The sequence below is a fragment of the Rathayibacter sp. AC182 genome, from assembly GCF_979253875.1.
Genome location: NZ_CEEDEK010000004.1, coordinates 54,454 through 278,280 on the forward strand (window position 1 = coordinate 54,454; position 223,827 = coordinate 278,280).

A 223,827-nucleotide genomic window follows, 5' to 3' on the forward strand; every position below is an offset into this window, starting at 1 on the left:
GTGATCGCGTTCGTCGCGGCGCTGCTGCTCGTCACGTTCCTGCACGTGGTGTTCGGCGAGATGGTGCCGAAGAATCTGGCGTTCTCAGTGCCGACGCGGGCGGCCCTGCTGCTCGCTCCCCGCTCGTGCTCGTCTCGCGTCTCGTGAAGCCCGTGATCTGGTCGCTCAACGCGGTGGCCAACGGGATCCTCCGTCTCGTCCGCGTCGAGCCGAAGGACGAGGCGACGAGCGCGTTCACCCTCGACGAGGTCGCAGCGATCGTGCGCCAGTCCACTCGGGAGGGAATGCTGGTGGACGCCTCGGGCACCGTCACCGCCGCCTTCGAGTTCACGACGAAGCAGGTGTCGGACGTCGCGGTTCCGCTCGACGAGATGGTGCTCCTGGCGTGGGAGTCGACTCCCGCGGATCTGCGCCGAGCGGTCGCCGTGCACGGGTACTCGCGCTACCTCCTCGCGGGAGCCGACGGCCTGCCGGCAGGCTACCTGCACCTCAAGGACGTGTCCGACCTCGGGGATCAGGAGTCGCCGGTGCCCGCGAAGCGCATCCGCCGCCTGGCCGCGGTGTCGGGCGGCGACGAGCTCGAGGACGCCCTGGCCGCCCTGCGGCGCACCGGAGCGCCATCGCCCGCGTCGTCGACCGCGAGGGGCGCACGACGGGAGTCCTGTTCCTCGAGGACATCATCGAGGAACTCGTCGGAGAGGTGCAGGACGCCACGAACGCCTGAGCCGGGGCCGCACTGTCAGCCGAGCTCCGGCAGCGCGGCCCTCGCCGACGCGGCGTCCATCCCGGTCGCGGTCAGCAGATCGACCGCGAGCGGACGGAGGATCACCAGCAGGGTCTTCTCGGCGAGGCGCGCGTCCGGGATCATCCGCTGCGGGTCGAGGGTGGTGGCCAGCAGGACCAGATCCTGGCGGGCGAGAGCCGTCATCGACGCGTCGGAGACGCACCGGCCCAGCAGGGCGATGCCGGGCCCGAACGCCGCGACCGCCTCCGCGAGCTCCGGACGCGGCACACCGTCCCCGATCAGGAAATCGGTGCGGCGCGCGACGATGCGGAGGTTGCGGGTCGCGAGGTCCAGCGAGGCGAGCAGTGCGCTCTGGCGCTCGAGCTCGCCGCGGTGCCTCCGGACGAACGGGGAGATGCGCGCGACCCCGATCGCCGATTCGAGTGCCGCCGACCACGCGTCGATCACCGGCTGCGTCCCGCGGACGCGCTCGAGGGCGGCGGCCGACGCGGAGGCGTCACCGCTGCGGAGCGCGTCGGCGAGCGTCTCGACCGTCCCGGCCAGCGCCGCGACCAGCCGTCGCGCCTCCGCTCGCGCCGCCCGCAGCGGATTACGGGGCACGATCGCCGTGCAGAGCAGCGCGGCGAGACCGCCGACGAGGCCGTCGAGGCTGCGCGTGAACACTCCCCCGTCGGGAGCCGGGAGCACCATCACGAGCATGGCCTGCGTCCCCGCCGCGACCGCGAAGCCGGGCGAGGGCGAGAGCGCGCGTCCCACCGTGAAGACGACCGCGAGCACGAGGGCCAGCTGCCAGACGCCGGTGCCCCAGAGCAGCAGGAGCACCTCGCTGAGCGCGATGCCGAGGACCATCCCGACCGCGGTCTCGGCGACCTGCTTCGGGCGGGTGTCGCGCGCGATGCCCAGGCTCGAGATGGTGACCGTCAGCGACAGCACCGGCGCCGGGTGCCCGAACACGAAGCGCGAGACGGAGTAGGCGAGCACCGCCGCGAGCACGATCTGCACCACCGCCGGGGCCGACGCCACGGCGCGCGCAACGCCCCGCGAGGGTCGCGGACGATCGCCGTGGACGAGGCTCGGATCCGCTCGGCCGCCCGATCCCGACGTGCGGGTCCTGCGGCCACCACGGTGTGGCCTACCTGGTCTTCGCCCCGAGCCGGGGCAGACGGGGCACGCCCGCCTCCGCACCGGCTCCGGGCGGGACGACGACCTCCTGGGCCGCCGCGACCCGGACCTCGCCCGCGAGGACCGTGAGCTCGAGATCGACCGGGACGGCGCGCTTGACGACCGCGAGCGCCACCGGGCCGTCCTCGTAGTGCCAGGCGCTGGAGGTGACCGCGCCGACCTCGACGCTCTCGCCGTTCTTCAGTGCGAAAACGGGATCGCCGTGCGACGGCAGCGCGGAATCGGAGCCGTCGAGCTGCAGCAGGACCAGGCGGCGGGGCGGGTGGCCGAGGTTGTGCACCTTCGCCACCGTCTCCTGGCCGCGGTAGCAGCCCTTGGCGAGGTGCACCGAGGAGCGGAGGAGGTCGAGCTCGTGCGGGATCGACCGCTCGTCGACCTCGGTCGCGTGACGCGGACGCCACGCCGCGATGCGGAGCGCCTCGAGCGCGTCGGCGCCGGCGAGGACCACGCCGGCCGCCGCAGCAGCCGAGGGGAGGCCCGCGAGAGCGGTGCGCGGCACGAGGGTCTCGCGCGCGTGCCAGTCGGCCGCCGGATGCTCGGCCGCGGCGTACTGCCAGCCGCCGGGCTGGACGCTCGTCCACGGGTCGATCCAGCTGACGGCGGAGTCGCCCGCGAGACCGAGGACGAACGAGGCGGCGGATCCGTCGCCGAGGGTGGCGAGCGTCGCGAACTCGTCGGTGCGGTCGGCGATCTCGACGCGGAGCAGGAAGCGCATCCGGTCGAGCCAGGCCGCGAGGCCGGCCGTCTCGTCGCGGTCGAGCAGCAGCCAGGCCGCCTCTCCGTCGTCGACGAGGCGGATGAGGTGCTCGATGCGGCCGGTCGGGTCCAGGAGGAGCGTCTCGGCGGAGTCGCCGGGCTGCAGCCCTCTGAGCGCCTGACTGGTCAGGGAGTCGAGCCAGGTGAGGCGGTCGGGACCGGTGACGGTGACGACTCCGCGCCCCGACAGGTCGACGAGCGCGGTGCCCGCGGCGAGCGCGCGCTGCTCGCGGAACGGCTCGCCGTAGTGCGCGGCCACACCCGGCTCGGCGACGCTCGCGGTGGCCACCGCCCCCGGGACGTCGAGCAGGGGCGAGAGCGGGTCAGTCGACACGGGCGAGCCTTCCGGAGGCGTGGGTGCGCAGGCCCTGGCCGAGCGCGGCGATGTCCCACGCCCAGAGCAGGTGGTCGTCGACGAGGCCGTAGAGGCGGGTGGCGGCGGCGTAGTCCTTCGCGGCGGCGGTGCGCATGACCGCATCCGTCGCGAGGTCGATCCTGGGGCCCTTGACCTGGCCGAGGTAGAGCTCGCTCACGCCGTCCGGGTGGACGAGGGAGACCTCGATGTCGAAACCGCCCGCGGCGTTGCGGAGCGTCTCGACCGACTCCGCGTCGGGGTAGGCGGGAGCACCGCGTCCCGGCAGCATCGCGGGGCCGGCATCGGCGTCCGTCAGGGCACGGCTGAGGCGCCAGTAGCCCATCTCGCTCACCAGCGGGCTGTGCCCGATCTCGCGCTCGTCGTCGAGCAGCCAGGTGTAGGAGCTGTAGTTGAGGTAGGGCAGACCGTCGTAGCTGAAGCTGACGCGGTGGCCGAACTCGGCCTGCACGCTCTCGTCTCCGACGGCGTAGTCGACGACGCCGGACCCCTCCCAGACGCCGAGCAGCCAGGAGGGGGACGAGCTCGGGCGGCAGGCCCGACGGAAGGGAGATCACTCCGGCTCCGACGCGGCGGCTAGCTCTGGCCGCGGTAGAGCTTGTAGACGACGACTCCCGAGACCCACGCGATCGCGAGGGAAGCGAGCCCGAGCAGTCCGAGATAGAAGAGTTCCAGCGCGAGAAGCATGCCCCCATCCTACCCGGCCGCGCGGGCTCCCAGCGGGGCGGGGGCAGCGGGACGACGGGGAGCGTCAGCGCCCGGCGAGTGCCGCGATCGCGCTCGCGACGCCGACGACGACCATCGCGCCGACGACGCTCGTCATGGTCCGGAGGAGGTACCCGGAGGCGCGGGCGACGGCGAGCTGCACCGCGAAGGTCGCCAGCACGCATCCCCCGAACGTGAGGGCGAGCCACGTCTGAGCCGACCCCGGCGACGCGAGCACCAGCGACACGACCGACCCCGCGAGTGCCAGCACCCAGACGATGCCGACGCCCACCCGATCCCCGCTCATCCGTCAATCATGCCCGAGGCGATCGGCCGTTCCGGCCCGCCGCTAGTATTGCCGCAGACCATTTCTGGAGGATCCGTGGCGCAGTTGTTGATACTGACCTCTGCGGGGGGCACCGAGGTGCTGCCCGCGCTGGGGCTCCTCAGCCACAAGACCCGGCAGATCCCGGCAGAGCCGGCCCAGCTCGTGAACGCCCCGAGCTGCGATCTCATCTTCGTCGACGCCCGTCAGGACCTCGCGAGCGCCAAGTCGCTCTGCAAGATCCTGACCACCACCGGCATCAACGTGCCGCTCATCCTGATCCTCACCGAGGGCGGGCTGACGGCGGTCTCGGCCGACTGGGGCGTCAACGACGTGATCCTCGACTCCGCCGGGCCCGCCGAGGTCGACGCGCGCATCCGCCTCGTCATCGGCCGCCTCGCCCAGGAGCAGTCGACGTCGCGCATCCAGGCCTCCGGCGTCGTGATCGACGAGGCGAGCTACTCCGCGAAGGTCCACGGCCGCCCCCTCGACCTCACCTTCAAGGAGTTCGAGCTCCTGCGCTTCTTCGCCACCCACCCGTCCCGGGTGTTCACCCGCGAGCAGCTGCTCAGCGAGGTGTGGGGCTACGACTACTTCGGCGGCACGCGCACGGTCGACGTGCACGTGCGGCGCCTGCGCGCGAAGCTCGGCGACCTCGAGTCCCTCATCGGCACCGTCCGCAACGTCGGATACCGGTTCAACGTCTACGAAGAGGACAATGAGCGAGTCCCTCAACCTCTCCGTTGAGAACCTGGCCGACCCCTCGGTGTCGGCCGGTCTCGAGCAGCTGATCGGCCGCGCCCAGTGGTTCGACGGGCAGCCGCCCTTCAGCGACCAGACCCTGGTCGACGCGCGCACCGGCTCGCGCACGCTGCTGATCGGCCTGCGCGCCGACGTGGTCGTCGCCGCGGCCGTCCTCGGGCAGGGCGAGCTCGAGTTCGTCGTCGATCCGGAGTGGCGCGGCGTGGGCTTCGGCCGCGCCGTGCTCGAGCAGGTGCTCGCGAGCGGACGCACGGGTCTGCTGGCGTGGGCGCACGGCGACCACCCCGCGGCGCGCTCGCTCGCCGAGTCGCGCGGCTTCGCTCCGGTGCGCACGCTCCTGCACCTCGAGCTCGAGCCCCTGGTCGCCCCCGCGGTGCGGGTCCCCGAGGGGTACGTGCTCTCGGACGCCCGCGGTCTCGATCCTGCGGAGTGGGTCGCGCTCAACGCGCGCGTGTTCGCTGCGCATCCGGAGCAGGGACGGATCACCGAGGACGACCTCGCCGCCCGCCGGGCCGAGGACTGGTTCGACGAGGGCGACTTCCTGGTGCTGCGGAACGCCTCCGGCGCTCTCGTGGGCTACGACTGGCTGAAGATCGAGCCCGGCTCCGCGACGGGCGAGATCTACGTGCTCGGCATCGCTCCGGAGGAGGCGGGCCGCGGCCTCGGCCGCGCCCTCCTGGGCGCGGGCCTCGCCCGCATGCTCGCGCGCGGCTGCCCGCCGCCGACCTCTACGTCGAGGCCGAGAACCGCTCGGCCGTGGCCCTGTACCGCTCGCTCGGCTTCACCGACGCCTCCGTCGACGTGCAGTACCTGCAGCGCACGCCCGCCGTCCGCTGATCCGGAGGCTCCTCCCCGACCGCGTTCACCCGCATTCACCACGGGCGGCGCGGAGCGCGCGGAGGCGGTGCCAGGATGGTCGCATGGACGGCGACAACCTCATTCTCGAAGACGGCCTGAGCGACGAACTCGACGACGACTTCGATGACGAGGAGGAGCACTCGGACCCCTCCTCCCGGACAACCGCTACCTCGACCGCGAGCTGAGCTGGCTGGCGTTCAACCAGCGCGTGCTCGAACTCGCCGAGGACCCGCTGGTGCCGGTGCTCGAGCGCGCCAACTTCCTCGCGATCTTCTCCTCGAACCTCGACGAGTTCTTCATGGTGCGGGTCGCCGGTCTGAAGCGCCGCATCCTCACCGGCCTCGCCCTCACGACGAACATCGGCCGCGTCCCCCTGGACGTGCTGACCGACATCTCGGAGAAGGCGCACCAGCTCCAGCAGCGTCACGCCCGGGCCTTCAAGGACCAGGTCGAGCCCGCCCTGCGGGACGCCGGCATCGACATCGTCCGCTGGGACGAGCTCAGCGACGCCGAGCGGGCGGTGCTGGACGACTACTTCTCGGCACAGATCTTCCCGGTCCTGATGCCGCTGGCCGTCGACCCGGCGCACCCGTTCCCGTACATCTCCGGGCTCTCGCTCAACCTGTCGGTCCGGGTGCGCAACCCCAAGACCCAGAAGACCGAGTTCGCCCGCCTCAAGGTGCCGCAGATGCTCCCCCGCTTCGTGCGCATCGCCGGCGTCGCCGCGCCCGGCGAGCCCATGCGGTTCATCTCGCTCGAGGACCTCATCGCCAACGAGCTCGACGACCTGTTCCCCGGCATGGAGATCCTCGATCACCACGTCTTCCGGGTGACCCGCAACGAGGACGTCGAGGTCGACGAGGACGAGACCGAGAACCTCATCAAGGCGCTCGAGAAGGAGCTGCTGCGACGCCGGTTCGGCCCGCCCATCCGCCTCGAGGTCACCGACGACATGGACGACGAGACGCTCGGCCTGCTCGTCCGGGAGCTCGACATCACGACGCAGGAGGTCTACAAGCTCCCGGCTCCCCTGGATCTCAGCGGCCTCTTCAGCCTGCAGAAGATCGACCGGCCGGACCTGAAGTACCCCAACCACGTGCCCACGACGGCGGCGCAGCTCATGCCGACGGAGCCGAACCAGCGCCAGGACGTCTTCAAGGCGGTCTCGCGCGGCGACGTGCTGCTGCACCACCCCTACGAGTCGTTCGCGACGAGCGTGCAGTCGTTCCTCGAGCAGGCCGCCGCCGATCCCGACGTGCTCGCGATCAAGCAGACGCTCTACCGCACCTCGGGCGACTCCCCCATCGTCGAGGCCCTCATCGACGCGGCCGAGTCGGGCAAGCAGGTGCTCGCCCTGGTCGAGATCAAGGCGCGCTTCGACGAGCAGGCCAACATCTCGTGGGCCCGCAAGCTCGGAAGGCCGGCGTGCACGTCGTCTACGGCCTCGTCGGCCTCAAGACGCACTGCAAGCTCGCTCTCGTCATCCGCCAGGAGAAGGGCGGAGTGCTGCGGCACTACTCCCACATCGGCACCGGCAACTACAACCCGAAGACCTCGCGCATCTACGAGGACCTCGGCCTGCTGACCGCCGACGACGAGGTCGGCAAGGACCTCACCCGTCTGTTCAACGAGCTGTCGGGGTACGCGATCGAGAAGAAGTTCAAGCGCCTGCTCGTCGCTCCGCGCCACCTCCGCAAGGGACTCCTCAAGAGGATCGATGCCGAGACCGAGAACGCCCGCGCGGGCAAGCCCTCCGGGATCCGGATCAAGGTCAACTCGATCGTCGACGAGGCGGTGATCGACGCGCTCTACCGCGCCAGCCAGGCCGGGGTCCCGGTCGACGTCTGGGTCCGCGGCATCTGCGGGCTGAAGCCGGGGCAGGAGGGGCTCAGCGAGAACATCCGCGTCCGCTCGATCCTGGGCCGCTACCTCGAGCACTCGCGCATCTTCAGCTTCGTCAACGACGGCGATCCGGTGGTCTACATCGGCAGCGCCGACATGATGCACCGCAACCTCGACCGCCGTGTCGAGGCCCTCGTGCGGATCGTCGAGCCCGCCCACCTCAGCGAGATCGACGACATGTTCGAGCGCGCGATGGACGAGAAGACGGCCTCGTGGTGGCTCGGACCCGACGGAGTCTGGACGCGCCGCCACCTCGACGAGGACGGAGCCCCGCTGTCGGATCTCCAGAACCGTCTGATGGCGCACATCACGCACCGCAAGCGCATCGCGTCGCGGGCCGCTTCCCGGGCCTCCTCCCGCTGACGCCGTGACGGGGACCGTCTACGCGGCCGGAGCGGTGTGCTGGCGGATCATCGAGGGGCCGCCCGCACATCCTCGTGATCCACCGGCCTCACCGGAGGGACGTCAGCCTGCCCAAGGGCAAGGTCGACCCCGGCGAGTCGCTGCCCGAGACCGCGGTGCGCGAGATCCGGGAGGAGACCGGGCTCGCCGTCGGGCTCGGCGTGCCGCTGGGCTCGACCGAGTACACGCTGCCCAACGGGCGGCCCAAGGCCGTGTACTACTGGGCCGCGAAGGTCAGCGAGAAGGCCGTGCTCCACTCCGACTTCCTCCCGAACCGCGAGGTGGAGGCGCTGGAGTGGGTGACGCCCAAGCGGGCGCGCGGGTACCTCACCTACTCGCACGACGTCGCGATCGTCGACGAGTTCGCCCGGATCGCCGCACGGGGGGCGCTCGAGACGTTCGCGCTCGTGGTGCTGCGGCACGCGAAGGCCGTGCCCGCCTCCTCCTGGGACGGGCGCGACTCCACCCGCCGCCTCAACCGCCGCGGTGCCGAGGAGGCCGCGGCCGCCGGACGCGCCGTCGCCGCCTGGCGCCCGCGCCGCCTCGTCTCGAGCACCGCGAAGCGCTGCCGTGCCACCGTCGCTCCCCTCTCCTCCCTTCTGAAGCGACCGGTGCGACTGTCCGAGGAGATCAGCCAGGAGTCGTACGAGAACGGCACGGCCGACATCCGGAGCCTGGTCGGCAAGCGCGTGCGCGCACGCAAGTCGGCGGTGCTCTGCAGCCACCGGCCGGTGATCCCGGAGATCCTGCGCGAGATCGCCCTCGCCACCGCGACTCCGATCGGCCCGTACCTCGACGAGGCGTCGCACCTGCCCACCGGGGGATTCACGGTCGTGCACCTCTCGAGCGAGCACCCCGGCTCGGGCATCGTCGCGATCGAGACGCACTCGCCGCTCGCCTGAGCCTCCTCCCGAAGACGGCGGATCGAGCCGGATCCCCGTCGCGCCCGGCAAGCCCCGACGGGCCTCGTTCACCGCCCGTTCACCCAGCGGACCGTGGGCGGACACGACCCCCTCGTACATTCGCTCGCGGGCTGCACCAGGCCCTGTTCTGTTTCCATGCTTTCCTACCCGAAAGGGATACTTGTGAGAATCTCGCGTCTCGGCCAGGCGGCCGTCGTCGCCGCCGTCGCAGCGATCACTCTGACCTCGTGCGCAGCCAACGAGGGGGCGCCTCCGCAGGCGGGTCCTCCGAGTCGGGCTCCGGCAGCAGCCTCGAGGGCACGCTCAACGGCATCGGCGCCTCGTCGCAGGGGTCGGCCCAGGAGGCCTGGGTCGCCGCCTTCCAGACGGAGAACCCCGGCGTCACCATCAACTACTCGCCCGACGGCTCGGGCGCGGGCCGCGAGGCGTTCATCGCCGGCGGTGCCGACTTCGCCGGCTCGGACCGCGCGCTGAAGCTCGAGGAGCTCGACGGCTCCTTCGGCAAGTGCGCCGAGGGCACCTCCGCCATCGACGTCCCCGCCTACATCTCCCCCATCGCCCTGGTCTTCAAGGTCGACGGCGTGGACGAGCTCAACCTCGACGCGGCCACCGCCGCGGGCATCTTCAAGGGCACCATCACCAAGTGGAACGCCCCCGAGATCACCGCGCTCAACCCCGACGCGACGCTCCCGGACGCCAACATCACCGCCGTTCACCGCTCGGACGACTCGGGCACCACCGAGAACTTCGCCGCGTACCTCAACGCGACCGCTCCTGACGTGTGGGACGCGGAGCCGGACGGCGTCTGGCCCTACGAGGGCGGCGAGGCGGCCCAGGGCACCTCGGGCGTCATCGACACCGTGACCAACGGCACCAACACCATCGGCTACGCCGACGCGTCGCGCGCCGGTGACCTCGGCACCGCGAAGATCAAGGTCGGCGAGGAGTTCGTCGAGTACTCCCCCGAGGCCGCTGCCGCGATCGTCGACGCCTCGCCCGAGGCGACCGACCGTCCCGAGAACGACATCGTGTACGACATCGACTACTCCACCGAGGAGTCGGGCGTCTACCCGGTCGTCCTGGTCAGCTACCTCATCGCCTGCCAGGAGTACCAGGACCCCGCGACGGCTAGAGCTCGTCAAGGCGTACCTTGGCTACGTGACCAGCGAGGCCGGTCAGGAGGAGGCCGCGACCTCCGCCGGTGCCGCCCCGCTCTCGTCCGAGCTGTCGACCCAGGTCGCCACCGCGATCGAGTCCATCAAGTAGCACCCCCGCGCGAATCGGCCCCGGACCCCCACCGGTCCGGGGCCGTCTCGGCTCGGCCCCCTCCCCACACCGAACGCAGGGAACCCACCATGAGCACCGCAGAGCGGCCCGTCGGCGCCATCAAGGCGAAGCAGCGTCCGGCCGACCGGATCTTCGCCGGGTCGGCAGTCGCCTCCGGCACGCTGATCCTCGTCATCCTCGCCGCCGTCGCCCTCTTCCTGGTCGTGCAGTCGATCCCGCGCTCACCGCGCCGGCCGACGACATCTCCGGCGGCGCCGGCTTCTGGGCCTACGTCGGGCCCCTGGTCTTCGGCACGGTCTACGCCGCGGCCCTGGCCCTCGTCATCGCCGTCCCGATCTCGATCGGCATCGCGCTCTTCATCTCGCACTACGCCCCGCGCCGTCTCGCGCAGGGCCTGGGCTACGTGATCGACCTGCTGGCCGCCGTGCCGTCGGTCGTCTTCGGCCTCTGGGGCATCACGGTCCTCGCCCCCTTCGTCCAGCCCTTCTACACGTTCCTCACGAACGCCTTCGGCTGGTTCCCGCTCTTCTCCGGTCCCGTCTCGGGCACCGGCCGCACGATCCTCACCGTCGCGCTGGTCCTCGCCGTGATGATCCTGCCGATCGTCACGGCGATCTCGCGCGAGGTCTTCCTCCAGACGCCGACCCTGCACGAGGAGGCGGCGCTCGCCCTCGGCGCGACCCGCTGGGAGATGGTCCGCACCGCGGTCCTCCCCTTCGGCCGCCCCGGCATCATCTCGGCCTCGATGCTCGGCCTCGGCCGCGCGCTGGGCGAGACGATGGCCGTCGCCATCGTCCTCTCGCCGTCCTTCGTCGTGAACTTCGCGCTGCTTCAGTCGACCAACTCCAACACGGTCGCCGCGAACATCGCGCTGAGCTTCCCCGAGGCGTACGGCCTCAAGATCAACGAGCTGATCGCCTCCGGCCTGATGCTCTTCGCCATCACGCTCATCGTGAACATGCTGGCCCGCTACATCATCAACCGCCGCAAGGCCTTCTCGGGAGCGAACTGATGGTCACCATGACGACTCCTCCTCGCCAGCGCCGCCGCGTCGAGGACGCCGCTCCCGCAGTGACGAACACCCTCACCAGCGGGCGGCTGCCCAAGTGGGCCCCCCTCGCGCTCCTGGTCGGCAGCATCGCCCTGATGGCCGTCGTCTACGGGCTCCTCGCGGTCAGCGGAGTGACCGAAGGCTTCGACGTCGTCGGCACCGTCTTCTTCGGCGCCGTGCTCTACACCGTGTCGGTGTTCGTGCTCGCCCGACTGGTGGAGGGCGCGCGGCGCGCCACCGACCGGGTCGTCACGACGCTCGTCACCGCCGCGTTCGTCGTCGCGCTGATCCCGCTGATCTCGCTGATGTACACCGCGATCACGGCCGGTGCCGCGCGCTTCGACCTCCTCTTCTTCACCTCCTCGATGCGCAACGTCGTCGGCGAGGGCGGCGGCGCGCTGCACGCGATCATGGGCACGCTCATCATCACGGCGCTCGCGGCGGTCATCTCGATCCCGATCGGCCTGATGACGGCCATCTACCTGGTCGAGTACGGCCGGGGCGCGCTCGCCCGCGGCATCACCTTCTTCGTGGACGTGATGACGGGCATCCCCTCGATCGTCGCGGGACTGTTCGCCTACGCCCTGCTGGTGCTGTTCTTCGAGCCGGGCGTCCGCATGGGCTTCGGCGGCGCGATCGCCCTCTCGGTGCTGATGATCCCCGTGGTCGTCCGCTCGACCGAGGAGATGCTGCGCCTCGTCCCGAACGAGCTGCGCGAGGCGTCCTTCGCCCTCGGCGTGCCGAAGTGGCTGACCGTCCTGAAGATCGTCCTCCCCACCTCCATCGCCGGCATCGTGACGGGCGTCATGCTCTCGATCGCCCGCGTCATCGGCGAGACGGCTCCGCTGCTCATCGTCGCCGGTTTCACGCAGTCGATGAACTACAACCCGTTCGACGACCGGATGATGACCCTCCCGGTCTACGTCTTCCGCCAGTACGCCGACCAGGGCTCCGACGCCGCCGCCTACATCGACCGGGCCTGGACGGGCGCGCTCGTCCTCATCCTGATCGTCATGCTCCTCAACCTGCTCGCACGCCTGGTCGCGCGCATCTTCGCCCCAAGCTCGGCCGCTAACCCGAAGGATCTCCGTTGTCCAAGCGCATCGAAGTCAACGACCTCAACGTCTACTACAGCAAGTTCCTCGCGGTCGAGGGAGTCGGGCTCACCATCGAGCCCCGCACCGTCACCGCCTTCATCGGGCCCTCCGGCTGCGGCAAGTCGACCTTCCTCCGCACGCTCAACCGGATGCACGAGGTCATCCCCGGCGCCTACGTCGACGGCGAGGTGCTGATCGACGGGAACAACCTCTACGGACCCGGCGTCGACCCCGTCCTCGTCCGCCGCCAGGTGGGCATGGTCTTCCAGCGGCCGAACCCGTTCCCGACGATGTCCATCCGCGACAACGTGCTGGCGGGCGTCAAGCTCAACAACCGCCGCATCAGCAAGAGCGACGCGGACGACCTGGTCGAGAAGTCGCTCCAGGGCGCGAACCTCTGGAACGAGGTGAAGGACCGTCTCGGAAGCCCGGCTCCGGTCTCTCGGGCGGGCAGCAGCAGCGTTTGTGCATCGCCCGCGCGATCGCCGTCTCCCCCGATGTCCTGCTGATGGACGAGCCCTGCTCGGCGCTCGACCCGATCTCGACCCTCGCGATCGAGGACCTGATCGAGGAGCTCAAGAACGAGTACACGATCGTGATCGTGACGCACAACATGCAGCAGGCCTCGCGCGTCTCGGACCGCACCGCGTTCTTCAACATCGCGGGCACCGGCAAGCCGGGCAAGCTCATCGAGTACGACGACACCGCGACGATGTTCTCGCGCCCGTCCGTCCAGGCCACCGAGGACTACGTCTCGGGCCGCTTCGGCTGATCCTCCGCCACGACGACGAGAGCCGCACTCCCCTCGGGGCGTGCGGCTCTCGTCGTCGAGGAGGTCGGTGTCAGGCGGTCTCGATCGCCAGGATCGGCTCGGTGGTCGGGGTCTCCGATCCGCCCTCGTCCTCGACGGTGACGGCGACCACGGCGCCCTCGGCCATCGTCCCCTCGAGGGCGCGACCGTCCGGCCGTCACCACCCTCGAAGAGGCCGGCGGCCACGGGTCCCGACGAGTCGATGTACCAGAGCTCGTAGGTCTTGCCGTCGGGCAGCGGAGCGAGGTCGTCGACGACGAGCGCCGAGCGTCCCAGCGAGCTCGACCAGACCAGCGTGGCGGACTCGCCCGAGGCGACCGTGGCGGTCGACTCCTGCGCGTCGGGAGCACTGCGAATCTGCTCGAGGGCCGTCAGCTCCTGCGTCTGGCCGGAGCCCGGCGAGAGGACGGAGGGCAGCGTCACTCCGCCGACCACGATCACCGCGGCGGCGGCCGCGGCCGACAGGTAGATCGCCGGTCGCGTGAACCAGCGTCCGCGAGCCTGGCCTCGGCGCCGTGGCGACCGGACGCGGACGGCGGCACTGCGGCCGCCTCCCGGTCGGGTTCGACGGCGTGGAGTCGGGGCGCCTCGGTCTGCTCGAGGGGCTCCTCGCGCAGGAGCTGGGGCGTGGTGGCGATGAGCGCCATCAGATCGGCCTTGAGGGTCGGCGACGGCGCCACGGACGGCGCGTCGTCGGCGAGCGCCTCGGCAACGGCCGAGAACTCGTCGGCTTCGGCCCGCGCCTCCGGATGCTCAGCGAGGTACTGCTCGTAGCGGGCCTGCTCGCGCGGAGTCAGGATGCCCAGGGCGTGCCCGGCGGCGAGGTCGCGGGGATCCTCCGCCTCGTCGGGTCGAAGCGCATCGGTCACCGGGTCACCCCCATCTCTTCTCGAAGTCTGATCATTCCATCGCGCAGGCGCGTCTTCACGGTACCGACGGGGCACTGCAGGATCCCCGCGATCTCGCTGTGCGAGTATCCGCCGTAGTACGCCAGCTGCAGCGCCTGCCGCTGCAGCTCCGTCAAGCGGCCCATGGCGGCCGCGACCTTCTCGTGCTCAAGAGACACCTCCGCCTGCTCGGCGACCTGGTCGTAGTCACGACCGAGATCCCGGATTCCGATGCGGACGTCCCTGTCGCGGCCCGCCTGGGCCGCGCGTACCCTGTCGATGGCCCTGCGGTGTGCCATCGTGAGGATCCAGGTCGTCGCGCTTCCTTTATTCGGAGCGAAGCGTGCAGCGGTTTGCCAGATCTCGAGGAACACCTCCTGGGTCACCTCCTCGGACTGCGCGCGGTCGACGAGGACGCGGGTGACGAGCCCGAGGACCCGCGAGGCGGTGAGGTCGTAGAGCTCGGCGAAGGCCGCCTGGTCGGCGGAGGCGACGCGCTCGAGGAGCGTGCCGAGATCGGTCGTCGTCCCGTCGCTCATCCGCGCTGCCCCGCCCGGGCCCTGCTCCGGAAGCCGTTGGCCACGGAGGAGACCACGATCGACACGGCTGCGACGATCACGACGACCTCGATCGGGTGCACCACGAAGCGGATGTCGATCGCGAGGGCTCCGAGATCCAGCGGCGCGGGGGCGGACAGCCGGGGCGAGAGCCAGAGGGCGATCAGCCCGGCGGCCGCGGCGGTGAGAGCCGGGTAGGTGCGCGGACGGATGAGCACCCAGAGGCCGGCGATCACGTCGAGGATCGCCAGCGAGCGCATCACCGCCCCCTGCGAGACCGTGAGGCCCCCGCCGAGGAGGGCGCCGTCCGCGCCGTCGACGAGCGGGGCGCCGAGGAAGTACAGGACGGCGGCGACCAGCAGGCCGATCCCGGCCCACCACCGCGCGCCTCTCCGGAACGCGGTGCGGTTCTTCATCGGGATCGCGCCTGTCTGTCGAGGACTCTGACGTGCTGTGCGGAACGGCCGTCTCGGGCCGCCTGTCACCGGGCCCTCGCTTCCTCGCTCACGAGCGGGAGAAGGGGCCGGACCGCAGGAACGCCTCTCGGCGCGAGGCCGCTCGAAGCGGCTATAAGTGGAGCCCGGGGTTACTGCGATCCGGCCGTACCCAGTGTAACCACTGCCCCCGGGGTGCTCGCGAGACGCGTTCGCGGGCGGTGAACGGGGTTGCGGCCGACGGCGGCCGAGTGCGCGCTACTCCAGCGAGTCGCTGCGCCAGAGGCGCGCGCAGCTGACGAGCTCGGCGGCGGTGGTCGAGAGGCGCAGTGCGCGGGTGGTGAGCTCGCTCGCCCTCGGTCCGTCGATCAGCTCGACGTCGTCGGCGACCGAAGCGGCTCCGGAGGCGCTCACGCGGCAGAAGGCGGCCGCGCGATCCAGCGCCACGGCGAAGTCGCCGTCGAACACCCCGCGCAGGATGCGATCGGCGAGCTCGGTGATCTCGGCCGGGCCGGTCGGCGTGCTGGCACCCGCGACCACCGGATCGATCGTGGACGACAGCTCCACGCCCCGCTGGTACAGGAAGCTCGTGCTGTCGGGGTCCTGCCGGATCACCAGACGCAGCAGGTAGATGCGCCAGAGCGCCCCGGGCAGGCTGGCCGCGCTCGAGGCGCGCCCAGAGCTCGGCGAGCGCGTCGATGCCGTTGTGATCGGTGTACTCGACGAGGCGGTCGATGATCACCGGATCGGGATCGTTCCGGACGCGGCTGAGGAGCGCGATGGCCGTCTCGTGGGCGACGCGGCTGATCTGCGCCGGGTCCTCTCCTCCCTGGAACGCCTCGAAGACGTGGGAGGGGAACTTGGTCGGCTTGTGGAAGCCGTCTGTCATGGGGCCGCCTTCCGCGGTCGGTGGGCGGACGCGCGCGTCCGTCCGGTGGTGGAGGGGTTCGGTGAGGGTAACGCCCCCGGGTGCCCGAGTATGCCCCTCGACCTGCGCTCCCGCACGCCCGCGGGCCCCCGCTCCCGGGGTCTCCGCGGGCGCGCTACCCTGGGACCCGCGGGCCTCTAGCTCAGTTGGCAGAGCAGCGGACTTTTAATCCGCGGGTCGTCGGTTCGAGCCCGACGGGGCCCACTCCCTCCCCGCCGTCCGGGACCGCCGCCGCCCCGAGTCCGGTCCCTACGGCCTCGGCGACTCCGGCACGGCGCTCGACTCGGGCTCGCGGGTCACGACGACGCCGCGGTCGCCGTGGGCCGTCGCGAGCATCTCGCGCAGCCAGAGGTCGTTCAGGCGCGGCGGGCGTCCGCCGACGAAGTGGAACTGCAGCGGGATGTGGGGCGAGATCCAGACGGAGACGCGTCCGGATCCGCTCTCGACGGGCTTCACCCAGCTCAGGTAGAAGGTCTCCTGTCGGCGGAGCTCGCGACCCACGACGGCCTGAACGGTGGGCCAGCACGCGGTCCTCGAACTCGTAGACGTCGGAGGAACCGTAGATGAGCTGACCCATGGAACGATTTTCCCAGGGGGCCGGATCGGCCCGTCGGGGTGGACACGGCGCGCCGTCCTGGGGCGGCCCCCGATCGTGGGGCCCTTGTCCGGGGTGCTAGCGACCTCGGCGGAGGAACGGAATCCCCCTGCAGGCGCCGGGAGCCGAGGCGAGCATGGAGGGCATGAAGCGCCTTCACTACGCCGGCGGAGCACTCCTCGTGGGGGACGCCGTGGCACACGAGATCCTCGCCTACGCCCGCGAGCTCGGACTGCGCGGCATCGCCGACACCGTCCGGATCGCGGGCAGGTCCCTCGACGGCGACCCGGAGCAGGCGGAGCTGCTCATCGGTCCCGCGAGCCAGCTGCTCCTCGTCGAGGACGACGCCCCGGAGGATCCGGAGGCCGACGCCGAGGCGCTCGCCGACCTCACGGAGCGCAGGCGCGCGCTGGAGCCGCGGATCGAGCACGTCGCGGCCGAGGATCAGCCGGACGTCGGCGACGAGTACGACGAGTGGGCCCTGCTGGGCCGCGAGCAGGACTGATCCTGCGCCCTACTCGTGGCAGAGAGCCCAGATCGAGTCGGGGTACTCGGTCAGCTCGTCGCCGTCGACCAGGCGCCAGACGCCGCCCTGGTGCTCGAGCAGCCGGCCGTGCACGACCTGCGAGCGCCAGCCGTCGTCGGTCCGGTACCACCGGACGAGCCGAACGCTGACAGAGCTGCGGGATGCGGTCCGCTGAGACATCGTCGTCCTCACTGGCGACCCTGCCGTCGTCGCGGCGGTGCGACGGCGGTGGGAGCACCTGTCGGGAGCCTACGCCCCCGGAGGAGGGACGCGGTTGGTGCGGAGGGAGCGCTTCGATCACGATCGGAGCGCGGAGGGCGACCGTCCGGTCGCCCCTCCGGTCGGTCAGCGCGTCGGATCGTCCGCCCAGAAGCAGACCATGGTCATCGTCGAGCGGTACCAGAGCGTGCTCGCGTCCACGGAGTCGACCGGGCGATCGGGATCGTCGAGATAGACCTCTCCGGCGGACTCGACTCCGGGAGGAGGCACGCGTTCTCGGCGACGAAGCGCACGGGCTTCGTCGGGGCGTACCAGTCGCCGTCCCCGTTCTCCGACGCGGGGATGAACGAGGGGATGCCGGTGTACGAGCACACCAGCGTCAACGATCTCCCGCTTCGCACGAATCGGTAGCTGGTGGTGACCAGGCTCCTGTCGGGCGCGCCCGAGAGCAGCTCGCCGTAGTAGCAGGAGCCGGTCGACGAGATGTCGCTCGAGGCGTGGTCGTCGAGGTTGGCGCCGGCGTTGTGGTCGGCGAGGGCGGGAGCCCGCGGCGCCCGCGAGGGCGACGACGGAAGCGAGAGCGAGGACGGTGGAGCGGATCGACATGACGGTCTCCTCATCGAGACGGCGTCGGCGCAGTGCGTCGGCAGTGGCGGGTCGCTCGCCGTGGCGAGCGGACGGCGGCGGCGCGTCGCTCCGACGACGGGATCGTCGGGGGGCTCCTCCGCGGGCGTCCGGCGGACCGGATGGCACGACTCTAATCCGCGCGGAGCCGCGTGTCTGCCCCCGGAGCGCTCACACGAGGTCGGACCGGCGGTGCTCCCTGCAGGAGGCGAGGGCGGGAGGCCCTCAGTGGATCAGTGGACGACGCCGGAGACGCCGCGCCCGGCGGCGCACCGCGCGTTCGCTCGGCCCGAAGGTGCCCGCTTCGAGCAGGAGCCGGAGCGAGGTCGCGACCTGTCTCGCCAGCCGAGGGTCGATCGCCCCGGGTACGCGGATCGCGTCGATGAGATCGAGGGCTGTCCGCGTGGTGCGAGAGATCGCCATGCCGGAACCCTAGGGAGCACCGACACAGCTCGACGCACCCCGCACGGGGGCGCGCGGCGGCATCATTGCTCACCGCCGCGCGACTTCCTATTGCGCCGGTAGCGGCTCAGTCGTGGCCGTTCGTGGACTCGCCGCGACCGGTGGAGGACTGCAGGCGGTCGATGTGCTCGGACGCCTGCGCCTTCGTCAGATCGGCGGGGAGGGTCTCGCCCGCCTCGCGCGCGAGGGTGTCGAGGTAGCTGCGCTGCGGGCCGGTCATCGGCTCGTCGCCGGTCACCCAGTCGGACGGGTCCTTGCTGGCGCTGGTGTCGCTGCCGTCGTCGGCGCGGGCGCCGAGGACGTCGCCCTCGGTCTTGATGTCGGATCCGGTGGTGTCGTTGTCGCTCATGCTGCGACGGTACGCGCGACCACCGACACCGGCGAGGGCTTGCGGAGCGGCGGTCGCCGCTCCCCGGGACACCGCCCTTCTCCCAGGAACCGCCGCCCGGTCAGGAGCCGAGGAGGGCGTGCGCGACGGTGAAGATGACGAGGCCGGCGAGCGCGCCGACGACCGTGCCGTTGATCCGGATGAACTGGAGGTCCTTGCCCACCTGCAGCTCCAGCTTGTCGGAGGTCTCGCGCGGGTCCCAGCGCTGGATCGTGTCGCCGATGATGCTCGCGATGTCCGCCCGGTAGCGGTCGACGAGGTTCGACGCGACAGTGCCGACCCACGCGTCGACCGTTCCGGCGAGGCGCTCGTCGGTCGACAGCCGGCGGCCGAGATCGACGACGATGGACTCGAGGTTCGCGCGCAACGGGCTCTCGGGATCGTCCATCGCTCCCAGGAGCGAGGACTTCGTCGACTCCCAGACGTCGCCCGCGAGCTCGCGCACCCGAGGACTGTCGAAGGCCTGGTTCTTGATCTCCTCGACGCGGGCGACGAGGTCGGGATCGGTGCCGAGGTCGACGGCCAGCGTCTCGAGGTAGCCGTCGATCGCCCGGCGCAGCGGATGACCCTGCTCCTCCCGCACCGCGTGCACGAAGACGAGGGCCTCGTGGTAGAGGCGCTCGTCGATCGCCCGGCTGACCCCGACGGCAGCCACGCGGGCAGCCTGCCGCTGACCATGCGGGTGAAGCTCTGCGGATTCGCGGCGAGCCACGCCTCCGCCTGCTCGACGAGCGTGTCGACGAGGCGCCGGTGGTGACCCGCCTCGACGATGCCGCCGACGAGCTTGCCCAGGGGCGGTCCCCATTGCGGGTCCAGGAGATGGCGGCGGGCGAGCGACTCGATGACGCCCTGCACGTGCGAGTCGTCGAGCAGCGCGATCGCCGCGCGGACGGCGGCGGCGCTCTCGTCGCCCACGCGGTGCGCGTTCACCGGCTCGGCGAGCCAGACCCCGGCGCGCCGGGCGATGCCGAACGAGTCGAGCTTCTCGCGCACGATCGCCCCGCGCAGGAAGTTCTCCTCCACGAACTGGGCGAGGCTCGTGCCGATCTCGTCCTTCTTGGTCGCGATGATGGCCGTGTGCGGGATGGGGAGCCCGAGCGGCCGGCGGAACAGGGCGGTCACCGCGAACCAGTCGGCCAGAGCGCCGACCATGCCGCCCTCGCTCGCCGCGCGGACCCACTGCAGCCACGGGTACCGGTCCTGCAGGGCGAACGAGATCGCGAAGACGACCGCCATCGCGATCAGGAGCCCGGTCGCGATCCGCTTCATCCGGACGGCGCCGCGCGCTTGGCGGCGTTGTCGCGCCCCGTCGAGGTGCTCACCGTCATGAGGCGGTGGGGAACCCCTCGTGGCGGATGCCCCACGCGACGGTCCACTCCTCGCCCGGCTCGAGCCAGCGCAGGCCCTGCCCGGAGTTGAGGGCCTCGGCCGGCGCCGTCATCGGCTCGACGGCGATGGCGGTCTTCACGTCGTCGCCCTCGGGGAAGATCCGGGTGATGAACACCTGGATGTAGTTGTGCGAGGAGTCGGCCCAGAGCAGCACGCGGCGGCCGTCGGCCGCGCGGAGCCCGTGCACGCTCTCGCCGTCGACGACGCTGACGTCGGCCCACGCGTCGTCCAGCTCGAGATCGCCCACGCGGCGGCCGCGGCGGAGGTCCCACTCCGTGCCCTCGACGGGGCTCTGCCCGATGGGGTTCAGGCGCTCGTCGACCTCGATGTGCACGGCCGCGTCGACCGTGAGCTCGAGCTCGTCGGTCGGGACGTCGCCGATCGCCAGGAAGGGGTGCGTGCCGATCGCGACCGGCGCCTCGTCCGCTCCGACGTTGACCACGCGGTGCACGACCCTCCAGACCGTCGGCCTGCAGCTCGTAGCGCACGCTCGTCTCGAGGTGGAAGGGCCAGCCGCGCTGCGGGACCACCGGGGCGGCCAGCTCGACGAACGAGGGACCCTGGTCGACGAGGCGGTAGGAGGTGGCGGTCAGGAGCCCGTGGAGGGCGTTGTGGTACTTCGGCTCGGTGATGTCGAGCTGGAGGGTCCGCCCGGCGTGGTGCCACTTCCCGTCCCTGACGCGGTTCGGCCACGGGACCAGCACGGTCCCCGACCCGAACGGCGGGACGATCGTCTCGGGGTATCCGGCGGTGATCTCGACGCCGTCGACGGAGAGGTGGCGCAGCGCTGCGGCCACCTCCGTGACGACGGCGTGCAGGGTGCGGCCCTCGGCGGTGAGGTCGAGCGCGAACTGGCGCCCGGTCGCGGGGGCGGGAGTGAAGTCGGCCATGCCTGAATCCTACGGACTGACGTGAGGGAGGGAGCGCCCGGCGTCGCCACCGGCTCCGCCGCAGCGCGTCACGGCCAGCCCCGCCTCCTCGAGCTCGGCGACGACGCCCGCGGGGCGCCCGCTCCGGTGAGCAGGAGGTCGAACTCGGCGGCGCCGCCGACGCGCCCGAGGTCGATCACGCCGAGCTTGCGCGAATCGGCCACGACGACGCGGCGGGCGGCGGCCCCCAGCATCCGGCGCTTGAGAGTCGCCTCGGGCAGGTTCACGTTCGTGACTCCGGCACCCGGATGCACGCCGGTGCAGCCCACGAAGGCCGTGTCCGCGCGGATCCGCTCGAGCATCTCGGAGGCGAGGGGCTCGACGAGCGAGTGCTGCAGGGGGCGCAGGGTGCCGCCGGTCACGACGACCGTGAACCGCGGGATCGCCGGCTCCAGCGCGAGGGCGGTGGAGAGCCCGTTGGTGATGATCGTGACGTCACGCAGGTCCTCCCGCGCCACCAGGGCGTGGGCGATGGCGAGCGGAGTCGTGCCGACGTCGAGGATCACGCTCTCGCCGGAGGAGACGGAGGCGGCGGCCTCGCGGCCGATCGCCGCCTTCTCCTCCGCCGCCGACGCGAGCCCCTCCTCGAGCGAGCGCTCGCCCGCTCGGTGAGCCGACGGGATCGCTCCGCCCCTGACCCGCTGCAGTGAGCCCTCCGCCGTCAGCAGATCGAGGTCGGAGCGCACGGTGACGACCGAGACGCCCAGGCGCTCGGCGAGGTCGGCGACCGAGACGAAGCCGGACGCCTCGGCCAGGAGCCGCATGCGGACGCGGCGCTCGAGGCGCTCCGCCCGTCCTGCTCGCCGTCCGCTCTCATCCGGCCATGGTCGCCGCCCGCGCGCCGCTTGTCAAAGGGAAACCGTGCTTTCCTTTTCGAAGGAGCACCTCTAGTCTGGGTCCCGCCATGAACGAAGCGATCCCCCTCTCCGCCGGCGTCGTCAAGCGCCCGCACCTCCTCGCCGACGGGCGAGAGCTCCTCTACTTCGACGACGCCGACACGACGCTGCCGCCCGAGCGCGCCGCGGACGCCCGCGACCTCGATTCTCGCCCCGCGACCGCGCGCATGCGCCAAGACGTCCTCACCGGCGAGTGGGTGTCGATCGCCGCCTCCCGGCAGAACCGCGTGTTCCTGCCACCGGCCGAGCTCGACCCGCTCGCCCCGGCCTCGCCGACCAACCCCTCCGAGGTGCCCAGCCTCTACGACGTGGCGGTCTTCGAGAACCGCTCGCCGTCCTTCGGGCCGCTGCTCGAGGACGACGACGCCCCCGCCTCGCTCGAAGACCTCCGCACCCTCGGCCTCGGCCGCACCCTGACCAGCGTCGGCCGCTGCGAGGTCGTCTGCTTCAGCCCCGAGCACGAGGGGTCGTTCTCGACCCTCTCGGCCTCGCGCGCCCGCACCGTCGTCGAGGCGTGGGCCGACCGCGTCGCCGCCCTGTCCGCCTTGCCGGGCGTGCAGCAGGTCTTCCCGTTCGAGAACCGCGGCGAGGCGATCGGAGTGACGCTGCACCACCCGCACGGCCAGATCTACTCGTACCCCTACGTCACCCCGCGTACCACGCGACTGCTGGCGTCGCTCGACTCCTACGGCCCCACTCTCTTCGCCGACATCCTCGCCTTCGAGCAGGCCGGCGAGCGCGTGCTGATCCGCGGCGAGCACTTCACCGCGTTCGTGCCGTTCGCCGCGCGCTGGCCCGTCGAGGTGCACCTCCTGCCGCACCGTCACGTCGCCGACATCAGCGAGACGACGCCCGAGGAGCGGGACGAGCTCGCGGTCGTCTACCAGCGCCTGCTCCGCGGCATCGACGCCCTGTACGACACTCCGACGCCCTACATCGCCGCCTGGCACCAGGCACCGGTGCACGAGCGCCGCGACGAGGTGCGACTGATGCTGCAGATCACCTCCCCCCGCCGCGCCGAGACCAAGCTCAAGTACCTCGCCGGCAGCGAGGCCGCCATGGGCGCCTGGATCGGCGACATCCCGCCCGAGACGAGTGCCGCCGCCCTGCGCGCGGCCATCGAGCGCGCCGACGCCGCGACGCTGGCCGACGAGGTCTCCGCCCGGCCCGACGCCTCCCTCCCCGACTCCCCCTCCGACTCCGAGGAGACCCGATGACCACCGCCTCCCCCTCGCTCGACGCCGTCGCCGAGCGCGCCGCCCGCGACTTCGAGCGCGAGTACGGCCGTCCGCCCGTCGGTGTCTGGGCCGGTCCCGGACGGGTGAACCTGATCGGCGAGCACACCGACTACAACGACGGCTTCGTGTTCCCGTTCGCCATCGACCGCGCGACCGCCATGGCCGTCGCGCCCCGCGAGGACCGCGTCATCCGCATCGCCAGCGCCTTCTCGCCCGAGCACGTCGAGATCTCGCTCGACGACCTCGCGCCCGGAGCGATCGCGGGCTGGTCGGCGTATCCGCTCGGCGTCGTCTGGGCGCTGACGGAGTACGGCGTCGACCTCGGCACCCGATCGGGCTTCGACGCCTTCGTCGACTCCGACGTACCCGTGGGGGCAGGGCTGTCGAGCTCGGCCGCGCTCATGTGCGCGATGGCCGTCGCGTTGAACGAGCTCTGGGAGCTCGACCTCGACAAGGCGACGCTCGCCCGCGTCGGACGCCGTGCCGAGAACGTCGCTGTCGGCGCCCCGACCGGGATCATGGACGAGTCCGCCTCCCTCTTCGGGCAGCGCGACGCGGCCGTGTTCCTGGACTGCCGGAGCCTGGACACCGAGGTGATCCCGCTCGGCTTCGAGGAGGCCGGACTCGTGCTGCTGGTCATCGACACGCGCGTCGAGCACGCGCACGCCACGGGCGGTTACGCCGAGCGGCGCGCCTCGTGCGAGCTCGGCGCCTCGACCCTCGGGGTGGAGTCGCTCCGCGAGCTCTCCGTCGACGACCTCCCCCGCGCCGAGGAGCTCCTCGACGACGTCACCTACCGCCGGGTGAAGCACGTCGTCACCGAGGACGCCCGCGTCCTCTCGACGGTGCGGACCCTCCGCGAGCAGGGCCCCCGGGCCATCGGCGAGCTGCTCGACGCCGGACACGTCTCGCTCCGCGACGACTTCGAGATCTCGGTGCCCGAGCTCGACACGGCGGTCGAGGCGTCCCGTGGCGCCGGCGCGATCGGCGCGCGCATGACCGGCGGCGGCTTCGGCGGCTCCGCGATCGCGCTGACGCCGGTCGAGAAGGAGGAGGAGGTCCGCGCCGCGGTCCTCGCCGCCTTCGCCGAGAAGGGCTTCCGCGAGCCCGAGCTCTTCCTGGTCACCGCCGCCGACGGCGCGGGCCGGGTGCGCTGAGCCGCCGCACGACCACGAGGAGCCGGCACCCCCGGACCGCGCAAGCGGCCGGACGGGTGCCGGCTCCTTCTGCAGGACGGCGCCGGTCAGGCGGGCGGGACGACCGCGCGCAGCACTCCCCGGTGACCCGCACGAGCTCCGAGGCGCTCGTGGGGTAGACCGTGTGCGCGTGCCCCGCCGCCGCCCACACCGTGTCGAAATCGGCGAGAGCCTCGTCGACCACGGTGCGCAGCCGGAGCGGATGACCGACCGGTGCGACGCCTCCGATGGTCTGGCCCGTGGCCTCCTTGACCACCGAGGCGCTCGCCCGACCGATCGTGCCGCCGAGCTCGCCGCCCAGCCAGCCCGTGTCGACGCGGTGGCCGCCGCTCGTGAGGACGAGCAGCGGCTCCCCGTCGAGCAGGAACACCAGCGAGTTCGCGATCTGGCCGGGCTCGATGCCGAGCGCCGCGGCCGCGAGGGCCGCCGTCGACGCGGCCTCGTCGAGCCAGCGCACGGGCGGATGCACTCCGTGCCCGGCGAGGTCGGCGAGGACGCGGTCGACTGCGGGATGACTCCGTTCGCTCATGCCGCGAGGCTAGCGCGGACTACTCCGCCATGGTCGCGACGTCGATGACGAAGCGGTAGCGCACGTCGGAGGAGAGCACGCGCTCGTACGCCGCGTTGATCTCGGAGGCCGGGATCACCTCGACCTCGCTGGCGATGCCCTTCTCGGCGCAGAAGTCGAGCATCTCCTGGGTCTCGCGGATGCCGCCGATGCCCGAGCCCGCGAAGGAGCGGCGGGCGCCGAACAGCGTGAAGACGTGCAGCGGCAGGGCCTCGGCCGGGGCGCCGACGTTGACCATGGTGCCGTTCAGACGCAGCATGCCGAGGTAGGCGTCGAGGTCGAGCGGCGCGCTCACGGTGTTCAGGATGATGTCGAAGGTGTTCGCGAGGGTCGAGAACGTCTCCTCGTCCTTCGTCGCGTAGTAGTGGTCGGCGCCCAGGCGCAGGCCGTCGTCCTTCTTGCCGAGGGTCTGCGAGAGCACGGTGACCTCGGCGCCCATCGCGTGCGCGAACTGCACAGCCATGTGGCCCAGGCCGCCGAGTCCGACGACGGCGACCTTCTTGCCGGGGCCGGCGTTCCAGTGCGACAGGGGCGAGTAGGTGGTGATGCCGGCGCACAGAAGCGGCGCGGCGGCCTCGTAGGGGATGGACTCCGGCACGCGGAGCACGAAGTCCTCGACGACCACGACGTGGGTGGAGTAGCCGCCCTGGGTGATCGTGCCGTCGCGGTCGACGGCGGCATAGGTGCCGACGTTCCCCTTCAGGCAGTACTGCTCCTCGCCCGCGAGGCAGTTCTCGCACTCGCGGCAGGAGTTCACCATGCAGCCGACGCCGACGCGGTCGCCGACGGAGTGCTTCGAGACCTCGGAGCCGACCTCGGCGACGACGCCGACGATCTCGTGGCCGACGGTCAGCGGGTAGGCGACCGGTCCCCACTCGCCGGCGCACGGTGTGGATGTCGGAGTGGCAGATGCCGGAGTAGGCGATCTCGATGAGGACGTCGTGCGGGCCGACGTCGCGGCGCTCGACGGTGGTCGGGACGAGCGGCTCGGTGGCGGACGGGGCGGCGTAGGCGGATACGGTGCGCATGAGTTCTCCTCGTGGGGGCGGGCGCACTCGAGTGTCTGTCCGACGGGGGTGAGGACGCGAGTGCGCCCGACAACGCTACTCTCGCCGTCTGGACGGGAACCGTAGGCTCGAGGGCATGCGCAGCGCGATCGACCTCAACGCGGATCTCGGCGAGGGCTTCGGCGTCTGGCGGCTCGGCGACGACGACGGGATCCTGCAGGTCGTCCTCGAGCGCCAGCATCGCCTGCGGCTTCCACGCGGGTGATCCGTCGATCATGCTCGCCCGTTGCAGGACCGCGGCCGAGCGGGAGTCGCGGTCGGCGCTCACGTGTCGTACCGGGATCTCACGGGCTTCGGACGGCGCGAGATCCCGGTGAACCGCGACGAGCTCCACGCCGACGTCGTCTACCAGATCGGCGCGCTGGAGGCCGTGGCGCGGGCGGCCGGCACCCGGGTCCGCTACGTGAAGCCGCACGGGGCCCTGTACAACCGGATCGTGCACGACGAGGTCCAGGCCGAGGCCGTTGCCGCCGCCGTGCGCGACACCGCACCCGGCCTGCCGATCCTCGGGCTCGTCTCCTCCGCCATCGAGCGCGCGGCCGCGGCCGCCGGCTCGCCCTTCGTCCGCGAGGCGTTCGTCGACCGCGGCTACCGCCCCGACGGCACCCTCGTGCCGCGCGCCGAGGCGGGCGCCCTCCTGGAGGATCCGGAGCTCATCGCCGCGCGAGCCGTGCGGATGGCGGTGGACGGCACGGTGCTCGATCGCGACGGCGGTGTCCTCGCCGTGGAGGTCGACTCTCTCTGCGTGCACGGGGACTCCCCGGCGCCCTCGCCACGGCCGTCGCGGTGCGTCGGGCCCTCGCGGAGGCGGGCGTCGCTCTGGCACCCGCGGTGCGGTGATCGAGGCGCGCCTGCTGCCCTCCGGCGACCGGGCCGTGCTCGTCGAGCTGGAGGGGCTCGACGGGGCGCTCGCGCTCGCGTCGGCCCTCGAGCGCTCGCGGCCGACCGGTGTCGTCGACCTGGTCCCCGCGGCGAGGACCGTGCTGGTGGTGCTCGACCCCGACGTCCTGACCCCCGCGGAGGCGTCCCGCTGGGTCCGCGCCACCGCCGCGGTCACGAGCACCTGCACGGCGGCCACCGCCGGTCGCGTGCACACCCTCGACGTCCGCTACGACGGAGCCGATCTCGGAAGCACCGCGGCGATCCTCGGGTGGAGTGCGGCCGAGCTGGTGGAGCGGCACACGACGACCGTGTGGCGTGCGGCGTTCGGAGGCTTCGCGCCCGGCTTCGCCTACCTGGTCCCGCTCGGCGAGTGGCCGGAGGTGCCGCGCCGAGCAGAGCCCCGGACCGAAGTGCCGACGGGGTCGGTCGCGGTGGCGGGCCGCTACTCCGGGATCTACCCCCGCTCCTCCCCCGGCGGCTGGCAGCTGCTCGGCTCCACCGCTTCCGCGCTCTGGGACGTCGAGCGGTCGCCGGCCGCGCTGCTCGCACCGGGCGACGAGATCCGGTTCCGGGAGGTGCCGTGAGCCTGCACGTCCTCGATCCGGGGCCCCTGGCGCTCGTGCAGGACCGCGGTCGGCCGGGGTCCGCGGGGATCGGAGTCGGCCGGTCGGGCGCGATGGACGCCGGCGCTCTGCGGCTCGGGAACCGGCTGCTGGGCAACCCCGTCGACGCCGCCGGGCTCGAGCTGCTCGGCTCGGGCTTCACGGCGAGCGCCGACCGTGACGTCTGGATCAGCCTGACCGGTGCGGACGGAGCCGCCTCGATCGAGGGACGGACCGTCGACAGGGTGCTGCCGGTGCTGCTCCCGGCCGGCGGAGTGCTGCGGCTGGGTCCCCTCCGGGCGGGGGTCCGCCGCACGCTGACGGTGCGGGGCGGGGTCGACGTGCCGCAGGTCCTCGGCTCCCGCTCGCGCGACACGCTCGCGGGGCTGGGTCCGGAGCCCGTCGGCGCGGGAGACGTGCTCGGGGTGGGACCCTCGGCGGGACCCGGCGCCCCGCTGGACTGGTGGCCGTTCGACGCGCCCGGCCGGGACGCGGTGCTGGACGTGCATCCGGGCCCGCGTCTGGATCGCGTCCCGCCGGGAACCTGGCGGGCCCTGCTCGAGACGTCCTGGCGGGTGGGCTCCGCCGCCGACCGCGTCGGGCTCCGGCTGACCGGGACGCCGCTCGCGACCGCCGGCGGCAGCGAGCTCCCGAGCGAGGGCATGCTGCACGGCTCGGTGCAGCTGCCGCCGTCCGGGCTGCCGGTCGTCTTCGGACCGGACCACCCGGTCACGGGCGGCTACCCCGTCGTCGCGGTCGTCGACTCCGGAGCACTCGACCTCCTGGCGCAGCTCGCGCCGGGGGCCGCGGTGCGGTTCCGGGCCGCCGCGCCGGTCAGCGGGCGGCGCGCTCCGCGGCCGTGACCACGTTGTGGATCAGCATGGCGCGCGTCATCGGCCCCACTCCTCCGGGGACCGGCGAGAGCCAGCCCGCGACCTCCGCGACGCCGGGGGCGACGTCGCCGGTGAGCTTCGCCTTGCCCGTCTCGGGGTTCTCGACGCGGGTGATGCCCACGTCGAGCACGGCTGCACCGGGCTTCACCCAGTCGGCGGCGATGAGACCGGGGACTCCCACCGCGGCGACCACGATGTCGGCGCGGCGCACCTCCTCGGCGAGGTCCGTCGTACGGGAGTGCGTGAGGGTGACCGTCGCGTCCAGGCCCTTGCGGGTGAGCAGGAGCCCCAGCGGACGGCCGACGGTGAGTCCGCGTCCCACGACGACGACGTGCTTGCCCGACAGCGGGATGTCGTGGCGCTGCAGCATCTCGACGACACCGGCGGGCGTGCAGGGCAGCGGGCTGTCGAGCTCGCCCTCGACGCCGAGGACCAGTCGGCCGAGGTTGGTCGGGTGCAGGCCGTCGGCGTCCTTGTCGGGGTCCATGAGCTCGAGCATCGCGTTCTCGTCGATGCCCTTCGGCAACGGCAGCTGGATGATGTAGCCGGTCACCGCGTCGGACTCGTTGAGCTGACGGATGGCGCTGCGGATGTCCGCGGCGGAGGCCGTCGCGGGCAGGTCGACGCGGATCGACTCGATCCCCACCTCGGCGCAGTCGCGGTGCTTGCCGGCGACGTAGGAGCGGGACGCGGGGTCGTCGCCGACCAGGAGCGTGCCGAGCCCGGGCACGACGCCCTTCTCGCGCAGTGCGGCCACGCGCACCGCGATCTCGGCCTTGACCGCCGCCGCCGTGGCGACTCCGTCGAGTACCTGTGCCGTCATCTCGTCACTCCTCGTGTTCGACCGGTGCGCCCGGGCACGGCGGAGGCGGGGGACGCCTCCGCCGACCGTGGCGCGGGATGAGCCCGACGGGCTCGATCGGGATCCGCGGAGCCCGGTGCCGGGACTCCGCGGATCACGGGCTCAGAGCCCGGGGTAGAGCGGGAAGTCGTCCGTGAGACGACCGACGCGCGCCCGCAGCGCCTGCAGGTCGGCGGCGGGCTTGAGCGCCTCGGCGATGACGTCGGCGACCTCGGCGAACTCGTTCTCGCCGAAGCCGCGTGTGGCGAGCGCGGGCGTGCCGATCCGGAGCCCCGAGGTGACCATGGGCGGACGCGGGTCGAACGGCACCGCGTTGCGGTTCACCGTGATGCCGACCTCGTGGAGGCGGTCCTCGGCCTGCTGGCCGTCGAGCGGCGAGTTGCGCAGGTCTGCGAGCACGAGGTGCACGTCGGTGCCGCCGGTGAGCACGTCGATGCCCTCGGCCTTCGTGTCGGGCGCGGTGAGGCGCTCGGCGAGGATCTGCGCGCCGCGGATCGTGCGGGCCTGGCGCTCGGCGAACTCCGCCTCGCCCGCGAGCTTGAAGGCCGTGGCCTTCGCCGCGATGACGTGCATGAGCGGACCGCCCTGCTGGCCGGGGAACACGGCCGAGTTGAGCTTCTTGGCGTACTCCTGCTTGGACAGGATGAGACCCGAGCGCGGACCGGCGAGCGTCTTGTGCACGGTGGTGGTGACGACGTCGGCGTGCGGGACGGGCGACGGGTGCAGCCCGGCCGCGACGAGGCCGGCGAAGTGCGCCATATCGACCCAGAGCTTCGCGCCGACCTCGTCGGCGATGGCGCGGAACGCCTCGAAGTCGAGGTGGCGGGGGTAGGCCGACCAGCCGGCGATGAGCACCTGCGGGCGGACCTCGAGCGCCTTCTCGCGGACGACGTCCATGTCGATGCGGAACGACTGCGGGTCGACGCCGTAGGCGGTCGCGTTGTAGAGCTTGCCCGAGAAGTTGAGCTTCATGCCGTGCGTCAGGTGGCCGCCGTGGGCGAGCTCGAGACCGAGGATCGTGTCGCCGGGCTGGATCAGCGCGGCGAGCGCGGCCGCGTTCGCGGTGGCTCCGGAGTGGGGCTGGACGTTCGCGAACTCGGCGCCGAACAGGGCCTTGGCGCGGTCGATCGCGAGCTGCTCGGCGACGTCGACGAACTCGCAGCCGCCGTAGTAGCGGCGGCCAGGGTAGCCCTCGGCGTACTTGTTGGTCAGGACCGAGCCCTGCGACTCGAGGATCGCGCGCGGCACGAAGTTCTCGCTCGCGATCATCTCGAGGTAGCCGCGCTGGCGGTCGAGCTCCTGCTGCAGGACGGCGGCGATCTCGGGATCGACGACCGAGACGGGCTGGTCGAACGACGCCGACGCTCCGGTGCTCGAGGTCTGGCTCTGGGCGGGGGAAGTGGACACGGACGCTCCTTGACTGGGAAACGGAGGGTGCCCGCGCCGGCGCATCGAGGCGACTCGGCGCGTACGGGCGACCCGGACTACGGTATCCGTTCCAGCCCAGGCGTGCGGCGGGAAAAGTGTCCGGGGGCGAGCCCGGAGGAGGTGCCGCTCCCTGATGGTCACCCATCCGAACGCCAGTCGCGACGCGGCCAGTGTAGCAACGCGAGCGCCGTCCGACAGGTCGCGCCCGAGCGCGAGCATCCCTCGACTCTGTGCCAGGATCGTGCGGTCGACGAGCGGAGGAGGGCGCTGTGGCGAGCACGCACCGGGCGCAGCCCTCTCCCCGCCGCAGGACCGCGCGAGCGTCGGCGGCTCCGGGCGATGCCGATCTGATCGCCCTCGTGCGCGAGGGAGATGCGGCCGCCTCGGCCGAGCTGTGGCGGCGCCACGCGTCGGCGGCGCGCTCCCTCGCCCGGGCCTGGTCCTCGCTCGACGCCGACGACCTCGTGTCGGAGGCGTTCCTGCGCACTCTCGACGCGATCGCGAAGGGCGGCGGTCCGGAGGGGGCGTTCCGCCCGTACCTGTTCACCGCCGTCCGCAACGCCGCCGCGACAGGGGGCGGCGCAGCGGGCGCGAGCAGCCGCTGGACGCGATCGGCGAGGTCGCCGCCGATGACGACGGCCCGGAGGAGCTCGCACTCGCGGCGCTCGACCGCGACCTCGGCGTCCGGGCGTTCCGCGCCCTGCCGGCGCGCTGGCAGGAGGTGCTCTGGTACACCGCCGTCGAGGGGATGACGCCCGCCGAGGCCGCCCCGCTGCTCGGTCTGCGGCCCAACGGAGTCGCCGCACTCGGCCACCGCGCCCGGGAGGGGCTACGCGGGGCGTGGATCCAGCAGCACGTCAGCGTCACGGCGGCGGAGGGCGAGTGCCGCTGGGTGCTCCAGCAGGCCGGGGCCCACACCCGCGGGCGCCTGGCGCTCCGCGACCGTCGGCGCGCGGACGCCCACCTCGAGGAGTGCCCGTCGTGCCGGGGCGCCCTCGCCGAGGCGGCCGGGGCGAGCGCGCGTCTGGCGGTGGCGCTGCTGCCGCTCGTGGCCGGTGTCGGCGGCGCGACCGCCTACGCCGCGGCGGGCGGGGCCGGCGGCGCACCGGTCGCCGGCACGACGGGCGGAGCGACGGCGGGCGCGACGGGCGGAGCGGCGGCGGGCGCGGTGACGACCGGCAGCGCCTCCCTCGTCGCGGCGATCGCTGCGGCGGGAGTGCTGCTGGTCGCCGGGATCGCGATGGCGGCGCTGATCCCTCCCGGTCCGACCACGGGCGAGCAGGGCGTCGCCGCCCCCGCGAGCCCTGTGGCGCCGGTGGACTCCGGCGAGGACGCCGTGCCGCCGGCGCCCCCGACGGTCGCATCGCCGCCGACCGTCGTCTCGCCCCCGACCGTCGCGGTACCGCCGGCGCCCGCCTCGCCGGCGCCTGTCCCGACGTCCCCCGCCGTGCCGCCCCGTGCGGCGACGACTCCGACGCCGGTACGCGCGACGACTCCGACTCCCCGCCGATCGGTGCTCCTCCTCCGTCCGGCACCCCGGTGCGGCCGCCGACGGCCACCTCGACGTCCGCGCTCCCACCGCCTCCGGCCCCGGCGCCGTCCTCCACTACTCCCCGCTCGCTCCCGCAGCCGCCCCCACGCTGACGATCGACGAGGATCCGGCGAACCGCCTGTTCCCCGCCGCTCGCGGCCACGCGCCGCCCGGGTCACGGGTGAGCGTCGAGGACGCGACGACCGGCGCCGTCTACGCCGCGGTCCCGGCGTCGACGGACGGCTACTGGGGTGTCCCCGCACTCCCTCTCCCGGCGGGCGAGACCACGCTGGTCGCCGTCGGCGAGCGGCGGAGCGACCCGTGGACGGTGCGCCTCGAGTCGCCCACGCCGCTCGCCGCGCCGACGGCGGACGGGCCGGTCACCGTCGTGGTGCTGGCCGGGACAGGGCTCGTCGACGTGCTCGTGGACGGTGCCGTCGCGCAGAGGACGACCTCGGTCGCCCCGGGCTTCGTGCTCTCGCTCGACCTCGCGGCCGGCGAGCACGCGATCGCCGCCCGCTACGCCTCCGCGGAGGGGCGCTCCGGCCCCGAGACCGCGACCCGCGTCGTCGTGCGCTGAGCACGCAGCTCCGCACCCGCCAGCAGGGCGATCGCCAGCAGGAAGCACGCCGCATAGACGACGGCGGTGCTCTCGAGCCCGAACGCGCCGTAGACGACGGAGCCGACCAGGGCTCCTCCGCCGATGCCGGCGTTGAAGGACGCCGTGTAGACCGCGGTGGCGGTGTCGCGGATCAGCGGATCGGCCACCTGCAGGAGGCGCGTCTGGAGCAGCGAGGGCAGCACGCCGAACGCGACTCCCCAGACGACGAACGCCGGCAGAGCGACCAGGGCCGAGCGGGAACCAGGTTCAGCACCACCGCCGAGACGAGGACGACCGTCAGCGCGACGAGGAGGGCGGCAACAGGCCGGCGGGTGACCACCCGGGATCCGGCGACGACGAGCCCGACGGCTCCGGCCGCTCCGTACACGAACAGCAGCGGCGACACCGCCCCGGTCGCCGCTCCCATCCGGTCGGTGGCGAAGGGGACGAGGTAGGTGGTGAAGGCGTAGTGGCCGGTCATGGCGACGGCCACCGCCACGCAGAGCACCGCCACGGATCCGACACCGCGGCCGGCGCGCAGGGTCGCGATCGAGCCGGTGGTCGTCTCGGGGACCGGGGTCTCGACGGACGGGAGCACCCGGAGGACCAGGAGCGTGCCGACCGCCATCAGCCCCGCCACGATCAGGAAGGAGACGCGCCAGCCGACGAGCTGGCCGAGCGCGGTGCCCAGCGGAACGCCGAGCACGAAGGCGAGCGTGCCGCCAGCGAAGGTGACCGCCACCGCGCGCCCGAGGTCGCGGGGCCGGACGAGCCGGGCGGAGTAGGCGCCGACGACCGCCCAGAAGAGGCCGTGGCCCGCGCCGCCGACGATGCGCGCGGCGACCATCAGGGGGTAGGAGGAGCGAGCGCCGTCGCGACGGTGCCGAGAGTGAGCACGACGAGAACCGCGATCAGGAGGGTCCGCCGCGGGACCCGGCGGGTGACCAGCGCGAGCGGCGTGCTCGAGGCACGACGGTGAACGCGAAGACCGAGACGAGGAGGCCGGCCTGCGCCGGCGAGACCCCGAACGAGCCGCCGAGCTCCGGCAGCAGGCCGGTCGGCATCATCTCGGCGGTGACCGAGAGGAAGATCACGCTCGAGAGGACGAGCAGCGGCGCCCAGGGGAAGCGGTCCGCGGGCGCGGAGGTGCGGACGGGAACAGTGGAGGAGGTCATCGGAGGGCTCCGAGAGGCGTGTCCCCCGGCACGGCGCGGCGGCCCCGCTCGAAGCGGTGGCGGCCCGCGTCCGGGGCGGAGGATCGGCTGCGCGCCGTCGTGCGCGCCCGGGGCCGCGGGGATGCCGACGACCGCTGCCAGCCTACGGGGGCCCTGCGCGTGGGTCCAGGGGCGGGCGGCCGATATCCTGAGCGGATGCAGTCCGACCCCGCAGCGCCCGCGTCCGCCCGGCCCGTGCCCACCGGCACCGAGTTCACCGGGACCGGCGATCGAGGTCCCGGCAACCACTGGACCCTGACCTTCGCGTGCCCGGATCTGCCCGGCATCGTCCACGCGGTCTCGGGCGCCGTGGTGCACGCCCGCGGCAACATCACCGAGAGCCAGCAGTTCTCCAGCGCCGACACCGGTCGCTTCTTCATGCGGCTCCAGGTGGAGTCGCCCGTCACCCGCCAGGAGTTCGAGCGGGCGCTCCAGCCGATCACCGAGCACTACGGGATGACCTGGCGCCTGGACGTCGTCGGCCGCCCTCCGCACGCTCGTGCTCGCCTCGACGGCGGCGCACTGTGTCAACGACCTGCTGTTCCGCCAGCGCGCGGGCCAGCTCGCGGTGGACGTGCCGCTGATCCTCTCCAACCACGGCAGCCTGCGCGATCTGGCCGAGTTCTACGGGGTGCCGTTCGAATCGCGCCCCGTGGTCTCCCCCGAGACGAAGCGGGAGTTCGAGGAGCGGGTGATCGAGGTCGTCGAGCAGCACGACATCGAGCTCGTCGTGCTCGCCCGCTACATGCAGATCCTCTCGCCCGAGCTCTGCGCACGTCTCGCCGGCCGCGCCATCAACATCCACCACTCGTTCCTGCCCGGCTTCAAGGGCGCGAACCCCTACAAGCAGGCGCACGCTCGCGGCGTGAAGCTGATCGGCGCGACGGCCCACTTCGTCACGAGCGACCTCGACGAGGGCCCGATCATCGAGCAGAACGTTGTCCGCGTCGACCACTCGCACTCCCCGGCCCAGCTGGTCGCGATCGGTCAGGACGAGGAGAGCCGCACCCTCACGCAGGCGGTCAAGTGGTTCGCGGAGGACCGCGTGCTGCTCGACGGGGCCCGCACGATCATCTTCAAGTAGCGGCTCCGCGGATCGCCGCCGGCTTCCTCCGTCCACGGATCGGCCGTCGTGCGGCGAGCGCCACGAGCGGCCCGGCGACGACGAGCACCGCGAGCTCGACGTCGGAGGGCGACGCTCCGAGCAGGAGCGCCCCGCCCGGAGCCAGGACGTCGATGAGGAGCTCGGACCAGCTCGCGACGATCCCTCCGCCGAGCACCACGGCGACGAGGACGACCGCAGCGATCGCATCGCGCGCAGCACCTCGGGCGCCCGTCGGCGGGATCGCCCCGGACAGGGCGGGCGGGGCGAGGATCGCCAGGACGAGCGCACCCGGGCCCATCCACCCGGAGCGCTCGGCGACGACGACGAGCAGAACGAGCCCCGCAACGGCGGCGAGCGCGAGCAGGCGGGCGGCGGCGGTGCGTCCGAGGAGGGCGAGACCGGCGGCGACCGCGAGCGCCACCGCGACCAGGACCGTGGGGTTCGAGAACGGACCGAGGAAGCCGACGGAGGCGGTGCCCGTGCTCCAGGTGCCGAGGACGACGTAGAGCAGCGCCAGCACGGCCGCGACGACGAACGCCGTCGCGGTGGTCCGACGTCGGTCGACCCTGCGCCACGCGCGGTGGGCGATCCCGTCGACCACGAGCCGGAGGGCTTCGCTCGCGTCCGGACCGTCGCGCCCCTCCGCGTCCGCGTCGTCGAGCAGCATCCCCAGGACCACTTCGCCGTGCTCGCGCCGCCAGTCCTCCGGGTACCAGCGGAGCAGTCGGCGGTACCGCCGCTCCGCCCTCACGCGACGACCCCCTCCGGGCGCTCGCGGAGCGCCGCCCGACCCTGCTCGACCATGACCTGCAGGCGGGAGAGCTCGGCGGCCAGCGCCGTCTCTCCGGCTCCGGTCACGCGGAAGAACCGGCGCAGGCGTCCGTCCGACACCTCCTCGCCGTCGGTCGCGACCAGGCCGTCGGCCGACAGCCGCTCGAGAGCGGAGTAGAGCGTCGGGACCTTGAGCACCGCCTCCCCCGCCGAGAGCTCGCGGGCCTCGGCGAGGATCGCGTAGCCGTGGCGCCTCCCCGCGACAGCACGGTGAGGATCCAGAACGAGGTCGGCGGGAGCGCGTCGGTCATGGAGGCGAGAGTACTCTCACAGCGAGAGTATCGGAAGACCGGACCGAGCGATCACTCGCCCAGCGCGATGGCGCGCAGTGCCCGCACGTGGGAGTCGAACGCCTGGGCTCCGGCGCGGGTGAGCGAGACCCAGGTGATGCGGCGCGAGTCGCTGCGGGCGCTCGACGAGCTCTTGACCGTCGCCGTGAAGCCCGCATCGACGAGCACCTTCAGGTGCTTCGAGAGCGTCGCGTCGCTCACTCCGAGGGTGTCGCGCAGGACGCCGAAGTCGAGACCGTCGCCGGCACGCAGCAACCCGCAGATGCGCAGGCGCAGCGGCGCGTGGATGACCTCGTCGAACCGCGCCTCAGCGGACACGGCGCATCCGCTCCCGAGCGGCGGCGGTGAAGGCGCAGGTCGCGCCCACTCCGACCGCGAACGCCGCCGCGGTCGGCAGGGCCACCCAGCCGTGGAGGTCGAAGGAAGCGAGGCCGAGGGCCGTGCTGAAGAGCCCGAGCACCAGGACGAGCGCCACCGCCGACACGACCCACGGCATCGCCCCGAGGCGGCCGAGCTTCACGCCGGTCGCCCGGCGGTAGGCCCAGAGCAGCACCAGGCCGAGGGCCAGCGCGGGCAGGATCCCCCGGACCCGCTCTCCCCGGCGGCGGGACGCACCACGACGAGCGCGGCGACGAGGCCGAAGCCCGTGGAGAGCCACCACGGGGTGCGGACGCGCGCCGCGAGTGCTGCGCGATCGGAGTCGAGCTCGCGGAGGATGTCGTCGTTTTCCATAGTGGAAAGTCTTACAGAGACTTTCCCTCGCGGCAAGTGATGCTCGGAGCGCGGTCGGAGAGGACGGTTAGCATGGTCGGCGTGAATCCAGCAGAGGCGACCACCGCGGACCGCGACCCCCGGATCGGCCCGAACGCCGTCGTCCGATTCCTCCTCGAGCTCGTCGCCCTGGTGACCTTCGGCATCTGGGGCTTCAGCAGCTTCGGGATGCCGTGGAGCATCGTCGTCGGCATCGGCGCTCCGGTCCTCGCCGCCCTCGTCTGGGCGCTCTTCCTCTCGCCCCGGGCCGTCCTGGCGATCGACGTCTACGGCCGCTCGCTCATCGAGCTGCTCGTCATGGGCGCCGCGGCGCTCGCATGGCTCGACCTCGGGCAGCCGATCGTCGCGATCGTGTTCGGCGTGATCGCCATCGTCTCGGGCGTCATCGCCGGACGCCGCTCGATCTCGTAGCACTCCTCGCCCACCCCGCGGGCTCGGACGGCGAACGGCCGCCCCGCCGCCCCGAGGGGGCGAGCAGGACGGCCGTCGCGTCGAGCGGTTCTACTCCGTTGCGGCGCCCTCACGCTGCGCGAGTGCGCGGCGTCGGACTCGCGGTGATGACCGCTCCTGCGCCGATCAGGGCCAGCGCGGCGGCTCCGAGGAGACCGGCCTCGAAGCCCGTGTGGGGCAGAGCTCCCGGGACCTCCGGTGCCGGGCAGACCCGGTCCGGCGGTCGGCGAGGAGGTGGGCGCGGGCCCGGCGGTCGGCCCAGCGGTCGGAGTCGCAGTCGGCTCAGGACTCACGGTCGGCTCAGGAGTCGCAGTCGGCTCAGGAGTCGCGGTGGGCTCCGGAGTCGCGGTCGGCTCCGGAGTCGCGGTCGGCTGCGGCCGGGGGTGACGTCCTCGGTCACGCTGACGCTCACGAGCGTCGCGAGACCCGAGTCCGCGTAGGCGATGCGGCCGAGGTACTCGGCCGGCCCCGCGAGGTCGGACCACGAGATCGCGTAGTCGACGGGCTCTCCGAGCACGGCGTCCACCGTCTCCGGCTCGGTGGTCAGCGATCCCTCGCCGCCCTCCGCGGTGACGACGAAGCTGCGCAGATCGAAGGTGACGGTGTCGTCGCTTCCGACCGCGTAGATGTCCGCGGTCACCCGGTAGGTGCCGGCCTCCGGCGAGTCGAGGTCGACGCGCTCGTCCGCCGAGCCGGTGGCCGAGACCGCCTCCGAGACCGGCTCGCCCGCGGCGTCGAGGAGATCGACGTAGAGGTCGAGGTCGGCCGTCTCGTCGATCGAGTCGAGGTCGAAGCGGGCGAAGGTCGCCCCCTCGGGGACCTCCACGGTCGTCTCGAGGGTCGTGCCGGCGGGCAGCGTGCCCGAGTGGCCGTCCGCCGCCGTCGCGTCCTCGGCCAGCACGCCGCGCGCGAGACCGCTCGGCGAGAGCGGGAGCGCGCCGTCGATGCCGGGCGTGATCGTGGCGGTGGTCGAGCCGGTCGAGCCGGATCCCGACACCTCGTACGGGGCGTCGAGCAGCACCGGGCGCACCGCGACCGGGCTGCGCACCTCGTGCTCGGCGCTGGTCCAGGCCAGGTAGCCAGTCGCGAACTGCCCGAGCTCGGCGTCCTCGGTCGTGAAGCTCACGGTGTACTCCGCCGTCTCCCCCGCCGCCCCGAAGGACAGCGTCGAGGGCGAGACGACCGCGTCGATCTCGGGGACGTCGATCGAGGCGGTGTACTCACCTGGGCCGGTCGACGTGACCGTGCGGGTCACCGTCTGGGTCCCGGCGAGCGAGCCGATGGCGATCGAGGCCTGGTTCAGGTCGGACGGGTCGATGGCGTCGACCTCGAAGTCGGGGTCGAAGACGTAGCCCGCACCCTTGAGGAACGCGATCCAGTCGGTCGGTCCGCTCTCGTAGAGCAGACCGGGGTCGAGGAAGCGGGTGGGGTCGACGTGACCCGCGCCCTGGGCGAAGACGTCCTCGGAGGTCGCCCGCCTGGTCGACGCTGTCGTACGCGGTCGTCATCATGGCCGACTTGACGGCCGACGGCGAGGCGTTCGGCGAGACGCCGAGGATCAGCGCCGCGAGGCCCGCAACGTGCGGCGAGGACATCGAGGTGCCCGACTCGAACGCGAAGGCCGGGTCGTCGCCCTCGGCGTTGAAGGAGTCCGCGAGGATCGCGACTCCGGGCGCCGTCAGGTCCGGCTTGAGGACGTCGCTGCCGTCGGCCTCGGCCGGGCCGCGCGACGAGAAGCCGGCGACCTGCGGGACGAGGATCTCGGCACCCGTGAGGTTGCCCTCGCTGAGCACGACCGTCGCACCGTCGGTCGAGGGCGTACTCGGTGATCGCGTCGTAGGCCTGCGAGGTCGATCTGGATGCTCGGGACGGAGTGGTCGTCGACGTGCAGCGCGTTGGGGAACGGGTTGAGCAGCAGCATGCCGATGCCGCCGGCCCGCTCGACCTCGGCCGACTTCGACACGCGCGCGGTGGTGCCCGCGGTGCAGGCGACGACGGTGCCGGCGACCCTCGCGGGGTCGAGCGTGCCCGGGGCGCAGACGGTCGGCGTCTCGGAGCCGGGGAGGACGACGTCGGCGCTGTTCACCAGCGGTCCGGCGACGTCGTCGTGGACCGAGATCGATCCTCCGACGAACGCCTGCCCGTCGCCGAGCGTCGCGGTGGCGGTGTAGGTCGGGATGGAGGACGCCGCGACCGTCGTGTACCACGGCGACGCGTGGTCGAGGGTCGAGTCACCGGGGCCGGAGTTGCCCGCGGAGGCCGCACGAAGACGCCTGCGGCGGCGGCGTTCAGGAACGCCTCGTCGTAGAGCGTCAGCGTGGAGGTCGCCGAGCCACCGCCGATCCGAGTTGATCACGTCGACGCCGTCCTTCACGGCCCGCGTCGATGGCGCCGAGGATCCCGGTGCCGGAGCAGAAGTCGTCGTCGTCCGTGCCCTCGACGTCACCGTTCCAGCAGACCTTGTAGGCCGCGACCTTGGCCGCCGGGGCGACGCCCGAGATCGTGCCGTAGTCGTAGCCGTCGACGCTCGCCTCGACGTCGGCGTTGCCCGCGGCGGTGCTGGCGGTGTGCGAGCCGTGGCCGTCGAGCGTCGCGCGGCGAGAGGAACTCGGGGTTGTCGGCCGAGCCGACGCTCTCGGACGCGCCGAGGAACCAGCGCGCGCCGATCAGCTTCTGGCTGCACTCGTCGCCGTTCCACTGCTGGGAGGCGTCGGCGCCGCTCTCGCAGGCGCCGACGAAGTCTCCGCCGTCGGACTTGCGGTAGGTGACGGCCTCCCCGTCGGTGTACGGGGCGGCTCCGGGGCTCGTCGCGAGCGGTGCGCCGGCGAACGAGGGGTTCTCGGGCGCGATGCCGGAGTCGATGACGCCGACGACGATGCCCTCGCCGGCCTCCTCGACGCCGCCGACGTGGCGTTCCAGACGCCGTCAGCGCCCTCGAGGCCGAGGAAGTCGGTGGAGCGCTGCTGGCCGGTGTCGGGAACGGGGATGCCGTCCGTCGGCGCCTGGGCGAGCGGCGCGGTCTGCGCGGCACCGGGAGCGCGGTCGAGCGTCAGGTCCTCGACCTCCCTGACCTGCGCGACGTCCTTGCGCTCGGCGAGCCGGCTCGCCTGAGCGCCGGTGAGGAAGTCGCGGAGAAGCCGTTGAGCGCGACCGTGTAGTGGTAGCCGATCTCGGCGTCGACAGCGGCCGCCACGTCGTCCTGGCGCTTCTCGAGGTGGTCGGCGTAGTCCTCGACCGGCGCGGAGCGCGCCTGCAGCTGCGCTCCTGCGTCCGGGGGCGGTGCGAGCGAAGCGGGCGTCGGTGCCGCTTGTACGTCGCGGCGGACGGCTCGACGAGGGTGACGACGTAGTCGCCGTCGTCGAAGCTCTGCAGCGACGAGAGGCCGCCGACGAGGGAGGCGCTCCCGATCGCGGGAGCGGCGCTCGCGCCCGTGGCGGCGAACGCGGCGGAGGCGGCGACGCCCAGAGCCGCGAGACCCGCGAGGATCCACCTCTCTGCGCGCCGGACAGGTGGACGGTGGGAGGGGTGGATCGGCAATCGATGTCCTTACTCACGTTCCGCTGGGAACCGGATCGGTTCCCGCACTGGATCGACCCTACGAACTCGATTGCCCGGCTCTGTTACGAACACGTTACGAAGTCCCCGAAAGGGTGACTTCTGTTCTTGGCACTCTCCCTGCCCGAGTGCTAAATTCTTCTCAGTTGAGTCGAGTCGGCTCAACTCGAGATTCATCCGTTGCCAGACCGAATGGAGTGATTCCCATGGCCGTCACCTACGACCCCGTCCGCGAGCTCGACCGCTTCGCCTCCGCCCTCTTCGGCTCGGGCCAGGGCCCCCGCCGCATGCCGATCGACCCTCTACCGGGACGGCGACCACTACGTCCTGACCGCCGACCTCCCGGGCATCGACCCCGGCTCGGTCGACGTCGACGTGGACGGTCAGCTGCTCACGATCCGCGCGCAGCGCACCGTCGCCGGCGGCGAGGGGGTCACCTGGATCACCCGTGAGCGCCAGTCGGCGACCTTCGTCCGCCAGCTGAGCCTGGGCCAGGGAGTCGACACCGAGCGCATCTCCGCGTCGTACGACAACGGAGTGCTCTCGGTCACGATCCCCGTCTCCGAGAAGGCGCGCTCCCGGAAGATCGAGGTCGTCTCGGCCTCGGGCCCCGAGCAGGTGCAGCTGAGCGAGGCGCACGCCGAGTAGACCGGCGTCTCCGGCGGGGCGGCTGCGCGAGCGGCCGCCCCGCCTTTCTGTGCGGCGGCGCAGCCCTACGCTGAGAGGATGCGCGCTTCATCGCCCGACGCCGCCGTCGGAATCCTGCTCCCCCGCGATCTCCCCGCCTCCGAGGTCCTCCCCTACGCCCGCCGCGCGGAGGCCGCGGGCTTCGACGAGCTCTGGGTCGTCGAGGACCTCGGCTTCCGGGGCGGCATCGCCCAGGCCGCGGCCGTCCTCGCCGCCACCGAGCGGATCGTCGTGGGCATCGGGATCCTGCCCGCCGCCGCCCGCACCGCCGCGTTCACCGCGATGGAGCTCGGCACGCTCGCCGAGCTGTTCCCCGGCCGCGTGCACGCCGGCATCGGGCACGGAATGCCGCACTGGATGCGCGGACTGCGCATCTGGCCGGCGAGCCCCTGACCCTGTTGGAGGAGCACTTCGACGCCGTGCGCTCGCTGCTCTCGGGAGCCGAGACGGCGCGCGACGGACGCTACGTCGCCGTCGACTCGCTCCGCCTCGAGGACGCCGCCCGCCGTCGTGCCGCCGCTGCTCGCCGGAGTCCGCGGTCCCCGCTCGCTCGAGCTGGCCGGCCGCATCGCCGACGGCGCCGTGCTGGCCGAGCCCGTCACTCCGGAGTACCTCGCCGCGGCCCGCGAGCACCTGGGCACGTCCGGCCGCGTCGTCGCGTACAACGTGGCGGCCGTCGACGACGACGCCTCGGCCGCTCGCGACCTCGTGCGCCCCGGACTCCGAGTGGATCGGCGAGCCGGACTGGGCGCCGCACATCGACCCCCTGCCGTTCGCTCCGGAGTTCCGCGCGCTGCGGGAGCGGAGCGTCGATCGGGCGGCCTTCGTCCGCGATCTGCCGGACGAGTGGGTGGACCAGCTGGCGGTCGTGGGGACCGCGTCGTCGGCCCGCGCGCGGATCGCCGAGCTGCACTCGGCCGGCGCCGCGAGCGTCGTGCTCATGCCGTCGGGCCCGGACGCGTCGGCGGCGCTGGACCAGCTGGCTCGAGTCCTCTGAGCTCCGCGGACGCGCCGGTCGACGCGCGTCCGGCCCGCGGGAAAACGTCCGGCCCGCGCTAACACGTCCCAGCTCGCGGAAACACGTCCGGCCCGCAAGGATCCGAGGATCCTGCGAGCCGGAGCGTGTTCTGCGAGCCGGAGGCCGGCTAGGCCGACATGCGCGCCTTGAGGTTCTCGTCGAGCGTCGCGAGGAACTCCTCGGTCGTCTGCCAGCCCTGGTCGGGGCCGACGAGCAGCGCGAGGTCCTTGGTCATCTTGCCGGACTCGACCGTCTTGATGACGACGTCCTCGAGCGCGAGCGAGAAGTCGATGAGCTCCTGGTTGCCGTCGAGCTTGCCCGCGGTGCGCGAGGCCGCGCGTCCAGGCGTAGATCGAGGCGATCGGGTTCGTCGACGTGGGCTTGCCCGCCTGGTGCTGGCGGTAGTGCCGCGTGACCGTGCCGTGCGCCGCCTCGGCCTCGACGACGGAGCCGTCGGGCGTGGAGAGCACCGAGGTCATGAGGCCGAGCAGGCCGAAGCCCATGCGCCACGGTGTCGGACTGCACGTCGCCGTCGTAGTTCTTGCAGGCCCAGACGTAGCCGCCCTCCCACTTCATGGCCGAGGCGACCATGTCGTCGATGAGGCGGTGCTCGTAGGTGAGGCCCGCGGCGTCGAAGCGCTCCTTGAACTCGGTCTGGAAGATCTCCTCGAAGATGTCCTTGAACCGGCCGTCGTAGGCCTTCAGGATCGTGTTCTTCGTCGAGAGGTAGACCGGGTAGTTGCGGGTCAGCCCGTAGTTGAGCGACGAGCGCGCGAAGTCGCGGATCGAGGCGTCCTGGTTGTACTGGACCTGGGCGATGCCGTCGTCGGAGGCCTTGTAGACCTCGAACTTCATCGGCTCGGAGCCGTCCTCGGGGGTGAACTCGACGGTGAGCGTGCCCTTGCCCTTGAAGACGAAGTCGGTGGCGCGGTACTGGTCGCCGAACGCGTGGCGGCCGATGATGATCGGCTTGTTCCAGCCCGGCACCAGGCGCGGGATGTTCGAGATGATGATCGGCTCGCGGAAGATGACGCCGCCGAGGATGTTGCGGATGGTGCCGTTGGGCGACTTCCACATCTTCTTCAGGCCGAACTCCTCGACCCGCGCCTCGTCGGGCGTGATGGTCGCGCACTTGACGCCGACGCCGTGCTTCTGAATGGCGTGCGCCGCGTCGATCGTGACCTGGTCGTCGGTCGCGTCGCGGTGCTCCATGCCGAGGTCGTAGTACTCGAGGTTCACGTCGAGGTACGGGTGGATGAGGGTGTCCTTGATCTTCTGCCAGATGATCCGCGTCATCTCGTCGCCGTCGAGCTCGACGACGGTTCCCTCAACCTTGATCTTGGACATTGCTCTCCCATGGTCTCGTGAAGCGCCCCGCCTCTGCGCGGGACGGGCGGCTCTCGGCCGCGTCAGACGGCCTCCGCCAGCTTACCCGAGGGGCCAACTGTCTCGACGTCGAGAGATTGGCCGCGCGGTGCCGTGCGGCTGGCGCGTCTCGTCCGGTGGAGGGATGCCGCTCGACGACCGGCCCGCTGGATTGACCGCATGAGTGCACTGCGTCTGGAAGAGCTGTCGGCCGCGAACATCTCCGCCGTCAACGGACTGAGCCTCAAACCGGGGCAGGAGCAGTTCGTCGCGCCGGTCTCGTACTCGGCGGCCGCCGCGGTCATCGATCCGGGCGCCGCCTGGCAGCAGGGCGATCCTCGACGGCGATGAGCTCGCTGGGCTTCATCCGCGCACTTCGACGAGCGCCGCCGAGGAGTTCCGCAGCTGCATCTGGCGCATCAACATCGGCGCCGCCAAGCAGGGCCACGGAGTCGGCACCTTCGCCATCCGCGCCGCCGCCGACGAGGCGCGGAGCCGCGGCTTCGACACGCTCACCGTCATCTGGGAGTCCGGCGAGGACGGCCCCGACCAGTTCTTCCGCTGGGTCGGCTTCGAGGTCGTCGGCGAGACCCCGTACGGCGAGAACATCGGGGCTCTGGCCTCGACCGCTGCGTCCTCGCAGCGGGTCGTCGAGCAGGTCGACCCCGACGCCGGAGGCGCAACCGACTTCGTCACGGCCGTGCTGGCCGTCGTCGGCGCGATCCCGCCCGGACGCGTGATGGCCTACGGAGACATCGCCGCGGTCCTCGGAACCCGTGCCGCCCGAGCGGTCGGCACCGTGATGGCGCGCCACGGCTCCGACACCGCGTGGTGGCGCGTGGTCCGCGTCGGCGGAGGCCCTCCGGTCGGCCACGAGGAGCGCGCCCGCGTCGAGTACGAGCGCGAGGCGCCGCTGGTCGAGACTCCGAGCGGCTACCGCGTCGACGTGCGGACCGCCCGCTGGCGGTGACGCGTCACTAGACCAGGGAGTCGCGCCAGGCCGCGTGCAGCACGGCGAACCGGCCTCGCCCGCGATGAGCGCCTCCGGTCCCGTCCTCGACGATGCGGCCGTGCTCCATCACCAGCACCCGGTCGGCGATCGCGACCGTCGACAGCCGGTGCGCGATGATCACGGCCGTCCGGTCGGCGAGCAGGGTCTGCAGCCCCTGCTGCGCGAGGCGCTCGCTCGGGATGTCGAGCGAGGAGGTCGCTCGTCGAGGATGAGCACCGCCGGATCCGCGAGGAACGCCCGCGCGAACGGATCAGCTGGCGCTGCCGCCGAGACGCGGCCGCCGCGCTTGTTCACGTCGGTGTCGTAGCCGTCGGGCAGCGACACGATGAACCGTGCGCGCCGACCGCCTTCGCGGCGCCGACGATCTCGTCGTAGGTCGCCGAGGGCCGGCCGATCGCGATGTTGTCGGCGACGGACCCCGAGAAGAGGTACGCCTCCTGCGTCACCATGACGATCGCGCGGCGGAGGTCCTTCGGGTGCAGCGAGCGAGAGATCGACACCGTCCAGGCTCACCACCCCGTCGGTCGGATCGTAGAAGCGCGAGAGGAGCTTCGCGAGCGTCGACTTGCCGGCGCCCGTGGATCCGACCAGGGCGATGGTCTGCCCGGCGGGGATGTCGAGGTCGAAGCGCGGCAGGATCTCGCGATCGGCCGTGTAGGCGAAGCGCACTCCTCGAAGGCGATGCGTCCGCGGGCCTCGTAGAGATCGATCGGACGCGCGGGATCGGGCACGCCGGGCTCCTCGCGAGCACGCCCGAGATCTTCTCGAGCGCCGCTGCGGGCCGACTGGTAGAGGTTGTAGAACATCGCCATCTCCTCCATCGGATCGAAGAAGCGCCGCGTGTAGAGCAGGACAGCGAGCAGGGCACCGATCTCGAGCCCGCCGTCGAGCACCCGGATGCCGCCCAGCAGCAGCACGACGGCGACGGTCACGTTGCCGATCAGCACGAGCCCCGGGTCGAAGGTGCCGAACAGCGCGAAGACCCGCTTGTAGGTCACGCGGTAGCGCTCGACGAAGCCCCTCGAACGCCGACTCGTTGCGCTTCTCGGTGCGGAACGCCTGCACCGCTCTGGATGCCCGTCATCGTCTCGACGAACTGCACGATGAGGCGGGAGGACGCGACGCGGTGCCGCGGAAGAGCGCCTGCGACCGCTTCTGGAACCAGCGGGTCAGGATCGCCAGCGGCACGAGGGCGCAGGCGAGCACGAGTCCGCTCGGCGGATCGAGCGAGACGAGGGCGATCGCCACGAAGCCCATGTACAGAGCACCCTGGACGAGCTGGTTGATCCCGGAGTCGAGCAGCTCGCGGATGGAGTCGAGGTCGCTCGTCTGGCGCGAGATGATGCGCCCCGAGGTGTAGTTCTCGTGGAACTCCAGGCTCAGCCTCTGCGTGTGCAGGAACACTCCGCTTGCGCAGATCGATCAGGATCGCCTGGCTCACCCCGGGCCGAGAGGACCGTGTACCAGGCGACCAGGAGCGCGCCGGTGAGCCCCGTGAGCCCGTACGCGCCGACGGTGAGCAGCAGCGGAGTCGCGTCGCCGGCCAGGACCGCCGGCAGACCGTTGTCGATGCCGACCGCGATCAGGGCCGGACCCGCCACCTGGGCGGCGGTCGAGACGACGACCACGACCGCGGTCAGGATCAGCCTCAGCCGCAGCGGCTTCAGCAGCGACCCCAGGAGTCGCAGCGAGCGGCGCCGCATCGCGGCGGACTCGGCGCGGGTCAGGTCGTCGCGCTCCTCGGTCGATCCGAGCGTGCTCATGAGGTCGCCTCCGATCGGCGGTCGCGGTGCGGGGGCGGGACCCGGCGCGCTCGGCGCCCGGCGCGCGGGTCTGCTCGTCCTCCTCGGGACTCGAGACGACGAAGCGGTAGTGCGGGCTGCTCGCGAGCAGCTCGCTGTGGTGCCACGGCGGTGACGCGCCCGTCCTCGAGCAGGGCGACGCGGTCGGCGAGCGCGACCGTGGACGGCCGGTGGGCGACGATCAGCGCGGTCGTGTCGCCGAGGACGCGGCGCAGCCCGCCTCGACGCGCGCCTCGGTGTCGACGTCGAGCGCCGACAGCGGGTCGTCCAGGACGAGTACCGAGGCCGCGCGGCGATCGCGCGGGCGAGGCCAGCCTCTGCCGCTGCCCGCCCGAGAGGCTCATCCCCTCCTCGCCGACCGTCGTGTCGAGGCCGTCGGGCAGCGCGTGCACGAAACCGGCCTGCGCGATCTCGAGGGCCTCGAGCAGCTCCTCCTCGCTCGCCTCCGGGCGCCCCAGCAGCACGTTCTCGCGGACGGACGTCGAGAAGAGGGTCGCGTCCTCGAACGCCATGCCGACGTGCGAGCGCAGCTCCTCGCGGCGCATCCGGCGGACGTCCACTCCGTCGATCTCGATCGCGCCGGCCGTCACGTCGTAGAGGCGGGGAAGGAGCGCGGTCAGCGTCGTCTTGCCCGACCCCGTCACTCCGACCAGCGCCATCGTCTCGCCCGGCTCGACCTCGAGGTCGACGCCGTCGAAGGATCGACCGCGTCGGCCGGGGCGTCCTGGTAGCGGAAGTGGACGCCGCGGAAGGTCACCCGGCCCCGCGGGTCCGCGACCGAGACGGGCTCCGCCGGGTCGGTGATCGTGTTCTCGCTGTCCATGACCTCGAAGTAGCGGTCGACCGCGGTGCGCGTGTCGAAGGTCATCGAGAGGAGGAAGCCGATCGACTCGACCGGCCAGCGCAGCACGGTCGCGGTGGCGAAGAACGCGAACAGCTCGCCGACGCTCAGCTGGCCGTCGGCCGCGAGCCACACGCCGCCGAGCAGGCAGAGCGCGAAGGCGACGTCCGGGACCAGCAGGAGGATCAGCCAGATGCCGGCGATGGCCTTCGCCTTGGCGATCTCGGTGCCGCGCAGCAGCTCCGCCTGGTCGGCGAAGCCCTCGAGGGCGTGCTTGCCTCGGCCGAACGCCTTGAGCACGCGGATGCCGTGCACCGACTGCTCGACGGTCGTCGCGAGATCGCCGGCCTGGTCCTGGCTCCGGCGGGCGATGCTCGAGTAGCGCTTCTCGAACAGGAAGCCGTAGATCCAGACAGGGATCGAGCAGACGATGAAGAGGACGCCGAGGATCGGGTTCCAGTACACGAGCACGCCGAAGCCGACGAGGATCGTCAGCGCGTTGACGACCAGCAGCACGAAGCCGAAGGCGATCCAGCGGCGGATGAGGCTGAGGTCGCTGACCGCGCGGGACAGCAGCTGCCTGCTCTGCCACCGGTCGTGGAACGACACCGGGAGGTCCTGCAGCCGCTGGTAGAGCGCGGTGCGCATCCGGGCCTCGACCCGGGTGCTGGGCGTGAGCACCATCCGGCGGCGCAGTGCGATCGCCGCGGCCTCCAGCACGCCGAGTCCGAGCACGAGGAGCACCGGACCGAACAGGGGTCCGAGGTCTCCCGACCCCGCCGACCCGGCGCCCTCGGCGAGCGGACCGTCGACGAGACGCTGCAGGACGATCGGGATCGCGAGCGAGACGAGGCTCGCGACGAGGGCGACAGCGATGCCGATGCCGAGCCGGGGCAGCGCGTCCCCGACGAACGGGAGCAGGCGCAGCAGGACCTTCAGCGTGCCGGGGCGCTGCTGCTCGGAGGAGACGGACGGGGAGGCGGGTGCGGACACAGGAGTGCTTTCGCGGCGAGGAGCGGAGGGCGCGGTCGGGCGCCGGAGAGGACGAGTGCCGCAGAGCGTCGCTCCGGGCAGCCTTGCAGGCTATACCCGGTCTCGCGGAGGTGTCCACCCGGCTCGGACAGGCGTCGCAGAACGCCCGTCCGACGCCCGGTTCAGCGGACGCGCACCGACAGGCAGGTGACGCAGCCCTCGAGCTTCTCGAACTCCGAGACGTCGACCGTGACGACGGTGTAGCCCAGGCCGCGCAGCAGCTCGGCGCTGCGGGGCGCGGACGCGGCCATCAGCAGGTGTCGTCGTCGAGCACGACGACGTGCGCACCGGGCTCCTCGGGCATCGGCAGGAAGGAGGGGAAGATCCTCGGCTCGTCGACGACCGGCTCCCAGCCGATGACGGTGCCGTCGGGAGGGCGGTGACGGCGCTCTTGAGGTGCAGCGCCTTCGTGAGCGGGACGGCCACGACGCTCCAGCCGAGGGGTCGGAGGATCGCGCGCAGCGCAGCGACCCCTTCCGCGTTGGTGCGGCCGCCCCGGCCCACGTACACGGTGCGCCCGATCTTCAGCACATCGCGCCGCCGTCGAGGTGGCGGGCTCCTCGAGGCGGTGCACGGTCAGGTCGAGCGCGCGGACGGCCTCCTCCGCTCCGGCGCTCTCGCCCCGGCGCGACTCGGCACCCAAGCGCGCGAGGACGGCGTGGCCGCCGAAGACGACCACCGCGTCCTCCACGAAGACCGAGTCGGCGTGGTGCGCGGCCGTGGCGGCCTGGACCGTCTCCCAGCCGGCGGCCTCGAGCCGCGTCGACGTACTCCTCCCACTGCGCTTCGGCCTTCGCCTGGTCCACGGGGACGCGCTCGAGGTGGGTGAGCTCGCCGTCGCCGAGGTTCGCAGCCGGCTGCCGGACGATCGCGATGCGGCGCTCGACCGGCTGCCGCTCGTCGCGGACGGGCTCGAAGGAGCGCAGGACGCGGCGGCCCAGCGTCGCCGCGGCCACGGTGAAGGCGACCAGGAGGATCAGGTTGAGCCCGCCGAGCGTGTCGAGGACCGAGATCCAGACCGTGCCGTCGAGAGCGGTGCCGCTGGCCGAGACCTGCACGAGGGTGCCGAACAGCGCGCCGGCCACGCCCGCGACCAGACCCGCGAGCGCGCGGTCCACCACCGCGCGAAGAGCCCCGCGAGCCCCAGGACCACGAGCACCACGAAGGCGAGCGCACCTCGAGAGCAGGAAGTAGGCGTTGACCTGCGCCAGCGACGACGGCGCAGCTGGTTGCCCACGAAGAACGCGAGCAGATTGGCGAGGTGGGCCGCGAGCGCCGTGGCGGCCGCGGCGGCGAGCGCCGGCAGCACGCGGCGACCGAGGGAGGGGCGGGCGCGGAGGCGAGCGTCGAGTCAGAAGGCACTCGCCGACCCTACGCGGTCTCCTCCGCTCCTCCCCGAGCACCCCCTCGACGCCCTCTCAGGCCCGCGCACCCCACCTCACGACTCGTCGCGGAACGGCCCTCACCACCCGACCGACCCCGACCCACGCCGCCTCGCGGCGCCGGACTCTCGATCCCGCCGCCCGCGGGCGCCACCCCGACACCTACAGGGCGAGGAAACGAGAACCCGACGCCCACAGGTCGAGGCGCATGCTCACGCGATGCCCGCAGGGCGAGGAACACGAACTCAGTGCCCGCAGGGCGAGGTCACAAGAACTCGACGCCCGCAGGGCGAGGACACCACAACTCGACGCCCGCAGGGCGAGAACACCGGAACTCAATGCCCGCAGGGCGAGAACACCACAACTCGACGCCCGCAGGGCGAGAACACCACAACTCGACGCCCGCAGGGCGAGAACACCTCACGCCCCGGTAGGCCGCGAGTCCTCGTCAGAGCCGATGCCCGAAGGGCGAGCCCACTCAGCGGGAATCGCGTGCCAGCGATTCCCGCGGCGGGCGACGACCCCGCTCCCTGGAACGCCCCACGTCGCGATCCCGACCGCGCCACGCCGCGCGAGGAGCGGCGATGGAGCACCCACTGAGCGCTGCGCGCTCGGTGAAGAAGTGCCGCTCCCCCGTCGTGTACATGGTGACGCCGGCGCGCTTGGCGGCTTCGATGACCTCGGCGTCGCGGACGGAGCCGCCGGGCTGGACGACGGCCTTCACTCCGGCGGCGAGGAGCACCTCGAGGCCGTCGGCGAAGGGGAAGAACGCGTCCGAGGCGGCGACGGAGCCGGGGGCGCGGTCGCCGGCGCGGGTGACGGCGAGGTGGCAGGAGTCGACGCGGTTGACCTGGCCCATGCCGACGCCGACGGAGGCGCCGCCCTTGGCGAGCAGGATCGCGTTCGATTTCACGGCGCGGCACGCCTTCCAGGCGAACTCGAGGTCGAGGAGGGTGTCGGCGTCGGCGGGTTCGCCGGCGACGAGCTCCCAGCCGGGCTGACCTCGCCCGGGCCGCCCGTGAAGCGGTCCGGCTCCTGGATCAGGACGCCGCCCGAGATCTGCTTGAACTCGGTCTCGACGGGGGCGTAGAAGGAGGGCAGCTGCAGCAGGCGGAGGTTCTTCTTCGTCTTGAGCACTTCGAGCGCCTCGGGCTCGAAGGCGGGCGCGACGAGGACCTCGGTGAAGATCTCCTTGACGGTCTCGGCCATGGCGAGGGTGACGGGGCGGTTCGCCGCGATCACTCCTCCGAACGCCGACACCGGGTCGCACTCGTGCGCCCGCCGGTGCGCGGAGGCGATGGGGTCGATGGCCTTGGTGCTCGCGATGGCGATGCCGCGGGGGTTGGCGTGCTTGATGATCGCGACGGCGGGCAGCACGAAGTCGTACGCGGCGCGGACGGCCGCGTCGGCGTCGACGAAGTTGTTGTACGACATCTCCTTGCCGTGCAGCTGCTCGGCCTGGGCGATGCCGGTTCCGTCGAGGGCGAGACGTAGAGGGCGGCCTTCTGGTGCGAGTCTCGCCGTAGCGCAGGACCTGCTTGAGGGTGCCGCGGATCTCGATCGCTCCGTCGACGGCGGAGTCGCCCGCCTCCCGCCCGGCGAACCAGGCGGCGACCGCGGAGTCGTACGAGGCGGTATGGAGCGAAGGCGCGGGCGGCGAGGGTGCGGGCGGGCCGCGAGGGTCGTGCCTCCGTCGCCGAGTGCGGCGATGACGCCGGGGTAGTCGGCCGGATCGACGACGATCGCGACGTTCGCGTCGGTTCTTGGCCGAGGCGCGCACGAGGGCGGGGCCGCCGATGTCGATGTTCTCGACCACGGTCTCCGCGTCGGCGCCGCCGGCGACGGTCTCGCGGAACGAGGTAGAGGTTGACCACGACGAGCTCGAACGCGGCGATGTCCGGCTGCCGAGCTGCTCGCGGTGCGAGGCGAGCCGCAGGTCGGCGAGGATCCCGGCGTGCACCGCGGGGTGGAGCGTCTTCACGCGGCCGTCGAGCGACTCGGGGAACCCGGTGACGGAGGAGACGTCGGTCACCTCGTGGCCCGCGTCGCGGATCGTGGCGGCCGTCGATCCCGTCGAGACCAGCTCGACGCCCGCGGTCGCGAGCGCCGCGGCGAGCCCGAGGAGCCCGGTCTTGTCGCTGACCGAGATCAGCGCGCGGCGGACGGGGACCACGTCGCGGTCGTCGTAGCTGCTGGGGTCGTGGGCGGTGATGCTCATGATCGGGCGAGCTCCTCGAGGTCGACGGTTCCGTGGGCGATGTCGAGCACGGTCTGCACCAGCAGACGGCGCTCGATGGTCTTGGATGCGCTCGTGCAGCGCGGCCTCGCTCTCGCCCGGGAGCACGGCGAGGCTCTCCTGGGCGATGACGGGGCCCGTGTCGACTCCGGTGTCGATGACGTGCACGGTGACGCCCGTCTCGGCGGCCCCGGCCGCGAGCGCGTCGCGCACGGCGTGGGCACCGGGGAACAGCGGCAGCAGAGCGGGGTGGGTGTTGATCATCCGCGGGCTGAGGGCGTCGACGACGACGGGAGGGAGGATCCGCATGAAGCCCGCGCAGACGACCAGGTCGGGCTCCCACTCGCGGATGCTCGCGAGCAGCTCCTCGCCCCAGGCGTCCCGCGACGCGAACGCGTGCGGCGTGACCGTGAAGGAGGGGATGTCGAACGCCTCCGCGTGGCGCAGGCCCTCGGCATCGGTGTCGCTGCCGACGGCGACGACGCGCGCGGGGAACCGGTCGTCGCGGGTGGCCTCCAGGAGGGCGCGGAGGTTGGAACCGCCGCCGGAGATCAGTACGACGAGCTTCAGCACTGCGCAAGTCTAGGGGGAGGCCCTCGCCGGGGACCACCGCTGCTCAATCGCGCGACGTCCTGCCCGCGGCGAGGCCCAGGGCGGCGGCGAGCGCCAGCTCGAGCGCGGCGACCGCGCCGACGACGAGCGGATCGGGTCCGACGACCGCGAGCCTGCCCGGCCCGGCCGCACCCGCCGACGCCCAGGCGAGCAGCCCGAGCAGCACGCCCCCGACCACTCCGATGCCGGCGGCGGCGACCGCGCCCCAACGCAGGAACGGGCGCCCCTCGAGGGCCTCGAAGAGACTCCTGCGCACCCTCCAACCGGCGAGGAAGCCCGCGAGGACCGGGACCAGGATCCCGACGAAGCCGAACGGCAGGTCGCCCTGCGGCAGAGCGCCGAGGAACGGGATGGACGGCACCGGGCCGAGGAGGGTCCCGGCGGGGCCGACGGACGATCCGGCTCCGACGGCGAATCCCGGTCCGATCAGCCAGCTCGCCGCCCAGATCACGAGGTTGGGGACGAAGGCGAGCTGGCCGAGCGTCAACGCGAGTCCGCCGAGCGCCTCGGATCCGAGTCCCTCGTAGAGCGCGACGACGGAGGCGTAGCCGGTGACGAGCAGCACGGCGACGAGCACGGCGGCCGCGCCGACGACGCCCGCCGCGGCGAGCGCTCCGGCGCGCAGCGGACGAGCACGAGGGGCAGCGCCGGGTCGGGCAGCCGGGCGGCCGCGTCGAGACCAGCTCGCCGAGGCGGTCGGTCTCGCCGCTGCGGGCGGAGTGGGTCCCCGCTCCGATCGCGACGCCCAGGCCGAAGACGAGCGGCGGCAGCACCGCGCCCTGCACGGTGGCCACCGTCGCCGCCTCGGTCGCCGACCCGAGGGTGACCAGGAGGGCGATGACCAGGTAGGTCGCGATCGACACCGTGAAGCCGATGAACCGGAACGGCGACTCCTGCGCACGGCGGCCCGTGCGGGCGCCGAGGAGGATCGCGAGCACCGCGAACGCGAGGGGCGCGATCGTGACGGCGAACGCGTCCGCTCCCCGGGCAGGCCGAGGGCGAGGGCGGAGTCGGGGGCGAGGCTCGCGCGCAGATCGGCCCCGTGGCCCATCAGCCAGGCGTCGGCCGAGACGCGCCAGAACACGGCCCAGTCGACGGCGGTGTCGTACTGCACCGCCCACAGGACGGTGAGCGGGACGAGGGGGATCGCGATGCCGATGAGGGCCGAGAGAGCGGCGTCGAAGGCGGCGAGGAGGGCGACGGTGATCCGGTTCATGGGCTCGACGAGCCTACCGGCGGGCCCGGCTCCGGCTGCTCAGCCGCACGCTCGGGCGCGTCCGCACGCCCTAGGGTCGAGCCGTGACCAGGACCCCAGCAGACCGGACCGAGCGGGGCCTGGACCGGCTCGTGAACTTCAGCGACGCCGTGACGGCGATCGCGATCACCTTCCTGGTGCTCCCGCTCGTCGACGCGGTCGAAGAGGGCGGGTCGGGCGGCCTCGGCCCGCTCCTCGCGGACCACGTCGGCACGCTCTCGGCCTTCGTCGTGACGTTCGCGGTGATCGGACGCCTGTGGCTGGTGCAGCACGCGGTCTTCGAGGAGGTGCGCCGCTACTCCCCCGCTCTCGTCGCGGTGGACTTCGTCTGGCTCGCCGCGATCGTGCTGCTGCCGTTCGCTGCGAACCTGCTCTCGAGCGCGTCCACCGACGACCCGTCCGTCGTCGCCCCCTACATCGGGGTGATCGCCGCGGCGAGCGCCGCCACCCTCGGGATGCGGCTGCTGCTGCGCCGCGATCCGGACCTCGCCGCCCGCGGGACCGGGCAGCCGCTGACGCGCTCGGTGATCGTCCTCGGACTGCTGCTGGCGGCGCTCCTCCTCGCGGTGATAGTGCCAGCGGTCGGCCTCTTCTGGCTGCTGCTGCTCCTGCTCGCCGGACCGCTCGAGCGCCTGCTGCACCGCGGTCGGCGCACCGCACCCGCTCGTCCCGTCCGCACCGCCCGCGGGCTGGACCGGCTCGTCGGCTTCTCGGACGCGACCGTCGCGATCGCGATCACCCTCCTGGTGCTGCCCCTGGTGGAGCTCGCGCCCCGGATCGCGGCCGACGGAGGAGGCGTGGCGGCACTTTTCAACGGCCACGTCGACCAGGTGCTCGCGTTCGCGCTCTCGTTCCTGCTGATCGCCGTGTTCTGGATCCCCCACCACCGCGTCTTCGAGCTCGTCGACGACTACGACGGCGGCCTGGCCCGGCTCGGTCTGCTCTGGCTCGCCGCCGTGGCGTTCTTCCCCTTCGCGACGAGCGTGATCGCGCTGCTCCCCGACACCCGCGGAGCGATCGGCCTGTACCTCGGGACGATGACGGTGATGAGCGGCGCACTGGTGCTGATCGAGCGGCACCTGGCCCGGCACCCGGCGCTGCTGCAGGAGGGGGTCGGCGGGGTGCCCTGCGCGGGGCGCTGGTCCCGTTCGGGCTGCTGGTGCTCGCGCTGGTGCTCGCGATGGCCGCGCCCTCGCTCTGGTGGCTGCTGGTGCTGCTGCTGCAGACGCCGGTGCGGCGGCTGCTCGATCGGCGCCGCTAGCTAGCGCGAGGGCGCCCAGCCGAGCTGCGGAGCGATCCGCTCGGCGACCGTCCGCAGGATCCGCCGGTGCGACTCCACTCCGCCCACCGCGGGGAGCGTCAGGGTCAGCGAGTCCGCCTCGGCGAGGGCGGGATCGGCGGCGAGGGAGGCGACGATCTCCTCCGGCGACCCGACGTGCAGCGGGCTGAAGCGCATGGGAGCGGCGATGATCGAGCGGTCGGCGGTGCGCGGCGTGCCGTCGTCGTTCATCCGGGCGAGGTAGCCGTCGATGAAGGGGCGGTGGGCCCGCTCGTCGGCGTCGTCGACCAGCGGCAGCACGATGCGGCCCGCGGTGACGCGGGAGGTCCGCTCCGGATGCGCGGCGCGGAACGCCTCGCGGTAGGCGCGGATCTGGACGGCCTGCTGCTCGGCGAACGGCAGACCGGTCTCCTCGGTGTTGAGAGTCGAGACCTGCAGGTGCATGCCCTGCTCACCGGCGCGCACGGCGGAGGAGACGGAGCCGGCGCCGTACCAGATCCGGTCGGCCAGCCCCGGGGCGTGCGGGTGCTGCACGAGCGGGTCGCCGACGGGCACCGACATCAGCGCCGACTCGGCGATCCCGAGCACCTCTCCGGACAGAGCCTGCCGGAGTCGCTCGATCCGCTCCTGCGCCTGGGCGCGGAACTCGCCCTCGCCCTGACCGAAGACCCCGTCAAAGACCGACGCGAGGTGCGCGAATCCGCTGCTCACGCCCAGATCGAGACGGCCGCCCGAGAGCAGGTCGACGGTCGCCGCGTCCTCGGCGAGGCGGATGGGCGCCTCGTAGCGGGCGCCGATCACGGCGGTGCCCAGGCGCAGGCGCCGCGTGCGCTGCGAGGCGGCGGCGAAGAAGGTCATCGGCGACGCGAGGTAGCGCTCGAAGTGGCGCACGCGCACCCAGCCGGTGCCGTAGCCGAGCTCCTCGCCGAGCTCGAAGAGGGCCAGCCCGTCCTCGAGGCTGCGCGCGGCGTCGCCCGGCTTCTCGGGCCCCTCCGGGTACGGGACGAAGGTGAGGAAGTCGAGGCCGAGTCTGCGGGTCACCCCCCGACGGTACCCGGAATGCGCGGAACGGGCGGGATCGCTGCCGGAGCAGTCGATCCCGCCCGTTTGGACGCGCCCGTGGGTACTACAGCGAGGCGAAGACCTCGCGCAGCAGCGCGGCGGTCTCGGACGGCGTCTTGCCGACCTTCACGCCCGCGGCCTCGAGGGCCTCCTTCTTGGCCTGCGCGGTGCCCGCGGAGCCCGAGACGATGGCACCGGCGTGGCCCATCGTCTTGCCCTCGGGAGCCGTGAAGCCCGCCACGTAGCCGACGACCGGCTTGGTGACGTTGGCCTTGATGAAGTCGGCCGCGCGCTCCTCGGCGTCGCCGCCGATCTCGCCGATCATGACGATCGCCTTGGTCTCGGGGTCGGCCTCGAACGCAGCGAGCGCATCGATGTGCGTCGTGCCGATGATCGGGTCGCCGCCGATGCCGATGGCGGTCGAGAAGCCGAGGTCGCGCAGCTCGTACATCATCTGGTAAGTCAGGGTGCCCGACTTCGAGACGAGGCCGATGGGGCCCTTGCCCGTGATCGTCGCGGGGGTGATGCCCACGAGCGACTCGCCCGGCGTGATGATGCCGGGGCAGTTCGGGCCGATGATGCGGGTCTTGTTGCCCTTCTCCTGCGCGTACGCCCAGAACTCGGCCGAGTCCTGCACCGGGATGCCCTCGGTGATGACGACGAGGAGGCCGATCTCGGCGTCGATCGCCTCGATGACGGCGTCCTTCGAGAAGGCGGGCGGGACGAAGGCGATGGAGACGTCTGCGCCGGTGGCCTCGATGGCCTCCTTGACGGTGCCGAAGACGGACAGCTCGACGTCGCCGTGGGTGACGGTCGTGCCGGCCTTGCGCGCGTTGACGCCGCCGACGATGTTGGTCCCGGCCTTCAGCATCAGCGCGGTGTGCTTGGTGCCCTCGCCGCCGGTGATGCCCTGGACGATGACCTTGGAGTCCTTGGTGAGGAAGATCGACATGCTTGTTCTCTGATTCCTTGAGTCGTCGGGTCCGTTACGCGGCGGCGAGTTCGGCGGCCTTGTCGGCGCCTTCGTCCATGGTCGCGGCGAGCGTGATGAGCGGGTTGGCGGCGGCCTGCAGGATCGCGCGGCCCTCCTCCACCTTGTTGCCGTCCAGGCGGACGACGAGCGGCTTGGTCGCGGTGTCGCCGAGGATCTCGAGCGCCTGCAGGATGCCGTTGGCGACGGCGTCGCACGCGGTGATGCCGCCGAAGACGTTGACGAAGACGCTCTTGACCTGCTCGTCGCCGAGGATCACGTCGAGGCCGTTCGCCATGACCTGGGCGGGGCTCCGCCGCCGATGTCGAGGAAGTTGGCGGGCTTCACGCCGCCGTGGCGCTCGCCCGCGTAGGCGACCACGTCGAGGGTCGACATGACCAGGCCCGCGCCGTTGCCGATGATGCCCACCTCGCCGTCGAGCTTCACGTAGTTGAGGTCGTTCTCCTTGGCCTTCGCCTCGAGCGGGTCGGCGGCGTCCTTGTCCTCGAGCGCGGCGTGCTCGGGGTGGCGGAAGCCGGCGTTCTCGTCCAGCGAGACCTTGCCGTCGAGCGCGACGATGTCGCCCTCCTCGGTGAGGACGAGCGGGTTCACCTCGACGAGGGTCGCATCCTCGCCGGTGTAGACGTCGTAGAGCGTCACGAGGACCGGGGCGACCTTGCCGATCAGCTCCTCGGGGAACTTCGCCGCACGGGCGATCTCCTCCGCCTTGGCGAGGTCGATGCCCTGGCCGGCGACGACCTCGACGCGCGCGAGCGCCTCGGGGCGCTCGACGGCGAGCTGCTCGATCTCCATGCCGCCCTCGTAGGAGGTGAGCGAGAGGTAGGAGCGGTTCGCCCGGTCCAGCAGCACGGAGAAGTAGAACTCCTGCGCGATGCGGGCGCCGCCCGCGACCATGACGCGCTTGACGACGTGGCCCTTGATGTCGAGGCCGAGGATCGACTTCGCCGCCTCCTCCGCCTCGTCGGCGGTCTTCGCGACCTTGACCCCGCCGGCCTTGCCGCGGCCGCCGATCTTCACCTGCGCCTTGACGACGGTGACGCCGCCCAGCTTCTCGGCGGCGGCGCGCACCTCCTCGGGCGTGTCGGCGACGATGCCCGGGAGCACGGGGACGCCGTACTTCTCGAACAGATCACGGGCCTGGTATTCGAAGAGATCCACGCTGCATTCCCATTCCGCGCTGAGCGCGCTTGCGTTTCGAGTCCGATGCGGCCCGTCTGCGCCGGAGTCTCGGCACGGTCCTGGGCCGCGACAACTCTACTCCGCACGCGCTGCGCCCTTCCCGCGCCGCGTAGCGTGGACGCATGCCCCCGAGGACCCGCCCCCGCCCGGAGCGCGACGTGTTCCGCGAGGGCGTCTTCCTCGTCGCGGGCGCTCGGGCGATCCTGCTGCAGATCGCGCACCCCGCTGTCGGCGCCGGAGTGGCCGAGCACTCCGACTTCGTGCACCGCGCGCTCGGGCGCCTGCACGGCACCCTCTCCTACCTCTACGCGCTGCACTACGGCTCCCCGGAGGACGTCCACGCGGTGCGCCGCCGGGTGAACCGGGCGCACGGGCCCGTCCGCGGACCCGGCTACAGCGCCTTCGATCCGGAGCTGCAGCGCTGGGTCGCCGCGACCCTCACCCAGTCGATGCTCCAGCTCTACGAAGGCGCCTTCGGACCGATGACCCGGGAGCAGGCGGACGACCTGGTCGACCGCTCGCGCGTGGTCGGCACCTCACTGCAGATGGCGGACGCGTCGTGGCCCGCCGACCGTGCGGCGTTCGACGCCTACTGGGACGAGCAGGTGGGCCGCCTGCACGTCACTCCCGAGGCGCGCCGCGTCGCGCACGACCTCCTCGGCGGAGCTGATCGCCGCGTGGTACCTCCGCCCGTTCGGACCGTACCTGCGGCTGATGACCGCCGGGCTGCTCCCTCCGTCGCTCCGCGAGCCCTTCGGCTTCCGCTGGAGCGAGCGGCAGCAGGCGCGCTTCGACCGCGCGCTCGCGCGCACCTTCGCGGTGTACCGGCTGCTGCCCGCCCGGGTGCGGACCTCGCCGAGCCGGTTCTACCTCGCGCAGGTGCGCCGGGCGACCCTCGCCGACGCCTAGGCCGTGCCGATCACGATCTCGCGTGCTCCGCTCGGCCTGGTCGACACGGCTCTAGAAGCCGGCGGTGATGCTCCAGCCGGCGTAGGCCGCGAGCTCCAGGCCCAGCGCCTGCGCGGCGGCCCGCGCCTCCTCGACTCCGCGCTCGTCCCGGACGTCGACCGAGATCGGGACGCTGTCGCCGAAGCCCGACACCGAGACGCGGGCGCTCGTGGGTCCGCTGTAGAGCGGCACGTGCGCATCGGCGGTCCGGGCGCCGACCACGCGCGACCCGGTCGCCTCGGCGATCACCGCCAGGGCGAAGGGCGCCGTCGCGATCGCATCGGTGTACAGGGTCGCCTCGCCACGCATCCTGCGACTCTACGGCGAGGCGCGGATCTCCGTCCGGCACTCCCGCGGGCGGGCCGGACGGAGGAGAATGCGGCCGAGAGCAGCACTCGATGAGGAGGCGCAGCATGGACGCGGTCGTGGTCGGAGTCAGCGGATCGGATCGGAGCACGGACGCCCTGCGCTAGGCGCTCGACTACGCCGAGGGGCATCGGCTGCCCGCCGAGCTCGTGAGCGTGGTCGAGCCGGCGCGAGGGCGCGTCCCGGATGCCGCGGTGGCGCAGCGCCGAGCCGCCGGAGCCGCGCTCGAGGAGGCGAGGGCTCTCGCCGAGCGCGAGTACGCCTCGGTGCCCGTGCGCGTGCGGCTCCTCGACGGCGATCCCGTGCACGTCCTGGCGGAGGCGGCGCCGGCGGGTGCGCTGCTGGTGCTGGGCGCGCATCCGCTCGCCCGCCGCGGTCTCGCCGTGGCCGCGCCCGTCGCCGTCCGGGTGGCCGCGGCCTCGCGCTCGGCGGTCGCGCTGATCCGGGACCCGTCGAGCCGGGCCGCACCGGTGTCGCGGTCGGGGTCGACTGGATCGGAGGTGTCGCTCGAGGCGATCCGGCTCGCGGCGCACGAGGCCGACCGGCTCGGCGAGCCCCTGCTCGCCCTGCACGCCTGGCAGCTCCCGGGCGCCTGGGCCGACGCCGTCCCCGTGGAGCGCCGGGTCATCGACGCGATCGAGGAGGACGAGGACCTCGTGCTCGCCGAATCGCTGGTGGGCCTCGGCGACAGCTGCCCCGACCTCGAGATCCGGCACCTCCTCGTGCGCGGCAACCCGGTCGAGAAGCTCAGCGAGGTCGCCTCCGAGCCCGCCTGCTCGTCGTCGGCAGCCACGGTCGGGGCGCCTTCCTCCGGCTCCTGCTCGGCTCGGTGAGCCACAGCCTGGCGCTCACGGTGCCGGGGCCCCTCGTGATCCTCCGCCACCGCGCTCTCACGCGCTGAGGGCTGGGCATCCGGTGGGATCCCTCGATCGGGGCACGGGCCGGGACTACGGTGAACCACCCGGCCTCCGCCGCGGCTGTCGACGACGACGGGAGCATTCATGAGCAGCACGGAACCGCGATCGTCCGAGGCCCCCTCCGCCCCGCCCGGCTCCGGCACCCTCTCGGTCGCCGCGATCCTCGCCGAGGCCGCCCGGCGCACTCCGACCACGATCGCGATCCGGGTCGGTCCGCTCGCACTCGACTACGCCGCGCTCTGGGACCAGACGCGGGCCTACGCGGAAGCGCTGCGGACCCGCGGCATCGGGCCGGGCGACCGGGTGGCGCTGCTCGTGCCGAACGTGCCGGACTTCCCGCGCGGCTACTTCGCGGTCCTCGCGCTGGGAGCTGTGGTCGTCCCGGTGCACGCGCTGCTCAAGCACGACGAGATCGCCTACGTGCTCCGCGACTCCCGGAGCGGCGGCGCTGATCTGCGCCGCGCCGCTGCTGGAGGAGGGAGCGGCCGGCGCCGAGCTCGCCGGCGTCCCCGTGCTGAGCGTGATGGTCCCCGACGGCACGGAGTCCCCGTTCGCCCGCCTCGAGGACCTCGCCGCCGAGGCCGAGCCGATCGACGGGTACGCCCCGCGCTCCCCCTCCGACACCGCGACGATCCTCTACACGAGCGGCACGACCGGCCGGCCCAAGGGAGCGGAGGGGACGCACTTCGCGATCGTGTCGCAGTCGGACGTGCTGCTGATGAACACCTTCGACCTGCACCGCGGCGACGTCGTGCTCGGGGCGCTCCCGCTCTTCCACACCTTCGGGCAGGTCTGCGCCATGAACACCGCGTTCCGCACCGCCGCGACGGTCGTGCTGGTGCCGAAGTTCGACGGCGACGCCGCGCTCGAGGCGATGATCGCGCACGACTGCACCGTGTTCGAGGTGTGCCCACCATGTACGTGGCGCTGCTCGACGCGGCGACGAGGCGCCCGGACCGCCCGCCCCTGCGCTACGCCGTGTCCGGAGGTGCGGCGCTGCCCGTCGCGGTCATCGAGCGGTTCCGCGAGGTGTTCGGCGTCGAGATCTACGAGGGCTACGGGCTCACCGAGACCTCTCCCGTCGCGACCTTCAACCACGTCGGCGTTCCGCCGCGGGCGGGCACCGTCGGCACCCCGATCTGGGGAGTGGAGGTCGAGGTGGCACGGGCCCAGGTGCAGGACCGGGTGGAGCTGCTCCCGCGGGGCGAGCTCGGCGAGATCGTGATCCGCGGGCACAACCTCATGAAGGGCTACCTCGGGAACCCGCAGGCGACGGCGGAGGCCGTCGTCGACGGCTGGTTCCGCACGGGCGACCTCGGCACGAAGGACGACGAGGACTACGTGCGGATCCTGGACCGGACGAAGGACATGATCATCCGCAACGGCTACAACGTGTACCCGCGCGAGGTGGAGGAGGTGCTGATCGGGCACCCCTCCGTCGCCAACGCCGCGGTCTTCGGCGTGGCCGACGAGAAGCACGGGCAGGAGGTCGTCGCGGCCGTCGTGCTCGGACCGTCGGCGACGGCGGGCGCCGAGGAGCTGATCGCTTTCGCGAGCGAGCACCTCGCCGCCTTCAAGTTCCCGCGCCGCATCGAGTTCGTCGATGCTCTGCCGCTGGGCCTCGAGCGGGAAGGTGCTCAAGCGCGAGCTGGTGGCCCGCTACTCCTGATCGGCCTCGCGAGGGGCCGCTCCGGTCCGCGCGGCGCGCCGTGTCGCGTACCGGAAGGGCATCCCGCGGCGACCGGTGCGAGCGTCGCCCGCGAACGGGGCACGGGAGTCGTACCCCGGACGGGTGATACTGGGGCGACCTCCCCCTCCCGTTCAGGAAGTACCCGACCGTGCCCAGCTCGTTCCCGCCCCCTCTCCCCGCGATCGACGTCCGCAGGACGCGCCGCCCCGGCTCCGGAGCCCTCGGCGGCGCCGACCGCTGCGCCTGGGCTCCGTCCGGCTCACGCGGCTGCGCCCTCACTCCGCTGCAGTGGATCGGCGGAGGAGCGACCGCGTTCCTCGCGCTGGTCGGCCTGCTCTCGGGCGGCCTCTGGTCGGCGGTCCTCCTGGTCGCGCTCGTCGTGCTGATCACCGGCGTCTACGGAGTCCTGCTGCGCCGACCGACCTGGCTGGGGCTCGCGGCGCCGTCGCCGCACGTCGGGACTCGTCGCGGCCGGGGCCCTCGCCGCCCTGCTGGTCGGCTCGAGCGCGTACGGCGCCACCGCACCGGCGCCCGTCGCCCAGGAGCAGGTCGCCGCGAGCACCGCGACGCCGGCCCCCACGGCGGAGCCGACGCGGACGGCCTCACCGGCACCGACGCGCACGGCCGTCCCGACGCCGACGGTCGTCGTCACGACCGAGACCGTGACCGAGACCGCGCCGGTGCCCCGCGCCGCGCGGACGGAGGAGGACCCGACCGCCGACCAGGGCAGCAGCGTCGTGATCGCCGGCAGCGACGGGGTCCTCACCCGCACCGTCGAGATCGTGAAGCACGACGGCGTCGAGGTGTCGCGGACCCAGGTCTCCGAGGCGGTCACGACCGCTCCCGTGGACGATGTGACGCGCGTCGGAACCCGGGTGCCGCCGCCCGCTCCGGCGCCGGCTGCCGCTGCGGCGTCGGGCTGCGACTCCAACTACACCGGGGACTGCGTCCCCATCGACTCCGACGTCGACTGCGCCGCCGGATCCGGCAACGGCCCCTCCTACGTGCGCGGGCCGGTGACGGTCGTGGGCTCCGGACATCTACGACCTCGACCGCGACGGGGACGGCATCGCCTGCGACTGACTCCGCGCGAGATGCCGGTCCCGTGCGCGGCCCGCGCCGCGCGTACCGGACCGGCATCTCGCGGCGCTTCCCCGGCGCGTCAGCCGAGCAGCGACCAGACGACGGAGGCGAGCACGGCGCCCGCGGCGGCCCCCGCCAGCACCTGCGCCGGCGTGTGCGCCGCGAGCCGGACGCGCGACCATCCGGTCCAGAGCACGACCGGCACCGAGAGCAGCAGCGACCAGGGCCCGTAGGCGATCAGCACCACGACCGCGCAGGTCGCCACGACCGCGGCGTGCCCGGAGAGCTTCCACATGAGGTTCACCAGGCCGACCGCCACGACGACCGCCACCGTCACGAGACCGAAGGTCGTCACGGCCGCCGGAGCGCCGAACGCGGCGAGCAGCACGAGGCCGACGACGATCGAGACCAGCGCGAGAGCGATCGGGAGCGCGCGCTCGCGCCGCTCCGGCACGTGGTGGTCGCCCCGGATCCGCCCCGAGCGCATCAGCAGCCGGATCGCGAGGTAGGGCAGCACCCCGACGAACAGCGCCGCGAGAGCACCCCAGGCGATCCCGAGCAGCGGCGGATCGGCGACCCGGGCTCCGGCCACGATCGGCACCACCACGGCGAGGACCGCGGGCGAGAACGCCTCGGTCGCGAACCGCGCCGCCGTGACGCTCCGCGAGGCGCCGGGACCGGGGCGGTCACGGCGCCGCGCGCCTCACAGCTTCTCGATCGGCGCGACCTTGATCAGCAGCTTCTTGGCGCCCACCGCGTCGAACAGCACGTGCGCGACGCGCTTGGTGCCCTCTCCGGTCACCGCGTTCACCCGGCCCTCGCCGAAATCGGTGTGCCGGATGCGGTCGCCCGCGATCAGCTCGAGGTCGCCGTTGTCGCGGACCATGCCGGTGATGCGGTTCGGGAACTCCGCCTTGGCCTTGGGAGCCGCCGCGAGCGCCTCGCGGAACTCGGTGTTCGAGCGCGAGCGGCCGAAGCCCGGGCGCTGGGCGTTCAGCGCGCGCGGCTGAGTGCCTCCGCGCGACGTCGCCGCCCCCGGCGACTGGCGCCACTCGATGAGCTCCCCGGGGATCTCCTGGAGGAAGCGGCTGGGCATCGCGACCGACGTCTCGCCGTACTGCGCACGCGTCATCGCGAGCGACAGGTAGAGCCGCTTGCGGGCGCGGGTGATGCCCACGTAGAAGAGCCGCCGCTCCTCGGCCGGACCGCCCGGCTCGTTCGCGGAGATGCGGTGCGGGAGGAGGTCCTCCTCGATGCTCCGTGAGGAACACCGCGTCGTACTCGAGGCCCTTCGCGGTGTGGAGGGTCATCAGCGAGACCGTGCCGGAGTCGTCCTCGAGGTCGTCCGCCGCGGCGACGAGCGACACCTCGGTGAGGAAGTCCACCAGTCCGCCGTCGGGGTTGTTGCGCGCGAACTCCTTGGTCACGGCGATGAGCTCGTCGACGTTCTCGGCCCGCGCCTCGTCCTGGGGATCGCGGCTGGCGCGCAGCATGTCGAGGTAGCCGCTGCGGGTCAGCAGCGCTGTCAGCACCTCGTGCACCTTCGCCTCCCCCTCGGGACGGCCGGGGTCGAGCATCATCGCGCACTCGTCGAGCAGCGTCGCCAGGTCGACGATGGCCTTGGTGACCTTCGGCCCCATGCCCAGCGAGCCCGCGTTGCGCATCGACTCGCGGAGCGTGACGCCGTTGGTGTCGGCGAACGACTGCAGCTGCGCCTCCGTCGCCGGGCCGATGCCGCGCTTGGGGGTGTTCATGATCCGCCGCAGCGCGAGCACATCGGCGGGGTTCGCCACGGTGATGAGGTACGCGAGCGCGTCCTTGATCTCGGCCCGCTCGTAGAACTTCGTGCCGCCGAGGATCCGGTACGGCAGCGCCGAGCGGATGAAGATCTCCTCCAGCGCGCGGGTCTGCGCGTTCGTGCGGTAGAACACGGCGATCTCGTCGTAGCCCGTGCCCGCGGCGTGCAGCCGGGCGATCTCGTCGACCACGAACTGCGCCTCGTCGTGCCCGGAGTAGCCCGTGTAGCCGATGATCTTCTCGCCGTCGCCGCTGGAGGACCAGAGGTTCTTGGCACGGCGGTCGAAGTTGTTCGAGGATGACCGCGTTGGCCGCCGAGAGGATGTTCTGGGTCGAGCGGTAGTTCTGCTCGAGCAGGATCACCCGGCAGCCCGGGAAGTCGCGCTCGAACTCGACGATGTTGCGGATGTCGGCGCCGCGGAACGCGTAGATCGACTGGTCGGAGTCGCCGACGACCGTCAGGGAGGCGCCGGGGATCGACCCGTCGGCCGTGACCGGGCCGCGGTACGGGCGGTCGAACTGCGCCGCGTCGATCGTCGCCCGCGGCACCGGCCGGGTCAGCTCGTGGATCAGCGAGTACTCTGCGCGTGGTTCGTGTCCTGGTACTCGTCGACCAGCACGTGGCGGAAGCGCCGCTGGTACTTGGCCGCCACGTGCGGGAAGGCGCGGAAGAGGTACACGGTCTGCGCGATGAGATCGTCGAAGTCGAAGGCGTTGGCAGCTCTCGAGGGCCCGCGAGTACGCGCGGAACACCTGGAGGAACATCTCCTCGTTCGGGTCGCTCATGTTGGCGGTGCGGGCGTAGGAGTCGACGTCCGCGAGCTCGTTCTTGAGCTTCGAGATCTTCGACGACGCGCTCGCGACGGTGATGCCGAGGGAGTCGGCCTCGAGGTCCTTCACGATCCTCTTCAGCAGTGCGCGCTGATCGCCGGAGTCGTAGATGGTGAAGGAGGAGGTCATGCCGAAGTTCTCGGCCTCGCGGCGCAGGATCCGCACGCAGGCCGAGTGGAAGGTCGAGATCCACATCCCCTCGGCGCTCTGCCCGACGAGCTTCTCGACGCGCTCGCGCATCTCGGCCGCCGCCTTGTTGGTGAACGTGATGGCGAGGATCTGGCTCCGGCCAGGCCTCGCCGTTGCCGAGGAGGCTCGCGATGCGGCGCGTGAGCACGCTGGTCTTGCCGGAGCCGGCGCCGGCGACGATGAGCAGCGCGTCGCCGCGGTACTCGACCGCCTCGCGCTGCTGCGGGTTCAGGCCGGCGACGAGCTTCTCGTGCGCCGGGTCGCTGAAGGAGGCGCCGTCGCCGGGGGCGCCGACGATGACCGGGGTGGCGCGGGAATCGCTCGGATCGAAGAGGAGGCTCATGTCCCTCCGAGTGTAGATCGACCCTCCGACACGGGGAGCCGGGTCAGGCCGCTCGGGGCCGAGCCGCGGACGCCGTCAGCGAACCGCCCACGTCGAGGCCGCGCCAGGCGAGCGCGAAGCCCACGAGCGCGATCGTCGAGGTCGACACCGCGAGCAGCTGCTGCAGCGCGAACGCGGTCAGATCCTTCGTGTCGTCCGGGTAGTACTGGATGCCCTGCACGGCGAGTCCGGCGAGCACGAGCACCACGACGACCGAGCAGACGACCAGCAGCCTGTTCACGTTCCTGCGCGGAGTGCGGCGCGGGGCCCGGCCCAGCTGGGCGCGGGTCGAGAGCCAGGCGCAGGCGAGGGAGGCGGAGGCCAGCGCGACGAGGTCGGCGCCGAGCACGTCGCTCGCCCGGTGCCACGACGCCGCCATGGTCAGGTTGCCGACCAGGACCACCACGGCGCCGCCGAGCAGGAGCACGACGGTGCGACCGCGGGCGGGCAGCACCATCGCCAGGGCGAAGACGACCGAGACCGCGGCCGCGGTGTGACCGCTCGGGAAGCTGCCGCCGGTGTACCAGGCGTCGGTCTCGACGAGCAGCGGGCGCTCGAGGACCACGTTCTTGAGCAGCTGCGTCAGTCCGGCGGTCAGCACGATCGACCCGACGGAGGCGAGCGCGAGGGCCGGTCGGCGCCGGATCAGCGCGATCGACGCCGCCAGCAGGGCCCCGCCGATCATCGAGACCGGAGTGATGTCGGCCAGAGTGCCCGCGGCCGTCCCCGTCGCCCGGCCGAGGGCCAGGCCGGCTCCGCGCAGGCCGGAGTTCTCGGCGGCCTGGCCCTGCGGCGTGAGCACGGCGAGCCAGTAGACCAGAGCCACCCCGAGCGCGGCGAGCACCGCGGAGGTGATCCAGCGGCGGGTGATGCGGGCGCGGGTCGACACGGGGTTCCTCCTCTCGAGGGGGCGGGGCGGGGCGCGGCGAGGGGGCCGCGCAGAGGGCTTCCGATGATGGCAGCGAACACTCCCGGTCGCCTCCATCCGCGCCGGGAGGTCGCTGATCCGGATCAGCGGGCGGCGACGACCTCGAGTGCGAGATCGGGGTGGTCCGCGAACACGCCGTCCAGACCGGTCGCGAGGATCATCCGGAACTCGTCCTGCCAGGCCCCGAAGGCGGCCGGCTCCTTGCCCCGGCGGTGCACCTTCCTCGAGGAACCGGTTCTCGGGGCGGAGGGTCCAGGTGTAGACCTCGAGTCCCACGGCGTGCGCGTGCTCGACCAGCGAGTTCGGCCCCGTCGCACGCCCCGCGGCGTCGCGGGCGAACAGCATGCTCTTGTCCACGCTGACCCCGTCGACCGTGCCGGCGAGGTTGCGCAGTCCGGACGGGGTCACGAAGTCGGCGTAGGGAGTGGCGCGGGCACCGTGCGCCGCGACGAGGTCGGGCGCCGCTCCCCGCGACTCGATCAGGAACACGCGCTTGGTGCCGACGCCGCGCACGCCGAGCCGCTCGAGCACCGTCTTCTCGAAGCTCTCGATGGTCAGCCTCGGGTCGCGGGGGCCCCAGCCGGCAGCGGCGAGCTCCTGCTCGAGCAGCACGTCCAGCGGCAGCCCGATCGAGTCGAAGTAGTCGGCGTGCTTGATCTCGGCGACGAGCCCGGGAGGAGCGCCCGGCGCGTCCTCGCCCGCCCGGTCGAGCAGGGCGAGCAGGTCCGAGAGCGCAGCAGCGGGAACTGGCCGTCGAAGGTGGCGCTCGAAGGGGCGGACGGCGGGCAGCGCGCTCCCTGGCCCGCAGCTGGGAGAGCTCGGGCCAGGTGAAGTCCTCGGTGAACCAGCCCGTGACGTCCTTCCCCTCGAGCCGCTTGGTCGTCCGGCGGTCGGCGAATTCCGGTCGGCGCTCGATGTCGGTGGTGCCCGAAGATCTCGTTCTCGTGCCGCAGGACCAGCACGCCGTCGCGGGTGGCGACGAGGTCGGGCTCGACGGCGTCGGCGCCGAGGGCGACGGCGAGATCGTAGGCGGAGCGGGTGTGCTCGGGGCGGTAGCCGCTCGCGCCGCGGTGGCCGATGACGAGTGGAGCGGAGCGGTCGGGCATGCGGCGATCCTACGGGCGAGGACTCGGTTCGCTCGGGGGGAACAACCAGACTCTGAGAGCTGTTCTCAGATACTGTGGTCACATCGTCGGAGTCCTCTCCGAGGACCCGGCGGCACCACAGCATCCCGACCACCGCGACTCAGCTCCGTTGCTCCACCGGACACCAGCGCACCTGAGAGAAGAGGAACCATGGCAAGCAGCAATCCGGCCTTCGGGCGTCCGGAGTTCAGCAACCGCGGCTACGCCGGCCGCGTGCAGGACCTCCCCGACGTCTCGTCCGACACGCTCGACCAGATGTACAACCGTCCGGCCGCGAGCTCCACGGAGACCGACCGGATGACCGTCGAGGACACCCTCGCGAAGACGGCTCTCGCCTTCGTCGTGCTCCTGGCGGGCGCGGCTGTCGGCTGGTTCGTCCCGGGGCTCATGCTCCCGGCCGTGATCGTCGCGCTGGTCCTCGGCATCGTCAACGCCTTCAAGAAGGTCCCGAGCCCCGCTCTGATCCTCGGCTACGCCGCCACTCCAGGGCGTCGCGGTGGGTGCGATCTCGGGCATCTTCGAGAACGTCTACGAGGGCGCGGTCGTCCAGGCCCTCCTCGCGACCGTCATCGTGATCGGCGTCACCCTGGCGCTGTTCATGAACGGCAAGATCCGCACCTCGCCGAAGCTGAACAAGATCTTCTTCATCGGCATGATCAGCTACGCGGTCTTCTCGCTCGTGAACCTCGGTCTCGGCCTCTTCGGCGTCGGCGGCGGCTTCGGTCTGCGCACCGGCTTCATCGGCATCGTGATCGGCCTCATCGCGATCGCGCTGGCCACCTACTCGCTCGTGATGGACTTCGAGTTCATCCAGCAGGGCGTGCGCAACCGCGCCCCGCGCATCTACGGCTGGACGGGCGCCTACGGCATCCTCGTCACGGTCGTCTGGATGTACCTCGGGATCCTGCGACTCGTCGCGATCTTCCGCGAGTAGCCCTCGCACCGCTCACGCCGTCGGGCGCTCGACCTCCGGGGTCGGGCGCCCGTCGTCGTTCCGGGGTGCTGGCCCCCCGTCCAGGCCGCCTGGCAGCATGGATCCGTGACCGCCTCCTCCTCCGCATCGTCGGCCTCGGCGTCGCCCGCGGGATCGCCGTGCTCGGGATGTTCGCCGCTCATCTCGCCCCGGTGACCGAGGAGATGATCTGGAACGGCCGCAGCTCGGTCCTCTTCGCGGTCCTCGCGGGGGTGTCGATCGGGCTGATGACCGGCGGCGCACGCCGCTCCGAGCGCCCCGGGCGCGACACCGGGTCGATCCTCCTCCGGGGGCTCTACCTGCTCGCCCTGGGCGTCGCGCTGACCCTGCTCGGGACGCCGATCGCCGTGATCCTGCCGCACTACGGCCTGATGTTCGCCCTCGCCGCCCTGGTCCTCTTCCTCCCCCGGGCACTGCTCGCCGTGCTGGTCGTCGCGTTCGCCGTCCTGGGTCCCGTGATCGTCGACGACCTCGTCGGAACGGGCGGAGCCTGGCTGCGGACGCTGCCGCCGGATACCGCCCTGCTCGCGGAGCAGCCCCTCCTCTGGCTGACGCAGTACTACCCGGTGCCGTCCTGGCTGGCCTACATCGTCCTCGGCCTCCTCGTCGCCCGGTGCGACATCCGCTCGGCGACCACGCAGCGCTGGCTGGTCATCGGCGGAGCGGTCTCCCTCGTCATCGGCTACGGCGGCGGCATGGCGATCGGCGGCGCCGAGAGCGTCGAGGCCCACGCGAGCACCACCGCCGAGCTGGTCGGTGCGGGCGGAGTCGCGGCCGTCGCCATCGGCTTCCTCACCGCTCTGGGGCAGCGCTCGGCGCTTTCCGGCGGCTCTCCGCTCCGCTCGCCGCAGTGGGGGGCATGCCTCTGACGATCTACTCCCTGCAGCTGGTGGCGCTGGCGGTCTACCTGGTCCCCTACGAGCCCTTCGACTTCGACGCCTGGCGCAGCTGGACCCTCCTGCTGGCCTTCGTGCTCGGCTCGATCGCCTTCGCGATGCTCTGGCGCCGGTTCGTCGGTCAGGGCCCGCTCGAGTGGCTGCTGTCGCGCGCGTCGCTGCGCCCCTCAGCCGGGGTCCGCACTCCGGCGCTGAGCTAAGTGGACCGATGATCACGCGACGCGAGGCCGCCCAGCGCCTCGACATCCCCCTCGAGATGGCGGCCCGCCACGGTCTCGGCGCCCGTCTCACCGAGGAGGAGTTCGCCGCTCTCGAGCAGGATCCGCCGCCCTGGCTCGTCCAGTCGCGCGAGAACCGCACCGGCAAGCGGCCGGTGTGGGTGACCCTCGACTGCGCGATCTGCGGCCGCTCCGAGGCCGCACGGCCCAGAAGTGGTGGCCCGACTTCACGTTCCTCGTCTGCGAGGACCACTCCCCGGACGAGTGGCCGAACCACCCCGAGGGCCACCGCCGCGACGAGTACGACGGCATCGGCACGCGCTTCGTCGGCGTCGTCGACAGCTCCGTCTGACCTTCCCCGCAAACGCCGAACGGGCCCCCTGAGGAGCCGTTCGATCACAGTGACGCGAGAGGCGTCCACTCCCATTCGATGGTGCCCAGGGGCTTGGACGTGACGTCGAGCACGACGCGGTTCACTCTCGGCGACCTCGTTGGTGATGCGGTTCGAGATGCGCGCCAGCAGGTCGTAGGGCAGGCGCGTCCAGTCGGCCGTCATGGCGTCCTCCGAGGAGACGGGGCGCAGCACGATCGGGTGGCCGTAGGTGCGGCCGTCGCCCTGCACGCCGACGGAGCGGACGTCGGCGAGCAGCACGACCAGGCACTGCCAGATCTCGGCGTCGAGGCCGGCTGCGGTGAGCTCGGCGCGGACGATCGCGTCGGCCTCCTGGAGCAGGTCGAGCCGCTCCTGGGTGACCTCGCCGACGATGCGGATGCCGAGCCCCGGGCCGGGGAACGGCTGGCGGCCCACGATGACCTCGGGCAGGCCGAGCTCGCGGCCGATGGCGCGGACCTCGTCCTTGAAGAGGGTGCGCAGGGGCTCCACCAGGGTGAACTGCAGATCCTCGGGCAGGCCGCCCACGTTGTGGTGCGACTTGATGTTCGCGGTTCCGGTGCCGCCGCCCGACTCCACCACGTCGGGGTAGAGCGTGCCCTGCACCAGGAAGTCGATCGACGCACCCTCGCCCTGCGCCTCGAGGACGAGCGCCTCCGCCGCGGCCTCGAAGGTGCGGATGAACTCGCGGCCGATAATCTTGCGCTTCTGCTCGGGGTCGCTGACACCGGCGAGCGCGTCGAGGAACTGCTCGCGGACGTCGACGGTGACCAGGCGGACACCGGTCGCGGCCACGTAGTCCTCCTCGACCTGGCGGCGCTCGTCCTTGCGGAGCAGTCCGTGGTCGACGAAGACGCGGGTCAGCTGGTCGCCCACCGCGCGGTGCACGATCGCGGCGGCCACGGCCGGGTCACTCCTCGGAGAGGCCGCAGATGACCCGGCCGGAGCCGACCTGCTCGCGGATCAGGGCGACCTGGTCCTCGATGACGTTGGAGGAGTTCCAGTCGTTCGGGATGCCGGCGGCGCGGTGCAGGAAGTTCTCGATGACGGCCTGGCCGTGCGTCGAGTGCTTCACCTCGGGGTGCCACTGCACGCCGTAGAGGCGACGCGCATCGCTGCCGAAGGCGGCGACCGGGGTCGACGAGGTGGAGGCGAGGACGTCGAAGCCCTCCGGCGCCTTGGCGACCGAGTCGCCGTGGCTCATCCAGACCGTCTGGTCGGCGGGCTGCTCGCCGAGGAGCACGCCGCCGTCCGCGAAGATCGCGGCGTCGGTCGCCCCGTACTCGCGGAGGCCGGTGTTCGCGACCTCTCCGCCGAGGGCCTTCGCCATGACCTGGAAGCCGTAGCAGATGCCCAGCACGGGGATGCCGAGGTCGAAGATCGCGGGGTCGAGCTGCGGCGCCCCCTCCTCGTACACGCTGGAGGGGCCACCGGACAGGATGATCCCGACCGGCGACTTCGCCGCGATCTCGGCCGCCGTGGCGTTCGAGGGCACGATCTCGGAGTAGACGTTGGCCTCGCGCACTCGACGGGCGATCAGCTGCGCGTACTGCGCGCCGAAGTCGACGACGAGGACGGGCTGCGCGGACAGCTGAGGGTCGGCTGCGGGCTGGACTGCTGCTCGCTAATGGGGGGCCTCCACGGAGTCGGTCGGGGCTTTCGGATCGGTGCCGGCGGTGCGGCGCGCGAGGTACTGCTCGACCTCGCGCGCGATGCGCCCCTCGACGAAGAAGGAGAGCGTCGGGATCACGCCGCCGAGCGCGATGAGCACGAAGCGGCTGAACGGCCACCGCATCAGGCTCCACAGGCGGAAGTCGGCGAAGAGGTACACGACGTAGAACCAGCCGTGGGCGATGAGGATCCCGGTCGAGAGGTTCGCTCCCGTGCCGCTGGACTCGTATTCGCCGCCCGGCACCTCGTACATCGGCGCGAGGTTCAGCACGCCCTGCTGCCCGAAGGCGAACAGCTCGAGGTGGAACACGTACTTCAGGAGCATCTCCGCGCAGAGCAGGAGCAGCATCACGCCCGTGATGATCGAGGTCACCCGGTAGAAGCGCAGAGCGCTCCGGATCGCAGGGAACTGCGCGGGCTTGGGCTCGAGGGGCATGGGGTCCAGTTTACGGTGCGGCCGAGGGGCGGAGGCGCGCTGCGCCTCCTCGGCGTCGAGCGCCTCCTCGATCTCCCTCTCCCACGCGTCGCGCACGAGGCGGTACCAGAGGTAGAGGGCGAATCCCGCGAAGACGACCCACTCGACGGCGTAGAAGACGTTGAGCCAGTTGAGCGAGAGGTCCTGCTGACGGGCCGGGGAGTCGATCGCCTCGAGGCCGCCGATCGGCTCGTCGACGACGACGTAGCCCTGGTAGACGTCGGCCGGTGGATCGGGCCAGCGGTTGATCAGCGCGGGGATCGAGAGCGCGGTGAGGGTGAGCGGATCCGCACCCTCCTCCGGCGCCTCGGCCGCCTCGTTCGCCACGAGGCGCCCGGTGTACTGCGTCGGCGCCGACTCCTCGCCGGAGTCGAGGCGCTCGGCCACGGCGCGGGCGCGATCCTCGTCGGCCGTCCAGCCGTAGGCCACGACGAGGTCCGCGGTGCTCGTGCGAGTGCGGGCGAAGACCCACCAGCCGGGCTCCCCCGCGTTCAAGCGCCCGCCGATGACCTCGGCGCCGCCGGGCACGAGGACGGACTCGGCCTCGACGCGCTGACCGTCCGCCTCCGCCGTGATCGGGGCGGAGGGGCAGCCGCCCGGTCCAGGGGGACGATCGTCTCGGAGAGGCCGTCATCCGGCTCGGCCGCCTCGATGGCGCGGCCCACCTGCCACTGCCCGAGTGCGGCGAAGAGCCCCGCGATCACCAGAGCGAGCACCAGGGCGCCGATCCAGCGCGGGCGGCGGGCCACCTGCCAGACGGTGCTCTGCGTCATTCGTTCCTCGCTCGTGCCGGATCCGCTCGTTCCGCGCGGTGCGGACCGCCGGGTGGACCCGACGAGCCTAGCCCGTCCGCGTGGGAGCTCCCCGGGATCAGTAGTCGGGCTCGACGGACCTGCGCGGCCGGTCGGTCTCCGCACCGTCGGACTGCTGCATCGCCTGGTCGATCAGAGCCTGGCGCATCGGATCCGGGAACTCGTCGTCCAGCTCGTCGCGCTCGCGGCCGCGGCCGGGCGGGACCTCGACCGGTCCGGTCGCGGCGGGCGCGGTCCGCGTCGGCCCGGTCCGCACCGGCTCCTGATCGTCGGACATCGCGGCCTCGACCAGCGCGAACTCCTCCTCGGCGAGCGCGCCCTGCTCCGCCACCGCTCGGCGCGGTCGGTGGCGCCGATCCGAGAGGAACTGCCCGATGATCTCGGACCTCGACGCGAGGATCGGGCCGATGATCGCCATGATCAGGACGTAGAGACCGGCGAAGGGCTGGATCCGATCGTCGAGACCGGCCGACAGCGACAGCGTCGCGAGGATGAGGGCGAACTCGCCGCGGTTGTGCAGGATGAACGCCGCGTTGAGTCCCGCCCTCGGGCCGAGCTTGTTCAGCCACGCCACGAACTGGCCGGCGCCGAGGTTCAGCACGATGGTCATCAGGGCCGCAGCGAGGACGGGAACGACGACCTCCGGGAAGGCGCTCGGGTCCAGCCCCAGGCCGAAGTTGACGAAGAAGAAGGCACCGAAGACGTCGCGGAGCGGGATGGCGATGTGCTCGACCCTCGCCCGGTAGCGGGTGGCGCCGATGACCAGTCCGATCAGGAACGCTCCGATGGCGTCCGTCACTCCGAGGACCTCGCCGATGCCGCCGAACAGCAGCGCGAGACCGAAGAAGAGGATGGTGAACAGCTCGTCGTCGCGGGTGCGGAACAGCCGCGACACCACCTTGCCGCCCCAGCGGGCGATCGAGAACATGACGACGAGGAACGCGAACGCGATCAGCAGCTTCAGGATCACCGGCCACGGCTCGGTCTCGCCCGAGAGCACGACCGAGACGATGGCCAGGTAGATCGCGATGAAGATGTCCTCGACGACCGTCACACCCAGGATCATCGGCGTCTCGGGGTTCGCGAGGCGCTTGAGCTCGATCAGGAGCTTGGTGACGATCGCGCTCGAACTGGTGGCCGTGATGCCGGCGACGATCAGAGCCTCCTGGCTCCCCCAGCCCAGCAGGAAGCCGAAGCCCAGGCCAACGGCCATGTTGACGCCGATGTAGGTGCCGCCCGAGAGGATGAGCCGGCCCGCGTTGCCGAAGAACTCGTCCTGGTCGAACTCGAGCCCGAGGTTGAAGGAGCAGGATCAGGCCGAAGACGGCCGTCAGCTCGATGTAGGTCGACTCGAACTCGAGCGGGAACCAGTGGAAGTTCGGGCTCGCGAGGAGTCCGACGACCATGTAGATGGGGATCGCCGGGAGGCCGATGGTCCTCCCGAGGCGTCCGAGCACGTAGGCGACGACGAACAGGATCCCGAGGACGATGAGGTCTTCACCGTGGTGCATCCTCAGGCTCCGGGTGCGTCGGCCGTCTTGGGGAAGGCGCCCGAGCGGAAGAAGGCGAACGCCTTGGCGACCTTCCTCGGGACTGCCGGCCACGACGAGCGTGTCGCCGGGGAAGACGCGGAAGTCGGGCGCGGGCGCAGGGTTGGCCGCATCCCCGCGGACCACGGCGACGACGGTCAGGCCGACGATGCCGCGGTCGGCGGGCTTGCCGAGCTGCTGGCCCGCGATGTGGTCGTCGTAGTCGACGGTGAACCAGTCGATCGAGAGGCCGGGGATCTGATCGAGCGCGGTGAGCGACTCGGTGATCTGCGTGCCGCCGAGCAGCTCCGCGAGTGTGTGCGCCTCGTCGTCGCTCAGGCGGAGGGAGACCTTCGCGCCGTCCTGATCGCCCTCGGCGAAGGTGATGAGGTCGCTGTGCCCCGAGCGGTGGGCGATGACGCCGACCTTCCCGCCGTCGGCGGTGAGGAAGGTGTGCAGCACTCCGACACCGGGCAGCTTGACCCTGCGGACCTCGACCATGCGTGCTCCATCCGCGCCCTGCGGCGCTCCTGACTCGGATGCCTCCAGCTTAGGCGCGCCTCCGGCCGCCCCTTCCCCGCGTTCGCCCGCGGAGGAACGCCGGGGCCGTCCCTCTGCTGAGGGAACCCCGGACCGTCGAGGGAACCAGTCCTTACGGGCTCCCTCGACGGTTCGGGAGGCCCTCGCGGCACAGGGCCCGAAGGGCTCTCCACAGACCAGGGCGGACCGGCACCGATGGAGGAGAACGCGGGCCAGGGTCGAGGGCATGAGTGCGGTGGAGCCTCCGGGACGGAGCGTGCGGGCAGTCGGACGCGTTCGTGCGTCTGCGCAGGGGCGTGTACGCGGAAGCGGACGCGCGGGCGCGGGCCTCGATCGACGAGAGGCAGCGGGCGCGCATCGACGCGGTCGCGGCGACGTGGTCGTCGCCTTCTTCCTCCGGGAATCGGCCGCGGCGGTGTGGGGCCTCCCCCTGGTCGAGCCGCTCGCCACGGTCGTCCACGTCGAAGGAGCGACCGACGTCGGCAGCCGGACTCGGAACGGCGTGGCCGAGCACCGGAGCGCGCGCTTCCCGACCCTCGCGGTCGTCGACGGCCTCGCCGTCTCGGATCTCGCGCAGACCGTGTTCGATCTCGCACGGTTCTCGTCCTTCCGTCGCGCCGTCGTCGCGGCCGACCACGCCCTGCGCCTCGTCGACGGCGACGGCCGACCCCTCCTCCGGCGCGAGGAGCTCCTGAGCGGCACGCGGATCTGCCGCCGGCTCGGGCCGGACGGCGAGCGCCGCGGTCATCGCGTTCGCGGACCCGCCTCCGAGACACCGCTCGAGTCGATCAGCCGCGTGGCGATGCACGTGGGCGGGCTGCTCGCGCCGGTGCTGCAGCACCCGGTCCACGACGCCGAGGGGCGGGCCGGAGTGGTGGACTTCTTCTTCGACGAGGTGGCGGTGGTCGGAGAGGCGGACGGCGATCAGCGAGTACGCCGATCCGGCATTCCTGAAGGGGCGCACACCCGAGGAGGTCCTGCTCGCCGAGAAGCGCCGAGGAGGACCGCATCCGCTCGTGCGTGCGCGGCCGCCCGCTGGTCGTGGCGCGACGCCTGCGACGTCCGCCCCCTGCTCGTCCGCCTGGCCCGCGCCGGGGTCAGACGCATCGAGGGAACCCCGAACGGCCGGGGGAACCAGCCGGCGCGGGCTCCCTCGACGGTCCGGGGATTCCCTCGGAGCGGGGGCGGAGGGTCAGCTGGGCTGGTAGGGGGCGACGACGACCTCGACGCGCTGGAACCCCATGAGGTCCGGGTAGCCGGTGGTCGCCATCGAGCGGCGGAGGGCGCCGATCAGGTTCGCGGTGCCGTCGGCTCCGGTCGCGGGGCCGTAGAGGACCTGCTCCAGGGTCCCGACCGTGCCGACCTGCACGCGGCGGCCGCGCGGGAGCTGCGGGTGGTGCGCCTCCTGGCCCAGTGCCAGCCGCCGCCGGGGGCGTCGGTCGCGCGGGCGAGGGCGGAGCCGAGCATGACGGCGTCGGCGCCGACCGCCACGGCCTTCACGATGTCGCCGGAGGTGCCGAGGCCGCCGTCCGCGATGACGTGCACGTAGCGTCCGCCCGACTCGTCGAGGTAGTCGCGGCGAGCGCCGGCGACGTCGGCCACCGCGGTCGCCATGGGCGCCTGGATGCCGAGGGTCGCGCGCGTCGTCGACGCCGCTCCCCCGCCGAAGCCGACGAGGAACGCCCGCCGCGCCCGTGCGCATGAGGTGCAGCGCCGCGGTGTAGGTCGAGGCCCCGCCGACGATGACGGGGACGTCGAGCTCGTAGATGAACTGCTTGAGGTTCAGCGGCTCGGTGCCGCGCGAGACGTGCTCGGCCGAGACCGTGGTGCCGCGGATGACGAACAGGTCGACTCCCGCGTCGACGACGGTCTGGTAGAGCTCCGCGGTGCGCTGCGGCGAGCGCACCGGCGACGGTGACGCCCGCGGCGCGGATCTCGGCCAGACGGGCGGTCACGAGCTCGGGCTTGATCGGCTCGGAGTAGATCTCCTGCATGCGCTCGGTCGCCCGCTCGGCGGGGAGCTCGCGGATCTCGGCGAGCAGCGGCTCCGGGTCGTACCGCGTCCAGGGCCCTCGAGGTCGAGCACGCCGAGAGCGCCCAGGCGCCCGAGCGTGATCGCCGTGGCCGGCGACACGACGGAGTCCATCGGAGCCGCCAGGATCGGCGTCCGGAACCGGTACGCGTCGATCGTCCAGTCGACCGAGACCACCTCGGGGTCGCGGGTGCGGCGGCTCGGCACGACCGCGATGTCGTCGAAGGCGTACGCGCGGCGAGCGCGCTTGGCGCGCCCGATCTCGATCTCAGTCACGGAGCGAGTTTAGCCGTGCGCTCCCGCCGGGCTCGTCGCCCGACCTCCGGCGCAGCCGCGGCGGGGCCCGCCCGCTCGCTCTGCCCCCTCCCCTCTCGGCGCAGCCGCGGCGGGCGCAGCCGCTCGGCGCTGCCCCACTCACTCCGGCGCAGCCGCGGCGGCGCCTCGCGCCGCTCGCGCTGCGCCGCACGATTCCGCCCCGCAGAACCGCCGCCGACTCCCGGAACGGGGTCGACGGCGGATCGGGATGGCGGCCCCTCCGGTGTGGTGGGCGTATGGGCCGCAGGCCCATCGAGGCAGAGGGGCCGCCATCGCGATCCGACGTCGACCCGCCCCACCAGCAGCACTCAGCGAAGCCGGTAGTTCGGAGCCTCCACCGCCATCTGCACATCGTGCGGGTGCGACTCGCTTCAGCCCCGCCGCCGTGATGCACGAGGACGAACTTGCCGCGCTCGCCCGAGCTCGGTGATGGTGCGCGCTCCCACGTAGAACATCGACTGGCGTAGACCTCCGGCGAGCTGGTAGGCCACGTTGGCGAGCCGCGGACCGCGGTAGGGCACCTGGCCCTCGATGCCCTCGGCGATGAGCTTGTCGTCGGTGGGGACATCGGACTGGAAGTAGCGGTCCTTCGAGTAGGAGGTAGCGCTCGCCGCGGGTCCAGGCAGGGCGCCGAGGGAGCCCATGCCGCGGTAGGTCTTGAACTGCTTGCCGTTCTGGAAGACGAGGTCGCCGGGGCTCTCCTCGCAGCCGGCCAGCAGGGAGCCGAGCATGACGGTGTCGGCGCCGGCGACGAGCGCGTTGGCGATGTCGCCCGAGTACCTGCGATCCGCCGTCCGCGATGACGGGCACGCCCGATTCGCGGGCGGCGAGGGACGCCTCGTACACGGCGGTGACCTGCGGCACGCCGACGCCGGCGACGACGCGGGTGGTGCAGACGGATCCGGGGCCGACTCCGACCTTGATCGCGTCGGCACCCGCGTCGACGAGCGCCTGGGCGTGCCGGAGCGGGTGGCGACGCTGCCGCCGATGACGTCGGCTTCCGCGAAGGCGGTGTCGGACTTCAGCCGGCGGATGATGTCGAGCACGCCGGCCGAGTCGCCGTTGGCGGTGTCGACGACGATGACGTCCACCTCCGGCGTCGAGGAGCGCCGCGCGCTGCCGCGTCGCCGAAGAAGCCGATGGCCGCGCCCACGCGCAGTCGCCCCGCGTCGTCCTTGGTGGCGTTGGGGTACTGCTCCGACTTGTCGAAGTCCTTGACCGTGATGAGCCCGGCGAGCTTGCCCTGCTCGTCGACCAGGGGCAGCTTCTCGATCTTGTGCTGCGCGAAGAGGGCGATGACCCTCGCTTGCCGGGGATGCCGACGCTGCGGCCGGTGATTGAGACCGAGAGCTGGTCATCACGTCGCGCACGAGGGTCGAGGCCTTCTCGAACGGCGAGACGTAGAAGCGCATGTCCCGGTTGGTGATGATGCCCACGAGGACACCGGAGGAGGTCGACGACCGGGAGTCCCGCCGATGCGGTACTTCGCCCGCAGAGGCTCGTCCACCGGGCGACGGATGCGCGTCCGGAGTGGTGGTGACGGGGCTGGAGACCATGCCGGACTCGCTGCGCTTGACCCGGTCGACCTGGTCGGCCTGGTCGGCGATGGAGAGGTTGCGGTGCAGGACGCCGGAGGCCTCCCTGGCGGGCCATGGCGATCGCCATCCGCGCCTCGGTCACCGTGGCCCTGGCGGCAGCCGCGACAGCAGCGGTGTCGCGACGGAGATGCGCTTGGTCAGCCGGGAGGTGGTGTCGGCCTCTGCTTCGGGATGACGGCGTCGGTGTGCCCCGGCAGGAGCATGACGTCGTCGTAGGTGAGTCCGAGGAACTCGAAGGGATCCGGCTGGTCCATCAATGCCCCTTTAACCGGTCGCGGAAGCGGGTGCCCGGGCGGAGGAGGGCATCCGGTCCCGGGGAGCGCGATGCTCAATCTTAAGCGCGCCGCCGGGGCGCGCTCTCATTCCGAGCGGAGACGCGCTGTCACCCGTTCGAGACCGCTGGAGCGCTCTCCGCCCCTCATAATGTGGTCACGCGTCTGTGCCGACGGTGAAACACCGCCGGACACATGCGGAACGTGTGCGTCAACCAACGCCGTTTGACGACGGCTGCTCTGGGCGCGCCCGGAGTCAGCATCCGTCTGTGCGCCCTGACGAGAGGTAAACGTCTTGCTCACAGCTCCCCGTTCGACGCGCCGACAAGCGCTCGACGACCCCGCACCCGACGGACCGGGAGGCGCGCCCCGTGGCGACAGCGAGTCCGTTCGGCGCGCTGCAGCCGCCGGCCTGGCGGCCGGCCTGCTCGCCGCGACCCTCGACCCGGCCCCGCCGCCGCCGCTCCCGCCGCGATGGCCGAGACCACGGCCGACGAGTCCGATCACCTGCCCGGGTCCGCGTCCAGGGCACCAACGAGAACCTCGCCGGAGTCTCCGCCGCGATCGAGGGCGACTCCTCGGCGACGCTGACCACCGGAGCCGACGGCCGCGCGGTCTTCCCGCTGGACGAGCCCGGCAGCTTCACCATCACGGTCGACGAGGACACGCTCCCCGCCGACAAGGGCTACCCGCCGCGGGTCAGAACCCGAAGGAGGTGACGATCGTCGGCTCGCAGAACCAGATCGTCAACTTCATCGTGTCGACCGCGAACGCGAAGGGCACCGGGGCCACCGCCCCGTCCCCTCGGACTCGGCGGCCCCCACCAGCCCGGCGACCGAGGGCACGACGGGCAACGACGCGACGAACCCCGACGGCACCTCCAACGCCGCGAACCAGCCGGTCTCGGCCGACACCTTCTGGATCATCTTCTGGCCCAAGGTCGTCACCGGTCTGATCTTCGGCTCCTCATCGCCCTCGCGGCGATCGGCGCCTCGCTGATCTACGGCGTGACCGGGCTGAACAACTTCGCGCACGGCGAGCTCGTGACCTTCGGCGCACTGATGGCCTACCTCCTCCGGGGTCTTCGGGCCCGGCGCTGCTCGCGATCCCCTCGCGGTGATCCTGGGCGGGGCGTTCGGCTACGTGCAGGACGGCCTGCTGTGGAAGCCGCTGCGGAAGAAGGCATCCAGCTCATCCCGCTGATGATCGTGACGATCGGCCTCTCCCTGGCCCTGCGCTACGTGTACGTCTTCTTCTTCGGCGCCGACCGGCTCTCGCTGCCCAACAGCACCGCTCCGTACTTCACCGATCGACGCCCTCGGCATCAGCCTGAAGTTCACGGACATCGTCGGCGCGGTCGTCGGCATCGTCTGCATCGTCGGAGTCGCCCTGGTGCTGACGAAGACCAAGATCGGCAAGGCCATGCGCGCGGTCTCGGACAACCGGGCCCTCGCCTCCGCCTCCGGCATCAACGTCGAGCGCGTCATCCGCGTCGTCTGGGTGCTGTCGGGAGCCCTCGCTGCTCTGGCGGGCGTGTACATCGGCTACTACCAGTCGCTGCGCTGGGACACCGGGGCGTCGATCCTGCTGCTGATCTTCGCGGCCATCACGCTGGGAGGCCTCGGCTCCGCCTACGGAGCCCTGGTCGGCTCGCTCATCATCGGACTCATGATGAACATCTCGACCGTGTGGATCCCGGAGAACCTCAAGTACGTGGCTCCGCTCATCCTCATGATCATCATCCTCCTGGTCAGGCCGCAGGGAATCCTGGGCCGCAAGGAACGGATCGGCTGGGACACCATGAACCTCAACTTCATCTGGCTGGCGATCGGGCAGATCGTCGATCCCACCGTCGCGGCGTACGCCCTCGCGACGATCGGGCCTGGTCATCCACTCGGATTCACCGGCCTCCTCAACTTCGGACAGGCCGGCTTCATGGCGGTGGGCGGATACGCCTTCGCCATCACCTCGGTCAAGTTCGAGTGGCCCGTCTGGGGCTCCCTGCTCGCGACCATCGTCGCGGCGACCGTGTTCGCGCTCATCCTGGGCATCCCGACGCTGCGGCTGCGGGCCGACTACCTCTCGATCGTGACGATCGCGGCGGCCGAGATCATCCGGCTGTCGGTCAAGACGCCGGAGTTCTGGCGGCCACGGGCGGTTCCGAGGGCATCAACGGAGCGGCTCGGGCCTTCAACGACCTCAACCCGCTGCCCGAGGGCCGCTTCGGACTCGGAGTACTCACCTACAACCAGGACCAGTGGTGGGTCAGGATCGTCGGCTGGGCCTCGTCGGCCTCGCCTGCCTCCTCGTGTTCCTCCTGATGCGCAGCCCCTGGGGCCGCGTCATCAAGGGCATCCGCGAGGACGAGGACGCCGTGCGCTCCCTCGGCAAGAACGTCTTCTCGTACAAGATCCAGGCGCTGGTCCTGGGCGGCGTGCTGGGCGGCCTCGCCGGAGCGCTGTTCATCCTGCCCCGGTCGCTGCAGCCCGACAACTACGGCACCCAGCTGACGTTCTTCCTCTACACGATCATGCTGCTGGGCGGCGCCGCGACGGTCTTCGGACCGGTGGCCGGCTCGATCATCTTCTGGGTCGTCCTCGGTCTCACCGACGGACTGCTCACCCTGGGGATCGACACCGGCGTCCTCAGCAACGACATCATCCGCCTCACGACGGTGCAGACCGGACCCATCCGGTTCATCGTGGTGGGGGTCGCGCTCATGCTCCTGGTGATCTTCCGACCACAGGGGATCTTCGGCAAGAAGAAGGATCTGCACTTTGCCTAAACGCCGGTCTCGGACATCACCGAGGACACCATCGTCCCCGGGGTCAAGAAGGACCCCATCCTGGTCGTCGACAGCGTCAGCCGGCGCTTCGGCGGCCTGACCGCGGTCGACGTCGCGCACGTCGAGATCCCCCGCGGCTCCATCACCGCCCTGATCGGCCCCAACGAGCCGGCAAGACCACGTTCTTCAACCTGCTGACGGGCTTCGACAAGCCCAACACCGGGCGCTGGAACTTCAAGGGCAAGAACCTCGCGAACGTCCCCGCCTACCGGGTGTCCCGGATGGGCATGGTGCGCACCTTCCAGCTCACCAAGGCCCTCGGCGGTATGACGGTGCTCGAGAACATGCTCCTCGGGGCCAAGGGGCAGAAGGGCGAGAACATCTTCACGTCGCTCATCAGGCCGCTGTGGTCGAAGGAGGAGGACACGATCGAGGCGCGCGCGATCAGCCTGCTCGGAGAAGTTCAAGCTGGACACCAAGAAGGACGACTACGCGTCGAGCCTCTCGGGCGGTCGAAGAAGCTCCTCGAGATGGCGCGGGCCCTCATGTCCGAGCCCGAGCTCGTCATGCTCGACGAGCCCATGGCCGGCGTGAACCGGCGGCGCAGTCGCTCCTCGGTCACATCGTGAACCTGAAGGACGAGGGCATGACCGTCCTCTTCGTCGAGCACGACATGCACATGGTCAACACCATCGCCGACTGGGTGATCGTGATGGCCGAGGGCAAGGTCGTCGCGGAGGAGCCCGCCCTCCACCGTGATGAACGACCCGGCCGTCATCGACGCGTACCTCGGCGCCCACCACGACACCGACCTCGGCACCGTCGAGGGACAGCTCGAGATCGCGGAGGAGATGGAGTCGGACCTCGTCCGCGAGGACGTCGAGCGGCAGGCGGAGGAGGCCGGCATCGTGCCGCCCGCCCACCCGGCCACCGCCCCGGCCACCGGCTCCGCGACGACCGCGCACGCCGCGGACGCCGCTCCGACGAGCGATCGCGCCCACCACGGACGCGCCCGCCGTCGACTTCGGAAAGGACGACAAGTGACCGGCAACACCCTCAAGACCACGACCTCCACGCGGGGTACGTGCCGGAAGTCAACATCCTGAACGGCTCGAACGTCTACGTGAAGAAGGGCGAACTGGTCGGCATCATCGGCCCCAACGGAGCGGGCAAATCGACGCTCCTGAAGGCGATGTTCGGGCTGGTGAACATCCGCCAGGGCACCGTGCTGCTCAACGGCGAGGACATCACCGGCATGAAGGCCGGCAAGCTCGTCTCGAAGGGCGTCGGCTTCGTGCCGCAGAACAACAACGTCTTCCCGTCGCTCACCATCGAGGAGAACCTCGAGATGGGCATGTACCAGAAGCCGAAGATGTACCGCCAGCGCCTCGAGTTCGTCACGGAGCTGTTCCCCGAGCTCACCAAGCGGCTCAAGCAGCGCTCGGGATCGCTCTCGGGTGGTGAGCGCCAGATGGTCGCCATGTCGCGCGCGCTGATGATGGATCCGTCGATGCTCCTGCTCGACGAGCCGAGCGCGGGACTGTCGCCGATGCGCCAGGACGAGACGTTCGTCAACGTCCAGCGGATCAACCGGGCCGGCGTCTCGATCGCCGATCTCGTCGAGCAGAACGCCCGCCGCGCTCCTGCAGATCTGCGATCGCGGCTACGTGCTCGATCAGGGGCGCGACGCCTACGAGCGCGGGGCGCGAGCTCATGAACGACCCCAAGGTGATCGAGCTCTACCTGGGCACGCTCGCGACGACCAACGAGGTCACCACGAGCACCCCGGCCGTCGGAGGCTGACGCCTCCGCCGCCGCCGTGGGGCCCGATCGTCCGCCGAGAGGCGACGGCGGAGGACCCTCGTCGTCCCGCGCGAGGAGGCACCGGGTGAGGCGCATCGCCGCGGCCGTCGTGCCCGCCGTGCTGCTGGCGCTGCTCGCGGGCTGCGGCACCTCCCCCTCCGTCCTGCCCGACGGCGTCTCGGTGAGCATCCGGCAGAACCGCGACGACTACGGCCCGCGACGACTCCGAGGTGCTCGTCGCCAGCGGCACCGGTGCCGCGCTGGACGTCTGGGAGGCGCGCCTGGACTCCCCCGCGTTCACCGGCGCCGCGTGGACGGCGAGAGCCCTCGACCGTGCGCGCCGGGACGACGACCGCGCTCCGGCTGCAGCCTGCCGGAACCCGACTGCGGCGGCGACGCCTCCGACGGCCGGATCCGCCTCACCTGGACCACGGCCCGGGCACGTCCGGCACCGCCGTCGTCGTGCCAGGAGGACCCCTTCGCCACTCTGGCCCGGGTCCACGCCGAGGACTGCCTCGCCGAGCGAGTCGCCGAGGTGGTGCGCGTCGAGCCCTCTCGGCCGAGGTGTCCGTGCGGGAGGAGGCGGGCGGGCCCGTCGCGCACCTCGCCTTGACCGTGGTGCCGACCGGCGCGCCGGGATCCGTGCGGATCGAGGAGGTGCGCGGCACGTCCTCCTGCGCCCCGCCTCCGGCGACGTCTGGCCGGTCGGACGGCGGATCGACGCCGACTCGGAGCCGTTCGTGCTCGACCTCGCGATCGTGCCGGTGAACTGCAGCGCACACCGTCTCGGAGGACAAGCGGGGCACGTTCCTCCCCGTCGTCGTCGGTCTCGAGGACGGCGCGGAGGCGCGTGGTCCCGGTCGCGGTGAGCGACGCCGTGCGCGCGGCGCTGTACGACTACATCGCCTCGGACTACTGCGGCTGGAGCTGATCCCGCGTGGTCGCGGACGAGACGGCCGGACGAGGATCTCTCCGCCGCCCCACCCCCCGTCGCGGGGACATCTCAGGGCGACCCTTGCCGTAATTTTGGGGACACGAGACGTCACCCCGGCGGGGCGCGCCGAGCACGATCCTCCTGGTGGGAGGCACGTTCCCGGACGCAGCCCGACGGACGACGCCGCCGCCCCGAGGCGGTGGCCGCCGCCGCTCGACCCCTATCGAAGGAGCCGCGCGTGAAGAGCTACACCCCCGCCCCCGTCGCCCTCGGCGCGTCCTTCGGCACCGGTGCGATCGGCGACTACGAGCGCTGGTCGGTCGTGGGCGTGTACGCGCAGGTCGTCGTCGCCGAGACCCCGAGCGGCAAGCGCCGCAGCTACAGCCGTTCGTTCGTCACGTACCGCCTGGTCCAGGAGGCCGAGCTGCTGCGCGCCTCCTAGGCCGCACCACCCGCTCCACCCGCACCACCCCTCGAGCGCGCGTCCCCGTCAGGCGGACGCGCGCCAGATTCGGTCGGCAGGATGATGGCGGCCGGGCGGCTCCCCGCGATGCTCTGCAGCAGGAGCCGCACCATCTCGGCGCTGATGCGGCCGAAGGGCTGGCGCATGGTCGTCAGTGCGGGCTCCGTGGACAGGGCCACGCTCGAGTCGTCGAAGCCGCCCACGGCGACGTCCTCGGGCACTCGGCGGCCCGCCGCAGCGGGGCGTCGATCGCGCCGGCGGCCATCCCGGTCGTTCGCCGCGAAGACGGCGTCGACGTCGGGCCGGGCCTGCAGGAGCTCGGTCATCGCCGCATCGCCGCTGGACCGGCTGTAGCGGTCGCCGTAGCGCACGAGGGACTCGTCGTACTCCTCGCCGAGCTCGCGGCGGTAGGCCGCCAGGCGCACGAGGCCCCCCGGCAGGTCGGAGGCCCGGCGATCGTGGCGACGCGGGTGCGCCCGCGGGGCGAGGTGGGCGATCTCGCGGGCCCCCTCCTCGTCGTCCGCGGCGACGTAGCCCATCCGCTTCTCGTAGCCCAGCGGGATGCCGCAGGCGATGGCGAGGACGGCGAGGTCCTGGATCTCGCGGAGGAGCTGCTGCCCGCCGTGGGCGGAGGCCAGCAGCACGCCGTCCACGTGCCCGGCGCCGAGGTAGGCGAGGGCCCGCTCTGCTCGGCCGTGCTGCCGGCCATGATCAGCACGAGCGAGACGTCGCGCTCGGCGAGCTCGGCGACGCCTTCCGGGTCAGCAGGGTCAGTTCCGGGTCCTCGAACAGCAGCTGGTGCTCCTCGGTGAGGAGGAAGGCCACCAGGGTTCGTTGCGGTTCGTGGCGAGGCTGCGCGCGTGCGGATTGACGCGGTAGCCGGTCTTCTTGATCGCCGTCTCGACGGCGGTCTTCGCATCCAGGCTGACCCGCGCACGCCGTTGGACGCGCGACACCGTTCCGCAGGGCGCAAACTCAGCGCGACGTGCTCGATCGTCGGTCTCTGGCGGCCGGAGGCGGTGGTCACCCGGCCAGCAGGTCGGCTCCTCCGCCGCCCGCGGCTCGCCGACGATCACGCCTTCACCGCCACGGCGGCGAATGGACGATAGACCGCTGCGCGGGACCAGTCCTTGATCAGCGGGATGACCGAGCAGGGCTCCGGTGATGACCAGCGTGTAGAGCGGCAGGCCTGCAGGTAGCGCCCTGGTTCAGCGGCGTTGCGTTCAGACCCACCGTCAGGGGGAACAGCTCGTCGTTGCCGAGCATGATGTACGGCAGCATGAAGTTGTTCCAGATGGCCACGAACTGGAGGAAGATCGTCGAGGCCCGGGAGCAGCATCGGCGTCGCGATGCGGGTGAAGATAATACGCTCCTTGGCGCCCTCGGTGCGGGCCGCCTCGATCACGTCGGTCGGCACGGCCGCGGCCGGTGATCCGGGCCAGGTAGATGCCGGGGACGATCTGCGGCAGGACGCGCCAGAAGGTGTTCGTGAGCCCGACGTTCGCGAGCAGGAAGTACTGCGGGATCGCGAGGATCACGCCGGGCACGAGCACGCCCATCAGCAGGACGTTGAAGACGACCTTCTTGCCCGGGAACTCGAACTTCGCGAGCACGTAGCCCGAGAGCGCGGAGATCAGGTCGAGGCGATCGCGCCGAGCCCGGCGTAGAGCGCGGTGTTCAGCATCCAGCGCCAGAACAGCCCGTCGCGGTACGGACAGCACGGCGATGTTGTCGATGAGGTGCGTGCTGGGCGCGAGTGAAGGTCGGGGAACAGCTCTCCGCCGTCCTTCGTCGACGCCGCGGGACACCCCGAGGCGGGGAAGAGGCGGTAGATCGCGCCGACGAGGAGGATCCCGGTCGAGATCGCGCTCGGCCGCTCGCGGTGCGCGAGGGCGAGAGCGGGACGAAGCGCCGCGGGGGCGGTGGTGCCGAGGCGGGGGGCGACGGTGGTCATGGATCAGTCCTCCTGTCCGAAGGCTCGCTTCTGCTGACCCCGGAGGAAGAGGAAGGAGACGATGAAGGTGGCGAGGGCGATCACGACGGAGGTCGCCGCGGCGGAGTAGATGTCGTCGCGGGTGAACGCGTCGCGGTAGACGAGCATGAGCGAGGACCAGCTCGTCGAGAAGCTGTTGGTCAGCGGGCGCAGCGGTGGTCGGCTCGGCGAACACCTGCAGGGTCGCGACCATCGAGAACAGCGCGGTCATCACCAGCGCAGGCGCGGATCGGGATCTTGATGCGCAGGGCGATCTGCACCTCGCTGGCACCGTCGATCCTGGCGGCCTCGTAGATGTCCGTCGGCACAGCCTTGAGCGAGGTGTAGATGACGATCATGTTGAAGCCGACACCGCCCCAGAGCGCGATGTTCGCGATACCGGTGACGGCGCCGGAGGAGAACAGGCTCGAGGCGTCCCAGCCGATCCGCTCGAAGACGTAGTAGAAGGGGCTGACCGCGGGCAGGTAGAGGAAGCCCCAGAGCGGCTGGCTGATCACGGGCACCGCGTAGGGCAGGAAGATCGAGATCCGCGAGAAGCCGACGGCGCGCGTGCGCTGCGAGTCGAGCAGCAGCGCGAACAGCAGGGCCAGCCCGAGCATGCACGGGATCAGGATGAGCCCGTAGAGCAGGACGCGTCCGACGCTCGCGGCGAACTCGGGGTCCGACAGCGCGGACACATGGACGCCGACGCCGGCGAACACCTGCTTCTGGGCGCCCGATCCCAGGCCCAGACCCGCTGACCTGGCGCTTCTGGAAGCTGAGGAAGAGCATTGGAGCGATGGGTGCCGCCATGAAGGCGACGAAGAAGGCACGATGCCGGGAGCGAGCATCGCGTAGGGGATGCCGACCCGCGAGCGCCAGCCGGAGCGGCCGGAGCGGCGGGCGGCGGGGCGGCTCGAGCGGTTCGACGAGACGCGCCGTCCGGTGCTCGGGTGATCGTGGGAGCGGTCATCGCTGGTCCTCGTCCTGCTTGCTGGGGTGGTCTGCGCGTGCAGTGGCGATGCCGCTGCACGGGAGAAATGGTGCGGAGGCGGGGCCGGGGACCCCGCCTCCGTCACCGTCAGTTCACGGAGAAGCCGCTGGAGACGAGGTCGTCCGTCGTGATCGACTGCATCGCCTCGACCGCCTCGACGAAGGCCTGGCGGGTCTTCGCGTCGGCCGCCTTGGCGAACTCGTCGTTGTAGGCGCTGAACGCGACGTTCACGTTCGGGCCGTAGGTGAAGCTCGAGACCGTGTCGGCCGCCTCCGACGCGATGTCGTAGAAGTCGGCCTGCTGGCTGCCGAACTCGGAGCGGTCGTCGGCGCGGGTCGCGGCTTCGGTGGCGGCCGGGTATGCCGCACCCGAGATGTCGGCCAGAGCGGCGACGGCCTCGGGGTCGCTGTTCAGCCAGGTGGCGAACTCGACCGCGGCCTCGACTTCGTGGTCGGACTGCGTCGTGACGGCCGTGCTCGAGCCGCCCCAGTTGCCGTTCGAGGGGGCGGAGGCGTCCCACTGCGGGAACTTCGCCGCGGTCCAGAGACCGGCGGTGTCGGCGCCGAGGACGCCGGGCGCCCAGACCAGCTGATCCAGCCGACCTGCGAGCCGTCGTTCAGACCGGCGTTCCACTCGGGCGTGTACATCGGCTTGTTGTCGATGGCGCCCTCCTCGACGAAGACCGCCCCAGTAGTCGGCGACCTGCTCGGTCGGGCCGGCGTCGATGTCGACGCCCAGCTCTGGTCCTCGATGGACCGCAGGAGGCGCCGGCCTGCTGCGCAGGCCGGTGAACCAGCCCGCGTCGTTCGCCGAGAACGTGCCGAGGTACTTCGACGGGTCGGCCGCGTGGACGGCGCGCGCCACCTCGGCGTACTCGTCCCAGGTGGTCGGCACCGCGAGGCCGAGGCTGTCGAGGATGTCGGTGCGGTAGTAGGCCATCATCGGGCCGGAGTCCGCACGGGATCGCGTAGCGCGTCGCCGCCGAGGGTGACCGAGTTCCAGACGCCGTCGAAGTACTCGCCGGCCAGGTCGTCCGACACGGAGCCGGAGATGTCGGCGAGCGCGTCCGGGGAGACGAGCGTCGGGATCTTCTGGTACTCGGCCTGGATCGGGTCCGGAGCGCCGCTGCCGGCCTTGATCGCGGTGAACAGCTTGGTGATGGCGGGGTCCCCGCCGTCCTGCTGTTCACCGGTGACCTGGATGTCGAGGTTCTCGTTCCAGATGTCGACGACCTGCTCGAGGTTCGGGCAAGGCCCAGTAGTTCGGGGTCACGGGTCCGGACTCGCCGGCGTCGCCGGATGCGGTGCAGCCGGTCCAGGGTCAGGGCGGCGGCGGCCGCGGTCGCGATGGCGGCCCTGCGGAGTGATGTGCGCATTCGTCCTCCTTGTCAAAGTGCTGTGTGGTGGTGGTGCACAGCTCCGACGAGGGATGGACGACGGTGTACCTGTGAGCGGTTACAGTTACACATACGGAACCGGGGACTGTCAGCATCGACGGATTGCGCGGATTCGAAGACGGCTTCCAGGCCGGCTAACGCTTCCGGTCGGCCGGTCTGTCCACGTGCTAGAACTGGGAGCGCACACAGTTCGAAGGAGATCTCCGCATGACCCACCGCCCCCAGCTCCCCCGTCGCCGACGCGGTCGCGGAGGCCCCCGCGCCGCCGTGCTCGGCCGCCCCGGCAGCGCCCTCCTCGGCGGCCGCTCCGAGATCCGCTACGGCGGCGACTACAACCCCGAGCAGTGGCCGCGCGAGGTGTGGGACGAGGACATCGCCGTGCATGCGCAGCGCCGGGGTGAACCTCGTCAGCATCGGCATCTTCCTGCGTGGGCGCTGCTCGAGCCCCGTGGTGGCGAACAGTACGACTTCTCGTTCCTCGACGAGCTGATCCGGCTGCTGCACGCGGCCGGCATCGGCGTCGACCTCGCGACGCCGACCGCCGCGCCCCCCGCCTGGTTTCTGGAAGAAGTACCCGGAGGCCCGTCCCGTCACCCGCGAGGGCGTCACGCTGGGCTGGGGCTCGCGCGGCATGGTGAGCCCGAGCTCGCCCGAGTACCGCGCCGCCTGCGTCGCGCTGACCGAGCGCCTCGCCGAGCGCTACGCCGCCCACCCCGCGGTCGTGCTTCTGGCACGTCCACAGCGAGTACTGGCGCCCCGATCAGCGAGGACTGCTCCGAAGTACAGCGTCCGCGCGTTCCGCACGTGGCTCCAGCGCCGCTACGGCACGCTCGACGCGCTCAACTCCGCCTGGGGCACGCTCTTCTGGGGCCAGGTCTGCGGGGAGTGGGACGAGATCGACGCGCGCGCGCGTCTCGGCGAGCACCGTCAACCAGACGCAGCGGCTCGACTTCGCCCAGGTTCACCTCCGACGCCCTGCTCGAGTGCTTCCGCGCCGAGCGCGGCGCTGATCAAGCGCTGTCGCGCCAGGACACCCCGTCACCACGAACTTCATGGCGACGAACTGCCCCTCGGTCGACCTCTGGAAGTGGAGCGAGGAGGTGGACATCGTCGCCAACGACCACTACCTCGTGGCCGAGCTGCTCTGCGCGACAACCACGTCCTGCTCGCGCTCGACGCCGACCTCGCCCGCTCGGCGCTGGCCGGCGGCGCCCCGTGGATCTGATGGAGCACTCCACCTCGGCCGTCAACTGGCAGCCGCTGCAACATCGCCAAGCGCCCCGGCGGGCTCGCCCGCAGCGGCGTGAGCCACCTCGCGCAGTGCCGATGCGATCCTGTACTTCCAGTTCCGCGCCTCGCGCTACGGCGCCAAGAAGTTCCGCTCGGCCGATGCTGCCGCCCCGCCGGAGTGGGCAGCCGCGTGTGGAAGGAGGTCGTCGCCCTCGGCGACGAGCTGGCCGGGCTCGGCGAGGATCCTCGGCTCCCGGGTGCGCGCCGTTGCCGCGATCACTCTGGGACTGGGAGTCGTTCTGGGCCCAGGACCTCGAAGTGGCGGCCGTCGGTCGTGACTCGAGCACCCGCACCGGGCGCCGTGATCGCGCACTACTACCGAGCTCTGGCGCCGCGGCGCGGGCGTGGACTTCGCGCACCCGCACGCCGATCTCTCCTCCTACGGCAGCATCGTCCTGGCGCCGGCGCTGTACCTCGTCGACGAGGCCGTCGAAGCGCAGGCCGTCGAGGGCTATGTCCGCGGGGGCGGCACGTTTCGTCGCCTCGTACTTCTCGGGCGTCGTCGACCAGAACGACGCCGTGCGCGCGGGCGGCGCTCCGGCGCCTTCCGCGAGGTCCTCGGAGTGGCCGTGCCCGAGTTCCTGCCGCTGCACGCCGACGAGACCGTCGCGCTGAGCACCGGCGCCTCGGCGTCCGGCTGGGCCGAAGGGCTCGGTGCTCGAGGGCGCGGACTGCGGTCGCGGACTACATCGACGAGGCCCGCGGCAGGCGGTCCGGCCGTGACGCGCCACGGATGATGCAGATCCGGTCGCTCCTGAAGTGCGTGTCGACCCGGGTCTCGGGCGACGATCTCGGCGCGATCGTGGAGGACGCGCTCCGCGACGCCGGCATCGAGGCCCGCCTCTCTCCCGAGGGCCTCGGGGACCGTGACGCGTGTCGGGGAGGACGCCGAGTACGCGTTCTTCCTGAACCACTCCGGCGACGACGTGCTCGTCGACGCGGCGGGCGATGGAGCTGCTGACGGGGGCGGAGGCGGCCGGAACATTGACGGTGCCCGCCGGCGCGGTCCGGGTCGGTGCGCCGGCCGCGCTGACGCCCCGCGATCGGGAGGGCGCCCCTCGGACCTCGGTCCGGAGGGCGCCCTCGTGTGTCCGAGGTGCGCTCAGCAGGCGCCGTACCGGCCGAAGGCGCCCGCACCATCCGCAGGGCTTCGCACCGTCTGCAGGGCCCCGCACCGTCTGCGAGCACGTCGCACCGTCTGCAGGCCTTCGCTCGGTGTGCAGGGCATCGAGCCGAGACAGCCATTCCGCCGCGGGCGACGGCGACCGGGATCCCCTGCAGATCGCGCAGCCACCCCTCCCGCCGAGACCGGAGCCGATCCGGAGCCGGCCGCCCCTCCCGCGCACGCAGGGGCCCGGTCCGAAGACCGAAGCCCCCCTCCCCGCGTCGACCAGGGTCGTGTCACCGTGGTGCTGCTACTCGGGCGAGCCGTCGACGGTAGTCTCCTCGAACGAGGTGACGTTGCCGGCGGAGTACTTGTAGATGGACACCGACGCCTCGCTCGGGTCGCCGTTCGTCCGGAATGAGATCGGGCCGGAGAGACCGTTGTAGTCGATGTCCTCATCGTCGGCGAGCAAGTCCGCGCAGTCCGCGTAGGTGGTGCACTCCATGCCCTCCTTCGAGACCGACTCGAGGTTGTCGCGGATGGTCGCGCCGTCCGTCGCTCCACCCTGCAGCGCCGCGAGGGCGAGCAGGACGGTGGCGTCGTAGGACTCCAGGGCGTAGCTGAACACCGTCAGCGGGTCGTTGCCCTGCTCCTCGACGAGGGCCTGGAGGTTCGACTGGAACTCCTCCGACGCCTGGACGCCCGGGTTGGTGAACTGGGCGCCGGCGATGTCGACGTTGGTGTCCGACTCGCCGATGACGCCGTAGTTGCCGTTGATGCCGTAGAGCTTCGAAGTCGAAGCCCTTCGCCGCGAGCTGCTCCGCGATCGTCTTGATCTCGTCGAACGAGATCACGACGAACGCGTCGAGTCGGGGCGAGCACGGTGGTCAGAGCCGAGTTGAAGCCGAGTCGTCGAGGCGGGCTCGAAGATGCTCTTCCTCCGCGGCGACGGTGGCTCCGCCGGCCTCGAGGGTCTCCTTGATGTTCTTCTGGAGACCGGTGCCGTGGGCGTCGTTCATGTACAGGATCGAGACGTTGGTCTTGCCGTCGCCCAGGATGTTGCCGAGGATGCGTCCCTGGAGCACGTCCGAGGGAGCGGTGCGCCAGTAGTAGCCGTCGTCCTCGTACGTGGTGAAGTCGGGCGAGGTGTTGGCCGGCGAGACCTGCACGACGCCACCTGGGTCACCTGGTCGATGAAGGTCTTCGACACACCGGACGACGCCGCGCCGATGATGGCGGAGACGCCGTCGGCGATGAGCAGGTGGCGGACTGCGTCGCGATGTCGGTCGACGTGTCTCCAGTCCTTCGGCTCGACCTCGATCGAGGAGCCGGCAGCGGCCTCGTTGATGTCGGCGACCGCGAGGTCGACGCCGGCGGGCGCGGGCGGGCCGAGGACGGCCAGCGTCCCGGTCTGCGGCAGGATCGCGCCGATCTTGAGGAGGTCGCCCGATGCGCCGCCGTCGGTGCCCGCGTCGCCGTCTCCGCCGCCGCTGGCGCAGCCGGCGAGGACGAGTGCGCTGGCGCCCAGGATGGCGACACCGCCGAGGTTGCCCGGAGGGACCGTGCGCGAGCCGAACCGGCCTTCGCGTAAACGCCCATGTTGCTCCTTGAGAGTGATTGTCGTCAGAGCGGTGCCGGAGGCAACCGCTCGGCAAACGTAACAGCGAGCCGTGAACAATACAAGGGTGTTACGAATGGATTTCGCGACCTGATCGTTACTTCCGGTCGCAGCAACCGCTCTCAACGACGTTATCCGTCGTTCCACGCCACCAGACGGCGCCTCCGCCGCTCTGCCGCGACGAGGTCGACTGAGAAGATCGCCAGGGCCGCCCAGACCGGCCCGAAGCCGAGCCAGCGCTCGGGCGGCATCTCCTCGCCCAGCACGAACGCACCGACGAGGAACTGGAGGAACGGCGTCAGGTACTGGATGAATCCGACGATCGAGAGCGGGAGGCGGCGCGCGGCCCCCGCGAACAGCAGCAGGGGCACGGCGGTCACGATGCCCGCCGACGCGAGGATCAGCGCGTGCCCGGTCCCCTCCGTGCCGAAGGTCAGCCCGACCAGCGAGCCGACCACATGCACGATCGCGAGCGAGAGTCAGCCACAGCGTCTCGAGCGTCAGCCCGGCGACGGCGTCGATCCGGCCGCCCACCCGGCTCTTCACGAGCCCGTAGAAGCCGAACGAGAAGGCGAGGGCGAGAGGCGAGACCCACGGGGTAACGCTCCGTACCCCACGGCGATGACCAGCACGGCCACGGCGCTGATCGCCATCGCGATCCACTGCGCCGGGCGCAGGCGCTCCCGCAGCACGAGGACGCCCAGCAGCACCGTGACGAGCGGGTTCATGAAGTAGCCCAGCGCCGCCTCGATCACGTGGCCGGTCGTCGTCGCGATTGGCGTGCGTACCTGCCAGTTGACGTAGATCAGCACTCCCGCGAGAGCCATGACGCCCAGGAGCCGCGGCTCGCGGAAGAGACCGAGGAACCCGGCCCAGCTGCGGGTGACGCTCAGCAGGATCAGGCAGAAGACGAGCGAGAAGAGCACGCGGAACGCGACGATCTCGAACAGAGGAGGCGGGCGCCATCGCGATGAAGTAGAGCGGCATCGCGCCCCACGGCAGGTAGGCGCCGAAGCCGAACCAGAGCCCGGTGGTCGACAGACCGCGCTGCGGACCCCGAGCCGGGGGCAGCGCCTCGGCGCTCGCCGCGCGGCCGCGTCGGCGGCGGTCGCCCGGGTGCTCGCGGGGGTCTGGTCGGAGGGGTGCGGGAGGCGGACACCCCTCCGATGCTACGCACGGCCGGAGCGGCGCGACCGCGCGGAACGGTCATCCGGGGCCCCGATCAGGCCACCGGTCGGAAGGGGGACCGACCGGGGTCGACGAAGGGCCCGGCGACCGAGGTCGCCGGAGCGCTTCGTCGTGATGCGTCCTAGCCCGGACGACGACCGCGAGGACGTCGCGCACCGAGAGGACCAGCAGGTCCTCGCCCGAGAACTTGACCTCGGTTCCGCCGTACTTGGAGTAGATGACCTTGTCACCCACGGCGACGTCCAGGGGGACGCGGTTGCCGGCGGTGTCGTCGATGCGGCCGGGGCCCACGGCGACGACTTCACCCTCCTGCGGCTTCTCCTTGGCGGTGTCGGGGATGACGAGACCGGAAGCGGTCACCTGCTCCGCCTCGACCTGCTTGATGACGATGCGATCTTCGAGCGGCTTGATGGACACCGACACGGTTGACCTCTTTCTTGACGACGATGTGGCGGAGCGCGGTTCTGGCACACACGCTCCGAGAGTGCTAGATCCACTGTAGAGGCTGTGCTGGCACTCGTGCAATCAGAGTGCCAAGCCGGGCGGCGCGATCGCTCGGGGCGAGTGGCCTAGCATGGCGGGATGCACCGCGACGAGCTGGTCGAGCTCCTCTCCCCCGAGGGGCTCCGGCTCCTCGTACTCCCTCGACGGGTACCGCTCGGACGACCTCGTGCGCGCGGTCGCGGCGCTGCGCTCCGCAGGCCGCTCGCTTCCGCCCTGGTCTCGGGGGTCCTCACCTTGCAGTCGCGGCTGCGCGAGAAGGCCCGCGGCAAGTTCGGCGAGTTCGCCGCGCTCGATGCTCTTCACGGACGCGGGCCTCGAGCGGGCCACGCGGCTCCGGGTCGCCGCCCTGCACGCGGGCCGGTACGCCGGCGCCGGAGCGGCGGGGGATCGCCGGCCTCGGCAACTGCGGCATCTGGCGGCGGCCGCCCTCGCCCTCGCCGCGATCGACCTCGAGAGTGACGGCCGTCGACGCGGACGAGGTCACCGCCGCCCTGGCCGAGCTTCGACCTGGCCCCGTTCCCCTCGGCGCGCCGCGGTGCACGGCGACGCCGAGACCTTCGCCTTCGACCTCGAGGGCTACGACGCCGTCTACCTCGATCCGGCGCGGCGCACCGGCCGCCGCGAGACGGCGCGCCTGGACGACCCCGACGACTACTCCCCTCGCTCGCCTTCGCCTTCGGCCTCGCCGAGCGCCTGCCCGTCGGCGTCAAGGTGGGTCCCGGCTTCGATCGCGAGCGGATCCCGCGCGACGCGGAGGCCGAGTGGGTGTCGGTGGACGGCGACCTGGTCGAGACCGGCCTCTGGTTCGGCGCTCTCGCGCGCGTCCCGGCGTCCGCCGCTCCGCCCTGCTCCTCGGCGCCCACGGGGCAGCCGAGCCCGGCCGCGGCCGCGGACTCCGACGACGAGGAGGTCGGCGACCTCGGCGCCTACGTGCACGAGCCCGACGGCTCCGCGATCCGCGCACGCCTCCTCGGCGAGCTGGCCCGCTCCAGCGGCTCGCGAATGCTCTCCCCCGGCATCGCCTACCTCACCGGCGACGAGCCCGCCTCCTCCGCCGTTCCTGCGCAGCTTCCGCGTGCTGGCCGAGCTTCCGCTGGACGAGCGGACCCTGGCGAAGGAGCTGCGCGGACGCGGGATCGGCGCCGTGCTCGAGATCAAGAAGCGCGGGGTCGACGTCGATCCGGCGCGGTTCCGCCAGAAGCTCGGGCTGTCCGGCCGGGGCAGCGCGGTGCTCATCCTGACGCGCGTGCAGGGCCGCCACCGCGCATTGCTGGCCGAGCGCGTCGCCTGAGCGGTCGGCTCTAGGGCCTGTTGGACAGGAGATCGCCGTCGCGAGCACGGCCTGGTCGTGCGAGAGCTGCAGGAAGGAAGCCGAAGGTCGATGCGGGCATCGACCGAGGGTTCCGACGCCGCAGATCGTGCGATCGGGCCGAGCTGGAGCTACGCGAGATCGTGTTCAGCAGGCTCTAGGAGTTCGCCGCTCGATCGCCACCACGAGGATCACCACGGTGAACGGCGAGGTAGATCAGCGAGACGACGATTCCGGCGAGACCGGTGATGATCGCCGCCAGGGCGAACCCGCGGGCGGCGGGCTCCCGGCGCCGCCGGAGACCCCGAGCACCACAGCGGGCGCCGAGAGGACGAAGCCGAAGCCCCAGACGAACACCGTGATGACCAGGCCCGCGATGCCGGGGATCATGCCGACGATGCTGAGCGTCTTCGGGGCGGTGGGAAAGGCGGGGGCGCGGACGCGTACGCAGGCGGCGCGGCCGCCGTCCGCATACGCAGGCGGCCGGCCCGAGGGCGATCCGTAGTCCGGGGCGTCCGACGGGCCGGGAGCCGGCCGGGACTCCGTAGGCGGGCCCCGGGGCGCGAGGAGGACGGCGGCGCCGGCGGGGCGGGAGGGATCGGCGGCACGGGCGGGACGGGGACGGTGGCGGACGCTCCTCGGAGCCGGGCGCGGCGCTGTCGTTCATGGCGCCGAGTCTATCCGGCACCCGTCGGAGACCTCGGGCGGGCAGATACCCGTCGGAACGCAGGCCGCCGACGAAGGCGGTGTAGGCGAGGTACGCGACGACGGCGAGTATCACGACCAGGTAGCCCAGCGCGAAGCCGGCGATCGCCGGACCGCGTCCGCGCGCTGGCCTGGCTGCCGGGCCTGGGCGAAGCCGCACGTGGCCGAGCACGATCGCCGCGGGTGCGAGACCGAGGATCCCGCAGAGCAGTGCGGCGACCCGCGAGGCCGTTGAGCGGCGTCCGCGGACGAAGACCACCCGGGAAGCCGGGGTGCGGATCCGCGGAGCCCGCCGGCGGCGGGTAGGCCGCCGACGGTGCTCCCGTGGGAGGGGCGAACGGGAGAGGGGTGCCGGGTCACCGGCGACCGCCCCGGCGGACTCGTCGTTCACGTGCTCTCCCCCTCGCGCGGCTCCGTCCAGCCTAGGGTCCCCGAGGGACCGGCCGTCGTCAGTACTCCGACATCGGGACGGTGGCCAGCGCGGCGAAGAAGAGGACTCCGACGATGACTCCGAGGATCAGGGCGGCGAAGCCGATGACGATCGCGGCGATCGCGAGGCCGCGTCCCTTCTCCCCCGTGCGCTTGATCTGCGACAGGGCGATGAAGCCGAGGACGATCCCGACGACGGAGACGAAGAACGAGGCGATGAAGCCGATGATCGCCAGGATGTTGTAGCGATCGGTGGTCGGCGTGTACGGAGTGGTCATGGGATCCCCTTGATCAGGAACGGCAGGAGAGGCCAGCGTGGCAGGGCGCCGAGCACGCTGTCAAAGGCTGAGCGCCGCTTGCAGAGCGCCGGATCCCGACTGGTGGACCTGGATCTCGGTGACCGGCAGGGTCGAGTCGGCACTGAAGTCGAGACTCGAGGGTGCGCGACCGGCCCGGATGAGCTGGGCGGCGAGCGCCGCGATCATCGCCCCGTTGTCGGTGCAGAGCGAGAGCGCCGGGATGCGCAGCTGGACTCGCCGCGTCGCAGCGCTCCTGCGCGAGGCGCGGACCAGGGCGTTCGCGACCACTCCGCCGCCCAGGAGGAGCCGCGGCACGTCCCGGTCGCGGCACGCCGCGATCGCCTTCGTCAGCAGCACGTCGGCGACCGCCTCGCGGAAGCTCGCCGCCACATCGGCGATCGGCACCTCCTCGCCCGCGTCCTGGCGCTTCTCCACCAGCGGGCGACGGCGGTCTTGAGCCCGGAGAACGAGAGTCGTAGCGGTGGCGCTCGAGGTCCTTCGGCAGGCTGAGCCCGCGCGGGAAGCGGATGGCGCGCGGATCGCCGAGAGCGGCCACCCGGTCGATCTGCGGGCCGCCCGGATAGGGCAGGCCGAGCACGCGCGCGACCTTGTCGAACGCCTCCCCCGCCGCGTCGTCGATGGTCTCCCAGGGAGTCGACGTCCGACACCAGGTCGCGCACGTGCAGGAGCGATGTGTGACCGCCCGAGACCAGCAGTGCGATCGTGGGCACCTCGACCGGGCTGCCATCGCTGCCGTCGGCCCGCAGCACGTCGGCCCCGACGTGGCCGACCAGGTGGTTCACGGCGTGCGGGGCTTCCAGTGAGACGGCGAGCGCCTTGCGCCGCCCCCACGCCGACCATCAGCGCGCCGGACAGGCCCGGGCCGCTGGTGACGGCGATCGCGTCGAGGTCCTCGAGGGCGACGCCGGCCTCGGCGAGGGCCGTGCGGAGCGTGGGCTCGAGCGCCTCCGGGTGGGCGCGCGCGGCGACCTCCGGCACCACTCCGCCGTAGCGCGCGTGCTCGTCCATCGACGAGGCGATGGTGTTGGCGAGCAGCGTGGTGCCGCGGACGATGCCGATCCCCGTCTCGTCGCGGCTGGTCTCGATCCCGAGGACGAGCGGTCCGGCGCTCATGCGGTCTCCTCCGTCGCCCGCGCGAGTGGGGCGCGCATCACGATCGCGTCCACTCCGTCGGGCTGGTAGTAGGCGGGGCGGACCCCGATCTCGTCGAAGCCCTCCGATCGGTAGAGGGTCTGCGCCCCGGGGTTGTCCGCGCGGACCTCGAGGAACGCCTCGCGGGCGCGCGCGCGCGCGCCTCGGCGAGCGGGGCGCCTAGCAGGCGCCGCCCGAGTCCGCGGCGCCGGGCGGAGGCGAGGACCGCGATCTCCGGACGTCCCCCTCGTGGGCGCCGCGCGGGCAGAGCAGCCCGGCATACCCCGTGACGACTCCGTCGTCCTCCGCGACGAGGTAGTGCGTGTGGGCGCTGCGGATCTCCTCCGCCATCATCGTGCGCGACCAGGCGTCGCTCGTGAACTCCGACTCCTCGATCGCCATGATCGCGTCGAGGTCCGCCGGCACGGCCCTGCGCAGCTGTGCGCTCACGCCGTCACCCGCTTGGGCCCGTCCGACAGCGTCACATCGGGCGAGCGGAGGTAGAGGGGCTCGTCGGCCGCAGGGGCCCGGCCCGCCGCACGGCCGAGCGCGGCGACGGCCCCCAGTGCCGCGGCCGACACGGACGCGGCCTCGAGCCGGGGAAGCTCGGGGAAGGGCAGCGACCCGGGCTTGCCAATCCCGGGCCGTCGATGCGCACGGGAGCCCTGCTCGTCGAGTCCCGCGTAGGCGCTCCAGTAGAGCTCGCGGCGGCGGGCGTCGGTGACGACCAGGAACCCGGGGTTCCCGTCCCTCGCGCAGCGCCGCCAGGGCGAGGGCGTCGTGCGACACGACCGGCAGCGCGGGGACGCCGCGGCCGAAGGCGAAGGCGCGCGCGGCGGCGATCCCGACCCGCAGGCCGTGAAGGGTCCGGGACCCATGCCGACCGCGACGGCCCCGATGTCGGCGCTGGTCGCGCCCGCGGCGGCGAGAGACTCCTGGATCAGTCGGCCGACGACCTCGGCGTGCCGCATGGTGTCGCTCTCCGAGCGCTCGGAGAGGACGGCGCCCCGGTCGTCGACGACGGCGACGGAGGTTCCGGAGGAGGTGTCGATCGCGAGCAGCACCCTGACAGGGTACCCGCGCGGCTCAGCACCCAGCGGGTGCCGCGGAAGCGGACCGTCCGCGGCTCGATCGGCTCCTCGCCCTCCGCGGCGTCGGACCCGGCGGTCGGGCGCTCGATGACGATGTCGAGCCACGACTCCGCGACTCCGTCGAGCAGCCCGGCACCCCACTCCACGACGACGACGGAGTGCTCGAGATCGAGGTCGAGGTCGTCCAGCTCGACCGCCGAGCCCACGCGGTAGGCGTCGACGTGCACGAGCGGCGGGCCGTCGTGCAGGGGCGGATGCGTGCGCGCGATCACGAAGGTCGGGCTCGTCACGGGCCCGCGGACGTCAGGCCCTCCCCCAGTCCCCGCGTGAACGTGGTCTTGCCCGCGCCGAGCGGTCCGGTGAGCACCAGCAGATCGCCGGCGCGGAGCGAGCCGGCCGAGCTCGCGGCCGAGCTCCTCCATCTCCTCCGGATCCGCGACCTCCACGGTGCGGTCGGCGAACGAGGCGCGGTCGGTGAACGAAGCGCGGTCGCCGGACCGGCCGCGCTCAGCCACGATCGCCGCCGAGCACCCGGCGCTGCACGCGCCCGCCGACCCGGGTCACGAGCTCGTAGTTGATCGTGCCGCACCAGCGCGCCCACTCGTCGACCGAGGGGACGCCGGTCGTCGGGTCGCCCCACAGGGTGACGGCGTCGCCGGCCTCGACCGGGGTGTCGCCCACGTCGACGACGAACTGGTCCATGGCCACCCGACCGGCGATGCGGTGGCGGCGTCCGCGGATGTGCACCTCGGCGACTCCGGAGGCGCTGCGCGGGATGCCGTCGGCGTAGCCGAACGGGATGAGCGCGAGCCCGGTCGCGGCATCGGCGCGGTAGGTGTAGTCGTAGCTGACGCCGACGCCCTCGTCGACGCGCCGGACGCCCGCGACGCGCCCTGCAGCGTCATCGCCGGGACGAGGCCGAGCTCGAGCGACGTCTCGTCGTCGAAGGGCGAGAGGCCGTACGCCCCGATGCCGACGCGGACCATGTCGCGCCGCGCCTCCGGGATCCGCAGCGACCGGCGGACGCCGCGAGATGCACGAGGGGTGCTGCGACGCCGCGCTCGCGCAGCAGCGCCTCTCCGCGGGCCAGGACCGCGAGCTGGGCGAGGTCCTCCTCGCGCGACGTGTTCGGAGGTGCGAGAACACCCCCGTCAGATGCAGGACGCCGCGCGCGGTGTGCCGCGCGAGAGCCTCGGCGAGCTCGGGCCACTCCTGCTCCGGAGCGCCGTTGCGGCTGAGACCGGTGTCGGCTTCAGTTGCACCGCCGCGCGCGCCGCGGTCCTCGGCGGCCTGGGCGAGCGCGTCGAGCTGGGCGAGCGAGGAGACGCCGACGTCGACGCCGTGCTCGACCGCCGCGTCGAAGTCCTCGCCGGGGTCGTGCAGCCAGCAGAGCAGCGGAGCGAGGACCCCGCCTCGCGCAGGGCGACCGCCTCGCGGAGGTCCGCCGTGCCGAGCGCATCGGCCCCGCCCGCGAGCGCCGCCTGCGCGGCCGCGAGCGCTCCGTGGCCGAAGGCGTTGGCCTTCACGACCACCATCAGCCGACGAGCACCCGTCAGCTCCCGCATCCGCCCCACGTTCCGGGCGATCGCGTCGGCGTCGATCAGCGCCTCGCGGAACGACAGCGGCGCGGTCACGACTCGGCCACCACGAACGCGCAGGCGACGCCGGCGTCGTGCGTCATCGAGAGGTGGATCCGCGCGATTCCCCGCGCATCCGCCGCCGCCCGCGCCGCCCCGTGGAGGGCGAAGGACGGTTCCCGTGCTCGTCGCGCTCGACGACCATGTCGTGCCAGCGCGCCCCGGCCGAGTCCCCCAGCGCCTTGATGAGCGCCTCCTTCGCCGCGAAGCGCCCGGCGAGGGAGGCGACGGGGAGATCGCGTTCGCTCGGGGCGAACAGGCGATCGCGGAGGCGCGGCGTGCGGTCGATCGCCCGCGCGAAGCGGGCGAGGTCCACGACGTCCACGCCGATCCCCACGATCACGACGGGGTCACTCGACCGTGACCGACTTGGCGAGGTTGCGCGGCTGGTCGACGTCCAAGCCCTTCGCGGTCGCGAGCTCCATCGCGAACATCTGCAGCGGGGTGACCGCGAGCAGCGGCTCGAACAGCGGGTCGGCGAGCGGGATCGGCACGACCTCGTCGGCGATCTGGATCGCCGCGGTGTCGCCCTGCTCCGCGATCGCGATGACGCGGGCGCCGCGCGCCTTGATCTCCTGGATGTTCGAGATCACCTTGCGCTGCAGCTCGTACGACTCGCTCGGGCTCGGCACGATCACGAAGACGACCTGGCCGGGCTCGATCAGCGCGATCGGACCGTGCTTGAGCTCGCCGGCGGCGAAGCCCTCGGCGTGGATGTACGCCAGCTCCTTGAGCTTGAGCGCGCCCTCGAGGGCGACCGGGTAGCCGACGTGGCGGCCGAGGAAGAGCACGGCGCGGGTGTCGGCCATCCAGCCGGCCAGCTGCGCGATGTCGTCGGAGGCGTCGAGGACCTTCGACAGCTTCTCGGGGATCGCCTGGAGCTCGGCGGCCTGCGAGGCGATGACCTCGGCGGAGGAGGCCCCCCGCACGGTGGCGAGGTGCAGTCCGAAGAGGTAGAGAGCCGCGATCTGCGCGACGAAGGCCTTGGTCGAGGCGACCGCCACCTCCGGGCCCGCGTGCGTGTAGAGCACCGCGTCGGACTCGCGGGATCGTCGCGCCCTGCGTGTTGCAGACCGAGAGCGTCTTCGCGCCGTGCTCCCGGGCGTACTTGACCGCCATCAGGGTGTCCATCGTCTCGCCGGACTGGCTGATCGAGACCACGAGCGTGCGCGGGCTGAGGACCGGGTCGCGGTAGCGGAACTCGTGGCTCAGCTCGACCTCGACGAGGACCCGCGCCCACTTCTCGATCGCGTACTTGGCGACCATGCCCGAGTAGGCGGCGGTGCCGCAGCCGATGATCGTGATCCGGTCGATGTCCGTGAGGATCGGGTCCAGGCCCTCGAGCTCGGGGAGCGTGACGACGCCCTCGTGGATGCGTCCGCGGAGCGTGTTGGCGACGGCCTCGGGACCCTCGGTGATCTCCTTCGCCATGAAGCTCGACCAGCCGCCCTTCTCGGAGGCGGACGCGTCCCAGGCGATCTCGAACGGCTCGGTCTCGACGGGCTCGCCGAAGAAGTCGGTGACGGTGACGAGATCGGGGGTGATCGTGACGATCTGGTCCTGCCCGATCGCGACCGCGCGACGGGTGAACTCGACGAACGCCGCGACGTCCGAGCCGAGGAAGTTCTCGCCGTCGCCCAGGCCGATCACGAGCGGGGAGTTGCGGCGGGCGCCGACCACGACACCCGGCTGGTCCTGGTGCAGGGCGAGGAGCGTGAAGGCGCCCTCGAGCCGCGCGACGATCGCCTGGAAGGAGAGCACGAGGTCGCCGGTGCGGCGGTACTCGCGGGCGATGAGGTGCGCGGCGACCTCGGTGTCGGTCTCGCTCTCGAAGACGACGCCCTCGGCGGCGAGCTCCTCCTTGAGCGGCTGGAAGTTCTCGATGATGCCGTTGTGGATGACGGCCAGCTTGCCGTCGTCCGCGAGGTGCGGGTGGGCGTTGCGATCGGTCGGCCCGCCGTGGGTCGCCCACCGGGTGTGCCCGATGCCGGTCGTGCCCTGCGCCAGCGGGTTCGCCTCGAGGTCGTCGACCAGGACGCTGAGCTTGCCGGAGCGCTTGCGGCTGTCGACCACCCCGTCCGCGTCGATGACGGCCACTCCCGCGGAGTCGTACCCGCGGTACTCCAGACGCTTCAGGCCCCCGAGCAGCACGGCCAGGCTGTCACGCGCGCCGACGTATCCCACGATTCCACACATGGGCTCGATCCTAACCGCGCCGGAGGTCCCGATCGCCGCGACGGGGCCGCTGCGCCGTCGGCCGCTAGGATCGGTGCCTATGCCGTCGTCAGCTCGCGAACCCGGCCGCGAGGCGCAGCCCTCCCCGTTCGTCGAGATCGTCCGCTCCGACTGGGGCCGAGCTGGCCCGGTCCACGGAGCTCCCGCTGACCGAGACCGAGGTCGTGCAGCTGCGCGGGCTGGGCGATCGGCTGAGCCTCACCGAGGTGGAGGTGACCTGCCGCTCTCCCGTCTGCTCGCGCTGTACGCCGCCGGCTCCCGTCATCTGCACCGGCGACGAGCACGTTCCTCGGCGAGCGGGCGCAGCCCCACCCTTCGTGATCGGAGTCGCCGGCTCGGTGGCGGTGGGCAAGTCCACGATCGCGCGGCTCCTGCGCGAGCTGCTCGCCCGCTGGGCGGACACTCCCCGCGTCGAGCTGGTCACCACCGACGGCTTCCTGCTGCCCAACGCCGAGCTCGAGCGGCGCGGGCTGATGAGCCGCAAGGGCTTCCCCGAGTCCTACGACCGCCGCGCTCTGCTCCGCTTCGTGTCGGAGGTGAAGGGCGGAGCCGCCGAAGTGCGCGCACCCTTCTACTCGCATCCTCGTACGACATCGTCCCGGACGCGGAGATCGTGGTGCGCCGGCCCGACGTGCTCATCGTCGAGGGGCTGAACGTGCTGCAGCCGCCCGTTCCCGGGCACGGCCTCGCCGTCAGCGACCTCTTCGACTTCACCGTGTACGTCGATGCGCGCACGGGCGACATCGCCCGCTGGTACGAGGAGCGCTTCCTCGCGCTGCAGCAGGGAGCGTTCGCCAATCCGAACTCCTACTTCCACCGCTACTCGACCCTCACGCCGGACGAGGCCCGCGAGCGCGCCCGCAGCATCTGGGACGCGATCAACGAGCCGAACCTCGTGCAGAACGTGCGCCCCACGCGCAGCCGCGCACGGCCTGGTCCTGCGCAAGCAGTCGGACCACGCGGTGTCGTCGGTGCTCCTCCGCAAGATCTGAGCGTCGGGGAACCGCGCGGCGTCGACTTGTCTCGAGCAGGCGGGACTCCGCTCGCAGGAGGGACGCCGCCCCTCCCTCGCTGATCGAGCAGCCCGCGTCTCGAGATCCCCCGGACGCGCGCTCCCTAGGAGCGCAGCCGCTCCAGCACCACATCGGCGAGCGACTGCGCGAGGCGGTCGGCCGTCTCCTGCGTCGTCGCCTCGACCATGACGCGCACCATCGGCTCGGTCCCGGAGGGGCGGAGCAGGACGCGACCGCCCGTGCCGAGCTCGGCGGACGCGTCCGCGACCGCGGCCGCGATGACCTCGTCGTCGTGCACGCCCTCGCGGTCGACGCCGCGGACGTTCACGAGGGTCTGCGGGAACACCTTCATCACCGAGGCCAGCTCGGCGATGCCTTCCAGAGCGCGCCATCTCGGCCGCGAGCTGCAGGCCGGTGAGGACACCGTCGCCGGTCGTCGCGAAGCGGCTCATGATGACGTGGCCCGACTGCTCGCCGCCGAGGGAGTAGCCTCCGTCGTTCATCGCCTCGAGCACGTAGCGGTCGCCCACTCCGGTCTCGATGACGCGGATGCCGGCGTCGGCCATCGCGATCTTGAGGCCCAGGTTGCTCATGACGGTGGCGACCAGGACGTTGTCCCGGAGCACGCCGCGCAGGCCATCGACGTCGCGAGGATCGCCATGATCTGGTCGCCGTCGATGACGCGCCCGGTGGCGTCCACGGCCAGGCAGCGGTCGGCGTCGCCGTCGTGCGCGATGCCCAGGTCCGCTCCGGCCGCGAGGACCGCCTCGGCGACGTGGTCGAGGTGCGTCGAGCCGACGCCGTCGTTGATGTTCAGGCCGTCGGGATCGTTGCCGATCACGGTGACGGTGGCGCCCGCGTCGGTGAAGACCTCGGGCGAGATGCCGGCCGCCGCGCCGTGCGCGCAGTCGATGACGACGTGCAGGCCGTCGAGCCGGGTGCTGCCGAGCGACCCGAGCAGGTGGACCACGTAGCGGTCCTCCGCGTCGGAGAAACGGCGGATCCGGCCGACGTCGGGGCGGTGGGCGTGAGCGCGGGGACGCCGAGAGCCGCTTCGATGCGGTTCTCGAGCTCGTCGGGCAGCTTGCGCCCGCCCGCGGCGAAGAACTTGATGCCGTTGTCGGCGGCCGGGTTGTGCGACGCCGAGATCATCACGCCGAAGTCGGCCTGCTCGTCGGCGATCAGGTACGCGGTCGCGGGCGTGGGGATGACGCCGGCGTCGAGGACGTCGACTCCGGCGCTGGCGAGTCCGGCGGCGACAGCGGCGCCGATGAACTGGCCGGAGATTCTGGGGTCGCGGGCGAGCACCGCGAGGGGGCGTCGACCCTCCGCCCGGGCGGCCGCACCGAGTACACGGGCGGCCGCCTGCGGCGAGGCCGAGCCAGGTCGGCCGTGACCTCGCGATTCGCGAGGCCACGGACGCCGTCGGTTCCGAACAGGCGCGTCATAGTGCGCAGTCCACTTCTCCAGCTACTGGTCGCGCGGCCCGAGGGCCGCACCGACTAGCGCCCGAGAACTGCGACGCCTTGCGGGCCTTCTTGAGACCGGCCTTCTTGCGCTCGATGACGCGGGCGTCGCGCGTGAGGAAGCCGGCCTTCTTGAGGATGGCGCGGTTGTTCTCGCGGTCGATCTCGTTGAGCGCACGGGCGATGGCGAGGCGCAGCGCGCCGGCCTGGCCGGAGGGCCGCCGCCGGTGATCTTCGCGACGACGTCGTAGGAGCCGACGAGGTCGAGCACCTTGAACGGGTCGGTGATCAGCTGCTGGTGCAGCTTGTTGGGGAAGTACTCCGCGAACTCGCGGGCGTTGACGGTCAGGCTGCCGGAGCCCGGGACCAGGCGCACGCGGGCGATGGCCTGCTTGCGACGGCCCACGGCTGCGCCGGAGACGTTGAGGACGGCGCGGGGCGTCGAGGACGCCTCGGTGGCCGGGCTTTCGGTGGAGTAGCTCTCGGGAGCCACGTCGATCTGGTCTGCGATCTTCGCCACGGTGTAGGTGATCCTTTGTCTTCGAAGTCTGGGGGTGTCGGGGAGGGCCGGAGCCTACTGGGCGACCTGGGTGAAGGCGTACGCCTTGGGCTGCTGCGCCGCGTGAGGGTGCTCGGTGCCCGTGTAGACCTTCAGCTTGCGCAGCTGCGCACGGCCGAGGGAGTTCTTGGGGAGCATTCCGCGGATGGCCTTCTCGACGGCGCGGACCGGGTTCTTCTCCGAGGGGCTCGGCGTACGTGGTGGCCGAAGGCCTCCCGGGTAGCCGGGTGGCGGTAGGCCTTCTTCTGGAGGAGCTTCTGGCCGGTCAGGGCGACCTTCTCCGCGTTGACGATGATGACGAAGTCGCCCATGTCCATGTGCGGCGCGAAGGTGGCCTTGTGCTTGCCGCGCAGGAGCGCCGCGGCGTGGGTGGCGAGGCGGCCGAGCACGACGTCGGACGCGTCGATGACGATCCAGTCGTGCTGGACGCTCAGCCGGCTTCGGAGAAAAAGTGCGAGTCACGTGAGTGCTGCTTCTGGTCGGGTGAGGTGTTCGTGAATCCCGCTCGTGGCCGTTCGACCCGCGAGGGGCCGAACCGATCCGGTGGAGGGCTCAACTTCGGGCGCTCGGCGCACGGCCGAGCACCAAGGGTCGACATTACAGCAAAGATGCCGTCGGCGATAGCGACGACACCGTCAGCGATGGCGACGACGCCGGTCGGCGGCCCTCGCGGGACGGGAACAGCCGCTCACTCCGTCCCGCCGAGTGCGGCGAGCACGTCCTCGGCGAGCGTCTCGGCCGCGTCCTGCGCGCCCACCGATGACCGGAGGACACGAGCCGGTCCCCCGCGAGCACCGTGAACGTGGACGCCGGGTCCAGCGCCGGGTCGCCGGGCTGGAAGAAGGCCGCCTCGCCCAGGTCGCTGCCCACGGCGCCGACGGCCGACGCCTGCCGCGCGGTCGCGTCCGCGAGGGTCGCTCCCGTGGCGGACTGGAGCAGCAGCGCAGTGGGATTGCCGGCCATCGACCACGCGCAGGCCCGAGCTGCTCGGAGGGCGTCGCGAACTCCTCCGGGAGATCCAGGATCGACTCGATCGTCTCGACCGGCAGCACCTGCGCGCAGTCCAGCGTCTCGGCGGTGAGCGTCGGTGCCGCGGGGGCGGCCGGGTCGGTCGTCGCGGGCGTCGTGCCGGCGGCGGGGTCTGCGTCGCGATGGCGGGCTGCGCCTGCTCCGGGATGTCGACCGTCGTGCCCGAGCAGCCGGCGAGTGCGAGCGCGAGCACGGCAGCGCCGACGAGGGAGGCGGGCGTGGAGCGGATCATGACGGGTCTCCGCGAGGGGCTCGGCGACCGGCAGGTGCGGCGCACGCGCGTCTGGGTGGCGCGCTCGGCGAGCGAGGAGTCCTCGGGATAGTCGACCTCGCGCAGGATGAGCCCGCGGGCCGGCATCACCGCGAACGCGTTGGTTCTGGCCGCGTCGTCGCGGAGCCCTCGACGTCCTCCGCGGCGAGCCGCCCGTGCCCCACTGCGACGCAGGCCCCCACGAGCGCGCGCACCATGCTGTGGCAGAAGGCGTCGGCCCGAGGTGCGCGTGCAGGACGCCGTCGGAGTCGCGCTCCCAGTCGAAGTCGAGCAGCGTCCGGATCGTGGTCGCGCCCACCCTCGCCCGGCAGAAGGACGCGTAGTCGTGCAGGCCCAGCAGCGACTGCGCCGCCCGGTTCATCGCCTCCTCGTCGACCGACTCCGTGATCCACGTCGTGTACGCCCTCTCGAGCGGGTGGCGCAGCGACGAGGCGTCCGCCAGGCCGGTACTCATGGCGTCGCCACCGGGCGGAGAAGCGGGCGTCGAACCCTTCGGGCGCTCGCGAGACGCGGTGCACGCTGAGGTCCGAGTACTGCCCGAGGATCCCGCGCAGCCGCCGCTCCAGCACCGCCTCCTGCGGCAGCGTCCCCTCGCCCGCTCGGCGACCACCGCTGAGCCGGATCCACTGCTCCTCGCTGAGGTCGGCGTGCGCGACCTGCGCGCTGGCGTGCACGCCGACGTCCGTGCGGCCCGCCACCGTGACCGTCGTGCGCTCGGGCGTGCGCAGCACCTTCGACAGCGCGTCCTCGAGCACCCCCGCACCGTGCGGAGTCCGGGCTGGAGAGCCCAGCCCGGAAGTGGGAGCCGTCGTGGGCCAGGTCGAGGCGGACGCGGTGAAGCACCCGTCGAGTCTAGATCGACGCACCGGGCCTCTCCGGCCGATCGGATCCGGCCTAGAGGCGCACGCCGGCAGCGGCGAGGACGGTCTCCGCCCAGTCGAGCGCTGTGGCGGAGTCCCGGAGGTGCGAGACGATGCGCACTTCGTAGCCGCCGGCCTGGATCGCCAGCTCGCCGGGCTGCGACGCCCCGGCGTCGCGGTCGACGCGGTAGCCGGCGTCGCCCAGGGGCACCGGCGTCGCACCGACGGCCTCCCCCGCACCGACGAAGGTCTCGAGCAGGCGCGCCGGCGCGAGGGTCACCTCGAGCGCGGAGGTTGCCCGCGACCAGGTAGGTGCAGCGTCGGCCGTCGCCGACCAGCGCGACCGATCCGCTCGGCAGCCCCGTGCTCTCCTCGATCCGCGAGGCGGGCAGGACGGTCGCGCAGTCCAGGACCGGCTGCGCGGCGGCGGTCGGCTCGGCGGGCACCGGCGTCGGCGTGATCACCGCGGTCGCTCCGGACTGCTCCGGGATCTCGACCACCGGCACGGACGAGCAGCCCGCGAGGACGACGACGAGGGAGAGGACCAGGACGGCCGGTCGTCGGGAGCGCAGACGCACGACTCCCCTTCCGCAGGCTCACCGGGGCGGCGGCCCCGGCCGGCACCGGGCGGCGCGGTCGCGCGATGCAGCGCGATGACGCCATCGTAGGCGACGTTACGCGCCACCGGAGTGTCGCCGACCGCCCTCCCGGAACGACGAGAGCCCCCCGTCCCGGAGGACGGAGGGCTCTCGACGGTCGCGCGGGACCGCCTGGTCTCGCTGGTCTCCTCGACCGGGGCGTCCTCGACGGGAGCGTCCCTGGACGGCGGCGTCCTCGGACGGCGCGTCCTGGTTGCGTCGGTCTCCTCGACGGGGGCGTCCGCGACGTGGAGCCGACGCCGGCGCCGCCGCGGCGCAGGACTTCTCTCGCCTTCGGGGTCACGGGCTCGAGGACGAGCTCGACGACCGCCATGGGGGCGTTGTCGCGCCCTTGCGGGGACCGATCTTGGTGATGCGGGTGTAGCCGCCCTCGCGCTCGGCGACGAGCGGAGCGATCTCGGTGAAGGCTGCACGACGGACTTGTCGCCGATGGTCGCGAGGACGACGACGGGCGTGCAGGCGCTTGGCGGGCATTGACGAGGCGCTCGGCGAGCGGACGCAGGCTGGCCTTGAGGACCCGGTCGTCTTGATGCTCTTGTGCGTGAACAGGGCCGCGGCCAGGTTCGCCAGCATCAGACGCTCGTGTGGGACCGCCTCCGAGGCGGGAGCCCTTGGTGGGCTTGGGCATGGGTTTACTCCAGTACTAAGGGGGTGTCCCGGCAGGGTCGGTCATGAAGAGCGCCAGGCTCGGAGCGGAGACCTAGATGCTCGTCGTCGTAGCTGTAGAAGTGGGCGCCGTCGAACCCGGGGACCGAGTCCTTGAGCGACAGGCCGAGCTCCGTCAGCTTCTCCTTGACCTCATCCACCGACTTCTGACCGAAGTTGCGGATGTTCATGAGCTGCGTCTCCGAGAGGGCGACGAGCTCGTTGACGTTGTTGATGCCCTCGCGCTTGGGCAGTTGTAGCTGCGCACCGAGGTCGAGGTCCTCGATGGGCATCGACAGCTCGGTCGAGAGGACGTCGACCGGCGCGAGACGTCTCGATGCCTCTGCCGCGTTGTTCAGCTCGCGGGCGAGGTCGAACAGCTCGGTCAGCGTGCGACCGGCGGAGGCGATGGCGTCGCGCGGCGTGATCGCGGCCTTCGATCTCGTCGACGACCAGGCGGTCGAAGTCGGTGCGCTCGCCGGCACGGGTGGCCTCGACGCGGTAGGTGACCTTCAGCACGGGCGAGTAGATCGAGTCGACCGGGATCTGGCGGCCTCCAGGCTCGCTGCGGTTCTGGGTCGCCGACACGTAGCCGCGGCCGCGCTCGATGGTGACTCCAGCTCGAACTTCGCCCTTGTCGTTCAGCGTGGCGATGACGAGCTCCGGGTTGTGGATCTCGGCACCGGCCGGAGCCGAGATGTCGGCGGCGGTGACCTGACCGGCGCCCTGCTTGCCCAGGTAGGCGGTGATCAGCTCGTCGTGCTCCGAGGAGACGACCAGGCCCTTGATGTTCAGGATGATCTCGGTGACGTCCTCGCGGACGCCGGGACCGTCGTGAACTCGTGCAGGACTCCGTCGATCCGGATGCTGGTGACAGCGGCGCCCGGGATGGAGGACAGCAGGGTGCGACGCAGCGAGTTGCCGAGCGTGTAGCCGAAGCCGGGCTCGGGGGCTCGATGACGAAGCCGGGAACGGAACTCCGAGATGTTCTCCTCGGTGAGCGTCGGACGCTGTGCGATAAGCACTGTTGATTCCTTTCGATCACGTGTCCGCTATATGACACGTGCGTTTGCGAGGTATGAAATTTATGAAAGAAATGCGCGATCCGCCGGTCGGCCGGCGCCCGCCGCGGAGGAGGGCGGGGCACGCGGCCGATGACGGCTGCGAGTGCTGGTGCTAGACGCGGCGGCGCTTGTGAGCGGCACCCGTTGTGCGCCTGCGAGGTGACGTCGTTGATCGAGCCGACCTCGAGGCCTGCGGCCTGGAGGAGCGGATCGCCGTCTCGCGACCCGAGCGGGCCTTCTACCTGAAGACGTCGACCTTCTTCATGCCGTGCTCCTGAGCCTGGCGCGCGGCCGACTCGGCGGCGAGCTGGGCAGCGAACGGCGTCGACTTGCGCGAGCCCTTGAAGCCGACTCCACCGGACGAGGCCCAGCTGATGACGGCCCCGGAGGGCCGGTGATCAACGATGGTGTTGTTGAACGTCGACTTGATGTGGGCTGGCCCACTGCGATGTTCTTCTTCTCCTTGCGGCGCGGCTTACGAGCGGCCGACTTGGGGGTAGCCAATGTAGCCCATCTCCTCTAGGTCCGTGTCGCCCGCGTTACTTGCGGCCGGCCTTCTTCTTGCCGGCGACGGTGCCCTTGGAGTCCTTGCGGGTGCGCGCGTTCGTCTTGGTGCGCTGTCCACGGACCAGGAGGCCGCGGCTTGGTGACGAAGCCCTCGTAGGAGCCGATCTCGACCTTGCGGCGGATGTCGGCGGCGACCTCGCGGCAGAGGGTCTGCTCCACCTTGTAGTTGCCCTCGATGTAGTCGCGGAGCGCGACAGGCTGGTCGTCGCTGAGGTCCTTGACTCGGATGTTGCCGTCGATCCCGGTGTCGCTGAGGTCGCGAGCGCTGGCGCGGCCGACACCGTAGATGTAGGTCAGTGCGACCTCCACGCGCTTCTCGCGCGGGATGTCGCTCCTGCCAGACGTGCCATTGGCTTCTCCTGTTGAGTGAGTGGAGGTGTGATGCAACGCCGGTGCCCCGGCCTCCACCGGGGGCTCCTTGATTCGTCCCCGCCGGGGCGGGGATGCGCGAGTGGTGACGTTGCGGTTCTGTGTTCTGTTGTGGGGCGGCGGACCGCCCCGGCGCTCCCCTGCCGGGAGCAGCGGTCGGGACTAGCCCTGGCGCTGCTTGTGGCGGGGGTTGCTGCTGCAGATGACCATCACGTTGCCGTGGCGGCGGATGATCTTGCAGTGGTCGCGAATGCGCTTGACGCTGGGTTGACCTTCATGGTTCTGTTCCTTGATTTCGCTGGCGTCGTGCTCCCGGCGGATGCCCGACCGTTCCACCCACAGGACACGCACGTCGCGAACGGAGCGGGGCGAACGCCTACTTGTAGCGGTAGACGATCCGGCCGCGGGTCAGGTCGTAAGGGCTCAGCTCGATCACGCGGTCCTCGGGGAGGATGCGGATGTAGTGCTGACGCATCTTGCCCGAGATGTGGGCGAAAACTTTGTGTCCGTTGGTCAGCTCCACGCGGAACATCGCGTTGGGGAGCGCCTCGACAACCGCACCTTCGATTTCGATGACACCGTCTTTTTTGGCCATAGCCTCACTGTCGTTGAGTAGTGTGTGTACTGGTCGTGCGAATGTTTCCGCGATCCTCCCCCGAGCCGAGTACCCGGGATGCGATGCGGGCGTACCGGAGCACGCGCAAAACGCAAGGGTCGATGCTGCGTTCGGCCCGCTCCGCCACCTCGGGCGTGTCGCACGAGCGGCCGGACAGGACGCGCCTCCGCCGATCGGCCCCTCGCCGCCGCCTAGGCTGGCTCCCAGGCCCGGAGTCGGGCCGACGGAGGAGTGCCGATGGCGCGCACGAAGGCTGGACCGCGACGGGCGGCGCTGGTACTCGCATCCGCTCGTCACGGTGCTGGTCGCGATCGTCGTCATCGCCTCGATGCAGACCTTCTTCGTGAAGGTGTACACCGTGCCTACCGGGTCGATGGAGAGCACCCTGCAGGGCGGCGGCTTCTTCGGCGACCGGATCACTGTCGACCGCACCGCGGCACTGCAGGGCGAGCCGGGGACGGGGCGCATCGTCTTCTCGCGCGACGAGGCGTGGGGGCCACCGACACGGTCGGGAACCCGCTCTCGGAGGCCGTGAAGTACTTCGGCGACGTGACCAGCATCGGCCCCAGCCACGAGGAGTTCCTCGTGAAGCGCGTCATCGCGTCGGCCGGTCAGACGGTCTCGTGCTGCGACGCCGAGGGGCGGGTGCTCGTCGACGGGCAGCCGCTCGACGAGGACTACGTCTTCGAGGACTTCCCGTTCGACGCCGGGTCGCTCGACTGCTCGACGACGCCCGCCTCGACCCGGTGCTTCCAGGAGTACACGGTGCGGGAGGGCACGCTCTTCGTCCTCGGCGACCACCGCTCGAACTCGAACGACTCGCTCAGGCTCTGCCGCGGCGCGGTCGGACCAGGCCGACGCCTGCGTCAAGACGGTGCCCGTCGAGCGCGTGGTGGGCCGAGTCTTCGCCGTCGCCTGGCCGCTGACCCGCTGGAGGCTGTTCTGACCTCGCCGGGGAAGCATAGCGGACAGGGACCGTTCGGGTCCCGTCCGTCAGTGAAGGCGATGCTGCCTGCCGCTGAGCGCGACCTCGACGAGCTGCGGGAACAGCGGGTGCTCGGGAGCGAGCCCGGTCACGTCCGGGCCGACTCCTCCGGCGAGAGCGCGGCGAGCTTCTCGCGCAGCTCGACGCTCTGCAGGTCCTCCGGCACGTCCAGCGCGGCGCCGACGGCGGCCAGGAGTCCCGACGGGGTGCGACCCCGCTCGGCGAGCTTTCCGCGGGGCCGATGAAGCGCTCGTGGCGCGACAACTGCCGAGGGCTGACGGCCGACCCGGTCGACCGTGTCGGTCAGGTACGGGTTGCCGAAGCGCTTCGGGGTCTTCACCGAGTAGGCCTGCTGCTCCTCGTCGCTGAAGCCGTGCTTCGCCACGATGAGCGCCTTGGTGTCCTCGGGCGCCGCCACCGCGTCGTGCCTCGGGATCGCCAGAGCGTCCGAGCTTGTGCGCGCCGGCCGCGAAGCCGACGTAGGCCGCCGTCGCGTGGCCGGTGTTCACCGTGAAGAGCTTGCGCTCGATGAAGGGCTCCAGGTCGTCGACGTAGGTCGCGCCCGGCAGCTCCGGCTCGCCGCCCTCGAAGGAGGTGCGGCTGGATGACCCACTCGAAGAAGCTCTCGACGGTGACGTCCAGACCCTGCCCCCGGCTCCTGGTTCGGCACGATGCGGTCCACCGCGGTGTCGGCGAAGACCGCACGGGAGCGCAGCGTCTCCCGCTCGTCCGCGCCGAGGTTCGCGGCGACCTCGGTCTGCAGCAGACGGGTCGCGTTGATCGCGTTCTCGCAGGCCATCACGCTGGTGACCGGGCCGCGGACTCGTCCTGGGCCGCGAAGGCCCTTCGCGATCACGGGAGCGACGAAGCGGAGGATGTTGGGGCCGGAAACCGCCAGTCGTGACGATGTCGGCCGTCGCGATCTCGCGGATCATGTGGCCTCCTCGCGTCGGCGGCCGAGTTCGCCAGGCGCGGAAGCGGTCGACCACGTGCGTGACCGACTCCTCCCCCACCTCGTGCACCTCGTAGCTGTCGGCGGCGGCCAGCCGGTCGATCAGCGCGGCGTTGATGCCGTCGGCGAAGACGATCTCGTAGCCGGCTCCGTGCAGGATCAGCCCGACGAAGCCGCGGCCGATGTTGCCGGCGCCGAAGCGGACGGCCTTGGGCATCAGGAGAGTTGACCTCCCCGAGGAGCCCGTAGAGCGCCTGCGCGTCGGGGGCGTCGAGGAGCTTCTGCACCTCGTCCTCCTCCGAGAAGATGATGGCGATCTTCGAGAGGATCTCCGAGGTGCTCGTTGTTCACGCCGGCGATGCCGGCGACGAAGCGCACCTCGTTGCCGTCCCAGTCGATCGGCTGCGCGTAGCAGGACGAACGACAGCGCGGAGGAGCGGATCTCGTCCTTCGCGTCGTTGGTGCCGTGCGGGATCGCGAGCAGGCTGCCCATGTAGGTGGAGACGGTCGCCTCGCGGGCGAGCATCGCCTCGTGGTAGGCGGGGTCACCGCGCCGACTCCCACGAGCATGTCGGCGGCCTCCTTGATGGCCGCCTCCTTCGTGGTGGCGGTGCCGGAGGCGTTGATCTGTCCGATGGTGAGCACTTCGCTCATGGCTTCCAGTCCTTCCGATGGTGGGAACAGGCGAGGGAGCCCGCAGGGGCGAGCGGAGCGTGTCCTGCCTCGTCGCACCCTACGGGCTCCCTCGTCGTGCTTACTGGATGGTCGCGGGCTACTGGCCGTGCTGTTCGCGGACGAGCGAGACGGACCTCGTCGTACTTCGGGCCGTTCATGCGAAGTTGTCGACGGAGACGTGGATCGCGCCGGGCGTGCGCTGGCGAGCGCGCTCGGTGAGCTCGGCCTGGGTGATGACCAGGTCGACGTCGTCTTCGAGGGCCGCGATCGCCTTGTTGGTGACCGTGACGTCCTCGAAGCCCGCCTTCTTCATCTTGTTGCGCAGGACGGAGGCGCCCATGGCGGACGATCCCATCCCGGCGTCGCAGAGCGAACACGATGTTCCGGACACCGGGTCGCGGTCGCGGCGGCACCGGCGACGGAGGCGCCGCTGGAGTCCTGCGGGGTGTTGGCTCCGCCGGCGTTGATGAGCGAGCCGACGGCGCTGTCGCCGCTGCCCTTGTTGGCCTGGTTCGCGGCGACGGCGGCGGCGAGCTTGTCGTCGCCCTCCTGCGCTGCGGCGAGGTCGCTCTTGCGGCCGGCGCGGATGATCACCAGGCGGCCGCAGGCGAACGAGACGGCGGCGGCGAGGCGGACGACCGACAGGATGACTCCGATGAAGCTGTCGTTCGCGGTCTGCAGGAGCACCGCGATGATCGAGCCGGGCGAGGCCGGGGCGCGCAGGCCCGAGTTGAAGGCGACGTTCGTGGCGACACCGGTCGCGCCACCGAAGGGGATGACGGCGGCGAGGAGGGCCGGCTTCATCAGCACGTAGGGGAAGTAGATCTCGTGGATGCCGCCGATGAAGTGGACAATGACCGCGGCACCGGGAGCGGAGGCGCGGGCGGCGCCGACTCCGAAGATCGCGAAAGCGAGGAGCACGCCCAGGCCGGGGCCGGGGTTCGCCTCGAGGAGGAAGCGGAGCAGCGACTTGCCGGTCTCCTCCGCCTGCTGCACGCCGAGCGGGGTGAGCACGCCGTGGTTGATCGCGTTGTTGAGGAACAGGATCTTGGCGGGCTCGATGAAGAGGGCTCGTCAGCGGGAGCAGGCCCGCGCCGACCAGCCACTCGACTCCGGCGCCCGGAGACGGCCGAGAGGCCCACGACGAGCGGGGCGACGCCGGCGAACGCGACGAGCGCCAGCAGGAGGCCGAGGATGCCGGCCGAGAAGTTGTTGACGAGCATCTCGAAGCCGGGCTTGATCTTGCCGTCCCAGATCGCGTCGACCTTCTTCATGAGCCACGCCGAGAGCGGGCCCATGATCATCGCGCCGATGAACATCGGGATGCCGGCGCCGACGATGAGCGCCCATGGTCGCGATGGTGCCGACGACGCCGCCTCGGGCGCCGTAGACCAGTGCGGCCACCACGGTGTTCGCGATGAGCAGCGGGAGGAGGTAGGTGGATCATCGGGCCGACGAGGCCGGTGTTCACGAGGTCGGGGTCGCTGCTCCAGCCGCCGAACTGCTGGACCCAGGTGGCGTCGACGCCGAGCAGCGGCAGCCACCCGGTCTCGATGAAGAGGGCGGTGGATGAAGCCCCAGGCGATGAAGGCCGCGATGTTCGGCATGACCATCCCCGAGAGGAAGGTGCCGAAACGCTGAGACGTGGACGCGCGCTCCACCGCGCGCGTCGACGTCGCTGGACGTCGTTGTCATGTGGTGTTCTCCGATTCTCGGTGCGGGATCCGACTGTTCCTGAGCGGACGGATCCCGCGTAGGGCGAGGTCGTGATGAGGGGTGGTGCACGGGGGTCTGACGGGGTGGTGCGTGACGGCGGCCCGGAGGGCGCGAGGGGCCCAGGAGGGCAGCGATCGCCTCGGTGACGGCGGAGCGCGCGGCGCTGTCCGCTCGCGAGCGCGAGCTCCGCGAATCGCTTCGCATCCTCGAGGGAGTGCTCGGCCAGCTCGGCGCGCACGTCGGCGAGAGCCGAGGGCGACGCATCGAGAGGCTCGTCGCGCCGAGGCCCACGAGGACCACGGCGAGCAGGGGGTCGGCGGCGGCCTCGCCGCAGATGCCGACGGGCTTGCCCAGCGCCGCGCTCCGCGCGGCCGACCTGCGCCGACGAGGCGGAGGACGGCCGGGTGCCACGGGTCCTGGTACGCGGACACGGTGCCGAGCATCCGGTCCGCCGCCAGCGTGTACTGGGTCAGGTCGTTGGTGCCGATGGAGGCGAAGTCCGCGACTCCGAGGATCCGGTCGGCGAGCAGGGCCGAGGAGGGCACTTCGACCATGACGCCCGCGGTGCGGATGCCGAGCTCGCGAGCCATCGTCGTGAAGTAGCGGGTCTCGTCGACGGTCGCGACCATCGGCGCCGCGGACGCAGAGCGTCGGCGTCGGTCGCGGCGTCGGCCTGGGCGAGGGCGGTGAGCTGGTCGCGGAGGATCTGCTCGCTGGCGCGCAGAGCGCGGAGTCCGCGCAGCCCCAGGGCGGGGTGCCTTCCTCGTGGTCGTCGTTGAGGAAGCTCAGCGGCTTGTCGGCACCGGCGTCGAGCGCCTCGGTCGACGACCTTCTTCCCCGGGAACGCGGCGAGCAGAGCGCGCAGCACTGCTCCGCCTGCTCGGCGACGGTCGGCGCGGTCTTCTCGCGTCGAGGAAGAGAGAACTCGGTCCGGAACAGGCCCACCGCCCTCCCGCCTCCCAGCTCGATCGCCGCGCCCTGCGCGCCCGTCGGCCGAGCCGAGGTTCGGCGAGCAGCGGGACGGCGTGGCCGTCGGCGAGGGCGCCCGGCGACGACGGGGAAGCGGCGAGGCGCTCGGCGCGCTCGGTGATCGCAGCCTTCGCCTGCGATGATCTCGACGTCCGACGGATTCACGGTCACGACGCCGGTGGTGGCGTCGGGGAATGCGCAGCTGGCCGTCGCGCAGGTCGAGGGCACCGGTGGTGCCGACGATCGCGGTGATCGACTTCTCGCGGGCGAGGATCGCGGTGTGCGAGGTCGAGACCGCCGTCGCTGGTGACGAGGCCGAGGACCTTGTCGAGGTCCAGCAGCGCGGTGTCGGCCGGCGCGTAGGTCGCGGGCGACCAGCACGAACGGCTCGTCCGACTCGGGTACGCCCGGTGCGGCCACGCCGGCGCAGGCGCTGGCACGACGCTGCGGCGGAGACGTCGGCGTCGAGGTCGGTCCGCGCGCGCTCGGCCATGTACCCGCCCATCGCGACGAGGAGGTCGCGGAACCCGGCGAACGCCTCGCGCACCGCCCGCTCGGCCGTCTTGCCGTTCGCGATGCGCGCCTTTGACGTCGTCGTGGAGGAGCGGCGGGATCCTCCGCCATCAGCGCCTGCGCGTCGAGGACGTCCTTCGCGGAGCCGCCCGGCGCGCTCCCCGCGGTGGCGGATCGTCGCGGCCGTCGCCGACAGGGACAGACACGGCGCGCTCCTCCTCCTGCACGGGAGTGCAGCGTGCTCGCCACGTCCTCGGGCTCGGGGAGCGGCTCGGGCATGCGCAGGACGGGCCCGAGGGCGAGCCCGCGGCCGACTCCGGTGCCCTGGAGCTTCGCAGAGGCGTAGGCGGTCGAAGGAGTGGACAGCGTCATGAGTGCTCGGTTCCTGTCGTGCTCTCGTCGGTGAGAGAGCGGGGGTGATCGAGTGGGGTGCGGGGAGGAGCGTCGGGGTAGCGAGTCAGGAGGGGTGAGAAGCGACCCATTGAGGGTCGCCGTCGCCTTCAGCGTCTTCCGCAGCTGCCGGCGCCGTGCGCGCCGGGGCGCGCCCTGCGTGACGCGCAGCGTCACCGCGTCGTGGTCGGTGGTCAGGAACTCCGCCAGCTCGTCGAGCACGGCCTGCTCGTTGTCGCCCTCGACGGTGAGGGTGAGGTCGTCTCCGTGCTCGATGCCGAGCGAGATGATGCCGAGGATCGACGCGGCGTTGACCGCGGTGGCGTCGCCCTTCTTGACGAGGACCTTCTGGCCCGACTTCTCGCCGCGGCCTGGCTGAAGAGCGAGGCGGGGCGGGCGGAGGCCCTTCGACGATGCGACCTGAACAGTGCGCTCGACCATGAACGTTTCTCCTGGATCTGCAGCCGGGGCTGCGTCGGCGGTGCCTGCTCCGGGCTCGGCGCCCGGTGCTGGTCGTCCGGAGGATCCCCGTCCGCTCCTGCGACGACCGCGCGAGCGGCGAAGAGGACGGGCAGGGTGTCGAGCACGGTGTCGGCACCGTGCACTCCGAAGACGTCGTGCGGGAGGAGGGCGGCCGCGACTCCGACCGCCTCCGCCTGGTGGCGGAGTCCGTCGAACTGCGACCCCGAGATGCGGCCCGACCGAGGACGTCGGCCTCCGGGGAGTCCGCGAGACCGGCGAGGGTCTCGGAGCGGAACGAGGCGTCCACGCCCCGCTCCTTCGCACCCGCCCGCAGGCGGTGCGCCAGGAACGTGCTCGACGCCCCTGCACCGCAGACGATCAGGATCTTCCGCATACGATCGCCTCCTCGCGCCCGTGTCGTCCTTCAGTGAAGCACCCTCCCGCGCGGGCGGGGCTGCCGCAGGCAATCTTCCGCAGGGCCGGAAGAGCGCTTCCACGCCGACGGCGCGGGGATTTCCCGGCCCGACTGGGAGATGGTTGACTGCGAGGACCGACGATCGCCGACCTCGCGACGAGCGGCCCGCGGCGGGGCGCACGCTCTCCGCGGGATCCCCCTTCGCGCCTGGAGCCCCTGGATGCCTGACAACCGCGAACGCCTGCTGGAGTACCTCTCCCGCGCGGACGGGTGGGTGACCGCGCACGAGCTCGCCGATCGGCTCGGAGTGACCACCCGGAGCGTGCGCAGCTACGTCACCGCGATCAAGACGCAGGCCGCGCCGCTCGAGCCCGTCGAGTCCTCGCCAACGGCTACCGGCTGGCCCGCGACGCCTACGCCGCGTTCCTCGACGCCCAGCGCAGCCGCTACGTCGAACCGGACACCCCCGCGATCGTCTGTACGGACTCGTCCGGCGGCTGGTCGACTCCGACGACGGACTCGACGTCGTCGCCCTCGCCGAGGACCTCGCGGTGAGCGAGTCGACGGTGGAGGCGGACCTGAGGCGCGTGAAGTCCTCGCCGACGAGGCGGGTCTCTCCCTCGCCCGCCTCAGCGCGACCGTCCGGCTCGAGGGCAGCGAGGAGGCGAGACGCCGCCTGATCTCGCGCATGTTCCGGGACGAGAGCGCCCAGGGCGTCTTCACCCTCGACGACGTGCAGCGGGAGTTCGCCTCCCCCGGTCTCGGGGCGTTCAAGACCGAGCTGCTGGGCGCCCTCGAGGAGCGCGGCTACTACATCAACGACTACGGCGTGAACAGCGTCCTGCTGCACATCGCCATCGCCGTCGACCGCGTCTCGCGCGGCATCGGGGACTCGTCGGCGGGGCACCCCTCCCCGCTCTGCACGGCGAGCTCGCCGCACTGCTCGCCGAGCTGGTCGAGCGCCACTACGCGACGCGGCTCACGGACGCCGAGCTGGCCCAGCTCGCGATCCTGATGACCACCCGCGTCGCGACTCCCGGGCAGAACGAGCCGGTCGCCGCCGTCGTCGAGAACTACGTCGATCCCGAGGACCTCGCGTGGTCCGGGAGCTGGTCGCCGAGGTGAACCGCGAGTACCTGGTGGACCTCGACGACGAGGGCTTCATCGTGCGCCTCGCCCTGCACGTCCGGAATCTCATCGCCCGGGCGTCCGAGGGCGGCTACTCCCGCAATCCGCTCACCCGCTCCATCAAGACCAGCTTCCCGATGACGTACGAGATCGCGGTCTTCCTCGCCTCGGGACTCCAGCGCCGCCGCGGCATCCTCGTGAACGAGGACGAGATCGCGTACATCGCCCTGCACGTGGGCTCGTTCCTCGAGCGTGTCTCGCGCCGCGAGGAGCGGCTGTCCTGCGTCATCGTCTGCCCCAACTACTACGACCTCGCGCACATGCTCAGGCTCCGGGTCGAGCGCTCACTCGGCACCGAGGTCGAGGTCCGCTCGCTGATCACCCGGAGCGACGTCGACTGGGACCGCCTGACCGCCGATCTGGTGATCACCACGATCGACGAGCGGCCGTACGCCGACGACGTGGTCAAGTCGCGCAGCCGTTCCTCACCGATCACGACGTCGACTCCGTCCGTCGAGCGATCGCCCGGGTCCGCCGGCACCGGCGCCGCGCGCAGATCAAGGACGAGCTGCTGCAGTTCTTCGACGAGTCGCTCTTCTTCCGCAACCTCCACGCGCGCGACGAGTCCGCCATGATCCGCCTCCTGGGCGAGCGGATGATCGCGCAGGGCATCATCGACGACGATTACGTCGCCGGCGCGATCGAACGCGAGCGGATGAGCTCCACGGCCTTCACCGACAATCTCGCCGTGCCGCACGCCATGGCGATGAGCGCGCGGCGCACCTCGATCGCGATCGTCGTGAACGACGTGCCGATGGAGTGGGGCGAGCAGCGGGTGAACGTCATCGCGATGATCGCGTTCGCGTCGGCGGGCCGCAGCACCTTCCAGTCGGTCTTCGACCAGTTCGTGGAGGTCTTCTCGGAGCGCGCGGAGGTGCAGCGGCTGATCCGCCGCTCCACCGACTTCGGCGCCTTCATCGAGGAGCTGGTGAGGGTGTTCGACAGCTAACTGTCGGACACCCTCACCAGCTCCTCCCAGGCGGCAGCCGGGCGGTCCAGTGGACCGCCCCGCCGCGGAAGACCGCGATCCGTGACGGCGACCCTCAACGGGTCGCATCCGCATCCCCCGGTGTTGCAGGCGGAGAAAGGTCTCGATACGCCGCCCCGCGGCTATCCGACCAGCAGGAGGCGCGACAGATCCTCCCCGCTCTGCTCCACGCGATCGGCGTCGGCACGATCCCGTACGGTGCGAGCGCCGCCGCTCGATGCGTCTCTGCGGGGCTGCTCGACCAGCAAGGGGACCGCCGTCGCGTCTGCTCCTCCGGTCCGAGCCGTCGTGCTGTCTGCAACCGAGGTCGGGACGGCCCGCGGGTTCCGTTCGAGTCGCCCGCGCGGCTCCTGACCTCGGTTGCGAACGGCTCGGCCCGCAGAACCAAGGCTGACTGAGGAGATCCGAGCGGGAATCACCGGATCGCGTCGTGGAGCGCCTTGCGTAGAGGCCCACCGGGAGTGGTGGGTCTCTGAGGAGAGAGTCCCCTCGTACGCGTGGCGACCGGGTCGGCAGCAGCCGACTTCTCCCTCACCGCTGAGACGCGAAGCCGCTTCGCCGCTCGGCACGCCGCTGCGCGGCTGCTCGATGAGCGGATCGAGGCCACACTCGCGCCTAATTCACGCGATCGGCGTCGGCGCGATCCCGTACGGCGCGAGGCCCGCCGCTCCCCGTCGGCGAGCGTCGTCACCCGGATGCCGTCGCGGTGCACCGCGACGGAGTGCCTCCCAGTGCGCGGACATGCTGCCGTCGACGGTCGCGACCGTCCACTCGTCCTCGCGCACGACGGTCTCGGCGCTGCCGGCCGTCACCATCGGCTCGATCGCGACGACGAGCCCGGGCTTCACCTCGGGTCCGCGCTGGCGCACCCGGTAGTTGAAGACGGGCGGCGCCTCGTGCATCGAGCGGCCGATGCCGTGGCCGATGTAGTCGGTCAGGATCCCGTAGACGCGGCCCGACTTCTCGGCCTCGTCCTCGATGTACTCCTCGATCGCCGCACCGATCTCGTTGAGGTGCCGGGCGGAGGCGAGGGCGGCGATGCCGCGCCAGAGCGAGCCCTCGGTCACGCGCGACAGCTCGGCCCGCGCCGCGACCTCCTCCGGGCGGGAGGGTCCGGCAGCACGAGGGTCATCGCGGAGTCGCCGTTCCAGCCGTCGATCTCGGCGCCGCTGTCGATCGAGACGATGTCACCCGCGGCGAGGACGCGCCCACCGGGGATCCCGTGCACGACCTCGTCGTTCACCGACGCGCAGACCGTGTGCCGGTAGCCGGGCACCAGCTTGAAGTTCGAGTGCCCGCCGCGCTCGATGATCGCGGCCTCCGCGATCGCGTCCAGCTCGAGCGTGGTGACGCCCGGACGGATCGCGGCGCGCACGGCATCGAGCGAGGCGGCCGTCGCGAGCCCCGGGGCCAGCATCGACCGCAGCTGCGCGGGCGTCTTGTAGAGGGAGGAGCGGAACCCCACGGCGTCAGGCGGCCGACGGGTCGTCGACCAGCCGACTCACCCGGTGGCCCTCGAGGGCCACGACGATCCGATCGGTGACCTCCTCGACGGGCCTCGAGGCCGTCGACGACGACGACGAGGCCGCGGCGGGCGTAGACGTCGATGAGCGGAGCGGTCTGCTCCTCGTAGAGCGCGAGCCGGCGGCGGATGACGTCCTCGGTGTCGTCGCTGCGCCCCTGCTCGTGCGAGCGCTTCAGCAGTCGCGTCACGACCTCGTCGGTGTCGGCCGTCAGCTGCACGACGGCGTCGAGGCTGTTGCCGTCCGCAGCGAGGATGCGGTCGAGCTCGTCGACCTGCTCCGTGGTGCGCGGGTAGCCGTCGAGGAGGAAGCCCGTCTTGACGTCCGCCTCCTGGAGGCGGTCGTGCACGATCGCGTTGGTGAGCTCGTCCGGCACGTAGCGACCGGCGTCGAGGAAGGCCTTGGCCTGCAGGCCCAGCTCGGTCTCGTTCGCGACGTTCATCCGGAAGATGTCGCCGGTCGAGACGGCCGGGACGCTCAGGATCTCGGAGAGTCGCGAGGCCTGAGTGCCCTTGCCGGCGCCGGGAGGGCCGATCAGCAGGAGACGGAAGCCCACCACCGGGGTCGCGGTCATCGGAGGAGCCCTTCGTAGTGGCGCTGCTGCAGCTGCGAGTCGATCTGCTTCACGGTCTCCAGTCCGACTCCGACGATGATCAGGATGGACGTGCCGCCGAACGGGAAGTTCTGGTTGGCGCCGACCAGCGCGGAGCGCGACCAGCGGGACCAGGGCGATCAGGCCGAGGTAGATCGATCCGGGGAGCGTGACGCGGGTGAGCACGTAGTTGAGGTACTCGGCCGTCGGGCGGCCCGCGCGGATGCCGGGGATGAAGCCGCCGTAGCGCTTCATGTTGTCGGCGACCTCGTCCGGGTTGAACGTGATGGCCACGTAGAAGTACGTGAAGCCCACGATCAGCAGGAAGTAGAGCGCCATGTAGAGCGGGTGGTCGCCCTGCGTGAGGTAGTTGGTGATCCAGGTCACCCAGGCGGGTGCCTCCTGGCCGGCCGCGGGCTGGTTGAACTGCGCGATCAGAGCGGGCAGGTAGAGCAGCGAGGACGCGAAGATGACGGGCACGACCCCGGCCATGTTCACCTTGATCGGGATGTAGGTGTTGTTGCCGCCGTAGGTGCGGCGACCCACCATCCGCTTGGCGTACTGCACCGGGACGCGGCGCTGCGACTGCTCGACGAAGACGACCGCGACGACGAGGAGGAGACCGACGCCCAGGACGAGGAGGAAGGTCTCGAAGCCGCGCGACTGCGCGATGGACCAGAGGGAGGTGGGGAACTGCGCCGCGATCGAGGTGAAGATCAGGAGCGACATGCCGTTGCCGATGCCGCGCTCGGTGATGAGCTCGCCCATCCACATGATGATGCCGGTGCCGGCGGTCATGGTGATGACCATGAGCAGGATCGAGTACCAGGCGTCGGTCGTGATCAGCTGCGAGCACTCGGGAACGCCTGAGGAGCCGAAGAGGGCGCCGGAGCGGGCGACCGTGATCAGGGTGGTGGACTGCAGGACGCCCAGCGCGATGGTGAGGTAGCGCGTGTACTGCGTCAGCTTGCCCTGACCGGACTGTCCCTCCTTGTAGAGGGTCTCGAAGTGAGGATGACCACGCGCAGCAGCTGCACGATGATCGACGCCGTGATGTACGGCATGATGCCGAGCGCGAAGATCGACAGCTGGAGCAGGGCTCCACCGCTGAAGAGGTTGACGAGCTCGTAGAGACCGGAGGTCCCCTGGTTGCCGGCGAGACAGGCCTGCACGGCGCTGAAGTCGACGGAACGGAGCAGGGATGAAGGATCCCAGCCGGAAGATCGCCACGATCGCGAGAGTGAAGCCGATCTTGCGGCGGAGGTCGGGGGTGCGGAAGATCCGCGCAACGGCGCCAAACACTACCTAAGGTCTCCTGCTCAGTTCTTGGTGCGGGATACAGGTCGAGCTTGCCACGCGCCCCCCGGAGGGAGTCGGCGTGACAAGCTCGACCGACAAGCTGCTGGTGCTACTTGATGGATCCGCCCGCGGCGACGATCTTCTGCTCAGCAGAGCTGGAGACCTTGTCGACCGCGACGTTCAGCTTAACCGCAATGTCCCCATCGCCGAGAACCTTGACCTTCTCGTTCTTGCGAACGGCACCCTTCGCGACGAGGTCGCTGATGGTGACGTCACCGCCCTGAGGATAGAGGTCGGCGAGAGCCGAGAGGTTGACGACCTGGTACTCGACGCGGAACGGGTTCTTGAACCCGCGCAGCTTCGGAGTGCGCATGTGCAGAGGCATCTGCCCACCCTCGAAGCCGATGCGCACCGTGTAGCGGGCCTTCGTGCCCTTGGTGCCGCGACCGGCGGTCTTGCCCTTCGAGCCCTCACCGCGTCCGACGCGGGTCTTGGCCTTCTTGGCACCCGTGGCCGGGCGGAGGTGGTGGACCTTGAGCACGTGCTCCTTGGTCGCCGGAGCGTCGGCCGAGGCCGCGCCCTTCGTGGACGTCTTCGCGGGAGTCGTCGACTCCGGCGCGACGGCCTGGTTCTTGTCAGCCATTAGTCAATCTCCTCAACCTTCACCAGGTGGGCGACGGTCTTCACGTATCCGCGGTTCTGAGAGTTGTCCTCGCGGACGACGCTCTGACCGATCTTCCTGAGACCGAGCGAGCGCAGCGTGTCGCGCTGGTACTGCTTCTCGCTGATCTTCGACTTGATCTGGGTCACCTTGAGCTGGGCCATCACTTGCCTGCCTTCGCGCTGGACGCGGCGGCGAGGGCATCGGCCTCGGCACGGACGAGACGGGCCGGAGCGACCTGGTCGAAGTCGAGACCACGACGGGCGGCAACGGCGCGCGGCTCCTCGAGCTGCTGGAGAGCCTCGACGGTCGCGTGGACGATGTTGATGGTGTTCGACGAGCCGAGCGACTTGCTCAGGACGTCGTGGATGCCGGCGCACCTCGAGCACGGCGCGGACGGGACCACCGGCGATGACACCGGTACCGGCGGCGGCGGGGCGCAGGAGCACCACACCGGCCGCTGCCTCACCCTGGACGGGGTGCGGGATGGTCGAGCCGACGCGCGGGACGCGGAAGAAGTTCTTCTTCGCCTCCTCGACGCCCTTGGAGATGGCGGTCGGGACCTCGCGGGCCTTGCCGTAGCCGACGCCCACCAGTCCGTTGCCGTCGCCGACGACGACGAGCGCGGTGAAGCTGAAGCGACGACCGCCCTTGACGACCTTCGACACGCGGTTGATGGTCACGACGCGCTCGAGGAACTGGCTCTTCTCGGCGTCACGGCCACCGCGGTCGCGGCCACCCTGGTTGCGGTCGCGGCCGCCGCGGCGGGGCTCGCGAGCCTCCTGCTGCGGCTGCGTGGACGCAGCGGTCTCGACGGGGGCCTCCGACACAGCGGCGACCTCGGGTTCCTTGTTCTCTGCGGCGCTCACAGGTTGAGCCCTGCCTCTCGTGCTCCATCGGCGATCGCGGCGACGCGACCGGCGTACTTGTTGCCTCCGCGGTCGAAGACGACCGCCTCGACACCGGCGTTCTTCGCGCGCTCGGCGACGAGCGCGCCGACCTTGCGGGCCTTGGCGGTCTTGTCACCCTCGAACACGCGCAGATCGGCCTCGAGCGTAGACGCCGACGCGAGGGTACGACCCTGGGCGTCGTCGACGATCTGCACGAAGACGTGGCGGGCCGAGCGGTTGACGACGAGGCGGGGGCGCTCGGCGGATCCGACGACCTTCTTGCGCAGGCGGTCGTGACGACGACCGCGAGCGGCGGACTTGCTCTTTCCTCTGGTTCCGAGACCCATGATTACTTACCGCTCTTTCCGGCCTTGCGGCGAACGACCTCGCCGGCGTAGCGCACGCCCTTGCCCTTGTAGGGCTCGGGCTTGCGGATCTTACGAATGTTGGCGGCCACCTCACCGACGGCCTGCTTCGAGATGCCGTGCACGGTGAGCTTGTTGTTGCCCTCGACCGTGAACGAGATGCCCGCAGGCGGGGTGACGACGACCGGGTGCGAGAAGCCGAGCGCGAACTCGATGTCCGAGCCCTTGGCGACGACGCGGTATCCGGTGCCGACGACCTCGAGGCCCTTGGAGTAGCCCTGCGTGACACCGATGATGTCGTTCGCGATGAGCGTCCGGGTGAGGCCGTGGAGCGAGCGCGACTCGCGCTCGTCGTCGAGGGCGCGAGACCAGCACCTGGCTGTTCTCGACGGAGACCTGGATGGGGCTGGCGACCGGGACGGTCAGCTCGCCCTTGGGGCCCTTGACGGTCACGACGGATCCGGCGACGGAGACGTCGACGCCCGCCGGGATCTCGATGGGGAGTCTTCCAATACGCGACATGAGGGGTTACCACACGTAGGCGAGGACTTCCCCACCCACGCCCTTCTTCTCGGCCTGGCGGTCGGTCAGCAGACCGCTCGAGGTGGACAGGATTGCGACGCCGAGGCCGCCGAGCACGGTGGGGATCTCGGAGGACTTCGCGTAGACGCGCAGACCCGGCTTCGAGACCTGCTTGATGCCGGCGATCGAGCGCTCGCGGTTCGGGCCGTACTTGAGGGAGATGGAGAGCGTCGTGCCGACGCGCGCCTCCTCGACCTTCCAGTCGGCGATGTAGCCCTCGCGCTGGAGGATCTCGGCGATGTTCGCCTTGAGCTTCGAGCCCGGCAGGGTGATGGAGTCGTGGTGCGCGGAGTTCGCGTTACGGATTCTGGTCAGCAGATCTGCGACCGGATCAGTCATGGTCATGGCTGATGGTGCCTTTCTCGCCTGGTTTCGGCACCCTTTACAAGAGGTGACGACCTGTGGTGTGGGACGGCGCCGACGACGTCGACGCCCATGCGGCCGCGCGAACGCAGGCCAACGAGCCATGGTACATGGCCGAGGGCCGGCGGTCGAGGGCCGATTCTCACCGCGACTCCCGGAGGAGTGCGGCTCCGTCCTTGCACGCGGACGTGCAGCGAGGTCGGGGGCGGTTCTCACCACCCCGACCTCGGAGGTTCTCGCTACGCGTTGTCCGCCGACTTGAACGGGAAGCCGAGCTGCTTGAGCAGCGCGCGACCCTCGTCGTCGGTCTTCGCGGTGGTCACGACGGTCACGTCGAAGCCGCGGACGCGGTCGATGCGGTCCTGGTCGATCTCGTGGAAGATCGACTGCTCCGTGATGCCGAACGTGTAGTTGCCGTGGCCGTCGAACTGGCGGTCCGACAGACCGCGGAAGTCGCGGATGCGCGGCAGCGCCACCGTGACGAGGCGGTCCAGGAACTCCCAGGCGCGGTCGCCGCGGAGGGTGACGTGAGCGCCGATGGCCTGGCCCTCGCGCAGCTTGAACTGCGCGATGGACTTGCGGGCCTTCGTGACCTGGGGCTTCTGGCCGGTGATGGCCGTGAGGTCCTTGATCGCGCCGTCGATGATCTTGCCGTCGCGAGCAGCCTCGCCGACGCCGGTGTTCACGACCACCTTCACCAGGCCGGGGACCTGGTGGATGTTGCCGAACCCGAACTGCTCCTTGAGCGCCGGGACGATGTCGGCCTGGTACTTGGCCTTGAGCCGCGGCTGAACCTTCGCAGCCTGTGCGGTGGTGTCAGTCATCAGAGTTCCTCACCCGACGCCTTCGCGTAGCGAACGCGAACGGTCTTCGTCACGCCGTCCTTGGTGACGGACACGTTGCGGTGCCCCACCCGGGTCGGCTTCTTGGTCTTCGGGTCGACGAGCGCGATGTTCGAGATGTGGATCGAGGCCTCGACGGTCTCGATTCCACCCTCCTTCGAGCCGCGCTGCGACTGGCCGACGCGGGTGTGCTTCTTGACGAAGTTCACGCCCTCGACGACGACACGGTTCTTCTCGACCAGGACCTCGAGAACCTTGCCCTGCTTGCCGCGGTCTCCGCCGCGGGCCTGGTAGCGCCCGAGATGACCTGGACGAGGTCACCCTTCTTGATCTTGGCCATGACTAGATAACCTCCGGTGCCAGCGAGACGATCTTCATGAACTTCTTGTCGCGGAGCTCGCGACCGACCGGTCCGAAGATGCGGGTGCCGCGGGGGTCCCCGTCGTTCTTGAGGATGACGGCGGCGTTCTCGTCGAACTTGATGTACGAGCCGTCGGGACGAGCGGGTCTGCTTGACGGTGCGGACGATGACCGCCTTGACGACGTCGCCCTTCTTGACGTTGCCACCCGGGATCGCGTCCTTGACGGTGGCGACGATGATGTCACCGAGACCGGCGTACCGGCGGCCGGAGCCGCCGAGCACGCGGATGGTGAGGAGTTCCTTGGCGCCGGTGTTGTCGGCGACCTTCACTCGGGATTCTTGCTGAAGCATGTCTCTCTCCTGCTAACTCGTAGGCCGCGGCCTACTTGGCCTTCTCGAGGATCTCGACCAGGCGCCAGCGCTTGGTGGCGCTGAGGGGACGGGTCTCGCTGATGACGACGAGGTCGCCGATGCCCGCGGAGTTCAGCTCGTCGTGAACCTTCACCTTGGACGTGCGGCGGATGACCTTGCCGTAGAGCGGGTGCTTCACGCGGTCCTCGACCTCGACGACGATGGTCTTGTCCATCTTGTCGCTGGTGACGTATCCGCGGCGGGTCTTGCGGTATCCGCGAGTGCCCGCCTCCTTGACGTCGTGGGCGGCCGACTCGTGGCCGGCGGTCTCATTGGCCGTTGCCATTACTTGGCCTCCTCATTCGACTCGGTCGCCGCGACCTCGGCCTTGGCGGCCTTCTTGGTGGTCTTCGGCTTCTTCTCCGCCTTGGCCGGGGCCTCGACGGGTGCGGGGGTCGCGCGGATGCCCAGCTCGCGCTCACGGATGACCGTGTAGATGCGGGCGATGTCGCGCTTGACCGCACGCAGGCGGCCGTTGGTGTCGAGCTGTCCGGTGGCCGACTGGAAGCGGAGGTTGAACAGCTCCTCCTTGGCCTTCTTCAGCTCGGTGACGAGACGCTCGTCCTCGAAGGTGTCGAGCTCGGCGGGGGCGAGCTCCTTGATCCGATCGCCATTACGCGTCTCCTCCTCGCGCTTGATGATGCGTGCCTTCAGGGGCAGCTTGTGGATGGCACGAGTCATAGCTTCGCGAGCGAGCTTCTCCTCGACGCCGGCGACCTCGAAGAGGACCCGACCCGGCTTGACGTTGGCGACCCACCACTCGGGCGAGCCCTTGCCGGAGCCCATGCGGGTCTCGGCGGGCTTCTTGGTCAGCGGGCGGTCGGGGTAGATGTTGATCCACACCTTTCCACCGCGCTTGATGTGACGCGTCATGGCGATACGAGCGGACTCGATCTGACGGTTGGTCACGTAGGCCGGCGTGAGCGCCTGGATACCGAAGTCACCGAACGACACCTTGGTGCCACCGGTGGCCTGGCCCGGAACGGCCGGGGTGGTGCTGCTTGCGGTGCTTGACTCGACGGGGAATCAACATGGTTATGCCTCAACTCCTGCTGCGACGGGCGCCTCGCCCTGCTGGCGGGGGGCGCGACGCGGACGGTCGCTGCGCTCGGGGCGCGACGACTTGCTGTTCGCCTGCTCCCGCGCGAGCTCCTTGTTCGTGATGTCGCCCTTGTAGATCCAGACCTTCACGCCGATGCGACCGAAGGTGGTCTTGGCCTCGTAGAAGCCGCAGTCGATGTTCGCGCGGAGGGTGTGCAGCGGCACACGGCCTTCGCGGTAGAACTCCGAGCGGCTCATCTCGGCGCCGCCGAGGCGGCCGGAGACCTGGATGCGGACGCCCTTGGCGCCGGCGCGCTGAGCGCCCTGCAGACCCTTGCGCATCGCGCGGCGGAAGGCCACGCGGGCGGAGAGCTGCTCGGCGATGCCCTGCGCGACGAGCTGGGCCTCGGCCTCGGGGTTCTTGACCTCGAGGATGTTGAGCTGGATCTGCTTGCCGGTGAGCTTCCGAGGTCGGCGCGGATGCGCTCGGCCTTCGGCGCCGCGACGACCGATCACGATGCCCGGACGGGCGGTGTGGATGTCGACGCGGACGCGGTCACGGGTGCGCTCGATCTCGATGCGGGCGACGCCCGCACGGTCGAGCTGCGTGGCGAGCAGGCGGCGGATCTTGACGTCCTCGGCGAGGTAGTCGCTGTACCGCTGGCCCTTCTTGGTGCTGTCGGAGAACCAGCGCGACACGTGGTCGGTGGTGATTCCCAGACGGAAACCGTAGGGGTTTACTTTCTGACCCATTACTTGGTCCCCTCCTCAGGAGTGGCCAGCACGACGGTGATGTGGCTGGTGCGCTTGTTGATGCGGAAGGCACGACCCTGAGCACGGGGCTGGAATCGCTTGAGGGTGGTTCCCTCATCGACGAAGGCGCGGGACACGAACAGGTCCTGGTCGTCGAGGTACTCGTTCGAGGCATCGGCCTTGACGCGAGCGTTGGCCATCGCCGAGGCGACGAGCTTGTAGACGGGCTCGGACGCGCCCTGCGGCGCGAACTTCAGGATGGCCAGTGCCTCCTGAGCCTGCTTCCCGCGGATCAGGTTCACGACACGGCGAGCCTTCTGGGGGGTGACGCGGATGTGTCGCACGCGTGCGATCGACTCCACCATTTCTCTCCTCCTTCTCGTCGCCGCTTAGCGGCGACGGCCCTTCTTGTCGTCCTTCTCGTGACCGCGGAAGGTCCGAGTGGGGGCGAACTCGCCGAGCTTGTGGCCGACCATGGTCTCGGTCACGAACACGGGGATGTGCTTGCGACCGTCGTGGACCGCGATGGTGTGACCCAGCATCGCCGGGATGATCATCGAACGGCGCGACCAGGTCTTGATGACGTTCTTGTTGCCGGCTTCGTTGGCCGTGAACACCTTGCGGAGCAGGTGGTCGTCAACGAAGGGGCCCTTCTTGAGACTGCGAGGCATCTTCTACAACTCCTACTTGCGCTTCTTACCGGCGGTGCGGCGGCGGACGATGAGCTTGTCGCTCTCCTTGTTGGGGCGACGGGTGCGTCCCTCGGACTGTCCCCAGGGGCTGACCGGGTGGCGTCCACCGGAGGTCTTGCCCTCTCCACCACCGTGCGGGTGGTCGACCGGGTTCATCGCGACACCGCGGACGGTCGGGCGGACGCCCTTCCAGCGCATGCGGCCGGCCTTGCCCCAGTTGATGTTCGACTGCTCGGCGTTGCCGACCTCGCCGATCGTGGCGCGGCAGCGCGCGTCGACGTTGCGGATCTCGCCCGACGGCAGGCGGAGCTGCGCGTAGGGGCCGTCCTTGGCGACGAGGCGGACCGAGGTGCCGGCCGAGCGGGCGAGCTTCGCTCCCCCACCGGGCTTGATCTCGATGGCGTGGATGACCGTACCGGTCGGGATGTTGCGCAGCGGCAGGTTGTTGCCGGGCTTGATGTCGGCGCCGGCGCCCGACTCCACGATGTCGCCCTGCGAGAGCTTGTTCGGAGCCAGGATGTAGCGCTTGGTGCCGTCCACGAAGTGGAGAAGCGCGATGCGCGCCGTGCGGTTGGGGTCGTACTCGATGTGAGCGACCTTGGCGTTGACGCCGTCCTTGTCGTTGCGACGGAAGTCGATCAGACGGTACTGGCGCTTGTGGCCACCACCGATGTGACGCGTCGTGATGCGGCCGGAGTTGTTGCGGCCACCGGTCTTGGACAGCGGGCGAAGGAGCGACTTCTCGGGCGTCGAGCGGGTGATCTCGGCGAAGTCGGCAACGCTGGAGCCGCGGCGACCAGGGGTCGTGGGCTTGTACTTACGAATAGCCATTGTCTGTTTCCTCTACGCTTCTTCGGCTCAGCCGACGTTCGTGAAGATGTCGATGGAGCCGGACTTCAGCGTCACGATCGCGCGCTTGGTGTCCTTGCGCTTGCCGGTGCCGAACTTGGTCCGACGGGTCTTGCCCTGGCGGTTCAGCGTGTTGATCGACGCGACCTCGACCCCGAAGATCTTCTCGATGGCGAGCTTGATCTCGGTCTTGTTCGAGCGGGGGTCCACCACGAAGGTGTACTTGCCCTGGTCGATCAGGCCGTGAGACTTCTCCGAGACCACCGGGGAGATGATCACGTCGCGGGGGTCCTTGTTGAACGCGGCGGACTGGCTCATGCGTTCACCTCTTCCTTCTTGGACTCGACGCCGGTCTTGAGGGCGACGAAGCCCTCGAGAGCAGCCTGCGAGAAGACGATGTGCGTCCGAGACGAGCACGTCGTACGCGTTGAGCTGGTCGAACGGCAGGATGTGCACGAACGGCACGTTGCGGAGGGAGAGCTCGGCGATGAAGTCGTCGCGCTCGAGGACCACGAGGACGTTCCGCGACACCGAGAGGGCCTCGAGGAGGACGAGGACGTCCTTGGTCTTCGGGGTCTCGCCCAGGGCGAGGGTCTCGACCGCGTGGATGCGGCCGCCGCGGGCCCGGTCGGAGAGAGCACCGAGCAGAGCAGCGGCGATCATCTTCTTGGGGGTGGCGCTGCGCGTAGCTGCGGGGTCGGTCCGTGGACGACGCCACCACCGGTCATGTGGGGGCGCGGATCGAGCCCTGACGAGCGCGACCGGTTCCCTTCTGCTTGAACGGCTTGCGGCCGGCTCCGGAGACCTCGCCACGGTTCTTCGTCTTGTGGGTTCCCTGGCGCGCCGCGGCGAGCTGGGCCACGACGACCTGGTGGATGAGGGGGATGTTGGTCTGGACGTCGAACAGCTCGGCGGGCAGCTCGAACGAGCTCGCCTTCTGGCCCTTGACGTCGACGATGTCGATAGAGGTAGCCATGGAACTACGCTCCCTTCACGGCGTTGCGAACGAACACGAGGCGACCGCGCGCACCGGGGACGGCGCCCTTGACGAGCAGCAGGCCCTTCTCGGCGTCGACGGAGTGCACCTTGAGGTTGAGCACGGTGACGCGCTCGCCACCCATGCGACCGGCCATGCGCATGCCCTTGAAGACACGGCTGGGGGTCGAGGAGGCACCGATGGAGCCCGGCTTGCGGTGGTTGCGGTGCGAACCGTGCGAAGCCGAGACGCCCTTGAAGTTGTGACGCTTCATGACACCGGCGAAGCCCTTGCCCTTGCTGGTGCCGACGACGTCGACCTTGGTGCCGGCCTCGAAGACGGCGTCGACGGTCAGCTCCTGGCCGGCCGAGTACTCGGCGGCGTCGGCGGTGCGGACCTCGGTGAGGTGGCGGCGGGGGTGACTCCTGCGGCGTCGAAGTGACCGGCGGCGGGCTTGCTCACCTTGCGCGGGTCGATGGCGCCGGCGGCGATCTGGACGGCCGAGTAGCCGTCCTTCGCCTCGGTGCGGATCTGGGTCACGACGTTGGGGCTGATCTCGATGACGGTGACCGGGACGAGCTTGTTGTCGGCGTCCCACACCTGGGTCATGCCGAGCTTCGTGCCGAGGAGGCCCTTGGAGGTCTTGGTGGCGACAGACATGTGTTACCCCTCCCCTTAGAGCTTGATCTCGATGTTGACGTCGGCCGGGAGGTCGAGGCGCATCAGCGAGTCGACGGCCTTGGGCGTCGGGTCGATGATGTCGATGAGGCGCTTGTGGGTGCGCATCTCGAAGTGCTCGCGGCTGTCCTTGTACTTGTGGGGAGAACGGATCACGCAGACCACGTTCTTCTCGGTCGGAAGCGGCACCGGGCCGACGACCGTGGCTCCGGCACGGGTGACCGTGTCGACGATCTTGCGCGCCGACGTGTCGATGACCTCGTGGTCGTACGACTTCAGTCGGATGCGGATCTTCTGTCCCGCCATGTGTGATCTCTCACTCTCTTGTTATTGCGTCGTACGCGACGGGCCTGTGGGGCCTCGCCTCGCATTGGACGCGCTCGCGAAGGAACTCCGGCGAACCGGGAGTGCACCGATGTTCTTCTGTCAAAAGCGCCGCACTCGTGGGCGCTCCGATCGGCGTGCAGAACGCACGACGCACGGAGAGCCCGGTGAGATGTCGGTTGTTGTCGTTCTGCTACCCGCCGCCTCGATGTCGCACCGGCTGGGCCGCCCTCTCGGGTCGAGCCTCAGCGATGCCGTCTCGGCACTGCCTGGCAGTGTTCCACCGGCTGCAGCACGCTGCGTCGGCGAAAATTTTGAACTAGAAGAGTCTCCCACAGATGAGCCACCCGTGCAACCCGGGCGTGTCGCGCGTCGGGGGCCTCCACTCCCCGGGATTCCGGGGCGGCGGGTCACTCGTAGAGGAGGGCCCGGAGGGTCGTCTCGGCCGAGTCCGGGCGGCGGGGATCGATGGTCTCGCCGGCGCGGTAGTGGTCCAGCACCCGCGGATCGACGTAGCTCGCCCGCGCCACGGTGGGGGTGTTGCCGAGGACGTCGGAGGCGTCGCGCATGGCCTGCGCGATCGCCGCGTTGCGGGCGCGCTGGGTCGGCTGCGGGCCGGTCCGCGCCAGGCTCAGCGCGGCCGCCACCGTTCCGTGCAGAGTGCGGAAGTCCTTCGCCGTGAAGTCGTCGCCCGCCTTCTCGCGCACGTAGTCGTTGATCTCCGGCGCCGAGAGGGGATGCCATTCGCGGCCGTCCTTCCAGGCGAGCAGCCGGGCGTTCGGACCGCGTCGCTTGAGGGAGCGGACGACGCTGGAGAGGTCCTTGTCGAGGATCTCGCTCGTCCAGGCCTGGTGGCTCTTGCCCGGGAACGCGAGGGCGACGCGGTCGCCGTGCGTGGTGGCGTGGGAGCAGAGGAGGGTCGAGAGGCCGATGCTCCCGTGCTCCTTCGCGTAGCGCTCGCTGCCGACGCGGAGGGAGCCGGTGTCGAGCATCCGGAACGCCGTCGCGAGGGCGCGCTCCCGGCCGTACCCGTCGCGGCGGAGGTCCATCGTCACGGCTCGGCGCGCACTCGGGAGGACTCCGCGAGACGGAGCGCCCGATCGAACTTGATCCGGTCCTTCTGCTCGCGCCAAGTCGGGTGGTAGATGTACTGCCGGCGTCCGGCCGCGTCCACGCCCATGGCCTGGATGTGGCCGTTGGGGTACGGAGCGATCCAGACGTCCTTCCAGGCCGGCGGGATGCCGAGTGCGTCGAACCGCGCCCGCAGCTCCGGGTCGGTGACCGTGACGCCCTTGGGGTCGCGGTAGCTGAAGCCGGAGCCGGCACGGACCCGGGTGTATCCGCGACTGCTCGAGTCGGTCCTTCGGAGTCTCTGCGCGCGCGTCTCAGCCATCGGCACGACCCTAGGACGGGGGCACCTCGCTCGGCACCCGCTTGACGGGAGGGTGCCGAGCGGGCCCAGGAGGCCCTACTCGTTGCCGAGGCGCTTGTCGGCCTGGCGCTTGAGGTCCTCGATGCGGTCGTCGTACTTGCCCTTGGTGAGGCGGCTCGCGATGTCGCTCGTCTTCTCGAGGACCTGGTCCGAGACGCGTTCGGCCTTCTCGCTGCGAAGCGCCTCCTGGGCCTTCTGGCTCTGCAGCAGCTCCGCTGCCTGACGTCCGAGCTTCCCGAGATCCACCATGACTTCTCCTTGATCGACGCGCGGCGTTCCGCGCGCGCCCAGTGTGGCGTCCTGTCCTGGACGAACGGTGGGGCGTCAGAGGGCGAGGACCCGGGTCGCCGACTCGACGAGGGCGCCGCCGTAGGAGGGTCCGTGGCCGGCGGCGTGCACCGCGAGCGGATGCAGCTGGTGCAGGGCGACGCGCTGTTCCCAGCCGTCGGCGAGGGCGTGCGACTCGTCGTAGCCCCGGAGGATCTCGTCGAGGTGAGGGGCGCCGAAGAGCGCCAGCATGGCGAGATCGGTCTCGCGGTGGCCACCGTGCGCGGCCGGATCGATCAGCACGGCACCGGAGGCGGACCACAGCACGTTCCCCGTCCACAGATCCCCGTGCAGTCGCGCAGGCCGCTCCGAGCCGTCGAACTCCCCCGCGGCGACGCGGTCGAGCGCCCTCTCGACGGTCTCGGCGCCGGATCGGGAGAGATTCCCCGCCTGGACGGCGACCGGAAGGAACGGGCGGACCCGCTGCTCGGCGTAGAAGCGGCCCCAGGACTCCTCGGCGGTGCAGGGCATCCGGCGCCGGCCGATCCAGGCAGGGCCGTCCCAGCCCTCGGGTGCCGCTCCGAACGCCTCCGCTCCGAGATCGTGCGTCGCCGCGAGCGCACGGCCGAAGTCGGCGGCTGCGGCGGCGGTCGGACGCACCGGCTCGACCGTCGCGAGCTCGATCCGACCGGGCGAGACCGAGAGGACCTCGACGCACCGGGCGCCACCGCGCGGCTCCGCCTCGCTCAGCCAGCGCAGCCCGGCGGCCTCCCACTCGAAGAACTGCGCAGCGGCGGACGGATCGCTCTTGACGAACACCATGCGCTCCACGCTAACCGGCGAGCGGACCTGGGCGGCGGACGATCGACCGCGGGGAACACGGAAGGGGCCGCCCGCACGAAGCGGACGACCCCTCTCGAGAGATCAGCAGGAAGAACCTACTTGACGATCTTGGTGACCGTTCCGGCACCCACGGTGCGTCCACCCTCGCGGATGGCGAAGCCGAGGCCCTCCTCCATGGCGATCGGCTGGATCAGCGCGACCGTCATGTCGGTGGTGTCGCCGGGCATGACCATCTCGGTGCCCTCGGGCAGCGTGATGACGCCGGTGACGTCGGTGGTGCGGAAGTAGAACTGCGGGCGGTAGTTCGCGTAGAACGGGTTGTGACGCCCACCCTCATCCTTGGACAGGATGTACGCGGTGCCCTCGAAGTCGGTGTGCGGCGTGACCGAACCCGGCTTGACGACGACCTGGCCGCGCTCGACGTCCTCGCGCTTGGTGCCGCGGAGGAGCAGACCGCAGTTCTCGCCAGCCCAGGCCTCGTCGAGCTGCTTGTGGAACATCTCGATTCCGGTGACCGTGGTCTTCTGCGTCGGGCGGATGCCGACGATCTCGACCTCGGAGTTCAGAGCGAGGGTTCCACGCTCCGCACGGCCGGTGACGACGGTTCCACGACCGGTGATCGTGAAGACGTCCTCGATCGGCATGAGGAACGGCTTGTCCTTGTCGCGGATCGGGTCCGGGATGGACTCGTCGACGGCGTCCATGAGGTCGATGATCGACTGGGTCCAGGCCTCGTCGCCCTCGAGGGCCTTGAGACCGGAGACGCGCACGACGGGGGCGTCGTCGCCGGGGAAGCCCTGCGACGAGAGCAGCTCGCGGACCTCGAGCTCGACGAGCTCCAGGATCTCCTCGTCGTCCACCATGTCGGCCTTGTTCAGGGCGACGAGGAGGTAGGGGACGCCGACCTGCTTGGCGAGGAGGACGTGCTCACGGGTCTGAGCCATGGGGCCGTCGGTGGCGGCGACCACGAGGATCGCGCCGTCCATCTGCGCCGCGCCGGTGATCATGTTCTTGATGTAGTCGGCGTGACCCGGGGCGTCGACGTGCGCGTAGTGGCGCTTCGGCGTCTCGTACTCGACGTGCGAGATGTTGATCGTGATGCCGCGCTGGCGCTCCTCGGGAGCGAGTCGATCGACGCGAAGTCGCGCTGAACATTGGTCGCGGACGGGAACTTGTCAGCGAGAACCTTGGAGATCGCCGCGGTCAGCGTGGTCTTTCCGTGGTCGACGTGACCGATGGTTCCGATGTTGACGTGCGGCTTGGTCCGCTCGAACTTGGCCTTAGCCACTGTGGGTCCTCCTCAGGACTTAGGTGCAAGCATCCGCATCCGACCGCCGCACGGGGCGGCACGAGGACATGAGGGCTTGCGGGGGTTTTGTGTACTTATGTTACCGGCAGAGGTCGTGCGGGTTTCCACGCGCGTAGGCGGCAGCAAACCCGCACGACACTACCAGTCCCCCGCCGTCCGGTCGAGCGGCGGGGGGAAGGGGCGGAGTTACTCGCCCTTGTTCTTCTGGACGATCTCCTCGGCGACGGCCTTGGGGACCTCGCTGTAGGTCTCGAACGTCATCGAGTAGACGGCACGGCCCGAGGTCTTCGAGCGCAGGTCGCCGATGTAGCCGAACATCTCGGACAGCGGCACGTTCGCGCGGATGACCTTGATACCGGTGGCGTCCTCCATCGACTGGATCATGCCGCGGCGGGAGTTCAGGTCGCCGATGACGTCGCCCATGTACTCCTCGGGGGTGCGGACCTCGACGGCCATCAGCGGCTCGAGGAGGACCGGCTGCGCCTTGCGCGAGGCCTCCTTGAACGCGATCGAGCCGGCGATCTTGAACGCCATCTCGGAGGAGTCGACGTCGTGCGCCGCCCGTCGACCAGGGTCGCCTTCACGCCGACCATGGGGTAGCCGGCGAGGACGCCGACCTGCATGGCGTCGCGGATGCCCGCATCGACCGAGGGGATGTACTCGCGGGGGACGCGTCCACCGGAGACGCCGTTGACGAACTCGTAGGTCTTGTCGGCCTCGACCTCCATCGGCTCGATGGTGATCTGGACCTTCGCGAACTGACCCGACCCACCCGTCTGCTTCTTGTGGGTGTAGTCGTACTTCTCGACGGTGCGGCGGATCGTCTCGCGGTAGGCCACCTGCGGCTTGCCGACGTTGGCCTCGACGTTGAACTCGCGCTTCATGCGGTCCACCAGGATGTCGAGGTGCAGCTCGCCCATTCCCTTGATGACCGTCTGACCGGTCTCCTGGTTCTGCTCGGTGCGGAAGGTGGGGTCCTCCTCCGCGAGCTTCTGGATCGCGGTGCCGAGCTTCTCCTGGTCGGCCTTCGTCTTGGGCTCGATGGCGACCTCGATGACGGGCTCGGGGAAGGTCATCGACTCGAGGACGACCTGGGCCTGCGGGTCGCTCAGGGTGTCACCGGTGGTGGTGTCCTTGAGGCCGATGACCGCGTAGATGTGGCCGGCGGTGACCGAGTCGACCGGGTTCTCCTTGTTGGAGTGCATCTGGAAGATCTTGCCGATGCGCTCCTTCTTGCCCTTGGTCGAGTTGATGACCTGGGCGCCGGAGTCGAGCTTGCCCGAGTACACGCGGACGTAGGTCAGGCGACCGAAGAACGGGTGCACCGCGACCTTGAACGCGAGCGCCGAGAAGGGCTCGGTCGAGTCGGCGTGCCGCATGATGACCTTCTCCTCGTCGCGGACGTCGTGGGCCTCGATGGCCGGGACGTCGAGCGGGAGGGGGAGGTAGTCGACGACCGCGTCGAGCATCGGCTGCACGCCGCGGTTCTTGAACGCGGAGCCGCAGAGCACGGGGTAGATGTCGGAGTTGACGGTCAGCTTGCGGATCGCGGCCTTGATCTCGGCCACGGTCAGCTCCTCGCCGCCGAAGTACTTCTCGAGCAGCTCGTCCGAGGTCTCGGCGACGGTCTCGAGCAGCTTCTGGCGGTACTCGGCGGCCTTGTCGGCGAGGTCGGCCGGGATCTCCTCGATCTCGTACTTCGCACCGAGCTGGACGTCTCCCTTGGAGTCGCCGCGCCACGTGAGCGCGCGCATCTCGACCAGGTCGATGACGCCCTCGAACGACGACTCCGCGCCGATCGGCAGCTGGATGACCAGCGGCTTCGCGCCGAGGCGGTTGATGATCGTGTCGACCGTGTAGTAGAAGTCGGCGCCGAGCTTGTCCATCTTGTTGACGAAGCAGATGCGCGGGACGTCGTACTTGTCGGCCTGGCGCCAGACGGTCTCGGACTGGGGCTCGACGCCCTCCTTGCCGTCGAACACCGCGACGGCGCCGTCGAGGACGCGGAGCGAGCGCTCCACCTCGACGGTGAAGTCGACGTGACCCGGGGTGTCGATGATGTTGATCTGGTTCTTGTTCCAGAAGCACGTCGTCGCGGCGGACGTGATCGTGATGCCGCGCTCCTGCTCCTGCGCCATCCAGTCCATCGTGGCGGCGCCGTCGTGCACCTCACCGATCTTGTGCGTGATACCCGTGTAGAACAGGATGCGCTCGGTCGTGGTGGTCTTGCCGGCATCGATGTGGGCCATGATGCCGATGTTGCGGACCTTGTTCAGGTCGGTGAGCACATCTTGTGCCACGGAGTTCCTCCGATTGGTGATGGAGCCAGCGCAACGGGCTCATGGCCGATCGGCTGGGGTTCTGGTGGGACTGTCGCCTCGACCGCGGGGATCGGGATCGGCCGCTGGCCGGGCCCGCAGCACTGACGCTGCGGGCCTGGGGGTCGCGGCCGCTCGGGAGCGGCCGCGGGACGCGCTACCAGCGGTAGTGCGCGAAGGCCTTGTTCGACTCGGCCATCTTGTGGGTGTCCTCGCGACGCTTCACAGCGGCGCCGAGTCCGTTCGACGCGTCGAGGATCTCGTTCATGAGACGCTCGGTCATCGTCTTCTCGCGACGGGCCTTCGCGTAGCTGGTGAGCCAGCGGAGGGCGAGGGTGTTGGCGCGGTGCGGCTTGACCTCGACCGGGACCTGGTAGGTCGAGCCGCCGACGCGGCGGCTGCGGACCTCGAGGGTCGGTCGGACGTTGTCGAGCGCCTTCTTGAGCGTGACGACGGCGTCCTGGCCGTTCTTGGTGGACACGCCCTCGAGCGCGCCGTAGACGATGCGCTCGGCGAGACCCTTCTTGCCGTCCAGGAGGATCTTGTTCACGAGCTGGCTGACGACCGGTGCGCCGTAGACGGGGTCTGCGACGACGGGGCGCTTGGGAGCGGGGCCCTTACGAGGCATTACTTCTTCTCCATCTTCGCGCCGTACCGGCTGCGAGCCTGCTTGCGGTTCTTGACGGCCTGGGTGTCCAGGGCGCCGCGAACGATCTTGTAGCGGACACCGGGGAGGTCCTTCACACGATCGCCGCGCACGAGCACCATCGAGTGCTCCTGCAGGTTGTGGCCCTCACCGGGGATGTAGGCGGTGACCTCGGTGCCGTTGGAGAGCTTCACGCGGGCCACCTTGCGGAGGGCCGAGTTCGGCTTGGGCGTGGGTCGTGTACACGCGGGTGCACACGCCGCGCTGCTGGGGGTTGGCCTTCAGGGCGGGCGCCTTGGTCTTGGTGACCTTCGGCGTGCGTCCCTTCCGGACCAACTGCTGAATCGTTGGCACTGATCTGCTCCTTGAATGCTGCACGGTGACAGCGGATCGATGGTCGACATTCGGCCTGTCCGTCGCCGGACGCGGCCGAGTTCATCTGGACCCGACGCACCCCGGTGCACCGGCGAGCGGGGCAGCGGGGAGGAGGACGGGTATGCCGTGGGGGCCGCCCGATCGGACGAACCCGCGGACCTTGCGGACCCGGTGGAGCGAAGCGCGGCGCCCGGCGGGCCCGGAGGCACGACAGGAGCGCACGCCAAAGCGCACACCCAAAGAATATTACGGGGAGTGACGGGGCCGGTCAACCGGACGGCGTCCGCTCCCAGCGAGCAGGAGGGAGCTGCGACGGTCGGAGGGACCGCCCGTGCACCTCACTCCCGCTCGTCGCCCTCCCAGCCCCAGTGCGGGCGCTGCCCGCCGGCGTCGCGGCGCAGCAGCAGGAGCAGGAACACCACGTGCACCGCTGCAGCGAGGACTCCGGTCGCGATCGCGAACGCGGTGCCCGCGTGCTCGAGCGCGTAGCCGAGGATCTCCCCGGCTCCTGCCGGCCGAGACCGTAGAGAGCGCCGCCCACGAGCAGGAACAGCAGGTACGCGACGAGCCCGGCGAGCAGCGACGGCCCGACGATGCGGGTGACGGACGGGCGCGCCGCGAGGGTGATCATCGAGAGCAGGACCGCCAGGACGCAGGCGGCCACGGACACCGGTCCGAGCAGCGGTCCGGCGTCGCGCTCGGGCACGACGTCCTGATCCAGCAGGAGGCTCAGCACGCCGAACGCGCAGACCACGAGCGCGAGGTAGAGGAAGGCGGCGAACGCGGCGAGGGCGATCCCGTAGCCCAGGCCCGCTCCCCGGCCCTCCTCCCCCGGCGCGCTCACGAGCGCGCGGCGGCTTCCCGCTCGGCGTTGCGGCGCTTCACTCCGCGGGCGCGCCCGGCGATCAGCGCGCCGCCCCAGACGCTCACCTCGCGGGCGAGGACCGCGGCGGCGAGGACGCTCGCGAGCACGACCGGATCGCGGAGGAACTCGACGAGCACAACGCGGTCGGAGGGGAGCGCCGCGCCTCCCACGCTGTACCAGGCGCCGGCGAGCGCGGCCGCTCCGGCGAGGACGGCGACGAAGAAGCCGCCGAGGACGTACGCCCACCACCCCGCGCGGTTCACGGCGAGGACGATCAGGGCGAGGCCCGCGAAGAAGACCGCGACGGGGGCGAGGAAGGCCGGGCTGGGCGCCTCCGCGAGCGCGACGGCGAGCGGGTCGCCGGGCACCGCGTCCACGACGATCCGGATCGCGGTGATCGCCGCGAGCAGCAGGGCGGCGTAGACGGCCGTCGTCAGCAGCGCGATCGCGAGCCCCGCGAGGCGGTTCCCCCTGCGGGCGGGCGGTGCGGGGTCTGGCTCGACCGAGCCCAGCGGTGACGGATCGGCAGCAGCAGCGGGTACCGCGGTGCTGGACCCCGTCGGCGGCTCGGGCCACACGTACTGCGCGTCGGCTGGGGGCCGGTCGCGGTGCCGGACCCCTCGGTCGCGGACGGCATCCGCTCGGTCTCGGCGTCGCTTCTCCCAGTCACCCGGTCAGGATAGGCACGGAGGACTCCGGCGGCGGTCAGGCGCGCGGTCACCCGCAGAAGGGTGCCACTCGGAGTGGCTTCCCAGGCTGCTCGGCCGCAGGAGCCTCACTCCAGGGGGTTCAGGAGGCGGTGCAGGAACTGCCGGGTGCGCGGCTCGTGCGGATCGCGCAGCAGCTCGGCCGGCACGCCCCGCTCGACGACGACGCCGTCGGCCATGAAGACGACCTCGGAGGCGACGCGGCGCGCGAACTCGAGCTCGTGGGTGACGACGAGCATCGTCCAGCCCTCGGCCGCCAGCTCGCGCATGAGCGAGAGCACCTCGCCCACCAGCTCCGGATCCAGCGCGGAGGTGGGCTCGTCGAACAGCAGCAGCTCGGGGCGCAGCGCGAGCGCGCGCACGATGCCCACCCGCTGCTGCTGGCCGCCGGAGAGCTCGAAGGGGTACGCGCCGCCCCGGCCGCCGAGACCGACGCGCTCGAGCAGCGCCTCCGCCTCCGGCACCACCTCGGCCGCGGGGCGGCGCTGCACGCGCAGCGGCCCCTCCGTGACGTTCTCGAGCACCGTGAGGTGGGGGAAGAGGTTGAAGTGCTGGAAGACCATCGCCGAGCGGTCGCGCAGCGCCGTGAGCGGGCGCCTCGCCCACGCCGGCGGCGAAGTCGAGAGCGGTGCCGTCCGAGAGGACGACGACGCCCGCATCCGGGACCTCGAGGCTGTTGAGCGAGCGCAGCACGGTGGTCTTGCCGGAGCCGGAGGGGCCGATCAGCGCGATCACCTCTCCGCGGCGGATCTCGAGATCGATCCCGCGGAGCACCTCGACCGAGCCGAACGACTTGCGGAGGCCGCGGACGGAGAGCACGGGCCGGGCGTCCTGGGCGGCGTCAGCGGGCGACATAGCGGTCCAATCGCTTCCCGAGGAGGCTCTGCCCGCTCGAGAGGACGAGGCAGATGAGCCAGTAGATCAGGGCGGCCTCGAGGTAGAGGAGCATGAACTCGCTCGAGGCGGTGGCGATCTTCTGCGCCTGGCGGAAGAGCTCGGTGACGAGGATCAGGGACGCGAGCGACGTGTCCTTCACCAGGGAGATGAAGGTGTTCGACAGCGGCGGGACGGAGACCCGGGCGGCCTGTGGCAGGATGATGCGCCGCAGGGCGAGCCCGCGACCCATCCCGATCGTGTGCGCCGCCTCCCACTGCCCCTTCGGCACGCTGAGGATCGCGGCGCGGATGACCTCGGCCGCGTAGCCGCCGACGTTGAGCGCGAAGGCGATGATGGCGCTGGGCCACGGATCGATCCTGATCCCCAGGCTCGGCAGCCCGTAGAAGATCACGAAGAGCTGCACCAGGAGCGGCGTGCCCCGGATGACGGAGATGTAGACGCGGGCGATCCAGGCCAGGACGCGCACTTTGGAGAGCCGCATGAGCGCGACGCCGAGGGCGAGGACGAGTCCCAGCGCGAAGCTCGCGAGCGCCAGCGGGATGGTGCCGACGAGACCGCCCGACAGGATCGGCCAGAACGATCGGAGCACCAGGTCGATGTCCATGTCGTCTCCTCTCGACGGGGGTGGCGGAGCGCGGGCCGCTCCCCGGAATGCTGTCACGCCCGAGGCGTCGACGCGCGAGGTTGCCACGGAGGCCCGGGCGTGGGAGGCCCGGGAACGGCAGGAGGCCCGGGAACGGCAGGAGGGAGCCGGCCGCGCCGACTCCCTCCGATCCGGCTACTCGGAGACGTCGGCCCCGAAGTAGCGCTCGGAGATCTCGGCGAGGGTGCCGTCGGCGCGCAGCTCGCCCAGCGCCTCGTCGACCGCGGTCACGAGGTCGTCGGAGCCCTTCGGAGAAGGTGAACGCGCTCTCGGAGCTGTCGTCCGTGGTCACCGCGACCTTGAGGCCGGCGGCCTGGTCCGGGAAGTTCGTCGACCAGTCGAGCCACGTGAGGCGGTCGTTGATGGTCGCGTCGACGCGGCCCTGCTCGACGAGGGCCACGGCCTGCGCCCAGCCCTCGACGCCCTCGACCTGCGCGCCGGCGTCCTGGGCCAGCTCGTACCAGTTGCTCGGAGAGCGACTGGGCCGTGGTCTTGCCCTCGAGGGACTGGAGCGAGGTGATCTCGGTGTCGGAGGTCGGGACGACGACGACTCCTGGGCTCACGGCGTAGGGCTCGGAGAAGTCGTAGCGGGCGCTGCGCTCGTCGTTGATCGAGACCTGGTTGGCGATGACGTCGAAGCGCCCGCCGTCCAGACCCGCGAACATGGCGTCCCACTGGGTCTCCTCGAACTCGGGCTCGACGCCCAGCTTCTCGGCGACGGCGGTGATGATCTCGACGTCGTAGCCGGTGAGCTCCCCGGTGCCGCCGTCGGCGTGGAAGGAGAAGGGCTGGTAGGTGCCCTCGGTGCCGATCGTCAGCACACCGGCGTCCTGCACCTCGGCGAGCGTCAGGCCCGAGTTCGCGGCCGTCGTGCCCTCGTCGGTCGATCCGGAGACCGCGTCGTCGGTGGATGCGGGAGCGCATCCGGCGAGGACGAGGGCGGTGGCGGCTGCGGCGGTGCCGAGCAGGACGCGCAGGGAGGTGCGGGCGGGGAGGTGCGTCACGGTGGGTGTCCTTCGATGCTTCACGTTGTCGTCGCGCCGGTTCTCGGCGGGGGTGCCGGGCGGAGCGGGGGCTCCGCCGAGCGGACGGCGCGGACTCGGTCCGCGGGCGCCCGGAGTGACCATAACCACCGGGAGGGGGCGGCCTATTCCCCGATGACCCCGGATGACGGCGCGAGAGCGGCGAGGAACTCCTCGGCGCCGGCCACCTCGTCGGAGGTCAGGCCCTCCGCCGCCTCCGGGCGGACGAGGTGGAACGGGGTGTCCTGCTCCCCGCCCAGGCGTAGGCGTCCTCCCGCAGGTTGTCGTCGATCCAGACGACCGCGTCGATCGCCTGCCGATCGCGCGCCTGCTCGAGCCAGGCGGCGACGGGCTGGAGCTTGCCCGTCTGCCCGGGGAAGCGCGGATCGCGCGGCAGACCGCCGCGGAAGACGATCGCCTCGGTCCCCTCCGGAAGTCGCAGATCGCGGGCGAGGACCGAGGTGAGCTCGGGCGGCCAGGTCGTCGCCCAGACGATCGTGCCGATCGCGGCGAGACGGGCGACGAGGGCGGCGCGATCCTGGTCGAGGACGAGCCGGTGCCCGCCCGCCGCTCGATCGCTGACGACGGAGGGGTTCAGGACGCCGTCGACGTCCAGGAGGATGAGGGCGGCCATGGCTGCCACCGTAGCCGCGCCGACCCGGGCGCGCGGGACGCGCGCTAGCGTGGCGGGATGCCTCCTCCGCTCGTCTGCCCGGCGGCCGGACCGTTCGCCTCGAGCCGGACGCCGTCCGCCCGGACTCGCTGGTGCTGAGGATCGACGGGTCGGAGCAGTCGCTCATCGATCCCGCGGATCCGGGGGCGCTGGATCTGGAGTACACCGCCCGGCTCGGGGCGGTCGTGGACGCCCTCGCGCCGGCCGCGCAGCCGGTCCGCGTGCTGCACCTGGGCGCCGGGGCGCTGTCGCTCGCCCGCTACACGGCGTCGTCACGGCCGGGATCCGAGCAGACCGTCGTCGAGCTGGAGGAGGGACTGGTCGAGTTCGTCCTCGCGCACGCCCCGCTGCCGGCCGGGGCCCGCCTGAGAGTGATCGCCGGGGACGCGTCGGCGGTGCTCCCTCCGATCCTTCGACCTCGTCGTCCTGGACGCGTACGACGGAGACGAGATCCCGGCCGCCTTCCACCGCGCCGAGGTGCTCGCGGGCATCGCCGAGCGCGTCGGCGGCGGGCTGCTCGCCGTCAACGTGGCGGACGACGCCGACCACCGGCGCCTGGACCGGCTGCGCGGCGAGGTGGGACGGCTGCTGCCCGTCACCGCGGCGGTCGGAGCGGCGCTGTTCGTCGAGCACCGCTCGGGCGGCAACGCGATCCTGCTGGCGTCACGCGGATCCGTCGCCGCCGACGTCGCGATCGCCCTGCTGCGCGCGGGACCGCATCCGGTCGCCGCCGCTGCGCAGCGCGACGTCGTGCCCGTCGAGGTGCCGGTAGAAGTCGACCCGTGACTCCAGGGCGACACCGGCGTCGAGGTACTTGATCTTGATGCGCTTGATGTAGGTGCGCACGGTGTGCTCGGCGATCCGCATCTCGAGCGCGACGGCCTTGACGGCCGTGCCCCCGCCGTAGGAGCGCATCACCCTGCTCTCCTGCGGACTGAGGACCGGCCGCCGCTCCTCGCTCGTGCGGAGGAAGCGCACGCGCGCCGCCTCCGAGATCCAGGTGCGGCCCGAGGCCACCGACACGACGGCCGCCGCGAGGTCGCCCGGCTCGTCGCCCTTCCAGACGAAGGCCGACCGCTCGAAGCGCAGGACGGCGCGGACCGTCTCGAGCGCGACCGAGGTCGACAGGGCGACGAGACCGCGGTAGCGCCCGCCCATCAGCGCCAGAGTGCGGACGAGCTCGCCGGGGGCGACGCTGTCGAGATCGACGACGACGACGGTCTCGGCGGGGGTGCTGCCGGCGCCGTCCTGCACGTCGAACTGCGGGACGGCGCTGCGCAGAAGGGCGAGCAGGGCTGCGCGCTCGATCGCGAGACCGTCGACGACGGTCAGGGCGAGGCGCTCGGTCTCGGGCACGGGGACTCCTCGTGGGCGCGGTCGGGAGCCGCCCCCGGGGGCACCGTAGCGCCAGGTGCCCCGCTGATCCAGCCATCGGGACATGCCGTCCCGAACAGTCCCGGGGCGGCGGTCCGGAGGGGCTCCGCGTGCTCCGGTGCGCGGCCGCGGGTCTCGGGCTAGTCTCTGCTCTCTATGGACGACGTCGACCCCCGCCCCCCGCGCGCCCGGCGGCTCCCCGCCGACGTGGTGCGGGAGCGCATGCTCTCCGCCGCGCGCGGCGTGATCTCGCAGAACGGTCTCACCGTCGGGTTCGCGCATCTGCCGATGGAGGAGTACATCCGCCTCGCTGACGTGCCCCGCAGCTCCGTCTACCGCCTCTGGAGCACTCGCGAGGAGTTCGTCGCGGATCTGATCGGCGAGGTGTTCGTGCACGACCGCTACGCCGGCGGGGACGATCCCGAGGCGCAGGAGCTCATGCGGGAGGTCTACGAGCGCCACTCCGACCGGCTGGGCACCGCGACCGGTCGGCGGGCCGTGGCCTGGGAGATGATCCGGATCGGCGCGAACGCCAATCTGGCGAACCTGCGCCGCTCGGTGGACTGGTCCTCGTACAACGCGCTGCTCGCCTGCACGTTCTCGATGGAGGAGGGGCCGGCCCGCGAGGCCGTGCGCGCCACCGCGAAGCGGATCGAGACGATGCTCACGCACCGCATGCAGGTCTTCTACCAGGAGATGCTCGACGTCTTCCAGGGCAGCCTGCGTCCCGGATTCACGACCCTGCAGCTCGCCCACCTCACCGCGATCGTCATCGACGGCCTCGCCCACCGCAGCCGTCTGATCGACGGGGACCTGGACGAGGTGATCACGGCGCCCGGGCTCACCGGCGAACCGGTCCAGTGGCACCTGGCGTCGTGGACCATCCGCTCGATCGTCGAGGGGATGCTCGAGCCTCCGGCCGACGACTAGGCCGTGTCGGGCACGATCTCGCGTTCTCAGCTCGTCCTGATCGCACGATCTGCAGCGATCCCGTGCTCGACCCGTCTACTCCTCCGGGACCGGCTCGCAGAAGCCGTCGATCAGCATCATCACGCCGGCCACCACCAGACTGGGAGTCTGCGGTCGGGCGGGGTCGAGGGGCCCGGTCACCAGTGCGGGGTCGGCGATCCTCGCGACGCAGAGCCCCTCGATGTACGCGGAGATCGCCGAGGCGAGCGCCGTGTAGGCGTCGCCGTAGACCGGCCGGACCCTCAGCCCCGCCTGGGTGAGCGTGTGCCGGTAGTACTTCGCCATGTTCTCGACGAAGTGCTGCTGCCGCTTGCGCAGCGCGTCGTGCAGGACGCTCCGCGCGAGGTCCTCGTGCGACTCCACCGTGCCGGCGAGGGCGATGAAGTTCCGCCAGTGCCGTGAGGCGAACGTGTTCTCGTAGTTCGCCTCGATCGCGACGGCGACGGAGGCGACGAGGGTCGCGCGCCGCTGCTCGGGCCCCGCCTGCTCGTCGGTGTTCTGGTGCAGGTAGGACGCGCCGACCTGCAGCGCCGGCTCGTCGAGCCGGTTCGAGAGCAGGCGGTCGGGGATCCGGGTGAGGAGCTCGTCGAAGTAGTCCTGCCTGCTCGGCCAGATGCGGTACGCCGTGCTCCGCGGGACGCCGGCCGACCGGATGAGGTCCTCGAGCGGGAGGTGGGAGACGCCCACCCGGAGGCCGCCGGTGCGGACGGCCTCGGAGACCGGCGTCGAGGAGCCTGGTCCGCACCTGCTCCCGGCTGAGGCGCGGGGCCCGCGGGGACTCCGACGGGTCGGGATTCTGGGTCATGCGCACTCCGGCGGGATGCGGAGGCTCCTTCGTCGTCCCCCGATGGAGGGAGCGTAGCGCGTGCCCGACGCTCGTCGGAGACGGGCGCGGCCCGCCTCCTGCTCGGAAGCCGGGCGGACCGCGCTGCCTGTCCCCCAGGTGGCCGCCCCTTCGGCCTCTTTCACGGTAAGCGCAGTCCTCCGGGGGCGGTCAAAAGACTGGGACATCGTGTCGCGAAGCGATGAGTGGAATCCCGTGGTCGGCGAGCCGCCCGGGCGTTCAGCGCACCGGGCGGCGGCGCGCCTCCTCCGAGGGCGGGAGTCCGCGCAGCACCGCCGGCGAGCGGTCCTCGCCGCTGCGCGGCCCGGCGAGGACGGCCGCGACGGCGTCGGCCGCCTCGGCGCCCGCGCGCTCGGCCAGAGCGGTGTTGCGCATCAGCTTCGCGTGGTGGCACGGGCTCGCGTCGATCCGGACGACCAGCGACGCCAACCGCACGGCGTCGCCCAGCCGGGCCAGCGGGTTGAGCTCGGCTACGACCGACGGCACATCGGGGAGCGTCATCAGCGTGTAGCGGCAGGTCGACACGGCGTACTCGTCGACACCGGCCTCGGCGGAGCTCGCCCCGACCATGATGTCGCCCAGATCGACGTCGCCGACACCGGTGCCGAGCAGCGAGGCGACCCTCACCCGGATGTCACCCGCGAGCGCGACCACGTGCACGCTCGCCGGCCAGGGCGGGAGCTCTCCCAGCTCGGTCGATCCGGTCCGCATGGCGATCCCCGCCCGGCTCGAGAGAGCGTCGATCATCGGCATGCCGGTGCACTCGCCCGCGTTCGTCGCGTCCTCGGAGGCCGCCTCGCCGCAGGAGGCCATCAGCGCCGCGAAGCCCAGGCGGCTCTGCGGCTCGAGGCCGGCCACCATCGCGGGGCTCACTCCTCCCGTCGAGTCGATGATCTCCCCCAGCCGCTTGGCGACGTCCGAGCCGGTGTTCGGAGTGCCGAAGGTGATCACGTCCGAGACCAGCGACTCGACGGGGACGCCGTCCACGTCCTGGCTCAGGGCCTGCCGCGCGGCCAGCCCGCCCATCGAGTGCGCCACCACGATCGCGCGGTTCCCCGTCGCCTGCACCAGGCACGAGAGGGAGGAGGCGAGCGCATCGCTGATGCCGGGATCGGTCACCCACCGAGCGGAGAGGTCCCGGTAGTCGAAGGTGTAGACCGCGGAGCCCTCGATGTTCTGCAGCCGCCCGATGACAGAGCGCTCCGAGACCGTCTCGGGCTCGTCGACGCCGTTCACGGCCACGAGGTCGACCAGGTGCGAGAAGGCGCCGGTGCGCGTCTCGTCGTGCGTCGCGGTGCCGAGCCAGCCGTGCAGGACGACGATCGGGACGCGCGCGGGGGCGTCGACCGTCCGCACCTCGTCATCGGGGAGGACGGGGGCGAGCTGCGCCGCTCCGCAGGAGGACGGCACCGCCCCGGCCGCGACGGCCCTGTCCGCGGGCAGCACGACAGCACCGACCACCACGAGAAGGGCGGCCAGCACGACGACCACGAGTCTCATCCGCGCGTTTCCTCACCGCTGCGATCCCGACTGGACGGGCACGGGGCGGGCACCCCTCGAACGTGTGTCGAGTCAATCATCCGTGCACGGGGAGCGGCGGGACTTGCCCGGATCGGTCGACCCCCCGTGCGGGTGACCGAGAACGACGAAGGCCCCGCCGGTGTCCCGGCGGGGCCTTCGCTCACTCAGTCCGTGCTCAGCTGTAGTTGCCGGGCTCGTAGCCGTCGCTCGAGAACGAGTCGAAGTCGACGAACGAGAGGTCGGCGTCGCTGAACGCGGCGTCGTCGGCGAAGATGCGGTTGGGGTACCGCTCGGCCTTCGCCTCCTCGGTCGCCTCGACGGACACGTTGCGGTACTTCGGGAGACCGGTACCAGCCGGGATCAGCTTTCCGATGATCACGTTCTCCTTCAGGCCCAGCAGCGGGTCGCGCTTGCCCTCCATGGCCGCCTGCGTCAGGACGCGGGTGGTCTCCTGGAAGGACGCGGCCGACAGCCACGACTCGGTCGCGAGCGAGGCCTTGGTGATTCCCATGACCTCCTGGCGGGCGGACGCGGTCCGCTTGCCCTCGGTCAGAGCCGCACGGTTGACCTCGCTGTAGCGCGAGCGGTCGACGAGCTCGCCCGGCAGCAGATCCGTGTCGCCGTGGTCGACCACGGTGACCTTGCGGAGCATCTGACGGACGATGACCTCGATGTGCTTGTCGTGGATCGGCACGCCCTGCGAGCGGTAGACGCCCTGGACACCGCCGACCAGGTGCTTCTGCACCTCGCGGACGCCCAGCACGCGCAGGACCTCCTTGGGGTCGACCGTTCCGACGTGCAGCTGCTGACCGAGCACGACCGACTGGCCGTCCTCGACGAGGAGCTGCGAGCGCTTGAGCACCGGGTAGATGACCGCCTCGTCGCCGTTGTCCGGCTGGAGGATGAGTCGTCGGGCCCGGTCGGTGTCCTCGATCGTGATGCGACCGGCGGCCTCCGCGATCGGCGACGCGCCCTTGGGGGTGCGGGCCTCGAAGAGCTCCTGCACGCGGGGAAGACCCTGCGTGATGTCGTCGGCCGAGGCCGATCCACCGGTGTGGAAGGTGCGCATGGTGAGCTGCGTGCCGGGCTCGCCGATCGACTGGGCCGCGATGATGCCGACGGCCTCTCCGATGTCGACGAGCTTGCCGGTGGCGAGCGAGCGGCCGTAGCAGGCCGCGCAGACGCCGACGGCCGACTCGCAGGTCAGGACCGAGCGGACCTTGATGTGACGCACCTCGGCGCCGACGAGCTTCTCGATGAGGACGTCTCCGACGTCCTCCCCGGCCTCCGCGATGACCTCGCCGGCCTCGTTCGTCGCCGGAGTGGCGAGCGAGCGGGCGTAGACGGAGTTCTCGACGTTGGAGTCCTGGATCCAGGCGCCGGTGGCGTCCTGGAGCATGATCGGCAGCTCGAGGCCCTTGGTCGTGCCGCAGTCGTCCTCGCGGATGATGACGTCCTGCGAGACGTCGACGAGACGACGCGTCAGGTATCCCGAGTCCGCGGTGCGGAGCGCGGTGTCGGCCAGACCCTTGCGGGCACCGTGCGTGGCGATGAAGTACTCGGCGACCGACAGTCCCTCGCGGTACGAGGAGATGATCGGTCGGGCGATGATCTCGCCCTTCGGGTTGTTCACCAGGCCGCGCATGCCCGCGATGTTGCGGACCTGCAGCCAGTTTCCACGCGCACCGGACGTGACCATCCGGTTGATGGTGTTGTCGGTCGGGAAGTTCGCGCGCATGGCCTTGGCGACCTCGTCGGTCGCCTCGGTCCAGATCTTCACGAGCTCCTGGCGACGCTCCGCCTGGGTCGTCAGACCCTTGTCGTACTCGGTCTCGACCTTCGCGGCCTTCTTCTCGTAGCCCGCGATGATCTCGGGCTTGGAGGGGGCGTGAGGATGTCCGACAGGGCGACGGTGACACCGGACCGGGTGGCCCAGTAGAAGCCGGCGTCCTTGATGCGGTCGAGCGAGGCGGCGACCTCCACCTTCGGGTAGCGCTCCGCGAGGTCGTTGACGATCCCGGAGATGGTCGTCTTGTCGGCGACCTGCTCGAAGTAGGGGTAGTCGACCGGCAGCGCCTCGTTGAAGAGCGCGCGGCCGAGCGTCGTGTCGAGCAGGACCGGCGCGGTGACCTTGCCGGTCTCGTCGAGCTCGACGCCCTCGGGTGCGGTGCCCTGCGCGAAGTAGACCTCCGACATGCGGATGCGGACCTTCGAGTTCAGGTGCAGCGAGCCCTGGTCCTTGGCGAGGATCGCCTCGGAGACCGAGGAGAACGCACGTCCCTCACCGGCGGCACCCTCGCGGATGGTCGTCAGGTGGTGGAGGCCGATGATCATGTCCTGCGTGGGCAGGGTGACCGGACGGCCGTCCGAGGGCTTGAGGATGTTGTTCGACGCGAGCATCAGGATGCGCGCCTCGGCCTGGGCCTCGACGGACAGCGGCAGGTGGACGGCCATCTGGTCGCCGTCGAAGTCCGCGTTGAACGCGGCGCAGACGAGCGGGTGCAGCTGGATCGCCTTGCCCTCGACCAGCTGGGGCTCGAAGGCCTGGATGCCGAGTCGGTGCAGCGTGGGCGCGCGGTTGAGCAGGACGGGGCGCTCGCGGATGATCTCCTCGAGCACGTCCCACACCTGGGGGCGCGAGCGCTCCACCATGCGCTTGGCGGCCTTGATGTTCTGCGCGTGCGACAGGTCGATCAGGCGCTTGATGACGAACGGCTTGAACAGCTCCAGCGCCATCTGCTTGGGCAGGCCGCACTGGTGCAGCTTGAGCTGCGGTCCGACGATGATCACCGAGCGGCCCGAGTAGTCGACGCGCTTGCCGAGCAGGTTCTGGCGGAAGCGACCCTGCTTTCCCTTGAGCATGTCGCTCAGGGACTTCAGGGCGCGGTTGCCGGTACCGGTGACGGGGCGACCGCGGCGGCCGTTGTCGAACAGGGCGTCGACGGCCTCCTGCAGCATGCGCTTCTCGTTGTTCACGATGATCTCGGGGGCACCGAGGTCGAGCAGGCGGCGGAGACGGTTGTTGCGGTTGATCACGCGGCGGTAGAGGTCGTTCAGGTCGCTCGTCGCGAACCGGCCTCCGTCGAGCTGCACCATCGGGCGCAGCTCCGGCGGGATCACCGGGACGACGTCGAGCACCATCGCGGCCGGCGAGTTGCCGGTGGCGAGGAACGAGTTGACGACGCGCAGGCGCTTGATGGCGCGGATCTTCTTCTGACCCTTGCCCTCGGCGATCTGCAGGTGCAGCGTCTCGGCCTCGGCCTGGAGGTCGAACTGCTCGAGGCGCTTCTGATCGCCTCGGCGCCCATGTAGGCCTCGAAGTAGACGCCGTAGCGGTCGACGAGCTCGTTGAAGACCGCGTCCTCGGGCTTGAGGTCGCCGACCTTGAGGGTGCGGAACTGCTCCCACACGCTCTCGAGCCGCGCGATGTCCTCGTCGAAGGACTTGCGGATCTGCGACATCTCCTTCTCGGCGCCGTCCTTGGTGCGGCGCTTCTGGTCGCTCTTCGCGCCTTCCGGCCCGAGGGCGGCGAGGTCGGTCTCGAGACGGGCCAGAGCGGTCCGCGATGCGGGAGTCGCGCTGGTCGGAGAGGGTCTTGATCTCGAGCCGGAGCTCGTTCTCGAGGCCGGGCATGTCGGCGTGACGGCCGTCGTCGTCCACGTCGATGATCATGTACGCCGCGAAGTAGATGACCTTCTCGAGGTCCTTCGGCGCCATGTCCAGCAGGTATCCGAGGCGCGAGGGGACGCCCTTGAAGTACCAGATGTGGGTGACGGGGGCGGCGAGCTCGATGTGGCCCATCCGCTCGCGGCGGACCGAGGACTCGGTGACCTCGACGCCGCAGCGCTCGCAGACGATGCCCTTGAAGCGGACCCGCTTGTACTTGCCGCAGGAGCACTCCCAGTCGCGGGACGGTCCGAAGATCTGCTCTCCGAACAGGCCGTCCTTCTCGGGCTTGAGGGTGCGGTAGTTGATGGTCTCGGGCTTCTTCACTTCACCGTGCGACCAGCGACGGATGTCATCGGCCGTCGCGAGGCCGATGCGCAGCTCGTCAAAAGTTGTTACGTCGAGCAATGTTTTCTCCTTGTCGGAAAACAGGGTGTCTCGTCAGAGACGGGAGGTCGGAGCGGGTCGCCGGATCAGATGTCGTCGACGGAGGACGACTCGAACCGGGAGGAGATGTTGATGCCGAGCTCTTCCGCAGCGCGGTAGACCTCGTCATCGGTGTCGCGCAGGCTGACCGCGGTGCCGTCGGCCGAGAGGACCTCGACGTTCAGGCACAGGGACTGCATCTCCTTGATGAGGACCTTGAAGGACTCGGGGATGCCCGGCTCCTGGATGTTCTCGCCCTTGACGATCGCCTCGTACACCTTCACGCGGCCGAGGATGTCGTCCGACTTGATGGTGAGGAGCTCCTGGAGCGCGTAGGCGGCGCCGTAGGCCTCGAGGGCCCACACCTCCATCTCGCCGAAGCGCTGTCCACCGAACTGCGCCTTACCACCGAGCGGCTGCTGGGTGATCATCGAGTACGGGCCCGTCGAGCGCGCGTGGATCTTGTCGTCGACGAGGTGGTGCAGCTTCAGGATGTACATGTAGCCGACCGAGACCGGGTCCGGGAAGGGCTCCCCGGAGCGGCCGTCGAACAGCTGCGTCTTGCCGGACGAGCCGATCAGGCGCTCACCGTCGCGCGTCGGGGTGGTGGAGTCGAGGAGCCCTGCGAGCTCCTCCTCCGCCGCGCCGTCGAACACGGGGGTCGCGACCTTGGTGCCGGGCGCCGCCTCGCGGGCGTGCTCGGGCAGGCGCGCGGCCCACTCCGGCTCGCCGTCGACCTTCCAGCCCTGCTTCGCGATCCACCCGAGGTGGATCTCGAGGACCTGGCCGAAGTTCATGCGGCCGGGGACGCCGAGCGGGTTGAGGACGATGTCGACCGGGGTGCCGTCGGCGAGGAACGGCATGTCCTCGACCGGCAGGATCTTCGAGATGACGCCCTTGTTGCCGTGGCGGCCGGCGAGCTTGTCGCCCTCGGTGATCTTGCGCTTCTGGGCGATGTAGACGACCACGCGCTGGTTGACGCCCGAGCCGAGCTCGTCGTCGCCGTCCTGCGCGTCGAACACCTTGACGCCGATGATCGTGCCCTGCTCGCCGTGGGGCACCTTCAGCGACGTGTCGCGGACCTCGCGGCTCTTCTCGTTGAAGATCGCGCGGAGCAGGCGCTCCTCGGCCGAGAGCTCGGTCTCGCCCTTGGGCGTGACCTTGCCCACGAGGATGTCGCCGGGGCGGACCTCGGCGCCGATGCGGATGATGCCGCGCTCGTCCAGGTCGGCCAGGAGCTCCGGGCTGACGTTGGGGAGGTCGCGGGTGATCTCCTCCTTGCCGAGCTTGGTGTCGCGGGCGTCGACCTCGTACTCCTCGATGTGGATCGAGGAGAGGACGTCGTCCTTCACCAGGTTCTGGCTGAGGATGATCGCGTCCTCGAAGTTGTGTCCCTCCCACGGCATGAACGCGACGAGCAGGTTCTTGCCCAGCGCGAGCTCGCCGTTCTCGGTGGCGGGACCGTCGGCGACGACCTCGCCGACCTCGATGCGCTCGCCGGCCGAGACGACCACGCGGTTGTTGTACGACGTGCCCTGGTTGGAGCGGTCGAACTTGCGCAGGAAGTAGGTCTGCAGTGCCGCCCTCGTCCAGCTGGACGGTGACGGAGTCGGCGGAGACCTCCTGGACCACGCCCGCCTTGTCGGCGGTGATCACGTCGCCGGCGTCGATGGCCGCGAAGCCCTCCATGCCGGTGCCGACCACGGGCGACTCGCTGCGCAGCAGCGGGACGGCCTGACGCTGCATGTTGGCGCCCATGAGCGCGCGGTTCGCATCGTCGTGCTCGAGGAACGGGATGAGGGAGGTCGCGACCGACACCATCTGGCGCGGGGAGACGTCCATGTAGTCGACGCGGTCGGCGTCGACGAGCTCGACCTCTCCGCCCTTGGGGCGGACGAGGACCTTGCCCTCGGCGAAGTGGAAGTCCTTAGTGAGGGGGGCGTTCGCCTGGGCGACCAGGTACTCGTCCTCCTCGGACGCGGTGAGGTAGTCGATCTGCTCGGTGACGCGACCCGCGACGACCTTGCGGTACGGGGTCTCGATGAAGCCGAACGAGTTGATGCGCGCGAAGGACGCGAGCGAGCCGATCAGGCCGATGTTCGGGCCTTCCGGGGTCTCGATCGGGCACATGCGGCCGTAGTGCGACGGGTGGACGTCGCGGACCTCGACGCCGGCGCGCTCACGGGAGAGACCGCCGGGGCCCAGCGCCGACAGGCGGCGCTTGTGGGTCAGGGCCCGCGAGCGGGTTGTTCTGGTCCATGAACTGCGACAGCTGCGACGTTCCGGAAGAACTCCTTGATCGCGGCCACCACGGGGCGGACGTTGATCAGGGTCTGCGGCGTGATCGCCTCGATGTCCTGCGTGGTCATGCGCTCGCGGACGACGCGCTCCATGCGGGACAGTCCGGTGCGGACCTGGTTCTGGATCAGCTCGCCGACCGCGCGGATGCGGCGGTTGCCGAAGTGGTCGATGTCGTCGACGTCCAGGCGCAGGTCGACCGGGGCGCCCTCGCGCACGCCCGGCAGGGTGGTGCGTCCGTCGTGCAGCGCGACCAGGTACTTGATGGTCGCGATGATGTCCTCGACCGTCAGGACCGAGTCGGACAGCGCCTTGTCGATGCCGAGCTTGCGGTTGATCTTGTAGCGGCCGACCTTCGCGAGGTCGTAGCGCTTGGAGTTGAAGTAGAAGTTGTCCAGCAGCGCGCGCGCGGCCTCGGCGGCGACCTGCTCGCCCGGACGGAGCTTGCGGTAGATGTCGCGGAGAGCGTCCTCCTTGGTGAGGATGTTGTCCTTCTCGAGCGTCAGCTCGATCGACTCGTAGCCGGCGAACTGCTCGAGGATCTCCTCGCTGGTGAGGCCGAGGGCCTTCAGGAAGACGGTGACCGACTGCTTGCGCTTGCGGTCGATGCGGACGCCGACCTGGTCGCGCTTGTCGATCTCGAACTCGAGCCACGCACCGCGGCTCGGGATCACGCGAGCGGAGTAGATGTCCTTGTCGGACGTCTTCTCCTGCTGGCGCTCGAAGTACACGCCGGGCGAGCGGACGAGCTGGGACACCACGACACGCTCGGTGCCGTTGATGATGAACGTGCCCTTCTCGGTCATGAGCGGGAAGTCGCCCATGAAGACCGTCTGGGTCTTGATCTCACCCGTGAGGTGGTTCATGAACTCGGCCTCGACGTACAGCGGGGCGGCGTAGGTCTTGCCGCGCTCCTTGCACTCCTCGATCGTGTACTTCTCGGGCTCGAGGTACGGGTTCGTGAAGCTCAGCTGCATCGTCTCGCTGAGGTCCTCGATCGGGGAGATCTCCTCGAAGATCTCGTCCAGACCGGAGTTGGCGGGGAGGTCCTCCCGGCCGGCGGCCTTCGCCTCGGCGACGCGGGTCTTCCACGCCTCCGAGCCGACGAGCCAGTCGAAGCTCTCGGTCTGCAGTGCGAGCAGATCCGGAACCGTCAGGGTGTCGCTGATCTTGGCGAACGAGAGACGCGATGCGCCGCGTCCGTTCTTGGGTGAGGTGGTGGTTGCGTTGGGCGCAGCAGCCAAGGAAGGAACCTCCGTAGACCCTCGCGGGTCTCAATCTGTGGGATGTGTGGAGTGGGCTCCCGCCGGGCGGGCCGACACTCCCCTGTCCGCACGCCGCAGGGACCGGTTCGACGCGGTCTTCGGGGTGGGGGCTAGAGTGTGGCATCGGCATCCACCATCTGATGCCGGGTTCCGGTGACCTGCCTACCGCAATATGAGGGCGTGGGTACTCGGGAGCGCAAAGTACAAATATAGATGCATCGCGCCACGCCGCGCAAGTGCTGATCCTTGCGCCGTGTCCCGGGGTCCGGTATACGTCCGCCGCCGAGCGGACGCCGCGCCCCTCCTCCGGCGCCGTCCCTCAGACTGAGGGGATGCAGGAGAGAACCGGCCGCCGACGCGGCGACGACGCCGAGCACCCCCGAGCCGTCCTGGCCAGCGGCTTCCTCGCGACGATCGAGGCCGACCGCCACGCGTCGGACGCCGCCACCCTCGTCGTCGACGGCACCCCGCAGTCGCACGTCGACCTCGCTGACCCGACCCACCTCTCGTTCGAGTACGTGCGCCGCATCGGGCATGCGATCGACCTCCTCGCGCCGGAGGGCGAGGCCGTCACGGCTCTGCACCTGGGCGCGGGCGCTCTGACGCTCCCCCGCTACGTCGCCGCGACCCGGCCCGGCTCCCGGCAGCAGGTCGTCGAGATCGAGGGCGCGCTGGTCGAGCTGGTGCGGGAGGCGCTCCCGCTCCCCCGGGGCGCGCAGATCCGCATCCGGCAGGGCGACGCCCGCGAGGTGCTCGGCAAGCTGCCGCCCGGACTGCTGGGCAGCATCGACGTCGTCGTGGTCGACATCTTCTCGGGCGCGCGCACTCCCGCCCACGTGACGAGCGCCGAGTTCTACGCGTCGATCGCTCCGCTGCTCGCGCCGCGGGGAGTCGTCGCGGTGAACGTGGCCGACGGAGGGGCGCTCGCGTTCGCCCGCGCGCAGGCCGCGACCCTCGCCTCCGTCTTCACGCACACCGCGATCGTGACGGACACGCAGATGCTCAAGGCGAAGCGCTTCGGCAACGTGGTGATGCTCGCCTCCGCCTCGCCCCTCCATCTGGACGGGCTGCCCCGGCGCCTCGCCTCCGACCCCGCGCCCTCGAAGCTCGTGCAGGGGCGGGAGCTCGAGAACTTCGTGGCGGGCGCCTCGGTGGTCACCGACGACACGGCAACCCCGTCTCCGCTGCCCGCGCGGAGCATCTTCCAGGTGCGCCGCGGCTGATCCGCCCCGACGGCCCGGCGGCCTGCGCGCGTCACCCGGGGAGCCGGCGCGCGTGCCCGTAAACTGGACCGGCCGCAGCGGCCTCCCGCCCGTCGCGCACGACCTGCGACGCACCGGATCCGCAACCCACGAGGAAGCACTGCTCTGAGCATCATCATCCGCCATGACCCCGCGACGCTCCGCGAGGAGATCGACGTCGACGCCGCCCAGGAGCGCCTCGAGGAGATCGGCGCGCTGCGCTCTCTCGCCGCCCTCACCGAGAAGACCGAGCTGCTGCGCCTGCTCGGTCGGATCGACGAGGCCTGGGACGTGGCCAACGAGGCCGTCCGCCGCACCCGCTTCTCGGGCGACCGCGCCGAGCTCCTCACCGCGCGCGTGCGCCGCGCCCGGCTCATGCAGCTGCGCGGGCGCACCGACGAGGCGCTGTCGGAGCTCGCGCTCTGCGTCGAGGAGGCGAAGACCCACGAGTGGCACCTCGAGCACTCGTTCGCCCTCAAGCACCGCGGCCTGACCTTCTTCGAGCTCGGCGAGTACGGCCGGGCGGCCCGCGACTTCGACGCCGCCACCGCCCTCGGCGAGCGCGTCGGCGTGCCGGAGGAGGAGCTCGAGATCGCCCGGCTGGGCGTCTCGGCCGCGACCGAGTTCCAGGGTGGCGCGGCGCGCGACCGCGCCGACGGCTCCGTCCGCGGACGTCGCAGGGCCGACGGCGCGCACGACGCGGCGACCACCGACGACGCGGCGACGACCGACGACGCCGGCACGACCGACGGCGCCGACCGGTCCTGACGGCCCCTCGAACGGGAGCACGGACGCGTGGCTGAGCTCGAGCAGGTCTCTCGATGGGCCGAGGAGCTCTTCGCCGAGCACCTCGACGACTCGTGGAGCTTCGGCTTCGACCACGCGCGCACCCGCGGGGGCGCCTGCCACTGGAGCGACAAGCGGATCACGCTCTCGCGTCATCTCGCGCCCCGGTGGAGCGACGAGGAGGTGCGGCAGACGCTGCTGCACGAGATCGCGCACGCGCTCGCCGGACCCCGTGCCGGTCACGGCGCCGGGTGGCGGAGGATCGCCGCGGACCTCGGGTACACGGGGGCGCGCACGCACAGCAACCCGACCGCCGACGAGCTCGCGCCCTGGGTCGGCGCGTGCCCGAGCGGCCACGTCTTCTACCGCCACCGCCGACCCGGCAGGCCTCTCGCCTGCGGCCGCTGCGCTCGGCGCTTCGAGCCGGCGAACGCCATCGAGTGGCGCCGCCGCTCGGTCCCGTCGGCGTGAGCACGACCGGCGGTCCTCGCGCGATCCGGGGCCGCGCTCCGAGCACGGGGCAGTGGCTCGAGGAGGCCGACGGGCGCCGCTGGTGGTTCGACTCCGGCAGCACGGCGCTCGACTTCGCGTACACGGGTCCGATGCACGGCGCTCCCGGCGAGCGCCTCGACTCCGACGGCGCCCTGGCGTCCTGGCTCGCCGCTCGCTTCGACGCCGTCGGCGAGGAGGCGCGCGACGCGCGACTGGCCGACGCGCTCGTGCTGAGGGACGCGATCGCGCGCCTCGCCCGGGCGGCCGAGCGGGGCGGCTCCGGCGCGGGCGACGCGGGCGACGTCGACGTCGTCAACCTCTTCGCGGCGATGCCGGACATCCCCCCTGCGCTCTCCGGAGGGACGCGGCAGGCGGGGCGGACGAACGCCGCGGCACGACAGGCGCTCTCGACGATCGCGCGCGAGGGCGTGGAGCTGCTCGGCGGATCAGGGGCGGGGCGGTTGCGGCGCTGCGCCGCCGAGGACTGCGGGATGCTCTACCTCGACACCTCGCGGGCGGGGTCCCGCCGCTGGTGCTCGATGCAGCGCTGCGGCAACCGGGCGAAGGTCCGCGCGCACCGCAGCCGCAGCGCGGCGCGCGCGGACGGCCGCTAGGACCTCTAGTCGATGACGCGGACCTCTTTCCAGAACGCCACGTAGCCGGAGAAGTCCTTCCCCACGCGGTCGAACGCAGTCGGGTACGGCGTCGGGTACGACCAGGCGCGGTCCTTCAGGAGCCCGTCGTCGGACTTCACCGAGAAGTACTGGCACTCGCCCTTCCACGGGCAGGTGTAGGGCGTGTCGCTCGGCTCGAGCAGCTCGGTGGCGACGCTCGAGGGCGGGAAGTACCAGTTGCCCTCGATCGAGATGAGGTCGGAGTCGGGGGCGTCGGCGAGGACGACGTCGTTGAGGACGGCTTTCATGCGGGCCAGCTTTCGGGAGGGTCGCGTGCGCGGTGGGAGCGGAGGCGCTCCTTGGGAACGCTACGCCGCTGGGGGCCCGGTGGTCGAGTGGGCCGCCGGGCGCGGGGTGCTCAGCACCGTCACGGCGTCGACGGTGTCGACGCGGGCGGCGGCGGCGACCTCGGCGGAACGCCCCGCCTCCTTCAGAGCGCGGCCCGACGGGGAGGCGGAGAGCAGGTGGGAGCAGGCCCGTCGCAGTCCGTCGAAGGAGGCCGACGCGACCGCGGCGTCGGGCGAGGTGTGGTCGATCCCGAGGGAGATCAGGGCGTCGATCAGCGCGCCGGCCGCGAGCTGGTCCTCGAGGGCGAAGCGCGTCGCCCCGCTCTCGTCGGTGTCGCCCGCAGCGACGACGTTGACGCTGGTGCGGCCGCCGTTCTCGTGCTGGCGCTCGAGGATCCAGCGCGCGACGGCGGTGCGGTCGGCCAGGCCCGCCCGCACGACGTGGCCGTCGACCGACCCGGTGTCGAGGCCCGGCCCGCCCGGCAGCGCGTCGACGACGACGGTGATGTGCGCCGGAGCGAGCACCCGCAGGGCCCGCGGGCCCCAGTCGAAGCGGATCTGGTAGGTCGACTGGTCGTGGGCGGAGGACGCGGCGTTCACCCTGACACGGTACCGGGCGCATACACGGCCGAGCGCTCCCGCGCACCCGGTGACGCCGACGGGCCGGGCGGAGGAGGATGGACGACGTGAAGGTGATGCTGAAGCACGTGCTCGACACCGACGTGGACTCCGCCTGGCGCGCTCTGCAGAGCCCGGCCGTGTTCCGCGAGGTGATGTCCCCCCTCCTGACCGCCGCCTCGCTCGACGAGGGCGGCTTCCGGCCGACGTGGGGGCTGGGCCCGCACGACGTGGCGATGGACGCCCTCGGGATCGTGCCGATGGGGGCGCAGGAGATCGACCTCTCCTACCGCCGCGTGCCGTCGATGCCGGACGTCCGGATCCTCCGCGACAGCGGTGCTCCGCTGACGGGTGCGCTCCGGCTGATCACCGCGTGGGACCACCGCATGGCGGTCGCTCCGCTCCCCGACGGGCGGACGCTCTTCCGCGACAGGCTCGAGTTCAGCGCCGGGCTCGCCTCGCCCGCGCTGTGGCCGTCGATGTGGGCGTTCTGGCAGTGGCGCGGCATCCGCATCCGCTCGCTCGCCCCGACCTGGCGACACGACGTGGGCGCCGATGCGCGCCCCCGCGGGGAGGCGGCGGAGTGAGCCCCGACGGCACCGCCGAGGAGCAGGTCGAGCTCTCGCGCGCCGAGCTCCTGCGCTTCCAGTGGCCCGCGAGCGAGGAGGCCGAGGAGACCGACGAGGTCTCGCCCCGCCGCCGACTCGCCTCGTCGATCGAGGTGGCCGACTGGCGCCGCCACGTGCAGGCGCTCTACGCCGAGGTCCGCCGGCTCTCGAACGTCGACCTGCTCGCTGCGCACGCCTCGTGGATCCGGGGACGCAACGCCCTCTTGCGCACCACCCGTCCACTCCGCTGCTGCCGGTCGACCGCGCGCACTTCCGCTCGCTCCCGATCGCGCCCTACGACGCGTCCTGGCGCTTCGAGCTCGAGGTGCTGCCCGCCGAGGAGCCCCGGCGGATGGACGTGGAGACCGGGACGGACGGCACCGTTCCGTTCGAGCTGGTCGGCGCGGTCGCGGTGCCGCAGGCCGGGACGCTCGACGTCTGGCGCCTCGCCTCCTACGGGGGCGGGCTGTTCGTGCCGGTGAAGGACGCGCTGGCCGGCCGGCCCGGCGGGACCTACGGCGGCGGCCGCTACCTCCTGGACACCGTCAAGGGCGCGGACCTGGGCCCGGGGTCCACTCCGTCGACCCTCGTCCTCGACTTCAACTTCGCCTACAACCCGTCCTGCGCCTACGACCCGGCGTGGGCGTGCCCGCTCGCGCAGGCGGGGAACACGCTCGGGGTCGAGGTGCCGGTGGGCGAGCGCTACAAGGGCTGACGCGGGCCCTGTTCTGCGCCGGAGCCCGGTCGTCCGCTAGGGTGGGAGGGTGCGAGCGCGAAGTCTGCGCTCCCCGCGTCGTAGAACGCCCCTTGTCCCCTGAGGACTCTGAACGTCGAGGACCCCGTCCCGACCATCTGGCGCACCGTGCATGAGGCCTCCGGCCGCGCGCACAGCTTCGTACGGCGAACGGATGTGACCACCGTCACCTTCGCCCGAAAGCCGATCACCCGCGCCCGGCCACCCGCCTGCGCTGTCGGATCGGCATGATGCCCCGAAAGGCACCATCCATGTCGTCCATCCCCACCTTCGCCGCTCTCGGCGTCCCCGCTCCCCTCGTCTCGGCCCTGACCGCGAACGGCATCACCGAGCCGTTCCCGATCCAGGTCGACACGCTCCCCGACACCCTGAACGGCCGCGACGTCCTCGGACGCGGCAAGACCGGCTCGGGCAAGACCCTCGCCTTCTCGATCCCGATGATCGCCCGCCTCGGCGGATCGCTCGCCGGCGGCCGCCGCCGTCCGGGCCGCCCGCTCGGACTGGTCCTCGCGCCGACCCGCGAGCTCGCCACCCAGATCACCGCTGCGATGCAGCCCCTCGCCGACGCCTACGGCATCGTCACCACGACGATCTTCGGCGGCGTCTCGCAGCAGCGCCAGGTCGCGGCCCTCAAGCAGGGCGTCGACATCGTCGTGGCCTGCCCCGGCCGCCTCGAGGACCTGATGAAGCAGGGCTTCGTCAACCTCGACGCCGTCGAGATCACCGTGCTGGACGAGGCCGACCACATGGCCGACCTGGGCTTCCTGCCCGTCGTCACGCGCATCCTCGACAAGACCCCCCGCGGAGGCCAGCGCCTGCTGTTCTCGGCGACGCTCGACAACGGCGTGGACAAGCTCGTCAAGAAGTACCTGCAGAACGAGGTGCTCCACTCGGTCGACGAGGCCAACTCCCCCGTCGCGCTGATGACGCACCACGTGTTCGAGGTCGACGGCCTCGACGCGAAGAACGCGCTCGTGAAGACCCTCGCGTCCGGCACCGGCCGCCGCATCCTCTTCATGCGCACCAAGCACCACGCGAAGAAGCTCGCCAAGCAGCTCACCGGCCAGGGCATCCCCGCCGTCGACCTCCACGGCAACCTCTCGCAGGTCGCCCGCGACCGCAACCTCGCCGCGTTCGGCGCCGGCGACGTGAAGGTGCTCGTCGCGACAGACGTCGCCGCCCGCGGCGTCCACGTCGACGACGTCGAGCTCGTCATCCACGTCGACCCGCCCATGGAGCACAAGGCGTACCTGCACCGCTCGGGCCGCACCGCCCGCGCCGGCTCGGAGGGCGACGTCGTCACCGTCGTGCTGCCCACGCAGCGCGGCGACGTGAAGACCCTCCTGCGCAAGGCCGCCATCCAGGTCCAGCCCCAGCAGGTCACGGCCGACTCGGCCGCCGTCGCGAAGCTCGTCGGGAACGTCGCCGCGTACGTGACCCCGTCGGCCGTCGTCGAGCCCGCCCGCGGACAGTCGCAGGGCGGACGCTCGCAGGGCGCCAACGCGCAGCGCAAGCGCGCCGCGCGCACCGACGGCACCGGCTCCGCTCCCCGCGGCGGACGCGGCGAGCGCTCGGCGGCTCCCGCCGGCGGCTCGGACCGTCCCCGTCGCGACCGCGCCGCCTCCTCCGAGGGCGCCGCTCGCGGCGGAGCCCGCGGCGGCCGCGGCCGCACCGCCGGCGCCGCCTCGACCGGTGGCGGCTCGCGCTCGTTCTACAGCACCGCGACCGGTGGGGCCTCCTCGGCCGCCCCGGCCGGCGGCGAGCGCCGCGGCGGTCGTCGCGCCCAGGGCTGAGGCGCGCGCAGCGCGCCTCAGGTGCCGTCTTGTGCGCCGCAAGGCGGCGCACCGCGGTCGGCTCTCGTAGGCGGGTGCGGCTCGCAGAGCGGGTCGCGACCGGCTACGCCGATCCGCTGACACGCGGATCGACCGTCCGCCTCGCAGGTGCCGCTTCGGCCGCACGTGCGGGTGAGGGCGACACGCTGAACGTCGAGAAGGCCGGGAACCCCTTCTGCGGAGTCATCCGCGGAGGAGGTCCCGGCCTCTGTCGTTCCTGCGGTGGGTCGAAATCGGACCGATCGGGATGCGCGGGCGCCGTCTGCGTGGACCGAGGGGAATCAGTGCCGAATCGCTCCGTGTTCGCAACCGAGGTGGGGAGCGTGATTCGAGCCTCGGACGGTGCGCGATGACGCCCTCGGCCTCGATTCCGAACGGACCCGGGCCGCGGGAGCAGAGCCGGTCGCAGCAGACGGGCCCGACTCACGTGCCCGGTCCGTCACCTGCGGCTCCGACGCAGACGGCCGTGCCGCATGTGGCACGACGAGCAGAACGTCGGCCAGGACCACGGCTCAGCCACCGTCGCGGCTGACGGGCGCTCTCAGCCGAGGTTCCGCTTCCCGCGGAGGACGCAACGCCCGTCTCCCGAGCGGAGCACCGAAGCCCACGGCATAGCCGAACGCGCGATCCGCATGCGAGCGGACCGCGCTAGGCGGAACGCACCACGCTCTCGGGAACCCGGCCACCTCGAAGAGCCGACCGCGGGGCGCGGCCTCACCTTGCACCGGAGAGGAGCGCCGAAGCGCACGGCGGAGCCGAACGCGTGATCCGCGTGCCAGCGGATCGCGCTAGGCGGAACGCGACCCGCTCTGCAGAACGCGACCACCCACGAAAGCCGACCGCGGTGCGCCGCCCCGCGGCGCACAGAACGACACCGTCGAACGCGCGATCCGCGTGCCAGCGGATCTCGCCAGGCGGAACGCACCACGCTCTCGGGAACCCGGCCACCTCGAAGAGCCGACCGCGGTGCGCCGCCCCGCGGCGCACCGATCAGCACCGCCGACCGCGGTGCGCCGCCCCGCGGCGCACAGATCAGCGCAGCCGACCGACAGAGGCCAGCGCGGCGCGGACGAGTGCTGCCGCGGCCGCCCTCCATCTCGGCCGAGACGGCCTCGGAGCAGGCCTCGTCGGGGGTCATCCAGGTGAGCTCGGAGAGCGTCCTGGCGGGGCTCGCACGTGCCCGTCACGGGGACCACGTACGCGAGGGACACCGCGTGCTGGCGCTCGTCGGTGAAGGGGCCCATGCCCGGCATCGGGAAGTACTCGGCGACGTGGAAGGGCAGCGGGCTCGCGGGCAGCAGCGGGAACGCCATCGGCCCGAGGTCCTTCTCGAGGTGGCGGAAGAGCGCGTCCCGGAGGTCTCGCCGTACATCACGCGGCCTGAGACGATCGTGCGGGTGATCTGGCCCGATGCCGTCGCGCGCAGCAGCACGCCCACCTCCGTCACCTGGCCGAGCCCGTCGACGCGCACCGGCACCGCCTCGACGTACAGCAGCGGGAGCCGACGGCGGATCTCGGCGAGTTCGTCGTCGGACAGCCACCCGGAGCTGGGGTCAGGGGTACGCACGCTCATGGAGCCATTCTTACCCCTCGTTGCTGTCCGTCCGGTTCCGTCCGGGGTGCGGCGGCGGCAGCGGCGATGATGGAGCCATGGGAATCGACGCGAACGCGGTGCTGTGGTCCTCCTCCGAGAAGGACCGGGCGGACCGGCCGCTGCTGGTGCTCCTGCACGGCTACGGCTCGCACGAGGGCGACCTGTTCTCGCTCGGCGCGTACCTGCCGCTGGAGCCGGTGCTCGCCTCCCTCCGGGCCCCGATCGCCCTGGACGGGCGGGCGAACGCGTGGTGGCCGTTGCGCGTGCCGCTGGATCCGGAGCGCCTGACGACCGACCCGGACGCCGTCGAGCGCGCCGTGCAGGACGTGCTCGACTGGCTCGATGCCCTGCAGCACCACGGTCCCGTCGGGCTGCTCGGGTTCTCGCAGGGAGCGGCCCTGGCGGTGCAGCTGCTGCGGCGCGCTCCCGCCCGCTTCGCGTTCGCCGTCGCCCTGTCGGGCTTCGTCGTGCCGCTGGCCGAGGGCGACGAGGCCGACGAGCGCCTCGCGCGGGAGCGTCCGCTCGTCTTCCGCGGGCGAGGGACACTCGACTCGGTCATCCCGCCGAGCGCCGTGGCCGAGGGCGACGCCTGGTTCCCGGCGCACACCGACCTGGACTCCCGCGTCTACGAGGGGGTGGCGCACGGGGTGAGCCAGACCGAGATCGCGGACGTCAGCTCCTTCATCCGCCGCGCCTTCGGCTGAGGGCGCCGACCACCGGCGCCGCGTCAAGGGTTTGCCCGCGGCGGACGCGCCCGTCAGTGTCGGTGGTGGCAGGGAGGATGGAACCATGCCCACCGAACCCGGCGGCAGTGCTCTCGAGCGCTTCTCCCCCGCCACCCGCGCCTGGTTCCAGGGTGCCTTCCCCGGCGCCCACGGCGGCGCGAGGAGGGCGCGTGGTCGGCGATCTCCTCCGGATCCCACGCGCTCGTGGTGGCCCCCACCGGCTCGGGCAAGACGCTGTCGGCCTTCCTCTGGGCCATCGACCGCCTCGTGCAGGGTCCGCCGCCGGAGGATCCGCAGCACCGCACCCGCGTGCTCTACGTCTCGCCGCTGAAGGCGCTGGGCGTCGACGTCGAGCGGAACCTCCGCTCGCCGCTGGTCGGCGTGACACAGACGGCGCTCCGCCTGAGCGCGGAGGGCGTCGGAGGCGCTCCGTCGACCGTCACGGTCGGCGTCCGCTCCGGGGACACCCCCGCGGCCGAGCGCCGCGTGCTGCAGAAGACCCCGCCCGACATCCTCATCACGACGCCCGAGTCGCTCTATCTGATGCTCACCTCGGCCGCGCGGGAGTCGCTGCGGGGCGTCGAGACCGTCATCGTCGACGAGGTCCACGCGGTCGCATCGACCAAGCGCGGTGCGCACCTCGCCGTCTCGCTCGAGCGCCTCGACGCCCTGCTGACGAAGCCGGTGCAGCGCATCGGCCTGTCGGCGACGGTGCGGCCCCGCGAGGAGGTGGCCCGGTTCCTGGCCGGCCGCTCGCCCGTCTCGATCGTCGCTCCCGTCTCCGAGAAGCAGTGGGACCTCACCGTCGTCGTCCCGGTCGAGGACATGTCCGAGCTCGGCGCCGCCGCACCCCAGGAGGGCTCGACGATGGGCGCGACCGGTCCGCAGAGCGGATCGATCTGGCCCCACGTCGAGGAGTCGATCGTCGACCGCGTGCTCGCGCACACCTCCTCCATCGTCTTCGCCAATTCGCGTCGGCTCGCCGAGCGGCTGACAGCGCGGCTCAACGAGATCTACTCGGAGCGCCGCGAGGCCGACCTCGAGCGCGCCCGGTCGGCCGCCGAGCCGGTCGCGGTCGGCGCGCTCGTCGACGACGCGATCGGATCGATGGCCACGGGCGCCTCCCGGCGCGCTCCGGCCGAGCTGATGGGCGGCGCCGGCGGCACGAGCGGCACCGGGCAGTCGGCGCCCGACGACGAGCCCCTGCTCGCCCGGGCCCACCACGGCTCCGTCAGCAAGGAGCAGCGCGCGATCATCGAGGACGACCTCAAGTCCGGCCGGCTGCGCTGCGTGGTCGCCACCTTCGAGCCCGAGCTCGGCATCGACATGGGCGCCGTCGACCTCGTCGTGCAGGTCGAGACCCCGCCGTCGGTCGCCAGCGCCCTGCAGCGGGTCGGCCGCGCGGGCCACCAGGTCGGCGAGGTCTCGCGCGGCGCGTTCTACCCTCAAGCACCGGGCCGATCTGCTTCACTCGGCCGTCACGACCGAGCGGATGCGCTCCGGACTGATCGAGGCGATCCAGGTCCCGGCGAATCCGCTCGACATCCTCGCACAGCAGACCGTCGCCGCCACGGCGCTCGAGTCCCTCGACGTCGACGACTGGTTCGACATCGTCCGGCGCAGCGCCCCGTTCGTCTCGCTCCCGCGCTCGGCCTACGAGGCGACCCTCGATCTGCTGTCGGGGCGCTACCCCTCCGATCAGTTCGCGGAGCTGCGCCCCCGCCTCGTCTGGGACCGCGACGCCAACACCCTCACCGGCCGCCCCGGGGCGCAGCGCCTCGCCGTCACGAGCGGCGGCACGATCCCCGACCGCGGACTCTTCGGCGTCTTCATGGTCGGGGAGCCCGGCTCCACCGGCAACCGCGTCGGCGAGCTCGACGAGGAGATGGTCTACGAGTCGCGGGTCGGCGACGTCTTCGCGCTGGGTGCGACGAGCTGGCGGATCCAGGAGATCACCTACGACCGCGTGATCGTCACGCCCGCCTTCGGCGAGCCGGGGCGCCTGCCCTTCTGGAAGGGCGACTCCCAGGGCAGGCCCGCCGAGCTCGGCGAGGCGATCGGAGCATTCACCCGCGAACTCGGCGGAGCGGCCGTCGATCCGGCCCGGGCGCGCTGCGCCGAGGCCGGTCTCGACGAGTACGCGACGAACAACCTGCTCTCGTTCCTCGACGAGCAGCGCATCGCCACCGGTCAGATCCCCGACGACCGCACCCTCGTGCTCGAGCGCTTCCGCGACGAGCTGGGCGACTGGCGGCTCGTCCTGCACTCGCCGTACGGCATGCAGGTGCACTCGCCGTGGGCACTGGCCGTCGGGGCCCGGGTGCGCGAGCGGCACGGCGTCGACGGCGCGGCGATGGCGGGCGACGACGGCATCGTGGTCCGCATCCCCGACACCGAGTCCGAGCCCCCGGGCGCCGAGCTCTTCCTCTTCGAGCGCGAGGAGCTCGAATCGCTCGTGACCAGCGAGGTGGGCGGCTCCGCGCTGTTCGCGGCCCGGTTCCGCGAGTGCGCGGCCCGGGCGCTGCTCCTGCCCCGCTACAACCCCGGCAAGCGCTCGCCGCTCTGGCAGCAGCGCCAGCGCGCGGCGCAGCTGCTCGACGTCGCGCGGACGTACCCGACCTTCCCGATCATCCTCGAGACCGTCCGCGAGTGCCTGCAGGACGTCTACGACCTGCCCGCTCTGCTGCGGCTCGCGGCACGGCTCGACGGCCGCGAGCTGCGGATCCTCGAGGTCGAGACGCCGACCGCGAGCCCCTTCGCGCGGTCGATGCTGTTCGGCTACGTCGCCGCGTTCATGTACGAGGGCGACAGCCCGCTCGCCGAGCGGCGGGCCGCGGCGCTCTCGGTCGACGCGGCGCTGCTCGGCGAGCTGCTCGGCCGCGCCGAGCTGCGCGAGCTGCTCGACCCCGTCGTGCTCGCGCAGATCGAGCGCGAACTGCAGCGCGTCGAGCCCGAGCGCCGCCTGCGCGGGCTCGAGGGGGCCGCCGACCTCCTGCGCCTGCTCGGCCCGCTGACCATGGACGAGCTGGGCGAGCGCCTCGTCGAGGAGTCGGTCGCGTCGGCCGACGTCGCGGCCGCTCCCCCGATCGCGCGCGAGACGCTCGAGGCGGTCGTCGCCCAGCTCGTGAAGGCGAAGCGCGTCCTGCCCGTCGGGCTCGGGGGCGAGCAGCGCTACGCGGCGATGGAGGACGCGGCGCGGCTGCGCGACGCCCTCGGCACACCCCTCCCCATCGGCGTGCCCGTGGCGTTCATCGACCCGGTGCGCGACCCCCTCGGCGACCTCGTCGCCCGCTACGCCCGCACCCACGGTCCGTTCACGGCGGCAGCGGTGGCCACGCGGCTGGGGCTCGGCGTCGCGGTCGTCACCGACACCCTCCGCCGCCTCTCCGGCGAGCGGCGGGTCACCGAGGGCGAGTTCCGCCCGAACGGCACGGGCAGCGAGTGGTGCGACGCCGAGGTCCTGCGCCGGCTCCGCAGCCGCTCCCTCGCCGCCCTCCGCAAGGAGGTCGAGCCGGTCGACGGGGCCGCCTACGGGCGCTTCCTGCCCACCTGGCAGCACGTCGGCGGCTCGCTGCGCGGCATCGACGGGGTCGCCTCCGTCATCGACCAGCTCGCCGGAGCGCCCATCCCGGCCTCCGCGTGGGAGACGCTGATCCTCCCGTCCCGGGTCCGCGACTACTCCCCCGCGATGCTCGACGAGCTCACGGCCACCGGTGAGGTGCTCTGGGCCGGAGCGGGGACGCTGCCCGGCAACGACGGCTGGGTGAGCCTGCACCTGGCCGAGACGGCCGGTCTCACCCTGCCCGTGCCCGGCGAGACGCTGCCGCTGGGCGAGCTGCAGCAGGAGATCGTGGGCGTGCTCGGCTCGGGGGGCGGCTACTTCTTCCGCCAGCTCTCCGACGCCGTCGGCTCCACCGACGACTCCGCCCTCGTCGACGCCCTCTGGGAGCTCGTGTGGGCGGGGCTGCTCACCAACGACACCCTCGCGCCGCTGCGCACCCTCGTCGGCACGAGCGGAGGCGCCCACCGGCAGCCGCGCGCACCCGCCCGCGCCCGCGCACCCCGCGGCCGCATGATGACGCGCCCGACGATGCAGACCCGCGTCGGTCCGCCCACGGCCGGCGGCCGCTGGTCGATCGTGCCGCTCGCCGAGTCCGACCCGACGATCCGCGGGCACGCCCTCGGCGAGGTGCTCCTCGAGCGCTACGGCATCGTCACCCGCGGCTCCGTGCAGGCCGAGGGGGTGCTCGGCGGCTTCGCGCTGGCCTACAAGGTCCTCAGCGGCTTCGAGCAGCAGGGCCGCGCCCGCCGCGGCTACTTCATCGAGAAGCTCGGAGCCGCGCAGTTCGGCACCGCCGGCAGCGTCGACCGTCTGCGGACCTTCGCGCCGCAGGACGACGCTCTGGATCGTCCGCGCCCCGTGCTCGCCCTGGCCGCCACCGACCCCGCCAACCCGTTCGGAGCGGCCCTGCCGTGGCCGCAGGGCGAGGGCCACCGGCCGGGTCGCAAGGCGGGCGCGCTCGTGGCGATCGTCGACGGCGAGCTGGCCGTCTACCTCGAGCGCGGCGGCAAGACCGCGCTCACCTTCACGTCGGACGAGACCGCTCTCGCGGACGCGGCCGGGGCGTTCGCGCAGCTGGTCCGCTCCCGCGGCGTCGAGAAGCTGACCGTCGAGAAGATCGACGGCGACTTCTCGCTCGGCACGCCGCTGGGCGACGCGCTCGTCGCGGCGGGCTTCGTCGCCAACCCGCGCGGTCTCCGGATGCGCGCGTGAGCCCCGGAGGGAGCCCCCGTGCCCGAGGGTGACACCGTCTACCGATCCGCGCACAACCTCGCCGAGGCGCTCGACGGCCAGGTCCTGACGACGTGCGACGTCCGCGTGCCGAAGTACGCGACCGTCGATCTCACCGGGGAGACCATCGACTCCGTCGTGCCCCGCGGCAAGCACCTGCTGATGCGGGTCGGCGATGCACTCATCCACTCGCACCTCAAGATGGAGGGCAGCTGGCACCTCTACCCCCTCGGCGGCGAGCGGCCGAAATGGCACCGCCCCGCGTTCCAGGCGCGCATCGTGCTCGAGACGCCCGAGTGGCAGGCCGTCGGCTTCGAGCTGGGCCTGCTCGAGATCGTTCCCCTCGCCGCCGAGCAGGACGTCATCGGCTACCTCGGTCCCGATCTCCTCGGCCCCGACTGGGATGCGGACGAGGCTCTGCGGCGCCTCTCCGCCGACCCCGAGCGGCCGATCGGCCTCGCCCTGCTCGACCAGCGGATCATGGCCGGCCTCGGCAACGTCTACCGGGCCGAGCTCTGCTTCCTCCGGGGAGTCCTGCCGACCCGTCCGGTCGGCGAGTCCGGCGATCTCGTGCGCACGATCGCCCTCGCCAAGAAGCTGATCACGGTCAACCGGGAGCGCATCGAGCGCACCACGACAGGCAACCTCCGGCCCGGGCAGCAGCTCTGGGTGTACGGCCGCGACCGCCGGCCCTGCCGCCGCTGCGGGACGCCGATCCGCCAGGGCGAGCTCGGCGACAGCGAGCTGCAGCTGCGCGTCACCTACTGGTGCCCGCACTGCCAGAGCTGAAGGGCCCAACAGAACCGGCAGAAACGCTGGTGCGTGTCGCGCGCCTTCACCGACGTCGAGGAGCATTCGGAAGCGCATCGTCGAGATCGCCCGACCACAGCACTCCCTCTCCGTCGGGGCGAACGAAGTGGACTCCGTCGCCGAGGGGCTCTGAGATGCTCTCCTGGATCTCCGCCGCTCCGGATCGGGCGTCCATTCCTGAGTCGGCGCCGAAGAAACGGCGTAAGCCGAGGACGAGACCAGGCTCGAAGCTGCTGCGATAGATGACGGCGACATGCGCCGGCCCGTCCACCCAGGCAGCGAGGATCTCCGGAGTTCGGGCATCCGGCCCGATGTCCTGCGCCACGAACTCGAGGAACGACGTCAAGATGTCCTGGGTCAAGTCTGTCTCCGGCAAGATACCTCCTGGCAATGAGCTTTGCTCAATACTAGCATGAGGAGCACAATGAATCAGAAGACCTCGCGGACCATCGGCGTCGTACTCGTCACCCTCGGGCTACTCGTCGGCGCAGCAACACCGGCAGAAGCAGCCCAGCCGCCGAAGGGATACCAGACCGACCAGGTGGTGGCGACAGTAGAGAACCCTCGGTTGGGCAAGATCCTGCGTCGCGGCTTTTGGGACGCCGACATTCAGCGGGGATTCGGGATGGACAAGGCGTGGCACAAGCACGCTCTGACCTCCCGGGCAGCCCAGAAGGTGCTCCTCGGCTCCACGAACAACAAAAAACAGTCGAATGGCAACTTCGATCTTCGGACGTACGTCGGTAAGTACGACTGCAAGGACCAGTGGAACTGCACCTTAAGAGAACAGATGCTCGTTCACGCGATTTTCGACCCGACGACCTATACCAATTATCACGGCTGGCCGGTCAATGGCAAATTAGGCATGGTGACCGCCTATTGTGACAACAACGGCATCGAGAAGTGTCCACGATGGGTGACCTATGCGCTCACCAATCCTGGTAAAACGAATCCTTATCGTCTCAGCGGTGAGAGCACCGAGAAGTCCGGGCCGACTCCCCTGCCCGCGGAATCAACCCAACGATCGCAAACAGACTCGGCTGTCCTCAAGTGGAGCTACAACGAGTTGGCGCGGACAACTGCCAGAGAGTAGCGGCTCCATCACTCGTCGCTGAGGACGGCGGACCCGAACTTTTTTCCACCAAATCCTCGCACTCCGAGTTCCGAGGCTGTCGACGAGTGCCCGCCCTGCCGGACCCGAGGGCGACACTCCGCCTTCGCGGTCGGCAGGACCGGCGAGCACGACCGGCGCGACCGGTATCGCCCCGTTCGCGGTCAGCACGCAGAGCGTGTTTTCGAGCGAGCGCCCCGCTCAGGCCCTCCTCACCATCAGGTGACCACGCCCGGCGAATCCGCGACCTCCGTCGCGACGGCGTACCTCACCGAGACCGACTGACCGTCACCACCGATCGACTGGAGCACCCGCCGGTCGTCCCGCGGGTGGGGCCACTCTCCCCTCTCGGTTCGTCACGCAGAAGCCGGCGCTACTCCGCCTTCGCCGCCCGGGGTCCCGGGACGTGGGCGGTGTGCACGGTCAGCTCGAGCCGCTCGATCGACTCGACGCGCGGAGCGACCTCGCCGCCGTTCGCGACGATCCAGCTGCCGACCAGCAGCAGCTCGTCCTGGCCCGCGGTCAGCGGACCGCTGACGGCGAAGGTGCCCAGTGTCGGAGTCGAGAACGTCACACGCACGGGATCGCCGTGCTGCAGCCCGTCGACCGAGCGCTCGCCCGCCGATGCCTCGGACGCCGCGGCCAGCGCCAGGCTCTGCACCTCGGTGCCCGTTCCGAGGAACACGTCGGCGACCACCAGCTCTCCGCCGACCGCGCGGCCGACCACGCCCTCGATCCCGTAGAGCCCGTAGCGGGGCGAGCGGATGAGCATCCGCACGTCGTCGCCGACGCCGATCTCGGCGAACGCCCCCCGGATCGACTGCACGTCGCGGCGGGCGGGAGCGGAGGCCAGGGCGTCGAGGATCTGCATCCGATCAGGGTAGCCCGCCGCGGCCGTGCGGCGACGGCCCGGGAACGACGAAAGCCCTGCCGGAGCAGGGCTTTCGAGAGGTGCGGAGTCGGTGGGATTTGAACCCACGGAACCCAATAAAGGGTTCTCCACCTTAGCAGGGTGGTGCACTCGACCGGACTATGCGACGACTCCCGAGCGCCCGCTGGGCGAACGCACGACGACCATCATAACCGCACCCGGCGGGCCGGGACGACACCGGCCCGCCGGGCGTCCGGGAGGCGGCGGCTACTGCTCGTCGAGTGTGCGGCCGACGGTGCAGGTCTCCTGCTGGGCCGTCTGCCCCGAGACGTCGCTGGGGAGCGCCACGGCGGTCTCCTCCGGCACCGGGGCGGTGGTGGCGGGCGCGCCGGTCTCCTCGGGAGCGGGCTCCGGGGTCGCGGGCTCCTTGGGAACCGAGGGGACGGGCGTGGATCCGTCGGCCGACTCGGAACCGCCGCCGGTCGTGCCGGTCAGCGCGATCGGCTGGTCGGCCTGCAGCGCGGCGATCAGCGTGGCCGCCGCCTCCTCGCTCGGGTAGACGCCGTTGCCGTCGATGAACGTGGGGTACTGCACGAAGACCACGTTGGCGAGGTCGACGTCCTTCACGGCGAGGCCGATCGAGACCATGGTGTTGACGTTCTCGAGCGAGGTCGAGAGCTGCATGTTCGACACCGCGGCCTTGGCGAGCCCGTACAGCGCGACGGGATTCGACAGGGTCGAGGCGCTCTTCACCTTGCGCACGAGCGACGAGAGGTAGACCTGCTGGCTCGAGATGCGGGTGAGGTCGCCGCCGTCGCCGACACCGTGCCGCGTGCGCAGGAACGCCAGCGCCTCGGCGCCGACGAGTGTGTGGGTGCCGGCCGTCAGCGTGAGGCCCGTGTACACGTCCTCGAGGGGTGTCGCGACGCAGACGTCGACGCCTCCGACCGCGTTGGACATCTCGATGACGCCCTCGAACTGGATGAGCGCGGCGTAGGGGATCTCGAGACCCGTGAGCTGCTCGACCGTCTGCACGGTGCAGGCGAGACCGCCGAGCTCGAGCGACTGGTTGACCTTCTCCGAGCTCACCGGCTCGGTCACGGCTCCCGTCGCCGGATCGGTGCACGAGGGGATCGGCACGTACAGGTCGCGGGGGAAGCTGACGACCTCGACCGTCGAGTGGTCCTCCGAGATGTGCATCAGCATCGTCACGTCGTTGAGGTTCTCGGAGCGGTCGCCGAACGCGCCCGCCTCGGAGCCCTCTGCGCTGTCGCTGCCGGCGAGGAGGATGTTGACCCCGCCCTCGATCGCACCGATCTCGGCACCGGGCTGCCGGACGAGCCGGCCTCGAGGTCGACGGACGGACGAGCGCTGCCGGCGATCATCGAGACCGCGATCGCGACGATGCAGACGGTGCTGACGACTCCGACCCCGATGCACGCGGCGAGGACGCGACCGAGGTGGCGCAGTCCGCTCTGGGGGCGCAGACGGCCGTGCCGGGCGGCGGTCCTGCGCGACGGGGCGGGTTCGCTCATCGGGTCGTTCTCCTCTCCGTAGCGCGGCAGGAGCCGCTCCGTGCCGCTCACCGCCGATCGGCGCTCCAGGAGGAGCGTATCCCGCGGGGCGCGCGCGTCTCCGGCTCAGCCGAAGAACCCGACCGAGCAGGACTGCTGATCGGCCCTCACGCCGGTGACCTCGGCCGGCAGGGCGACCTCGCCTCCCGCCGTGGGAGCCGGGGCCGCCGTGCCGGGAGTCGCCTCCCGCGGTCGCGAGCGGCTCGGCGGTCGCGGGGCCGGCGGGCGGCTCGGTCGTGGCGGGCGTCTCGACGGCGGGCTCGCCCTCGACGACGGCGCCACCGCCGGTTCCTCCGGTGATCGAGATCGGCTGATCGGCCTGCAGCGCGCTCGCCAGGACGTCGCCCGCGGTGCGATCGGGCACCACTCCGCCGTACGCCTCCGCGGTGGGGTACTGCGCGAAGACGATGTCCGCCAGCTCGACGTCGCTGAGCGCGAGGCCCATCTGCACCATTGTGTTGACGTTGTCGAACCCGGTCGAGAGCGTCATGTTGCCCAGGGCCGCCTTGGCGAGCCCGTAGAGGGCGACGGGGTTCAGGAGGGTGTCGGCGCTCTTGATCTCGCGCATGAGCGACGAGAGGAACACCTGCTGGTTGCTGATGCGGGTGAGGTCGCTGCCGTCGCCGATGCCGTGGCGGCTGCGCAGGAACTGCAGAGCGGCCATGCCCTCCAGGGAGTGCGTGCCGGGCTCGAGGTAGGTGTTCGTGTACGGGTCGGCGATCTCGGTGGCGACGCAGACGTCGACTCCGCCGACGGCGTTCGACATCTCGATGACGCCGTTGAACTGGACCACCGCGCCGTAGTCGACGCTGATGCCCAGGAGGTCCTCGACGACGCCGGCGACGCAGCCCAGGCTGACGTCCTTGCCCATCGCCTCGTTGATCTTGGTGCCGGAGCGCTCGGCGATCGTCTCGCCGGTGGCCGCGTTCACGCAGGAGGGGATGTCGACGTACATGTCGCGCGGGAAGGAGACGACGGTGGCGTTGGTGTGGTCGGCCGAGACGTGCAGGAGCATGTTCACGTCGTTCAGGACGCTCGTCTCCTGGTCGGGGTCGCCGTAGGCGTCGCCCTGGCCCTGGCGGGAGTCGCTGCCGACGACGAGGACGTTGAAGCCGCCCTCCAGCGCGCCGATCTCGGGGGCCGAGGCGGCCGCTCCGACGCCGGATCCCGCGGCCACCGGATGCAGATCGACGGACGGCTGGGCGGACTGCACGAGGAGGGTCGCGGCGATCGCGACGATCGAGACCGACGCGGCGATTCCGACTCCGGAGACCGCTGCCGCGGCCTTCACGAGCGTGCGCGGGAGGCTGTGCCGCTTCTGCCGACCGTGCCGCACGAAGGGGCGCGGGGACCGCGCCGACTCGTCCGCGGCGGATCGGTCCGTCGAAGGGCGCGTCCTGAGCATCCGTCTCCCGTTCGTGTGCGTGCGTGCTGCCTGGTTCCTGCGCGCCGCAGCCGGGAGGGGGTCACCGGCGAGCGCGCGTCGGGACATAGTACCCGGGGACCTGCGGAACGGCCGGGGAACCCGTCACCGAGCGGATCGCGACCGCGGACGCGCGGTCGGGCCGGGACGGACCGCTCCGCTCGGTGGCGGCGCCGCCGGCGCCCGGGATCGTCGATCGGAGCGGAGGGCTAGGGATTCGAACCCTAGAGGCATTTCTGCCCACCAGTTTTCAAGACTGGCTCCATCGGCCGCTCGGACAGCCTCCTCGCCGCGTCCCAGGGGGTCGCGACAGTCGATGGTAACCGACGGGCGTCCGCCGAGCGGGGCACCCGTGCGCAACCGAGGACGGGAGCCGCGCAGCGGGCCTCGACGCCGCCTCCGGACCCCGTGGACCTCCGGAGAGGACAGCCGCGTCAGCGCAGCGACGACAGGGCGGCGGCGACGCCGTCCTCCTCGACCGTGGGGATCACGGCGGAGGCGACGGCGCGGACCTCGTCGGGGGCCTGGCCCATCGCGAGGCCGGCGCCCTGCTCGGCGGCCCAGGTGAGCATCTCGATGTCGTTGCGGCCGTCGCCGAGGGCGACGACGTCGGAGCGCTCGATGCCGAGCTCCTCGCGCACGACCTCGAGGGCGGTCGACTTGTTGACGCCGTGCGGGGCGATGTCGAGCCAGGCCGTCCAGCCGATGGCGTAGCTGACCTGGTGGAGCCCCATCTTCTCGACGAGGCCCGAGAACTCGTCGATGCCGGTCTCGGGCGAGATGACGACGACGCGGGTGCACAGGCGGCCGAGGAGCTCCTCGAACGGGACGTGGGTGGTCTCGACGCCCATCACCGCGCCGCCGGGGAACGCCTCGGTGTAGAAGAAGGCGCCGTGCTCGTCCTCGACGGCGTAGTGCGCCTCGGGGAGGAACCGGAAGATGTTCTGCAGCACCTCGGTGGGGTCGAAGGTCTTGACGATCTCGGGGCGGTAGCCGCCCTCGACGCCCTCGTCGCGGCGCAGGGTGACGGCGCCGTTGCAGCAGATCACGAATTCCGGAGCGATGCCCAGGCGCGCGACGACCGGCAGCGTCGAGGCGGGCGAGCGGCCGGTGGCGAGCATGACCTCGTCGCCCTGGCGCTCGACGCGCAGGATCTCCTCGATCACGACGTCGGTGATCGTGCCGTCCTCGTGCATGACGGTGCCGTCGATGTCGAGGGCGACGAGCCGCCGGCCGGAAGCGGCGCTCATGCGGTCGCGACCGGCTCGAGGACCTCGAGGCCGCCCAGGTGCGGGCGCAGCGCCTCCGGGACCACGACCGAGCCGTCGGCGCGCTGGTGCGTCTCGAGGAGCGCGACGATCCAGCGCGTGGTGGCGAGCGTGCCGTTCAGGGTGGCGACGGGAGCGGTCTTCCCGGACTCGGTGCGGTAGCGGGTGTCGAGGCGGCGGGCCTGGAACGTGGTGCAGTTCGAGGTGGACGTGAGCTCGCGGTACGCGTCCTGCGTGGGCACCCAGGCCTCCACGTCGAACTTGCGCGCAGCGCTCTGGCCGAGGTCGCCCGCGGCCGTGTCGATCACGCGGTAGTGCAGGCCGAGGCTCTGCAGCATGCCCTCCTGGTACGAGAGGAGGCGCTGGTGCTCGGCCTCCGCGTCCTCCGGGAGCGCGTAGACGAACATCTCGAGTTTGTTGAACTGGTGCACGCGGATGATGCCGCGGGTGTCCCGGCCGCCCGAGCCGGCCTCGCGGCGGTAGCAGGTGCTCCAGCCCGCGTAGCGCTTGGCGCCGCTCGAGAGGTCGAGGATCTCGTCGCTGTGGTACCCGGCGAGGGCGACCTCGCTGGTTCCGGTGAGGTAGAGGTCGTCGTCGCGCAGGCGGTAGACCTCGTCGTCGTGCTCGCCGAGGAAGCCGGTGCCGTCCATGATCTCGGGCTTGACCAGCGTGGGGGTGATCAGCGGGGTGAAGCCCGCCTCGAGCGCGCGCTCCGAGGCCGAGGTTCATCAGGGCGATCTCGAGGCGGGCGACGAGGCCCTTGAGGAAGTAGAAGCGGGCGCCGCTGACCTTCGCTCCGCGCCTGCATGTCGATGCCGTCGAGGAGCTCGCCGATCTCGAGGTGGTCGCGGGCTCGAAGTCGAAGACCGGGCGCTCGCCGACCGTCTTGACGAGCTCGAACTTCTCCTCGCCGCCGGCCGGCACGCCGTCGATGACCGGGTTCGCGATGCGCTTCACGAGCGAGGTGAAGCGCTCGTCGGCCTCGGCCGCCTCCTGCTGGGCCTGCTTGGCGGCGGCTGCGAGGCGCTGCGCCTCCTGCACGAGGGCGGCCTTCTCGTCCTTCGGGGCCTTCGCCACGGTCTTGCCGAACGCGTTCTGCTCGGCGCGCAGACGCTCGGCCTCGGTGATCGCAGCACGCCGGACACGGTCGGCCTCGAGGGCCTCGTCGACGAGCTCGACGGAGTCGCCGCGCGCCTCCTGAGAGCGCTTGAGGACGTCCGGGTTCTCGCGGAGGAGCAGTGGATCGATCACCCCGGCAGTTTAGCCGGGGCGCGCATCCCGCCCGCCGCACCTGGGGATCGACCGAGCAGGCGATCCGAACGCGGGCAGTGCTGAGACTCTAGGGGGCCCCCTCCCCGTCCCCCGAAGTGGAACCACCGCATGACCGACCAGACCTCCCCCGTCCTCGTCGAGCGCGACGGGCCGATCGCCCGCATCGTGCTGAACCGCCCCGACGCCCTGAACGCCATCGACCTCGGCACGGCCCGGGCGCTCCTGCGCACCGTGGCCGACCTCGACGCCGATCCGGCGGTCGCGGTCATCGTGATCCAGGCGGCCGGACGGGCCTTCTGCACGGGCGGCGACGTCTCGGCGATCATGAGCGCGCCGGAGCCGGAGCTCTACCTCCGCGACGTCGCGACCACCTCGGCCGAGGTCTTCCGCCTGCTCGAGAGCGCCCGGGCCGTCGTGGTCTGCGCGATCGACGGGATGACGGCGGGGGCCGGCATCGCCTTCGCCCTCGCCGCCGACATCGTGGTCGCGACGCCCGCGGCGGTGTTCCTCAGCGCCTACGGCGACGTCGGCCTCGTGCCCGACTGCGGGGTGACGGTCGCCCTCCCCGCACGATCGGCCGGCGCCGCGCGCTCGACTTCGCCCTCACCGGCCGACCCGTGCGCGCGATCGAGGCGCTGGAGTGGCAGCTCGTCACCGAGATCGTTCCGCGGGCCGATCTCGCAGCTCGGATCGACGAGCGCGTCACCGCGCTCGCCTCCCGACCCGCGCACGTGGCCGCCGCGACCCGTCGGCTGCTGCGGACGGATCCGGCGGACCTCGCGGAGCGGATCGAGGAGGAGACCGGCCTGCTGGTCGACTTCCTCGCGGTGCCCGCGACCCGGGCGCTCCTGGACGCCGAGCACGACCGCCAGCGCGCCCGCCGCGCCCGCACCACCGCCGGGGTCTAGGGCCTGTCCAGCCCCGGCACCGGCGCCGCCCGCTACCGTTCGTGCATGGCGGAGACGGGACCGAGGCGAGCGGCGGTCGTCGTGAACCCCTCGAAGGGCGACTGGCGCGGCATGCGGGCGCTCGTGGCGGCGGCGGAGCAGGAGCACGGCTGGGAGGCGACGGTCTGGTTCGAGACGACCCCGTCGGAGCCGGGCGCCACGCAGGCCCGCGCGGCCGTCGCCTCCGGGGTCGACGTCGTGCTCGCCGCCGGCGGCGACGGCACGGTGCGCTCGGTGGCGGAGGGGCTCCGCGGCTCGGGCACGGCCCTCGCGGTGCTGCCGTTCGGCACGGGCAACCTGCTCGTGCGCAACCTCGGCCTGCCGCTGAGCTTCGAGGAGGCGGTGCGCGTCGCGTTCGGCGGCGGCGAGCGCCGGATCGACACCGGAGTGGTGACGCTGGAGCGCCCGGACGGCGAGCGGGTCGAGAACGTCTTCCTCGTCATGGCCGGCCTGGGCATCGACGCGAAGATGATCGCGAAGACCAGCACGAAGCTGAAGAAGGCGGTCGGCTGGCTGGCCTACGTGGACGGCGGGATGCGCGCGCTGGCCGAGCTGGAACCCGTGAAGCTGCGGTACTCGCTCGACGGCTCGGCCTCGCGGTCGGTCTCGGTCCACTCCGTGATGGTCGGCAACTGCGGTGTCCTGCCGGGCGGGATCCTGCTGATCCCCGACGCCGAGCCGGACGACGGCGTGCTCGACATCGTGGCGCTGCGCCTGCGCGGGCCGCTGGGCTGGCTCAAGGTCTGGAACACGATCACGTGGGAGAACGGCGTGCTGCGCCGCTCCGCCGCGGGCCGCAAGCTGATCGACCTGCGCGAGGACGCCCGCGACGTCATCTACCTCAAGGGGGAGGACATCCGGATCCGCGTCGACGAGCCGCAGGAGATCCAGCTCGACGGCGACGGCTTCGGACCTCGCCAAGGAGTCCGGATCCGCGTGGACACGGGATCGCTGCTCGTCCGGGTGCCCGTGCGCTGAGTCGCGGGCGATCCGTCAGCGCCGCCACTCCGGCGGCGGCACCGCGAGGCCGTCGAGGTCGGCGAGCGAGGCCGCTCCCGACTGGCGCAGCATGCTGCGGAACTCGCCGTCGATCACCGCGAGCAGCGCCGCCACCTCGTCCGCGCCCCCGACCGCGAGCGCCCACATCGCCGGCCGTCCGACGAACACGGCGCGGGCCCCGAGAGCGAGCGCGGCGAGCACGTGCCGGCCGCTGCGCACCCCGCTGTCCACGTACACCTCCGCGTCACGGCCCACCGCCTCGACCACCTCGGCGAGGGCGCCGACGGCGGTGATCGAGCCGTCCATCCGCCGTCCCCCGTGCGTCGAGACGACGACCCCGGAGGCGCCGGCGTCGACCGCGCGGCGCGCATCCTCCCCGCGCAGCACGCCCTTGACCACCACCGGGCGCCCGGTGACCGACGCGAGCCACTCGATGTCGTCGAGGCCGGGATGCGGCACCGGGGTGGCCGAGCACGCGCTCCCGCTCGTGGGGCGTGAGGTTGCCCAGGCGCGCACGTCCTGGCACGTCCGGCCAGGTCAGCGGTTCGACCCCGGCGCGCTCCTCGCGCAGCACCGGAGTCTCGACGGTGAGCAGCATCGCGCCGGCGCCCGCCTGCGAGGCCCGCTCCACCAGGGCGCGCGTCACGTCGCGCTCGGCCAGCAGGTACACCTGGAACCACCACGGCGCACCCGCCGCCGCGATGCGCTCGAAGGGCACGGCCGTGTTGGTCGAGACGCCCAGCAGCGTGCCGGCGCGCGCCGCCGCCTCCGCCATCGCCTCCTCGCCCCGCGGATCCGCGGCCACCTGCTGCGCCATCGGAGCGATCATCACCGGGCCTTCGAGCGGGGTGCCGAGCACGGTGGTGGCGATCGACGTGCCGGGCTCGCCGCGGAGTGCCGCCGGCCGGAACCGCACCGCGTCCCAGGCCGCGAGATCGGCGTCGCGCCCGAGGCGGCCCCCGGCGACCGCTCCGTAGTAGTCGGCGACGAACCACGGGAGTGCCGCGCGGGCGCGCTCCTCGAGCTCGGCGGCGAGGCGCAGCGACGGGGCGGTGCCGTCAGTGCTCCTGCTCTCAGTGCTCCTGCCCTCGATGCTCGTGCCCTCAGTGCTCGTGCCCTCGATACTCCTCCCTCAGCGCTCCTCGAGAGCCTCGACCTCGAGGACGAGCGCCGAGGACGGGGCGAGCAGCGGTGTGCGCAGGCCCACCCCGGCCAGGAGGGACCCCGGGAGGACCACCTCGCCGCGGCTGATCCACGGCGGCGGGACCGCATCGAGGAAGCGCTCCGGACGCAGCTCGTCGACGATCCGCACCCGGTAGCCCAGCGCGGGGTCGAGCCCCACGAGACGGGTGGGCGGCGGGACCGCGTCCTCCCCGGTGCCGGATCGAGCCAGCCGGTACACGGCGTGCCTGCGGTCCGGCGAGACCGCTCCCGTGAGCTCCGACCCGTCGTCGGCGGTGGGGCCGTGCACGAGCCCGGCGGTCGCGAGCAGCGGTCGGAGCCGCTTCGAGAGGCGGATCCACGCGGCGAGCGCCTCGAGCTCCTCGGGGCTGCTGCCGGTGATGTCGGCCTCGATGCCGGGCGAGGAGAAGAGCGTCGCGGCCATCCGGAACGACAGATCGGCAGTGCGTCCGGTGGTGTGCGCGCGGGCCGGACCGACGTGGCTGCCGATCAGCTCGGGCGGCAGGAGCAGCTCGGTCCAGCGCTGGATGCGCAGCCGCTCGAGCGGGTCGTTGGTGTCGGAGGCCCAGACCCGGTCGGTGCGGGCGAGGATCCCCAGATCGACGCGACGCCTCTCCGGAGGCGCACGACTCGATCTCCGAGGCCGGGGTGACGCGCCCGGAGCGCGTCGAGCAGGGCGTAGACCGCGCGGGTCTGCGCTCCGGCACCCGGCCGGCCCGCGTGCACGGCCTCGAGCAGATCGCGGTTGTGGTCCCACTTGAGGTAGTCGATCGCGTACTCCTCGACGAGCGAGGAGAGCCGCTCGAGCAGCAGCGCCGACACCTCCGGGCGCGCGACGTCGAGCACGTGCTGGTGGCGCCAGCTGCGGGCGCGGCGCGGGGTCTCGAGGAGCCAGTCGGGGTGCTCCCGGGCGAGCCTCGACTCCGGGTTCACCATCTTCGGGCTCGACCCACAGGCCGAACTGCATGCCGGCCGCGCGCACGTGCTCGACCAGCGGGTGCAGCCCCTCGGGCCACACCTCGTCGTCGACGCTCCAGTCGCCCAGGCCCGCGGAGTCGTCCCGGCGGCCGGAGAACCAGCCGTCGTCGAGGACGAAGCGCTCGACCTCCGATGGAGGCCGCCGTGTCGGCCAGCCGGGTCAGCGTGGGCAGGTCGTGCCGGAAGTAGACGGCCTCCCACGTGTTCAGGTGCACGGGACGCGGAGTGCGCGGGTGCGACGGGCGGGCGCGGAGCGAGGAGTGCATCCGGCGCGAGAGGCCGTCCAGGCCCTCGTCGCTCCAGACGAAGTGCGCGGCAGGGGCGGTGAAGCGATCGCCGGGGGCCAGTGCGATCTCGCCCGCCCGCAGCAGCTCCCCCGCGCCCAGGGCGCCCCGACCCTCGGGCAGCCGGTCGACGCGGTGCACGGAGTCGCTGCTCCAGGCCAGGTGCACGCCCCAGACCTCACCGGTGCGGTCGCCGAAGCCGGCGGTGCCCGCGATCGCGAAGGTGGGCGCGTCGTGCCCGGTGCGGCCGCGCCGCGACTCCCGCACGATGCTGCCGTGCGCGACCGGGCGGCGCTGCGGCGAGCGCTCGCGGGTCCAGCGGCCGGCGAGGTCGAGGAATTCGACGGCCCGGGCGTCCAGCGGCAGGGTCGCCCCGAGTATCGACGGCTCGACGACGCGCTCGCCGCGGTTCGTCAGCGCGTGCTCGACGACCAGCACTCCGGCGGCGTCGAAGCGGAGGGAGGAGGACAGCGAGAGCTCGTCGGCGACGGCCTCGAGGCGGCAGGCAGTGCTCGTCGCTCCGAGCGAGACGACGCGCCACGACGGCAGCAGCGGCTCTCCGGCGATGTGGCCGGCGAGACCGGGGCGGCCCTGCCAGCCGTCCTGCTCCCCTGGGAGGATCGTCTGGGGCCACGGGGCGTCGAGCGCGCTCGAGGAGACCTGGCGGATCGACGCCTCGTCGAGCGCGGCGAGCGCCTCGGCGTCGACGGGACCGGGATCGCGGCCCCAGTGCAGGACCTCGGGGAGACCCTCCGCGCGCACGGCGACGATCAGCGCCGTGCCCGCCGAGCGGAGCATCCGGACGTCGGCGCTCATGCCGCACCGCCCTCGGCGATGACGCGCACGCCGCCGGCGGGGATCACGACGGAGCCGTCGACGAACCCGCCCGTGACCAGATCGCGCCCGGTCGCCGCGACCACCGCCTCGTCGGCCGAGTGGTTGAGCAGGAACAGGAAGCGGCCGGCGGGCCCTCCCGCCGCACCGCCTCCACACCTCGCGGCGCCTCGAGCACCGAGGCGGTCAGGGCGGGGTCGAGCAGGTCGAGCAGACCGCCGATCCCGTCGTCGTCGAGCATCGCCGAGACGTACCAGGCCTCGCCCGCGCCGTGGCGGCGGCGGGTGACGGCGGGCAGGCCGTCGAGGACACCGCCGCGGTAGGAGGCGACGACCTCCGCGTCGAGGATCTGCAGCCGCTCGGTCCACTCCGCACCGCGCCAGCCGGTGTCCAGGGCGAACGACTCCTCCTGCAGCGGGCCGAACTCCGGCGCCCGCGCCCAGCAGCGCCGAGAAGGCACCGGGAGCCAGGCCCGTCCGCACGCGGTTCGCGGGATCGACGATCCCGGAGAGCGGAGTCACGATGACGGTGCCGCCCTGCTCGGCGAACGCGGTCAGAGCCGCGACCGTCTCCTCCGACACGAGGAACAGCGCGGGCACCACCACGAGGATAGCCCGAGAGGTCGCGCCACGGGGGGACGACGTCGACCAGCACGGTGCGGTCGAAGAGCACCCGGTGCCAGGCCCGCGCCTGCTCGGCCCAGCGGAGCCGGTTGTGCGGCTTGAGGCCCGAGGAGAACGCCCAGCCCGCCTCGTCGTCGTGCAGGAGCGCCACGCGGGCGGGCTCGACCCGGGCGCCCAGGACCGGCTCCAGGCGCTGCAGCAGCGCTCCGAGCTCGACGACCTCGCGCCAGACCTTCGTGCCGGTGCCCGCGTGCGGCAGCATCGCCGAGTGGAACTGCTCGGCTCCCGCCGTCGACGCGCGCCACTGGAAGAACATCGCCCCGTCGGAGCCGCGCGCCACGTGCGCGAGGCTGCTGCGGAGGATCTCGCCGGGGTCCTTGGCGCGGTTCCGCGGCTGCCAGCTCGCGGCACCGGTCGAGTGCTCGAGCAGGAGCCAGGGAGCGCGGTCCTCGGTCAGCCCCCGCATCCGGTCGGCCGAGAAGGCGAGGTCCTGCTCGCGGCGGGGATCGGCTCCCGTCGTGTAGTGGTCGTTGACGGCGATGTCGCAGTGCGGCGCCCAGCGCGCGTAGTCGACCACGTCGGGCCCCTGGCCGACCATGAAGTTCGTGGTGATCGGAGTCTCGACGCCCGCCGCGCGCAGCACCTCCTTCTCGGCGAGGTAGGGCGAGCAGCTCGTCCGACGAGAAGCGGTCGAAGTCGAGCTGCAGTCCCGGGTTGTGCATCGCCCGCGATCCCCGCGGCGGGAGGATCTGCTCGAAATCGGAGTAGCGGTGACCCCAGAACGCGGTTCCCCAGCTCGCGTTCAGGGCGTCGAGGGTCTCGTAGCGCTCGCGGAGCCAGCGGCGGAAGGCCGCGGCGGACTCGTCGCACCAGCAGTGCCGGTTGCCGCCGCCGAGCTCGTTCGAGACGTGCCAGAGCGCGACCGCGGGGTGCCGCCCGTAGCGCTCGGCGAGAGCGCCGGCGATCCGGAGCGCGTGGGTGCGGAAGACGGCGGAGCTCGGGCACCAGCCCAGACGGCCGCCGGGGTGCACGGGGACGAGGTCGGCGTCGACCGGCAGGATCTCCGGATGCGCGGCGAGCAGCCAGCTCGGCGGGGCCGCGGTGGGGGTGGCGAGATCGATCGCGATGCCCGCCTCGTGCAGGAGCCCGACGATCTCGTCCAGCCACTCCCCAGTCGAAGACGCCCTCGGCCGTCTCGACGAGCCCCCACGAGAAGACGCCGAGCGTCACCATCGTGACGCCCGCCTCCTGCATCAGCGCCACGTCCTCCCGCCACACCTCCCGGGGCCACTGCTCGGGGTTGTAGTCGCCGCCGAAGGCGAACCGGGAGAGGACGGAGGCGCGGGGGGCCCAGGGATCGACGCTGGTCACCCTGCGAGCATCCCGTCGGCCGAGGGGCTTTGTCAAGCGATGGAACAAAGGGGCGGAAGAGGCGGCTTCAGGCGGAGGGGATCTCGATACGCCGGCTGCGCGGGCTACTCGATCAGTAGAGGGGGCCTGAGCGCAGGCTGAGGGATCAGCAGGAGGGAGCCCGCACTTCAGGCCAGCAGGGTCCGGATGGCCAGCGCGGCGCCCGCGCGGGCCCACTCCGAGAAGTCCCAGGTGCGCACGTCGAGCTCGACCGGCACGGCCTCGCGCTCGAGGCGCTCGGCGATCCCCGAGCGGATCGACGCCTCGGCGAACGCGACCACCGCGATGCCGTCTCCGCTGACCACGACCTTCTCGGGGTCGACGAGGTTGGCGACCTCCGCGATGATCACCCCGAGGGCGCGTCCGGCCCGCTCGAAGGCGCGCAGCGCCTCCGGATCGCCGTCGCGCGCCGCTTCGACGACCTCCTCGTACGAGGCGCCGGGACGACCGGAGGCCGCGACGACCGCGTCGTTGACGAGCATCGTCGACGCGCAGCCGCGGTGGCCGTGCGCGCAGAGGTCGCCGCGGGGATCGACGATCGTGTGGCTGACCTGGCCGGGTCGGCTGTGCCCGCCCTCCACCAGGCGCCCGTTCACGACGAGCCCGCAGCCGATGCCGGTGCCGACGGTGACGAGCGCCATCGATCTCCTCGAGCCCGGCGCCGGCGCCGAACCAGTGCTCGGCGGCGGTCAGCGCCTGCACGTCGTTCTCGACGGAGCACGCGAGTCCCGTCGCCTCCCGGACGAGGCGCGCGAGGTCGACGTGATGCCAGTCGAGGAACGCCGAGTGCTCGACGACCCGCGCCGCCGGGGTCCTGCCGCACCCGCCCGGCGATCGCGATGCCGATGGAGGTCAGCCCGACGCCCTCGCCGGCGAGCTCGAGGGCCGCCTCGGCGATCTGCCGCACGACCTCCGCCACGTCGCTGCTTCTCAGCGAGTGCTCGGTCGACGCCGTCACCTCGGCGCCGAGATCGGTGACGACCGCGTAGAGCGCGTCGCCGGTGAGCTTGATCCCGAGGAAGCGGCGGGCGGAGCTGCGCACCCGCAGCATCCCGGAGGGGCGGCCGGTCGCCGCCATCAGCCGCGTCTCGCCCTCCGCGAGCAGCCCCGCCTCGACGAGGGTGCGCGAGATGCGCGTCAGGGACGCCCGCGAGAGTCCGAGCCGCCGGGCGATCTCGGCGCGCGGCAGCGATCCGTGGATGAGCACCTCGAGCAGGGTCGCCCGCGTCGCGGACGGCATCTCCTCGATCCGGAACGCCTCGGGCGGCGCGAGGGGTGCGACCGGGACGGGAGCGGTCACCGGCGAAGAGGTCACGACGCCGAATGTAGTCCGTCGGAGGGGCTCACGCGGCCCCCACGGCCACCGGGCGGCTGCCCGCGTGCTCCCACTCGCCGGTGAAGTGGTTGAAGCAGACGGAGTTGTCGATCCGCGAGCGGTCCGGCGCGTCCTCCGAGCCCACGACCTTGCCGACCCGCTCGGGGTCGGGGGCGGCGAGCGCGAGCAGCCGCGTGTAGTCGTGCTTCGGGTTCAGGATCACGTCGTCCGCCGGACCCCGCTCGACGATCCGGCCGCGGTAGAGCACGAGGATCTCGTCCGAGAAGTGCCGCGCGGTCGCCAGGTCGTGGGTGATGTAGAGGACAGCGAGGCGGTCCTCCCGCTGCAGCCGGCCGAGCAGGTTGAGCACTCCCAGGCGGATCGACACGTCGAGCATCGAGACCGGCTCGTCGGCGATGACGACCTGCGCGCCCGGGGCGAGCGCCCGGGCGATGGCGACGCGCTGCCGCTGCCCGCCCGAGAGCTCGTGCGGGCGGCGGGGTGCGAACTCCTCCGCCGGCTCGAGGTTCACCCGACGGAAGCATCTCGAGCACCCGCTCGTGGGTCTCGACCGCGGTCCGCGTGCGGTGGTGGATCCGCAGCGGCCGGGCGATGTGGTGCTCGAGCGAGTGGAACGGGTTGAGCGAGGCGAAGGGGTCCTGGAACACCATCTGCACGTGCCGCCGGTAGACCGAGCCCTGCACCGGCGTGCGGTCGTCGAGGGTGACGTCGACGGATCCGGACGCGGTCTTCCGAGCCGCGCGAGGATCCGCGCGATCGTCGACTTCCCCGATCCGGACTCGCCCACCAGGGCGACGGTGCGCCCGGGGACGAGGTCGAACGAGACGTGGTCCACCGCGCGGAACGCCTCGCGGCGCAGTCCCTTGCGGATGCTGAAGTCCTTCACCAGATCGGTGACGCTGACGCTGGTCACGCGATGTCCTCCTCGAGAACGGCGTCGGGATTCGCTCCCGATCGGATGAAGGCCCCGCGCGTGCCGGAGAGGCTCGGGAACGAGCCCAGCAGCTTGCGGGTGTACGGGTGCTCGGGCGCGCGGTAGATCTGCTCCGCCGTCGCGAGCTCGACGATCTCGCCGCGCAGCATCACGGCGATGCGGTCGCTGATCTCGAGCAGCAGCGGCAGGTCGTGGGTGATGAAGATCACGGCGAAGCCCAGCTCGTCGCGCAGCCGCACGATCTCGCGGAGGATGTCGCGCTGCACGACCACGTCCAGCGCGGTCGTCGGCTCGTCCATGATCATCACCTGCGGCTCGAGGATCATCGCCATCGCGATCATCACCCGCTGCCGCATGCCGCCCGAGAGCTCGTGCGGGTAGGAGGTGAGCCGCACCGGATCCACGCCCACGCGGCGCAGGACGTCGGCCGCCCGCTCCTTCCGCTCCTTCCGCGACAGCCCCGGCCGGTGCGCGACCAGGACGTCGTCGAGCTGCGCCCGCACCGAGGTGACCGGGTTGAGCGCGTTCATCGCCCCCTGGAACACCATCGACAGCTTCGACCAGCGGAAGGCCCGCATCCCGTCGTCGCCCAGTTCGAGCAGATCGGTGGAGGTGCCGTCGCGGTCGTGGAACACCACCCGGCCCGAGGCGATGCGCGCCGGCGGCTTGTGCAGCCGGTTGACCGCGTAGGCGAGGGTCGTCTTGCCGCAGCCGGACTCTCCGGCGAGGCCCAGGATCTCGCCCTCGCCCAGGCGGAAGGTGGCGCCGCGGACCGCCGTGACGGGCGACTCCACCTCGTAGACGACACCGAGGTCCTCGACCTCGAGCACGGTGCGGGTCATGCGGCGCTCCTTCGCGCGGTGCGGGCTCCCGAGCGCTCGGCCTTCGCCGCCGCGCGAGCGCGACGGGCGTGCAGGCGGACGTTCTTCAGCCGCGGGTTGATGATCTCGTCGATCGAGAAGTTGACCAGCGAGAGGCCCATGCCGAACAGCGCGATGATCAGGCCGGGAGGGCCGAACCACCACCAGGCTCCGAGCGGCAGGGCGAAGCCGTTCTGCGCGTAGAAGAGCATCGTGCCCAGCGTCGACGAGTTGGACGCTCCGAGGCCGAGGAAGGACAGGCCCGCCTCGCCGAGGATCGCCGCGATCACCGCGAAGACGAACTGCGACGCGAGCACCGGCAGCAGGTTCGGCAGGATCTCGACCGCGATCACGCGCCAGGCGCGCTCCCCCGCGACCTTCGACGCCGAGACGTAGTCGCGACTGCGGATCGAGAGGGTCTGCGCGCGCAGGACCCGCGCGGATCCGGCCCAGCTCGTGATGGCCAGCACGACGCCGATGGTCCAGAGACCGCGCTGCTCCTGCGGCACGAAACCCGAGATGACGATCACGAGCGGCAGGCCGGGGATCACCAGGAACACGTTCGAGAAGAGCGAGAACGCCTCGTCGACGATGCCGCCGAGGTACGCGCCGAGGATCCCGAAGAAGGCCGAGAGCGCCGTCGCGAGGATCCCCACGATCAGGCCGATCTCGAGCGAGCCGCGGGTGGCGAACGCGAGCTGGGCGAGCACGTCCTGCCCGGTCTGCGTCGTGCCGAGCCAGTGCTCGGCCGACGGCCCGGTCAGGCCGATGTCGCGGATGGTCGTCGGGTCGCCCACGAGGAGCGGACCGACCAGGCCGAACAGGGCGACGCCGAGGACCAGCGCGAGCCCCGCGATCAGCCACGGGGTCGGCGTCGGCAGCATCATCCGCCAGGCCGGCCGCGGGGGCCGTCCCTTGGCGGCGTCGACGGTCGCGAGCTGCTCGGTCGCGTCGACGACGACGGTGTCGGAGGAGGCGGCGAGGTTCGTCATCGGCGTCAGCTCCGCGCTCGGGTCCGGGGATCGATGATCCCGTAGAAGAGGTCGACGACGAGGTTCGCGCCGAGCACGGCCAAGCGTGATGAAGAGGAAGATCCCCTGCATCAGCGCGTAGTCGTTGTTGGTGACCGCCGAGAGCAGCTTCGATCCGATGCCCGGGTACGAGAACACCTGCTCGGTGACGATGGACCCCGAGACCACGAAGCCCAGCGAGATCGCGAAGCCGGCCACCGAGGGCAGCACCGCGTTGCGGGCGGCGTAGGAGCGGAGGATCTTCCCCTGCGGGAGGCCCTTCGCCTGAGCGGTGAGGATGTAGTCCTCGGACAGCGTCGAGACCATCATGTTGCGCATCCCCAGCAGCCAGCCGCCGAGGGAGGCGATCACGATCGTCGCCGCCGGCAGCAGCCCGTACTGGATCGCCGAGAGCAGGAACTCGCCGTTCCAGCCCGGGTTCAGCACCACGTCGTACCCGCCCTGCGAGGGGAAGAGCCGGAGCGTCGTGGCGAACACGTAGACCAGGATCAGCGCGAGCCAGAAGTACGGCACCGCGGCCAGCAGCGTGGTGGCCGGTACGAGCGAGTCGAGCCAGGTGCCGGGCTTCCAGTCGACGATCGCGCCGAGGGCGACGCCGATCACCGTCGCGATGACCGTCGCCACCCCCACGAGCACGATCGTCCAGGGCAGCGAGGTCGCGATGACTTCGCTGACGGGGCGGGGAAGTACGAGACCGAGACTCCGAGGTCGCCGCGGAACACGTTGACCAGGTAGCTCCAGTACTGCGCGATCAGCGGCTGGGAGGTGTCGCCTCCGAGCAGCAGCTCGTACGCCTGGCGCGTCTCGGCGCTGACGATCCCGCCGCGCTGCTGCAGCTTGGCCAGCAGGATGTCGACCGGGTTGCCGGGCAGCAGGCGCGGGATGACGAAGTTGATCGTCAGCGCCGCCCACAGCGCGATCAGGTAGAACCCGAGTTTGCGCAGGTAGTAGTTCACGCGCGGCTCACTCGCCGGTCGGGGTCAGGTTCTTGAAGATCTCGGCGTTGTCCGGCGAGGCCCAGATCGCCGGGAAGGCGTAGAGGTCGTCCTCGGTGGGCCAGCCGTCGAACTTGGCGGCGTTGTACTCGGAGGTGGTGCCGCCGGTCATGACCGGGATGTAGGGCATGTCCGCGACGATCTTCGCCTGGATGATGTCGAACTGTGCCTGGCGGGCGGCGGTGTCGTCCGGGCTGGTGGCGGTGAGCGCCTCGACGGCGGCGTCGACCTCGGGGTCGCTGTAGCGGGCCACGTTGATCGGGGCGGCCTCGCCGACGGGAGCGGTGTTCGCCGTGGTGAAGAAGTTGTTGTAGAGGTAGTACGGGTCGGAGGCGGGGCCCTGGCCGAGCGAGTCGATCGCCAGCTGGTAGTTCCCCTTGCTCTTCTTGTCCGTCCACTCGTTCCAGGAGGACTGCGACGCGGTGACCGCGATGCCGGCCTCGCCGAGCTGCTGCGCCATCGTGTCGATCGCGGTGATGTAGTCGGTCCAGCCGGTGACGACCTCGATCGTGAGCTTCAGGGGCACGCCGTCCTTGGCGTAGATCCCGTCGGCGCCCTTGGCGTAGCCGGCCTCTTCGAGGAGGGCGGAGGCGCGGTCCAGGTCGGGGGCGCTCGGAGCGACGGGCTCGGCGACGGCGGTCGAGATCGACTCCTTCTGCGCCTCCGTCAGCACGAACGTCGGCGAGACCTCGCTGGCGGTGTTCTGGAAGGCGAGCGCGTTGATCTGGTCGCGGTTGAGCGCGTAGTAGATCGCCTGGCGGACGGCCGGGTCGGTCTGCGGTCCGACGCAGCCGAGGTCGACGTTCGCGCAGCCGAGCAGGGCGACCTGGTTCTGCGGGATCGTGATGGCCTCGTAGCCGGGGTAGTTCTTCGCGACGTTCTCGATGTCCGGCACCGGGCCGGTCTGCCAGTCGATGGTCCCGGCGGCGAGGGCGTCGACTCCGGCGGTGTTGCCCGAGAGCGAGAGGAAGCGGATCGCCTTCACGGCGGGCGCGCCGTCCCAGTAGTCCTCGTTCACGCCGAGGGTGAAGGCCTGCGCCTTGAAGTCGGCGAGGAGGTAGGGGCCGGTGCCGACGGGCTCGGCGACCACGTCGGTCACCGGGTCGACGTCGGCCCAGAGGTGCTCGGGGACGATCGGGGTGCGGCCGAGGACCGTGGGGCCGGTGACGAAGGCCGGGTGGTCCCAGGTGATGCTCACGTGGGTGTCGTCGGTCGCGGTGACGACTCCGTCGAAGCCGCCGGTGTTCAGCGAGGGGTTGTCGACCAGCATCTGGAAGGTGAAGGCGACGTCCTCGGCGGTGAACGCCTCTCCGTCGCTCCAGGTCACGTCGTCGCGCAGCGTCACGTCGAGCTGCGTGCCCTCGGCGTTCCAGGTGTACTCGGTGCCCAGCAGCGGGACGTAGGGGTCGGAGTTGATGTTCGTGACGAAGAACAGCGACTCGTAGATGGTGCCCAGCCCGCCGATCTTCGAGGGCGAGTACGGGTTGAAGTTGATCTGGTAGTCGCCGGCCTGACCGGTGTAGGCGACGAGGGTGTCGGCCGACGAGGTGCCGGAGGAGCTCGCTCCTCCGGTGCAGCCGGAGAGCAGGAGGGCGGACGCCGCGGTGGCGGCGGCAGCGGCGAGGACGCGCAGGCGTCGGCCTTCTCGAACGCGAAGGAACATCGTTGATCCTTTCCTGGCGTCGACGGCGCAGGGTCGTCGACGGTGACGGAGCTGTGTGCGGCGAGCGCCGCCCGAGCATTGTTACATGACTGAACTAAGTGGTCAACAGTCGGCGGTGGACTCTCGTGAGAGCGCTCTTCCCGCTCCGCGGAGAGCGGCGCCGAGGCCGGAGCGGACGCCGTCAGCGCGCCGCGCGCGCCGTCGTGCCGCGCAGGACCAGGCGCGGGCGCTCGGGAGCGCGCTGCGGCAGCGGCTCCCCGCGATCACCGCGAGGAGGGCCTGCGCGGTCAGGACGCCCAGCCCGCGGACGTCGCGGCTCATCGCCGAGAGCGGCGGATCGGCGAGGCGGCAGAGCTCGGAGTCGTCCCACGCCAGGAGCGAGAGCCGCGTCGGCACGTCCACCCCGAGCGCGCGGGCGGCCGCGAGGCCTCCGAGCGCCGCCAGGTCGTTGTCGTAGAGGATCGCGGTCGGTCGCGCCTCGTCGGCGAGGAGCATCCGGGTGGCGGCCTCCCCCGACCGCGCGGAGTAGTCGCTCTCGATCGAGCGCCCCGACAGTCCCGCCCGGGCGAGCCCCCGGTCGAAGGCCTCGCTCCGCTCGCGCGTGTGCCCGAGGCGGACGGGACCCGAGACGCGGCTGATCCTGCGGTGCCCGAGCGCGGCGAGCGCCGCCATCGCCTCCAGGACCGGGGTCGCGTTGTCGACCGGGATCGACGGGACGGCGGCGCCTCCGGGGTCCCGCCCAGGGCGAGGGCGGGCAGCCCCAGCACGTGCGCGCTCCGGCCGCGGGTCGTCCTCCACCAGGTCGCCGAGCACGGCGCCGGCGACCCGGGGATCCGCCGCCCACCGCGAGAGCGCGGCGAGCTCCTCCGCCTGGTCGGCGGCGACCTGCAGCAGCACCCCACCGCCGCCCGGGACCAGCACGTCCTCCATCCCGGCGATCAGCTCGGCGAAGAACGGATCTCCCCCGTGCTCGCGGGGAGGGCGGCGGACGACGATCCCGACGACCGCCGCCCCCGGCCCGCTCAGGCCGGCACCCCGGCGCGCAGCCCGTTGGCGTGGCGCAGCACCAGCGGGTCGAGGAACGCGTCCGGATCGACGCCGGAGGCGGCTCCGGAGACGGTGAACCGCGCGGACTCTCCCGCGAGCAGGGTGACGAGCGCCTCATCGACCCCTCGCCCCCGGTCGACGCGGTCGACGAGCAGGGTGACGTCGCGCGCCAGCGAGCGCGCCGTCACGGTGACGACGACGTCCGCGCCCGAGCAGCTCCGCCATGGCCTCCAGCGGCGACGGGTCGAGGGCCTGGTCGACGACCTCGGCCGGGTGGAGCAGCGCGCGGGTCCAGCCCTCCGGCTCCACGCTCACGATCTCGCCGGCCGGGTCGCCGAACGCCGTGATCGAGGCGGGCAGCGGAGTCGTCGCCTCACCCCGCGCGGGCACCGCCGCCTCCCAGCGCTCCTCGGCCAGCACCGTGCCGTCCAGCTGCAGGCGCCGGGCGACGACGGAGCCGCTCCACGCCTCGTCCGTGTCGTTCAGCAGCACCGGCGGCCGGCCCGCCGTCGCGGGGCTGGATCGTCGCGAGCCGCGGCGCGTACGCCGCCCGCAGCGCGTACCAGAGGGGCTTCCGGTGCTCGTGGAAGTCGACGGCGGCCCACGAGACCACCGGCCAGTCGTCGTTCAGCTGCCACACCACGATCCCGGTGTTCAGCGGCGAGAGCGAGCGGAAGTGCTCGATCCCGAAGCGCAGCGCCGCCGCCTGGTTCAACTGGGTCGCCCAGTGCCAGTCCTCGATCGACTCCGGCGAGGGCAGGTGCCCGGCGAGTCCGCGCTCGAGCTTGAGGTTGCCCTCGTGCGCCTTCTGGTGCACGAGCATCTGCTCGCCGTACGGCTCCAGCGGCTCGTCGTGCACGACGCTCGTGAGCGTCGACCACGCGGGGCGGCCCCCTGGAAGCCGAACTCGGAGACGAAGCGCGGTCGCCAGTCGGCGTAGCCCGTGTAGTCGCGCGTGTTCCAGACGTCCCAGATGTGCACGGTGCCGTTGGCCGGGTCGTTGGGGTGGAGGTAGTCGTCGAACGAGTAGGGGCTGCCCGGCGAGTAGAAGCGCGTCGGGTCCAGCTCCGCGACGATGCCCGGGAGCAGGGTGCGGTAGTAGGCGTTGCCCCAGGTGGCGCCCGCGAGACGGGTGCGCCAGCCCCAGTCGGTGTAGCCGACGATGTTCTCGTTGTTGCCGTTCCAGATCACGAGCGAGGGGTGGGCGCTCAGGCGGGTGACCGCCTCGCGCGCCTCGGGCTCCACCTCGACGGCGAGCCACTCCTCCTCGGCGTAGGCCGCGCAGGCGAAGAGGAAGTCCTGCCACACCAGCACGCCCTGCTCGTCGCAGACGTCGTAGAAGTCGTGCGACTCGTAGATCCCGCCGCCCCAGACGCGCAGCAGGTTCATGTTCGCCTCGGTGGCGTCGGCGATGCGGCGCGCGTACCGGTCACGGTCGACCTCGGTGAGGAAGGCGTGGTCCGGGATCCAGTTCGCCCCGCGGATCTGCACCGTGCGTCCGTTGATCTCGACGCGGTAGGGCGAGCCGTCCTCGTCCGGCGTCGTGTCCACGCGCACCGTGCGGAAGCCCACGCGGCCGGTCCAGACCGAGTCGTCGCCCGCGGCGACCGCGACGTCGTAGAGGGGCTGCTCGCCGTAGCCGCGCGGCCACCACAGCTCGGCCCCGGGGACGCGCACCTCGAGCACTGCCTCGACCGCGCCCGCCTCGGCGCGGATCGCCGCCTCCGCTCCGCCGATCGCGACCGACACCTCGGCCGACGCGGAGCCGGCCCACTCGAGTTCGACGTGCGCGCGCAGCACGCCGTCGGTCCCGTCGACGTCGACGACCGGACGCACGGCGGCGATGCGGACGCCCGACCAGCTCCGAGGCCGATCGGCCGCCAGATGCCGCTCGTGGCGACGTCGATGCCCCAGTCCCAGCCGAAGTTGCTCGCGGTCTTCCGCAGCGCGTTGTAGGGGTGGTGGTTCACGTGCGGCCTCGGGCCGTGCGCGAGCGAGCGCCGCTCCGCCTCGGTCACGGGAGCCGCGAACTCGATCGAGAGCACGTTCTCCCCCTCGACCAGGGCCTCCCGCGCACCGAAGCGGTAGGAGCGGTGCTGGTTCTCGGTGCGGCCGAGTTCGGTGCCGTTCAGGCGCACGGTCGCGACCGTGTCCAGGGCCTCGGCGACCAGGTCGTGGCGCTCGGAGGCCGTCGTCGGTCCACTCGAAGCGGGTCTCGTACACCCAGGCGGTGCGGCCGATCCAGGCCAGGCGCGCTTCGTTCCCGCCGTCGAAGGGGTCGGGGATCAGGCCTGCGGCGAGGAGGTCGGTGTGCACCGAGCCGGGCACCGTCGCCGCCACCTCCGGTCGGCCGCTCGGGCGCCTCAGGGCCCTCCAGCGCTCGCAGCGTCCAGTTCTGGTGCAGGGGGATGACGGTCATGGCTTCCTCGCCTCGGTTGTCGCGTCCGGTGTCGGATACTTTCTTAGACGATTGAACAAAGTACCGTCAAGGGACGGAGAGACGGACGGAGGGCCCGATGACGACGACGCGCGCACCGCGCACCTCGGGTACGAGCAGGGGATCCTGCTCGACCTCGTCCGTGCCCGCGGCCCGATCAGCCGCATCGAGCTGGCGCAGGTCACCGGCCTCACGCAGGCCACGGTCTCGATCCTGGTGCGGCAACTGCTCGAGACGGACTCGTCGCCGATGCAGGCCGCTCGCAGTCCACCGGGGGCAAGCCGCGCGAGCCTCGCCCTCGTGCCGTCGGCGCGCTTCGCCGTGGGCCTCCAGCTCGAGGCCGACTCGACCACGGCGATCGTGGCGGATCTCGCCGGATCCGTCGTCGGGCGGCTCCGCACCCGCGGCGTCCTCGACGAGGGCCCGGAGTCGTTCGTGCGCGGCTTCGCCCAGCGGATCGACTTCCTGATCGAGGTGCTGGGCGTCGAGCGCGACCGCGTGGTCGGCGTGGGCGTCGTCACTCCCGGCGGCGTCGACCGCTCCGGCGAGCGCGTCCTCGGCCTCGCCGCCCGGGGCGCGGAGTGGGCGGCGGCCGGGCTGCGCTCGCTGCTCGAGCAGGCCTGCTCGCTGCCCGTGCTGCTCGACGACGGCGCGTCGGCCGCGGCCGTCGGCGAGTTCTGGGCCGGCACCTTCCCGGCGGCGGGCGCGCACTGCACGCTCTACCTCGCGGGCGGGATCCGCGCCGGACTCGTCCTCGACGGCGCCCTGCACCGCGGCTCGGAGCAGGTGCCGGTCGACTCGACCGCTTCGGACCGCGCGGATCCGCCCCTCTCACCGACCGCGTCGGACTCCCCGGCATCGCCGCGGGTGCGCGCGCGGCCGGCCTCCCCGGCCTCTCGGGCGACGCGTTCGCCGACGCCGCTGCGGTCGCCACCGCCGCCGTGCGCGGGGACCACGCCTCCGGCGCCGTGGTCGACGCCGCGGCCCACGAGCTCGCCGACGTCGCGGTGGCGCTCGCGGATCTGCTCGACCTCGACTCCGTCGTGCTCGCCGGGCCCGCCTTCGCGGTGGCCGGCTCCCGACACCTCGCCGTCCTCCGCAGACGCTTCGCCGAGGAGCACCCGCAGACCCGCGTGCTGCTGTCGGCCCACGTCGCCGACGCGGCCGCGGTCGGCGCCGCGCTGGTCCTGCAGCGGGCCCTCTCGCCGCGCGGGGCCTCCCGGGGACGCCCGAGGGATCCGGCCCGATCGGCGCCGATCTCGGCTACGGTGGTCCACGCGAAGGAGTAGTTCCACCGCCTGCTCGGCAGGCGACGAGGCGCGTCGACATGCTGGTCCGGGACGATCCGGACCCGGCGCTCCACCCGGATCCGCACGGAACCGGGCGAACGAGACCTTCGGTCAGTCGACGCACGTCCTGACCGGTCCCTTCCTCGCGCGGGTCGGCGGGCCCGAACCCAGGAGATCCCATGGCGAGAACCGCTCCGGACCCCACCTCCCCGACCCCCGTGCAGATCCGCCGGCGGCGGCGCTACCTCGCCGACGAGCTCGCCGAGGCGGCCACCTACCGCGACCTGGCCGGGCGCCGCTCGGGCGAGGAGCGCGAGATCCTGCTCGCCCTCGCCGCCGCCGAGGGCCGCCACGAGGACCACTGGCGCGAGCTGCTCGGTGCCGCCGCGGAGCCGTCGCCCCGGCCGGATCTGCGCACCCGGGTCCTCGGGTTCCTCACCCGCCGCTTCGGCTCCGTCTTCGTCCTCGCCCTCGTGCAGCGCGCGGAGGCCCGCTCGCCGTACGCCGACGACGACGACGCGACCGAGGCGATGGCCGCCGACGAGCGGATCCACGGGGAGGTCGTGCAGGGCCTGGCCGAGCGCGGGCGGACGCGGCTCGGGCACGTTCCGGGCCGCGGTCTTCGGCGCCAACGACGGGCTCGTCTCGAACCTCGCGCTCGTGCTGGGCGTCGGCGCGAGCGGAGTCGCCACCAGCGTGGTGCTGTTCACCGGGCTCGCGGGGCTGCTCGCCGGCGCCCTCTCGATGGGGGCGGGCGAGTTCGTCTCGGTGCGCCGCAGCGCGAGCTGCTCAGCGCCTCCTCCCCGACCTCGACACCAACCGCCTGGTCCCCGACCTCGACGTCGACGCGAACGAGCTGGCGCTGGTCTACCGCGCCCGCGGACTGAGCGAGGAGGCGAACGCCCGCGCCGCCCACGTCTTCACGGGACTGCGCGGCGGAGTCGCCGCCACCTCTCCGATCACCATCGGCGGACCGAAGGCGGACCCCTCGATCGACGAGCACGAGTCGATCGGCACCGGCATGGGCGCGGCGCTCTCGAGCTTCTGCTGCTTCGCCTCCGGCGCGATCATCCCCGTGCTGCCCTATCTGCTGGGCATGTCCGGGATCGCCGCCGTGATCCTGGCCGCGGTGCTCGTCGGGATCGCCCTGCTCGCGACCGGCGCGATCGTGGGGCTGCTCTCGGGCGCTCCTCCCTCGCGCGGGCCCTGCGCCAGCTCGGCATCGGCTACGGAGCGGCGCTCGTCACGTACCTGCTCGGCCTGCTCTTCGGCGCCTCCGCGGTCTGAGCGACCGCGTCAGTCCTGCTCGGGCTGGTCCTCAGGTGCCGGTCCTGCGCCAGCGCAGCGCCGCGGACACCGATCGCGATCAGCAGCGAGAAGGGCAGCGAGCCCAGCAGCGGATCGACGCGTAGTAGAGGATCTGGCGCTGGATCCACTCCGGTGACGGGGTGTCGGAGTCGCCGTAGTACGGGGCGGGCGGCGACGAGTAGCCGATCGTGAGGATCGAGAAGCCCAGCGCGGTGCCGGCGAGACCGGCGAGCAGCAGCACGAGCAGCCAGGGGTTCCGCAGCAGCGGGGCGTCCGGCTCGACGGCCGCGACCGGCCGCCCGTCCGACTCGACCGGCTGCGCCTCGGAGGGGAGCGGCGCCTCGGAGGAGGGCCGCGCCGCCTCGTCGCCCGGCCCGGCGGACCGCACCGCCGTGCGGCGGGAGCGGCGGGTGTCGGCGACCTCGGCGATGCGCGGCAGCGCGGCGGTCCGCGCGCCGGTGGGCAGGGGCCGCTGCCCGGGCGGGCGAAGGCGCGGTCGTCGCCGCGCACCCGGTCCACTCCCCGGCGAAGCCCCGCTGGAAGACCGGGTCGTAGCGCGGATCGACCTGCTCCGGGGTCGGCGCTCCCGTCGTGCTCGTGTCCGGGTCGTGCCCGTCCCTGTCAGTCATCGTCGACCTCCGGCTTCGCGGTGAGGAGTCCGCGCAGCCAGTCCCGCGCCTCGATGAACACCTCGTCGTCGTAGCGTCGCACGTACGAGACCGACGGCGATCCGCCCGCGGGTAGGAACCCAGGGAAGATCACACCCGGGCTGAAGCGGCGGAGCCCGAGCAGGGCGTCGGCGACCCGCTCGTCGGCCACGTGCCCGTCGAGGTCCAGCACGAACCGGTAGCGGCCGAGGGCGTCCCCGATCGGCCGCGACTGGATCATGCTCAGGTTCACTCCGCGGGTCGCGAACTGCTCGAGCATCTCGAGCAGCGCGCCCGGCTCGTCGCCCGGGAGCTCCGCGATCAGGTTGGTCTTGTCGGCGCCCGTGGGCTCCGGCAGCCGCGTCGTCCGCGAGACGTGCACGAAGCGGGTGACCGCGTTCGGGTTGTCGCCGATCCGCTCGGCGAGCACGTCGACGGCGTGGTGCGCGACGATGCCCGGAGGAGCGATGGCGGCGTCGGCGGGAGACCCGGCGAGCAGGTCGACGGTCGCCTGCACGTTGCTGCTCGCGGGGAGGTACTCGTGGCTCGGCAGCTCGGAGTCGAGCCACTGCCGGCACTGGCCGTAGGCGACCGGATGCGCGGCCACCGTGCGCACGTCCTCCAGTCGCGTGCCCGGCCGCGCCACCAGGATGAAGGAGACGGGGACGAGGTACTCGCCCACGATGCGCAGCCCGGGATCCGCGCCAGCGCGTCCTGCGTGGCCGTCACCCCGCCCTCGACCGAGTTCTCGATCGCGATCACCGCGCCGTGGCTGCGGCCCGAGACCAGATCGCCCAGCGCCTCGCCGACGTTGGCGACGCTGCGCCACTGCTGCCCCCGCGCCTCGGGGACCTGCGCGAGCGCCGCCTCCGTGAAGGTGCCGGAGGGCCCGAGATAGCTGTAGGTACGGGACTCGGAGGCGCTGTCGGGCATGGCGGACAGCCTAGCCACCGGCTGTCCAGCCGGTATCGCGGGCCGGAGCGGGCTGCCACTATGGACCCCATGACCGATCGCGCAGGGAAGCCGGCACAGGCCTCCGATCTCATCGACGTCGAAGCCCTCGTGAGGGCCTACTACGACAACAAGCCGGACGTCTCCGATCCGCTCCAGAGGGTCGTCTTCGGCACCTCCGGGCACCGCGGATCCTCGTTCGACACCGCCTTCAACGAGGACCACATCGCCGCGGTGACGCAGGCGATCGTCGAGTACCGCACGGAGCAGGGCATCACCGGCCCGCTCTTCATCGGTGCCGACACGCACGGCCTCTCGCGCCCCGCGCTGACCACCGCGCTCGAGGTGCTCGTCGCGAACCAGGTGCGCGTGCTGGTCGACGAGTTCGACGACTTCGTGCCCACTCCGGCGCTCAGCCACGCGATCCTCCGCTGGAACAACGACCCGGCGCACACCGACGAGGCCGACGGCATCGTCGTCACCCCCTCGCACAACCCGCCCCGCGACGGCGGCTTCAAGTACAACCCTCCGCACGGCGGACCGGCCGACTCCGACGCCACCACCTGGATCGCGAACCGCGCCAACGAGCTCATCGCCGACGGCAACCGCGACGTGAAGTCCGCCGAGCCCTCGGCCGTCGAGACGTACGACTTCCGCACCCACTACGTGGCGGACCTGAAGAACATCATCGACATCGACGCGATCAAGAAGGCCGGCGTGCGCATCGGCGCCGATCCGCTGGGTGGCGCGTCGGTGCACTACTGGCAGCTGATCGCCGAGATGTACGAGCTCGACCTCACGGTCGTCAACGGCGAGGTCGACCCGGCCTGGGGCTTCATGACCCTCGACTGGGACGGCAAGATCCGGATGGACCCGTCCTCCCCGAGCGCGATGGCCTCCGTCGTCGCCCGCTCCGGCGACTACGACGTGCTCACCGGCAACGACGCCGACGCCGACCGTCACGGCATCGTCACCCCCGACGGCGGGCTGATGAACCCCAACCACTACCTCGCCGTCGCGATCGAGTACCTCTACACGCACCGCTCCGGCTGGCGCGAGGACGCGGCGATCGGCAAGACGCTCGTCTCCTCCTCCATCATCGACCGCGTCGCCGAGTCGCTCGGCCGCCGCCTCTGGGAGGTGCCGGTCGGCTTCAAGTGGTTCGTCCCCGGCCTCGTCGACGGCTCGGTCGGCTTCGGCGGCGAGGAGTCGGCGGGAGCGTCGTTCCTCCGCTTCGACGGCACCGTGTGGACCACCGACAAGGACGGCATCCTGCTGGCCCTGCTCGCATCCGAGATCATCGCCGTGACGGGCAAGAGCCCGTCGGCGCTGTACCGCGAGCTGACCGAGCGCTTCGGCGACCCGGTCTACGAGCGCGTCGACGCGGTCGCCACCAAGGCGCAGAAGGCGGCGCTGGGCAAGCTCGACGGAGACGCCATCCCGGCGACCACGCTCGCCGGCGAGGAGATCGTCGCGAAGCTCTCGAAGGCCCCGGGCAACGGCGCGGGCGTGGGAGGCGTGAAGGTCGTCACCGAGAACGCGTGGTTCGCCGCGCGCCCCTCGGGCACCGAGGACGTCTACAAGATCTACGCCGAGTCCTTCCGCGGCCTCGACCACCTGCACGAGGTCCAGGCCGAGGCCCGCACCATCGTCGACGCCGCCCTCGGCTCCTAGCCCGCCTCCTTCGTGAATTGCCCCGGAAGGGCTCGTTCTCCTCCCGAGAACGAGCCCTTCCGGGCGTTTCAGCGTCGGATCGCGGCCTGAACCTGCGCGACGACGGAGGGGAGGTCGGCGAGGTCGTCACCCGTGAGCTCGATGACGGAGTAGCCGGCGGCACGGAGGCGGCCGATGCGCGCGCGGTCCCGGCGCCAGCGATCGCGCTCGACCCGGTGGTAGTCGCCGTGGTACTCGATGATCACCCGGGCCGGAGGCGCTGCAGAGATCCACTCGCCCCAGAAACGCATCGGCGTCGTAGATCTCGACGTCGGCCTCGATCCCGGAGACGCCCGCGAGGACGAGCGCGACACGCACCAGGGACTCCGGTCTCGACTCGGCCCTCGCGTCCAGAAGTCCGAGCGCCTGCCGCAGCCTGCGGAGGCTTCTCCTGGACCGGTACGTCGAGACCGCTTCCTCGAGCGAGCCGCGAGTGCACAATCCCCGATGCAGGAAGAAGTCGCCGACCGCGACGAGGTCCCCGAGCTCCAGGACGGCACCGAGATCGCACCAGGTGCGGGCCGCCGTCGTCCAGCCGGCCCCGCGGGTACGTCAGCACGTCCACGGAAAGGTCGATCGTCAGAGACCGACCGGAGATGCCGTCCGCATGCGGCGCGCGCCGAGGGGCCGCGACGCCGATGTCGAGTTCGGTCCGGCGCTCCCAGGGCAGATCCAGGGGAGCCCAGAGAAGCGCAGCCGTCGGCCCGCACGCGAACGTCTCCGGTCCGAGCCGGTACAGGAGGGCAGAGCACCGGTCACCGAGAGTCGTCATCGGTCGCACCGATCGGGCTCCGCGCACCGGTCCCACGACCGCGCGCATCGCAGCTCTCGTCGCCCCAGCCGCGTACCCCTCCGATACCCGGAACACACCCTCGGGAAGCTCCCCCTGCACGCGTCCAAGCTGGCGCCCGCCGCGTCCCCGCGCGCGCCACTCTCCACAGCCCCTACTGAGTCGCCCGGAAGGGCTCGTTCTCGCGCTGGAGAACGAGCCCTTCCGGGCGAGTCAGGGCCGGGTCGCTACCAGCGGGGGTGGACCGTCGGGCGGAAGTGGGTGTCGTAGAGGGCGTTGACGGCCTCCATGAACGCCGGGCCGAGGGGCGCGGCGTCGGCGGCGGTCGCGTTGGCGCGGGCCTGCTCGGGCGAGCGGGCGCCGGGGATGACCGACGTCACGCCGTCCTGCTGGATGATCCAGGCGAGTGCGGCGGCCGCGGGTGCGAGGCCGTGGTCGGCGGCGAGGCGCGAGAACTCCTGCGCGGCCTCGACACCGGTCGCGAAGTCGACGCCCGAGAACGTCTCTCCGACGTCGAAGGCCTTGCCCTCGCGGTTGTAGTTGCGGTGGTCGTCGGCCGCGAACGTGGTCTCGGTCGTGTAGCGGCCGCTGAGGAGGCCGGAGGCGAGCGGCACGCGGGCGAGGATGCCGACCCCGGCCTCGCGGGCGGCGGGCAGCACCGCGTCCAGCGGCTTCAGGCGGAACGCGTTCAGGATGATCTGCACGCTGGCGACGTTCGGCCGCGCGATCGCCGTCAGCGCCTCCTCCGTGCGCTCGACCGAGACGCCGTAGTGCGCGATCGCGCCCTCGGAGACGAGGGTGTCGAGCGCGTCGAAGACGGCGTCGTCGGAGTAGACGGAGGTGGGCGGGCAGTGCAGCTGCACGAGGTCGAGGGTGTCCACGCCCAGGTTCTTCCGTGAGCGGTCGGTCCAGGCGCGGAAGTTGTCGAGCACGTAGTTCTCGGGGACCTGGTCGACGCGGCGGCCCATCTTGGTCGCGACGAACACGCCCGAGTCGGGGTGCGCGGCGAGGTAGGAGCCGATCGTGCGCTCGCTGCGGCCGTCGCCGTACACGTCGGCGGTGTCGAAGAGGGTGACCCCCGACTCCACGGCGGCGTCGAGGATCGCGAGGGCATCGTTCTCGGCGACGTCACCCCAGTCGGCACCGAGCTGCCAGGTTCCGAGGCCGACGACGGAGACGGGCGCACCGGTGCGTCCGAAGATTCGAGTGTCCATGCCTCCACCGTAGGCGCGGGCCGGATCCAGCGGAGCCCCTTGCGCGTGCCCTAACGTCGAGGGCATGCCCCTCGTCGTCCTCGGAAGCGCCAACCTCGACCACGTCTACCGCGTCGCCCGCATCCCCGCGCCCGGCGAGACGGTGCTCGCCTCCGACTACCGCACCTTCCCGGGAGGCAAGGGCCTGAACCAGGCGGTCGCCGCGGCCCGCACGGCCGAGGGCACCGCCTTCGTCACGAGCCTGGGCCGCGACTCGGCGGGCGACGAGCTGGCGACCGTGCTCGCCGCCGAGCCGCTCGCCGTGCACGCGCGGCGCCTGGACACCCGCACCGGCACCGCGCAGATCACGGTCGACGACTCGGGCGAGAACGCGATCGTCGTCGACTCCGGAGCGAACGCCGCCTTCGCCGGGCTCACGGCCGCCGAGGAGGAGGTCGTCTCCGCCGCCTCCGCGCTGCTGCTGCAGCTGGAGGTGCCGCAGGAGACGGTGCTCGCCGCCGCGCGCGCCGCCCGCGCCGCAGGAGTCGTCACGATCCTGAACGCCGCCCCCATCCGGCCGCTGCCGGCCGAGCTGCTCGACGAGCTCGACGTGCTGATCGTCAACGAGCACGAGGCGCGCGAGCTGGGCCGCGAGCGCGGGATCGACGCCGCCGACGACTCCGCCCTCGCCGTCGCGCTCACCGCGCTCGTGCCGCTCGTGCTCGTCACCCTCGGCTCGGACGGGGTGATCGTCGCCGTCCGCGACCGCGAGCCCGCCTCCGCCCCGGCCTTCCGCGTCCGCGCCGTCGACACGACCGGCGCCGGCGACACCTTCTGCGGCGCCTTCGCCGCCCGCCTCGCCGCGGAGGGGGCCGACCGCTGGGATCCGGAGGCGCTGCTCCCCCTGGTGCGCTGGGCGAGCGCCGCGGCGGCGGTGTCGGTCACCCGGCAGGGCGCCGCGGTCTCGGCTCCGACCACCGTCGAGACCGAGGCGTTCCTGGTGCAGCAGGGCTGAGCGAGCCGGACCGCCCCGGACCCGGTCGCTGACGGCTCCAGGTCCGCCGGGTCAGTCGACCGCCGCGATCCGCACCGCGACGCGCGCGCCGCTCCGGATGCTCCTGCTGGCACCACTCGCGCACCGCGGCGCCGACCGCCCGGGCGACCCCGGGGGCCGAGGCGTCGGACGAGACCACGAGATCGATCGAGACGACGACGTGCTCCGGAGCGATCCGCACCAGCACGGGCTCGACGGAGGTGCCGCCCGAGGCCGTTCCGAGGGAGGCGGGCAGGAGCGGGATCGGCGAGGGCGCGAGCGCCGTCGCGGCGTGCGCGAGGACGTCGCGGGCCTCCGGTCGCGCGGGCACCAGCATCGCCACTCCGGGCACGCGCGCGGGCGAGCGCTGTGAGCACGGACGACGCGCTCGGCTGCTGCGGGACGACGACTCCGCCCGCCGTGCTCACGACTGCTCCGTTCCGGGGTGGTAGACGTCCTCGACGCGGACGTCGATCGTCGTGACCCGCAGCTCGGTCTGGGTGAGGAGGCGGGTGTGGATGCGCTCGCGCACCTGCTGCGCCGCGTCCGCGAGGGGAACCCCCAGAAGACCGAGATCGCGACCTCGACCACGACCTCCGCCCCGGGAGCGCCGATGTCGCCGACCAGCCGGCAGCGGCCGACGAGCACCCCGGGGACGCTGTCGCCCGCCTCGCGCACGAGCCCGCGGACCGCGCCCTCGGTGATCGTCAGCTCGACGTCCGGCTCGGGGCTGGCGAGCGGGATGTCGCGACCTGCCCGCGCCTCCCGGCGCACCTGCGCGAGGATCGAGCCGAACCAGCCTCTCCTCGGGCGCCGGCAGCCGCTCGGCGTCGTCGTCGATGAGGGCGCCCGAGAGGGCGCGCACCCGCTCGAGGGCCTGCAGCGTGCGGCGGTGCTCCGGAGACTCCTCGATGGCCGCGTCGTACGGCAGCCGGCCACGGTCGAGGTAGTCGCTGAGGTCGTCGAGGGTGAGCTCGTCGCCGTCGACCGGAGCCCCTCGACGGGCGCGGCCCGAGCGCGTCGCCGCGCTCCGGGCCCGCCGGAGTGTCGTCCGCGTTCATCGCGCCTGCTCCTTCATCGGGGACGTCCTTCATCGCCAGTCCTCCATCGCCACGACCAGCGATTCGCGGGCTCGCGCCAGCTTGCCGCGCACGGCCGTCGTGGTCAGCCCCAGGTGCTCGGCGATCTCGCCGTAGGACTCGCCGCCGACCTCGCGGAGCAGCCAGCACTGGCGCTGGGATTCGGGCAGCTGCGCGAGAGCCTGGGCGAGCGCCTTCATCGCATCGGAGCGCTCGGCGGCCTCGAAGGGGCCGGCCCCGTCGCGGCGGGGTGCTCCACGGCGTCGACGTCGTCGGCGGGTCGGCGCTGGCGCAGCAGGTCGACGCTCGAGCGGCTCACGATCCGCATCATCCAACTGCGGACGCTCGCCGGCTCCTTGAGCTGCGGGAGCTGGGCCCAGACCGCGATGAGCGCGTTCTGCACGGCGTCGGAGGCGCTCCGCCTGCGAGCCGGTCAGCCGCCACGCGTACGCCCGGAGGATCGACTGGTGCCGCTTGACGAGGACCTCGAAGGCCCGCACGTCGCCCTCGGCCGAGCGCTCGGCGAGGAGCGCATCGCTCGCCGACTCCAGACCAGGCATGACGCCTCTCTCCTCGACCGTCGGCACCGTGCCGGACACCTATCAGGCAACGGTCAGGAAACTTCCCGATCCGGACCGTGACGATCACCCGCCGGGCTCCGTCCCACTCATGTAAGCACAGCCCGAGGGCGCAGGACTGCGAAGTCGATGCGACCGGGCCCAGGACCCCCGACCGCGGAACCGCGGCCGACGAGACGTACAGGAGACACCATGAGCGACACCACCCGCACCCCCTCCACCCCCCGCGTCGACAAGTCCGTCGACACCGTGACCAGCCTCGGCGGCGCGGTCTCCGGCACCGCTCAGGGCCGCACCGTCATCGACGACGCCGTGATCGCGAAGGTCGCTGGCATCGCGGCTCGCGAGGTCCCCGGCGTCTTCGCCCTCGGCAACAACGCCGCCCGCGCGTTCGGCGCCATCCGCTCCGCCGTCGGCGGCAACGACCTGGCCCAGGGCGTCCGCGTCGAGGTCGGCGAGACCCAGGTCGCCGTCGACGTGACCCTCGTCGTCGAGTACCCCGTCCCGATGCAGACCGTGGCCGACCGCGTCCGCGACGCGGTGGGCGAGGCCATCACCGGCCTCGTCGGCATGGCGGTCGCCGAGATCAACGTCGCGATCGTCGACGTGCACATCCCCGGGGACGACGACTCCGCCGAGACCGAGAGCCGCGTCCGATGAGCACCCCCACCCCTCCGGCCCCCGCGAGCCGGGCACCGTGCTCGGCGTCGTCGTCGGCGCGATCCTCGCCTTCGCCGCCCTGCTCTTCGGCTTCTGGGCTTCGTCCTCACCGCCGTGTTCATGGCGCTCGGCGTCCTGATCACGCGGATGCTCGACGGATCGCTGGACGTGCGCGGACTCGTGGACGTGTTCCGCGGCCGCACGACCTCCCGCTAGGAGCCGTCATGACCACCGCCCTGCAGTCGCGTCCCGCCGCCGGCGCCCCCGCGCCGGTGGCGGGCACCGTCACCGTCAGCGTCCGCTCGATCGAGCGCACCGCGCTCGCCGTCGTGCACGAGGAGCTCGGCGTGGAGGTGTCCGCGATCCGCGTCCGCCTGTCGGACGACAGCGGGGGCCTCGCGCTCTCCGTCACGACTCCCGTCGTCGTCGGCTCGGACCCCGCCGCCGCCCCCGGAGCCGGCGAGGGAGCCTGCTCGATCGCCTCCACCGCGATCGGAGCCGCATCGCCGCCCGGATGCAGGCCTTGACCGGCCGCACCGTCACCCGGGTCGACATCCGGGTGAACGGCACCCGCACCCGACACACGAGGAGAGTCGCATGAGCACGGCCGCATCCCCCCGCGACGCCGCTCCCGACGCGCGCTACCGCCGCTTCCTGCGGCGCGAGACGCACCGCTCGCGCTCGGCCGCGCAGATCGTCGATCCTCATGGCGATCGCCCTGATCGCCGCGTACGTCGGCACCGAGGCGGTGCTCGCCGTCCTCGGCGCGGCCCCGCTCCTGATCGCGCCCTCCGCTCTGCTGGGAGCCCTGGTCGGAGGGGCGGGCTCGCCTCCTCCGCTCTGATCGGCGTCGCGGTCGTCACCGGGCTGCTCGCACTGGTGCTGCTCGTGCTGGCGATCGCTCCGGGGCGCGCGCTCGGCACACCATCGACGACGAGCGCCTCGCGATCGTGGTCGACGACGGAGTGATCGCCTCGGCGCTCGCGCGCTCGGCCCGCACCGTGGCCCGCTCGCGCCGCGAGGACACCAGCGCCTCGATCGGACGCCGCACCGCGGTCGTCTCGATCACGCCCGCCTCCGGCATCGCCGTCGACCGCGACTCCGTCCAGAGCGCCCTCGACGCCGAACTGGAGCGGATCTCCCGCGCAGCCCGTCACCCGCGCCACCGTCCGCATCGCCGAGTCCGGGAGGATCTGATGACCACGAGCAACCGCTTCGTCAACCGCCTGTTCCTGCTCCTCGTCGGCCTCGTGCTGGCCGCCGTCACCGCCGGACTCGTCCTGGTCGCGGTCTCGCAGCCCGTGCGGGACGCGGTCTCGGCCTTCGGCTCCGACCAGGGGGCGGCCCTCGTCTCCCGGATCTCGCCCGAGGACGGCACGCCCTGGAACGACACCGCCGTGCTCTGGCTGCTCTACGCGATCGTCGGCGTGTGCCTTCTGGGCGTCGTGATCGCCCTCGCACTCGCCCTCACGCACGGCCGCGGTCGCACCGGCACGGTGCTGCACGACGAGACCTCCGCCGAGGCGGCCCGGCCGGCCTCGGTCGAGTTCGCCACCGGATTCGCCGAGGACGTCCTCGAGAACGCCCTCGCCGGCCGCGGCGACCTGCTCGACGTGACGGTGTCGGCCTACCAGCACGGGTCCACCACCGCCCTCAAGGTCCGGGTCCTCCCCCGCAGCGGGGTCTCCCCGCGCACGGTGGTCGACTCGGTGCGCTCGGAGGTCGAGAGCCTGGACCGCCTGCTCGAGTCCGCCTCCCGGTCGTGCTCGAGGTCGCCTCGAGCGCCCGCGCCGGCTTCTCCCGGGAGGACCGCGCCGCCTGACCCCTGCCCGCAGAGCGCGAGGCACCACTCCTGCGGCCGTCGCGGGAGGATCACCGAATCGAACGAAGGGAGCCCCTGATGGGTGCTGACGACAAGATCCGCAACGCTGCTGAGAACCTCCTCGGAAAGGCGAAGGAGGCGGCCGGCAAGCTGACCGACAACGAGCGCCTCGAGGCCGAGGGACAGGCCGACCAGACGAAGGCGCAGACCAAGAAGGTCGGCGAGGACGTCAAGGACGTCTTCAAGAACTGACTCCACCGCTCTCCTGCCGAGGAGGCCGTCACCGCTCGCGGGGGCGGCCTCTTCCGCGTTCCGGCGTCAGACGCTCCAGAACATGATGCGACCGGCCGAGGCGGAGTCGATGTCCTGGTCGAGGTTGTCGACCGTGTGCGACGCGTAGAGGATCGTGTCCCCGTCGACGCTCGTGACGATCCCGGTGTGGTCCCAGTCGCCGGAGCCGTCCCAGTCGAACTGCACGACGTCGCCGACCTCGACCTGCTCGCGCTGCGCGTTCGTGAGGGGCGTCGCCCGCTCCGGGTGGGCGGCGAGGTAGGAGTTGAAGGCCGTCGACGACGCCCAGGCCGAGCTGTACCCGCCGCCGGACGAGAAGCTCCACTCGGAGTCCATGGTCCAGCCGCGGGCGATCAGGGACTGCGAGGTGAAGTTCACGCAGTCGTTGCCGGTGATCACGCCGTACTGCGCCGAGTTGTACTCGGTCCAGTACGTCCGGACGTAGTCGAGCTGCGAGGCGAGGCGGCTCGCGTCGAGCGCGGCGGCGGCCTTCGCGGCCTCGATCGCGGGGTCGGGCGTGTAGGCGAACGTGATGGCCGAGGCCACGACCTTGGTGGTGGCCAGCACGCCGGTCGCGGTCGGCAGCGGCTCGGCGGTGGGGGTCGAGGAGGCGGAGGGAGCCGGGGCGGCGAGATCCGCCGCCGGGTCCGCGACGGGCACGGGGGCGGTCGTGGCCAGCGCGGTCTGCGCCTGATCGACGGGCGTTCCGCCGGCGGTGACCGCTGCGGCGGCCTCGGTCACGGCGTCGAAGGTGATGGGAGCACCGCTGGCGTCGAAGAAGGCGACGGGCACGACTCCCTCGACCTCGCCGGATGCGGGAGGCGCCACCACCGTGATCTGGTCGGGGTTCTCGACGGCGACGCTGCCCTCGAGGTCGCCGAACCGCACCGAGGCGACCGAGTCGAGGTTGGAGCCCTGGAGCGTGACGCTCGTGCCGCCGGCGACCGTGCCGCTGGTGGTCGACACTCCGCTCAGCACCACGCGCGCGGAGGCGGTGGTCGCGGGGAGCACGGCGACGGTGGTCGCAGCCGCGGTCGGCGTCGCCGACCCGGAGGCGGTGGCCGAGGGCGGACTCGGACGAGCCGGATCCGCCGATGGTCAGGCTGGCACCCGCGGCGACGGCCACGACGACGAGGCCGCCCGACATCGCGAGCACGAGGTGACGGCGGCCGGGTCGGAGGAAGGAGGCGCCGCGCCGTGCGGGCTCCACCCGCGGGCGGTGCTGGCGGTGACCCTCGGCCACGCGGCGGTCTCGGCGCGAGGCGAAGCCGCCGCCGCTCGCGGAATGCGGGGACCGAGGCGGACGGCAGCGGGCCGCGGGCACGACGGGGGCGGAGCCGCGGCGGCGGTCGTGACGGCGGTGCGCACGCGGCTCCTCCGCTCCCCGGCCTGGCGGCGGGGCCGGGCGGGGGCGCGGTGACGCCGGGGTCAGCGGCGGCGCCGGGGGTGGGAGCGGGCGAGGTCGGGGTGGAGCGGGTGGAGCTGGGGGGCACAGAGGTATCTCACGGTTCGGGATGCGACGGCACGGTGGCGCACTGCTTTTTCAGGAGGGAGCTGCCCCGTCAAGGGTTGTCGCGCGCGACGATCGGGGTCGTCGGGAAACGCTCCGGGTAACAGTACGGTAACGAGCGGCGAGTGTCACGTCTTCCGGCGCCCGGCGTGATCGCTAGACCGACTAGGAAGTGCTTCCCGGGGCGTAATCGGGCGCATCCGAAGTCCGAACAGGCGCTCCAGAGTCTCGATCCCCGTGTCGTGGAGGAGCTGCGCGAGCTCCGTGCCGACGTAGCGGAGGTGGTACGGCTCCGACTCGTAGCCCGTGATCGGGGTCGCGTCGGGCTTGTAGCGGACGAGAAGCCGAAGCGGTAGCACGCTGGCCCCGACCCGAGCCCTCGGGCGTGTCCCCCAGCAGATCTCGAGCGCGCGACGCCCCGGAGGCGCCGACGACGTCGACCGCCCAGCCCGTCTGGTGCTCGCCAGACCCGGCCGCGCGCTCGTCGCATCCGCCCCGGCCTGCTCGCGGGTCGAGACCCAGCCGGCGTACACGCCGACCTGCGTCTCGTAGGAGCGGTACGCGCTCTGCACGGCGAGCGCGAGCCCCGCCTCGGCCGACGCCGCGGCGACGAGGGCGACGAGGGCGTCGGCCGTCGCCTGCCGCATCGGCTGGCGGTTGACGTAGCGGACGTCCGGGTACACGAGATCGGCCGGGAAGTAGTCGACCGGGTTCAGCGTCCTGGAGCTTGTTCACGACGACCCGGCACGCTCGCCGGGTCGTCGACGGAGTTCGCGGCGAGGTCGATCCCGGGGTCCGGTGGGGCTCGGCTCGGCCGGCGCGGTGGTCTCCGTCGCCGTGGGCTCCGGCGCGGCGGTGGCGGACGGAGTCGCGCTCGGCGTCCGCGTCGGCGGAGTGACGGCGAGCCGGTCGGCCCCGGCCGCCGCGGCCGGCTCCGATCGCCGCGCCCACGCCGAACGCGGTCGCTCCGGCGGCGGCCGCCACGGTGCCGATGACGAGTCGCGCCGGCGCACCGGGCGCCCGCCCGGGGTCTCGTTCTCGCTCGAGGTCATCCTCCGAGCTCAGACGCGGGCCCCGCGAACCTCGCGGACACCGCCCGGTCGCCGCCGCGTCCTCCACGCGGGACTCCGCTATCCCAAGGATCTACATCAGCGACTCCCCTCAGCTTCGGAGTGACAGCACCGTGACCCTCCGGACCCCGCCCCCTCGGACCTCGCATCGGCCGTCCCGGCGACGGTAGGACCCCGTGCTCCGACCCGGCCTCGCTCCCGCGGTCCCTCTCACGGCCCTCGCGCGCACCCTCCTCGAGATCCCCGCCGATCGATCCCCGGAGGCCGACGTCACCGGCGTGACGGTCACCGCCTCCGATGTCGAGTTTCCCGGCGATCTGTTCGTCGCACTGGCCGGTGTGAACTCGCCACGGTGCCGAGTTCGTCGCCGAGGCCCGCGAGCGCGGCGCCTCCGCCGTGATGACGGACGGGGCCGGAGCAGGAGCTCGCCCGCGCCACCGGACTGCCCGTGCTCGTCGTCGAGGACCCCCGCGCCCGCCTCGCGAGCCGTCGCGCAGCGGCCGCCGTCTACGGCACGGCCGAGCGCGCTCCGCAGCTGTTCGTGCGACCGGCACGAACGGGAAGACCTCGACGGTCCACATGATCGAGGGCATCCTCCGCCAGCTCGGCGTGGTGCCCTGGTCTCAAGCTCAGACGGCTCGAGCGCCACATCGGCGCACACCTCGATCACGGCGAGCGGACCGACCACGCCCGAGGCGACCGAGCTGCGGCACGCCCTGCTCGCCCGGATGCACGAGGAGGCGCGTCGGCGCCGCGGCCATCGAGGTCAGCGCCCAGGCCCTCACCCGCCACCGCGTGGACGGAGTCGCCTTCGACGCGTCGCCGGCTTCACGAACCTCAGCCACGACCACCTCGACGACTACGGCGACATGGTGACACTACTTCGCCCAGAAGGCGCAGCTGTTCCAGCCCGACCGCGCCCGTCGCGCCGTCGTCTCGCTCGACTCTCCGGCGGGCGCCCGCATCGCCGAGACGGCGGGTGGTCCTCGGTGTCGACGATCACCTCGCCGCCCTCGGTGTCGAGGCCGACTGGACGGTGACGATCCTCGAGCAGGAGTTCGGCCGCACCGGCTTCCGCATCCAGAACCGCGAGTCGCGGGCGATCACCACGTCCGTGCCGATCATCGGCGCGCACATGGCGGCCAACGCGGCGCTGGCCATCGCGATGCTCGTCGAGTCGGGCCGGCCGCCGGGCGAGACCCGGGCGGCGCTGCACCGCGACGGCGGAGCCGACGTCTCGCTCCCGGGCCGCACCGAGCGCGTCGGGCGAGCGCGGCCCGACCGTCTACGTCGACTTCGGCCACAGCGCCGACGCCTTCCAGCACGCGCTCGAGGGCGCGGTGAGCGACCCGCGGTCGCGTGATCATGGTGTTCGGCGCCGACGGCGACCGCGTACACGCCGAAGCGCCCCGCGATGGCCGAGGCGGCGGTCTCGGGCAGCGACGTCCTCGTCGTGACCGACCACCACCCGCGCTTCGAGGACCCCTCGTCCATCCGTCGCACGCCGTCGACGCGGCCCGCGCGGCGAGTGCCCGGACGGCGAGATCCACGAGGTCGACGACCCCAAGCGGGCGATCCGCGTGGCCGTCTCGCTGGCCCAGGAGGGCGACTCCATCCTCTGGGCGGGCCCCGGCCACCAGAACTACCGCGACATCCAGGGGGTGCGCATCGCCCTTCCGGCCCGGGCCGAGAGCCCGTGCCGCGCTCCGCGAGGCCGGCTGGGCCGAGGAGCCCGCGGCCGAGCCTGCGAGGACGGGACGCGCCTCCTGAGATCCCGTTCAGGCTTCGCCGCCGGGGCCTGGAGGCGCGTCCTCGCGCGGTGTAACCCCAGGCAAGCAACGCCACGCGCGCGGTCGGCCGTGCTCTGAGGGCGTCCGCCTACACGAGAGGGGACACCGATGGCCGACTCCGCCGCTCGACAGCCCGAACTCCACGCCCTCCGGCGCGGCCGCGACGCACCTGGCAGATCCTCTTCGTGACCTCTCGGCCGACGAGCGTGCCACCCTGACCCTCGCTCGATCAGACGATCGTGCGGCACGTCGATGCGCACCAATCGCCGACGACCGGGACGGGCTCCTCGCAGCAGGCGTGGGCGACGACGGCGTACCTGATCGTCTCGACGATCGCGACTCCGATCTACGGGAAGCTCTCGGACATTCTTCGGCCGCCGACCGCTCTACCTGATCGCGATCGTCCTGTTCCTGATCGGGCTCGCTGCTCGCCGGGTTCGCGACCTCCATGCTCGACCTCGCGGGCTTCCGCGCGGTCCAGGGCCTGGGCGCCGGCGGCCTGCCATGTCGCTCGCCCTCACGGGTGATGGGCGACATCCTCCCGCCGCGAGAGCGCGCCAAGTACCAGGGGTACTTCCTCGCCGTCTTCGGCGTCTCGAGCGTCGTCGGCCCGCTGATCGGCGGACTCCTCGCCGGCACCCCCGAGATCCTCTTCATCACCGGCTGGCGCTGGGTGTTCCTGATCAACCTGCCGATCGGCGCCGTGGCGCTGGTCATCGTGCTCCGCTCTACCTGCCCAGGCCCGCCGGCGTGCGCTCCGGTCCGCATCGACTGGTGGGGCGCGGCCCTCGTCATCCTCGCCGCCGGTCCGCTCCTGCTGATCGCCGAGCAGGGGCGCGAGTGGGGCTGGGGCTCCCGATCGCCTGGGTCTACTACATCGTCGGCGCGCTCGGCATCGTCGGCTTCATCGCGGCCGAGCGGATGATGGGCGACGACGCGCCGATCCCGCTCAAGCTCTTCCGCTCGCCGACCTTCTCGATGGCCACCGTGCTGGGCGTCCTCGTCGGCTTCGGGATGTTCGGCGGCATGATGACCATCCCGCTCTACCTGCAGCTGGTGAACGGAGCGACGCCCACGAGTCGGCTTCCTGATGCTGCCGATGATCCTCGGCCTCATGATCGCCTCGATCGTCTCGGGCCAGATCATCTCGCGGACCGGGCGGTACCGCGCGTTCCCGATCGTCCGGGACCTTCCTGATGTCGGCCGCGTTCTTCTACTTCACCTTCGTCTCCATCGACAAGCCGGTCCTGTTCATGATGGGCGGGGCTGCTGATGCTGGGGCTGGGCCTCGGCCAGATGATGCAGACGCTGACCCTCGCGTCGCAGGGCACCTGTCGACGCGGCGGCGAACATGCGCGGGGAGTCGCGACGAGCGCCTCCGCGTTCTTCCGTCAGATCGGCGGCACCCTGGGCACCGCGGTGATCTTCTCGGTGCTGTTCACCCGCATCCCGGACACGATCGCGGCCGCCTTCCCGAAGCACTGGGATCCTCCGCCGACCACGCTGGCCGCGCTCGCCGACCTGAAGCCGTCCTCGCCGATCCGGCGGTGCCGAGTAGATCCTCGGCCTCCTCCGGTCCCAGGACGACCTCGGCGATCGGCTCGGCCCTCGACGGCGACACCTCGTTCCTGAACACCGCCGACCGCGCGCTGTCCGGCGCCGCGTTCCTGACCGGCTTCAACGACGCCACCGTGACCGTCTTCTCGGTCGCCCTCGGCGTGGTCCTGCTCGCCTTCGTGCTGTCGTGGTTCCTCAAGACGCCGCCGCTGCGCGCGAAGTCGGCGCGTGTGCAGGAGGCGCACGACCTCGCCGCCGACGACGAGCGCGCCGAGGAGCTCCGCCGGACCGACCCGCAGCTCGCTGCCCGGGCGGGTGCGGATCTCGCCGCCGGCAGCATCGAGGCCCGACGTGCCGGACTCCCGATCCGCACGACTCCGACCCGCGCCCGACGACCGGCGGAGCTGGAACCGTACCTGCGCCGCCCCGAGATCTCGGCGCTGCGCCGGTACGGCGGCGAGAGAAGCGCTCCATCCAGGGGAAGCCGTAGGATGGCCGTACCAGCCGAAGGAGTCGCCGCATGAGCGTTGCCCGTATCCCCGCCACCGAGTCGCCGAGCCTCGCTGAGCAGACCGCGCCGGCGAGCGCCTCGCCGTGCGCGACTGGCCCGTGGGCTTCCTCTGGGGTCCGCGACGCGCCGCCCAGATCGAGGGCGCGGGGCACGAGGGCGGCAGGAGGACAGCATCTGGGACGCGTTCTCGCGCGTCCCCGGCGCCGTCGCGAAGGGCGGCATCCCCGAGGTCGCCGTCGACCACTACCACCGCATGCCCGCCGACGTGCAGCTGATGAAGGAGCTGGGCCTGGGCTCGTACCGCTTCTCGGTCAGCTGGTCGCGGGTGAAGCCGGGCGACCGCTCCGTCAACGCCGAGGGCCTCGACTTCTACTCGCGCCTGGTCGACGAGCTGCTCGGAGCGGGGATCCTGCCCTGGCTGACCCTCTACCACTGGGACCTCCTGCAGGCCGTGGAGGAGACCGGGGGCTGGACCAACCGCGACACCGCCGAGCGCTTCCGCGACTACGCCGAGACCGTCTACGAGAGCCTCGGCGACCGCGTCCAGCACTGGACGACCTTCAACGAGCCCTTCTGCTCGACCCTGCTCTCCCTACGGCGCCGGAGTCCACGCCCCCGAGTGATCTCGCAGCGAGGCCGCGCTCGCCGCGGTCCACCACACGCACCTCGCCCACGGCCTCGCGGTCTCGACGCTGCGGCAGCTCGGCGCGCAGAACCTCGGCATCACCCTCAACCTCTCCAACGCCGTCCCCGACGACCCCGAGGACGAGGTCGACCTCGACGCCGCCCGCCGCTTCGACGCGCTGCAGAACCGCATCTTCCTCGACCCGTTGCTGCGCGGCGAGTACCCCGAGGACCTCCTCGAGGACGTCGCGGGCCTGGGCCTGGACGAGCTGATCGTCGACGGCGATCTCGACCTCATCTCGCTGCCGCTCGACTTCCTCGGCGTGAACCACTACCACGACGACAACGTCTCCGGTCACCCGCTCCCCGCCGGCGCCGAGGACTTCGCCGCCGCGACCGATCGCGAGACCGCGTCCCCGTTCGTCGGCTCGGAGTTCATCACCTTCCCCAGCCGCGGCCTGCCGCGCACGGCGATGGACTGGGAGGTGCACCCCGACGGGCTGCGCTACCTGCTGACCCGCCTGGGCCTGGAGTACGAGAACCTCCCTCCGCTGTACGTCACCGAGAACGGCGCCGCGTACGACGACGTCGTCGAGGACGGCCGCGTGCACGACGTCGACCGCACCCAGTACGTGCTCGACCACGTCGAGAAGGTCGCCGACGCGATCGACCAGGGCGCGGACGTCCGCGGCTACTTCGTCTGGTCGCTGCTCGACAACTACGAGTGGGCGTGGGCTACGAGAAGCGCTTCGGCATCGTGCGCGTCGACTACGAGTCCCAAGAGCGCACGATCAAGGACTCCGGTCTCGTCTACTCCCGCCTGATCGGCGGCTCGTCCGCCTCGTTGCTGGACTGAGCCGTGGTCGACGGTTCGGCGGGACGGGAGCCGGGGCGCTCCCCACCCTCGAGATGGTCGCGGCGCGCGCGGGAGTGTCGCGCGCGACCGTCTCGCGGGTCGTCAACGGCGCCTCGCAGGTCGCGGCCGACATCGTCGCCGCGGTCGAGAAGGCGATCGGCGAGCTCGACTACGTGCCCAACCGGGCGGCGCGCATGCTCGCCTCCCGCCGCACCCACTCGATCGCGCTGATCGTGCCGGAGTCGACGGCGCGCGTCTTCGCCGACCCGTTCTTCGCGTCGATCGTGCAGGGCGCCGCCATGCACCTCGCCGACACCGACTACACGCTGTCGATCTCATCGCGTCGGAGTCCAACGGCGAGAAGACCCGCCGCTACCTCCTGGGCGGCAACGTCGACGGCGCCCTGGTGGTCTCGCACCACTCGGGCGACCACTCCTACGCGGCGCTCGCCAACTCCCTCCCGATCGCCTCGGCGGCCGGCCGCTGTCTCCGGAGGAGCGCGGCTCGTACTTCGTCGACGTCGACAACGCGGAGGGGGCGGCCGACGCGACCGCGCACCTGATCGAGCGCGGT

188 protein-coding genes, 3 tRNA genes, 98 pseudogenes and 1 riboswitch (2 of these 290 cut by a window edge) are annotated in these 223,827 nt (G+C 71.7%); of the genes and pseudogenes, 90 read left to right on the forward strand and 199 right to left on the reverse strand.

Annotated features, from left to right (window positions below; all coding sequences use genetic code 11):
* Positions 1-724: pseudogene (locus AC0CII_RS08260) on the forward strand (hemolysin family protein) (it extends 306 nt beyond the left edge of the window).
* A 15-nt stretch (positions 725-739) separates the two neighbouring features.
* On the opposite strand, the gene AC0CII_RS08265 reads toward AC0CII_RS08260, so the two are convergent.
* The 4 genes and pseudogenes from AC0CII_RS08265 to AC0CII_RS08280 all read right to left on the reverse strand — a co-directional run bounded on the left by AC0CII_RS08265 (position 740) and on the right by AC0CII_RS08280 (position 4,068).
* Entirely contained in the window at positions 740-1,768 is a 1,029-nt protein-coding gene (locus tag AC0CII_RS08265; RefSeq protein WP_465227978.1) for an FUSC family protein, read from the reverse strand.
* A gap of 109 nt (positions 1,769-1,877) precedes the next feature.
* A complete protein-coding gene (gene ygfZ / locus AC0CII_RS08270; RefSeq protein WP_465229143.1) occupies positions 1,878-3,017 on the reverse strand; it encodes a CAF17-like 4Fe-4S cluster assembly/insertion protein YgfZ in 1,140 nt (379 codons plus the stop codon).
* A pseudogene (locus tag AC0CII_RS08275) lies at positions 3,007-3,613 on the reverse strand (nitrobindin family protein). The gene ygfZ and the pseudogene AC0CII_RS08275 overlap by 11 nt, the downstream one beginning before the upstream one ends.
* 194 nt (positions 3,614-3,807) lie before the next feature.
* Positions 3,808-4,068 (reverse strand): hypothetical protein, encoded by a 261-nt coding sequence (locus tag AC0CII_RS08280; RefSeq protein WP_207406578.1) that lies wholly within the window; start codon positions 4,066-4,068, stop codon positions 3,808-3,810.
* A 75-nt stretch (positions 4,069-4,143) separates the two neighbouring features.
* Here AC0CII_RS08280 and AC0CII_RS08285 point away from each other — a divergent pair, with 75 nt between their 5' ends.
* The 8 genes and pseudogenes from AC0CII_RS08285 to pstB all read left to right on the forward strand — a co-directional run bounded on the left by AC0CII_RS08285 (position 4,144) and on the right by pstB (position 13,140).
* On the forward strand, positions 4,144-4,833 hold the full coding sequence (locus AC0CII_RS08285; RefSeq protein WP_207406579.1) for a winged helix-turn-helix domain-containing protein: 690 nt from the start codon (positions 4,144-4,146) through the stop codon (positions 4,831-4,833).
* On the forward strand, positions 4,805-5,833 hold the full coding sequence (mshD, locus tag AC0CII_RS08290; RefSeq protein ID WP_465229144.1) for a mycothiol synthase: 1,029 nt from the start codon (positions 4,805-4,807) through the stop codon (positions 5,831-5,833). Before AC0CII_RS08285 ends, mshD begins: the two co-directional genes overlap by 29 nt.
* A pseudogene (locus AC0CII_RS08295) lies at positions 5,769-7,971 on the forward strand (RNA degradosome polyphosphate kinase). The gene mshD and the pseudogene AC0CII_RS08295 overlap by 65 nt, the downstream one beginning before the upstream one ends.
* 74 nt (positions 7,972-8,045) lie before the next feature.
* On the forward strand, positions 8,046-8,912 hold the full coding sequence (locus AC0CII_RS08300) for an NUDIX hydrolase (protein WP_465229145.1): 867 nt from the start codon (positions 8,046-8,048) through the stop codon (positions 8,910-8,912).
* Positions 8,913-9,095: 183 nt separating this feature from the next.
* Positions 9,096-10,199 (forward strand): annotated as a pseudogene (locus tag AC0CII_RS08305) (phosphate ABC transporter substrate-binding protein PstS).
* Between the two features lie 89 nt (positions 10,200-10,288).
* Positions 10,289-11,232: pseudogene (pstC, locus tag AC0CII_RS08310) on the forward strand (phosphate ABC transporter permease subunit PstC).
* Positions 11,233-11,240: 8 nt separating this feature from the next.
* Positions 11,241-12,332 (forward strand): annotated as a pseudogene (gene pstA / locus AC0CII_RS08315) (phosphate ABC transporter permease PstA); the annotation flags it as partial.
* A 29-nt stretch (positions 12,333-12,361) separates the two neighbouring features.
* Positions 12,362-13,140, forward strand: a pseudogene (pstB, locus tag AC0CII_RS08320) (phosphate ABC transporter ATP-binding protein PstB).
* Positions 13,141-13,368: 228 nt separating this feature from the next.
* Here pstB and AC0CII_RS08325 read toward each other — a convergent pair.
* The 5 genes and pseudogenes from AC0CII_RS08325 to AC0CII_RS08345 all read right to left on the reverse strand — a co-directional run.
* Positions 13,369-13,620: pseudogene (locus AC0CII_RS08325) on the reverse strand (anti-sigma factor); the annotation flags it as partial.
* Entirely contained in the window at positions 13,617-14,048 is a 432-nt protein-coding gene (locus AC0CII_RS08330; protein ID WP_465229146.1) for a hypothetical protein, read from the reverse strand. The pseudogene AC0CII_RS08325 and the gene AC0CII_RS08330, both read right to left, overlap by 4 nt.
* Positions 14,045-14,605: an ECF RNA polymerase sigma factor SigK gene (gene sigK / locus AC0CII_RS08335; RefSeq protein ID WP_465227972.1), complete on the reverse strand. Its 561-nt coding sequence runs from the start codon at positions 14,603-14,605 to the stop codon at positions 14,045-14,047. Before sigK ends, AC0CII_RS08330 begins: the two co-directional genes overlap by 4 nt.
* Complete coding sequence (locus tag AC0CII_RS08340; RefSeq protein WP_465227971.1) at positions 14,602-15,039, reverse strand: hypothetical protein; 438 nt, start codon at positions 15,037-15,039, stop codon at positions 14,602-14,604. The genes sigK and AC0CII_RS08340 overlap by 4 nt, the downstream gene beginning before the upstream one ends.
* A gap of 276 nt (positions 15,040-15,315) precedes the next feature.
* Complete coding sequence (locus tag AC0CII_RS08345; protein ID WP_465229147.1) at positions 15,316-15,672, reverse strand: hypothetical protein; 357 nt, start codon at positions 15,670-15,672, stop codon at positions 15,316-15,318.
* 444 nt (positions 15,673-16,116) lie between these two features.
* Between AC0CII_RS08345 and AC0CII_RS08350 the strand changes: the two genes are divergently transcribed.
* Positions 16,117-16,189 (forward strand) — tRNA-Lys (locus AC0CII_RS08350).
* Between the two features lie 45 nt (positions 16,190-16,234).
* On the opposite strand, the gene AC0CII_RS08355 is transcribed toward AC0CII_RS08350, so the two are convergent.
* On the reverse strand, positions 16,235-16,486 hold the full coding sequence (locus AC0CII_RS08355) for a DUF7882 family protein (RefSeq protein ID WP_465229148.1): 252 nt from the start codon (positions 16,484-16,486) through the stop codon (positions 16,235-16,237).
* A gap of 239 nt (positions 16,487-16,725) precedes the next feature.
* Here AC0CII_RS08355 and AC0CII_RS08360 point away from each other — a divergent pair, with 239 nt between their 5' ends.
* Entirely contained in the window at positions 16,726-17,085 is a 360-nt protein-coding gene (locus AC0CII_RS08360; RefSeq protein ID WP_465227969.1) for a hypothetical protein, read from the forward strand.
* Positions 17,086-17,094: 9 nt separating this feature from the next.
* Here the strand turns inward: AC0CII_RS08360 and AC0CII_RS08365 are convergent, their stop codons facing one another.
* The 7 genes and pseudogenes from AC0CII_RS08365 to AC0CII_RS08395 form a co-directional block, all read right to left on the reverse strand.
* Positions 17,095-17,286, reverse strand: a complete 192-nt coding sequence (locus tag AC0CII_RS08365; protein WP_465227968.1) for a hypothetical protein — start codon at positions 17,284-17,286, stop codon at positions 17,095-17,097.
* Between the two features lie 203 nt (positions 17,287-17,489).
* Entirely contained in the window at positions 17,490-17,945 is a 456-nt protein-coding gene (locus tag AC0CII_RS08370) for a hypothetical protein (protein WP_465229149.1), read from the reverse strand.
* Between the two features lie 533 nt (positions 17,946-18,478).
* Entirely contained in the window at positions 18,479-18,760 is a 282-nt protein-coding gene (locus AC0CII_RS08375) for a DUF3072 domain-containing protein (protein WP_207406607.1), read from the reverse strand.
* 100 nt (positions 18,761-18,860) lie between these two features.
* Positions 18,861-20,068: pseudogene (locus AC0CII_RS08380) on the reverse strand (DUF445 domain-containing protein).
* Between the two features lie 55 nt (positions 20,069-20,123).
* Complete coding sequence (locus AC0CII_RS08385) at positions 20,124-20,630, reverse strand: aldose epimerase family protein (RefSeq protein WP_465229150.1); 507 nt, start codon at positions 20,628-20,630, stop codon at positions 20,124-20,126.
* Between the two features lie 76 nt (positions 20,631-20,706).
* Positions 20,707-21,078: pseudogene (locus tag AC0CII_RS08390) on the reverse strand (aldose epimerase family protein); the annotation flags it as partial.
* 68 nt (positions 21,079-21,146) lie between these two features.
* A complete protein-coding gene (locus AC0CII_RS08395) occupies positions 21,147-21,881 on the reverse strand; it encodes a DeoR/GlpR family DNA-binding transcription regulator (protein WP_465229151.1) in 735 nt (244 codons plus the stop codon).
* Positions 21,882-22,021: 140 nt separating this feature from the next.
* Between AC0CII_RS08395 and galT the strand changes: the two genes are divergently transcribed.
* Together galT and galK are read left to right on the forward strand one after the other, a co-directional pair.
* On the forward strand, positions 22,022-23,230 hold the full coding sequence (galT, locus tag AC0CII_RS08400) for a galactose-1-phosphate uridylyltransferase (protein WP_465229152.1): 1,209 nt from the start codon (positions 22,022-22,024) through the stop codon (positions 23,228-23,230).
* A complete protein-coding gene (gene galK / locus AC0CII_RS08405) occupies positions 23,227-24,408 on the forward strand; it encodes a galactokinase (RefSeq protein WP_465228139.1) in 1,182 nt (393 codons plus the stop codon). The genes galT and galK overlap by 4 nt, the downstream gene beginning before the upstream one ends.
* Here the strand turns inward: galK and AC0CII_RS08410 are convergent.
* Positions 24,374-24,976, reverse strand: coding sequence for a YbaK/EbsC family protein (locus AC0CII_RS08410; protein ID WP_465229153.1), 603 nt, complete (start codon positions 24,974-24,976; stop codon positions 24,374-24,376). The two genes, galK and AC0CII_RS08410, sit on opposite strands and share 35 nt — an antisense overlap.
* A gap of 19 nt (positions 24,977-24,995) precedes the next feature.
* Positions 24,996-26,043 (reverse strand): annotated as a pseudogene (locus AC0CII_RS08415) (NAD(P)-dependent alcohol dehydrogenase).
* Positions 26,044-26,158: 115 nt separating this feature from the next.
* Here AC0CII_RS08415 and AC0CII_RS08420 point away from each other — a divergent pair.
* The 3 genes and pseudogenes from AC0CII_RS08420 to AC0CII_RS08430 all read left to right on the forward strand — a co-directional run bounded on the left by AC0CII_RS08420 (position 26,159) and on the right by AC0CII_RS08430 (position 28,429).
* Positions 26,159-26,922 (forward strand): annotated as a pseudogene (locus tag AC0CII_RS08420) (LamB/YcsF family protein).
* Positions 26,923-26,957: 35 nt separating this feature from the next.
* Complete coding sequence (locus AC0CII_RS08425; protein ID WP_465229276.1) at positions 26,958-27,548, forward strand: 5-oxoprolinase subunit B family protein; 591 nt, start codon at positions 26,958-26,960, stop codon at positions 27,546-27,548.
* Between the two features lie 92 nt (positions 27,549-27,640).
* Positions 27,641-28,429 carry a 5-oxoprolinase subunit C family protein gene (locus AC0CII_RS08430; protein ID WP_465229277.1) on the forward strand — a complete coding sequence of 263 codons (789 nt, stop codon included), beginning with the start codon at positions 27,641-27,643 and terminating at the stop codon, positions 28,427-28,429.
* On the opposite strand, the gene AC0CII_RS08435 is transcribed toward AC0CII_RS08430, so the two are convergent.
* Both AC0CII_RS08435 and glyA read right to left on the reverse strand, forming a co-directional pair.
* Positions 28,401-29,282, reverse strand: a complete 882-nt coding sequence (locus tag AC0CII_RS08435; RefSeq protein ID WP_465227958.1) for a bifunctional methylenetetrahydrofolate dehydrogenase/methenyltetrahydrofolate cyclohydrolase — start codon at positions 29,280-29,282, stop codon at positions 28,401-28,403. The genes AC0CII_RS08430 and AC0CII_RS08435 overlap by 29 nt on opposite strands.
* Before the next feature lie 141 nt (positions 29,283-29,423).
* Entirely contained in the window at positions 29,424-30,728 is a 1,305-nt protein-coding gene (gene glyA / locus AC0CII_RS08440) for a serine hydroxymethyltransferase (RefSeq protein WP_465227957.1), read from the reverse strand.
* Between the two features lie 87 nt (positions 30,729-30,815).
* Positions 30,816-30,919: riboswitch (ZMP/ZTP riboswitch) on the reverse strand.
* Positions 30,920-31,018: 99 nt separating this feature from the next.
* On the opposite strand from glyA, the gene AC0CII_RS08445 reads away from it, so the two are divergent.
* Together AC0CII_RS08445 and AC0CII_RS08450 are read left to right on the forward strand one after the other, a co-directional pair.
* Entirely contained in the window at positions 31,019-31,501 is a 483-nt protein-coding gene (locus AC0CII_RS08445; protein ID WP_465229154.1) for an RNA polymerase sigma factor, read from the forward strand.
* Positions 31,498-31,725: pseudogene (locus AC0CII_RS08450) on the forward strand (zf-HC2 domain-containing protein); the annotation flags it as partial. The gene AC0CII_RS08445 and the pseudogene AC0CII_RS08450, both read left to right, overlap by 4 nt.
* A gap of 98 nt (positions 31,726-31,823) precedes the next feature.
* Here AC0CII_RS08450 and AC0CII_RS08455 read toward each other — a convergent pair.
* The gene (locus AC0CII_RS08455; RefSeq protein WP_465229300.1) at positions 31,824-32,021 is read right to left on the reverse strand and encodes a hypothetical protein; all 198 of its coding nucleotides are present in this window, start codon (positions 32,019-32,021) and stop codon (positions 31,824-31,826) included.
* 185 nt (positions 32,022-32,206) lie between these two features.
* On the opposite strand from AC0CII_RS08455, the gene AC0CII_RS08460 reads away from it, so the two are divergent.
* Positions 32,207-32,860, forward strand: coding sequence for a hypothetical protein (locus AC0CII_RS08460; protein ID WP_465229301.1), 654 nt, complete (start codon positions 32,207-32,209; stop codon positions 32,858-32,860).
* Here the strand turns inward: AC0CII_RS08460 and AC0CII_RS08465 are convergent.
* From AC0CII_RS08465 to AC0CII_RS08475, 3 genes are all read right to left on the reverse strand, one after another.
* A complete protein-coding gene (locus AC0CII_RS08465) occupies positions 32,800-33,084 on the reverse strand; it encodes a hypothetical protein (RefSeq protein WP_465229302.1) in 285 nt (94 codons plus the stop codon). The two genes, AC0CII_RS08460 and AC0CII_RS08465, sit on opposite strands and share 61 nt — an antisense overlap.
* Entirely contained in the window at positions 33,033-33,728 is a 696-nt protein-coding gene (locus AC0CII_RS08470) for an MFS transporter (protein WP_465229155.1), read from the reverse strand. The genes AC0CII_RS08465 and AC0CII_RS08470 overlap by 52 nt, the downstream gene beginning before the upstream one ends.
* Before the next feature lie 64 nt (positions 33,729-33,792).
* Complete coding sequence (locus AC0CII_RS08475; RefSeq protein ID WP_465229156.1) at positions 33,793-34,056, reverse strand: hypothetical protein; 264 nt, start codon at positions 34,054-34,056, stop codon at positions 33,793-33,795.
* A gap of 195 nt (positions 34,057-34,251) precedes the next feature.
* On the opposite strand from AC0CII_RS08475, the pseudogene purU reads away from it, so the two are divergent.
* A pseudogene (gene purU / locus AC0CII_RS08480) lies at positions 34,252-35,179 on the forward strand (formyltetrahydrofolate deformylase).
* Here the strand turns inward: purU and AC0CII_RS08485 are convergent.
* The 4 genes from AC0CII_RS08485 to AC0CII_RS08500 form a co-directional block, all read right to left on the reverse strand.
* A complete protein-coding gene (locus AC0CII_RS08485) occupies positions 35,172-35,951 on the reverse strand; it encodes a hypothetical protein (protein ID WP_465227953.1) in 780 nt (259 codons plus the stop codon). The pseudogene purU and the gene AC0CII_RS08485 overlap by 8 nt on opposite strands.
* The gene (locus AC0CII_RS08490) at positions 35,948-36,169 is read right to left on the reverse strand and encodes a PadR family transcriptional regulator (RefSeq protein ID WP_465229157.1); all 222 of its coding nucleotides are present in this window, start codon (positions 36,167-36,169) and stop codon (positions 35,948-35,950) included. The genes AC0CII_RS08485 and AC0CII_RS08490 overlap by 4 nt, the downstream gene beginning before the upstream one ends.
* A 164-nt stretch (positions 36,170-36,333) precedes the next feature.
* Positions 36,334-36,639: a transcriptional regulator gene (locus AC0CII_RS08495; protein ID WP_465227951.1), complete on the reverse strand. Its 306-nt coding sequence runs from the start codon at positions 36,637-36,639 to the stop codon at positions 36,334-36,336.
* The gene (locus AC0CII_RS08500) at positions 36,629-36,982 is read right to left on the reverse strand and encodes a hypothetical protein (RefSeq protein ID WP_465229158.1); all 354 of its coding nucleotides are present in this window, start codon (positions 36,980-36,982) and stop codon (positions 36,629-36,631) included. The genes AC0CII_RS08495 and AC0CII_RS08500 overlap by 11 nt, the downstream gene beginning before the upstream one ends.
* Before the next feature lie 143 nt (positions 36,983-37,125).
* On the opposite strand from AC0CII_RS08500, the gene AC0CII_RS08505 reads away from it, so the two are divergent.
* Positions 37,126-37,503: a YrdB family protein gene (locus AC0CII_RS08505; protein ID WP_465229159.1), complete on the forward strand. Its 378-nt coding sequence runs from the start codon at positions 37,126-37,128 to the stop codon at positions 37,501-37,503.
* A 328-nt stretch (positions 37,504-37,831) separates the two neighbouring features.
* Here the strand turns inward: AC0CII_RS08505 and AC0CII_RS08510 are convergent, their stop codons facing one another.
* From AC0CII_RS08510 to AC0CII_RS08525, 4 genes are all read right to left on the reverse strand, one after another.
* Positions 37,832-38,797 carry a pre-peptidase C-terminal domain-containing protein gene (locus AC0CII_RS08510; RefSeq protein ID WP_465229160.1) on the reverse strand — a complete coding sequence of 322 codons (966 nt, stop codon included), beginning with the start codon at positions 38,795-38,797 and terminating at the stop codon, positions 37,832-37,834.
* Positions 38,763-39,335, reverse strand: coding sequence for a S8 family serine peptidase (locus tag AC0CII_RS08515; protein ID WP_465229161.1), 573 nt, complete (start codon positions 39,333-39,335; stop codon positions 38,763-38,765). Before AC0CII_RS08515 ends, AC0CII_RS08510 begins: the two co-directional genes overlap by 35 nt.
* Positions 39,221-40,240 (reverse strand): PA domain-containing protein, encoded by a 1,020-nt coding sequence (locus AC0CII_RS08520; protein WP_465229162.1) that lies wholly within the window; start codon positions 40,238-40,240, stop codon positions 39,221-39,223. The genes AC0CII_RS08515 and AC0CII_RS08520 overlap by 115 nt, the downstream gene beginning before the upstream one ends.
* A 227-nt stretch (positions 40,241-40,467) precedes the next feature.
* Positions 40,468-41,079: a hypothetical protein gene (locus AC0CII_RS08525; RefSeq protein ID WP_465229163.1), complete on the reverse strand. Its 612-nt coding sequence runs from the start codon at positions 41,077-41,079 to the stop codon at positions 40,468-40,470.
* A 224-nt stretch (positions 41,080-41,303) separates the two neighbouring features.
* Here AC0CII_RS08525 and AC0CII_RS08530 point away from each other — a divergent pair.
* From AC0CII_RS08530 to AC0CII_RS08540, 3 genes and pseudogenes are all read left to right on the forward strand, one after another.
* Positions 41,304-41,745: pseudogene (locus tag AC0CII_RS08530) on the forward strand (Hsp20/alpha crystallin family protein).
* 78 nt (positions 41,746-41,823) lie between these two features.
* Positions 41,824-42,177 (forward strand): LLM class flavin-dependent oxidoreductase, encoded by a 354-nt coding sequence (locus AC0CII_RS08535; protein WP_465229164.1) that lies wholly within the window; start codon positions 41,824-41,826, stop codon positions 42,175-42,177.
* A gap of 117 nt (positions 42,178-42,294) precedes the next feature.
* Positions 42,295-42,843 carry a hypothetical protein gene (locus AC0CII_RS08540; RefSeq protein WP_465229165.1) on the forward strand — a complete coding sequence of 183 codons (549 nt, stop codon included), beginning with the start codon at positions 42,295-42,297 and terminating at the stop codon, positions 42,841-42,843.
* An 86-nt stretch (positions 42,844-42,929) separates the two neighbouring features.
* Here AC0CII_RS08540 and AC0CII_RS08545 read toward each other — a convergent pair.
* Positions 42,930-44,149, reverse strand: a pseudogene (locus tag AC0CII_RS08545) (NADP-dependent isocitrate dehydrogenase).
* A gap of 198 nt (positions 44,150-44,347) precedes the next feature.
* On the opposite strand from AC0CII_RS08545, the pseudogene AC0CII_RS08550 reads away from it, so the two are divergent.
* A pseudogene (locus AC0CII_RS08550) lies at positions 44,348-44,786 on the forward strand (GNAT family N-acetyltransferase); the annotation flags it as partial.
* 81 nt (positions 44,787-44,867) lie between these two features.
* Positions 44,868-45,137, forward strand: coding sequence for an MGMT family protein (locus tag AC0CII_RS08555; RefSeq protein ID WP_465229278.1), 270 nt, complete (start codon positions 44,868-44,870; stop codon positions 45,135-45,137).
* A gap of 7 nt (positions 45,138-45,144) precedes the next feature.
* Here the strand turns inward: AC0CII_RS08555 and AC0CII_RS08560 are convergent, their stop codons facing one another.
* The 15 genes and pseudogenes from AC0CII_RS08560 to AC0CII_RS08630 all read right to left on the reverse strand — a co-directional run bounded on the left by AC0CII_RS08560 (position 45,145) and on the right by AC0CII_RS08630 (position 54,205).
* Positions 45,145-45,300 (reverse strand): hypothetical protein, encoded by a 156-nt coding sequence (locus tag AC0CII_RS08560; RefSeq protein WP_465229166.1) that lies wholly within the window; start codon positions 45,298-45,300, stop codon positions 45,145-45,147.
* Positions 45,297-45,794, reverse strand: a complete 498-nt coding sequence (locus AC0CII_RS08565) for an ATP-binding cassette domain-containing protein (RefSeq protein ID WP_465229279.1) — start codon at positions 45,792-45,794, stop codon at positions 45,297-45,299. The genes AC0CII_RS08560 and AC0CII_RS08565 overlap by 4 nt, the downstream gene beginning before the upstream one ends.
* Complete coding sequence (locus tag AC0CII_RS08570; protein WP_465229167.1) at positions 45,689-46,177, reverse strand: hypothetical protein; 489 nt, start codon at positions 46,175-46,177, stop codon at positions 45,689-45,691. The genes AC0CII_RS08565 and AC0CII_RS08570 overlap by 106 nt, the downstream gene beginning before the upstream one ends.
* Positions 46,178-46,259: 82 nt before the next feature.
* Positions 46,260-46,583: an ABC transporter transmembrane domain-containing protein gene (locus tag AC0CII_RS08575; RefSeq protein WP_465229168.1), complete on the reverse strand. Its 324-nt coding sequence runs from the start codon at positions 46,581-46,583 to the stop codon at positions 46,260-46,262.
* The gene (locus AC0CII_RS08580) at positions 46,559-46,942 is read right to left on the reverse strand and encodes a hypothetical protein (protein ID WP_465229303.1); all 384 of its coding nucleotides are present in this window, start codon (positions 46,940-46,942) and stop codon (positions 46,559-46,561) included. The genes AC0CII_RS08575 and AC0CII_RS08580 overlap by 25 nt, the downstream gene beginning before the upstream one ends.
* 70 nt (positions 46,943-47,012) lie before the next feature.
* A pseudogene (locus AC0CII_RS08585) lies at positions 47,013-48,815 on the reverse strand (ABC transporter ATP-binding protein); the annotation flags it as partial.
* A 161-nt stretch (positions 48,816-48,976) separates the two neighbouring features.
* A complete protein-coding gene (locus tag AC0CII_RS08590) occupies positions 48,977-49,105 on the reverse strand; it encodes a hypothetical protein (protein ID WP_465229169.1) in 129 nt (42 codons plus the stop codon).
* Entirely contained in the window at positions 49,105-49,428 is a 324-nt protein-coding gene (locus AC0CII_RS08595; protein WP_465229170.1) for a hypothetical protein, read from the reverse strand. Before AC0CII_RS08595 ends, AC0CII_RS08590 begins: the two co-directional genes overlap by 1 nt.
* Positions 49,379-49,939: a hypothetical protein gene (locus tag AC0CII_RS08600; protein ID WP_465229171.1), complete on the reverse strand. Its 561-nt coding sequence runs from the start codon at positions 49,937-49,939 to the stop codon at positions 49,379-49,381. Before AC0CII_RS08600 ends, AC0CII_RS08595 begins: the two co-directional genes overlap by 50 nt.
* A complete protein-coding gene (locus AC0CII_RS08605; RefSeq protein WP_465229172.1) occupies positions 49,831-50,163 on the reverse strand; it encodes a hypothetical protein in 333 nt (110 codons plus the stop codon). The genes AC0CII_RS08600 and AC0CII_RS08605 overlap by 109 nt, the downstream gene beginning before the upstream one ends.
* A 551-nt stretch (positions 50,164-50,714) precedes the next feature.
* Positions 50,715-51,218 (reverse strand): annotated as a pseudogene (locus AC0CII_RS08610) (hypothetical protein); the annotation flags it as partial.
* Positions 51,146-51,670, reverse strand: coding sequence for a hypothetical protein (locus AC0CII_RS08615; RefSeq protein WP_465229280.1), 525 nt, complete (start codon positions 51,668-51,670; stop codon positions 51,146-51,148). The pseudogene AC0CII_RS08610 and the gene AC0CII_RS08615, both read right to left, overlap by 73 nt.
* A gap of 412 nt (positions 51,671-52,082) precedes the next feature.
* Positions 52,083-52,454, reverse strand: a pseudogene (locus AC0CII_RS08620) (hypothetical protein); the annotation flags it as partial.
* Positions 52,451-53,045 (reverse strand): annotated as a pseudogene (gene purN / locus AC0CII_RS08625) (phosphoribosylglycinamide formyltransferase). The pseudogenes purN and AC0CII_RS08620, both read right to left, overlap by 4 nt.
* A gap of 43 nt (positions 53,046-53,088) precedes the next feature.
* Positions 53,089-54,205 (reverse strand): annotated as a pseudogene (locus AC0CII_RS08630) (cell division protein PerM).
* Between the two features lie 178 nt (positions 54,206-54,383).
* Here AC0CII_RS08630 and AC0CII_RS08635 point away from each other — a divergent pair.
* Positions 54,384-55,604, forward strand: a complete 1,221-nt coding sequence (locus tag AC0CII_RS08635) for a TMEM175 family protein (RefSeq protein ID WP_465229173.1) — start codon at positions 54,384-54,386, stop codon at positions 55,602-55,604.
* Here AC0CII_RS08635 and AC0CII_RS08640 read toward each other — a convergent pair.
* From AC0CII_RS08640 to sucC, 3 genes and pseudogenes are all read right to left on the reverse strand, one after another.
* Positions 55,601-56,659, reverse strand: a complete 1,059-nt coding sequence (locus AC0CII_RS08640; RefSeq protein WP_465227938.1) for an LLM class flavin-dependent oxidoreductase — start codon at positions 56,657-56,659, stop codon at positions 55,601-55,603. The two genes, AC0CII_RS08635 and AC0CII_RS08640, sit on opposite strands and share 4 nt — an antisense overlap.
* Before the next feature lie 85 nt (positions 56,660-56,744).
* The gene (gene sucD / locus AC0CII_RS08645) at positions 56,745-57,632 is read right to left on the reverse strand and encodes a succinate--CoA ligase subunit alpha (protein WP_465227937.1); all 888 of its coding nucleotides are present in this window, start codon (positions 57,630-57,632) and stop codon (positions 56,745-56,747) included.
* 34 nt (positions 57,633-57,666) lie between these two features.
* Positions 57,667-58,829, reverse strand: a pseudogene (sucC, locus tag AC0CII_RS08650) (ADP-forming succinate--CoA ligase subunit beta).
* A 143-nt stretch (positions 58,830-58,972) separates the two neighbouring features.
* Here sucC and AC0CII_RS08655 point away from each other — a divergent pair.
* Positions 58,973-59,827: an oxygenase MpaB family protein gene (locus tag AC0CII_RS08655; RefSeq protein WP_465229174.1), complete on the forward strand. Its 855-nt coding sequence runs from the start codon at positions 58,973-58,975 to the stop codon at positions 59,825-59,827.
* On the opposite strand, the gene AC0CII_RS08660 is transcribed toward AC0CII_RS08655, so the two are convergent.
* The gene (locus AC0CII_RS08660) at positions 59,811-60,107 is read right to left on the reverse strand and encodes a Rossmann-fold NAD(P)-binding domain-containing protein (RefSeq protein WP_207405359.1); all 297 of its coding nucleotides are present in this window, start codon (positions 60,105-60,107) and stop codon (positions 59,811-59,813) included. The genes AC0CII_RS08655 and AC0CII_RS08660 overlap by 17 nt on opposite strands.
* Before the next feature lie 206 nt (positions 60,108-60,313).
* Between AC0CII_RS08660 and AC0CII_RS08665 the strand changes: the two genes are divergently transcribed.
* From AC0CII_RS08665 to AC0CII_RS08675, 3 genes and pseudogenes are all read left to right on the forward strand, one after another.
* A complete protein-coding gene (locus AC0CII_RS08665) occupies positions 60,314-60,997 on the forward strand; it encodes an adenine nucleotide alpha hydrolase family protein (RefSeq protein ID WP_465229304.1) in 684 nt (227 codons plus the stop codon).
* Positions 60,982-61,065, forward strand: coding sequence for a hypothetical protein (locus tag AC0CII_RS08670; RefSeq protein WP_465229281.1), 84 nt, complete (start codon positions 60,982-60,984; stop codon positions 61,063-61,065). The genes AC0CII_RS08665 and AC0CII_RS08670 overlap by 16 nt, the downstream gene beginning before the upstream one ends.
* A gap of 100 nt (positions 61,066-61,165) precedes the next feature.
* Positions 61,166-62,750: pseudogene (locus tag AC0CII_RS08675) on the forward strand (long-chain-fatty-acid--CoA ligase).
* A 280-nt stretch (positions 62,751-63,030) separates the two neighbouring features.
* On the opposite strand, the gene AC0CII_RS08680 reads toward AC0CII_RS08675, so the two are convergent.
* Positions 63,031-63,423 (reverse strand): hypothetical protein, encoded by a 393-nt coding sequence (locus AC0CII_RS08680; protein WP_465229175.1) that lies wholly within the window; start codon positions 63,421-63,423, stop codon positions 63,031-63,033.
* Between the two features lie 28 nt (positions 63,424-63,451).
* Here AC0CII_RS08680 and AC0CII_RS08685 point away from each other — a divergent pair.
* A pseudogene (locus AC0CII_RS08685) lies at positions 63,452-63,586 on the forward strand (G5 domain-containing protein); the annotation flags it as partial.
* 347 nt (positions 63,587-63,933) lie between these two features.
* On the opposite strand, the gene AC0CII_RS08690 reads toward AC0CII_RS08685, so the two are convergent.
* The 4 genes and pseudogenes from AC0CII_RS08690 to AC0CII_RS08705 all read right to left on the reverse strand — a co-directional run bounded on the left by AC0CII_RS08690 (position 63,934) and on the right by AC0CII_RS08705 (position 69,087).
* On the reverse strand, positions 63,934-64,461 hold the full coding sequence (locus AC0CII_RS08690; protein WP_465229176.1) for a phosphatase PAP2 family protein: 528 nt from the start codon (positions 64,459-64,461) through the stop codon (positions 63,934-63,936).
* A gap of 96 nt (positions 64,462-64,557) precedes the next feature.
* Positions 64,558-67,014, reverse strand: a pseudogene (locus AC0CII_RS08695) (ATP-dependent helicase).
* Positions 67,015-67,057: 43 nt separating this feature from the next.
* Positions 67,058-68,593 carry a phosphatase PAP2 family protein gene (locus tag AC0CII_RS08700; RefSeq protein ID WP_465229177.1) on the reverse strand — a complete coding sequence of 512 codons (1,536 nt, stop codon included), beginning with the start codon at positions 68,591-68,593 and terminating at the stop codon, positions 67,058-67,060.
* Positions 68,536-69,087: a glycerophosphodiester phosphodiesterase family protein gene (locus AC0CII_RS08705; protein ID WP_465229178.1), complete on the reverse strand. Its 552-nt coding sequence runs from the start codon at positions 69,085-69,087 to the stop codon at positions 68,536-68,538. Before AC0CII_RS08705 ends, AC0CII_RS08700 begins: the two co-directional genes overlap by 58 nt.
* Positions 69,088-69,423: 336 nt before the next feature.
* Between AC0CII_RS08705 and AC0CII_RS08710 the strand changes: the two are divergent.
* From AC0CII_RS08710 to AC0CII_RS08730, 5 genes and pseudogenes are all read left to right on the forward strand, one after another.
* Positions 69,424-69,546: pseudogene (locus tag AC0CII_RS08710) on the forward strand (Bax inhibitor-1/YccA family protein); the annotation flags it as partial.
* 76 nt (positions 69,547-69,622) lie between these two features.
* Positions 69,623-70,060: a Bax inhibitor-1/YccA family membrane protein gene (locus AC0CII_RS08715; protein WP_465229282.1), complete on the forward strand. Its 438-nt coding sequence runs from the start codon at positions 69,623-69,625 to the stop codon at positions 70,058-70,060.
* A 65-nt stretch (positions 70,061-70,125) separates the two neighbouring features.
* Entirely contained in the window at positions 70,126-70,968 is an 843-nt protein-coding gene (locus AC0CII_RS08720; protein ID WP_465229305.1) for a DUF418 domain-containing protein, read from the forward strand.
* Entirely contained in the window at positions 70,959-71,195 is a 237-nt protein-coding gene (locus AC0CII_RS08725) for a DUF418 domain-containing protein (RefSeq protein ID WP_465229179.1), read from the forward strand. Before AC0CII_RS08720 ends, AC0CII_RS08725 begins: the two co-directional genes overlap by 10 nt.
* A gap of 8 nt (positions 71,196-71,203) precedes the next feature.
* A pseudogene (locus AC0CII_RS08730) lies at positions 71,204-71,565 on the forward strand (DUF5997 family protein).
* Between the two features lie 44 nt (positions 71,566-71,609).
* Here AC0CII_RS08730 and guaA read toward each other — a convergent pair.
* From guaA to AC0CII_RS08785, 11 genes and pseudogenes are all read right to left on the reverse strand, one after another.
* A pseudogene (gene guaA, locus AC0CII_RS08735) lies at positions 71,610-73,195 on the reverse strand (glutamine-hydrolyzing GMP synthase).
* 33 nt (positions 73,196-73,228) lie between these two features.
* The gene (locus tag AC0CII_RS08740) at positions 73,229-73,711 is read right to left on the reverse strand and encodes a DUF3817 domain-containing protein (RefSeq protein ID WP_207405337.1); all 483 of its coding nucleotides are present in this window, start codon (positions 73,709-73,711) and stop codon (positions 73,229-73,231) included.
* A 186-nt stretch (positions 73,712-73,897) separates the two neighbouring features.
* Positions 73,898-74,278: pseudogene (locus tag AC0CII_RS08745) on the reverse strand (SURF1 family cytochrome oxidase biogenesis protein); the annotation flags it as partial.
* Positions 74,242-74,523 carry a hypothetical protein gene (locus AC0CII_RS08750; protein WP_465229180.1) on the reverse strand — a complete coding sequence of 94 codons (282 nt, stop codon included), beginning with the start codon at positions 74,521-74,523 and terminating at the stop codon, positions 74,242-74,244. The pseudogene AC0CII_RS08745 and the gene AC0CII_RS08750, both read right to left, overlap by 37 nt.
* Before the next feature lie 97 nt (positions 74,524-74,620).
* A complete protein-coding gene (locus tag AC0CII_RS08755; protein WP_465229283.1) occupies positions 74,621-75,808 on the reverse strand; it encodes a cation:proton antiporter in 1,188 nt (395 codons plus the stop codon).
* 397 nt (positions 75,809-76,205) lie between these two features.
* Positions 76,206-76,859: pseudogene (locus AC0CII_RS08760) on the reverse strand (TrkA C-terminal domain-containing protein); the annotation flags it as partial.
* On the reverse strand, positions 76,744-77,595 hold the full coding sequence (locus AC0CII_RS08765) for a hypothetical protein (RefSeq protein ID WP_465229181.1): 852 nt from the start codon (positions 77,593-77,595) through the stop codon (positions 76,744-76,746). The pseudogene AC0CII_RS08760 and the gene AC0CII_RS08765, both read right to left, overlap by 116 nt.
* A gap of 228 nt (positions 77,596-77,823) precedes the next feature.
* A pseudogene (locus AC0CII_RS08770) lies at positions 77,824-78,939 on the reverse strand (GuaB3 family IMP dehydrogenase-related protein).
* Positions 78,940-79,349: 410 nt separating this feature from the next.
* Complete coding sequence (locus AC0CII_RS08775) at positions 79,350-79,709, reverse strand: IMP dehydrogenase (protein WP_465229284.1); 360 nt, start codon at positions 79,707-79,709, stop codon at positions 79,350-79,352.
* A gap of 103 nt (positions 79,710-79,812) precedes the next feature.
* Positions 79,813-79,902 (reverse strand): annotated as a pseudogene (locus tag AC0CII_RS08780) (IMP dehydrogenase); the annotation flags it as partial.
* Between the two features lie 92 nt (positions 79,903-79,994).
* Positions 79,995-80,603 (reverse strand): annotated as a pseudogene (locus AC0CII_RS08785) (IMP dehydrogenase); the annotation flags it as partial.
* A 616-nt stretch (positions 80,604-81,219) separates the two neighbouring features.
* On the opposite strand from AC0CII_RS08785, the gene AC0CII_RS08790 reads away from it, so the two are divergent.
* The 8 genes and pseudogenes from AC0CII_RS08790 to AC0CII_RS08825 all read left to right on the forward strand — a co-directional run bounded on the left by AC0CII_RS08790 (position 81,220) and on the right by AC0CII_RS08825 (position 86,812).
* Positions 81,220-81,567 carry a hypothetical protein gene (locus AC0CII_RS08790; protein ID WP_465229182.1) on the forward strand — a complete coding sequence of 116 codons (348 nt, stop codon included), beginning with the start codon at positions 81,220-81,222 and terminating at the stop codon, positions 81,565-81,567.
* On the forward strand, positions 81,564-81,803 hold the full coding sequence (locus AC0CII_RS08795) for a hypothetical protein (RefSeq protein WP_465229183.1): 240 nt from the start codon (positions 81,564-81,566) through the stop codon (positions 81,801-81,803). The genes AC0CII_RS08790 and AC0CII_RS08795 overlap by 4 nt, the downstream gene beginning before the upstream one ends.
* 374 nt (positions 81,804-82,177) lie before the next feature.
* Positions 82,178-82,582: pseudogene (locus AC0CII_RS08800) on the forward strand (branched-chain amino acid ABC transporter permease); the annotation flags it as partial.
* A 66-nt stretch (positions 82,583-82,648) separates the two neighbouring features.
* Positions 82,649-83,633, forward strand: a pseudogene (locus AC0CII_RS08805) (branched-chain amino acid ABC transporter permease).
* Between the two features lie 227 nt (positions 83,634-83,860).
* Positions 83,861-84,262 (forward strand): annotated as a pseudogene (locus AC0CII_RS08810) (ATP-binding cassette domain-containing protein); the annotation flags it as partial.
* Between the two features lie 455 nt (positions 84,263-84,717).
* Positions 84,718-85,436 (forward strand): annotated as a pseudogene (locus AC0CII_RS08815) (ABC transporter ATP-binding protein).
* Positions 85,437-85,521: 85 nt separating this feature from the next.
* Complete coding sequence (locus AC0CII_RS08820) at positions 85,522-86,049, forward strand: hypothetical protein (protein ID WP_465229184.1); 528 nt, start codon at positions 85,522-85,524, stop codon at positions 86,047-86,049.
* A 559-nt stretch (positions 86,050-86,608) separates the two neighbouring features.
* Complete coding sequence (locus AC0CII_RS08825) at positions 86,609-86,812, forward strand: hypothetical protein (protein WP_465229185.1); 204 nt, start codon at positions 86,609-86,611, stop codon at positions 86,810-86,812.
* Here AC0CII_RS08825 and AC0CII_RS08830 read toward each other — a convergent pair.
* Positions 86,809-87,477: a substrate-binding domain-containing protein gene (locus tag AC0CII_RS08830; protein WP_465229186.1), complete on the reverse strand. Its 669-nt coding sequence runs from the start codon at positions 87,475-87,477 to the stop codon at positions 86,809-86,811. The genes AC0CII_RS08825 and AC0CII_RS08830 overlap by 4 nt on opposite strands.
* 216 nt (positions 87,478-87,693) lie before the next feature.
* Between AC0CII_RS08830 and AC0CII_RS08835 the strand changes: the two genes are divergently transcribed.
* Complete coding sequence (locus tag AC0CII_RS08835; RefSeq protein WP_465229187.1) at positions 87,694-87,942, forward strand: hypothetical protein; 249 nt, start codon at positions 87,694-87,696, stop codon at positions 87,940-87,942.
* A 25-nt stretch (positions 87,943-87,967) separates the two neighbouring features.
* Here the strand turns inward: AC0CII_RS08835 and AC0CII_RS08840 are convergent, their stop codons facing one another.
* From AC0CII_RS08840 to AC0CII_RS08870, 7 genes and pseudogenes are all read right to left on the reverse strand, one after another.
* Positions 87,968-88,114: a hypothetical protein gene (locus AC0CII_RS08840; protein ID WP_465229188.1), complete on the reverse strand. Its 147-nt coding sequence runs from the start codon at positions 88,112-88,114 to the stop codon at positions 87,968-87,970.
* The gene (locus tag AC0CII_RS08845; RefSeq protein WP_465229190.1) at positions 88,069-88,554 is read right to left on the reverse strand and encodes a hypothetical protein; all 486 of its coding nucleotides are present in this window, start codon (positions 88,552-88,554) and stop codon (positions 88,069-88,071) included. Before AC0CII_RS08845 ends, AC0CII_RS08840 begins: the two co-directional genes overlap by 46 nt.
* Positions 88,467-88,787 carry a hypothetical protein gene (locus AC0CII_RS08850; RefSeq protein WP_465229191.1) on the reverse strand — a complete coding sequence of 107 codons (321 nt, stop codon included), beginning with the start codon at positions 88,785-88,787 and terminating at the stop codon, positions 88,467-88,469. Before AC0CII_RS08850 ends, AC0CII_RS08845 begins: the two co-directional genes overlap by 88 nt.
* Positions 88,788-88,790: 3 nt before the next feature.
* A complete protein-coding gene (locus tag AC0CII_RS08855; protein ID WP_465229192.1) occupies positions 88,791-88,934 on the reverse strand; it encodes a hypothetical protein in 144 nt (47 codons plus the stop codon).
* 32 nt (positions 88,935-88,966) lie between these two features.
* The gene (locus AC0CII_RS08860; protein WP_465229193.1) at positions 88,967-89,884 is read right to left on the reverse strand and encodes a carbohydrate ABC transporter permease; all 918 of its coding nucleotides are present in this window, start codon (positions 89,882-89,884) and stop codon (positions 88,967-88,969) included.
* A 2-nt stretch (positions 89,885-89,886) separates the two neighbouring features.
* On the reverse strand, positions 89,887-90,741 hold the full coding sequence (locus AC0CII_RS08865; RefSeq protein WP_465229194.1) for an extracellular solute-binding protein: 855 nt from the start codon (positions 90,739-90,741) through the stop codon (positions 89,887-89,889).
* A gap of 110 nt (positions 90,742-90,851) precedes the next feature.
* Positions 90,852-91,022, reverse strand: a pseudogene (locus AC0CII_RS08870) (sugar ABC transporter substrate-binding protein); the annotation flags it as partial.
* Positions 91,023-91,402: 380 nt separating this feature from the next.
* On the opposite strand from AC0CII_RS08870, the pseudogene AC0CII_RS08875 reads away from it, so the two are divergent.
* From AC0CII_RS08875 to AC0CII_RS08895, 5 genes and pseudogenes are all read left to right on the forward strand, one after another.
* Positions 91,403-91,681, forward strand: a pseudogene (locus tag AC0CII_RS08875) (beta-galactosidase); the annotation flags it as partial.
* Positions 91,682-91,802: 121 nt separating this feature from the next.
* A pseudogene (locus AC0CII_RS08880) lies at positions 91,803-92,069 on the forward strand (beta-galactosidase); the annotation flags it as partial.
* 178 nt (positions 92,070-92,247) lie between these two features.
* Positions 92,248-92,502, forward strand: a complete 255-nt coding sequence (locus tag AC0CII_RS08885; protein WP_465229195.1) for a hypothetical protein — start codon at positions 92,248-92,250, stop codon at positions 92,500-92,502.
* Positions 92,503-92,829: 327 nt separating this feature from the next.
* Positions 92,830-93,222 (forward strand): beta-galactosidase trimerization domain-containing protein, encoded by a 393-nt coding sequence (locus AC0CII_RS08890; protein WP_465229196.1) that lies wholly within the window; start codon positions 92,830-92,832, stop codon positions 93,220-93,222.
* Positions 93,219-93,446 carry a hypothetical protein gene (locus AC0CII_RS08895; RefSeq protein WP_465229197.1) on the forward strand — a complete coding sequence of 76 codons (228 nt, stop codon included), beginning with the start codon at positions 93,219-93,221 and terminating at the stop codon, positions 93,444-93,446. Before AC0CII_RS08890 ends, AC0CII_RS08895 begins: the two co-directional genes overlap by 4 nt.
* A 454-nt stretch (positions 93,447-93,900) precedes the next feature.
* Here AC0CII_RS08895 and AC0CII_RS08900 read toward each other — a convergent pair whose 3' ends face one another.
* The 5 genes and pseudogenes from AC0CII_RS08900 to groES form a co-directional block, all read right to left on the reverse strand.
* On the reverse strand, positions 93,901-94,368 hold the full coding sequence (locus AC0CII_RS08900; RefSeq protein WP_465229285.1) for a hypothetical protein: 468 nt from the start codon (positions 94,366-94,368) through the stop codon (positions 93,901-93,903).
* A 109-nt stretch (positions 94,369-94,477) separates the two neighbouring features.
* Positions 94,478-94,759, reverse strand: a complete 282-nt coding sequence (locus tag AC0CII_RS08905) for a hypothetical protein (RefSeq protein WP_465229306.1) — start codon at positions 94,757-94,759, stop codon at positions 94,478-94,480.
* A 68-nt stretch (positions 94,760-94,827) separates the two neighbouring features.
* Positions 94,828-95,355 (reverse strand): annotated as a pseudogene (locus AC0CII_RS08910) (hypothetical protein); the annotation flags it as partial.
* Positions 95,340-96,279: pseudogene (gene rarD, locus AC0CII_RS08915) on the reverse strand (EamA family transporter RarD). The pseudogenes AC0CII_RS08910 and rarD, both read right to left, overlap by 16 nt.
* Positions 96,280-96,522: 243 nt before the next feature.
* A pseudogene (gene groES, locus AC0CII_RS08920) lies at positions 96,523-96,819 on the reverse strand (co-chaperone GroES); the annotation flags it as partial.
* A 151-nt stretch (positions 96,820-96,970) separates the two neighbouring features.
* Between groES and AC0CII_RS08925 the strand changes: the two are divergent.
* A complete protein-coding gene (locus AC0CII_RS08925) occupies positions 96,971-98,191 on the forward strand; it encodes a THUMP-like domain-containing protein (protein ID WP_465229198.1) in 1,221 nt (406 codons plus the stop codon).
* Between the two features lie 175 nt (positions 98,192-98,366).
* On the opposite strand, the gene AC0CII_RS08930 is transcribed toward AC0CII_RS08925, so the two are convergent.
* The 11 genes and pseudogenes from AC0CII_RS08930 to glmS form a co-directional block, all read right to left on the reverse strand.
* Positions 98,367-99,305, reverse strand: a complete 939-nt coding sequence (locus AC0CII_RS08930; protein ID WP_465229199.1) for a DUF4190 domain-containing protein — start codon at positions 99,303-99,305, stop codon at positions 98,367-98,369.
* Positions 99,306-99,363: 58 nt separating this feature from the next.
* Complete coding sequence (locus AC0CII_RS08935; RefSeq protein ID WP_207403148.1) at positions 99,364-99,621, reverse strand: DUF4190 domain-containing protein; 258 nt, start codon at positions 99,619-99,621, stop codon at positions 99,364-99,366.
* A 60-nt stretch (positions 99,622-99,681) separates the two neighbouring features.
* Positions 99,682-100,776 (reverse strand): annotated as a pseudogene (tsaD, locus tag AC0CII_RS08940) (tRNA (adenosine(37)-N6)-threonylcarbamoyltransferase complex transferase subunit TsaD).
* 198 nt (positions 100,777-100,974) lie between these two features.
* The gene (locus AC0CII_RS08945; protein ID WP_465229200.1) at positions 100,975-101,244 is read right to left on the reverse strand and encodes a GNAT family protein; all 270 of its coding nucleotides are present in this window, start codon (positions 101,242-101,244) and stop codon (positions 100,975-100,977) included.
* Positions 101,241-101,765, reverse strand: a complete 525-nt coding sequence (locus AC0CII_RS08950) for a tRNA (adenosine(37)-N6)-threonylcarbamoyltransferase complex dimerization subunit type 1 TsaB (RefSeq protein WP_465229201.1) — start codon at positions 101,763-101,765, stop codon at positions 101,241-101,243. The genes AC0CII_RS08945 and AC0CII_RS08950 overlap by 4 nt, the downstream gene beginning before the upstream one ends.
* A pseudogene (locus AC0CII_RS08955) lies at positions 101,735-102,259 on the reverse strand (tRNA (adenosine(37)-N6)-threonylcarbamoyltransferase complex ATPase subunit type 1 TsaE); the annotation flags it as partial. The pseudogene AC0CII_RS08955 and the gene AC0CII_RS08950, both read right to left, overlap by 31 nt.
* Positions 102,172-102,486, reverse strand: coding sequence for a tRNA (adenosine(37)-N6)-threonylcarbamoyltransferase complex ATPase subunit type 1 TsaE (locus AC0CII_RS08960; RefSeq protein WP_465229202.1), 315 nt, complete (start codon positions 102,484-102,486; stop codon positions 102,172-102,174). The gene AC0CII_RS08960 and the pseudogene AC0CII_RS08955, both read right to left, overlap by 88 nt.
* Complete coding sequence (locus tag AC0CII_RS08965; protein WP_465229286.1) at positions 102,393-103,031, reverse strand: alanine racemase; 639 nt, start codon at positions 103,029-103,031, stop codon at positions 102,393-102,395. The genes AC0CII_RS08960 and AC0CII_RS08965 overlap by 94 nt, the downstream gene beginning before the upstream one ends.
* A pseudogene (locus tag AC0CII_RS08970) lies at positions 103,014-103,450 on the reverse strand (alanine racemase); the annotation flags it as partial. The gene AC0CII_RS08965 and the pseudogene AC0CII_RS08970, both read right to left, overlap by 18 nt.
* A gap of 65 nt (positions 103,451-103,515) precedes the next feature.
* A pseudogene (locus tag AC0CII_RS08975) lies at positions 103,516-103,865 on the reverse strand (holo-ACP synthase).
* A gap of 7 nt (positions 103,866-103,872) precedes the next feature.
* A pseudogene (gene glmS, locus AC0CII_RS08980) lies at positions 103,873-105,718 on the reverse strand (glutamine--fructose-6-phosphate transaminase (isomerizing)).
* Between the two features lie 79 nt (positions 105,719-105,797).
* On the opposite strand from glmS, the pseudogene coaA reads away from it, so the two are divergent.
* Positions 105,798-106,749 (forward strand): annotated as a pseudogene (gene coaA, locus AC0CII_RS08985) (type I pantothenate kinase).
* A gap of 124 nt (positions 106,750-106,873) precedes the next feature.
* On the opposite strand, the pseudogene glmM reads toward coaA, so the two are convergent.
* The 14 genes and pseudogenes from glmM to infA form a co-directional block, all read right to left on the reverse strand.
* Positions 106,874-108,218 (reverse strand): annotated as a pseudogene (gene glmM, locus AC0CII_RS08990) (phosphoglucosamine mutase).
* Positions 108,219-108,280: 62 nt separating this feature from the next.
* Positions 108,281-108,756: pseudogene (rpsI, locus tag AC0CII_RS08995) on the reverse strand (30S ribosomal protein S9); the annotation flags it as partial.
* Between the two features lie 54 nt (positions 108,757-108,810).
* Positions 108,811-109,257 (reverse strand): annotated as a pseudogene (gene rplM, locus AC0CII_RS09000) (50S ribosomal protein L13).
* Positions 109,258-110,089: 832 nt separating this feature from the next.
* Positions 110,090-110,938, reverse strand: a pseudogene (locus AC0CII_RS09005) (tRNA pseudouridine synthase A); the annotation flags it as partial.
* A gap of 51 nt (positions 110,939-110,989) precedes the next feature.
* Positions 110,990-111,235 carry a hypothetical protein gene (locus AC0CII_RS09010; RefSeq protein ID WP_465229203.1) on the reverse strand — a complete coding sequence of 82 codons (246 nt, stop codon included), beginning with the start codon at positions 111,233-111,235 and terminating at the stop codon, positions 110,990-110,992.
* Positions 111,232-111,555, reverse strand: a complete 324-nt coding sequence (locus AC0CII_RS09015) for a hypothetical protein (RefSeq protein ID WP_465229204.1) — start codon at positions 111,553-111,555, stop codon at positions 111,232-111,234. The genes AC0CII_RS09010 and AC0CII_RS09015 overlap by 4 nt, the downstream gene beginning before the upstream one ends.
* Before the next feature lie 338 nt (positions 111,556-111,893).
* Complete coding sequence (locus AC0CII_RS09020; RefSeq protein WP_465229205.1) at positions 111,894-112,187, reverse strand: L17 family ribosomal protein; 294 nt, start codon at positions 112,185-112,187, stop codon at positions 111,894-111,896.
* A gap of 59 nt (positions 112,188-112,246) precedes the next feature.
* The gene (locus AC0CII_RS09025) at positions 112,247-112,744 is read right to left on the reverse strand and encodes a DNA-directed RNA polymerase subunit alpha C-terminal domain-containing protein (protein ID WP_465229206.1); all 498 of its coding nucleotides are present in this window, start codon (positions 112,742-112,744) and stop codon (positions 112,247-112,249) included.
* Positions 112,745-112,841: 97 nt separating this feature from the next.
* Positions 112,842-113,060, reverse strand: a pseudogene (locus AC0CII_RS09030) (DNA-directed RNA polymerase subunit alpha); the annotation flags it as partial.
* Positions 113,051-113,284 carry a hypothetical protein gene (locus tag AC0CII_RS09035; protein ID WP_465229207.1) on the reverse strand — a complete coding sequence of 78 codons (234 nt, stop codon included), beginning with the start codon at positions 113,282-113,284 and terminating at the stop codon, positions 113,051-113,053. The pseudogene AC0CII_RS09030 and the gene AC0CII_RS09035, both read right to left, overlap by 10 nt.
* Before the next feature lie 151 nt (positions 113,285-113,435).
* Positions 113,436-113,827 (reverse strand): annotated as a pseudogene (gene rpsK / locus AC0CII_RS09040) (30S ribosomal protein S11).
* 35 nt (positions 113,828-113,862) lie between these two features.
* Positions 113,863-114,240: pseudogene (gene rpsM, locus AC0CII_RS09045) on the reverse strand (30S ribosomal protein S13).
* 181 nt (positions 114,241-114,421) lie between these two features.
* Positions 114,422-114,553, reverse strand: coding sequence for a 50S ribosomal protein L36 (gene rpmJ, locus AC0CII_RS09050; RefSeq protein ID WP_465229287.1), 132 nt, complete (start codon positions 114,551-114,553; stop codon positions 114,422-114,424).
* 82 nt (positions 114,554-114,635) lie between these two features.
* Positions 114,636-114,854 (reverse strand): translation initiation factor IF-1, encoded by a 219-nt coding sequence (gene infA / locus AC0CII_RS09055; RefSeq protein ID WP_465229208.1) that lies wholly within the window; start codon positions 114,852-114,854, stop codon positions 114,636-114,638.
* A gap of 319 nt (positions 114,855-115,173) precedes the next feature.
* Here infA and AC0CII_RS09060 point away from each other — a divergent pair, with 319 nt between their 5' ends.
* Together AC0CII_RS09060 and AC0CII_RS09065 are read left to right on the forward strand one after the other, a co-directional pair.
* Positions 115,174-115,410, forward strand: coding sequence for a S26 family signal peptidase (locus AC0CII_RS09060; protein ID WP_465229209.1), 237 nt, complete (start codon positions 115,174-115,176; stop codon positions 115,408-115,410).
* Between the two features lie 50 nt (positions 115,411-115,460).
* Positions 115,461-115,637, forward strand: a pseudogene (locus AC0CII_RS09065) (signal peptidase I); the annotation flags it as partial.
* A 231-nt stretch (positions 115,638-115,868) separates the two neighbouring features.
* On the opposite strand, the pseudogene AC0CII_RS09070 reads toward AC0CII_RS09065, so the two are convergent.
* The 7 genes and pseudogenes from AC0CII_RS09070 to AC0CII_RS09100 all read right to left on the reverse strand — a co-directional run.
* Positions 115,869-117,029: pseudogene (locus AC0CII_RS09070) on the reverse strand (mannitol-1-phosphate 5-dehydrogenase).
* A gap of 7 nt (positions 117,030-117,036) precedes the next feature.
* Positions 117,037-117,466: pseudogene (locus AC0CII_RS09075) on the reverse strand (PTS sugar transporter subunit IIA); the annotation flags it as partial.
* Positions 117,467-117,584: 118 nt separating this feature from the next.
* Positions 117,585-119,182: pseudogene (locus tag AC0CII_RS09080) on the reverse strand (PTS mannitol transporter subunit IICB).
* The gene (locus AC0CII_RS09085) at positions 119,179-119,757 is read right to left on the reverse strand and encodes a putative PEP-binding protein (protein WP_465229288.1); all 579 of its coding nucleotides are present in this window, start codon (positions 119,755-119,757) and stop codon (positions 119,179-119,181) included. The pseudogene AC0CII_RS09080 and the gene AC0CII_RS09085 overlap by 4 nt, the downstream one beginning before the upstream one ends.
* Positions 119,673-120,677: a PEP-utilizing enzyme gene (locus AC0CII_RS09090; RefSeq protein WP_465229289.1), complete on the reverse strand. Its 1,005-nt coding sequence runs from the start codon at positions 120,675-120,677 to the stop codon at positions 119,673-119,675. Before AC0CII_RS09090 ends, AC0CII_RS09085 begins: the two co-directional genes overlap by 85 nt.
* Positions 120,678-121,279: 602 nt before the next feature.
* Positions 121,280-121,516 (reverse strand): annotated as a pseudogene (locus AC0CII_RS09095) (HPr family phosphocarrier protein); the annotation flags it as partial.
* Positions 121,517-121,793: 277 nt separating this feature from the next.
* A pseudogene (locus AC0CII_RS09100) lies at positions 121,794-121,931 on the reverse strand (PTS sugar transporter subunit IIB); the annotation flags it as partial.
* Between the two features lie 241 nt (positions 121,932-122,172).
* Between AC0CII_RS09100 and AC0CII_RS09105 the strand changes: the two are divergent.
* The 3 genes from AC0CII_RS09105 (at position 122,173) to AC0CII_RS09115 (ending at position 124,089) form a co-directional block, all read left to right on the forward strand.
* A complete protein-coding gene (locus AC0CII_RS09105) occupies positions 122,173-122,967 on the forward strand; it encodes an HTH domain-containing protein (protein ID WP_465229210.1) in 795 nt (264 codons plus the stop codon).
* An 82-nt stretch (positions 122,968-123,049) separates the two neighbouring features.
* Positions 123,050-123,715 (forward strand): BglG family transcription antiterminator, encoded by a 666-nt coding sequence (locus AC0CII_RS09110; protein ID WP_465229211.1) that lies wholly within the window; start codon positions 123,050-123,052, stop codon positions 123,713-123,715.
* Positions 123,712-124,089: a PTS sugar transporter subunit IIA gene (locus AC0CII_RS09115; protein ID WP_465229212.1), complete on the forward strand. Its 378-nt coding sequence runs from the start codon at positions 123,712-123,714 to the stop codon at positions 124,087-124,089. Before AC0CII_RS09110 ends, AC0CII_RS09115 begins: the two co-directional genes overlap by 4 nt.
* Before the next feature lie 659 nt (positions 124,090-124,748).
* On the opposite strand, the pseudogene map reads toward AC0CII_RS09115, so the two are convergent.
* The 38 genes and pseudogenes from map to AC0CII_RS09305 all read right to left on the reverse strand — a co-directional run bounded on the left by map (position 124,749) and on the right by AC0CII_RS09305 (position 150,683).
* Positions 124,749-125,545: pseudogene (gene map / locus AC0CII_RS09120) on the reverse strand (type I methionyl aminopeptidase).
* A 152-nt stretch (positions 125,546-125,697) separates the two neighbouring features.
* Positions 125,698-126,225: pseudogene (locus AC0CII_RS09125) on the reverse strand (adenylate kinase); the annotation flags it as partial.
* Positions 126,222-127,545 (reverse strand): annotated as a pseudogene (gene secY, locus AC0CII_RS09130) (preprotein translocase subunit SecY). The pseudogenes AC0CII_RS09125 and secY, both read right to left, overlap by 4 nt.
* Before the next feature lie 106 nt (positions 127,546-127,651).
* Positions 127,652-128,185 (reverse strand): 50S ribosomal protein L15, encoded by a 534-nt coding sequence (gene rplO / locus AC0CII_RS09135; protein ID WP_251944133.1) that lies wholly within the window; start codon positions 128,183-128,185, stop codon positions 127,652-127,654.
* A complete protein-coding gene (gene rpmD, locus AC0CII_RS09140; RefSeq protein WP_077221985.1) occupies positions 128,185-128,367 on the reverse strand; it encodes a 50S ribosomal protein L30 in 183 nt (60 codons plus the stop codon). The genes rplO and rpmD overlap by 1 nt, the downstream gene beginning before the upstream one ends.
* Positions 128,367-129,072 (reverse strand): annotated as a pseudogene (gene rpsE / locus AC0CII_RS09145) (30S ribosomal protein S5). Before rpsE ends, rpmD begins: the two are co-directional and overlap by 1 nt.
* On the reverse strand, positions 129,069-129,440 hold the full coding sequence (rplR, locus tag AC0CII_RS09150) for a 50S ribosomal protein L18 (RefSeq protein WP_207403174.1): 372 nt from the start codon (positions 129,438-129,440) through the stop codon (positions 129,069-129,071). The pseudogene rpsE and the gene rplR overlap by 4 nt, the downstream one beginning before the upstream one ends.
* Before the next feature lie 2 nt (positions 129,441-129,442).
* A pseudogene (gene rplF / locus AC0CII_RS09155) lies at positions 129,443-129,980 on the reverse strand (50S ribosomal protein L6).
* Between the two features lie 6 nt (positions 129,981-129,986).
* A complete protein-coding gene (gene rpsH, locus AC0CII_RS09160) occupies positions 129,987-130,385 on the reverse strand; it encodes a 30S ribosomal protein S8 (RefSeq protein WP_465229213.1) in 399 nt (132 codons plus the stop codon).
* 257 nt (positions 130,386-130,642) lie between these two features.
* Positions 130,643-131,227, reverse strand: a complete 585-nt coding sequence (gene rplE, locus AC0CII_RS09165) for a 50S ribosomal protein L5 (protein WP_207403176.1) — start codon at positions 131,225-131,227, stop codon at positions 130,643-130,645.
* Positions 131,227-131,585, reverse strand: a pseudogene (gene rplX / locus AC0CII_RS09170) (50S ribosomal protein L24). The gene rplE and the pseudogene rplX overlap by 1 nt, the downstream one beginning before the upstream one ends.
* Before the next feature lie 2 nt (positions 131,586-131,587).
* A pseudogene (gene rplN, locus AC0CII_RS09175) lies at positions 131,588-131,957 on the reverse strand (50S ribosomal protein L14).
* 31 nt (positions 131,958-131,988) lie between these two features.
* Complete coding sequence (rpsQ, locus tag AC0CII_RS09180) at positions 131,989-132,303, reverse strand: 30S ribosomal protein S17 (protein WP_207403178.1); 315 nt, start codon at positions 132,301-132,303, stop codon at positions 131,989-131,991.
* Positions 132,303-132,631: pseudogene (gene rpmC / locus AC0CII_RS09185) on the reverse strand (50S ribosomal protein L29). Before rpmC ends, rpsQ begins: the two are co-directional and overlap by 1 nt.
* Positions 132,632-132,641: 10 nt before the next feature.
* Positions 132,642-133,050 (reverse strand): annotated as a pseudogene (gene rplP, locus AC0CII_RS09190) (50S ribosomal protein L16); the annotation flags it as partial.
* A 2-nt stretch (positions 133,051-133,052) separates the two neighbouring features.
* Positions 133,053-133,757, reverse strand: a complete 705-nt coding sequence (gene rpsC / locus AC0CII_RS09195) for a 30S ribosomal protein S3 (protein WP_465229214.1) — start codon at positions 133,755-133,757, stop codon at positions 133,053-133,055.
* A gap of 53 nt (positions 133,758-133,810) precedes the next feature.
* The gene (gene rplV / locus AC0CII_RS09200) at positions 133,811-134,176 is read right to left on the reverse strand and encodes a 50S ribosomal protein L22 (protein ID WP_082480979.1); all 366 of its coding nucleotides are present in this window, start codon (positions 134,174-134,176) and stop codon (positions 133,811-133,813) included.
* A 24-nt stretch (positions 134,177-134,200) separates the two neighbouring features.
* Complete coding sequence (gene rpsS / locus AC0CII_RS09205) at positions 134,201-134,482, reverse strand: 30S ribosomal protein S19 (protein ID WP_055787078.1); 282 nt, start codon at positions 134,480-134,482, stop codon at positions 134,201-134,203.
* A gap of 12 nt (positions 134,483-134,494) precedes the next feature.
* The gene (gene rplB, locus AC0CII_RS09210) at positions 134,495-135,334 is read right to left on the reverse strand and encodes a 50S ribosomal protein L2 (RefSeq protein WP_055787074.1); all 840 of its coding nucleotides are present in this window, start codon (positions 135,332-135,334) and stop codon (positions 134,495-134,497) included.
* A gap of 27 nt (positions 135,335-135,361) precedes the next feature.
* Positions 135,362-135,670: a 50S ribosomal protein L23 gene (gene rplW, locus AC0CII_RS09215; RefSeq protein WP_465229290.1), complete on the reverse strand. Its 309-nt coding sequence runs from the start codon at positions 135,668-135,670 to the stop codon at positions 135,362-135,364.
* Between the two features lie 144 nt (positions 135,671-135,814).
* Positions 135,815-136,015: pseudogene (gene rplD / locus AC0CII_RS09220) on the reverse strand (50S ribosomal protein L4); the annotation flags it as partial.
* Between the two features lie 61 nt (positions 136,016-136,076).
* Entirely contained in the window at positions 136,077-136,328 is a 252-nt protein-coding gene (gene rplD, locus AC0CII_RS09225) for a 50S ribosomal protein L4 (RefSeq protein WP_465229215.1), read from the reverse strand.
* Positions 136,329-136,332: 4 nt separating this feature from the next.
* A pseudogene (gene rplC / locus AC0CII_RS09230) lies at positions 136,333-136,988 on the reverse strand (50S ribosomal protein L3).
* 15 nt (positions 136,989-137,003) lie between these two features.
* On the reverse strand, positions 137,004-137,312 hold the full coding sequence (gene rpsJ / locus AC0CII_RS09235) for a 30S ribosomal protein S10 (protein ID WP_005050520.1): 309 nt from the start codon (positions 137,310-137,312) through the stop codon (positions 137,004-137,006).
* A gap of 428 nt (positions 137,313-137,740) precedes the next feature.
* Positions 137,741-138,723, reverse strand: a pseudogene (locus AC0CII_RS09240) (DNA topoisomerase IB).
* A gap of 75 nt (positions 138,724-138,798) precedes the next feature.
* Positions 138,799-139,011 (reverse strand): Rv0909 family putative TA system antitoxin, encoded by a 213-nt coding sequence (locus AC0CII_RS09245; protein ID WP_372490700.1) that lies wholly within the window; start codon positions 139,009-139,011, stop codon positions 138,799-138,801.
* A 75-nt stretch (positions 139,012-139,086) separates the two neighbouring features.
* Positions 139,087-139,851 (reverse strand): fructosamine kinase family protein, encoded by a 765-nt coding sequence (locus AC0CII_RS09250; protein WP_465227902.1) that lies wholly within the window; start codon positions 139,849-139,851, stop codon positions 139,087-139,089.
* Between the two features lie 116 nt (positions 139,852-139,967).
* A pseudogene (gene tuf, locus AC0CII_RS09255) lies at positions 139,968-141,160 on the reverse strand (elongation factor Tu).
* Positions 141,161-141,367: 207 nt separating this feature from the next.
* Positions 141,368-143,481, reverse strand: a pseudogene (gene fusA / locus AC0CII_RS09260) (elongation factor G).
* A gap of 175 nt (positions 143,482-143,656) precedes the next feature.
* Positions 143,657-144,127 carry a 30S ribosomal protein S7 gene (rpsG, locus tag AC0CII_RS09265; protein WP_056037355.1) on the reverse strand — a complete coding sequence of 157 codons (471 nt, stop codon included), beginning with the start codon at positions 144,125-144,127 and terminating at the stop codon, positions 143,657-143,659.
* A pseudogene (rpsL, locus tag AC0CII_RS09270) lies at positions 144,127-144,499 on the reverse strand (30S ribosomal protein S12). Before rpsL ends, rpsG begins: the two are co-directional and overlap by 1 nt.
* Positions 144,500-144,788: 289 nt before the next feature.
* A complete protein-coding gene (locus AC0CII_RS09275) occupies positions 144,789-145,364 on the reverse strand; it encodes a DUF6121 family protein (RefSeq protein WP_465229216.1) in 576 nt (191 codons plus the stop codon).
* Positions 145,361-145,963 carry a hypothetical protein gene (locus tag AC0CII_RS09280; RefSeq protein ID WP_465229217.1) on the reverse strand — a complete coding sequence of 201 codons (603 nt, stop codon included), beginning with the start codon at positions 145,961-145,963 and terminating at the stop codon, positions 145,361-145,363. The genes AC0CII_RS09275 and AC0CII_RS09280 overlap by 4 nt, the downstream gene beginning before the upstream one ends.
* Before the next feature lie 197 nt (positions 145,964-146,160).
* A pseudogene (locus AC0CII_RS09285) lies at positions 146,161-146,947 on the reverse strand (amino acid ABC transporter ATP-binding protein).
* Positions 146,934-147,593, reverse strand: a complete 660-nt coding sequence (locus AC0CII_RS09290) for an amino acid ABC transporter permease (protein WP_465229291.1) — start codon at positions 147,591-147,593, stop codon at positions 146,934-146,936. Before AC0CII_RS09290 ends, AC0CII_RS09285 begins: the two are co-directional and overlap by 14 nt.
* A 174-nt stretch (positions 147,594-147,767) precedes the next feature.
* Positions 147,768-148,636: pseudogene (locus AC0CII_RS09295) on the reverse strand (amino acid ABC transporter substrate-binding protein).
* 217 nt (positions 148,637-148,853) lie between these two features.
* Positions 148,854-149,288, reverse strand: a complete 435-nt coding sequence (locus tag AC0CII_RS09300) for an HAD domain-containing protein (RefSeq protein ID WP_465229218.1) — start codon at positions 149,286-149,288, stop codon at positions 148,854-148,856.
* Positions 149,289-149,990: 702 nt separating this feature from the next.
* Positions 149,991-150,683 (reverse strand): LuxR C-terminal-related transcriptional regulator, encoded by a 693-nt coding sequence (locus AC0CII_RS09305; RefSeq protein WP_207403189.1) that lies wholly within the window; start codon positions 150,681-150,683, stop codon positions 149,991-149,993.
* Positions 150,684-150,923: 240 nt separating this feature from the next.
* Here AC0CII_RS09305 and AC0CII_RS09310 point away from each other — a divergent pair, with 240 nt between their 5' ends.
* Positions 150,924-151,631: a hypothetical protein gene (locus AC0CII_RS09310; protein WP_465229219.1), complete on the forward strand. Its 708-nt coding sequence runs from the start codon at positions 150,924-150,926 to the stop codon at positions 151,629-151,631.
* 75 nt (positions 151,632-151,706) lie between these two features.
* Here the strand turns inward: AC0CII_RS09310 and AC0CII_RS09315 are convergent, their stop codons facing one another.
* From AC0CII_RS09315 to rpoB, 5 genes and pseudogenes are all read right to left on the reverse strand, one after another.
* Positions 151,707-152,357 carry a hypothetical protein gene (locus AC0CII_RS09315; RefSeq protein WP_465229220.1) on the reverse strand — a complete coding sequence of 217 codons (651 nt, stop codon included), beginning with the start codon at positions 152,355-152,357 and terminating at the stop codon, positions 151,707-151,709.
* 376 nt (positions 152,358-152,733) lie between these two features.
* The gene (locus tag AC0CII_RS09320; protein ID WP_465227894.1) at positions 152,734-154,014 is read right to left on the reverse strand and encodes an esterase/lipase family protein; all 1,281 of its coding nucleotides are present in this window, start codon (positions 154,012-154,014) and stop codon (positions 152,734-152,736) included.
* A 196-nt stretch (positions 154,015-154,210) separates the two neighbouring features.
* On the reverse strand, positions 154,211-155,815 hold the full coding sequence (locus AC0CII_RS09325) for a DNA-directed RNA polymerase subunit beta' (protein ID WP_465229221.1): 1,605 nt from the start codon (positions 155,813-155,815) through the stop codon (positions 154,211-154,213).
* Positions 155,816-155,844: 29 nt separating this feature from the next.
* Positions 155,845-158,109 carry a DNA-directed RNA polymerase subunit beta' gene (gene rpoC / locus AC0CII_RS09330; protein WP_465229222.1) on the reverse strand — a complete coding sequence of 755 codons (2,265 nt, stop codon included), beginning with the start codon at positions 158,107-158,109 and terminating at the stop codon, positions 155,845-155,847.
* A gap of 65 nt (positions 158,110-158,174) precedes the next feature.
* Positions 158,175-161,669 (reverse strand): annotated as a pseudogene (gene rpoB, locus AC0CII_RS09335) (DNA-directed RNA polymerase subunit beta).
* Positions 161,670-162,022: 353 nt separating this feature from the next.
* Here rpoB and AC0CII_RS09340 point away from each other — a divergent pair.
* The 4 genes from AC0CII_RS09340 to AC0CII_RS09355 all read left to right on the forward strand — a co-directional run bounded on the left by AC0CII_RS09340 (position 162,023) and on the right by AC0CII_RS09355 (position 164,823).
* A complete protein-coding gene (locus AC0CII_RS09340; RefSeq protein ID WP_465229223.1) occupies positions 162,023-162,913 on the forward strand; it encodes a spermidine synthase in 891 nt (296 codons plus the stop codon).
* Positions 162,914-163,222: 309 nt separating this feature from the next.
* On the forward strand, positions 163,223-163,699 hold the full coding sequence (locus tag AC0CII_RS09345) for a hypothetical protein (RefSeq protein ID WP_465227893.1): 477 nt from the start codon (positions 163,223-163,225) through the stop codon (positions 163,697-163,699).
* Positions 163,700-163,726: 27 nt separating this feature from the next.
* Positions 163,727-164,188, forward strand: a complete 462-nt coding sequence (locus AC0CII_RS09350; RefSeq protein WP_465227892.1) for a SprT-like domain-containing protein — start codon at positions 163,727-163,729, stop codon at positions 164,186-164,188.
* Positions 164,185-164,823: a CGNR zinc finger domain-containing protein gene (locus tag AC0CII_RS09355; protein WP_465227891.1), complete on the forward strand. Its 639-nt coding sequence runs from the start codon at positions 164,185-164,187 to the stop codon at positions 164,821-164,823. Before AC0CII_RS09350 ends, AC0CII_RS09355 begins: the two co-directional genes overlap by 4 nt.
* Positions 164,824-164,828: 5 nt before the next feature.
* Here the strand turns inward: AC0CII_RS09355 and AC0CII_RS09360 are convergent, their stop codons facing one another.
* Positions 164,829-165,131: a DUF427 domain-containing protein gene (locus tag AC0CII_RS09360; RefSeq protein WP_207403199.1), complete on the reverse strand. Its 303-nt coding sequence runs from the start codon at positions 165,129-165,131 to the stop codon at positions 164,829-164,831.
* 60 nt (positions 165,132-165,191) lie between these two features.
* A complete protein-coding gene (locus tag AC0CII_RS09365) occupies positions 165,192-165,770 on the reverse strand; it encodes a 2-phosphosulfolactate phosphatase (RefSeq protein ID WP_465227890.1) in 579 nt (192 codons plus the stop codon).
* A 95-nt stretch (positions 165,771-165,865) separates the two neighbouring features.
* Here AC0CII_RS09365 and AC0CII_RS09370 point away from each other — a divergent pair, with 95 nt between their 5' ends.
* The 3 genes and pseudogenes from AC0CII_RS09370 to AC0CII_RS09380 all read left to right on the forward strand — a co-directional run bounded on the left by AC0CII_RS09370 (position 165,866) and on the right by AC0CII_RS09380 (position 168,943).
* Positions 165,866-166,375, forward strand: coding sequence for a hypothetical protein (locus AC0CII_RS09370; RefSeq protein WP_465229292.1), 510 nt, complete (start codon positions 165,866-165,868; stop codon positions 166,373-166,375).
* Between the two features lie 128 nt (positions 166,376-166,503).
* Positions 166,504-167,111, forward strand: a pseudogene (locus AC0CII_RS09375) (DUF1684 domain-containing protein).
* A gap of 290 nt (positions 167,112-167,401) precedes the next feature.
* On the forward strand, positions 167,402-168,943 hold the full coding sequence (locus AC0CII_RS09380) for a DEAD/DEAH box helicase (RefSeq protein ID WP_465229224.1): 1,542 nt from the start codon (positions 167,402-167,404) through the stop codon (positions 168,941-168,943).
* A gap of 1,071 nt (positions 168,944-170,014) precedes the next feature.
* On the opposite strand, the pseudogene AC0CII_RS09385 reads toward AC0CII_RS09380, so the two are convergent.
* Positions 170,015-170,555, reverse strand: a pseudogene (locus AC0CII_RS09385) (NUDIX hydrolase family protein).
* Positions 170,556-170,632: 77 nt separating this feature from the next.
* On the opposite strand from AC0CII_RS09385, the gene AC0CII_RS09390 reads away from it, so the two are divergent.
* The 3 genes and pseudogenes from AC0CII_RS09390 to AC0CII_RS09400 all read left to right on the forward strand — a co-directional run bounded on the left by AC0CII_RS09390 (position 170,633) and on the right by AC0CII_RS09400 (position 176,882).
* On the forward strand, positions 170,633-171,280 hold the full coding sequence (locus AC0CII_RS09390) for an alpha/beta hydrolase (protein WP_465227888.1): 648 nt from the start codon (positions 170,633-170,635) through the stop codon (positions 171,278-171,280).
* 85 nt (positions 171,281-171,365) lie between these two features.
* Positions 171,366-176,075, forward strand: a pseudogene (locus AC0CII_RS09395) (ATP-dependent helicase).
* 18 nt (positions 176,076-176,093) lie between these two features.
* On the forward strand, positions 176,094-176,882 hold the full coding sequence (locus tag AC0CII_RS09400) for a DNA-formamidopyrimidine glycosylase family protein (protein ID WP_465227887.1): 789 nt from the start codon (positions 176,094-176,096) through the stop codon (positions 176,880-176,882).
* 46 nt (positions 176,883-176,928) lie between these two features.
* On the opposite strand, the gene AC0CII_RS09405 is transcribed toward AC0CII_RS09400, so the two are convergent.
* The gene (locus tag AC0CII_RS09405) at positions 176,929-177,264 is read right to left on the reverse strand and encodes a hypothetical protein (RefSeq protein ID WP_465227886.1); all 336 of its coding nucleotides are present in this window, start codon (positions 177,262-177,264) and stop codon (positions 176,929-176,931) included.
* A gap of 63 nt (positions 177,265-177,327) precedes the next feature.
* On the opposite strand from AC0CII_RS09405, the gene AC0CII_RS09410 reads away from it, so the two are divergent.
* Entirely contained in the window at positions 177,328-177,996 is a 669-nt protein-coding gene (locus AC0CII_RS09410; RefSeq protein ID WP_465229225.1) for a hypothetical protein, read from the forward strand.
* Positions 177,997-178,387: 391 nt separating this feature from the next.
* On the opposite strand, the gene AC0CII_RS09415 is transcribed toward AC0CII_RS09410, so the two are convergent.
* The 6 genes and pseudogenes from AC0CII_RS09415 to serS all read right to left on the reverse strand — a co-directional run bounded on the left by AC0CII_RS09415 (position 178,388) and on the right by serS (position 184,401).
* A complete protein-coding gene (locus AC0CII_RS09415) occupies positions 178,388-178,885 on the reverse strand; it encodes a hypothetical protein (protein WP_465227884.1) in 498 nt (165 codons plus the stop codon).
* Positions 178,886-178,968: 83 nt separating this feature from the next.
* Positions 178,969-179,059: transfer RNA gene (locus AC0CII_RS09420), tRNA-Ser, on the reverse strand.
* A 93-nt stretch (positions 179,060-179,152) separates the two neighbouring features.
* Positions 179,153-181,864, reverse strand: coding sequence for an LCP family glycopolymer transferase (locus AC0CII_RS09425; RefSeq protein WP_465229226.1), 2,712 nt, complete (start codon positions 181,862-181,864; stop codon positions 179,153-179,155).
* Positions 181,865-182,084: 220 nt separating this feature from the next.
* Positions 182,085-182,168: transfer RNA gene (locus tag AC0CII_RS09430), tRNA-Ser, on the reverse strand.
* 148 nt (positions 182,169-182,316) lie between these two features.
* On the reverse strand, positions 182,317-183,132 hold the full coding sequence (locus AC0CII_RS09435; protein ID WP_465227881.1) for an HAD family hydrolase: 816 nt from the start codon (positions 183,130-183,132) through the stop codon (positions 182,317-182,319).
* Positions 183,129-184,401, reverse strand: a pseudogene (gene serS, locus AC0CII_RS09440) (serine--tRNA ligase). The gene AC0CII_RS09435 and the pseudogene serS overlap by 4 nt, the downstream one beginning before the upstream one ends.
* A gap of 129 nt (positions 184,402-184,530) precedes the next feature.
* On the opposite strand from serS, the pseudogene AC0CII_RS09445 reads away from it, so the two are divergent.
* A pseudogene (locus AC0CII_RS09445) lies at positions 184,531-185,330 on the forward strand (enoyl-CoA hydratase/isomerase family protein).
* Between the two features lie 81 nt (positions 185,331-185,411).
* Positions 185,412-186,347 carry a diacylglycerol/lipid kinase family protein gene (locus tag AC0CII_RS09450; protein ID WP_465229293.1) on the forward strand — a complete coding sequence of 312 codons (936 nt, stop codon included), beginning with the start codon at positions 185,412-185,414 and terminating at the stop codon, positions 186,345-186,347.
* A gap of 15 nt (positions 186,348-186,362) precedes the next feature.
* Here the strand turns inward: AC0CII_RS09450 and AC0CII_RS09455 are convergent, their stop codons facing one another.
* The 22 genes and pseudogenes from AC0CII_RS09455 to AC0CII_RS09560 form a co-directional block, all read right to left on the reverse strand.
* Entirely contained in the window at positions 186,363-186,884 is a 522-nt protein-coding gene (locus AC0CII_RS09455; RefSeq protein WP_465229227.1) for an alpha-hydroxy-acid oxidizing protein, read from the reverse strand.
* A gap of 52 nt (positions 186,885-186,936) precedes the next feature.
* A pseudogene (locus AC0CII_RS09460) lies at positions 186,937-187,491 on the reverse strand (alpha-hydroxy-acid oxidizing protein); the annotation flags it as partial.
* 9 nt (positions 187,492-187,500) lie between these two features.
* The gene (locus AC0CII_RS09465) at positions 187,501-188,148 is read right to left on the reverse strand and encodes an alpha-galactosidase (protein WP_465229294.1); all 648 of its coding nucleotides are present in this window, start codon (positions 188,146-188,148) and stop codon (positions 187,501-187,503) included.
* Complete coding sequence (locus tag AC0CII_RS09470) at positions 188,040-188,486, reverse strand: alpha-galactosidase (protein WP_465229228.1); 447 nt, start codon at positions 188,484-188,486, stop codon at positions 188,040-188,042. The genes AC0CII_RS09465 and AC0CII_RS09470 overlap by 109 nt, the downstream gene beginning before the upstream one ends.
* A gap of 58 nt (positions 188,487-188,544) precedes the next feature.
* Positions 188,545-188,595 (reverse strand): annotated as a pseudogene (locus AC0CII_RS09475) (hypothetical protein); the annotation flags it as partial.
* A 121-nt stretch (positions 188,596-188,716) separates the two neighbouring features.
* Positions 188,717-189,628 (reverse strand): annotated as a pseudogene (locus AC0CII_RS09480) (glycoside hydrolase family 36 N-terminal domain-containing protein); the annotation flags it as partial.
* Positions 189,625-189,732 (reverse strand): hypothetical protein, encoded by a 108-nt coding sequence (locus AC0CII_RS09485; RefSeq protein ID WP_465229229.1) that lies wholly within the window; start codon positions 189,730-189,732, stop codon positions 189,625-189,627. The gene AC0CII_RS09485 and the pseudogene AC0CII_RS09480, both read right to left, overlap by 4 nt.
* Before the next feature lie 179 nt (positions 189,733-189,911).
* Positions 189,912-190,106: pseudogene (locus AC0CII_RS09490) on the reverse strand (hypothetical protein); the annotation flags it as partial.
* A 34-nt stretch (positions 190,107-190,140) separates the two neighbouring features.
* Positions 190,141-191,432, reverse strand: a pseudogene (locus tag AC0CII_RS09495) (beta-galactosidase); the annotation flags it as partial.
* A 375-nt stretch (positions 191,433-191,807) separates the two neighbouring features.
* Positions 191,808-192,320 carry an ROK family protein gene (locus AC0CII_RS09500; protein WP_465229230.1) on the reverse strand — a complete coding sequence of 171 codons (513 nt, stop codon included), beginning with the start codon at positions 192,318-192,320 and terminating at the stop codon, positions 191,808-191,810.
* On the reverse strand, positions 192,272-192,979 hold the full coding sequence (locus AC0CII_RS09505) for a MarR family transcriptional regulator (RefSeq protein WP_465229231.1): 708 nt from the start codon (positions 192,977-192,979) through the stop codon (positions 192,272-192,274). The genes AC0CII_RS09500 and AC0CII_RS09505 overlap by 49 nt, the downstream gene beginning before the upstream one ends.
* Before the next feature lie 43 nt (positions 192,980-193,022).
* Entirely contained in the window at positions 193,023-193,928 is a 906-nt protein-coding gene (locus tag AC0CII_RS09510) for an ATP-binding cassette domain-containing protein (RefSeq protein ID WP_465229232.1), read from the reverse strand.
* On the reverse strand, positions 193,925-194,791 hold the full coding sequence (locus AC0CII_RS09515; protein WP_207403220.1) for an ABC transporter ATP-binding protein: 867 nt from the start codon (positions 194,789-194,791) through the stop codon (positions 193,925-193,927). Before AC0CII_RS09515 ends, AC0CII_RS09510 begins: the two co-directional genes overlap by 4 nt.
* Positions 194,788-195,801 carry an ABC transporter permease gene (locus tag AC0CII_RS09520; protein ID WP_465229233.1) on the reverse strand — a complete coding sequence of 338 codons (1,014 nt, stop codon included), beginning with the start codon at positions 195,799-195,801 and terminating at the stop codon, positions 194,788-194,790. Before AC0CII_RS09520 ends, AC0CII_RS09515 begins: the two co-directional genes overlap by 4 nt.
* Positions 195,802-195,806: 5 nt before the next feature.
* A pseudogene (locus AC0CII_RS09525) lies at positions 195,807-196,796 on the reverse strand (ABC transporter permease).
* A gap of 7 nt (positions 196,797-196,803) precedes the next feature.
* Entirely contained in the window at positions 196,804-198,498 is a 1,695-nt protein-coding gene (locus tag AC0CII_RS09530; protein ID WP_465229234.1) for an ABC transporter substrate-binding protein, read from the reverse strand.
* Between the two features lie 102 nt (positions 198,499-198,600).
* Positions 198,601-199,524, reverse strand: coding sequence for a substrate-binding domain-containing protein (locus AC0CII_RS09535; RefSeq protein ID WP_465229295.1), 924 nt, complete (start codon positions 199,522-199,524; stop codon positions 198,601-198,603).
* Complete coding sequence (locus AC0CII_RS09540) at positions 199,521-199,733, reverse strand: hypothetical protein (RefSeq protein WP_465229235.1); 213 nt, start codon at positions 199,731-199,733, stop codon at positions 199,521-199,523. The genes AC0CII_RS09535 and AC0CII_RS09540 overlap by 4 nt, the downstream gene beginning before the upstream one ends.
* Positions 199,660-200,037, reverse strand: coding sequence for a hypothetical protein (locus AC0CII_RS09545; protein WP_465229236.1), 378 nt, complete (start codon positions 200,035-200,037; stop codon positions 199,660-199,662). Before AC0CII_RS09545 ends, AC0CII_RS09540 begins: the two co-directional genes overlap by 74 nt.
* Positions 199,919-200,368, reverse strand: coding sequence for a hypothetical protein (locus tag AC0CII_RS09550; protein ID WP_465229237.1), 450 nt, complete (start codon positions 200,366-200,368; stop codon positions 199,919-199,921). Before AC0CII_RS09550 ends, AC0CII_RS09545 begins: the two co-directional genes overlap by 119 nt.
* Complete coding sequence (locus AC0CII_RS09555; protein ID WP_465229238.1) at positions 200,257-201,381, reverse strand: glycoside hydrolase family 2 protein; 1,125 nt, start codon at positions 201,379-201,381, stop codon at positions 200,257-200,259. Before AC0CII_RS09555 ends, AC0CII_RS09550 begins: the two co-directional genes overlap by 112 nt.
* Positions 201,382-201,482: 101 nt before the next feature.
* Positions 201,483-201,885, reverse strand: a pseudogene (locus AC0CII_RS09560) (glycosyl hydrolase 2 galactose-binding domain-containing protein); the annotation flags it as partial.
* Positions 201,886-202,231: 346 nt separating this feature from the next.
* Here AC0CII_RS09560 and AC0CII_RS09565 point away from each other — a divergent pair.
* Together AC0CII_RS09565 and AC0CII_RS09570 are read left to right on the forward strand one after the other, a co-directional pair.
* Positions 202,232-202,705 (forward strand): annotated as a pseudogene (locus AC0CII_RS09565) (ROK family protein); the annotation flags it as partial.
* A gap of 745 nt (positions 202,706-203,450) precedes the next feature.
* Positions 203,451-204,558: pseudogene (locus AC0CII_RS09570) on the forward strand (VIT1/CCC1 transporter family protein).
* A 79-nt stretch (positions 204,559-204,637) separates the two neighbouring features.
* Here AC0CII_RS09570 and AC0CII_RS09575 read toward each other — a convergent pair.
* The 3 genes and pseudogenes from AC0CII_RS09575 to AC0CII_RS09585 all read right to left on the reverse strand — a co-directional run.
* The gene (locus AC0CII_RS09575) at positions 204,638-204,967 is read right to left on the reverse strand and encodes a hypothetical protein (protein WP_465229239.1); all 330 of its coding nucleotides are present in this window, start codon (positions 204,965-204,967) and stop codon (positions 204,638-204,640) included.
* A 233-nt stretch (positions 204,968-205,200) separates the two neighbouring features.
* Positions 205,201-206,055 (reverse strand): prephenate dehydratase, encoded by an 855-nt coding sequence (locus tag AC0CII_RS09580; RefSeq protein ID WP_465229240.1) that lies wholly within the window; start codon positions 206,053-206,055, stop codon positions 205,201-205,203.
* Positions 205,986-206,159: pseudogene (locus AC0CII_RS09585) on the reverse strand (prephenate dehydratase); the annotation flags it as partial. The gene AC0CII_RS09580 and the pseudogene AC0CII_RS09585, both read right to left, overlap by 70 nt.
* Before the next feature lie 69 nt (positions 206,160-206,228).
* Here AC0CII_RS09585 and pgm point away from each other — a divergent pair.
* Positions 206,229-207,851 carry a phosphoglucomutase (alpha-D-glucose-1,6-bisphosphate-dependent) gene (pgm, locus tag AC0CII_RS09590; protein WP_465227865.1) on the forward strand — a complete coding sequence of 541 codons (1,623 nt, stop codon included), beginning with the start codon at positions 206,229-206,231 and terminating at the stop codon, positions 207,849-207,851.
* Positions 207,852-207,919: 68 nt separating this feature from the next.
* Here pgm and AC0CII_RS09595 read toward each other — a convergent pair whose 3' ends face one another.
* On the reverse strand, positions 207,920-208,141 hold the full coding sequence (locus AC0CII_RS09595; protein ID WP_465229241.1) for a DUF559 domain-containing protein: 222 nt from the start codon (positions 208,139-208,141) through the stop codon (positions 207,920-207,922).
* A 766-nt stretch (positions 208,142-208,907) separates the two neighbouring features.
* Positions 208,908-209,894 carry an aldo/keto reductase gene (locus tag AC0CII_RS09600; RefSeq protein WP_207403232.1) on the reverse strand — a complete coding sequence of 329 codons (987 nt, stop codon included), beginning with the start codon at positions 209,892-209,894 and terminating at the stop codon, positions 208,908-208,910.
* 64 nt (positions 209,895-209,958) lie between these two features.
* Here AC0CII_RS09600 and AC0CII_RS09605 point away from each other — a divergent pair, with 64 nt between their 5' ends.
* Positions 209,959-210,888 carry a ribokinase gene (locus AC0CII_RS09605; RefSeq protein ID WP_207403233.1) on the forward strand — a complete coding sequence of 310 codons (930 nt, stop codon included), beginning with the start codon at positions 209,959-209,961 and terminating at the stop codon, positions 210,886-210,888.
* On the opposite strand, the gene AC0CII_RS09610 is transcribed toward AC0CII_RS09605, so the two are convergent.
* The 3 genes from AC0CII_RS09610 to AC0CII_RS09620 all read right to left on the reverse strand — a co-directional run bounded on the left by AC0CII_RS09610 (position 210,815) and on the right by AC0CII_RS09620 (position 212,545).
* Complete coding sequence (locus AC0CII_RS09610) at positions 210,815-211,243, reverse strand: hypothetical protein (protein WP_465229242.1); 429 nt, start codon at positions 211,241-211,243, stop codon at positions 210,815-210,817. The genes AC0CII_RS09605 and AC0CII_RS09610 overlap by 74 nt on opposite strands.
* Before the next feature lie 87 nt (positions 211,244-211,330).
* Positions 211,331-211,771 carry an Asp23/Gls24 family envelope stress response protein gene (locus AC0CII_RS09615; protein ID WP_465229243.1) on the reverse strand — a complete coding sequence of 147 codons (441 nt, stop codon included), beginning with the start codon at positions 211,769-211,771 and terminating at the stop codon, positions 211,331-211,333.
* Between the two features lie 225 nt (positions 211,772-211,996).
* A complete protein-coding gene (locus AC0CII_RS09620; RefSeq protein WP_465229244.1) occupies positions 211,997-212,545 on the reverse strand; it encodes an RNA polymerase sigma factor in 549 nt (182 codons plus the stop codon).
* 210 nt (positions 212,546-212,755) lie between these two features.
* Here AC0CII_RS09620 and AC0CII_RS09625 point away from each other — a divergent pair, with 210 nt between their 5' ends.
* The 5 genes from AC0CII_RS09625 (at position 212,756) to AC0CII_RS09645 (ending at position 215,297) form a co-directional block, all read left to right on the forward strand.
* Positions 212,756-213,223, forward strand: a complete 468-nt coding sequence (locus tag AC0CII_RS09625) for an Asp23/Gls24 family envelope stress response protein (protein WP_207403237.1) — start codon at positions 212,756-212,758, stop codon at positions 213,221-213,223.
* Positions 213,224-213,447: 224 nt separating this feature from the next.
* On the forward strand, positions 213,448-213,750 hold the full coding sequence (locus tag AC0CII_RS09630; RefSeq protein WP_465229245.1) for a hypothetical protein: 303 nt from the start codon (positions 213,448-213,450) through the stop codon (positions 213,748-213,750).
* Between the two features lie 70 nt (positions 213,751-213,820).
* Complete coding sequence (locus AC0CII_RS09635; RefSeq protein WP_465229246.1) at positions 213,821-214,192, forward strand: hypothetical protein; 372 nt, start codon at positions 213,821-213,823, stop codon at positions 214,190-214,192.
* The gene (locus tag AC0CII_RS09640) at positions 214,174-215,124 is read left to right on the forward strand and encodes a hypothetical protein (RefSeq protein WP_465229247.1); all 951 of its coding nucleotides are present in this window, start codon (positions 214,174-214,176) and stop codon (positions 215,122-215,124) included. The genes AC0CII_RS09635 and AC0CII_RS09640 overlap by 19 nt, the downstream gene beginning before the upstream one ends.
* A complete protein-coding gene (locus tag AC0CII_RS09645) occupies positions 215,124-215,297 on the forward strand; it encodes a CsbD family protein (protein WP_207403242.1) in 174 nt (57 codons plus the stop codon). Before AC0CII_RS09640 ends, AC0CII_RS09645 begins: the two co-directional genes overlap by 1 nt.
* A 66-nt stretch (positions 215,298-215,363) precedes the next feature.
* On the opposite strand, the gene AC0CII_RS09650 is transcribed toward AC0CII_RS09645, so the two are convergent.
* Complete coding sequence (locus AC0CII_RS09650) at positions 215,364-216,302, reverse strand: amidase domain-containing protein (RefSeq protein WP_465229248.1); 939 nt, start codon at positions 216,300-216,302, stop codon at positions 215,364-215,366.
* Here AC0CII_RS09650 and AC0CII_RS09655 point away from each other — a divergent pair.
* A complete protein-coding gene (locus tag AC0CII_RS09655) occupies positions 216,259-216,756 on the forward strand; it encodes a hypothetical protein (protein ID WP_465229249.1) in 498 nt (165 codons plus the stop codon). The genes AC0CII_RS09650 and AC0CII_RS09655 overlap by 44 nt on opposite strands.
* A 218-nt stretch (positions 216,757-216,974) precedes the next feature.
* Here the strand turns inward: AC0CII_RS09655 and AC0CII_RS09660 are convergent, their stop codons facing one another.
* Positions 216,975-217,529, reverse strand: a complete 555-nt coding sequence (locus AC0CII_RS09660) for a D-alanyl-D-alanine carboxypeptidase family protein (RefSeq protein WP_465229250.1) — start codon at positions 217,527-217,529, stop codon at positions 216,975-216,977.
* Positions 217,530-217,644: 115 nt separating this feature from the next.
* Between AC0CII_RS09660 and AC0CII_RS09665 the strand changes: the two genes are divergently transcribed.
* The 8 genes and pseudogenes from AC0CII_RS09665 to AC0CII_RS09700 all read left to right on the forward strand — a co-directional run.
* Positions 217,645-218,022, forward strand: a complete 378-nt coding sequence (locus AC0CII_RS09665) for a hypothetical protein (protein ID WP_465229251.1) — start codon at positions 217,645-217,647, stop codon at positions 218,020-218,022.
* A gap of 473 nt (positions 218,023-218,495) precedes the next feature.
* Positions 218,496-218,792, forward strand: coding sequence for a hypothetical protein (locus AC0CII_RS09670; RefSeq protein ID WP_465229296.1), 297 nt, complete (start codon positions 218,496-218,498; stop codon positions 218,790-218,792).
* 103 nt (positions 218,793-218,895) lie between these two features.
* Positions 218,896-219,279 (forward strand): hypothetical protein, encoded by a 384-nt coding sequence (locus tag AC0CII_RS09675; protein WP_465229252.1) that lies wholly within the window; start codon positions 218,896-218,898, stop codon positions 219,277-219,279.
* 875 nt (positions 219,280-220,154) lie between these two features.
* Positions 220,155-220,631: an MFS transporter gene (locus tag AC0CII_RS09680; RefSeq protein WP_465229253.1), complete on the forward strand. Its 477-nt coding sequence runs from the start codon at positions 220,155-220,157 to the stop codon at positions 220,629-220,631.
* On the forward strand, positions 220,628-220,903 hold the full coding sequence (locus tag AC0CII_RS09685) for a hypothetical protein (RefSeq protein WP_465229254.1): 276 nt from the start codon (positions 220,628-220,630) through the stop codon (positions 220,901-220,903). The genes AC0CII_RS09680 and AC0CII_RS09685 overlap by 4 nt, the downstream gene beginning before the upstream one ends.
* Positions 220,903-221,787, forward strand: a complete 885-nt coding sequence (locus AC0CII_RS09690) for a hypothetical protein (protein WP_465229255.1) — start codon at positions 220,903-220,905, stop codon at positions 221,785-221,787. Before AC0CII_RS09685 ends, AC0CII_RS09690 begins: the two co-directional genes overlap by 1 nt.
* 70 nt (positions 221,788-221,857) lie before the next feature.
* Positions 221,858-223,254: pseudogene (locus AC0CII_RS09695) on the forward strand (GH1 family beta-glucosidase).
* A 53-nt stretch (positions 223,255-223,307) separates the two neighbouring features.
* A pseudogene (locus tag AC0CII_RS09700) lies at positions 223,308-223,827 on the forward strand (LacI family DNA-binding transcriptional regulator) (it continues 453 nt past the right edge of the window).

Coding starts and splice junctions, on each gene's coding strand:
- AC0CII_RS08475 (WP_465229156.1), bottom strand. CDS start 34,056: ATGACCTCCTCCACTGTTCCCGTCCGCACCTCCGCGCCCGCGGACCGC.
- AC0CII_RS09680 (WP_465229253.1), top strand. CDS start 220,155: ATGCTCGACCTCGCGGGCTTCCGCGCGGTCCAGGGCCTGGGCGCCGGC.
- AC0CII_RS08705 (WP_465229178.1), bottom strand. CDS start 69,087: ATGCCCGACCGCTCCGCTCCACTCGTCATCGGCCACCGCGGCGCGAGC.
- AC0CII_RS09390 (WP_465227888.1), top strand. CDS start 170,633: ATGGGAATCGACGCGAACGCGGTGCTGTGGTCCTCCTCCGAGAAGGAC.
- rplV (WP_082480979.1), bottom strand. CDS start 134,176: ATGGTGGAGTCGATCGCACGCGTGCGACACATCCGCGTCACCCCCCAG.
- AC0CII_RS08470 (WP_465229155.1), bottom strand. CDS start 33,728: ATGGTCGCCGCGCGCATCGTCGGCGGCGCGGGCCACGGCCTCTTCTGG.
- rplR (WP_207403174.1), bottom strand. CDS start 129,440: ATGGGTCTCGGAACCAGAGGAAAGAGCAAGTCCGCCGCTCGCGGTCGT.
- AC0CII_RS08775 (WP_465229284.1), bottom strand. CDS start 79,709: ATGCTCGGCTCCCTGCTGGCCGGCTGCGAGGAGAGCCCCGGCGACCTC.
- AC0CII_RS09520 (WP_465229233.1), bottom strand. CDS start 195,801: ATGACGAACCTCGCCGCCTCCTCCGACACCGTCGTCGTCGACGCGACC.
- AC0CII_RS08505 (WP_465229159.1), top strand. CDS start 37,126: ATGGTCGGCGTGAATCCAGCAGAGGCGACCACCGCGGACCGCGACCCC.
- infA (WP_465229208.1), bottom strand. CDS start 114,854: ATGGCCAAAAAAGACGGTGTCATCGAAATCGAAGGTGCGGTTGTCGAG.
- AC0CII_RS09380 (WP_465229224.1), top strand. CDS start 167,402: ATGTCGTCCATCCCCACCTTCGCCGCTCTCGGCGTCCCCGCTCCCCTC.
- sigK (WP_465227972.1), bottom strand. CDS start 14,605: ATGAGCGACGGGACGACGACCGATCTCGGCACGCTCCTCGAGCGCGTC.
- AC0CII_RS08750 (WP_465229180.1), bottom strand. CDS start 74,523: ATGACGCAGAGCACCGTCTGGCAGGTGGCCCGCCGCCCGCGCTGGATC.
- AC0CII_RS08370 (WP_465229149.1), bottom strand. CDS start 17,945: ATGAGGAGACCGTCATGTCGATCCGCTCCACCGTCCTCGCTCTCGCTT.
- AC0CII_RS09320 (WP_465227894.1), bottom strand. CDS start 154,014: ATGAGACTCGTGGTCGTCGTGCTGGCCGCCCTTCTCGTGGTGGTCGGT.
- AC0CII_RS08430 (WP_465229277.1), top strand. CDS start 27,641: ATGGACGCCGGCGCTCTGCGGCTCGGGAACCGGCTGCTGGGCAACCCC.
- AC0CII_RS09610 (WP_465229242.1), bottom strand. CDS start 211,243: ATGCTGGTGCCCGCGCGACCGGAGGCCCGCGACGTCCTCGCGCACGCC.
- mshD (WP_465229144.1), top strand. CDS start 4,805: ATGAGCGAGTCCCTCAACCTCTCCGTTGAGAACCTGGCCGACCCCTCG.
- AC0CII_RS09360 (WP_207403199.1), bottom strand. CDS start 165,131: ATGAAAGCCGTCCTCAACGACGTCGTCCTCGCCGACGCCCCCGACTCC.
- AC0CII_RS09550 (WP_465229237.1), bottom strand. CDS start 200,368: ATGCTCGTGCACCAGAAGGCGCACGAGGGCAACCTCAAGCTCGAGCGC.
- AC0CII_RS09435 (WP_465227881.1), bottom strand. CDS start 183,132: ATGAGCGCCGCTTCCGGCCGGCGGCTCGTCGCCCTCGACATCGACGGC.
- AC0CII_RS09085 (WP_465229288.1), bottom strand. CDS start 119,757: ATGGTCGAAGTGCCCTCCTCGGCCCTGCTCGCCGACCGGATCCTCGGA.
- pgm (WP_465227865.1), top strand. CDS start 206,229: ATGACCGATCGCGCAGGGAAGCCGGCACAGGCCTCCGATCTCATCGAC.
- rpsJ (WP_005050520.1), bottom strand. CDS start 137,312: ATGGCGGGACAGAAGATCCGCATCCGACTGAAGTCGTACGACCACGAG.
- AC0CII_RS09250 (WP_465227902.1), bottom strand. CDS start 139,851: ATGGTGTTCGTCAAGAGCGATCCGTCCGCCGCTGCGCAGTTCTTCGAG.
- AC0CII_RS09635 (WP_465229246.1), top strand. CDS start 213,821: ATGAGCACGGCCGCATCCCCCCGCGACGCCGCTCCCGACGCGCGCTAC.
- AC0CII_RS09670 (WP_465229296.1), top strand. CDS start 218,496: ATGATCGAGGGCATCCTCCGCCAGCTCGGCGTGGTGCCCTGGTCTCAA.
- AC0CII_RS08535 (WP_465229164.1), top strand. CDS start 41,824: ATGCGCGCTTCATCGCCCGACGCCGCCGTCGGAATCCTGCTCCCCCGC.
- AC0CII_RS09105 (WP_465229210.1), top strand. CDS start 122,173: ATGCCTGACAACCGCGAACGCCTGCTGGAGTACCTCTCCCGCGCGGAC.
- AC0CII_RS09690 (WP_465229255.1), top strand. CDS start 220,903: ATGTCGGCCGCGTTCTTCTACTTCACCTTCGTCTCCATCGACAAGCCG.
- AC0CII_RS08340 (WP_465227971.1), bottom strand. CDS start 15,039: ATGAAGAACCGCACCGCGTTCCGGAGAGGCGCGCGGTGGTGGGCCGGG.
- AC0CII_RS09530 (WP_465229234.1), bottom strand. CDS start 198,498: ATGTTCCTTCGCGTTCGAGAAGGCCGACGCCTGCGCGTCCTCGCCGCT.
- AC0CII_RS09605 (WP_207403233.1), top strand. CDS start 209,959: ATGCCCCTCGTCGTCCTCGGAAGCGCCAACCTCGACCACGTCTACCGC.
- AC0CII_RS09290 (WP_465229291.1), bottom strand. CDS start 147,593: ATGGACATCGACCTGGTGCTCCGATCGTTCTGGCCGATCCTGTCGGGC.
- AC0CII_RS09500 (WP_465229230.1), bottom strand. CDS start 192,320: ATGGCGCTCGTCACCGTCGGCACCGGCATCGGCTGCGGGCTCGTCGTG.
- AC0CII_RS09630 (WP_465229245.1), top strand. CDS start 213,448: ATGACCACCGCCCTGCAGTCGCGTCCCGCCGCCGGCGCCCCCGCGCCG.
- AC0CII_RS09020 (WP_465229205.1), bottom strand. CDS start 112,187: ATGCTGGCGAACCTGGCCGCGGCCCTGTTCACGCACAAGAGCATCAAG.
- AC0CII_RS08395 (WP_465229151.1), bottom strand. CDS start 21,881: ATGCGGCTCCTGGCCGAGGCGTCCGGCTTCGTCTCGGTCGCCGACCTC.
- rpsS (WP_055787078.1), bottom strand. CDS start 134,482: ATGCCTCGCAGTCTCAAGAAGGGCCCCTTCGTTGACGACCACCTGCTC.
- rpsQ (WP_207403178.1), bottom strand. CDS start 132,303: ATGGCAACGGCCAATGAGACCGCCGGCCACGAGTCGGCCGCCCACGAC.
- AC0CII_RS08725 (WP_465229179.1), top strand. CDS start 70,959: ATGCCTCTGACGATCTACTCCCTGCAGCTGGTGGCGCTGGCGGTCTAC.
- AC0CII_RS09625 (WP_207403237.1), top strand. CDS start 212,756: ATGAGCGACACCACCCGCACCCCCTCCACCCCCCGCGTCGACAAGTCC.
- rplW (WP_465229290.1), bottom strand. CDS start 135,670: ATGAGCCAGTCCGCCGCGTTCAACAAGGACCCCCGCGACGTGATCATC.
- AC0CII_RS09685 (WP_465229254.1), top strand. CDS start 220,628: ATGATGGGCGACGACGCGCCGATCCCGCTCAAGCTCTTCCGCTCGCCG.
- rplB (WP_055787074.1), bottom strand. CDS start 135,334: ATGGCTATTCGTAAGTACAAGCCCACGACCCCTGGTCGCCGCGGCTCC.
- AC0CII_RS08580 (WP_465229303.1), bottom strand. CDS start 46,942: ATGAGCACGCTCGGATCGACCGAGGAGCGCGACGACCTGACCCGCGCC.
- AC0CII_RS08740 (WP_207405337.1), bottom strand. CDS start 73,711: ATGCCCCTCGAGCCCAAGCCCGCGCAGTTCCCTGCGATCCGGAGCGCT.
- galK (WP_465228139.1), top strand. CDS start 23,227: ATGACCACCGCCTCCCCCTCGCTCGACGCCGTCGCCGAGCGCGCCGCC.
- AC0CII_RS09425 (WP_465229226.1), bottom strand. CDS start 181,864: ATGCTCAGGACGCGCCCTTCGACGGACCGATCCGCCGCGGACGAGTCG.
- AC0CII_RS08935 (WP_207403148.1), bottom strand. CDS start 99,621: ATGACCACTCCGTACACGCCGACCACCGATCGCTACAACATCCTGGCG.
- AC0CII_RS09115 (WP_465229212.1), top strand. CDS start 123,712: ATGATCCGCCTCCTGGGCGAGCGGATGATCGCGCAGGGCATCATCGAC.
- AC0CII_RS08280 (WP_207406578.1), bottom strand. CDS start 4,068: ATGAGCGGGGATCGGGTGGGCGTCGGCATCGTCTGGGTGCTGGCACTC.
- AC0CII_RS08410 (WP_465229153.1), bottom strand. CDS start 24,976: ATGAGCGAACGGAGTCATCCCGCAGTCGACCGCGTCCTCGCCGACCTC.
- AC0CII_RS09410 (WP_465229225.1), top strand. CDS start 177,328: ATGAATCAGAAGACCTCGCGGACCATCGGCGTCGTACTCGTCACCCTC.
- AC0CII_RS09600 (WP_207403232.1), bottom strand. CDS start 209,894: ATGGACACTCGAATCTTCGGACGCACCGGTGCGCCCGTCTCCGTCGTC.
- AC0CII_RS08865 (WP_465229194.1), bottom strand. CDS start 90,741: ATGATGGCCTACTACCGCACCGACATCCTCGACAGCCTCGGCCTCGCG.
- AC0CII_RS09340 (WP_465229223.1), top strand. CDS start 162,023: ATGCAGGAGAGAACCGGCCGCCGACGCGGCGACGACGCCGAGCACCCC.
- AC0CII_RS08590 (WP_465229169.1), bottom strand. CDS start 49,105: ATGGCCGCGTCCGCGCCCCGCAGCGCCGAGCTGCTGCGCGGCCTGGGC.
- AC0CII_RS08365 (WP_465227968.1), bottom strand. CDS start 17,286: ATGTCTCAGCGGACCGCATCCCGCAGCTCTGTCAGCGTTCGGCTCGTC.
- rplO (WP_251944133.1), bottom strand. CDS start 128,185: ATGGCTGACAAGAACCAGGCCGTCGCGCCGGAGTCGACGACTCCCGCG.
- galT (WP_465229152.1), top strand. CDS start 22,022: ATGAACGAAGCGATCCCCCTCTCCGCCGGCGTCGTCAAGCGCCCGCAC.
- AC0CII_RS08895 (WP_465229197.1), top strand. CDS start 93,219: ATGATGCAGATCCGGTCGCTCCTGAAGTGCGTGTCGACCCGGGTCTCG.
- AC0CII_RS09415 (WP_465227884.1), bottom strand. CDS start 178,885: ATGCAGATCCTCGACGCCCTGGCCTCCGCTCCCGCCCGCCGCGACGTG.
- AC0CII_RS08950 (WP_465229201.1), bottom strand. CDS start 101,765: ATGCGGCACGCCGAGGTCGTCGGCCGACTGATCCAGGAGTCTCTCGCC.
- AC0CII_RS08360 (WP_465227969.1), top strand. CDS start 16,726: ATGAAGCGCCTTCACTACGCCGGCGGAGCACTCCTCGTGGGGGACGCC.
- AC0CII_RS08840 (WP_465229188.1), bottom strand. CDS start 88,114: ATGCTGCCGTACATCATGCTCGGCAACGACGAGCTGTTCCCCCTGACG.
- AC0CII_RS09245 (WP_372490700.1), bottom strand. CDS start 139,011: ATGGTGGATCTCGGGAAGCTCGGACGTCAGGCAGCGGAGCTGCTGCAG.
- AC0CII_RS09090 (WP_465229289.1), bottom strand. CDS start 120,677: ATGGGCGGGTACATGGCCGAGCGCGCGCGGACCGACCTCGACGCCGAC.
- rplE (WP_207403176.1), bottom strand. CDS start 131,227: ATGACTGACACCACCGCACAGGCTGCGAAGGTTCAGCCGCGGCTCAAG.
- AC0CII_RS08660 (WP_207405359.1), bottom strand. CDS start 60,107: ATGCGTGGCGAGGCGACCCTGTACACCGATGCGATCGCGACGGCGCCC.
- rplD (WP_465229215.1), bottom strand. CDS start 136,328: ATGGCTACCTCTATCGACATCGTCGACGTCAAGGGCCAGAAGGCGAGC.
- AC0CII_RS08925 (WP_465229198.1), top strand. CDS start 96,971: ATGGCGGGATGCACCGCGACGAGCTGGTCGAGCTCCTCTCCCCCGAGG.
- AC0CII_RS08375 (WP_207406607.1), bottom strand. CDS start 18,760: ATGAGCGACAACGACACCACCGGATCCGACATCAAGACCGAGGGCGAC.
- rpsG (WP_056037355.1), bottom strand. CDS start 144,127: ATGCCTCGTAAGGGCCCCGCTCCCAAGCGCCCCGTCGTCGCAGACCCC.
- AC0CII_RS08855 (WP_465229192.1), bottom strand. CDS start 88,934: ATGCTCGTCTACCGCGACGCGTTCACCCGCGACGACATCTACTCCGCC.
- AC0CII_RS09645 (WP_207403242.1), top strand. CDS start 215,124: ATGGGTGCTGACGACAAGATCCGCAACGCTGCTGAGAACCTCCTCGGA.
- AC0CII_RS08615 (WP_465229280.1), bottom strand. CDS start 51,670: ATGTCGTACAACAACTTCGTCGACGCCGACGCGGCCGTCCGCGCCGCG.
- sucD (WP_465227937.1), bottom strand. CDS start 57,632: ATGTCGATCTTCCTCACCAAGGACTCCAAGGTCATCGTCCAGGGCATC.
- AC0CII_RS09300 (WP_465229218.1), bottom strand. CDS start 149,288: ATGGCCGCCCTCATCCTCCTGGACGTCGACGGCGTCCTGAACCCCTCC.
- AC0CII_RS09515 (WP_207403220.1), bottom strand. CDS start 194,791: ATGACCCGCACCGTGCTCGAGGTCGAGGACCTCGGTGTCGTCTACGAG.
- AC0CII_RS08885 (WP_465229195.1), top strand. CDS start 92,248: ATGGCGACGAACTGCCCCTCGGTCGACCTCTGGAAGTGGAGCGAGGAG.
- AC0CII_RS08435 (WP_465227958.1), bottom strand. CDS start 29,282: ATGACGGCACAGGTACTCGACGGAGTCGCCACGGCGGCGGCGGTCAAG.
- AC0CII_RS09370 (WP_465229292.1), top strand. CDS start 165,866: ATGCTGAAGCACGTGCTCGACACCGACGTGGACTCCGCCTGGCGCGCT.
- AC0CII_RS08850 (WP_465229191.1), bottom strand. CDS start 88,787: ATGACCACCGTCGCCCCCCGCCTCGGCACCACCGCCCCCGCGGCGCTT.
- AC0CII_RS09620 (WP_465229244.1), bottom strand. CDS start 212,545: ATGCCTGGTCTGGAGTCGGCGAGCGATGCGCTCCTCGCCGAGCGCTCG.
- AC0CII_RS08655 (WP_465229174.1), top strand. CDS start 58,973: ATGCCCCCGAGGACCCGCCCCCGCCCGGAGCGCGACGTGTTCCGCGAG.
- rpsH (WP_465229213.1), bottom strand. CDS start 130,385: ATGACCATGACTGATCCGGTCGCAGATCTGCTGACCAGAATCCGTAAC.
- rpmD (WP_077221985.1), bottom strand. CDS start 128,367: ATGGCCCAGCTCAAGGTGACCCAGATCAAGTCGAAGATCAGCGAGAAG.
- AC0CII_RS09595 (WP_465229241.1), bottom strand. CDS start 208,141: ATGCGTTTCTGGGGCGAGTGGATCTCTGCAGCGCCTCCGGCCCGGGTG.
- AC0CII_RS09470 (WP_465229228.1), bottom strand. CDS start 188,486: ATGGTGAACCCGGAGTCGAGGCTCGCCCGGGAGCACCCCGACTGGCTC.
- AC0CII_RS09310 (WP_465229219.1), top strand. CDS start 150,924: ATGCTCTCCGCCGCGCGCGGCGTGATCTCGCAGAACGGTCTCACCGTC.